The organism is Flavobacterium zepuense (assembly GCF_007097145.1).
Lineage (GTDB): Bacteria > Bacteroidota > Bacteroidia > Flavobacteriales > Flavobacteriaceae > Flavobacterium > Flavobacterium zepuense.
The window spans coordinates 57,672-226,360 of sequence record NZ_VJVZ01000009.1 but is presented as its reverse complement, the minus strand read 5'-3'; the positions used below and the strand labels follow the sequence as shown (position 1 = coordinate 226,360).

General features: G+C 41.7%; 151 protein-coding genes and 2 pseudogenes. 92 read left to right on the top strand and 61 right to left on the bottom strand.

All coding sequences use genetic code 11. The annotated features are described in order from the left end of the window. A pseudogene (locus FMM05_RS14690) lies at window positions 1–2,176 on the bottom strand (hypothetical protein); the annotation flags it as partial. A 265-nt stretch (window positions 2,177–2,441) separates the two neighbouring features. Between FMM05_RS14690 and folE the strand changes: the two are divergent. From folE to lgt (FMM05_RS14665), 5 genes are all read left to right on the top strand, one after another. Beyond that, window positions 2,442–3,113 carry a GTP cyclohydrolase I FolE gene (folE, locus tag FMM05_RS14685; protein ID WP_143374147.1) on the top strand — a complete coding sequence of 224 codons (672 nt, stop codon included), beginning with the start codon at window positions 2,442–2,444 and terminating at the stop codon, window positions 3,111–3,113. Window positions 3,114–3,138: 25 nt separating this feature from the next. Next, entirely contained in the window at window positions 3,139–4,620 is a 1,482-nt protein-coding gene (cysS, locus tag FMM05_RS14680; protein WP_143374146.1) for a cysteine--tRNA ligase, read from the top strand. A 7-nt stretch (window positions 4,621–4,627) separates the two neighbouring features. Next, window positions 4,628–4,879, top strand: coding sequence for a membrane protein insertion efficiency factor YidD (gene yidD / locus FMM05_RS14675; RefSeq protein WP_185965600.1), 252 nt, complete (start codon window positions 4,628–4,630; stop codon window positions 4,877–4,879). A 40-nt stretch (window positions 4,880–4,919) separates the two neighbouring features. Continuing rightward, window positions 4,920–5,861: a prolipoprotein diacylglyceryl transferase gene (lgt, locus tag FMM05_RS14670; RefSeq protein ID WP_143374145.1), complete on the top strand. Its 942-nt coding sequence runs from the start codon at window positions 4,920–4,922 to the stop codon at window positions 5,859–5,861. An 86-nt stretch (window positions 5,862–5,947) separates the two neighbouring features. Beyond that, window positions 5,948–6,889: a prolipoprotein diacylglyceryl transferase gene (gene lgt / locus FMM05_RS14665; RefSeq protein ID WP_143374144.1), complete on the top strand. Its 942-nt coding sequence runs from the start codon at window positions 5,948–5,950 to the stop codon at window positions 6,887–6,889. A 73-nt stretch (window positions 6,890–6,962) separates the two neighbouring features. Here lgt (FMM05_RS14665) and FMM05_RS14660 read toward each other — a convergent pair whose 3' ends face one another. Next, complete coding sequence (locus FMM05_RS14660) at window positions 6,963–8,033, bottom strand: phosphatidylinositol-specific phospholipase C1-like protein (protein ID WP_143374143.1); 1,071 nt, start codon at window positions 8,031–8,033, stop codon at window positions 6,963–6,965. A gap of 460 nt (window positions 8,034–8,493) precedes the next feature. Between FMM05_RS14660 and FMM05_RS14655 the strand changes: the two genes are divergently transcribed. The 4 genes from FMM05_RS14655 (at window position 8,494) to FMM05_RS14640 (ending at window position 17,129) form a co-directional block, all read left to right on the top strand. Further along, window positions 8,494–11,547 carry a SusC/RagA family TonB-linked outer membrane protein gene (locus FMM05_RS14655; RefSeq protein ID WP_143374142.1) on the top strand — a complete coding sequence of 1,018 codons (3,054 nt, stop codon included), beginning with the start codon at window positions 8,494–8,496 and terminating at the stop codon, window positions 11,545–11,547. 4 nt (window positions 11,548–11,551) lie between these two features. Further along, window positions 11,552–13,324, top strand: a complete 1,773-nt coding sequence (locus FMM05_RS14650) for a RagB/SusD family nutrient uptake outer membrane protein (protein ID WP_143374141.1) — start codon at window positions 11,552–11,554, stop codon at window positions 13,322–13,324. Between the two features lie 252 nt (window positions 13,325–13,576). Next, window positions 13,577–16,462, top strand: coding sequence for a TonB-dependent receptor (locus FMM05_RS14645; protein WP_143374140.1), 2,886 nt, complete (start codon window positions 13,577–13,579; stop codon window positions 16,460–16,462). A 94-nt stretch (window positions 16,463–16,556) separates the two neighbouring features. Then, complete coding sequence (locus FMM05_RS14640; RefSeq protein WP_143374157.1) at window positions 16,557–17,129, top strand: pentapeptide repeat-containing protein; 573 nt, start codon at window positions 16,557–16,559, stop codon at window positions 17,127–17,129. 434 nt (window positions 17,130–17,563) lie between these two features. Here the strand turns inward: FMM05_RS14640 and FMM05_RS14635 are convergent, their stop codons facing one another. Beyond that, on the bottom strand, window positions 17,564–18,142 hold the full coding sequence (locus FMM05_RS14635; RefSeq protein ID WP_143374139.1) for a Crp/Fnr family transcriptional regulator: 579 nt from the start codon (window positions 18,140–18,142) through the stop codon (window positions 17,564–17,566). A gap of 69 nt (window positions 18,143–18,211) precedes the next feature. Continuing rightward, the gene (glyA, locus tag FMM05_RS14630; RefSeq protein WP_143374138.1) at window positions 18,212–19,486 is read right to left on the bottom strand and encodes a serine hydroxymethyltransferase; all 1,275 of its coding nucleotides are present in this window, start codon (window positions 19,484–19,486) and stop codon (window positions 18,212–18,214) included. Window positions 19,487–19,594: 108 nt separating this feature from the next. Between glyA and fahA the strand changes: the two genes are divergently transcribed. The 12 genes from fahA (at window position 19,595) to FMM05_RS14570 (ending at window position 33,273) form a co-directional block, all read left to right on the top strand. Then, window positions 19,595–20,884 carry a fumarylacetoacetase gene (fahA, locus tag FMM05_RS14625; protein WP_143374137.1) on the top strand — a complete coding sequence of 430 codons (1,290 nt, stop codon included), beginning with the start codon at window positions 19,595–19,597 and terminating at the stop codon, window positions 20,882–20,884. Window positions 20,885–21,211: 327 nt separating this feature from the next. Then, window positions 21,212–22,450 carry an MFS transporter gene (locus FMM05_RS14620; protein WP_143374136.1) on the top strand — a complete coding sequence of 413 codons (1,239 nt, stop codon included), beginning with the start codon at window positions 21,212–21,214 and terminating at the stop codon, window positions 22,448–22,450. A gap of 493 nt (window positions 22,451–22,943) precedes the next feature. Continuing rightward, window positions 22,944–23,579 carry a GNAT family N-acetyltransferase gene (locus FMM05_RS14615; protein ID WP_143374135.1) on the top strand — a complete coding sequence of 212 codons (636 nt, stop codon included), beginning with the start codon at window positions 22,944–22,946 and terminating at the stop codon, window positions 23,577–23,579. Beyond that, the gene (locus tag FMM05_RS14610) at window positions 23,576–24,769 is read left to right on the top strand and encodes an argininosuccinate synthase (protein ID WP_143374134.1); all 1,194 of its coding nucleotides are present in this window, start codon (window positions 23,576–23,578) and stop codon (window positions 24,767–24,769) included. Before FMM05_RS14615 ends, FMM05_RS14610 begins: the two co-directional genes overlap by 4 nt. After that, window positions 24,762–25,739, top strand: a complete 978-nt coding sequence (gene argC / locus FMM05_RS14605; protein WP_143374133.1) for an N-acetyl-gamma-glutamyl-phosphate reductase — start codon at window positions 24,762–24,764, stop codon at window positions 25,737–25,739. The genes FMM05_RS14610 and argC overlap by 8 nt, the downstream gene beginning before the upstream one ends. Window positions 25,740–25,823: 84 nt before the next feature. Continuing rightward, entirely contained in the window at window positions 25,824–26,954 is a 1,131-nt protein-coding gene (locus FMM05_RS14600) for an aspartate aminotransferase family protein (protein ID WP_143374132.1), read from the top strand. Between the two features lie 261 nt (window positions 26,955–27,215). After that, window positions 27,216–28,166, top strand: a complete 951-nt coding sequence (locus tag FMM05_RS14595) for an N-acetylornithine carbamoyltransferase (protein WP_143374131.1) — start codon at window positions 27,216–27,218, stop codon at window positions 28,164–28,166. Continuing rightward, on the top strand, window positions 28,156–28,941 hold the full coding sequence (gene argB / locus FMM05_RS14590; RefSeq protein WP_143374130.1) for an acetylglutamate kinase: 786 nt from the start codon (window positions 28,156–28,158) through the stop codon (window positions 28,939–28,941). Before FMM05_RS14595 ends, argB begins: the two co-directional genes overlap by 11 nt. Before the next feature lie 15 nt (window positions 28,942–28,956). Beyond that, window positions 28,957–30,078 carry a M20 family metallo-hydrolase gene (locus tag FMM05_RS14585; RefSeq protein ID WP_143374129.1) on the top strand — a complete coding sequence of 374 codons (1,122 nt, stop codon included), beginning with the start codon at window positions 28,957–28,959 and terminating at the stop codon, window positions 30,076–30,078. Further along, window positions 30,079–31,359 carry an argininosuccinate lyase gene (gene argH, locus FMM05_RS14580; protein ID WP_143374128.1) on the top strand — a complete coding sequence of 427 codons (1,281 nt, stop codon included), beginning with the start codon at window positions 30,079–30,081 and terminating at the stop codon, window positions 31,357–31,359. Window positions 31,360–31,472: 113 nt separating this feature from the next. Beyond that, window positions 31,473–32,141 (top strand): hypothetical protein, encoded by a 669-nt coding sequence (locus FMM05_RS14575; protein WP_143374127.1) that lies wholly within the window; start codon window positions 31,473–31,475, stop codon window positions 32,139–32,141. A gap of 82 nt (window positions 32,142–32,223) precedes the next feature. Continuing rightward, window positions 32,224–33,273, top strand: coding sequence for a TlpA family protein disulfide reductase (locus FMM05_RS14570; RefSeq protein WP_143374126.1), 1,050 nt, complete (start codon window positions 32,224–32,226; stop codon window positions 33,271–33,273). A 4-nt stretch (window positions 33,274–33,277) separates the two neighbouring features. Here the strand turns inward: FMM05_RS14570 and ytxJ are convergent, their stop codons facing one another. Then, complete coding sequence (ytxJ, locus tag FMM05_RS14565) at window positions 33,278–33,670, bottom strand: bacillithiol system redox-active protein YtxJ (protein WP_143374125.1); 393 nt, start codon at window positions 33,668–33,670, stop codon at window positions 33,278–33,280. A 128-nt stretch (window positions 33,671–33,798) separates the two neighbouring features. On the opposite strand from ytxJ, the gene clpB reads away from it, so the two are divergent. Continuing rightward, window positions 33,799–36,405 carry an ATP-dependent chaperone ClpB gene (clpB, locus tag FMM05_RS14560; protein ID WP_143374124.1) on the top strand — a complete coding sequence of 869 codons (2,607 nt, stop codon included), beginning with the start codon at window positions 33,799–33,801 and terminating at the stop codon, window positions 36,403–36,405. A gap of 124 nt (window positions 36,406–36,529) precedes the next feature. Here clpB and FMM05_RS14555 read toward each other — a convergent pair whose 3' ends face one another. Continuing rightward, window positions 36,530–36,772 carry a hypothetical protein gene (locus FMM05_RS14555; protein WP_143374123.1) on the bottom strand — a complete coding sequence of 81 codons (243 nt, stop codon included), beginning with the start codon at window positions 36,770–36,772 and terminating at the stop codon, window positions 36,530–36,532. Window positions 36,773–37,050: 278 nt separating this feature from the next. On the opposite strand from FMM05_RS14555, the gene FMM05_RS14550 reads away from it, so the two are divergent. The 6 genes from FMM05_RS14550 to FMM05_RS14525 all read left to right on the top strand — a co-directional run bounded on the left by FMM05_RS14550 (window position 37,051) and on the right by FMM05_RS14525 (window position 41,988). Then, window positions 37,051–37,251 carry a hypothetical protein gene (locus FMM05_RS14550; RefSeq protein ID WP_143374122.1) on the top strand — a complete coding sequence of 67 codons (201 nt, stop codon included), beginning with the start codon at window positions 37,051–37,053 and terminating at the stop codon, window positions 37,249–37,251. A gap of 140 nt (window positions 37,252–37,391) precedes the next feature. After that, window positions 37,392–37,823: an SRPBCC family protein gene (locus FMM05_RS14545; protein ID WP_143374121.1), complete on the top strand. Its 432-nt coding sequence runs from the start codon at window positions 37,392–37,394 to the stop codon at window positions 37,821–37,823. 10 nt (window positions 37,824–37,833) lie between these two features. Continuing rightward, the gene (locus FMM05_RS14540) at window positions 37,834–38,685 is read left to right on the top strand and encodes an aldose 1-epimerase family protein (protein WP_143374120.1); all 852 of its coding nucleotides are present in this window, start codon (window positions 37,834–37,836) and stop codon (window positions 38,683–38,685) included. A 64-nt stretch (window positions 38,686–38,749) separates the two neighbouring features. Continuing rightward, window positions 38,750–39,166 carry a hypothetical protein gene (locus tag FMM05_RS14535; RefSeq protein WP_143374119.1) on the top strand — a complete coding sequence of 139 codons (417 nt, stop codon included), beginning with the start codon at window positions 38,750–38,752 and terminating at the stop codon, window positions 39,164–39,166. A gap of 101 nt (window positions 39,167–39,267) precedes the next feature. Continuing rightward, on the top strand, window positions 39,268–40,410 hold the full coding sequence (locus tag FMM05_RS14530; protein WP_143374118.1) for an ABC transporter ATP-binding protein: 1,143 nt from the start codon (window positions 39,268–39,270) through the stop codon (window positions 40,408–40,410). Between the two features lie 15 nt (window positions 40,411–40,425). Further along, a complete protein-coding gene (locus FMM05_RS14525; RefSeq protein WP_143374117.1) occupies window positions 40,426–41,988 on the top strand; it encodes a hypothetical protein in 1,563 nt (520 codons plus the stop codon). On the opposite strand, the gene FMM05_RS14520 is transcribed toward FMM05_RS14525, so the two are convergent. Next, window positions 41,985–42,215: a VF530 family protein gene (locus FMM05_RS14520; RefSeq protein ID WP_143374116.1), complete on the bottom strand. Its 231-nt coding sequence runs from the start codon at window positions 42,213–42,215 to the stop codon at window positions 41,985–41,987. The two genes, FMM05_RS14525 and FMM05_RS14520, sit on opposite strands and share 4 nt — an antisense overlap. A 58-nt stretch (window positions 42,216–42,273) precedes the next feature. Between FMM05_RS14520 and FMM05_RS14515 the strand changes: the two genes are divergently transcribed. Both FMM05_RS14515 and smpB read left to right on the top strand, forming a co-directional pair. Next, a complete protein-coding gene (locus FMM05_RS14515) occupies window positions 42,274–42,756 on the top strand; it encodes a phosphoglycerate mutase family protein (protein ID WP_143374115.1) in 483 nt (160 codons plus the stop codon). Window positions 42,757–42,811: 55 nt separating this feature from the next. Further along, window positions 42,812–43,267, top strand: a complete 456-nt coding sequence (gene smpB, locus FMM05_RS14510) for an SsrA-binding protein SmpB (RefSeq protein WP_143374114.1) — start codon at window positions 42,812–42,814, stop codon at window positions 43,265–43,267. Between the two features lie 54 nt (window positions 43,268–43,321). On the opposite strand, the gene FMM05_RS14505 is transcribed toward smpB, so the two are convergent. Next, window positions 43,322–43,969, bottom strand: coding sequence for a protein-L-isoaspartate(D-aspartate) O-methyltransferase (locus FMM05_RS14505; protein WP_143374113.1), 648 nt, complete (start codon window positions 43,967–43,969; stop codon window positions 43,322–43,324). A 165-nt stretch (window positions 43,970–44,134) separates the two neighbouring features. On the opposite strand from FMM05_RS14505, the gene FMM05_RS14500 reads away from it, so the two are divergent. The 4 genes from FMM05_RS14500 (at window position 44,135) to FMM05_RS14485 (ending at window position 48,018) form a co-directional block, all read left to right on the top strand. Next, window positions 44,135–45,100, top strand: coding sequence for a Gfo/Idh/MocA family protein (locus FMM05_RS14500; protein WP_143374112.1), 966 nt, complete (start codon window positions 44,135–44,137; stop codon window positions 45,098–45,100). Window positions 45,101–45,192: 92 nt separating this feature from the next. Further along, window positions 45,193–45,672, top strand: a complete 480-nt coding sequence (locus FMM05_RS14495; protein WP_143374111.1) for a hypothetical protein — start codon at window positions 45,193–45,195, stop codon at window positions 45,670–45,672. Window positions 45,673–45,700: 28 nt separating this feature from the next. Further along, the gene (locus tag FMM05_RS14490) at window positions 45,701–46,591 is read left to right on the top strand and encodes a 3-hydroxyacyl-CoA dehydrogenase family protein (protein WP_143374110.1); all 891 of its coding nucleotides are present in this window, start codon (window positions 45,701–45,703) and stop codon (window positions 46,589–46,591) included. Between the two features lie 212 nt (window positions 46,592–46,803). Next, window positions 46,804–48,018, top strand: coding sequence for a DUF1015 domain-containing protein (locus FMM05_RS14485; protein WP_143374109.1), 1,215 nt, complete (start codon window positions 46,804–46,806; stop codon window positions 48,016–48,018). Between the two features lie 81 nt (window positions 48,019–48,099). Here the strand turns inward: FMM05_RS14485 and FMM05_RS14480 are convergent, their stop codons facing one another. Beyond that, window positions 48,100–50,556: a DUF4982 domain-containing protein gene (locus FMM05_RS14480; RefSeq protein WP_143374108.1), complete on the bottom strand. Its 2,457-nt coding sequence runs from the start codon at window positions 50,554–50,556 to the stop codon at window positions 48,100–48,102. A 242-nt stretch (window positions 50,557–50,798) separates the two neighbouring features. Between FMM05_RS14480 and FMM05_RS14475 the strand changes: the two genes are divergently transcribed. From FMM05_RS14475 to FMM05_RS14455, 5 genes are all read left to right on the top strand, one after another. Further along, window positions 50,799–51,461, top strand: a complete 663-nt coding sequence (locus FMM05_RS14475) for a YggS family pyridoxal phosphate-dependent enzyme (RefSeq protein ID WP_143374107.1) — start codon at window positions 50,799–50,801, stop codon at window positions 51,459–51,461. A gap of 61 nt (window positions 51,462–51,522) precedes the next feature. Beyond that, window positions 51,523–52,887, top strand: coding sequence for an exonuclease domain-containing protein (locus FMM05_RS14470; RefSeq protein WP_143374106.1), 1,365 nt, complete (start codon window positions 51,523–51,525; stop codon window positions 52,885–52,887). 22 nt (window positions 52,888–52,909) lie between these two features. Next, complete coding sequence (locus FMM05_RS14465) at window positions 52,910–53,752, top strand: ion transporter (protein ID WP_143374105.1); 843 nt, start codon at window positions 52,910–52,912, stop codon at window positions 53,750–53,752. After that, the gene (miaA, locus tag FMM05_RS14460) at window positions 53,753–54,664 is read left to right on the top strand and encodes a tRNA (adenosine(37)-N6)-dimethylallyltransferase MiaA (protein WP_143374104.1); all 912 of its coding nucleotides are present in this window, start codon (window positions 53,753–53,755) and stop codon (window positions 54,662–54,664) included. Continuing rightward, on the top strand, window positions 54,664–55,404 hold the full coding sequence (locus FMM05_RS14455) for an acyl-[acyl-carrier-protein] thioesterase (protein WP_143374103.1): 741 nt from the start codon (window positions 54,664–54,666) through the stop codon (window positions 55,402–55,404). The genes miaA and FMM05_RS14455 overlap by 1 nt, the downstream gene beginning before the upstream one ends. A 16-nt stretch (window positions 55,405–55,420) precedes the next feature. Here FMM05_RS14455 and FMM05_RS14450 read toward each other — a convergent pair whose 3' ends face one another. Then, window positions 55,421–56,995 (bottom strand): Na+/H+ antiporter, encoded by a 1,575-nt coding sequence (locus FMM05_RS14450; RefSeq protein WP_143374102.1) that lies wholly within the window; start codon window positions 56,993–56,995, stop codon window positions 55,421–55,423. Between the two features lie 359 nt (window positions 56,996–57,354). Beyond that, the gene (gene galA / locus FMM05_RS14445; RefSeq protein WP_143374101.1) at window positions 57,355–60,192 is read right to left on the bottom strand and encodes a beta-galactosidase GalA; all 2,838 of its coding nucleotides are present in this window, start codon (window positions 60,190–60,192) and stop codon (window positions 57,355–57,357) included. 199 nt (window positions 60,193–60,391) lie between these two features. Here galA and FMM05_RS14440 point away from each other — a divergent pair, with 199 nt between their 5' ends. The 3 genes from FMM05_RS14440 to FMM05_RS14430 all read left to right on the top strand — a co-directional run bounded on the left by FMM05_RS14440 (window position 60,392) and on the right by FMM05_RS14430 (window position 64,566). Next, a complete protein-coding gene (locus FMM05_RS14440; protein WP_143374100.1) occupies window positions 60,392–60,766 on the top strand; it encodes a hypothetical protein in 375 nt (124 codons plus the stop codon). A gap of 677 nt (window positions 60,767–61,443) precedes the next feature. Continuing rightward, entirely contained in the window at window positions 61,444–63,357 is a 1,914-nt protein-coding gene (locus tag FMM05_RS14435; RefSeq protein ID WP_143374099.1) for an SPFH domain-containing protein, read from the top strand. A 150-nt stretch (window positions 63,358–63,507) separates the two neighbouring features. After that, entirely contained in the window at window positions 63,508–64,566 is a 1,059-nt protein-coding gene (locus FMM05_RS14430) for a class I fructose-bisphosphate aldolase (protein WP_143374098.1), read from the top strand. A 76-nt stretch (window positions 64,567–64,642) separates the two neighbouring features. Here FMM05_RS14430 and FMM05_RS14425 read toward each other — a convergent pair whose 3' ends face one another. Next, a complete protein-coding gene (locus FMM05_RS14425; protein ID WP_143374097.1) occupies window positions 64,643–65,335 on the bottom strand; it encodes an SIMPL domain-containing protein in 693 nt (230 codons plus the stop codon). A 58-nt stretch (window positions 65,336–65,393) separates the two neighbouring features. Next, window positions 65,394–66,041: a rhomboid family intramembrane serine protease gene (locus tag FMM05_RS14420; RefSeq protein WP_143374096.1), complete on the bottom strand. Its 648-nt coding sequence runs from the start codon at window positions 66,039–66,041 to the stop codon at window positions 65,394–65,396. 133 nt (window positions 66,042–66,174) lie between these two features. Between FMM05_RS14420 and FMM05_RS14415 the strand changes: the two genes are divergently transcribed. Continuing rightward, window positions 66,175–67,080, top strand: coding sequence for a lysophospholipid acyltransferase family protein (locus tag FMM05_RS14415; RefSeq protein ID WP_317129575.1), 906 nt, complete (start codon window positions 66,175–66,177; stop codon window positions 67,078–67,080). Here FMM05_RS14415 and FMM05_RS14410 read toward each other — a convergent pair. Both FMM05_RS14410 and FMM05_RS14405 read right to left on the bottom strand, forming a co-directional pair. Continuing rightward, on the bottom strand, window positions 67,070–68,566 hold the full coding sequence (locus tag FMM05_RS14410) for an aminotransferase class V-fold PLP-dependent enzyme (RefSeq protein WP_143374095.1): 1,497 nt from the start codon (window positions 68,564–68,566) through the stop codon (window positions 67,070–67,072). The genes FMM05_RS14415 and FMM05_RS14410 overlap by 11 nt on opposite strands. Before the next feature lie 105 nt (window positions 68,567–68,671). Then, complete coding sequence (locus FMM05_RS14405) at window positions 68,672–69,892, bottom strand: porin (RefSeq protein WP_143374094.1); 1,221 nt, start codon at window positions 69,890–69,892, stop codon at window positions 68,672–68,674. Between the two features lie 182 nt (window positions 69,893–70,074). Between FMM05_RS14405 and prmA the strand changes: the two genes are divergently transcribed. The 3 genes from prmA to FMM05_RS14390 all read left to right on the top strand — a co-directional run bounded on the left by prmA (window position 70,075) and on the right by FMM05_RS14390 (window position 72,340). Beyond that, window positions 70,075–70,905: a 50S ribosomal protein L11 methyltransferase gene (prmA, locus tag FMM05_RS14400; protein WP_143374093.1), complete on the top strand. Its 831-nt coding sequence runs from the start codon at window positions 70,075–70,077 to the stop codon at window positions 70,903–70,905. 20 nt (window positions 70,906–70,925) lie between these two features. Then, window positions 70,926–71,201: an ATP-dependent Clp protease adaptor ClpS gene (locus FMM05_RS14395; protein WP_143374092.1), complete on the top strand. Its 276-nt coding sequence runs from the start codon at window positions 70,926–70,928 to the stop codon at window positions 71,199–71,201. A gap of 239 nt (window positions 71,202–71,440) precedes the next feature. Next, on the top strand, window positions 71,441–72,340 hold the full coding sequence (locus tag FMM05_RS14390; protein WP_143374091.1) for a T9SS type A sorting domain-containing protein: 900 nt from the start codon (window positions 71,441–71,443) through the stop codon (window positions 72,338–72,340). A gap of 67 nt (window positions 72,341–72,407) precedes the next feature. On the opposite strand, the gene FMM05_RS14385 is transcribed toward FMM05_RS14390, so the two are convergent. Further along, window positions 72,408–72,935 carry a lipocalin family protein gene (locus FMM05_RS14385; protein ID WP_143374090.1) on the bottom strand — a complete coding sequence of 176 codons (528 nt, stop codon included), beginning with the start codon at window positions 72,933–72,935 and terminating at the stop codon, window positions 72,408–72,410. Between the two features lie 546 nt (window positions 72,936–73,481). Here FMM05_RS14385 and FMM05_RS14380 point away from each other — a divergent pair. From FMM05_RS14380 to FMM05_RS14345, 8 genes are all read left to right on the top strand, one after another. Further along, window positions 73,482–74,906 carry a T9SS type A sorting domain-containing protein gene (locus FMM05_RS14380; protein ID WP_143374089.1) on the top strand — a complete coding sequence of 475 codons (1,425 nt, stop codon included), beginning with the start codon at window positions 73,482–73,484 and terminating at the stop codon, window positions 74,904–74,906. Between the two features lie 120 nt (window positions 74,907–75,026). Further along, window positions 75,027–77,822, top strand: a complete 2,796-nt coding sequence (locus FMM05_RS14375; RefSeq protein ID WP_317129574.1) for a triple tyrosine motif-containing protein — start codon at window positions 75,027–75,029, stop codon at window positions 77,820–77,822. Between the two features lie 244 nt (window positions 77,823–78,066). Beyond that, window positions 78,067–81,111, top strand: a complete 3,045-nt coding sequence (locus FMM05_RS14370) for a SusC/RagA family TonB-linked outer membrane protein (RefSeq protein WP_143374088.1) — start codon at window positions 78,067–78,069, stop codon at window positions 81,109–81,111. An 11-nt stretch (window positions 81,112–81,122) separates the two neighbouring features. After that, the gene (locus FMM05_RS14365) at window positions 81,123–82,658 is read left to right on the top strand and encodes a RagB/SusD family nutrient uptake outer membrane protein (RefSeq protein WP_143374087.1); all 1,536 of its coding nucleotides are present in this window, start codon (window positions 81,123–81,125) and stop codon (window positions 82,656–82,658) included. Between the two features lie 12 nt (window positions 82,659–82,670). After that, window positions 82,671–84,224 carry a PKD domain-containing protein gene (locus FMM05_RS14360; RefSeq protein WP_143374086.1) on the top strand — a complete coding sequence of 518 codons (1,554 nt, stop codon included), beginning with the start codon at window positions 82,671–82,673 and terminating at the stop codon, window positions 84,222–84,224. A 5-nt stretch (window positions 84,225–84,229) separates the two neighbouring features. Continuing rightward, the gene (locus FMM05_RS14355; protein ID WP_143374085.1) at window positions 84,230–85,885 is read left to right on the top strand and encodes a glycoside hydrolase family 16 protein; all 1,656 of its coding nucleotides are present in this window, start codon (window positions 84,230–84,232) and stop codon (window positions 85,883–85,885) included. Between the two features lie 113 nt (window positions 85,886–85,998). Continuing rightward, window positions 85,999–88,296: a beta-glucosidase BglX gene (gene bglX / locus FMM05_RS14350; protein ID WP_143374084.1), complete on the top strand. Its 2,298-nt coding sequence runs from the start codon at window positions 85,999–86,001 to the stop codon at window positions 88,294–88,296. Window positions 88,297–88,307: 11 nt separating this feature from the next. Beyond that, a complete protein-coding gene (locus FMM05_RS14345; protein WP_143374083.1) occupies window positions 88,308–89,075 on the top strand; it encodes a glycoside hydrolase family 16 protein in 768 nt (255 codons plus the stop codon). Window positions 89,076–89,149: 74 nt separating this feature from the next. On the opposite strand, the gene FMM05_RS14340 is transcribed toward FMM05_RS14345, so the two are convergent. Genes FMM05_RS14340 through FMM05_RS14330 form a run of 3 tightly spaced genes read right to left on the bottom strand, consistent with a single transcriptional unit; the run spans window position 89,150 to window position 90,426 of the window. Next, window positions 89,150–89,437, bottom strand: coding sequence for a hypothetical protein (locus FMM05_RS14340; protein WP_143374082.1), 288 nt, complete (start codon window positions 89,435–89,437; stop codon window positions 89,150–89,152). Next, complete coding sequence (locus FMM05_RS14335) at window positions 89,437–89,850, bottom strand: DUF6691 family protein (protein WP_143374081.1); 414 nt, start codon at window positions 89,848–89,850, stop codon at window positions 89,437–89,439. Before FMM05_RS14335 ends, FMM05_RS14340 begins: the two co-directional genes overlap by 1 nt. A 9-nt stretch (window positions 89,851–89,859) precedes the next feature. Next, window positions 89,860–90,426, bottom strand: a complete 567-nt coding sequence (locus FMM05_RS14330; RefSeq protein ID WP_143374080.1) for a YeeE/YedE family protein — start codon at window positions 90,424–90,426, stop codon at window positions 89,860–89,862. Between the two features lie 130 nt (window positions 90,427–90,556). On the opposite strand from FMM05_RS14330, the gene FMM05_RS14325 reads away from it, so the two are divergent. The 3 genes from FMM05_RS14325 to FMM05_RS14315 all read left to right on the top strand — a co-directional run bounded on the left by FMM05_RS14325 (window position 90,557) and on the right by FMM05_RS14315 (window position 92,804). Beyond that, a complete protein-coding gene (locus FMM05_RS14325; protein ID WP_143374079.1) occupies window positions 90,557–91,006 on the top strand; it encodes a 2-dehydro-3-deoxyphosphooctonate aldolase in 450 nt (149 codons plus the stop codon). A 91-nt stretch (window positions 91,007–91,097) separates the two neighbouring features. Further along, window positions 91,098–91,916, top strand: a complete 819-nt coding sequence (gene kdsA / locus FMM05_RS14320; RefSeq protein WP_143374078.1) for a 3-deoxy-8-phosphooctulonate synthase — start codon at window positions 91,098–91,100, stop codon at window positions 91,914–91,916. A 24-nt stretch (window positions 91,917–91,940) separates the two neighbouring features. Beyond that, a complete protein-coding gene (locus FMM05_RS14315; RefSeq protein WP_143374077.1) occupies window positions 91,941–92,804 on the top strand; it encodes a hypothetical protein in 864 nt (287 codons plus the stop codon). Window positions 92,805–93,178: 374 nt separating this feature from the next. Here FMM05_RS14315 and yajC read toward each other — a convergent pair whose 3' ends face one another. From yajC to FMM05_RS14295, 4 genes are all read right to left on the bottom strand, one after another. Next, window positions 93,179–93,463 (bottom strand): preprotein translocase subunit YajC, encoded by a 285-nt coding sequence (gene yajC / locus FMM05_RS14310; RefSeq protein WP_143374076.1) that lies wholly within the window; start codon window positions 93,461–93,463, stop codon window positions 93,179–93,181. 15 nt (window positions 93,464–93,478) lie between these two features. Continuing rightward, on the bottom strand, window positions 93,479–93,976 hold the full coding sequence (locus FMM05_RS14305) for a DUF1573 domain-containing protein (protein WP_143374075.1): 498 nt from the start codon (window positions 93,974–93,976) through the stop codon (window positions 93,479–93,481). Window positions 93,977–93,997: 21 nt separating this feature from the next. Continuing rightward, window positions 93,998–94,909 (bottom strand): transcription antitermination factor NusB, encoded by a 912-nt coding sequence (gene nusB, locus FMM05_RS14300; RefSeq protein WP_143374154.1) that lies wholly within the window; start codon window positions 94,907–94,909, stop codon window positions 93,998–94,000. 122 nt (window positions 94,910–95,031) lie between these two features. Next, window positions 95,032–96,135, bottom strand: coding sequence for a Glu/Leu/Phe/Val dehydrogenase dimerization domain-containing protein (locus FMM05_RS14295; RefSeq protein ID WP_143374074.1), 1,104 nt, complete (start codon window positions 96,133–96,135; stop codon window positions 95,032–95,034). Between the two features lie 197 nt (window positions 96,136–96,332). Here FMM05_RS14295 and FMM05_RS14290 point away from each other — a divergent pair, with 197 nt between their 5' ends. Beyond that, the gene (locus tag FMM05_RS14290) at window positions 96,333–98,090 is read left to right on the top strand and encodes an ABC transporter ATP-binding protein (RefSeq protein WP_143374073.1); all 1,758 of its coding nucleotides are present in this window, start codon (window positions 96,333–96,335) and stop codon (window positions 98,088–98,090) included. 69 nt (window positions 98,091–98,159) lie between these two features. Further along, entirely contained in the window at window positions 98,160–98,531 is a 372-nt protein-coding gene (locus tag FMM05_RS14285; RefSeq protein ID WP_143374072.1) for a PUR family DNA/RNA-binding protein, read from the top strand. Window positions 98,532–98,710: 179 nt separating this feature from the next. On the opposite strand, the gene FMM05_RS14280 is transcribed toward FMM05_RS14285, so the two are convergent. Continuing rightward, a complete protein-coding gene (locus FMM05_RS14280; protein ID WP_143374071.1) occupies window positions 98,711–99,043 on the bottom strand; it encodes a tRNA-binding protein in 333 nt (110 codons plus the stop codon). An 83-nt stretch (window positions 99,044–99,126) separates the two neighbouring features. Beyond that, the gene (locus FMM05_RS14275) at window positions 99,127–99,672 is read right to left on the bottom strand and encodes a hypothetical protein (RefSeq protein WP_143374070.1); all 546 of its coding nucleotides are present in this window, start codon (window positions 99,670–99,672) and stop codon (window positions 99,127–99,129) included. 190 nt (window positions 99,673–99,862) lie between these two features. Here FMM05_RS14275 and FMM05_RS14270 point away from each other — a divergent pair, with 190 nt between their 5' ends. Continuing rightward, a complete protein-coding gene (locus tag FMM05_RS14270; RefSeq protein WP_143374069.1) occupies window positions 99,863–102,013 on the top strand; it encodes an RICIN domain-containing protein in 2,151 nt (716 codons plus the stop codon). Between the two features lie 155 nt (window positions 102,014–102,168). On the opposite strand, the gene FMM05_RS14265 is transcribed toward FMM05_RS14270, so the two are convergent. The 4 genes from FMM05_RS14265 to def form a co-directional block, all read right to left on the bottom strand. Continuing rightward, window positions 102,169–103,305 (bottom strand): hypothetical protein, encoded by a 1,137-nt coding sequence (locus FMM05_RS14265; protein ID WP_143374068.1) that lies wholly within the window; start codon window positions 103,303–103,305, stop codon window positions 102,169–102,171. Next, the gene (gene mazG / locus FMM05_RS14260; RefSeq protein WP_143374067.1) at window positions 103,305–104,078 is read right to left on the bottom strand and encodes a nucleoside triphosphate pyrophosphohydrolase; all 774 of its coding nucleotides are present in this window, start codon (window positions 104,076–104,078) and stop codon (window positions 103,305–103,307) included. The genes FMM05_RS14265 and mazG overlap by 1 nt, the downstream gene beginning before the upstream one ends. Window positions 104,079–104,176: 98 nt before the next feature. After that, on the bottom strand, window positions 104,177–104,635 hold the full coding sequence (locus FMM05_RS14255; RefSeq protein ID WP_143374066.1) for a DUF5606 family protein: 459 nt from the start codon (window positions 104,633–104,635) through the stop codon (window positions 104,177–104,179). A gap of 60 nt (window positions 104,636–104,695) precedes the next feature. Continuing rightward, a complete protein-coding gene (def, locus tag FMM05_RS14250; protein WP_143374065.1) occupies window positions 104,696–105,283 on the bottom strand; it encodes a peptide deformylase in 588 nt (195 codons plus the stop codon). Window positions 105,284–105,646: 363 nt separating this feature from the next. Here def and FMM05_RS14245 point away from each other — a divergent pair, with 363 nt between their 5' ends. After that, window positions 105,647–107,869 (top strand): FUSC family protein, encoded by a 2,223-nt coding sequence (locus FMM05_RS14245; protein ID WP_143374064.1) that lies wholly within the window; start codon window positions 105,647–105,649, stop codon window positions 107,867–107,869. A gap of 256 nt (window positions 107,870–108,125) precedes the next feature. Here the strand turns inward: FMM05_RS14245 and FMM05_RS14240 are convergent, their stop codons facing one another. The 4 genes from FMM05_RS14240 to FMM05_RS14225 form a co-directional block, all read right to left on the bottom strand. After that, window positions 108,126–108,728 carry a hypothetical protein gene (locus FMM05_RS14240; protein WP_143374063.1) on the bottom strand — a complete coding sequence of 201 codons (603 nt, stop codon included), beginning with the start codon at window positions 108,726–108,728 and terminating at the stop codon, window positions 108,126–108,128. A gap of 294 nt (window positions 108,729–109,022) precedes the next feature. After that, window positions 109,023–109,370, bottom strand: coding sequence for a hypothetical protein (locus tag FMM05_RS14235; protein WP_143374062.1), 348 nt, complete (start codon window positions 109,368–109,370; stop codon window positions 109,023–109,025). A 246-nt stretch (window positions 109,371–109,616) separates the two neighbouring features. Then, window positions 109,617–109,982 carry a hypothetical protein gene (locus FMM05_RS14230; RefSeq protein ID WP_143374061.1) on the bottom strand — a complete coding sequence of 122 codons (366 nt, stop codon included), beginning with the start codon at window positions 109,980–109,982 and terminating at the stop codon, window positions 109,617–109,619. A gap of 231 nt (window positions 109,983–110,213) precedes the next feature. Then, window positions 110,214–110,603 (bottom strand): DUF6705 family protein, encoded by a 390-nt coding sequence (locus tag FMM05_RS14225; protein ID WP_143374060.1) that lies wholly within the window; start codon window positions 110,601–110,603, stop codon window positions 110,214–110,216. A 226-nt stretch (window positions 110,604–110,829) separates the two neighbouring features. Between FMM05_RS14225 and rmuC the strand changes: the two genes are divergently transcribed. From rmuC to FMM05_RS14210, 3 genes are read left to right on the top strand one after another with little or no spacing between them, the layout of a single operon-like run. Then, a complete protein-coding gene (gene rmuC / locus FMM05_RS14220) occupies window positions 110,830–112,227 on the top strand; it encodes a DNA recombination protein RmuC (RefSeq protein WP_143374059.1) in 1,398 nt (465 codons plus the stop codon). 13 nt (window positions 112,228–112,240) lie between these two features. Then, window positions 112,241–112,786, top strand: a complete 546-nt coding sequence (locus FMM05_RS14215; protein WP_143374058.1) for an acyl-CoA thioesterase — start codon at window positions 112,241–112,243, stop codon at window positions 112,784–112,786. Window positions 112,787–112,826: 40 nt separating this feature from the next. Next, complete coding sequence (locus FMM05_RS14210) at window positions 112,827–113,945, top strand: hypothetical protein (protein ID WP_143374057.1); 1,119 nt, start codon at window positions 112,827–112,829, stop codon at window positions 113,943–113,945. A 64-nt stretch (window positions 113,946–114,009) separates the two neighbouring features. Here the strand turns inward: FMM05_RS14210 and FMM05_RS14205 are convergent, their stop codons facing one another. The 3 genes from FMM05_RS14205 to FMM05_RS14195 all read right to left on the bottom strand — a co-directional run bounded on the left by FMM05_RS14205 (window position 114,010) and on the right by FMM05_RS14195 (window position 118,011). Then, window positions 114,010–114,588, bottom strand: coding sequence for a T9SS type A sorting domain-containing protein (locus FMM05_RS14205; protein ID WP_143374056.1), 579 nt, complete (start codon window positions 114,586–114,588; stop codon window positions 114,010–114,012). A 237-nt stretch (window positions 114,589–114,825) separates the two neighbouring features. Then, window positions 114,826–115,785: an ion channel gene (locus FMM05_RS14200; RefSeq protein ID WP_143374055.1), complete on the bottom strand. Its 960-nt coding sequence runs from the start codon at window positions 115,783–115,785 to the stop codon at window positions 114,826–114,828. 147 nt (window positions 115,786–115,932) lie between these two features. After that, complete coding sequence (locus tag FMM05_RS14195) at window positions 115,933–118,011, bottom strand: CotH kinase family protein (protein WP_143374054.1); 2,079 nt, start codon at window positions 118,009–118,011, stop codon at window positions 115,933–115,935. Window positions 118,012–118,218: 207 nt separating this feature from the next. Between FMM05_RS14195 and FMM05_RS14190 the strand changes: the two genes are divergently transcribed. Then, window positions 118,219–120,201 carry a S9 family peptidase gene (locus FMM05_RS14190; protein WP_143374053.1) on the top strand — a complete coding sequence of 661 codons (1,983 nt, stop codon included), beginning with the start codon at window positions 118,219–118,221 and terminating at the stop codon, window positions 120,199–120,201. Window positions 120,202–120,288: 87 nt separating this feature from the next. Beyond that, complete coding sequence (locus tag FMM05_RS14185; protein ID WP_143374052.1) at window positions 120,289–120,753, top strand: glycosyl-4,4'-diaponeurosporenoate acyltransferase CrtO family protein; 465 nt, start codon at window positions 120,289–120,291, stop codon at window positions 120,751–120,753. 73 nt (window positions 120,754–120,826) lie between these two features. Here the strand turns inward: FMM05_RS14185 and carB are convergent, their stop codons facing one another. Both carB and rpmH read right to left on the bottom strand, forming a co-directional pair. Then, window positions 120,827–123,679, bottom strand: a complete 2,853-nt coding sequence (carB, locus tag FMM05_RS14180) for a carbamoyl-phosphate synthase large subunit (protein ID WP_143374051.1) — start codon at window positions 123,677–123,679, stop codon at window positions 120,827–120,829. 282 nt (window positions 123,680–123,961) lie between these two features. Next, window positions 123,962–124,123, bottom strand: coding sequence for a 50S ribosomal protein L34 (gene rpmH, locus FMM05_RS14175; RefSeq protein ID WP_008464848.1), 162 nt, complete (start codon window positions 124,121–124,123; stop codon window positions 123,962–123,964). A 176-nt stretch (window positions 124,124–124,299) separates the two neighbouring features. On the opposite strand from rpmH, the gene FMM05_RS14170 reads away from it, so the two are divergent. The 5 genes from FMM05_RS14170 (at window position 124,300) to FMM05_RS14150 (ending at window position 127,280) form a co-directional block, all read left to right on the top strand. Beyond that, window positions 124,300–124,839 (top strand): tetratricopeptide repeat protein, encoded by a 540-nt coding sequence (locus FMM05_RS14170; protein ID WP_143374050.1) that lies wholly within the window; start codon window positions 124,300–124,302, stop codon window positions 124,837–124,839. Between the two features lie 82 nt (window positions 124,840–124,921). Then, on the top strand, window positions 124,922–125,221 hold the full coding sequence (locus FMM05_RS14165; protein ID WP_143374049.1) for a nucleotidyltransferase family protein: 300 nt from the start codon (window positions 124,922–124,924) through the stop codon (window positions 125,219–125,221). Beyond that, window positions 125,214–125,567, top strand: a complete 354-nt coding sequence (locus tag FMM05_RS14160; RefSeq protein ID WP_143374048.1) for a HepT-like ribonuclease domain-containing protein — start codon at window positions 125,214–125,216, stop codon at window positions 125,565–125,567. The genes FMM05_RS14165 and FMM05_RS14160 overlap by 8 nt, the downstream gene beginning before the upstream one ends. 173 nt (window positions 125,568–125,740) lie before the next feature. Next, window positions 125,741–126,853, top strand: coding sequence for a glycoside hydrolase family 16 protein (locus tag FMM05_RS14155; RefSeq protein WP_143374047.1), 1,113 nt, complete (start codon window positions 125,741–125,743; stop codon window positions 126,851–126,853). A gap of 112 nt (window positions 126,854–126,965) precedes the next feature. After that, a complete protein-coding gene (locus FMM05_RS14150) occupies window positions 126,966–127,280 on the top strand; it encodes a phosphotyrosine protein phosphatase (RefSeq protein ID WP_143374046.1) in 315 nt (104 codons plus the stop codon). 62 nt (window positions 127,281–127,342) lie between these two features. On the opposite strand, the gene FMM05_RS14145 is transcribed toward FMM05_RS14150, so the two are convergent. Next, window positions 127,343–127,606 carry a hypothetical protein gene (locus FMM05_RS14145; RefSeq protein WP_143374045.1) on the bottom strand — a complete coding sequence of 88 codons (264 nt, stop codon included), beginning with the start codon at window positions 127,604–127,606 and terminating at the stop codon, window positions 127,343–127,345. 253 nt (window positions 127,607–127,859) lie between these two features. On the opposite strand from FMM05_RS14145, the gene FMM05_RS14140 reads away from it, so the two are divergent. Continuing rightward, on the top strand, window positions 127,860–128,591 hold the full coding sequence (locus FMM05_RS14140; RefSeq protein WP_143374044.1) for a TlpA family protein disulfide reductase: 732 nt from the start codon (window positions 127,860–127,862) through the stop codon (window positions 128,589–128,591). A 2-nt stretch (window positions 128,592–128,593) separates the two neighbouring features. Here the strand turns inward: FMM05_RS14140 and ilvA are convergent, their stop codons facing one another. The 8 genes from ilvA to FMM05_RS14100 all read right to left on the bottom strand — a co-directional run bounded on the left by ilvA (window position 128,594) and on the right by FMM05_RS14100 (window position 138,900). Beyond that, window positions 128,594–129,859: a threonine ammonia-lyase IlvA gene (gene ilvA, locus FMM05_RS14135; protein ID WP_143374153.1), complete on the bottom strand. Its 1,266-nt coding sequence runs from the start codon at window positions 129,857–129,859 to the stop codon at window positions 128,594–128,596. A gap of 127 nt (window positions 129,860–129,986) precedes the next feature. Next, window positions 129,987–131,033, bottom strand: a complete 1,047-nt coding sequence (gene ilvC, locus FMM05_RS14130) for a ketol-acid reductoisomerase (protein WP_143374043.1) — start codon at window positions 131,031–131,033, stop codon at window positions 129,987–129,989. A gap of 205 nt (window positions 131,034–131,238) precedes the next feature. After that, a complete protein-coding gene (ilvN, locus tag FMM05_RS14125; protein WP_185965598.1) occupies window positions 131,239–131,826 on the bottom strand; it encodes an acetolactate synthase small subunit in 588 nt (195 codons plus the stop codon). 269 nt (window positions 131,827–132,095) lie between these two features. Continuing rightward, window positions 132,096–133,850: a biosynthetic-type acetolactate synthase large subunit gene (gene ilvB / locus FMM05_RS14120; protein WP_143374041.1), complete on the bottom strand. Its 1,755-nt coding sequence runs from the start codon at window positions 133,848–133,850 to the stop codon at window positions 132,096–132,098. A 17-nt stretch (window positions 133,851–133,867) separates the two neighbouring features. Next, on the bottom strand, window positions 133,868–135,547 hold the full coding sequence (gene ilvD, locus FMM05_RS14115) for a dihydroxy-acid dehydratase (protein ID WP_143374040.1): 1,680 nt from the start codon (window positions 135,545–135,547) through the stop codon (window positions 133,868–133,870). A gap of 169 nt (window positions 135,548–135,716) precedes the next feature. After that, window positions 135,717–136,613 (bottom strand): branched-chain amino acid transaminase, encoded by an 897-nt coding sequence (locus tag FMM05_RS14110; protein ID WP_143374039.1) that lies wholly within the window; start codon window positions 136,611–136,613, stop codon window positions 135,717–135,719. A gap of 698 nt (window positions 136,614–137,311) precedes the next feature. Beyond that, window positions 137,312–138,202, bottom strand: coding sequence for a lytic transglycosylase domain-containing protein (locus tag FMM05_RS14105; protein WP_143374038.1), 891 nt, complete (start codon window positions 138,200–138,202; stop codon window positions 137,312–137,314). Window positions 138,203–138,237: 35 nt separating this feature from the next. Continuing rightward, a complete protein-coding gene (locus FMM05_RS14100) occupies window positions 138,238–138,900 on the bottom strand; it encodes an alpha/beta hydrolase (protein WP_143374037.1) in 663 nt (220 codons plus the stop codon). Window positions 138,901–139,018: 118 nt separating this feature from the next. On the opposite strand from FMM05_RS14100, the gene FMM05_RS14095 reads away from it, so the two are divergent. Genes FMM05_RS14095 through FMM05_RS21025 form a run of 5 tightly spaced genes read left to right on the top strand, consistent with a single transcriptional unit; the run spans window position 139,019 to window position 141,571 of the window. Next, the gene (locus tag FMM05_RS14095) at window positions 139,019–139,744 is read left to right on the top strand and encodes a pirin family protein (RefSeq protein WP_143374036.1); all 726 of its coding nucleotides are present in this window, start codon (window positions 139,019–139,021) and stop codon (window positions 139,742–139,744) included. A gap of 2 nt (window positions 139,745–139,746) precedes the next feature. After that, window positions 139,747–140,031, top strand: a complete 285-nt coding sequence (locus FMM05_RS14090; RefSeq protein WP_143374035.1) for a GNAT family N-acetyltransferase — start codon at window positions 139,747–139,749, stop codon at window positions 140,029–140,031. A gap of 20 nt (window positions 140,032–140,051) precedes the next feature. Beyond that, window positions 140,052–140,768 carry a 3-ketoacyl-ACP reductase gene (locus FMM05_RS14085; RefSeq protein ID WP_143374034.1) on the top strand — a complete coding sequence of 239 codons (717 nt, stop codon included), beginning with the start codon at window positions 140,052–140,054 and terminating at the stop codon, window positions 140,766–140,768. A 6-nt stretch (window positions 140,769–140,774) separates the two neighbouring features. After that, window positions 140,775–141,410, top strand: coding sequence for a class I SAM-dependent methyltransferase (locus FMM05_RS14080; protein ID WP_143374033.1), 636 nt, complete (start codon window positions 140,775–140,777; stop codon window positions 141,408–141,410). A gap of 20 nt (window positions 141,411–141,430) precedes the next feature. Further along, window positions 141,431–141,571, top strand: a complete 141-nt coding sequence (locus FMM05_RS21025; RefSeq protein WP_185965597.1) for a hypothetical protein — start codon at window positions 141,431–141,433, stop codon at window positions 141,569–141,571. 75 nt (window positions 141,572–141,646) lie between these two features. Here the strand turns inward: FMM05_RS21025 and mtaB are convergent, their stop codons facing one another. Further along, window positions 141,647–143,020, bottom strand: a complete 1,374-nt coding sequence (mtaB, locus tag FMM05_RS14075; RefSeq protein WP_143374152.1) for a tRNA (N(6)-L-threonylcarbamoyladenosine(37)-C(2))-methylthiotransferase MtaB — start codon at window positions 143,018–143,020, stop codon at window positions 141,647–141,649. Between the two features lie 344 nt (window positions 143,021–143,364). Between mtaB and FMM05_RS14070 the strand changes: the two genes are divergently transcribed. From FMM05_RS14070 to FMM05_RS14055, 3 genes are all read left to right on the top strand, one after another. Continuing rightward, window positions 143,365–143,937 carry a hypothetical protein gene (locus tag FMM05_RS14070; RefSeq protein WP_143374032.1) on the top strand — a complete coding sequence of 191 codons (573 nt, stop codon included), beginning with the start codon at window positions 143,365–143,367 and terminating at the stop codon, window positions 143,935–143,937. Continuing rightward, window positions 143,934–144,488 (top strand): hypothetical protein, encoded by a 555-nt coding sequence (locus FMM05_RS14065; RefSeq protein ID WP_143374031.1) that lies wholly within the window; start codon window positions 143,934–143,936, stop codon window positions 144,486–144,488. The genes FMM05_RS14070 and FMM05_RS14065 overlap by 4 nt, the downstream gene beginning before the upstream one ends. Before the next feature lie 339 nt (window positions 144,489–144,827). Then, window positions 144,828–146,066 carry a cation:proton antiporter gene (locus FMM05_RS14055; protein ID WP_143374030.1) on the top strand — a complete coding sequence of 413 codons (1,239 nt, stop codon included), beginning with the start codon at window positions 144,828–144,830 and terminating at the stop codon, window positions 146,064–146,066. A 136-nt stretch (window positions 146,067–146,202) separates the two neighbouring features. On the opposite strand, the gene FMM05_RS14050 is transcribed toward FMM05_RS14055, so the two are convergent. The 5 genes from FMM05_RS14050 to FMM05_RS14030 form a co-directional block, all read right to left on the bottom strand. Next, window positions 146,203–147,612, bottom strand: coding sequence for an FAD-binding oxidoreductase (locus tag FMM05_RS14050; RefSeq protein WP_143374029.1), 1,410 nt, complete (start codon window positions 147,610–147,612; stop codon window positions 146,203–146,205). 132 nt (window positions 147,613–147,744) lie between these two features. Further along, a complete protein-coding gene (locus FMM05_RS14045; RefSeq protein WP_235894413.1) occupies window positions 147,745–148,134 on the bottom strand; it encodes a DoxX family protein in 390 nt (129 codons plus the stop codon). Window positions 148,135–148,278: 144 nt separating this feature from the next. Further along, window positions 148,279–149,298, bottom strand: coding sequence for an App1 family protein (locus FMM05_RS14040; protein WP_143374027.1), 1,020 nt, complete (start codon window positions 149,296–149,298; stop codon window positions 148,279–148,281). Between the two features lie 60 nt (window positions 149,299–149,358). Continuing rightward, a complete protein-coding gene (locus FMM05_RS14035; RefSeq protein WP_143374026.1) occupies window positions 149,359–150,564 on the bottom strand; it encodes an MFS transporter in 1,206 nt (401 codons plus the stop codon). Window positions 150,565–150,727: 163 nt separating this feature from the next. Further along, window positions 150,728–151,675, bottom strand: coding sequence for an AEC family transporter (locus tag FMM05_RS14030; RefSeq protein WP_317129572.1), 948 nt, complete (start codon window positions 151,673–151,675; stop codon window positions 150,728–150,730). Window positions 151,676–151,771: 96 nt separating this feature from the next. On the opposite strand from FMM05_RS14030, the gene FMM05_RS14025 reads away from it, so the two are divergent. The 3 genes from FMM05_RS14025 (at window position 151,772) to meaB (ending at window position 154,153) form a co-directional block, all read left to right on the top strand. Further along, the gene (locus FMM05_RS14025; protein ID WP_143374025.1) at window positions 151,772–152,179 is read left to right on the top strand and encodes an Rrf2 family transcriptional regulator; all 408 of its coding nucleotides are present in this window, start codon (window positions 151,772–151,774) and stop codon (window positions 152,177–152,179) included. Between the two features lie 52 nt (window positions 152,180–152,231). Then, window positions 152,232–152,879: an NAD(P)-dependent oxidoreductase gene (locus FMM05_RS14020; protein ID WP_143374024.1), complete on the top strand. Its 648-nt coding sequence runs from the start codon at window positions 152,232–152,234 to the stop codon at window positions 152,877–152,879. Between the two features lie 179 nt (window positions 152,880–153,058). Further along, window positions 153,059–154,153 carry a methylmalonyl Co-A mutase-associated GTPase MeaB gene (gene meaB / locus FMM05_RS14015; RefSeq protein WP_143374023.1) on the top strand — a complete coding sequence of 365 codons (1,095 nt, stop codon included), beginning with the start codon at window positions 153,059–153,061 and terminating at the stop codon, window positions 154,151–154,153. Window positions 154,154–154,340: 187 nt separating this feature from the next. On the opposite strand, the gene FMM05_RS14010 is transcribed toward meaB, so the two are convergent. After that, a complete protein-coding gene (locus FMM05_RS14010) occupies window positions 154,341–154,571 on the bottom strand; it encodes a hypothetical protein (protein WP_143374022.1) in 231 nt (76 codons plus the stop codon). Window positions 154,572–154,596: 25 nt separating this feature from the next. After that, window positions 154,597–155,982 (bottom strand): MATE family efflux transporter, encoded by a 1,386-nt coding sequence (locus FMM05_RS14005; RefSeq protein ID WP_235894412.1) that lies wholly within the window; start codon window positions 155,980–155,982, stop codon window positions 154,597–154,599. 197 nt (window positions 155,983–156,179) lie between these two features. On the opposite strand from FMM05_RS14005, the gene FMM05_RS14000 reads away from it, so the two are divergent. Further along, the gene (locus FMM05_RS14000) at window positions 156,180–156,707 is read left to right on the top strand and encodes a hypothetical protein (RefSeq protein WP_143374021.1); all 528 of its coding nucleotides are present in this window, start codon (window positions 156,180–156,182) and stop codon (window positions 156,705–156,707) included. A 105-nt stretch (window positions 156,708–156,812) separates the two neighbouring features. Continuing rightward, window positions 156,813–157,145, top strand: coding sequence for a PleD family two-component system response regulator (locus FMM05_RS13995; RefSeq protein ID WP_143374020.1), 333 nt, complete (start codon window positions 156,813–156,815; stop codon window positions 157,143–157,145). Window positions 157,146–157,255: 110 nt separating this feature from the next. Here FMM05_RS13995 and FMM05_RS13990 read toward each other — a convergent pair whose 3' ends face one another. Beyond that, on the bottom strand, window positions 157,256–158,137 hold the full coding sequence (locus FMM05_RS13990; protein WP_143374019.1) for a PPK2 family polyphosphate kinase: 882 nt from the start codon (window positions 158,135–158,137) through the stop codon (window positions 157,256–157,258). 70 nt (window positions 158,138–158,207) lie between these two features. Between FMM05_RS13990 and FMM05_RS13985 the strand changes: the two genes are divergently transcribed. The 4 genes and pseudogenes from FMM05_RS13985 (at window position 158,208) to FMM05_RS13975 (ending at window position 162,568) form a co-directional block, all read left to right on the top strand. Then, entirely contained in the window at window positions 158,208–159,053 is an 846-nt protein-coding gene (locus FMM05_RS13985; RefSeq protein ID WP_143374018.1) for a DUF6929 family protein, read from the top strand. A gap of 172 nt (window positions 159,054–159,225) precedes the next feature. Beyond that, window positions 159,226–159,738 carry an RNA polymerase sigma factor gene (locus FMM05_RS13980; RefSeq protein ID WP_143374149.1) on the top strand — a complete coding sequence of 171 codons (513 nt, stop codon included), beginning with the start codon at window positions 159,226–159,228 and terminating at the stop codon, window positions 159,736–159,738. Next, window positions 159,701–160,372, top strand: a pseudogene (locus FMM05_RS21320) (carboxypeptidase-like regulatory domain-containing protein); the annotation flags it as partial. The gene FMM05_RS13980 and the pseudogene FMM05_RS21320, both read left to right, overlap by 38 nt. A gap of 312 nt (window positions 160,373–160,684) precedes the next feature. Next, a complete protein-coding gene (locus tag FMM05_RS13975) occupies window positions 160,685–162,568 on the top strand; it encodes a YfbK domain-containing protein (protein ID WP_449404182.1) in 1,884 nt (627 codons plus the stop codon). A 134-nt stretch (window positions 162,569–162,702) separates the two neighbouring features. Here FMM05_RS13975 and FMM05_RS13970 read toward each other — a convergent pair whose 3' ends face one another. The 5 genes from FMM05_RS13970 to FMM05_RS13950 all read right to left on the bottom strand — a co-directional run bounded on the left by FMM05_RS13970 (window position 162,703) and on the right by FMM05_RS13950 (window position 166,268). Continuing rightward, window positions 162,703–163,203: a hypothetical protein gene (locus tag FMM05_RS13970; protein ID WP_143374016.1), complete on the bottom strand. Its 501-nt coding sequence runs from the start codon at window positions 163,201–163,203 to the stop codon at window positions 162,703–162,705. Window positions 163,204–163,407: 204 nt separating this feature from the next. Beyond that, window positions 163,408–164,718 carry a UDP-N-acetylglucosamine 1-carboxyvinyltransferase gene (gene murA / locus FMM05_RS13965; RefSeq protein ID WP_143374015.1) on the bottom strand — a complete coding sequence of 437 codons (1,311 nt, stop codon included), beginning with the start codon at window positions 164,716–164,718 and terminating at the stop codon, window positions 163,408–163,410. A gap of 14 nt (window positions 164,719–164,732) precedes the next feature. Beyond that, on the bottom strand, window positions 164,733–165,452 hold the full coding sequence (locus FMM05_RS13960; protein ID WP_143374014.1) for a DUF4290 domain-containing protein: 720 nt from the start codon (window positions 165,450–165,452) through the stop codon (window positions 164,733–164,735). An 18-nt stretch (window positions 165,453–165,470) separates the two neighbouring features. Continuing rightward, window positions 165,471–165,755, bottom strand: coding sequence for a DUF493 family protein (locus FMM05_RS13955; protein WP_143374013.1), 285 nt, complete (start codon window positions 165,753–165,755; stop codon window positions 165,471–165,473). Between the two features lie 207 nt (window positions 165,756–165,962). Then, window positions 165,963–166,268 (bottom strand): hypothetical protein, encoded by a 306-nt coding sequence (locus tag FMM05_RS13950; protein ID WP_143374012.1) that lies wholly within the window; start codon window positions 166,266–166,268, stop codon window positions 165,963–165,965. A 471-nt stretch (window positions 166,269–166,739) separates the two neighbouring features. On the opposite strand from FMM05_RS13950, the gene FMM05_RS13945 reads away from it, so the two are divergent. The 3 genes from FMM05_RS13945 to FMM05_RS13935 all read left to right on the top strand — a co-directional run bounded on the left by FMM05_RS13945 (window position 166,740) and on the right by FMM05_RS13935 (window position 168,555). Beyond that, on the top strand, window positions 166,740–167,036 hold the full coding sequence (locus FMM05_RS13945) for a hypothetical protein (RefSeq protein ID WP_143374011.1): 297 nt from the start codon (window positions 166,740–166,742) through the stop codon (window positions 167,034–167,036). 139 nt (window positions 167,037–167,175) lie between these two features. Then, complete coding sequence (locus FMM05_RS13940; RefSeq protein ID WP_143374010.1) at window positions 167,176–168,108, top strand: 1-phosphofructokinase family hexose kinase; 933 nt, start codon at window positions 167,176–167,178, stop codon at window positions 168,106–168,108. Between the two features lie 165 nt (window positions 168,109–168,273). Beyond that, window positions 168,274–168,555, top strand: coding sequence for a hypothetical protein (locus FMM05_RS13935; protein WP_143374009.1), 282 nt, complete (start codon window positions 168,274–168,276; stop codon window positions 168,553–168,555). Window positions 168,556–168,689: the final 134 nt, after the last annotated feature.

Below are 168,689 nucleotides of genomic sequence, written 5' to 3'. Positions count from 1 at the left end.
GTACGTAATCTTCTATTACCGGGATTACTGGGGTTTCGTGTACGATTAACTGCAACGGTACTACCGTAGCACAGTTGGTTGTATTGCCTGTCGCTACAACACGAATATATAACGGCTCCTCTACAGGGGTTACTGGTGTACTCTCGCTGTTGTAGGCTACTGCTTCGGCAGCCGAAATAAGACCAACATTGCTACCATCTATAGCTCCTTGCTCATCGGTATAATATGTTACTGTATAACCTGGTTGGTTATTTGTTACCTGGTTACCGGCAGTAGTTAAATTAAATACAGCGCTAAAATCGTTAGGTGCATTGTTATCTTCTATTAATACATCACATGCCTCAAGAGGTATAGCAGGGCTAACTACTGGCCTGTTATCTATGTTAATAACAAATGTATATTCGTCCGAGCATATTACTGTATTTGCATCACCAGTCTCAGCATATATATATAGTGTAGTATCCTGGGTAATTTCAGTATTTGGAGCAATAATAGAACCTGTACCATTTTGAACTGTAAAATACTGACCAACGTTTAATGCAGGCAGAATATAGCTTTCACATGCAAAAACTTCGGCTGGCTCATCAACTTCAGGTTTTTCGTTAACGGTAACCGTAAACGATTCTTCATCGGTACAGTTATTAGGAGTAGTATTAGACTCTGCAAATATGTAAATAACCTGAGTTTCGCTTATTGGTGTACCGGGATCTAATTGGTCACCCTCTCCGTTAGCTTCAGTAAAATAATTACCTACTGCAACTTCAGGCAATAAATAAGTTTCATCACTACAAATAAATACATCTGCTATATCTACAACAACAGGCTCCGGAGTAAGAATAATCTGGAAACTTGAAGTAGAGTAGCAATCAACGTCATTTACATTAGTTAAACGCACATATACAGTAGTACTACCTGTAGTAAAAGTTTCCGGAGTCTGGATAATGCTTGTATTTTGTGTAGCACCAATTTGGGTAGTATGGTAGCTAACTAAATTTTGCTCGGGATCCTGACCATTGTAAACAGCCTCGTCCTGAACGGTAAGATCAAAAGTTTCAGATCCGTCATTACCAGCATCACAAGCCTGAAGATCACCCGGTGTGCCCGCCTGCGGTGCAGGGTTAGCAAAAATAGTAAATGAACGGGTTGTATAACATCCTGTAATATAATCTTCTATCCTTACCCATATAACTTCGTCCCCTGGTGAAGGATAAGCATTAGCAGGGAATATTTGAGGAAAACCTTCGTTTGCTGCTTCTTCAGATCCATAATAAGTAACAGGATATAATTCAGGATCCTGGTTTCCCTGAATAACAGGTGTGTTTACAGTAAGGTCAAAAATATATGGCGAAGCCCCAACAGCACATATTGTAATGTCTTCAGGGTCATTAATAGGCATTTCATCCGGAGCGAATACAGTAACCGAATCGGTTGTATCCTCCATACATTGCGGATTATTTATTGTAACCTCATAAACACCCGGCTCACTAACTGTTAAACTTGGCCCATCGGCATCAGGTAATGTTTCACCATCCTGTGTCCATGAGTAGGTAGTATCCTCTTCATCAAGATCAGCATCAATAAGTGCAACAATGTCTACAGAAGTTCCCGGACAAAGAATAAAATCGTCGCCTAAGGTTAACGGACATAAAATAGCACAACTTGTACTACCTGCGCCCGGAGCACCTGTATTACTTTGTTCAAAACTAATCTGGCCTGCCTGATTACTAAAATTGGTAAGTAAGATAACGTAGTACTGCCCTACCTGGGCATTGTTAATTGTAAGCGACTCAAAGGCAGAACCTGAGTAGCTACATCCTACCTCTGTACTATTATTAAGGTTAGCCGGGCCATAAATAGGCGGCGGACCCGCGAATGGGCCCCAGGCTATATAATCCACATCTATAGGTGTACCTCCATTAGTATACTGGGCAATATCAAAAGATAATGTACCCGAAGTACCAATTTGAAAATAAAACCAGGCGGGATTAGGTTCACTTCCAAGGCAGCCATAACTGTCTGCCGCCGAAGCCGGATCTGCGGGCGGGCTGTTTGTGGTATTATCAAACGTAATGTTGATACTCGCACAAAGCGGCTGCATTGATGGAGCAGTAGATCCCTGCCCAAAAACGCTTACCGTAATTAAACCCAATAAAAATAAAAAATAGTACTTTTTCATCTCAGTAGTTTACAATTTTAAAACGCGAAATTTACAATAAATTGGTTCAAGTCAGCAAAAAAAAATATTTTTTTTTAATATAAACAGCTTAACTCTGATTTTCCCTAAGTAATAATGCAAATTTTTTATTTTTAATGTTGCACTTGGCAAATAACACTACTTATATCACAAAAACCTGTAATAAAAATCGCACGCACGGTAAATTCCTATAATCAACTTTTATAACTATCTTTGCCTCCTGATTTTTTATATTAAATAATATCTGATGATCCATAGCGACGATAACAGGGACGAAATTGGAGAAAACCATATAGCCACAAGCGCACAAACACCACTTAGGGACGATGCTTTTGATTTAAGCGACGACGATAAAATAGCCTTAATAAAAAAAGATGTTGAAAGCATTTTAAAAACATTAGGTATGGACCTTACTGATGACAGTATAAAAGGTACACCTAACCGTGTTGCAAAAATGTTTGTAAAAGAAATATTTGGAGGCCTTAATCCTTCTAAAAAACCAAGTTCTTCTACTTTTGATAATAAATACAAGTACGGCGAAATGCTGGTAGAAAAAAACATCACAGTATATTCTACCTGCGAGCACCACCTTTTACCCATTGTAGGCCGCGCACATGTTGCTTATATTAGCAACGGTACCGTAGTGGGACTCTCTAAAATGAACCGTATTGTAGATTATTTTGCAAAGCGCCCGCAGGTACAGGAAAGGCTTACTATACAAATTGTACAGGAGCTTAAAAAGGTATTGAATACTGAAGATGTTGCCTGCGTTATTGATGCAAAACATTTATGTGTAAACAGCCGTGGCATTCGCGATATTGAAAGCAGTACTGTAACTTCTGAATTTGGCGGAAAATTTAAAGAAGAGAGCGTAAGGAGGGAATTTTTAGATTACATTAAACTGGACACCCAGTTTTAGGCATTTAGTTAACCTTATTATTTATATGCACCTATACCAAGACCAACAATTAAAGATATACAATTCGCTTAGCGGAGAAAAAGAATCTTTTACCTCCCTGCACCCCGGTGCTGTAGGAATGTACGTATGTGGGCCTACCGTGTACAGCAATGTGCATCTTGGCAACTGCCGTACTTTTATATCTTTTGATTTGGTTTATCGTTACCTTAAACATTTAGGGTACAAGGTGCGGTATGTGCGTAATATTACCGATGTGGGCCATATTGAAGATGATGCCGACGAAGGTGAGGATAAAATTGCAAAAAAAGCAAGGCTCGAAAAGCTGGAGCCTATGGAAATAGTACAGCAGTATTCGGTTGATTTTCATCAGATACTGGAGCTCTTTAACAACCTTCCTCCAGGTATTGAGCCTACCGCCACAGGCCATATTATTGAGCAGATTGAAACCATTAAAAAAATAATTGATAACGGTTTTGCTTATGAAGCAAACGGATCGGTTTATTTTGATGTGGTTAAATACGATAAAGACCATAATTACGGCATATTGAGCAAGCGTAACCTTGACGATATGCTATCTAACTCACGTGAGCTTAGCGGCCAGGAAGAAAAGCGCAACCCTGCTGATTTTGCCCTTTGGAAAAAAGCCGAGCCTGAACATATTATGCGCTGGCCTTCGCCTTGGGGAGACGGTTTCCCGGGGTGGCACCTGGAGTGTACTGCTATGAGCACTAAATACCTTGGCAATCATTTTGATATTCACGGTGGCGGTATGGACCTTAAATTTCCGCACCACGAATGCGAAATTGCGCAAAATGAAGCTGCCACAGGCCAATCTCCCGTTAATTACTGGATGCATGCCAACATGCTTACCCTTAACGGTAAAAAAATGTCTAAATCTACCGGCAATAATATACTGCCACGTGAAATATTTACAGGTAATAATAGTGTACTAAGTAAGGCGTTCTCCCCTGCTGTTGCCCGTTTCTTTATGTTACAGGCACACTACAGGAGCGTTCTTGATTTTAGTAATGATGCCATTGTGGCTGCCGAAAAAGGTTATAACCGCCTTATGGATGCCATTACAAGTATTGGCGATATTAAAGCCCACACTACTTCCACGCTTGATATTGCTGCGTGGAAACAGTTGTGCTATGATGCTATGAACGACGACTTTAATAGCCCTATACTTATAGCACAGCTGTTTGATGGTGTTCGTTACATTAACCTGCTTAAAGATGGTAAAGAAACCTTAACATCTGCCGACCTTGATACCCTTGCCAAAACATTAAATTCTTTTGTGTTTGATGTATTGGGTTTAAAGAATGAACAGGGCGAAGAAAACAATAACGAAAAGCTTGAAGGTGTGGTTAATATGCTTATTACAATGCGTAATGAGGCACGTGCCAATAAAGACTTTGCACTATCAGACCAGATAAGGGATAGGCTTACTACACTGGGCATAGAGCTTAAGGATACTAAAGAAGGTACAACATTTACCATTAACTAACCGTACTTTGAAAGCAGGCAGCATTATAACCTACCCTTTTGTACTGCTAATACGCTTTTACCAGTTGGCTATATCGCCAATACTGCCTTCAGCATGCCGCTACAGCCCTACCTGTTCTCAATATACCGTAGAAGCTTTGCAAAAACACGGACTTATTAAAGGCGGATGGCTGGGCATAAAACGCATTGTTAGCTGTAACCCCTGGGGTGGCAAAGGTTATGACCCGGTGCCCGATAAGGCCTGTAACCATAATCATTAAATAAGATAATACAACAAACTAATAAATCAACCTCATTAAAATGATACACAGTTTAAGTATAACATGGAATCCTACCGAAGGACTGCACCTTGGCCCTATTACATTACGCTTATACAGCCTTATGTTTGTGGTGGCTTTTGGGCTTGGCTGGGTTATTATGAAAAAAATATTTGACCGTGAGGGTGAGCCGGTAGAAAAACTGGACAAGCTTTTCATTTATACCCTTGTTGCCACGCTTTTAGGAGCAAGGCTTGGGCATGTTTTCTTTTATGACTGGGATTATTTTAAAGACCATCCGGCAGAGATACTTTTGCCTTTTAAATTTGACCCTGAATTTGAATTTACAGGATTTGCAGGCCTTGCGAGCCACGGTGCTGCCATAGCTATTATACTTACTATGTTTTGGTACAGTAAAAAGGTAATACACAGGCCGGTACTTTGGGTATTGGACAGGGTTGTTATACCGGTAACCAGCGGTGGTATATTTGTTAGGCTTGGTAACTTTTTTAACAGTGAGATTTTAGGTAGCGAAACATCGCCTAAACTGGCTACAGCTGTACGATTTATTAAGGGAGAAGATAACCTTAATAAATATAAGGCTATGAAAATTACCGGTGCCACAGACCCTAACAAGGCGTATGATCTTATAGAGCACGATCCGCAGTTTGCTGACACACTTGCTAAGATACCATTCAGGCACCCTGCACAATTGTATGAGGCATTTGGATATGTATTTGTGTTCCTTATCATATTTTATATGTACTGGAAAACCGATTCGCGCAAGCATCATGGGCTTATCTTCGGGGTATTTTTAGTATTACTCTGGACGGTTCGTTTTGTGGTGGAGTTTGTAAAACAAAGCCAGGGTGGTTTTGAAGGCGAGCATCCTATACTACTAACAGGCCAATGGCTTAGTATACCGTTTATAATTGCAGGTTTATACCTGATATTTACAGCGAAAAAACGTACTGAAACTCTATAATATAAACCGCCTTAAAGGCGGTTTTTTTATGCATTGCCGTAACATAACCACCATTGTTACGACCAACACTATAAACCTCCCCTGCAATGACGCACTTTTTAAGTTTTACCTGGAATTTTAATGATGGCATAAACCTGGGTTTTTACATCCTGCACTTTTACAGCCTTATGTTTGTAATTGCCTTTGGGCTTGGATGGTATATTATGAAAAAGATATACGACAGAGAAGGTGAATCGGTAGCGAAACTTGATACACTGTTTATTTACACCATTTTTGCAACAATGCTGGGTGCGCGCTTAGGTCACGTTTTCTTTTACGACTGGCACTATTATAAAGACCATCTTTCAGAAATAATACTGCCATTTAAATTTAGCCCTGAATTTGAATTTACAGGCTTTACCGGCCTTGCCAGTCACGGCGCAGCCATTGCTGTTATTGGTACAGTTGTATGGTACAGTAAAAAAATAATCCACAGGCCGGTACTCTGGATGCTGGACAGGGTTGTACTACCTGTTGCCAGTGGTGGTATATTTGTAAGGATTGGCAACTTTTTTAATAGTGAGATCCTTGGCAGCGAAACATCACCCGAGGTTGATACTGCGGTACGATTTGTGAGAGATACAGATAATATAAGCCCCAGCGCTGCCATGAAAATTACACAGACCACAGACCCTGATACGGCATACAACCTTATTGCTAACGACCCACAATATGCTGATGTATTAAACGGTATTCCGTTTAGGCACCCGGCGCAATTGTATGAAGCATTTGGATATATTTTTGTATTTCTTATCCTGTTTTATATGTATTGGAAAACCGATTCGCGTAAACACCACGGACTTATATTCGGGGTATTCTTAGTGCTGCTGTGGAGCGTTCGTTTTGTGGTAGAATTTGTAAAACAAAGCCAAGGTGGTTTTGAAGGCAAGCAGCCCCTACTCCTAACCGGGCAGTGGCTCAGCATACCGTTTATATTGGTAGGCTTGTACTTTGTCTTTACAGCTAAGAAGCGTGCCGAGACATTATAGATCTGAAATAAAAACAACAAAAACCCTGCTAAGGAATTCTTAGCAGGGTTTTGATTTTATTGGAGTAGGTATATTACTTTTTAGTACCGTTCACAGGGTTTGGCCTTACGTATTTACCATCATCAAACTTTACAGAATAGTTTGATTTAAATAGTTGGCTTGGTTTGTAATAATCGGTAGTGATTATTTGTGCGCCACTGTTTTTTGCTGCCGTAAAATGCGAATAATCATTGGCACGCGCTTCTTTAGTGTCAGAATCGGCACGGGTACGTATGATATACCCTTTCTTAACGAGATCAGGAATTGCTGCATCTTTAGAATTGTTCCTGAACATAGCAGCAGCCTCCGGTGTACCCGGTTTTGCATTTACAAAAGCAACACGCCCTTTTAAAGAAGGATGGTCTTTCATGTAGAGCTCCATTTTCTTATCGCTGTTATCTAACAGGAAAAAGAATTTGCCTTTAGCTTGTTTTAAAGTTGGCCAGTTTCCGGCAATTACTGCTTCTTCAAGTGTTTTATATTTGCCGCGAACCATATCAGGCGTTATAAGTTTATTCTCACCCAGGTTTTTCTTAATTACAGCATCAACCTCATCAAATAGTTGTGTTGTAAAAGCCTCCGGCGTTGTACCAAAACGATTGGCATCGCCATCTTTAGGCTCCAGCGTAATAAATATCGGCACATGCCCCGGGTTAGCATCGCTCCACGCTTTTAACTGCTGAAGGCAGCCTTCAAAAGTTGGTGTCCAGCTCCAAAAGTCAACATCGGTAACGTGAAAAACCTTAAAGCCCGGTTTGTTCATTTCACCATTAGTATCGTAGGTTTTATCAGCCTTAGCCAGGTCAAGCCCTTTAGGATGGGCATACTTACCGCCTTTACTATCGGCATAAATATCAATTTCAAGATTGCGAAGCCCCATATTAAGCTGATCGATAATAGAAATATGGTCGTACTGCAAACCCTTCATGGCAGTAGAGTCTTTTGCAGCCAATACCTTATACAAGGCAGGTTCGATACCAATTTTATAACTATTGTGCGATCCTATAACCTGTATCTTATTCAGTTTGGTGTTGTCGTCCTGAGCATGCGCTGTAAAAGAGGCTACCGCAAGTAAAGCGGTAAATGCCGTGATAGGTAATTTCATAAGTAAATGTGCGGTTTTTATTGCACCCGCAAAACTAAAAGCCCGGTGTTAAGGCTGTGTTAGCCTAAAAAAAACATAAAGAAAATCCTTTGTAAGGTTTGTGTAAACTAAGTTGCAAAAATGCCCCTGTTACAAACGATATAGTTAATAACGCAACTAAGGTTTACTTAACAATACCATGATTTTTTGCACGATAATCCACACCAAATTAATTTAAAGATAACCTTCAGTAAAAATAGTTTGGCGCTGTATAGCCTTATTTCGCAGTCAATATTTATACGCTATAAACAGCAGCTGTCATCCACTAAAAAATTACTAAAAAACTCAGAGTAATAATTTTTAACAATACACTATGAGATAATAAAAAGGAATACGCATGCACAACCCAAAAAACGCCAGAGCATAACACATGCAATGGCTTTAAACACAAAGTATCATTAAAACCAATAATTTAAACTGAATGTACTCTAAAATTACACCACAACTTAAAAGCCTGTGTTTTGTAGTACCCGCCCTGCTATCACTACAGGCCGGTTATGCCAACAACATAGTAAATGAGTCGGCAAAAATTAATGTTATCAGCAATAGCGCCCTGCTACAGGAAACTGTAAAGGGTAAAGTGCTTGATGAGAACGGCATGCCGCTACCGGGAGCATCGGTACTGGAAACAGGTACAAGCAACAGCGTAGCTACCGATATCGACGGTAATTTTGAAATCAACGTAGCAGTAGGAAGAACCATAGATGTTATATATATGGGCTACAAAACACAAACAATAACTATAACAGGCAGTACAGTAACTGTTACCCTTTTACCCGATGCATCAGAACTTAACGAAGTTCTTGTAGTAGGTTATGGTAAACAAGCTAAAAAAGACGTTACGGGTGCAGTTAGCCAAATAAGTGAAAGCCAGTTTAGGCAGGGTGTAAACATCTCTACCGACCAGCTTTTGCAGGGTAAAATTGCCGGTGTGCGAGTTACGCCAACCAGTGGTGAGCCGGGAGCTGGTATAAATGTAAACATTCGTGGTGTAGGCTCTATCAGGAGCGGTAGTACTCCATTATTCGTGGTAGATGGCGTGCCGTTAACTAACGACGGTGTAAGCCCTACAGGCGCTAACGTAGGTTTTGGTGCTTCGGCTGCAAAAAACCCACTTAACTTTTTAAACACCAGTGATATTGAGTCGATATCCGTGCTTAAAGATGCTTCTGCTGCTGCCATATATGGTGCAAGAGGATCTAACGGTGTTGTAATTGTTACTACTAAAAAAGGTGCTAAAGGAAAGGCAGGCTTTACAGTGGATTCTTATTTAGGTTTCTCTAAAATAATGAATAAGCTTGACGTACTTTCTGCCGACGAATACCGCAATGCTATTACCGATCCTGCTTTTGACCACGGTGGAAATACCGATTGGCAGGATGTGATTTTTAGGGATGCAGTTACAAAAAACAACTCCTTATCCTATTCTAAAGGTACCGATAGTGGTAATTATTACGTGTCTTTAGCACAAATGGACCAAGAAGGTATTGTTAACCAGAGTGCGTTTAAACGTACTACCGGAAGGGTAAACGTAGCCGAATCGTTTTTAGATGATAAGCGCTTAAAATTTAAAGTTAACCTTACTGCCAGCGAAACAAAAGATAGTGGTGTACCAACAAGTGATGACGGAGGGTCTGACGGACAGCTGATTATCCACACACTTATGGCAAATCCTACACGCCCTGTTTTTGACGAAACCGGCGCGTATACTAACTTTAACATGAATGCCCATTACAACCCGGCATACCTGTTAAGTATTTATGAAGATGAAACCCGTACAACACGTGTGTTGGGTAACATGGAAACATCTTTTAGGATACTAAAAGGACTGGAATATAAAATGAATTTAGGTATAGACCGATCTGTTGCAGAAAGGAATACAACAATTTACCGTAACCTTACCGACCGTAGCACAACAGGTCGTTACGTACAGGGCAACGTAGACTCAAAAAATACCCTGATAGAGCACTATTTAACCTACGACTTCCTTACAGGAAAAAATAAGTTTGACGTTATGGGCGGTTTCTCTTACCAAAAATTTGAAACAAGCGGTACAAGCTTTATTGTAGACCAGATAGGTGAAAGAGGCGAAGGCATAAAGCCTTCAATCAATCCAGGTTACAGAGGTGTGCAATCGGGTGTATCGGGTTATGCCCAAATTAACGAATTGCAATCGTATTTTGGAAGAGTTAACTATGCTTTTGATGGTAAATACCTTTTAACGGCATCGTTAAGGGCAGATGGTTCTACACGTTTTGGCGAGAACAATAAATACGGTTACTTTCCATCGGCTGCGGCAGGTTGGAATATCTCTGAAGAAAGCTTTTTAAAAGAATCTACAGTGGTAGATAACCTTAAACTTCGCGCAAGCTGGGGCCAGACAGGTAACCAGGAAGTACAAAATAAAGTTACTCAGGCCAGCTACTCTCTAACCGCTGCAGATGGCTACTACTTATATAACGATCTGGGATTAATAAACGGTGTAACGTATTCCCGAACTGCAAACCCCGATCTTAAATGGGAAGTGGTAACACAATATAATATTGGAGTTGATTTTAACCTTTGGGCTGATAAGCTATATGGTAGTGTAGATTACTTTAATAAAACCACTACAGATGCTATTCTCTTTATTCCGGCTCCTGTATTGAGCTCTACGCCTAACGTATGGACAAACATGGATGGTGAAATAGTAAACAGCGGCCTTGAGTTTATGTTAGGCTCTAAGATTATAAATACAGAAGATTTTACATGGGATTTAGATGTAAACGGCGCCACTCTTAAAAATGAAATTAAAGATCTTCCGGTATCAGAAATTTTATCAGGTACTATTTCCGGCCCTGGCCAGTCGGGTGTATTGGGTAATATCTACAAAAGCGGGTATGCAGCGGGTTCATTCTACCTGTTAGAGCACACAGGCTTTGATGCAGATGGCGCTCCTATTTATAAAGATCAAAACGGCGATGGTGTAATAAGCAACAACGACCGTGTTATTACAGAAGGTGCAATACCTAAATTTACCTATGGCCTTAATAGTAACATGCGCTACAAAGATTTTGATTTTTCATTCTCTATAATTGGCCAAACCGGCGGTTACCTTCTTAATAACACAGGTTTAAATGCCCTTAACATTAACAACTTGGCATCTGACAGGAACACGCTATCAAATTATTCTAACTCCGGTGCCAACCAGTCAAATGCACCTCAGCTTTCATCATTATACCTTGAGAAATCCGATTTCATAAGGCTTAACAGTGCCCGTATAGGTTATACTTTTAAACACCCAAGCATTGCCTGGATGCAAAGTTTAAACCTATATGTTACTGGCCAAAACCTGTTTACAATAACAAACTATTCTGGTTTTGACCCATTAATAAACAGCAACAAGGCTAACAATGGTAATCAGTCTCTTGGTATTGATTATGGAACTTACCCAACAGCAAGAACATTTATAATTGGTGCAACATTTAAAATATAACGCTATGAAGTTAAAAACAATAATTAACAGCAAAACTATAATTACAGCCTGCCTTACCGTACTGTTAGCAGGATGTACTTCTCTTAACGAAGACGTGTTAGACGAAGTTCTGGTAGGCGAAGCATCAAGCTCTACCAACGCACTGGCAGCAGTGTATGATCGTTTAGGAGAAAATACTTTTACCAGCCATGGCGGCATGCTTGCCATGCAGGAATACAGCAGTGATATAGGTATATTGCCTACCCGCGGATCTGACTGGGGAGATGGTGGCAAATGGCGCGCCATGCACGAGTTTACATGGGCACCGGACAATGCGGTTATTACGGATAACTTTAACCAGATTACCGATGGTATTACGCGTTCTTTAGTAGCTATTAAAGCAATAACTGATGGTAATGACGAACAAAAGGATTTATTTCTTGCGGAAGCAAAAGGTATGCTTGCTTTTTACACATATCATACGCTTGACCTTTACGGACAGGCTCCTTACCGCGACCCTCTTGTACCCGGCGCACCTTTGCAGATATTGCAAGCAGCAGACGCAATAGATAATCTTATTCTTGATGTTGAAGCGTTATTGCCACAACTTGCCGATATGGGCACTCAGGGCACACACAACGGAAGGTTTACCAAACAAGCTGCTTATGCACTGCTTAGTACCATGAACCTTAACCGTGCAGTGTTTAAAGACCGATTTAACAGCTCATCTAACTTTAACTTTACAGAGGCTGCTGTCAGCGGTGGCGGTAACGATATGGACAGGGTAATTTATTACACCAGCCTTCTTATAGACTCCGGGACATACAGCCTTGCAAGTAATTATTTTGATAATTTTTCTTTAAACAACTCTGGTGCACCGGAACTTATTTTTGCAATTACGCAAAAGATAGACAACCTGCACAATGGCAGTAACGACCTTGCTTACAACTCTATGGAGCGTAACCAAAGGTGTTCTGCAACAAACAGGGGTACCAACGCCTCATGTATTACCCCTGAGTTTTATAGCACTTGGGATGGTTTTCATGATGACCCCCGCTTTGCACGTAAATACCAATATGCAGATGGTACATGGTTTATGAACGACGGTACCGATGTTAGCGCGCCTGCAACAAGCATTGTAGCCGGTACAACGTTACCTTGGTTTCATTTTAACCGCGGTATACAAGTGGGTCAGCAGTATGGCCCTAAACTTACATCTGCCGGAGCATTTGAAATGACTGGGGATGGAAGGATAAAAATATCGGCTCTTGTATGCGAAAAAAGTGCTACTACGCCAATGGATTTTACTCCGGAACTAAACTTTGATAATCCTACGCAGGCAGTATTTGCCCAAAACCAGATAAACAGAGGTGCGCGTAGCTTTAAATTTGAATTTGACCCTGAGGCAGGCAATGGCACAAGCGCTGTAGATATACCGCTATACCGCTTAGGAGGTATTTATACTTTGAGGGCCGAAGCTTACATGCGTAAAGGTAATACCAGTGCTGCCCTTGCAGATATTAACTTACTGCGTACCAGCAGGACCCGCGAGTCGCTTTACGGTAACGCACCCGGCGTAGTTATACCAGCTATAAATATGGATATCCTGTACCGCGAAATAGGTTTTGAAATGTATTGGGAAATGTGGAGAAGGCCACAAATGATACGCTTTGGTAAATTTGATGCTGCGAGGCCTACATCGGCTAAACCTGCATCAGAGCCTTACCGCAGGGTATTCCCTATTCCGCAGCGAACAATGGATGTTAATAAAGAGTTTACCCAAAATCAGGGTTATTAATACCATCTCTGTTAAAGTTATATTAAAGCCCGAAACTATACGTTTCGGGCTTTTTGTTTATGTCACGTATACTAATTATAAGGATTGGGCAATGTTGATTAAATACTAAAAATCCCTACCATTTCCCTTCTCCAACTCGTACAAAAGTATTTTTTTATTTTATTAGTCTATAAAAACCATAGACTATATATTTTATTCGGAATAATTGCTACATTTGCCCCGATAAAACCACAAATAAAGCACAAATTTTATATGAAGAATGCTTACTTCAAAACACATTTGAGGCTTATAGCCTTATTGTTTTTATTCTTAATCTCACAAAACACCTTTGCCCAAAGCCAAACCGTAGAAATATCAGGTATTGTTAAAGACAGGGAATTAAAAGAGCCACTGCCGGGCGCTACTGTTGCCATAAAAGGCACAGCAGAAGTTACCTCAACTAATGAAAATGGCGAATTCTTTATAAAAACTCAAATACGTTATCCTTTTACACTGGTATTTTCAGGGATAGGCTTCAGGTCGCAGGAAGTACAGGTACTATCATCGCAAAGTAAAATTGCTGTTGAACTTAATACCGAAAATACCCTGCTTAACGAGGTTGTTGTTTCGGCATCCCGTGTAGAGGAAAGGATACTGCAATCGCCCATATCCATCGAAAAAATTGATATAAAAGCCATCAAAGACAACCCCGCCCCTACTTTTTATGAGGCATTGGATAATGTAAAGGGGGTTCAGCTGTTAACATCAAGTTTGACACTTAAAGTGCCCAATGCGCGCGGCTTTAATGTACCCAACAACTTTAGGTTTATGCAATTGGTAGATGGTGTAGACGTTCAGGCAGCAACCTTGGGCGTTCCGTTAGGTAATGCCATTGGCCCAACAGAACTGGACATACAAAGCGTTGAAATTACCCCCGGTGCAGCTTCTGCCCTATACGGAATGAATGCGATTAACGGCCTTGCCAGCCTGCAAACACGCAGCCCATTTACACATCAGGGATTAAGCCTGTATCAACGAACAGGAGTAAACCACGTTAACGATAACGACAAAGATGCATCTATAGTTACCGAGGTTGCCCTACGCTATGCAAAGGTGTTTAAGGATAAATTCGCCATTAAAGTAAATGGCTCGTTCTTTAAAGGTACTGACTGGATATCTAATACGCTAACCGACCAAAACCCTAACAACCTTGTAACCGCCAACCCCGGTTTTGGCGAACTTAGCGGCGTAAACAATCCTGCTGCCGACCTTTGGAACAACTATGGCGATGAGCGTAACAACCGTGTAACTGTTACCGCCACCGTAGATGGAGCCCCTAAAACCTTTAATGTGTCGCGTACCGGTTATCTTGAAAAAGACCTGGTAGACCCTACCGTGACCAACGCCAAGTTTGATGCCGGTGCCTACTATAAAATTAGGGAGAATTTAGAGGTATCGTATGTATATCGCTATGGTTTAATGGATGGAACGTTTCAGCGGGGTAATAAAATAAGACTGGAAGATGCTACTGTACAAAACCACAAGGTTGAGCTTAAAGGCGAGGAATTTTACATTCGCACCTATGCATCGTTAGAAGAAACAGGCGACTCCTACAACCTTAAGCCACTTGCCGATAACCTTGACCTAACCCACGCCTCAAATGCCGATTGGCGAACGTCTTTTCAAAATGCACTACAGGCATCTATTAACAATGGTACCCCGTTACAACAGGCATTTACCAATGCACGTACGATGGCCGACCAGGGACGGGTTGAACCAGGAACACCTGAATTTGATGCGCTAAAAAATACCATTATCAGCACAAATAACTGGGATCATCTTAACTCCGGTATTGCCGGAGCTCCGGCAACAGGTGGAGCGTGGTTAAAGCAAAAGTCGGCGCTGTACCATGTAGAGGGCCAGTATGATTTCTCTAAATACATAAAAATATTCGACCTTCAGGCAGGTGCTGATTACAGGCAGTACCTTGTAACTCCGGATGGCAACAACTTTGTTGATTTTGGCCGCCAAGTGGCAGAACGCAACGTTGCGCTTGCTAACGGTACATTTGGGGATAAGCAGAAATATGAAAAATATGGTGTTTTTGCACAAATAACCAAAAGACTGTTTGACAATAAGCTAAAAATAAACGCATCATTACGTGCCGACAGGAATCCTGAGTTTGATACAAAATTCAATCCGCGTATTGCCTTTGTATATTCGCCAACAGACAACCATAATTTTAGGGCATCATTTCAAAACGGATTCAGGTTCCCGTCATTGTTTGAAGCGCTTTCATTTGTAAACAACGGTAATGTAAGGCGCGTAGGTGGTTTGGCTCGCGTTAATGAAGGTATTGGGTTTTTAGAAAATTCTTATACTCTTACCTCAATAGATAACTTTAATGCAGCGGTAAATGCTGCTGTAGATGGTGGTGCCGATAAAAACCAGGCTGCGCTTGATAACAAAAATATACTGGTAAAGGCTAATTTATCACAAATGAAACCTGAACAGATAAACTCGTTTGAAATAGGTTATAAAAGCGTGGTGCTAAACAACACTATTTCTATAGATTGGGATGCTTATTTTAATATCTATGATGGCTTTTTGGGCCAGGTAGAAGTTGCGGTACCCAAAACAGGTACAGTAGGTACAGATGCTGCCGTACTGGCCATGCTAACCCGTAACCAGCAGGATCGCTACAGGGTGTTTACCAACAGTGCAAATAAGTATAAAAGCTACGGCTCTACCTTTGGCATCAAATACAATTTTTATGAGGATTACAATGCAGGCTTTAATGTAAGTTATAACGACCTTGTAACCAACAGCAAGTCGGATATTTTTACAACGTCGTTCAACACCCCTAAGTGGGTAACCAACCTATCATTCGGTAACAGGCAGATAGTAAAAAATGTAGGCTTTAATATTGTCGGCCGCTGGCAGGATGCTTTTTACTGGGAAAGCACCCTGGCAAATGGCGACGTTCCCGCTTATTTTACTATGGATGCGCAGGTTAATGTAAAAATCCCGATGGTATATGCAACTGCAAAAATAGGCGGTACCAACATTTTAAATAACAGGTATTACCAGTATGCTGCCGGGCCAACTATTGGCGCGCTTTACTACGTGGCTCTCACTTTTGAACTGGCCAATTTGTAATCAGGCTATATATGTTTGTTTTGTTTGTTTGAACCCCACGCCCATGCGTGGGGTTTTGCTATATTTACACCCTTCTACAAACACTATTTAAATGATATCCTCAAAATACATATTAGATCATGAATACAGTAATTTACAATTAGGGCTGGATGATATTATGTACCGCGATTACGAGCGATGTACCTTTACCAATTGCGATTTTACGGCCTGCGATTTTCTGGCGGTTGCCTTTATAGACTGTGTTTTTATAGACTGCAATTTTAACGAGGCGAAGATCAACTATGTATCGCTCCGTAATGCCGTGTTTACCAATTGCAGCTTTACCGGTGTAAATTTTACCATGTGCGACCCCTTGCTTATGCAGGTAGAATTTAAAGATTGTACACTGGATTATGCCAAATTTTACACTCTTAAAATTAAGGGTACAGTATTTACAAATTGCGGCCTTATTGCGGTAGACTTTATGAACACCGATCTTACTGGCGTTATTTTTGACAATTGCAACCTTCACAAAAGCGTTTTTGTAGATGCAATTGCCAATAAAGCTGATTTTACTACCAGTTATAACTTTACGATAGACCCGGAACGAAATAAATTACGCAAGGCAAAGTTCTCACAGGCAGGACTTAAGGGTCTTTTAGAGAAATATGACCTTATTATTTCGTAAAAATAACCCGTAAACGTTAGGGTTTTAATAAAATTGACCTTACATTTGCATCTTACTACTGACCACGTTATAGGTCTTTAGTTTTAAAGACCCAGGGGCTTCCACCCACGGGTCTTTGCTTTTTATGGCAATTCATGTTTCTTACCACATCTTTTTAGCTCAATCCTAATTGCCTGCTATTTATCATACGTAATTAATAATATCTGTTGTGTTAGCAATATAATGGAATTTTGTTTATTTTTAGATTTTAGGGGGGACATTAACGTCATGCGCCGCTAACCTAAAATATACATAGGCATATATTTAAAATAGCGGCAGCAACGAACGTTAATAATAGCACCAATAATGACTTCGTGATGAAGTAGTAAAATATTAGTTGGCTTTTAGGGGATTACAAAGATGGCAAATTCCTACATCCAAAAAAATGACATAGGTTAGCTTAATCGTTTTTTTCGTATCCTGCTTAAACTTTCCGGGTGTATACCTAAGTAAGAAGATAGGTGCTTTACCGATATGTTACTTACCATTGTCGGGTTTTTATCAAGCAGCTTATTATAGCGCTCCTCTGCTGTAAGCGATAGCAGTTCCATCTCTCTCCTTAACCTTTTAATGTAATGCATCTCGGCCATTTTCCGGCCTACAATATTGTTTTCCAGGCTGGTTTTGTGCAGGTTCTCAATATCCCTGTAAGGAAAACTTATAACCTCGGTATTTTCAATAAACTCTATAGTTACGAGGCTTGGCTCATTTGTAATTAGTGAATAATAAGCTGTAACAAACTCTCCTTCAAAGAAAAACTCTATAGTATATTCTTTATCGTCGTGCATAAAAAAGTTACGGGTAGCACCTTTAATCAAAAAGTTCATGTAGGTTTCATGCTCCCCTTCCCTAATAAGCAAGTCTCCCTTTTTAAAAGACCTGTGTTTAAAGTTAGCAGACAGCTTTTCCCAATCGTCGTCTTCAATGGGTATAAAACTGCCCAGCATCATCCTGATTCGTTGAGCGTGTGGCATATATGTAAGATGTAAATAAAAAACCCTTTAAATTTAATTAAAGGGTTTCCAAATATTGTAAAAAATTTCTTAGAAAACAAATATAGGCCTTTCGCTCATCATTTCGTTAACCTCATCGGCAATTTGCTCTAATAATTCTTCGTTAGTATGGTCTTTAATTACCCTGTCAATAAAATCAACAATGGTCTCCATATCCGCCTCAACAAGGCCACGGGTTGTAATTGCAGCAGTACCCACACGGATACCCGACGTTACAAACGGCGATTTATCATCAAACGGCACCATGTTCTTGTTCACAGTAATTTCAGCTTTAACAAGGGCGTTTTCAGCCTCTTTACCTGAGATATTTTTATTCCTTAGGTCAATAAGCATCATGTGGTTATCTGTACCTCCGGAAATTATGTTGTAACCGCGTGCCACAAAAGCATCGGCCATAACTTTAGCATTTTTTTGTAACTGCCTTGCATAGGTAAAGAACTCATCTGATAAAGCCTCACCAAACGCAACAGCCTTAGCAGCAATAATATGCTCTAACGGCCCGCCCTGGTTACCCGGGAACACCGCAAGGTCTAATAAAGCCGACATCATCCTTATCTCCCCTTTAGGCGTTTTGTGTCCCCATGGGTTTTCAAAATCTTTACCCATAAGTATAAGTCCGCCCCTTGGCCCTCTAAGGGTTTTGTGGGTAGTGGTTGTAACTATATGGCAATGAGGTATAGGATCGTTCATTAACCCTTTGGCAATTAGGCCGGCAGGGTGCGAAATATCGGCAAGCAATATGGCGCCAACGCTATCGGCAATTTCCCTGAAACGGGCAAAATCCATATCGCGCGAGTAAGCCGATGCGCCTGCAATTATAAGTTTAGGCTGCTCTTTAGTAGCAATTTCCTGAATTTTATCATAATCTAAACGGCCTGTTTCTTTATCAACACCATAAAAGGTTGGTTGATAAAGCCTTCCTGAAAAGTTTACAGGAGAACCGTGTGTAAGGTGCCCACCGTGCGAAAGGTCGAAACCTAAAATTTTATCGCCTGCCTGTAAGCACGCGTGAAAAACAGATGCATTTGCCTGAGAGCCAGAGTGTGGCTGCACATTAGCATATTCTGCGCCAAACAAAGCCTTTGCCCTGTCTATGGCTATCTGTTCTATAACATCTACTACTTCGCATCCGCCGTAATACCTTTTACCCGGGTAACCCTCGGCATATTTGTTGGTTAGTACAGACCCTGCTGCTTCCATAACCTGGTCGCTTACAAAGTTTTCTGATGCAATTAGTTCCAGGCCGTGTATCTGCCTGTCCTGCTCTTCAAGAATTAGGTCAAAAATTTGTTCGTCGCGTTGCATTATATAATTTTTCGTTAATTTGACGACAAAAGTACAAAAAACGTTTGGTAAAACGAGATATGCCCCTATATTTGATGACTCAATAAAGCAAAAAACACACGAAAAAATATGCCACTTACAGCAAACGATCCTAATAGAAAATCCTGGCTTAACGTGCCTAAAGACAGTGATTTCCCCATACAGAACATCCCTTTTGGAGTGTTTATTACTAAAGATGATGTGGTTACAATAGGCACCAGGATAGGCGATTTTGCCATAGATCTTGGCGCCCTGCAACAGCTAAATTACTTTGAAGGCATAGAGCTTACCGATGACATGTTTATGCAGGATACGCTTAACGATTTTATAAGCGATGGTAAAAAAACATGGCGCCTGGTGCGCAACAGGATAGCCGAACTATTTGATACAAAAAACACTACGCTTAAAGACAACGAAGCCCACAGGGAAGTTGTTATTTTTAATATAGAAGATGTAGAAATGCAACTGCCTGTGCTTATAGGCGATTATACCGATTTTTACAGCAGCAAAGAGCATGCTACTAATGTAGGTAAGATGTTTCGTGACCCGGAGAATGCACTGTTGCCCAACTGGTTACACCTACCGGTAGGCTACCACGGCAGGAGCAGTACCATTGTACCATCGGGTATACCCGTGCACAGGCCAATGGGGCAAACGCTGCCAAATGGCGAAACCCAGCCCGTGTTCGGGCCATCTAAACTGGTTGATTTTGAGCTTGAAATGGCTTTTATTACAACCGATGCCAATGTTATGGGTGAATCTATCCCGGTTGAAGAGGCTGAAGAGCATATTTTTGGCTTAGTGCTGTTTAACGACTGGAGTGCCAGGGACATACAAAAATGGGAGTACGTGCCGCTTGGGCCCTTCCTCGCCAAGAACTTTGCCTCATCTATGTCGCCATGGATCGTTACACTTGATGCCTTAGAGCCTTTCAGGGCGCAGGGGCCGGAACAGAACCCTAAGCCATTAGAGTACCTTCAACAGGAAGGTAAACATGCCTATGACATTAATTTACAGGTAGCTATAGAACCGGAAGACGGTATTGAGACCGTAATAAGCAACTCTAATTTTAAGTACATGTACTGGAGTATGGCGCAACAGCTTGCGCACCACACCATTAACGGATGCCGCGTAAACAGTGGCGACCTTATGGGCAGCGGTACGATAAGCGGCCCTACCGAGGATAGTTTTGGCTCAATGCTGGAGCTTACATGGGGCGGCAAAAACCCTATAACGCTAAGCGATGGTACTGAGCGTAAGTTTATTAACGATGGCGACTGTGTTATTATGCGTGGCTATTGCCAGAATGACGAAGTTCGTATTGGCTTTGGCGAGGTTAGCAGCAAATTGCTGCCTCCCTTCACAAAAAAACAGAATTAAGATTTAATTTATAGTTTGTAAAAAAGCTCCCAAATGGGAGCTTTTTTTTGTAAGTAAATAATTACAATTTAAATTTTAAAACAGCTTAATATTTCACTTTCGGACTTCGAGATTCGGCTTTTTTGCATTAAAATATTTTTGAGAGGGCTCCTTACTAAAAAACACAATTTTTAGCTTCTGCCTTTTTAGATATATTTTTTGAATATGATAATTTTAAAGCCCATTGCTTACATATTAAGCAATAATAATCTTATAAAATTTATTCGGTAGTATTTATTGAATTGTCATTCTTAAATTTAATGCTTTCAAATGAAGCATTAGATTAAAATGAATACGATATCTGAAACTAAAAAATGGAACCCTTTTGTTATTGCATGGGTACTTGGATTGCTTTTTTATGCATTAGAATATGCCGTGCGGTCGGCACCAAGCATCATGCTGCCCGATCTTATTACCGCTTTTAGCACCACACCCGGAAGAGTGAGTGCCGTAATTGGCTCTTACTACCTTACCTACTCTGTTACCAGCCTTGCTGCAGGTATCGCTATAGATAAAGCCGGGGCAAAATATCCTTTATTTATTGGGGCAATACTTTTGGGGCTTGGCTGCATTCTCTTTTCAGTTGCCTACCTGTACACGGGTTACGCAGGCAGGCTATTGCAGGGCATGGGGTCGGCACTGGCGTTTCCGGCCTGCGTGTACCTCGCAGCAAGGGCATTTTCGCCTAAAAGGCTCGCAACAGCTATTGGTGCTACACAAAGTTTAGGCATGCTCGGCGGATCGGCCGGTCAGTTCCTGTCGGCTCCTGTTTTAAAGGGCGGGCTGCCCGTTAACTACTTCTGGATCATTATGGGCATAGCCTCCTTTATTATAGCAGGTCTCATCATTTACTTTACACCTACCCAAAAAGGAGCCATTGCCATTGTAACCACACCGCCCAAAAGAAGCCTGTTAGCACCTTACAAGATAGTATTCAGCAATCCGCAAAGCTATTTATCGGGGTTAATATCCGGGCTGCTCTTTGCCCCTACCACCATCTTTGCCATGACGTGGGGCGTGGCATTCTTTCAAACAGGCCGCGGACTCGATTATACAACCGCTACCCTTGCCTGTGCCCTGGTTCCGCTGGGTTGGGCAGTGGGCTGCCCACTATTAGGCTGGCTGGCCGACAGGCTGGGCCGCAAACCTGTACTTGTAGCCGGTGCACTGGTCATGATACTTAGCCTGGCGCAGCTGTGCTACTTCCCTACGCTTATGCCGGCCTACTTTAGCACCTTCCTTATGGGTGTTGCATCGGGTGCGGCTATGATACCGTATTCGGTAATTAAAGAAGCTAATCCTGATAGTGTTAAGGGCAGCGCAACAGGAGCCATAAACTTTTTAACCTTTGGGGTAACCTCATTACTTGGGCCCGTATTTAGCTACCTGTACGGAAAATCGCTAAACATAGTAACCAATAACGAGGCTAATTTTAGGGGCGCCATTTTATTCTTCATAGTAATTATAACCGTTGCAATTATTGCTTGCCTGTTTTTAAAGGAAACCGGCAAGGGTGCAAAAAAATAAACACAAGTTTCAAAAAAACTTAACTACGCTCCCCTTTTTTGGAGCGTTTTTTGTTTAAGATAACCTAAGATTAACAATTACACCATAACTTTTTAGGGGTTATTAGTGATATTTGAATATTTATAAGAATTTTAAGTTGTTTATTTTTTCAAAAACTATACATTTGCAGCCATGAATAAAAAAGAATTACATAGCACCCCTATGTTTAGCATAAACACCCCGGTACCCTGCCGGATGGTGCGGCCATGTTAATGCCGCAAAAGTTTACGCTTAAATATTCACTTTTTTATTTTACTGAATTGAAAACACCATCTGTTTTATTGATAGGGTTTACCCTTACAAATCATTCTTTTATCAGCAACCTTAATTCGTTTTTAAGCCCGCGCTTAAATCCGTAACGGTATGCTTATATATTAAGCCGGTCCGCCCGGTTTGTTTCCCAAAAAAGATCATTTAGCCATTTTACCATAATTTATTTCTTTTATCCCCTGAAATGAATATACAAATTGTAATAGCCCGAGAGGAGCACTACAAGTTTTCACAGGAAATTTGCGACACCATGTACGAGTCTGCCATACAGCGCGGTACTGGTATTGCAAAACGTTCGCCTGATTACATCGTTAAAAAGATGGAAAACAAGGATGCTGTGATAGCTGTTGCCGACGGCAAGTTTGCAGGCTTTTGCTATATAGAAAGCTGGAGCCACGGCAAGTTCGTAGCCAACTCCGGCCTTATTGTGCACCCTGACTACCGCAACCACGGCCTGGCTAAAAAAATAAAAACCAGGGTGTTTGAATATTCGCAGGAAAAATATCCCGGTGCCAAGATATTTGGTATCACCACGGGCCTCGCGGTTATGAAGATAAACTCCGACCTGGGCTATAAACCCGTACCTTTTAGCGAATTAACCGATGACCCTACATTTTGGAAGGGTTGCAGTGGCTGCAATAATTTTGATATCCTGCAACGCAAGGATTACAAAATGTGCCTGTGCACGGGCATGCTGTATGACCCAGCCGAAAAGAAAAACGAAAAAGAAGAAGACCAATATACCTTTAACAAAAAAGTGCTGGACAGGCTTAAGGCTATCAAACAGGCACTTTTCCTTAAAAAAGATACCGACGAATGAAAAAACTTGTTTTAGCCTACAGTGGCGGCCTTGACACGTCGTACTGCCTTAAATATTTAAAGAACGACCTTGGTTATGAGGTGCATACCATACTTATAAACACCGGCGGCTTTGGCGAAGAAGAGCTTACCGCCATAGAGAAACGTGCGTATGAGCTGGGCAGTGCCCACCACCTTAACCTTGATATTATAGATAAATATTACGAAAAAGCAATTAAGTACCTGGTGTACGGCAATGTACTTAAAAACAATACCTACCCGCTTTCGGTTAGTGCTGAGAGGGTTTTCCAAGCGCTGGAAACCGTGCGTTATGCTAAAAGCGTAGGTGCCGATGCTATTGCCCACGGCAGTACCGGCGCGGGTAACGACCAGATTAGGTTCGATTTGGTGTTCCAGACCATAGCTCCGGAAATGCAGATTATTACCCCTATTCGCGACCTTAAGCTTACCCGCCAGCAGGAAGTTGAATACCTTCAGAAAAATGGCGTGGAGTACTCTTGGGAAAAAGCACAATACTCAATAAACAAAGGTATTTGGGGTACAAGTGTTGGCGGTAAAGAGACATTAACATCCGGCCAGCCGCTGCCAAGCGAAGCTTATCCATCGCAACTTTCAAAATCAGAAGCCGAGAAAGTTACCCTACATTTCGAAAAAGGAGAACTTGTTGGTATTAATAACGAATTTGAAAAACCGGCAACCAACATCCAGAAGCTTGAAAAATTTGCTGCAGCATTTGCTATAGGCCGCGATATTCACGTGGGGGATACCATTATAGGTATTAAAGGCCGCGTTGGTTTTGAGGCTGCCGCGCCCATCATCATTATCAAAGCGCACCACCTGCTAGAAAAACACGTGCTGGGCAAATGGCAACAGTACTGGAAAGAACAGTTGGGCAACTGGTACGGCATGCTTTTTCATGAAGGCCAGTACCTTGACCCGGTTATGCGCAACATAGAAACGTTTTTGGAAGACACGCAAAAAACGGTGACCGGTATCGTGACCGTAACGCTTAAACCGTACCATTTTTCTTTGGACGGAATTGAGTCGCCGCACGATTTAATGAACACCGGCTTTGGCCAGTATGGCGAAGTTAACAATGCCTGGACGGCAGATGATGCCAAAGGGTTTATAAAAATAGTGGGTAATGCCCAAAATATTTACGCACAGGTAAACGGAGAAAAATATGATTAGTATTGGCATCATTGGCGGATCGGGCTATACGGCAGGCGAATTGCTTCGCTTGCTGGTTAACCACCCGCAGGCTCAGATCGACTTTGTATACAGCACCACCAATGCCGGTAGCCCCGTGGCTTCGGTACATGAGGATCTGTATAGTAGTATCAACATCAATTTTACCGATACTGTTAACCCTGATGTTGACGTGGTTTTTCTTTGCCTGGGGCATGGTAAGTCAATCTCGTTTTTAAGCGACAATTACTTTTCGGCAACCACAAGGATAATAGATCTGGGCAATGACTTTCGCCTTACGGCAGATGCTAATTTTGATGGTAAAGTATTTATTTATGGTCTGCCGGAACTGAACCGCGAGCAGATAAAAACGGCGCAGTACATTGCCAACCCGGGGTGTTTTGCAACAGCTATTCAGTTAGCATTGCTTCCGTTAGCTAAAAACAACCTGATTACCGACACTGTGCACATAAATGCCACAACGGGCAGTACCGGTGCCGGGGTGCAGCCATCGGCTACCTCACACCACCCGTGGAGGACCAATAATATGTCGCATTACAAGGCATTTGGTCACCAGCATTTGGGCGAGATCATACAGAGTTTGCAGCAACTACAACAGGGTTTTGATGAGGAAGTTTTGTTCATTCCCAATCGCGGCGATTTTACCCGTGGTATTTTTGCAACACTGTACACCAAACTAACAGCCGATTTTAATGAAGTGGTAGCCCTTTACGACAGCTATTATAAAGACGAGCCGTTTGTGCGGGTTACTACAGATAGTATCAGCCTTAAGCTTGCCATTCAAACCAATAACTGTTTTATCAGCCTGGAGCAAAAAGGTAAATACCTACTCATAACATCAGTAATAGATAATTTAGTAAAAGGTGCAAGCGGCCAGGCAATCGAGAATATGAACCTGATGTTTGGCTTAGACGAAACAACAGGATTGAAACTGAAGCCGGCAGGGTTTTAAAGCCCCCCGACCCCCTATGGGGGAGTTAGGTTTGCAACATATAACTTTTTAACTTTTAACTTCTAACTTTCAAACATTTATACAATGAGTTTATTCAATGTATACCCAATATACAACATTACCCCTGTAAAGGCGCTTGGCGCCAAAGTATGGGACGATAAAGGCCAGGAATATCTTGACTTTTACGGCGGGCACGGCGTAATTTCGGCGGGGCATTCCCACCCTGATTATGTAAAAGCCATTACAGAGCAGGTGGGCAAAATAGGATTTTATTCTAACTCTATACAAAACCCAATTCAGGAAGCACTGGCAGACAAGCTTGTAAAAGCATCCGGCTATCCTGACTATACGCTTTTCCTTTGCAACTCCGGTGCCGAAGCTAATGAGAATGCGCTTAAGCTGGCATCCTTCCACAACGGTAAAAAGAAAGTTATAGCTTTTAAAAAAGCATTTCACGGGCGTACGTCGGCGGCTGTTGCAGCTACTGATAACCCCTCTATCGTTGCGCCGCTAAACGCCGGTCACGAAGTGGTTTTTCTTCCGTTAAATGATATCGAGGCATTCAACATTGAGCTTGCCAAAGGCGACATTTGCACCGTAATTATCGAGGGCATACAAGGCGTTGGCGGATTGGATCAGGGTACTACCGAGTTTTTCCAAGCCATTGCTGCCGCATGCAAAACAGCCGATGTAGTCCTGATATTAGACGAGATACAAAGCGGTTATGGGCGTTCGGGCAAGTTCTTTGCACATCAATACCACGATATTAAGCCCGATGTTATTACGCTGGCTAAAGGTATGGGCAACGGTTTCCCTATCGGAGGCATCCTTATCTCGCCTAAATTTAAAGCATCATACGGTTTGTTAGGCACTACGTTTGGCGGTAACCACCTGGCTTCTGCGGCAGCGTTATCGGTATTGGAAATTATCGAAAACGAAAACCTTATTGATAATGTAAACACTATAGGTACTTACTTTAAGGAGCTTGCAGGTCAGATTCCCGAAGTAAAAAACATTAAAGGCCGTGGCCTCATGCTGGGCCTTGAATTCGATTTTGATGTAACCGAGCTTCGTAAAAAACTAATTTACGACGAGCATATTTTTACAGGTAATGCATCGCAAAAAAACCTGCTGCGCATATTACCACCACTTTCTATAACCAACGAAGATGTGGATGTGTTTTTTACAGGACTTAAAAATGCTTTAAAGGCATAGTTAGTTTCCTGCAAGGTTTTTAAAATAGGAAAGAGCTTTGGAGAAGCGGCATGTCTATAGAGAATAGATGGCCCTGAAGCGGTAGTCCCGGAGGGACGGCATATAAATACCATACTATGCCGCTCCTCCGGAGCTCGTGCCCTATCCAGCCTTTAGATTTACTATAAACATACCGCTTCTCCGAAGCTAAAAATAAGGTTATACATTACAGATAAACCTGCAAGGTTTTGAAAACCTCTCAGGTTAGTAACAACTAAAAGAATGAAAAACTTCACTTCCGTAGATGATATACAAAATCTTAACGAGCTGGTATCGTTAGCCAAAGCCATTAAAGCGGCACCTTTTGCGAATGCCGAACTGGGCAGGAACAAAACCCTTGGGCTGTTGTTTTTTAACCCGAGTTTAAGAACCAGGCTCAGCACACAAAAAGCGGCGCTTAATTTAGGCATGCACGCTATTGTTATGAACCTTAATACCGAAGGCTGGCTACTGGAATTTGAAGACGGTGTGGTTATGGACGGCAATAAAGCTGAACATATTAAGGAGGCGGCACAGGTGGTCTCGCAATACTGCGATATCATTGCCGTACGTAGTTTTCCTACCCTTACCGATAAAGAAAAAGACGAAGAAGAGCAGGTTATAACTGCTTTTAAAAAATATGCATCGGTGCCGGTAATAAGCCTTGAAGGATCTACCGAGCACCCGTTACAGGCTGTTGCCGATGCCCTTACGGTGGAAGAATATAAAACCATTGCCCGCCCTAAGGTGGTGCTTACATGGGCGCCGCACCCGAAGGCACTGCCGCATGCGGTACCCAACTCTTTTGTAAAAGTGATGAAAAAGGCCGACGTTGATTTTGTAATTACCCACCCTGAAGGCTATGAACTGAACCCTGAATTTACTGCCGGTGTTACCATTACCCACAACCAGGACGAAGCGTTTAAGGATGCCAATTTTATTTACGCCAAAAACTGGAGTAACTATATAGAGTACGGGCAGATTACAAGCAAAGACCCATCGTGGACGGTTACAACCGAAAAGATGGCGCTTACCAATGACGGTAAATTTATGCATTGCCTGCCCGTGCGCCGTAACATGATAGTGACTGACGATGTGCTGGATAGCGATGCATCTATCGTAATTCCGCAAGCTAATAACCGTACCTATGCCGCACAGGCCATACTGACTAAAATTTTGGAAGATGGAAAATAAACCCCGGCTTACAGTTGTAAAAATTGGCGGCAATGTAATAGATGATATGTCGGCTTTAAAGGCATTTCTTATAGATTTTGCAGCAATAGAAGGCTATAAAATACTGGTGCATGGCGGAGGCAAAATCGCCACTAAAACTGCCGAAAGCCTTGGCATTACTGCCGTTTTTTATGAAGGAAGACGTATTACTGATAAACCAATGCTTGATGTGGCGGTTATGACGTATGCCGGCTTTATCAATAAAGATATTACAGCGCAATTACAGGCACTGCTCAACAACGCCATGGGCTTTACCGGTGCCGATGGTAACTTGATTCTATCTGAAAAAAGAAAAAATGCTGCCGTTGATTTTGGTTTTGTAGGCGATGTACTTGCCATAAATGCCGAACTAATTAATGTGCTGCTGCTGCAAAACATTGTACCTGTCTTTTGTGCCATAACACACGATGGTGCGGGCCAGCTTCTTAATACCAATGCCGATACTATTGCAAGTACGCTTGCCGTGGCATGCAGCCAACATTTTGATGTAAACCTGCTGTATTGTTTTGAGAAAAAAGGTGTGCTGATGGATGCCGAAGATGAGGAATCTGTTATAAAAAACCTTACTTTTGAAACCTACCAACAACTGCGTGAGCAAAAAGTTATCCACTCCGGCATGCTGCCCAAGCTGGAAAACTGCTTTAATGCCCTGCAGCAGGGGGTTTCTAAAATTGGCATAGGAAGCCCCGAAATGCTGAAAAAAAACAACAGCATTTTTACGCTGGTAACGGCCTAATCAAAAAATAACTGCATGAGTGGCAAAACATTACATACCCTAACACAAGAGGCAATACAACTATTAAAACGGCTTATTGCAACGCAGTCTTTTTCGGGTGAAGAAGATGGTACTGCGCTGCTTATAGAGGCCTGGTTTAACAGTAACAACATATCGTTTGAGCGCGAGAATAACAACATCTGGGCGTTTAACAAATATAAGGAGGATGGCAGACCCACCCTGCTATTAAATTCGCACCATGATACCGTAAAACCTAATCTTGGCTATACGCTTAACCCGTTGGAGCCTATAGAAAAAGACGGTAAACTGTTTGGGCTTGGCAGTAACGATGCAGGCGGCTGCCTGGTGTCTTTACTGGCTACATTCGCTTATTTTTATGAGACGGAGAACTTGCCCTATAACCTTGTGGTTGTGGCATCTGCCGAAGAAGAAAGCAGTGGCCCGAACGGGCTAAACAGTGTACTTAAGCACCTGCCCGAACTTGATTGCGCCATTGTTGGAGAACCTACCGAGATGCAACTGGCCATTGCCGAAAAAGGGCTTTTAGTTTTAGATGTTCTTGTTGAGGGTACCCCCGGCCATGCTGCACATCCTAACGATAATGTCTCTATTTACAATGCCCTGCCGGTTATAGAATGGTTCAGGGATTTTAGGTTTGAGAAGGTATCGGATGTTCTTGGCCCAATTAAAATGACGGTTACCGGAATCAATGCCGGTAAGCAGCACAACGTGGTACCGTCTGATTGTAATTTGGTAGTAGATGTTCGTGTAAACGACCGCTATACCAATTTAGAAGTACTTGATATTATTCGTAAAGAAATAGGCAGCAAGGCAAAGGTAACTCCGCGATCGCTACATCTTAACTCATCATCAATACCTAAACGCCACGATTTGGTTTTAGCGGGTATCGAGTTAGGAAGAACAACATACGGGTCGCCCACATTAAGCGACCAGTCCGTTTTAAGTTGCCAGTCGCTAAAGCTGGGTCCGGGCTATTCGCCACGGTCACACAGCGCTGATGAATTTATATATATTAAAGAAATTGAAGAGGGAGTAGAATTGTATATTAAAATACTTTCTAAATTCCTTAAACAAGATACCATACCGGCACAAAAAGCCGCAACACAATCTGAATAAATGAAACTCTGGGAAAAAGGCATACCTACCGATAAAAAAACCGACCTGTTTACTGTGGGCAACGACCGCGAACTCGACTTAGTATTGGCCGAGTACGATGTTATCGGCTCTATGGCACATGCTAAAATGCTGGGCAAAACCGGCTTGCTAACCGCACAGGAAACGAACGATTTGGTAGCTGCCCTACAGGACATCCTTAAAATAATCAATGATGGCGAATTTACCATTGAAGATTCTTTTGAAGATGTACACAGCAAGGTAGAATACCTGCTGATACAAAAACTGGGAGACACCGGTAAAAAAATTCACGTAGCGCGTTCCCGTAACGACCAGGTACTTACCGATGTTCATTTATACCTGAAAGCTGAAATTCAGACCATAAAAAATCAGGTTAAAGAGTTATTCGACTTATTGATAAGCCTGAGCGAACAATACCAAAACATATTATTACCGGGCTATACGCATTTTCAGGTGGCCATGCCATCCTCTTTCGGGATGTGGTTTTCGGCGTATGCCGAGACATTGATAGACGATGTAACTATGCTGAATGCCGCATTAACCGTAGCCGACCAGAATCCGTTAGGATCGGCGGCAGGATATGGCAGCTCCTTCCCCATCGACAGGACTTTTACTACTCAGGAAATGGGTTTCGCGACCCTAAAATATAATTCGGTTGCCGCACAGATGAGCCGCGGTAAAGTAGAAAAAACCACCTCTTTTGCAATGGCGTCGGTAGCGGGTACGCTATCGAAATTATCTATGGATATTTGCCTGTACCTGAGTCAGAATTTCAATTTTATAAGCCTGCCGCAGCATTTAACTACAGGCAGCAGCATAATGCCTCATAAAAAAAACCCCGATATTTTTGAGCTTATTCGCGGTAAGTGCAACAAAATCCAGGCGCTTCCGTACGAACTTACCCTTATAACCAATAACTTACCGAGTGGTTACCACAGAGAGTTCCAGTTGCTTAAAGAAGGTTTATTCCCTGCGTTGCAAACACTAAAATCGTGTTTGGAGATGGCGCATTATTCTATTAAAGAAATTAAGGTTAACGAAAACATCCTCGACGATAAAAAGTACGATTACCTGTTTACGGTAGATGCACTTAACGAACTTGTTACTGCCGGTGTACCGTTTAGGGACGCCTATAAAATTGTGGGCGAACAGGTAGACAACGGCACATTTACATCGCCAAAGGCGACAAAACATACACACGAAGGTAGCATCAACAATCTTTGTCTGGATGAGATAGTAGCGAAGATGGAAAGGGCTTTGTAATTTTTACCCAAACCATCTGGATTTAAAGCGCTTATTAATTTGTTAACAAAATAAGAATGACTGTATAAAAACCGTCAAAAACAAACTAAGTTTGCAGCCCGCAAAAACAACTCATGGGCCCTAAGCAAACAATAGGTATTGATCCGCTTGATCTAAATGATTTTCTCATTGCTGTAGAAAAATCATTTGGCATACAATTTCAGCCGGAAGAATTGCCTTCGGGGCTTAGTATCCGACAGTTGTGTAAGTGTATATCCAGTAAAATACCATTACCGCAGGACGAAACCTGTACATCGCAGCAGGCTTTTTATAAAGTACGTGGCGCTATTGTATCCGTCACAAATTTCGAAGAAAAATCAATAGAACCCGATACGCTTCTGGAAGAACTTTTTCCCAAGAAAAAAAGGATATCGCAGGTTAAAGCACTCGACCAGAAACTGGATGTAAAACTCAATGCGTTACAACCTCCCGGATGGTTAGAAGCCTTATTGCTACTGGTGCTTATTATATCATTTGTAGGGGTGTTTTTTAAGTTTAAATTCGCCATCCCACTTATTATCTCTTACTTAGGATTATGGATAGCACGAAAAACCGCTAAAAATTTCAGCCTGCACACCGTTGGCGAACTCTCGGAAAAAATGATGCGACTCAACTACATCAAATCAAGGAGGAAGGCATCGGTAAACATTCACGAGATAGAAAAAATTGTCACTACCTTACTGATGGACGAACTCGGCCTCGAAAAGGAAGATATACACCCTGATAATGTTTTAATAGATTAATTCTTATTAAAATATCTTTCAGCATACTTTTATTTTTAGGATGCCGTTGTAACTATTACAACCACCTTAACTGTAATTGTTTATGTACAAAATTACACTCATGTGTTTATTGGCAACCGTAATATCTTCCTGTAAAAAAGAGCATGAAACACCCGTAGATAAGAGTAAAACCATAGTTACCGTAGATTATACGACGGATATTACCCCGGATAGCATTGTTATTACCGACACGGATTTTAAGCATTGGCAGGGGTTTAAAAAATTTAGTAACCCGCTAACCGCAACGTTTAATAAAGGCGTTCCCCACAGTTATACCGTAGCGTTCTTTAAAAATGGAGAGCATTACACGGGCCAGTTTTGGCTGAATAATGGCAATCCAAAAATTAAGCTGCACTTTAAAAATAAGGAAGTAGTTGTAGATACTGTTTACAATTCACCCATTTATTATGAGCTTTTTGCTTTTGGAGACCAGCTTGATGCCTATCATAAAAACCAGGATACGTTAACACGGGATAAATACCTGCTGAATAAAATCGATGAGCATTTTAACGATGCTTTCTCAAATCTTGCTTCGTTTAATTACATGAGTTACCATCAAAATAATCCTGAAAAATTGCGGTTGCTGCTCAATAAGATCGAAAAACAAAATGACAGCGTTAAATATGGCTTATCAACTGTTTACCCTGCGCTGCAAAAAATGCTGAACGTAAGCAAGATATCAAATTTCAATCCGTTTTCATACACGTTAATGGATGCAAAAGGTGCAGTTAAAAAACCGGATGCAGGTAATAGCAAATTATACCTTGTAGATTTTTGGTTTGTAAAATGCAAGCCCTGCGTGGCTGATCATAAAATTATAAACCAGCGCCTTAAGGATTTTAAAAAGCACAGTATAGAGGTTATCGGCATATCAATAGACCAAAAATATGAGGATTGGAGCGCCTACCTTAAAGAGCACAATTACAGCTGGAACAATTACAAACAGGTACACAGCGAGAAAAATATTCCGGCAGATGATTTAGGTATAACCACCTACCCTACCTACATTATTCTTAACGATAAGGGCGAAATTGTATCTAAACGCTACAATTACATTACAGATGTAATTGCTGATTATATTGATACGAAGTAAGCAATTACACCCTCCCCTTAACCTCGGCAGCATCAATATCGCTGTGCGATGTGGTGTAAACCGCTTCGCCATTTTTGATAAGAATAAGCTGCGGGCTTTGGTGTACCACTCCAAAACGTGAGGCAATTTCGTTAGAAATATCCCTGTGTTCCAGCAGATCAAGAAAATATGGTTTAGCGGTATCAATGTCGATAGCGTATTCGCGTTCAAAATTCTTTAATGCCATACGGCTTACTGAGCAGCGTGTACTGTGTTTAAAGATAATCACAGGCGTTTCGGCAGATTCTGTGGCAATAGCATCCAACTGTTGTATATCTGTTAAATCATTCCACACTATCGATGCAGAAGGCGTATCTTTACTATCAGAATTTCTGAATATATTGCTAAACAGACTCATATTGACATATTTTAGGACAATTTGTCGGTTTTAATTGAGGATTTTTAATCAAAAACAGACATTTTGTCGGATTTTACTTATTGGAATATAAATTGACTATTACTTCTCAAAAATAAACAATTTAAGATATGAACTTTGCCAATTTTACTATAAAATCTCAGGAAGCTGTACAAAGGGCACAGCAAATTGCCCAAGGCTTAGGCCAACAGCAAATAGAGAACGAGCATATCGTAAAAGCTATACTGGAGGTCGACGAAAATGTTACCCCGTTTATCCTTAAAAAACTTAATGTTAACCTGCCGCTTTTTGGGCAGATATTAGACAGCATTATACAAAGTTTCCCTAAAGTACAGGGTGGCGAAATGGGTATATCGCGCGATGCAAACACTGCGCTAACCGAGGCATCTAACATTGCCCGCAAAATGAACGACGAGTTTGTAAGCATAGAGCATTTGCTGCTTGCCATTTTTGCTTCGCGCAGCAAGGTAGCCCAAATATTAAAAGACCAGGGCGTTACCGAAAAAGCGTTAAAGTCTGCTATTGATGAGCTTCGTAAAGGCGAGAGGGTAACGTCGGCCAGTGCCGAGGAGACCTATAATTCGCTTAACAAATATGCCAAAAACCTCAACAAATTAGCTAACGATGGCAAACTCGACCCGGTTATTGGCCGTGATGAAGAAATTCGCCGCGTACTGCAAATATTAAGCCGCCGTACCAAGAACAACCCTATGCTTGTTGGTGAGCCCGGTGTGGGTAAAACCGCCATTGCAGAGGGTTTGGCGCACCGTATTATCCAGGGAGACGTGCCCGAAAACCTTAAGAACAAAGTAGTTTACTCTTTAGATATGGGTGCCCTTATTGCGGGTGCCAAATATAAAGGTGAGTTTGAGGAGCGATTGAAATCGGTGGTAAAAGAGGTTACCTCTGCTGAGGGCGATATCGTACTCTTTATTGATGAGATACACACCCTTGTGGGTGCCGGTGGTGGCGATGGCGCTATGGATGCCGCCAATATTTTAAAACCCGCCCTTGCCCGTGGAGAGCTTCGTGCCATAGGTGCCACTACTTTAGATGAGTACCAAAAATACTTTGAGAAAGACAAAGCATTAGAGCGTCGTTTCCAGAAAGTTATGGTAGATGAGCCGGATACCGAAAGCGCTATATCAATACTTCGTGGTATCAAAGAAAAATACGAAACACACCACCAGGTGCGTATTAAAGATGATGCCATTATTGCAGCAGTAGAGCTATCACAACGCTATATTACCAACCGTTTCCTTCCGGATAAGGCCATTGACCTTATGGACGAGGCGGCTTCTAAAATACGAATGGAAATTAATTCCAAACCCGAAGAACTGGATGTGCTAGACAGAAGGATAATGCAGCTCGAAATTGAGATTGAGGCCATTAAGCGTGAGAATGATGAAAGCAAACTGAAATCGTTAGGTATGGAGCTTGCCAACCAAAAAGAAGAGCGCAACGAGATCTATGCCCGCTGGAAAAGCGAAAAAGATGTGGTTGATGGCATTCAGGCTATTAAAACAGAAATAGAGAATTATAAAATAGATGCCGAACGTGCTGAACGTGATGGCGATTACGGTAAGGTTGCGGAGCTTCGCTATGGCAAAATAAAACAAGCTCAGGAAAAGCTTGATACCATGCAAGGGCAGCTTCATGAAAACCAAAATGGTAAAAGCCTTATTAAAGAAGAGGTTACCCGCGAGGATATTGCCGAAGTTGTAGCCAAATGGACCGGCATACCGGTTACCAAAATGCTTCAGGGTGAACGCGAAAAACTGCTTAAGCTGGAAGATGAGCTACATAAACGTGTTGTGGGTCAGGAAGAAGCGATAGAGGCCGTGAGCGATGCCGTAAGGCGTAGCCGTGCCGGATTACAGGACCAAAAAAAACCTATTGGGTCGTTCCTGTTCCTTGGTACAACCGGTGTGGGTAAAACAGAGCTTGCCAAAGCCCTTGCCAGTTACCTGTTTGACGACGAAAATGCCATGACACGTATAGACATGAGCGAGTACCAGGAGCGCCACAGCGTGAGTCGCCTTGTGGGCGCGCCTCCGGGATATGTAGGTTATGATGAAGGTGGGCAGCTTACCGAAGCCGTTAGAAGGAAACCATACAGCGTAGTTCTTTTAGACGAAATAGAGAAAGCCCACCCCGATACCTTTAATATATTGTTGCAGGTACTTGACGAAGGCCGACTTACTGATAATAAAGGCCGTGTAGCCGACTTTAAGAATACCATTATAATAATGACCAGCAACATGGGTAGCAGCATTATTCAGGAGAAATTCGAGAATCTTAAAGGCAATATAGAAGCTGCTATTGAAGCTGCCAAAATAGAGGTTTTAGGATTGCTTAAGCAAACGGTTCGACCGGAGTTTATTAACCGTATAGACGATATTGTAATGTTTACGCCACTTAGCGCCGATAACATCAGGGAAATTGTTGGATTACAGGTTAAAAGTGTTACCAGGTTATTGGCCCAGCAAAACATTACGCTGGATGCCACGCCCGAAGCAATTGACTACCTTGCCAAAAAAGGCTACGACCCGGACTTTGGTGCACGCCCGGTAAAACGTGTTATCCAGAAAGAAGTTATGAACGAGCTTTCTAAACAAATACTTAGCGGTAAGGTTACTACCGATAGTATAATCTTGCTTGACAGTTTTGATGGCAACTTAGTTTTCAGGAACCAGACTGATTTGGTTAGTAACTGAATTGCTGCCGTATAAATAATTATGCCCACGCTATAACGTGTGCATAATTGTTTAATCAGCTAATCCAAAACAAAAACACCCATGCCGTAAGCATGGGTGTTTTCTTAAAAGCGTAGCCGTCTGTTTAACGGGCGCTTCTATATTGGTAATACTGTCGTATGGTCATAACATCTTTATCGGCGTGCTTTCTTCTATAAGAAACCGCAGCAACCAAACCTACCACCCCAAGGCAGCATAACAGCATTATAAAGAGTGTGTTTATAAGGTAGTTACTAAACGTTGTATTATCAAAAGTAAAATCGTTTACAAACATATAACCTGTAAATAACAAGCCAAACGTGGCAGCCAAAATGTATAGTAGTTTCATAGCAGGTAAATCTTTAGGGTTAGACGTTACTTATAACTCCGACTCAAATTTCTACATTTAAACACTTAGTTTCAAGAACTTTGTGACTAAATAACTTTTGCTTAAGAAAACATTTGTAATACTTTATTTGCATCTTTTCCTAAACTCCTTATATTCATTGATGTTTTACTAATAACTTACACACAATTCACGGTTAGTGTTAATGTTTTTACAAACCCTCAACATACCATTTAAAAAAGATTGAAATTTGTAATCATCTTAACTTAATACCAAACATCATGAACTTAAAAAGAATTTTTGGCGCGATACTTACTATTTTAGGTATTGTAGGACTTATTTATGCAGCATACATATTTGCTAACACCTCTACACAAGAGCAAAGCGTTAAAACAACTGCTATATACGGCATTATAGGCCTTATATTTTTTATAGCAGGTATCGGGCTTGTTAAGAATACACGTGACGATTCGAGGATTTAATACATCTTTGAAGGACAATATATTAAGCAGTATTAGGCTGCTTTTTTTATGCTTGTGTATTTTAAAATATCGTTAAAAACACTACGCAATCGGTGTAGATTTAGTACTTTTAAAAATTACACCTTAAAAATCAATACACTATGAGCAAGTCACTTATTGTAAAGAACAGCATAAAGATAGAGGCACCAATTAGCCATGTGTGGGAGATACTAACTAAGCCCCAATACATAAGGCAATGGGGTATGCTGCCGGAAGATTTTGGCGACTACGATATTGTTCCCGCAACAATTATACAATACCCTGACCGCAGGCTAACCGTGTCAGAATTTGTTATAAACCAAACACTTGGCTACAGGTTATTTGAACCTACCTGGGAGGAAGAGGTAACCACGATAGGCTATATATACTCACTTTCTGAAGATGCAGATGGGCACACATGGCTTACTACCCAAATAGGCGATTTTGCAATATTAACAGAGGGCGAAAAATATTTTAATGAAAATACTATCTTTGGGCAAACGGCATCGCAACGGATAAAAGCACTGGCCGAAGAAACAGTAAAAACGCTTTAATTTTTCACTTTTGGACATCAAGATTACTAACGGGCAGCTTACGGCGACCATTAACCCCAAAGGGGCCGAACTTAATTCTTTAAAAAACGACTCAACGGAATTTATCTGGGAAGGCGACCCTGAATTTTGGGGAAAGCACTCACCGGTACTTTTCCCCATTGTAGGTACGCTAAAAAATAACTCCTACTTGTACAAAGGGCAGGTGCACGCATTGTCGCGACACGGTTTTGCCCGCGATAATGTTTTTAATCTTAAAGAGCAGACTGAAAGTACAGCTACCTTTACATTATCATCAAACAACGATACAAAAATTCAGTACCCGTTTGATTTTGAACTGGAACTGAAATACACCTTACAGAATAACACGCTTAGGCTGGATTATTTCGTAACTAACAAGGGCGATGAGGCCATGCCCTTCTCTATTGGGGCACACCCGGCTTTTGCACTTCCAGGTAATTTTAGAGATTATAGTCTGAAGTTTGAAAAGAATGAGCCATTAGTAAGTACCCAGCTCGAAAACGACCTTATAAGCGATAAAACCGTTACGCTACCTGCACAGGATGGCATACTGCCATTATCATACGATCTTTTTAAAAACGATGCGCTTATTTTTAAGCAATTGGAGTCGGATGCCATAACCATCCAAAAAAATGGCAGCGATTATATAAAGGTGTCCTTTCCCGATTTTCCGCATATGGGTATCTGGACAAAACAAGACGCACCGTTTTTATGCATAGAGCCTTGGCAGGGATATTCTGATGCGGCTACATCCTTAGGCAACCTCATTGAAAAAGAAGGAATTGTACTCCTGGAACCAGGCAAACAATATTCAGCCGGATTTACTGTGGCAGTTTTTTCATAAAAAAGTTAACTTTGCACGCAACCTTTTGATGTAAATTTCATCTACACCTAAAATAATCTTTTTTATGAAGACCTTTAAATTTAAATTTATCGCACTATTAGTGATAGCAGTATCTGTAGTTACAGCATGTAGCCTTGATGGCGATGAAAACGAAAGTTACTGTTTTACCCAATATTATGCTGCAGCACAAAATGTTACCGGCTCCGATTCTACCGCAGTTGGTGTACCAATAACATTAAATGTTAGCTTTCAAACTATGACAAGTTGCGAAACGTTTAATAGCTTTAATGAAGACACTACTTTTCCTAAAAAGGTGGCTGTATTGTTAGATAAAACGGGCTGCCAGTGTAATGAAGTTACCACGATGGTTACCAAGCCGTACACTTTTCAGGCAGCTGCGGCGGGTACTTATGAACTTAGGTTTATAACTGCTACAGAAGCTTCTCCTATTGTAAGGACTATAGTTGTAACACAACCGTAAATTACTCAAATAAAGTATTCAAAAATCTTCCTGGCCGGAAGATTTTTTTTTGCCCTTTATTAACTATTCTTTAATACATTTGATAACCTACTCCACAGCCAATGAACGAATTTAAAAAACAGTTTAACGAAGTACGCGAACTCCTTAAGTTTGATGACTACGCACTTGTTGTAAAACGTATAATTGATTTTACGCTTGATACCGGGCAGGTTGATTTCTACAAAAAAACAGCCGATCTTTTAGACTGGCTGGATGATAAGCCCAATAGTGCCGACACTAAACAAAAGCTTGATGCGCTTTTAGACGATCTTTACTCGTACTTATCAACCAAACCGTTGGGCGAGAGGAACAAAATACTGGAGGCAATAGACCTTAAAAAGGCCTACTCCCCTGCTGCTTTTGCTTTAGGCCCTGTAAATATAGAGCTGTTTGAAGGCGATATTATAGGCCTTGTAGGCGAAAACGGCAACGGCAAAACTACCCTGCTGCGCCTGCTGTGTGGCGAATTGTTTGCTACATCGGGCAATTTAAACTATAACTTTAAGTATGACGATAAGTACGACCGGCGTACTAAACTGGTATACATACCCCAACGTACCGATACCTGGCGCGGCTCTATGTTTGAGAATTTGGTTTTTACGGCTGCCATGTACGGTTACAGTCCGGATGAGAACCACCTTATTGTGCAACTTACCATTGCAAGGCTCGGCCTGCGAAAATACAGGCAACACAAGTGGAAAGACCTTTCATCAGGCTATAAAATGCGTTTCGAGCTGGCGCGTATGCTCCTTCGCAAGCCTAAGGTATTATTGATAGACGAACCCCTCGCTAACCTGGATATATTGGCACAGCAAACCGTGCTGGAAGATTTCAGAGCCATTGCTAAATCGCCTTTTCGTCCGTTAGGCATCATCTTAAGTTCGCAGCAATTGTATGAGGTAGAGAAAACTTCCGATCAGGTTATCTTTTTAAAACATGGCGTACAAAAAAACCTTTACGATGCCGAAGCACAACAAACGCAACTCGTTATAGAGTTTGAAAGCGAGTGGTCGCAAAGCATGCTTAATGACGTCCTGAGCCATTTTGGGCTTGTATCATTACAGTTTAACGGCGGTACCTATATTGCCACGTTTAATGATGCCACTACTGTACACAGCTTCTTACAACTGGTTACAGAGAGGCAGGTTCCGTTGGCTTACTTCCGTGATATTTCTAACTCTACAAGACGTTTCTTTGTGTCCTAACCTTCCCCACACACTATGTTTAACAAAATACAAAACCGCCTGTTACTTAACCATCCGCTGTTGTGGAATACAAGGATCGTTACTGCACTTATAATAGCTACAGTAATAAATATTATCTTTTTTATTGGGGGATATATTTATGGTGCTATAGATTTTACAGAGTACAAATCAGCCGACTATTATGTTGATGAAACCATTGCTTTTGTAACTTTTTTTAGCGTTATACTATCGTTACTATTGTTTATCATATGGCTGGTATATTACTTAAGGAACAATGCTTACAAATACTTTTATCCAAAGCAAAAGGCCTCGTTATATAAAGAATGGCTGCTCATCTTTGTTATATGCCTTATTAACTGCCTGTATACTGTAAGCTTTTTATACGGTAAGGAAGTAAGGCTGAAAGGCTACTATACAGAAGCCGAAGCGCTAAAAAGACTCGATGTTATAAGCAAGGCATCTATGTTTGCCGATAATACCTGGCATTTTGAAGCTGACACTATAATTAATGAAAAAAATATACATCGCGAGTATTTTACGTATAAAGGCAAAAAATACCTGTTTAGGTCTTTGGTTAATATGGAAACATATTCATTTTCGCTACAGGATCATGAACAGGATTCAGTTAACAGGGTTACTGTACAGCAATGGCTTGTTGCTAACAAAAAAGATTCGGTTAACCATGTTATGCAACAGCTATTACAAATTGCAAAAGAGCATAATTTAAAAGCGAACCTAACCCCGCAGCAATGGCTGGATAATGTTTACAATTACCCCGATTTTAACAAGTACCTTGTAATCGGTGCAAATGATTATGCCCCGGTACACGGGTATGATTATCGTTACGAAAGAAATTCAGATCTAAATGAGGATCTTTCAGAATACGATTTGACCTTAAAGTATGATGCCGAGTCTAACATTGTGCGTATTGTTGATGGCAAAAAAGAAATAGACCCTAAATACTATATTCCTTTAGATCAGTTAGAATATGCTTACTCTAAAATTTCTGAAGGATGGACAAACCCTCCTTTACAACCCGAAATACTAATTGTTGTACTGTATTTAAGCATTGGGCTTTCACTTATAATCTTTTCATTCAGGGTAACATCGGGCAGGGATTGGCTTATAGCCTTGGTAAGCTTTGGGGTTACCGCTATAATTACAGGAGTAGTGTCGGCACTTATTACCAATGTTTTTTTCAGGAATGTAATGCTGATAGACGATGAGTTCTTTTTCCTGACTATATGGGTAGTAATTGTGCTTTTATTACTATGCTACTTTATATACATTGCAAAAAAGAATGCAAGCAAGGGTATATCGGCTATAATAATCAACCATTTACTATGGCTGCTGCCCGCAGTTATACCGGTAATAGCCGCCATTGTTTTTGATATATCTAAAGAGTTTAATGAGCAAATCCCGGTTGATGAAGGATACGTTACTATTTACAACCCTGTATACCTATTCTTAGAAAACTACATTATGCTTATTGTAGCACTTAATATCCTACTGGTATTTGCCTACATGTACTTTTTTACGGTATCTATAAAAAAATGGAAAGGCATTGCCGAGGCTTAAGCGTTTAGTTTGGGCAGTGTTTTAATATAAAGTTCTTCTACCTTTTTGCGTGCCCAGTCGGTTTTACGCAAAAAGGTAAGGCTTGATTTAATGCTGGGGTTATCATTAAAACATTTAATGTTTATGAGTTCGCCCAGGGTATCAAAGCCGTAAAAAGCTTCAAGGTCTTCCAATATCTTTTTAAGGGTAATGCCGTGCATCGGGTTGTTAGAAGTAGGTTTTTCCATGCCGTAAAAATACTAAATAATAAAATTAGATGTTAGTATAATAATTCAACTTCATCCTATGAAAAACATTTACCTTGTTATAACCTTCCTGTTCTTTACCAAATTATGGAGCCAAAGCGCTACCACTACTATTTACCTTATTCGCCATGCCGAAAAGGTTGATAACAGTGCCGACCCTGAGTTATCTGAAGCCGGTAAGGCCCGTGCAGCAAAATGGGCACAGTATTTTAAAGACAAACCTATTGATTACTTTTTTGTAACCAGCTATAAACGTACAGCCCTTACCGCCTGGCCCATAGGCGAAGCACAAAACAAACACCTGTTTGAAACCTACGACCCCGATATGCCCTTAATGGGGCTTGCCAATAAATACCGTGGCAAAACATTGCTTATTGTAGGACACAGCAATACCATACCGGCCGCAATTAACGAGTTGCTTTTAGAAAAAACATATCCTGATATACCCGATAATGAGTTTGGCTACCTGTACAAAATAACCGTTACAGGCAGTAAAATTACCCACGAGCTCATTAAAACGTAACACTTTCTTAATGCTGTTGGTGCATTAAACATTTGTGCTTACATTTGCAGTCCTTATGCAAAAAACGGTTAACATATTAAATAAGCGCGCACGGTTTGATTACGAGATAATCGAGAAGTATACGGCGGGCATTGTACTGGCAGGATCTGAGATAAAATCCATAAGGCTGGGCAAGGCATCTATTGCCGAAAGCTTTTGCGAATTTCATGAGCATGAGCTGTTTGCTATTAATACCAGTATAGAAGAATACGCCTATAGCCGAAGCTTTACTCATATACCTAAAAGCGAACGCAAGCTCCTGCTTAACAAAAAAGAGCTTAAAAGCCTTTTAAAAAGCGTGCAGAACCAGGGATTAACCATTATACCCCTACGGTTGTTCACTAACGAAAAAGGTATGGCAAAGCTTGATATTGGCCTTTGCCGCGGTAAGAAAAACTACGACAAACGCGAAACCATGAAAGAACGCGACACCAAACGCGACCTGGACAGGATAAAGAAAGAATACAAATAGAAAAAGCCATCGTTATGATGGCTTTTTGCTTACTACATCTCCGCCGCAGCATAATTAATTTTTATTTTCTAAAAGAGGTACAAACCTAAATTCGCCCAACTCATGTTTTTCAAACTGGGTTTCGCTTTTGCGTATTAGTAATGTCATTATCTGGGGTTGATTTTCGCCACCAACAGGTATTACCAGCCTGCCTCCTATTTTTAGCTGGGCCATAAGCGGCTTGGGTATCATGGGTGCGCCTGCGGTTACAATAACGCTGTCAAACGGGCCGTAATTAGGCAGGCCTTTGTAGCCATCGCCAAATGAAAGGTGCTTGGGCCTAATACCCAGCTTAGGTAATAGTAACGATGTGGATTTAAACAGTTCGTTCTGCCTTTCTACACTATATACTTTGGCGCCCATCATGTACAAAACAGCCGTTTGGTAGCCTGATCCGGTACCAATTTCCAATACCTTGTGGTCTTTTTCCACCTGTAATAACTGGCTCTGAAAAGCCACCGTATAAGGCTGCGATATGGTTTGCCCGGCACCTATAGGGAAAGCCTTGTCCTGGTAGGCGTAATCTTCAAAACTGGAATTAAGAAAAAGGTGGCGCGGAATTTTTTTAATGGCTTCCAGCACATTTTTATCGGTAATGCCTTTTTGCTGCAGTACGCTTACCAATTGATTACGAAGTCCCTGATGTTTGGCGGTGTCTTTCAAAACGTAGATATTGTTGAACCGTAAAAATAGTGAACAAATTGTTAAATTTCCAAGCGCTGAAAATAACTTTGCCAACAAAAATAAACGCAGTGCAATCGTTGTTTTGAATGCTATTTTTTGGAAATTGACTGTAAATAATCTTATTTTTGATAAAAATATATTCTTATGCTAAAAGTTGGCGTTTTGGGCGCAGGCCATCTGGGAAAGATACACCTGCGTTTGCTAAACCAGTCCCAAAAATATGAGCTTGTTGGTTTTTACGACCCTAACAGCGATAATGCAGATAAAGTTGCACACGAATTTGGATACAAAAAATTTGATACAATAAGCGAACTCATACAGGCGGTAGATGTAGTAGATATTGTTACCCCTACCCTTTCGCACTACGATTGCGCCATAGAAGTTATAAACGCAGGCAAACACCTTTTTATAGAAAAGCCTATTGCCAATACCGTTGCTGAGGCCGAAGAAATTATGCAGCTTGCTAAAGAACGTAATGTAAAAGGACAGGTAGGCCACGTAGAGCGTTTTAACCCTGCTTTTACAGCTACCAAACACAAGATAGAAAACCCTATGTTTATAGAAACGCACCGATTAGCCGAGTTTAACCCGCGCGGAACGGATGTGCCTGTGGTTTTAGATCTTATGATACACGATATTGATGTAATATTAAGCGTGGTAAAATCTAAGGTGCAAAATATTTATGCCAGCGGTGTGTCGGTTATAAGCGACACTCCGGATATTGCCAACGCCCGCATCGAATTCGAAAATGGCTGTGTGGCTAACCTTACTGCCAGCCGTATCTCTATGAAAAATATGCGCAAATCGCGCTTTTTCCAAAAAGATGCATACATCTCTGTCGACTTTTTAGACAAGGTGTGCGAGGTGGTTAAAATGAAGGATGCACCCGAAGTTCCCGGCGATTTTGATATGATACTTCAAAACGCAGAGGGCATCAAAAAGCAAATTTACTTTGATAACCCTGATGTTGAGGCCAACAACGCCATTTTAGACGAACTTGAAACCTTTGCGGATGCCATAAACAATAACACTACCCCGGTAGTAACGCTGGAAGACGGCACCGAAGCACTTCGCGTAGCCCATAGAATTATTGAGTGCTTTAAAAGTTAATACATGCTACAGGCCAATATACTTATAGATGTTAAGCAATTCAATTGTGAACACAATGCGTTCACAATTGAATTGCCCATTATTACACTCAAATGACATCTAAATTTAAATATACTGCTTATGTATCAGTACTCTATTTAGTATTTGTAGTGCTGATTATTTTTTGGCATGTAAGCATATTTAAAAGTGTTTTTACTACCGTACCCGGCGGCAAATTTGTTTATATCATTGCTGCTATCGGGGTATTGTCTTTATACAACTCGTTCAGGACAAAAATAGTTGCGGTTTCGTTTGACGATTATAGCCTAACCGTAAAGCGCTATTTTGGTTTCGGCAAGCCGCATAAGTATTTCCTTAACGATATTACCGGATATTTTACTTCCAGTGTATGGGGCAGGTACTCCCGCCACGAATACATATACATAATGGCAGGCACTAAAAAGGTGGCTAAAATTTCTGAACAATACCATTCTAACTTTAATGAGATCAGGCCTTACATACAACGCAGGCTGGTTTATTTGGGCAATCTTGAAACCAATGTAATTACAGATCTTGTAGATTTTACAAACTAACCAAACTCATATACAAAACAAACTTATCATGAAAAACATAGCAGTAATAGGCGCCGGAACCATGGGCAACGGCATAGCACACACCTTTGCACAAAGCGGGTTTAGCGTTAAGCTTATTGATGTATCAGAAAAATCGTTAGATAAAGGTATGGCTACCATTGCTGCCAACCTGGAGCGCATGGTTGCCAAAGGCACCATTACTAACGAAGACAAAATGAAAACTATTGGCAATATTATTACTTATACCGATATTAAAGATGGTGTGGTAAATGTTGACCTGGTTGTTGAGGCCGCTACCGAAAATGTAGACCTTAAACTTAAGATATTTAAAGACCTTGACGCGTTTTGCGATTCCAATACCATACTGGCTACCAATACATCGTCTATATCTATCACGCAGATAGCGGCAGTTACTAACAGGCAGGACAAGGTTATTGGCATGCACTTTATGAACCCAGTTCCTATTATGAAACTGGTAGAAATTATCCGTGGGTACAATACTACTGATGAAGTTACCAAATCTATAATGGAGCTGTCGGAAAAACTGGGTAAAGTACCCGTAGAGGTTAACGATTACCCTGGTTTTGTGGCTAACCGAATATTGATGCCCATGATTAACGAGGCTATAGAGACCCTTTACAACGGAGTTGCCGGCGTGTATGAAATAGATACGGTTATGAAATTAGGTATGGCACATCCTATGGGTCCGCTACAGTTAGCCGACTTTATTGGGTTAGATGTTTGCCTGTCTATACTGTACGTAATGCACGATGGTTTTAAAAACCCTAAATATGCACCATGCCCGTTATTGGTAAACATGGTAAGGGCCGGTAAGTTTGGTGTAAAATCTGGCGAAGGTTTTTACGATTATTCAGAGAGTAAGAAAGCGGAGAAAATCGCGCGCCAATTCTCTAAATAGTTTTCAGCCTGCCTGCCGGTAGGCAGGTCGCAGTCGCAGTTAGCAGATTGACCCTAATAGCAGGCAGTTTTTCCATTTCGACCGAAGTGTAACGTAGTGGAGAAATCTTCTTATTTATTTTGAGATTTCTCCCTATGGTCGAAATGGGACAACATTTTACGCAATCCGTAACTCAAAACTCTCAACTCTTAACCCTAAACCCTAAACAAACCTTGGCAAAAATAGTCCCTTTTAAAGCAGTTCGCCCGGCACGCGATAAAGTAAGCCTGGTTACATCACGCTCTTATGATGAGTACAGCCCTGCCGAACTGGCCTCGCAACTGGACTATAACCCATTCTCGTTTTTACACATTTTAAAACCGGCATACATCAACCAGCAAAAAGCTTCGGCAGAAACAAGGTTTAAGTCGGTTCACACCAAATACCAGGAGTTTAAAGATGAGCAGGTGCTTAAGCAGGAGGCCGGCGCTGTATTTTACCTATACGAAATTCAGAGTAAAAACAGGGTTTTTACCGGTATCATTGCAGGTACCTCTATAGAAGATTACCAAAACAACGTGATTAAAAAACACGAAGATACCCTGCCCTACCGTGTAGAGTATTTTAAAGATTACCTGCATCAAACGGGCTTTAATACCGAGCCGGTGCTTATTACCTACCCCGAAAAACCCGAACTGCAACAGTGGATACACCACCGCAAGCAAAAGCGTCCGCTGTACTTATTTTCGTCGCTTAACCGCGATAAACACACGCTGTGGCGCGTTAAAGACGAAGCCGAGATACAGTGGCTGCAACAGCAGTTTGAAGGCATAGAGAGCCTTTATATTGCCGATGGGCACCACAGGTCGGCATCATCAGAGTTATTGTACGAGCAGGATAAGGCTTCCGGTAACGGCAACCTCAACTACTTTATGAGTTTTTTAATTGCCGAGACCGACCTGAAGATATACGAGTACAACCGCATTATTCACGACCTTAACGGGCTTACTAAAGAGCAATTTTTAAAAGCATTATCTAAAGATTTTACAGTTACCAATAAGCACCTGGAACTTTGGAAACCCGAAGAAAAATTCAGCTTTGGGATGTACCTGCGTGGCGAATTTTACGCCCTGCAGTTAAAGAATACCGAGTTTGATTCGGTTTTAGAGGCATTGGATGCCCAGATATTATACGAAAAAGTACTACACCCGCTTTTAGGTATCAGCGATTTACGAAATGATGAGCGTATAGAATACATACCCGGCAACAAACCTATTACCATCATTAAAGAACTGATAGATAACGGCGAGTATCAGGTTGGTTTTATGCTGTTTCCTGCCAGTATTAACGAGATTAAGCAACTGGCTGATAACAACCTTATCATGCCGCCAAAAAGCACTTATATTGAGCCTAAATTCAGGAGCGGGCTGGTGGTTTATGAGTTGTGAGTTAAGAGTTTAAAGTTCATATATAAAAAGAAAGCCGACTGTTATTTACAGTCGGCTTTCTTTTTATGGCGTCATATCTTGTTATTGCTTCGCAGTAAGGTTAAGCATGCCTTTCTCCAAACCGTTTCCAGTAACTTCTAATTGGATGTCACCCGACTCTATGCCTGACTGTACCAAAACAACCAACTTACCGCTAAAGAGCTTCATAGTCGGCTTATGGAAGATCTCTAACGAGGTTGCATCGCCGTTACAGGCTGCCCTGTAGGTACCGGCACCGCTAACTTTAAAGTTCAACTGGTTGGTAGCCGTTGGGCACGGATTGCCTTTTTCATCAACCACACTTACCGTTACAAAAGAGATATCCTCACCATCGGCAGTTAAGGTTTTCCTGTCCGGGTCTAAAACCAAATGGTGCGGTTTTCCGGCAGTGTGTATTTCTTCTTCGGCTACAGGCTTGCCGTTTTTATCAAAAGCAACCACCTTTAGGGTCCCCGGCTCATATTTCACGTCCATCCACATAAGGCGGTACCTGTTTTGTGGTGTGGCTTTGCTTTTTTTCTGGATGCCCATACTTTTGCCGTTTACAAAAAGTTCGGCACTATCATAGTTGGTGTACACAAAAACCGGAGTAGTTTGCCCTTCGCGGCCTTCCCAGTTCCAGTGTGGCAGTATGTGTAGGGTTTCGTCTTTGGTATTCCAACGGCTCCTGTACAGGTAAAAACGGTCTTTAGGGATGCCTGCAAGATCTACCATTCCAAAATACGAACTGCGCGACGGCCATTTTTCGTCATAAGGGGTTGGCTCGCCAAGATAATCAAAGCCCGTCCATACAAACTCGCCTATAACCCACGGCTTATCATCCTGTAACACAAAATCCTCATCGGGTACATTACTCCAGCTGCACGCCTCAAGGTCGTAAGACGATGTTTGCAGGTCATTATATTGCTTTTCTTTAGCCTGAACCACAGGGAATTTATAAATACCGCGTGAGCTTACTGTAGATGCCGTTTCAGACCCTAAAATAAACCCTTGCGGGAACGCTTTGTAAGCATCTTCATAAAGGTGTACTCTGTAGTTAAGCCCCGGTACATCTAACAACGCCCCAAAGCCCGACTCCATAGTTTGTTTTACCTGATCCATACCCACAGTTACAGGGCGTGTAGGGTCTTCCCTATGAAAAACATCCTGCAAAAATTTCGCCCTTGTAAGGCCTTCGGCACCATATTGGTCGGGTACCTCGTTACCACTGCTCCACATCACAATGCATGGGTGGTTGCGGGTTGCCCTTACCAGGTTCACAATATCTTTTTCGGCATAATCTTCAAAAAAACGGTGGTAGCCGTTCTCAACTTTAGGCTTTGCCCATTCGTCAAAACTCTCGGCAAGGAACATAAAGCCCATTTCATCGGCCAGTTCCAGCTGCTCCATAGAAGGCATGTTGTGCGAACTGCGTATGGCGTTACAGCCCAGGTCTTTTAAAATGGTAAGCTGCCTGCGCAATGCAGCCTTATTAACCGCAGCCCCAAGCGGGCCAAGATCGTGGTGAAGGCACACTCCTTTAAACTTTGTTATTTTACCGTTAAGGCTAAAGCCCTTTTGCGGTTCATATTTAATTTCACGAATACCGAATTTTATAGTTTCTTCGTCTTTTAAAACATCGCCTGCATACAGTTGTGTAACGGCAGTATATAGATAGGGGGTTTCAGGGCTCCAGAGTTTAGGTTCAGGAACCACTAAATTTTGCTCAAAGCCCTGATCTACTGCATCGCTTTTGTGTGAAGCAACCTCTCTACCTGTAGCATCGAGTATTTTTGTTACCAAATAAATACCGCTGCCTGAAGCTGTTGTTTTAATGTTTACAGTTGCGGCATTACTGGCAATCGTTGGCGTAGTAATATATGTAGCCCACTGCTCAAAACTTTCCTGATTTTTAACCACAATATTTACCTTGCGATACAAACCCGCACCCGGGTACCAGCGCGAAGAATACTCCCTGTTGGTAAGTTGCACAGCAAGCGTGTTCTCTCCTGCCACCAGGTCTTTGCTAATGTCTATGTAAAAATAGGCATAGCCATACGCCCATTGCCCAACTTTTTTACCGTTTAAATATACCTGTGGCTCGCTCATGGCGCCTTCAAAAACCAGGAGTGCTTTTTTGCCCTCTGTAAATTTGGGCAGGGTAAAGGTTTTGCGGTACCAGCCTGTGCCTATGTGTGGCAGGGCTCCGGTACGTCCGGTTTTTTCGGTAGCTTCCTTTTCACCATTTTGTACGATGGCCACTTTTTGCATGTCCCATTTTTTATCAAACGGGCCATAAATAGCCCAGTCGTGCGGCACACTCACCTTTTCCCAGCTGGAATCGTTAAAGTTAGCTGCAAAGGCATCGCCCTTAACTTCTTTCGAAAACTTCCAGCCGTCTGTCAACGTAACGGTTTGCCTCGGCGAAGCCGAATCGGACGTTGTTGAACATCCGCTTAACACCAGCATCAAAGAAAAAAATAGCACGCAAAACTGCAACTTAAAGGTCACCAATTTCATTTTTATAAAATTTTGTAATTGTAATTAATCAATAAAGGCATGTAAAAACCCACCACTACCTACCTGTTGTAAACAGCATTGCAAAATACGCAATTAACCACGATAAAATTACTGATTAATCTAAAAAATCGTTTTCATTTGGTTAGCGTTCTATTATCTTTGGCGTATGGGAGTTGTTTATACAGGCTCTCGAACAATCATCATCCTGCAACTTACTGATGGCAAAATATTAAAATTATACCATGTCAATACAAAATAACTTATCTAAAATAAAAGCCACATTACCCCAGCACGTTACCCTTGTAGCGGTAAGCAAAACCTGGCCTGTGCCTGATTTGATGGAGGCTTACAACGCCGGCCAGCGTATTTTTGGCGAGAACAAGATACAGGAAATGGCCGATAAGCACGAGCAAATGCCTACAGATATTGAGTGGCACATGATAGGCCATGTGCAGACCAATAAGGTAAAGTATATGGCTTCGTTTGTTACATTGGTGCATGGGGTTGACAGCCTTAAACTACTGGCCGAAATAAACAAACAGGCCAAAAAGAACGGCAGGGTTATTGACTGTTTATTGCAAATGCATATTGCAGAGGAAGATACTAAATTTGGGTTGGATGAAGCTGAACTCAACGAGCTGTTAGCATCGGATGAATTTAAGGCTATGGAAAACATTAAGGTTACCGGCCTTATGGGTATGGCAACTTTTACCGAAGATGAGGCCCGGATTAGAAAAGAATTCATGTATTTGCAGTCAGTTTTTAATAATCTTGCGAAGCTGCCAACAACCGGCAACCAACAACTGACAACCCTAAGCATGGGAATGAGTGGCGATTACCTGCTGGCCATTGAATGCGGAAGCACGATGGTGCGCATTGGCAGCAGTATTTTTGGACATCGATAAAAAACATGGTTTTGATTTACGAACTTCGTATATTTATGCCTTCAAACTCAAATAAAATTTTTTGTACGCAATACTTGACATAGAAACGACGGGGGGACAATTTAATGAAGAGGGAATAACCGAGATTGCCATTTACAAATATGACGGCCATGAGGTTACCGACCAGTTTATAAGCCTCGTAAACCCCGAAAAACCCATACAGCCCTTTGTGGTAAAACTTACCGGCATTAATAATGCCATGCTGCGCAGCGCACCTAAGTTTCATGAGGTGGCCAAGCGCATTATTGAGATTACCGAAGGCTGTATTATTGTAGCACACAACGCCCAGTTTGACTACCGTGTGCTTAAAACCGAATTTAAGAACCTGGGCTACAATTTTGAAAAGCAAACGCTTTGCACGGTAGAGCTGTCTCAAAAGCTACTGCCGGAACAAAAATCGCACAGCCTGGGCAAACTCGTTCGCGCACTGGGCATACCCATGAGCGACAGGCACCGCGCCACCGGAGATGCACTGGCAACGGTTCAGCTATTTAAACTGTTATTAGAAAAAGATACCGAGAAAGAGATCGTAAAAAGCCTTATCAAGAGCGAAACCAAAAAAGGCATTTCGCCCAAATTACAGGATTTGCTTGAGGGTATTCCGTCGGTTACAGGGCTTTACTACATTTATAACGAAAACGGCGACCTTATTTTCCTGGGCCGTAGCCGCAACGTAAAAAAACGTGTTAACCAGCATTTTACGGGTACATCAAGAAAAAACAAGCGCATTCAGCGCGAAGCTTTTACCGTAACTTACGAGGAAACGGGCAGCGAGCTTATCGCCCTGCTTAAAGAATGCCACGAACTTAAAGTTAATAAGCCTGTGTACAACCGCATTCTTAAGGTAAATACCGCACCGTGGTCTATGTACCCGGAAAAAGACCCGCATGGCTACATTACCCTTAACCTGCTTAAAACGGATGGCCGTAAAAAAGAAATTATTTCTTTTCCGGGTATTGTAGAGGCGCGCAGCGCTCTTTTTAAAATTGTAGAAAAATACAGGCTGTGCCAAAAAATAAATCGCATGGATGATTCGGCTAAAGAGGCGTGTTTTCCGCTGGAGCTGGATGGCTGTAACGGTGCCTGCGTGGGCCGCGAAATGCCTGAAGAATACAACCTGCGTGTAAACGAGTTTATTGCTGCCAACAGTTTTTACAACCAAAGCATGGTTATTATAGACCGTGGCCGCACCATTGATGAACGCAGCGCGGTACTTATAGAAAATGGCGTTTACAAAGGCTATGCGTTTTTTAACCTTAATTACCAGGTTAATAAAATAGACATCCTTAAAAATATCATTGTGCCTATGGAAAATAATAAGGATACTAAAAAGATAATCCAGGACTTCCTGAGAAAAAAGAAAGCCTTAAAAATAGTACGTTTCTAACGTATTTAGTATTTTTGGTATAATGCAGCAACCTAAAATTTTAAAGAGCGGATTCCTACCTGAAGAAACCCGTAAAAAACTCCACACAGTAATTTATGAGGCCGATACCCGCGCGGGTAAGCTTTTTGATATTATACTGCTGTGCGTTATCCTGCTGAGTATCGTGGCGGTAATGCTGGAGAGTGTGGCATCTATAAAAATTGTATATGGGCGCCAACTGGCATGGATTGAGTGGATAATTACCGTACTTTTTACGTTGGAATATATTGGCCGTGTGATAGCCGTTCGCGAACCCCTAAAATATGTGTTTAGTTTTTACGGCTTTGTAGATCTTCTGGCTACCATACCCAAATATGTGGGCTTACTTTTCCCGGGTACAGGCTTTCTTATTGCCGTTAGGGCGGTGCGACTATTGCGTGTTTTCAGGATATTAAAGCTAACGCATTTTGTAGGGGCAGGTAACCAGTTAATTAACGCACTCCGCAAAAGCCAGGTTAAAATCGCGGTATTTTTATTCAGTGTTTTGGTGCTTTGCATTATTATGGGCACCTTAATGTATATGATAGAAGGCCCTGAAAGCGGCTTTACAAGCATACCCATCAGCATATACTGGACTATCGTTACCCTTACTACCGTAGGCTTTGGCGATATTACCCCTATTACCCCGCTTGGGCAACTGGTAAGCGTTATCATTATGATAATGGGTTACGGTATTATTGCAGTGCCTACAGGGCTTGTAACCGCACAGTTTATGAACGATGAAAAACCTCATTTAAATACCCAGGCATGCCCTAATTGTGGTGCTAACCAGCACCGTGACGATGCTAAATTTTGCTACAACTGCGGCGCAAGCCTTTCTAAATAAATGGATACCCAACGCAAATACCTTATTACTGTTATAGGTCCAACTGCCATTGGCAAAACCGCCATGGCTATAGAAATTGCAAAGCATTTTAACTGCGAGATCCTATCGGCCGATAGCAGGCAGTTTTTTAAAGAAATGGCTATTGGTACCGCTGTACCCAGTAACCATGAAATGGCGGCAGCTAAACACCATTTTATCCAGAACATATCCATCTTTGATGAATATACTGTAGGCGATTTTGAGCGTGATGCCATTGCTAAACTCAACGAGCTTTTTACCACTAATAACTTTGCGGTTTTAGTGGGTGGATCGGGGCTTTATATTGATGCGGTTTTAAAAGGTTTTGATGATTTCCCCGATGTAGACCCCGCCATACGGCAACAGCTTATAGCCGATTTTGAAGAGAAAGGAATTGCATATTTACAGTCGGAATTAGAGCGTTTAGACCCAATGCATTTCCACAACGTAGCAAAAGATAACCCGCAACGGTTGATGCGTGCGCTGGAGGTTTGCATTGGCAGCGGCAGGCCGTATTCGTCGTTCCTGAATATCAAAAAGAACAGCCGCACCTTTATCCCAATCGTCATTGGGCTTGAAGCCGATCGCGAAACCATGTATAGCCGTATTAACCAGCGCGTTGATATTATGGTGGGTATGGGGCTAATTGACGAGGCTCGCGAACTCTATCCGCATAAAAAGCTGAATGCATTGCAAACTGTTGGCTACAGGGAACTTTTTAGCTATTTTGACGGCGATTTTACACTTGATTTTGCCATCGAAGAAATTAAAAAGAACACCCGCCGCTTTGCCAAACGCCAGATGACCTGGTTTAAGCGTACCGAAGGTGCCAGGTGGTTTGATTTTAAAACCCCGCCTGCCACTATTATTAATTATATAGAAGATTCATTATAATGCCAATATCCCCGGATTTTACATCGGTTTACTCGCACGACTTTGAAATTAATTTCCTGCAATGCAGCCCTAACGGCCTGCTGCGCCACACCGAGCTTTGCAACCTGCTGCAAATAACAGCCGGTTACCATGCCGAACTGGGCGGCCTTAGCTTTACCGATATGCAGCAGCATGACCAGGCATGGGTGCTAAGCCGCATGCGCGTAGAGGTTGATGAATTGCCTAAATGGCGCGATGTTGTTACCGTGAAAACCTGGATTTATGATTTGCAGGGATCACGATCTATACGTGCGCTGGAAATGTACCTTGGCGATAAAAAAATTGTGGGTTCCATTACCTACTGGGCGGTATTTAATACAAAACTGCGCAAGGCCGAAGCCCTTGCCCTGCCCCACGAACATTTTGAAAAATACCCTGAAAGGGAATCGACCGCTGAATCCTTTAAAAAAGTGAACCTAAACCGTGAGGCCGCGCTGCACAGCGAACGCAAAGTGGTATTATCTGACCTGGATATTGTAAACCATGCTAACAACGTAAAATATTTAGAATGGTGCCTGGATGGTATAGACCATAAACCTATTTTAAGGCAGCAGTTGCAAAGCTTTGATATGAACTTTATGCGCGAACTTAAACTGGGCGATGCAGTTCAGTTATATTCAGGCATTGAGGATAAACAGACCTTTTTTAGTATTAATAAAGACGATAAAGCCTGTTTTGCGCTGGAGCTGAACTGGAAGTAAGTGCTAGCTTGCATTATTATAAAAGCCCTAACTTTTCTTCTTCCAAATCTAAATATAACAGGTGCCTGCGCACAATTTCCTCGTCAACAACAAGGCTTTTGTTCTTTTTAAGCAACAGGTCGCGCTGAACATTTAAAAGATCGAGGTAAATAGTTTTTGTTTCTTCGTCCATAAGCGAATTATCGTCAGACTCTGCGCCGCTATTTTCCCATTTACTGGCAAAAAACTGCAACACCTGCCTGTTTTGCAATTGCGTACTGTAATTCGTTTTTAGGTGATCAAGTGCTTCCTGCGCCATTAACCTCCTTATTTTATTGTACATCTGGTCTTCGGGCATTATAGAGTCGGGATCAGGCATGTTTATCTTCTTAATCAGCCATGGTAATGTTAAGCCCTGCAACAGCAATGTTGACAATATCACTACAAAGGTTATAAAGAGTATAAGGTTACGCTGCGGGAAAGCCGAGCCATCATCCAACGTTACGGGTATAGAGAGTGCCGCTGCCAGCGATACCACACCCCGCATACCTGCCCATCCTAATACAAGCGGCCCCCTGAAACCGGGGTGTCCGGCATCGGCTACCGTTATAAAATTTCGTGCTATCAGCGTAGTAAAAACCGCCGCATATACCGATATTATCCTTGATACCACCAATGCCAGTGTAATTAATAAGCCGTAGCCTATGGCTGTACCTATACCGGTGCCATCCAACCCTTCGATAATTTCGGGCAGGTCGAGCCCAATTAGCATAAACACAAGCCCGTTGAGCACAAAGCAAAGGCTCTCCCACACGTTAACCGTGCGCAGGCGCGATGTGCTGTTTAAAAATATCATCCTGTGGGTAGAAAGGTACAAGCCACCACTTACCACCGCAAGTACACCACTACTGTGTACCTCTTCTGCAGCTACATAAATAATATAAGGCGTTATGAGCGTAAGAGCAATATCTATATTGGCATCGGTAGGTAAATGCTTATGGCATTTCATAATAATGTAGCTTGTTACAAGGCCTATACCCACGCCGCCAAAAACCATCCAGCTAAAGTTTAAAGCGGCTTCCTGCCATACAAACTGGCCGGTTGCAACGGCTATAAGCGCAAAGCGGAAAATTATAAGCGAAGAGGCATCGTTAAGCAGGCTCTCCCCTTCTAATATTGATGAAAAACGCCGCGGTACTTTTACAAACTTAAGTATAGCCCCGGCACTTACAGCATCGGGCGGCGATACGATACCTCCCAGCAAAAAGCCCAGTGCAAGCGTAAAGCCGGGTATAAAATGATTGGCTACCAAGGCTATGGTAAAGGCTGTAAAAAACACTACTATAAAGGCAAAGCTGGTAATGATGCGGCGCCATTTCCACAGTTCTTTCCATGAGATAGACCATGCCGCTTCATACAAAAGCGGCGGCAGGAAGATAACGAATATCAGGTCGGCCTCAATGTGCACCGTGGGCATACCGGGTATCAGGCTGATGCCCAGCCCCGCCAGCACTAACAGTACCGGGTAGGCCACCTTTATTTTGTTAGCGAGCATTATAACCCCTAATATTACGGCAATGAGGCTAAGGTAAAACGGAAATGAATCCAGCATTGTGTATGGCTTTAGCGTAATTGAGGGGAAGTTACTAATTTTTATCTTACAAAAAAATTAGTACTATGGTTAAGGAATTTTTGCGGCTTACGACTCTGAAGACCTCACCCCCAGCCCCTCTCCGAAAGAGAGGGGAGCCGAGAACGGGTACAGTTTGTGTATTGCCGTAATTCATTAGGGTATGAGTGAAGCTAAGGCATCACCCTTTTAGCGTTAAGCAAAGTATGAAGTAAGGCGTTAAAAATCATTTGCTGTTTGAGCGCAGCGAGTTCAAATGATTTAGCCGAACGCAATACTTTGTAGCGTAAAAGGGTGCAAGCCTTGAATTTTTGGTTCTTTTGTTTCAAGACAAAAGAACGTTATTTAACACTAAGGGTTAGCGTTGCAGCTTTCACATCTTTGGCTGTAGCCGAAAGCACAATATCCTTACCGCTGCCATCGGCCTGAACGATTACCTGTGCGTAACCGCTGAATAGCTTACGTTTCCACTGGTCAGCGGGAGTTATAACCTGAACAACACCGGGGTTGGCGTTAATCACGTCCCAATCTTTTACTTTATGTACGGGTGTTGCTATAATGTTTAAGGTGTTGATGCCCTGTTTAAGCATATCGGCACTTAGAATATATTTTTGAGCGTCATCTTTAGCTGAGTTAACCTTTTTACCATTCACAAAAATAACGGCATCTACCCCTACCTTCTGATAAAAGAACGTAACCACATTAGTTGCTGATAGTGATGCCAACTCAAACTGCCCGCGGTAAACATAAGCCGGAGCAAGGTTTTTATAATCCCTGTCTTTAAAAGCCTCCGTCCAGTTGTTTTTAGGGTACGATGGCAGTTGCTGTGGCAAGTTAACTGTAGTAAGTGCCTGCTCCTGCAAACCGGTTATGTTTACTAAAGCGATAGCGTCTATAAATTTATCATTTTCAAGCGATGTTGGGTCGCCATTGCCCACCCCTATTATTGTGCCGCCTTTTATACTGAACGTAACCTCATTTGTAGCCGTGGGAATGTGCAGCCCGTTTTTATCCGTCACTTCCACATTAAATACTGCAACCCCATTAGCTTTGTCGAGCGTTTGCCTGTGCGACGTAAGTTTTATCTTTTCCGGCTTGCCTGTGGTTTTCCTAATGTCGGTAAGTATCCTTTTACCATTCTTATAGCCTACAGCCTCTAATGTACCGGGTTGGTAAGCCACCTTCCATTCTAAATGGCCGTATTGCTCCATCATCTTTTTGCCAAGGCTCTTTTTGTTGAGAAAAAGCTCTACCTCATCACAGTTGGAGTACGCCCAAACGTCTATCTCTTTGCCTTCCATGCCCTGCCAGTTCCAGTGCGGTAGCAGGTGCAGCACCGGCTCGCTACCCCACCATGATTTAAGGTAGTACACATTATCTTTAGGGAAACCACACACATCCATCATACCAAAGTAGGAAGTAACCGACGGCCAGCCATAAGGCGTGGGCTCGCCACGGTAATCAAACCCTGTCCAGATGAACATGCCTGCCAGGTATGGGCGTGTGGCATAAAACTTCCACCCCTCCTCTATACTGTAAAATGACGGGCGCGGTTTGCGGTCGTAAGCTGCCTGGTAATGTTTGGCATCATCGGTAACGTAAATACCGCGGGTGGCAAAGGTAGAGCCCTCCTCGGTACCCATACCGGGCTGTTGCTTAAACTGGTTGCGGTGCGCATCTATATCGCCATTACCAAGGTAGTTGTAACCCATAACCTCTACTACCGATGATATCCCGCTCCTGAAACCACTGCTAATGCCCACAGTTACGGGCCTTGTAGGATCAATGCTCTTAGCATAGCCCTGCATGGTATTGGTTATGCGCTCGCCCATGATGTTGCCCTCTATGGCCCACTCCTCATTGCCAACCGACCAGCAAAACACGCTGGGGTGGTTGCGATCGCGCTCTATCATTCGTTTAACGGCCCCGAGGTGCAAATCGGTAATACCCATAAGTCGGGTTTCATCAATAACCAACATGCCCAGCCTGTCGCAGGCCTCTAAAAGTTCGGGTGTTGGCGGATGGTGCGAGCAACGGTAGGCATTGCTGCCCATTTCCTTAAGTTTTTTGATGCGGAAGTACTGTAGCTCATCGGGTAATGCAGTGCCCACCCCTGCATGGTCCTGGTGGTTGTTGGTACCTTTCAGTTTAAGATGCTTTCCGTTTAGGAAAAAACCTTCTTCGGGATCAAAACGAATGCTCCGGATGCCGAAAGTAGTTTCGTAGGTATCCACTATTTTTCCTTCCTTTTTTATCTGAGTTATGAGGCGGTATAAATTTGGATTTTCAATGTCCCATAAAAGGGGGGTATTTATGCGAATCTCAGAGTCCGAAAGTGAAATATTAAAGGGTTTTGGTGCCAAAATTATCTGTTTTGTAGAAATTTCCTTACCCTGCGGATCTACAATCGTTGATACTATTTCTACATCGCCTCCATTATTATCATTGCTCCAATTCTCAATGGCAACCTGCGCTTTTATGTTGGCATAACCGTTTTTAATATCGGTAGTAATGTAAGTTCCATTAGTTTTAACATGCAGTGGATTAGTCTTTTGCACATACACATGCCTGTAAATACCGGCGCCTTCGTAAAACCAGCCCTCCTCCATAGAGGCATCTACGCGCACGGCAATGGTATTTTCGCCTCCATAATTTACATAAGCGGAAACATCATACTCAAAACCATCATATCCACTTGGCTCATTACCAAGGTAATGCCCATTAAACCACACTTTAGAGTCGCGAAATACGCCGTCAAACTTAAGCGAGATGATGCGCCCGAGGTCGGTCTCTGGTATGCTGATCTTCCGGCGGTACCAGCCAATACTCTTGTCCGGGAAGCCCTTACCTGCGGTTTTAAAGCCGTGGCTAAAACTGCCTGCTTCGCTAAATGATTGTTCTACAGCCCAGTCGTGCGGCAGGTTTAATAATCGCCAGGCACGGTCATCAAAAGCAGCAGCAGCAGGGCCATCGCCGTTACCGGTTTTTGCAAGGTAGGAGAAGTATGCTGTACCGTGGTTAAAGTCTTTGCCGGTATCATGAGAGTGCCCAAATGCAAAGTGCCAGCCGTCATCTATTAAGGTTACTTCCCTTCCTGATGGGTTTTGTGCTATAGCAGAAGTAGTTAACGTCAATAATAAAAGGCATGGCAGGCATATCTTGGCAATAGATAGTTTCATAAATACTGTGATTATGTAAAACCGATAAAAATAGGGATTTGAGAATTAACTGCTTAATAGTATCTTGTCAAATACTGCAAATATTAGTAAATGTGGCCCCATTTCTTAAATTAATCTCATATTTCACTTAGCATAACGTTAATATAAGCTGCAAACGGTTCATTTCGCTGTATTTTCGCAGTCCCGAAAATATAATACCTTGAATACCTCAGATACAAAAACAACGCTATTTCTCATTCCCGGTGGCAGTGAATTACAGCTTCCTGAAAATGCCAACAGGTTTAAAACAATACTACAAACCGCTATAAAAGAACGCACTGCAGAGATTATTATGCTGGCAAATACCGTTTTAATTCCGGAAGAGGTTGTGCAATCCCGCGGTAAGTACAAAAATGTGCTGTTAATTGAGTCAGATTCAATTGTTACTACAGAAGATGCATGGGCTGCTGCAAACTATACTCTTGAAGGCCATTTGCCTGTAGTATATAGTGCAGGCTTTGATTACCAGGTTATTGCAATGGAATTTGTAAAGGTTTCTTACGAGGACTTTGAGCGTGTTGCTAAATTTACATAAGCCTAAATGTTTATTAAAGTTTGGTGTAAATATCGGCTTCTTTCTGAAAATATTAAACCCTAAATAAAAACAAGTCGCTGTAAATCAAAAACTTAAATTAAAATAAGTATTTTCTTGTTATATTAATTTATGAAATCCTAAATACATTTTTGCTAACTTTATAATACATAAACGCATTAGCATTCGTAATGTACTGATACTGATTAAAAAATTATAACGGCTACCAAAACGAAGATGACGGGTAGGCAGCCTGCCGAGGAGGCTGTAACGGTGCCTTACACTTTCCACCCGTTCGTGTAAGGTAATAAAACTAACGTCGGCGCGCTACGGCGCGGAAACCGATCAGCAACACGGCAGGATGGCAGCAGTAGGGGTTTAAATATCGCAATAGTTTAATCAGTGTCACTTATCAAAACCGGCCATACTACTGTGGCCGGTTTTTATTTGCCCTAAAATTTATATAAGATAATGAAAAAGCGGCCTTTAAACTGTTAAAATTCAAGATGCAGGCCGCAGTTTGCATTTTGGAAAACCCAGCCCTAAACAAACAACTATATCGATGTAAAAAAGCTGTTTTTAAGGCTTTAGCGCGTAAAACAAGCCATAAGTTAAATTATTTAAGCCTGAGAACATTCTTGTTAAAACCAGCGTAATTTTACAGTCTAATTATAACAAACATGACAACAATTATCTCTGGTTACGCATGGTTAGGACTCCTTTTACTATGCGTTGTTTTTTACAAATTTGTTTTACGTGTGTTTTTCGGGATGGTTATCGTACCTGAAAATAAAATTGGACTGGTTACTAAAAAATTTGTGCTCTTTGGGGCGGAAAAATCGTTGCCGGATGGCCGTATTATAGCCACTAAAGGCGAGGCGGGCTATCAGGCAAAAACGCTTGCGCCGGGACTGTACTGGATGATGTGGATATGGCAATATTCGGTAGACATGACCGAGTTTACCGTAATACCTGAAGGAAAGATAGGCTTGGTATTGAGTAAAGACGGTAAAGAAATACAAACTGGTCGCATTCTGGCCCGGAAGGTAGATTCGGACAACTTTCAGGATGCTACCGCATTTTTAGACAACGGTGGCCAAAAAGGGCGCCAAACGGCCTTTATTACCACAGGATCATACCGTATTAACACCTTTTTATTTGAAATTGTAATTGCAGATCAGGTTAAGATATACGAGAACATGATAGGCATTGTTACCGCATTGGATGGCGACCCTATCCCCATAGGCCAGATCGCCGGTAAGTTTGTAGAGGGGCACAATAACTTCCAGGACTTTGATGCCTTTTTAGAAAGCGGCGGTAACCGTGGGTTACAGCCTCATGTAATGCTTGCTGGTTCTTACTATATTAATACATGGGCTATCCTTATAGAACAAAACCCTATGACCGATGTACCTATTGGTTACGTGGGCGTTGTAATATCCTATATAGGAGAAGACGGGCAGGATGTTACCGGCGAACATTTTAAACACGGTAATATAGTTTCTAAAGGGCAGCGCGGTGTCTGGATGGAACCCTTTGGCCCCGGCAAGTATGCGCTTAACAAATACACTACAAAGCTGGAAGCCGTGCCCACTACCAACCTTGTACTTAACTGGGCGAATGCCAGGAGCGAATCGCACGAGTTGGATAAGAACCTTTCTACCATAACTGTGCGTTCTAAAGACGGTTTCCCTTTTAACCTTGATGTGGCGCAAATTATACACGTTCCCGCTAACGAAGCCCCTAAGGTTATAGCGCGGTTTGGCAGCATGAACAACCTTGTATCACAGGTGTTAGAACCAACTATAGGCAACTACTTTAGAAACTCGGCGCAGGATAGTGATGTTATCTCATTCCTGAGCACAAGGAAAGAGCGCCAGGAGTCGGCCAAGCATCATATTAAGCTTGTGTTAGATGAGTACAACGTTAATGCCGTAGATACGCTTATTGGCGATATTGTGCCTCCTGAATCGCTTATGAAAACGTTGACCGACCGTAAAATTGCCGAAGAGGAGCAAAAAACTTATCAAACGCAAAAAATGGCACAGGAACAAAGGCAGGGCGTGGAGAAAGAAACCGCTATTGCCGATATGCAGAAAGAAATTGTACGTGCTTCGCAAAGTGTTGAGATAGCGCAACGTACCGCCGATGCTACAGTTAAAAAAGCCGAAGGTGATGCAACCAGCCTGAAACTAAATGTAAATGCAGAGGCAGAGGCGACCAAAATGCGTGCAAATGCTGAAGCAGAGGCTACTAAAGCCCGTGCCGGCGCTCAGGCAGAAGCTACAAAACTTACAGCCAGCGCCGAGGCTGAACGCATCTCTAAAACCGGACTTGCAGAGGCTGAAAAGATCATGGCTGTTGGTAAATCTACTGCCGAGGCGTACCAGCTACAGGTATCGGCTATGGGTGGCGATAACTTTACAAGGTATAAAATTACCGAAGAGATAGGCAGAGGCAACATTAAAGTTATTCCTGATGTAATAATATCGGGCAATGGCGGTGCCGATAACCCTATTAGCGGCATTATGGGCCTTAAGCTTATGGAAATGATGGATGCCCGTAAAGATAAAACCGGCCCGGAAATGAATTAGCTCTGAATTTCTTATACCATCAAGCCTTCACTTAAGTGAAGGCTTTTCTTTTTATATCAATTTCAAAAACTGCTTTAACATTCTTTAACATCTAATTAATGTATCCCTAAAATTTAGTTAGTAATTTTAAGTTCATAAATTTTATACTTTATGAACTACTCTGATATTCAACAGCATTTAGGCAAAGATGCCGAAAGTTTGCTGGGCTTTAACACCCCTAAAATTTCTAAAGATTTGTTGCATCTGCCCTCACCTACCTTTGTAGATGATATATTTTTACAAACCAACCGCAGCTCACAGGTTCTTAAAAGCTTGAGTGCTTTATACGGCCACGGCAGGCTGGCAAAAACCGGTTACGTATCTATTTTACCTGTAGACCAGGATATAGAGCATACCGCGGGCGCATCATTCGCGCCTAACCCAATGTATTTTGATCCTGAAAACATCTTAAAATTGGCCATAGAAGGAGGCTGTAACGCCGTAGCTACCACATTTGGTAACCTTGCCATAATGAGCCGCAAGTACGCCCATAAAATTCCGTTTATAGTTAAGATAAACCATAACGAATTGCTTACCTACCCCACCAAGTACGACCAGATAATGTTTGGCAGCGTTCGCGACGCCTGGAACCTGGGCGCCACAGCCGTGGGTGCAACTATTTATTTTGGATCGGAAAACTCTGACCGACAAATCGTTGAAGTTGCCAAAGCTTTTGAAGAAGCCCACCAACTCGGTATGGCATGCATACTTTGGTGCTATACGCGTAACAACGATTTTAAGAAGGATGGAATAAATTATGAAGTAGCTGCCGATGTTACGGGTCAGGCCAATCATATAGGCGTTACTATTCAGGCGGATATCATCAAACAAAAACTGCCGGAAAACAACGGCGGCTTTACTACCATCAACTTTTCTAAAAGTAACCCACTAATGTATAGCGATTTGTCATCAGATAATCCTATAGACCTGTGCCGTTACCAGTTAGCCAACTGCTATATGGGCCGGGCAGGACTGATTAACTCGGGTGGCGAATCAAAGGGCGAGAGCGACCTTACCGAATCTATCCGTACAGCCGTTATAAACAAACGTGCCGGTGGTACGGGGCTTATACTGGGCAGGAAAGCGTTCCAGCGACCGTTTAACGAAGGGGTAAAACTGTTACAAGCCGTACAGGATGTTTACCTTAGTCCGGATATTACCATAGCTTAATCATAAGCTTAATGTTATAAAACAAATAGCCCTGCATCAATCAAGATACAGGGCTATTTATATATTCCTAAATTTTTTAGTTTCCTAAGGCGTAGCTGATATTTACATTTGCCGTAATTTCAATCTCGCCTATAGCAAGTGTTTCCTGCTGCATATCGGCTGCTTCGCTTTTCATAGCCATACGCATCATCGGCTGAGGATAATAGGTTTGGGTATTATCTGTTACCATTATAGCTTTACCCAACGATTGTCCTAATGCTGTAGTGTAATCGGTTGCTTTTTTCTTAGCGTTCTCTACCGCTTTAACCCTTGCTTCGCTTTCGTACTGAGCCTGCTTAGATGTTTTAAATGCCACACCGTTTATGGTATTAACACCGGCATCGGTAAGGCCTATCATTAAGGCGTCATACTTAGCAAGGTCTTTTAAATGTATTACAATAGTTTGCGATGCTACAAAGCTGTATTTCTTTTTAGTGTAATCGTAGTTTTTATTAAGGTTTACCCTTTGGGTTTGGTAATCGCCCTGCGGTAGCTTTTGTGCCTTTAGAAATTTAATTACCGCATCTATAGCGGCATCATTGGCCTTTTTAACCTCATTAGCATCGGCACCGGTGTTGGTAACACCTACGCTGATATCTGCCTGATCCGGCGCTACAGTTATCTTGCCCTCTCCGTTTACACTTATTTGCGGCTGTGGGTTTTGTTGCTGCACCTGTGCGTTTGCCAGTGTGCCTACAAATACTAATACTACTAATGCAATTTTTTTCATGGTGTTTGATTGTTATGTTTTCTGTAAGAAATTCAAATTGCGTGCCAGTTTTAGTTTTTTATATTTTATTAGTTTTAGCCAAATAGAACAAAACGATAATTGGAACGGTTAATAATATAACCATCAACGTATTATCATAAAGCATATGCGGCTCGCGCGAAAGCGTAATTGCATACCCGCCAATAGCCCCGCCAAAGTGTGCCACGTGGCCTATGTTGTCGTTTTTAGCCTTCATTCCATAAATTGAGTACAAAAGATATCCAATACCGAAAACATAGGCAGGCAGTGGCAATATAAAATATAATGTAAGCTCCATACCAGGTGCCAGTAATATAGACGAATACAATACCCCTGTTACTGCTCCCGATGCCCCTATGGCACGGTACCAGTAATCGTCTTTATGAAAATACAACGTTAGCAGGCTCCCAGCTATAAGGCTAACAAAATACACCAGTAAAAATGCCAGTGGCCCCATAAATGCTATAACAACGGGCGCAAAAAAGTATAGTGTAAGCATATTGAATATAAGGTGCATTATATCGGCATGCAAAAATGCACTTGTAAACATTCGGTACTGCTCCCCCGCCCTTATGCTGCCTATGTGAAACTCATACTTTCTAAAAAACGACTGATCGTTAAATCCTTTATAGCTTACAAGTGCGTTAACACCAATTATAACCCATAAAATTATCTCGTTAAAATTCATATCCCTTTTAAAATTTGTGGTACAAAGCTAACGCAATTGCATTAAAGGTAGTATTACCAAACAACTATTTTAAGCATTCTATAAATTTGCAGGCTACAGCAACCGTTACAGGTAAACAATAAATAAGTTATCTTTGCATAAAAACAGAATGCAGTTTATTGCCTATATACTGGCCTATCCTTTTATCTGGCTTATATCTAAATTACCGTTTCCGCTATTGTATCTTTTGTCTGATTTTGTATATGTAATACTGTACAGGGTAATCGGTTACCGAAAAGCTACAGTGCGCCTTAACCTAAGCCTGGCTCTACCCCACCTTACTATTGCTGAACGCAAAACCATAGAGAAAAAGTTTTACCACCATTTTTGCGACAGCTTTTTTGAAATGGCCAAAACCCTAACTATATCCGACGAGCAAATAAACAAGCGCTTTGTATTTACTAACTTTGAGGTAGTTCGCGAACTGGAAAAACAACAAAAAAGTGTTGCCATGCTATTAGGCCACTATGGGAGTTATGAGTGGATGTTGGTTATGAATAAACACCTTAGCCTAAAAGGTTACGGAATTTACAAGCCTATTAAAAATAAGTATTTTGACAGGCTGGTTAAAAAAATGCGCAGCCGTTTTAATGCCGAGCTTATAGGCATACGCGATGTTATCCCTACCATGCGCAACAACATTCGCAATAATGTACATGGGGTGTATGGCTTTATAACCGATCAAAGCCCAAAACTATCGAGTGCTATACATTGGGGAGATTTTTTTAGTATGGAGGTACCCATACATGTAGGTGGCGAGCTGCTTGCTAAAAAAATTGGCCTGAATATGATTTTTGCCAAAATAGAAAAAACCGGCCGCGGTTATTACAAATGTACATTTATACCCGTTGAAGAAAACATTAAAGACGTACCCAATTTTGATATAAGCGATCGCTTTATGCACATGCTTGAGGAGCAAATTAAAGAAGTGCCCCCATATTATTTATGGACGCACAAACGCTTTAAACACCGCCGTAACGATCCTGCTGCTATAAAGTAAACCAGTTATCTACATTTACAGGAGTTACAGTTGCATCATTTGTATGCACAAACTCGTTATTTTTACTGTTATATTGGTAGTCTAAAGCCCATTCAGTATGATTTTCTGCCAACGCTTTTATGCTGTCGCATACATACTTAATTTCGGCATTGGTGGTAGTAGGGTGAATTGACATCCTTATCCATCCCGGTTTCTGTATCAGGTCGCCTAAAGATATTTTATCAGTAAGGTAATTACTCTGTTCCTGATCTACGTGCAGCAAATAATGTCCGTAAGTACCGGCACAGCTGCAACCGCCACGGGTTTGTATGCCAAAACGATCGTTAAGCAACTTAACACCAAGGTTAAAGTGCAGGCTATCAATATAAAAAGAAATTACCCCAAGCCTATTTTGGTGTTGTGGCGCAAGAATGTTTATGTTAGGTACGTTGCCAAGGCTTTCAAATACATACTCAATAATTTCTTCCTCGCGTTTAAGAATATTATTTACACCCATTTGCTCTTTAAGCCTCACAGCAAGCGCAATTTTTATAACCTGAAGAAAACCCGGTGTGCCGCCATCTTCGCGTTCCTCTATATTATCAAGGTATTTGTGTTCACCCCAAGGGTTGGTCCAGCTAACAGTACCACCTCCCGGGTTATCGGGCACCATATTTTTATACAACTTCTTATTAAAGACTAAAACGCCCGTTGTACCCGGGCCTCCTAAAAATTTGTGCGGAGAAAAGAAAATGGCATCCAATTGAGCATCTTCATCTGCCGGGTGCATATTTATATCTACATACGGTGCCGAACAGGCAAAATCAACAAAACATATACCGTTATATTGGTGTATTAGTTTTGCCACTTCGTAATAAGGTGTTTTAATACCTGTAACATTAGAGCAAGCCGTGATTGAAGCTATTTTAAGGGTGTGGTCTTTATATTCTTCTAAAAGGCCTTTAAAACTATCAAGGCAAATAAGCCCTTTAGAGCAGGCAGGTATTATAACTACATTGGCAATAGTTTCCAGCCACGAGGTATGGTTACTGTGGTGCTCCATGTGCGATATAAAAACCACAGGTTTTTTCTCGGCAGGCACATTAATATGTGTCCTCAGGTTTTCGGGTACTTTAAGGCCCAATATCCTTTGCAGTTTATTTATAACACCTGTCATCCCACTGCCGTCGGTAATTAAAATATCATCGGTACAGGCGTTAACATGATGCTTAATAATATGGCGCGCTTCGTGGTAGGCATTGGTCATGGCCGTACCGCTAACGGTAGTTTCAGTATGGGTGTTGGCAACAAAAGGGCCAAACTCATTAACAATCTTATCTTCAATAGGGCGGTACAGTCGGCCGCTGGCAGTCCAGTCGGTATATACAATTTGCTGTTTGCCATAGGGCGAAACAAACTCCTGCCCTATGCCAATAATATTTTGCCTAAACTTTAAAAAATATTCTTCCAGTTCGCTTTTAACAATAGTATCTGCAGCCTGTAACATAATAAAATAAGATTATTAACTATGCAAATGTAAAAAAATAAAAGAGCAGATTATCACAATTAAATAATACTTGTTCAACGCGCTAAAGAAAGAGGCATACATTACTTATATTCCTATCTCTACCTGAAAACGTACATACCAGTTTTTTTTAGATGTGCCATCAAAATAGCTAAGATCATCTAACGTTACTTCTGCCTGAGCCTTAAATGCATGTTCCCAAATATATTTTGTAACACCAAGGCTGTATTGTTTGGCGTTTGGCGCTAAGGTAACAATATCGTTATTAACCTTTTGGGTAGAGAATCGGCCTATGATCTCGTAATTGGACGGAAACAGGTAGCTTGCTTCATAATCAAAACCATGGCCTGTAAAAATATATTGTATATCTGTTGCATCATCAGGGTTTACGGTTATGGGGTTATCTGCAATACGCTGCATATACGCACTCATAAACGCCCAGCCGTTATATTTTACCATAGCATCTAATAATATAGACTGCATATCACGCTTCTCAAAAAGGTCGTTGCCCAACTGCCCACCGGTACGCCTTGCCTTGTCGTTATATTGGTAAGCACCGGAAAGCATTAACTTCGGTTTGGTTTCCCTCATAAGATCACCTTCAAAATAAGCACCATCTTTTGTAAACGCCCCAAGCGGATATAATTCTACCTTACCGGTGTAGGCAAGTCCGTTATCCGGCTTATCGGTAGAGTTCCTTCCTTCACCTGTAGATATTGCACCTCTAAAATTATAAGAAAATTTATCTACACGCTCATTTTGGTTATGTACCTGGAAACCAAAATCCCTGTCTATAGTAAATCTTGCATTATTGATACTTCTGTCAGTGAGTTGCAAACCTCCCGATGAGTTTACACGCTGCCTGTTACCGGGAAGCTTAGTCTGTCCAAAACCAAAATTCCAGTGCTTATTAGGCCTGTAAAAAACAATTGCATCCCTTATTATATTAATATTTTCACCTTCCTGTATTTCGCCCACGTCGCCCGGTGCGAATGATAGCTGTAAGGCATAAATAAATTTAGGGTTACCTACATAACCGTCAAACCGTAAACGCAACCTTCTTATCTGCCCGTCGATTGCCGGGTCTTCGTCTTCATTTTGAATATAGGTTGCCCTGTTTTGCATCCTGAAGCGGATATTAAACTGAAAAATACTATCGGGCGATGTAATACCCAATCCTTTACCATAATTATAGTATGGCAATGCCGATAGCTTAAGGTCGTTATCGGTGGTTGTCTTCCTGATATCGATCTGGGCTACCGCAGATAATCCCACAAGAAATAATAGCAATGTAAGTTTTAGTTTCATTTAAAAGGATATTACAAAATTTAAGTTTTAATTTGCCAAAAAATTTAAAATCACTTTAAAGTATACTTAGATAATTGCGCACAGCTATTACATAAAGCACCCGTGTAAAGTTTGCGCAAACTTAATATTAATTATCACTATCTAATGTTACCTTAATATTACCTTTGCGAAAATTTAAAGTTATGCCACAGTACATTGGTTATCATTTTATAGTAATTCCTAAAGAGCCGGGAGCCGAAATACTTATGGCCGAACTGGGCGAAAAGCCCTTTGAAAGTTTTGAGGAAACTGAAAATGGGCTTTCTGCCTATATACAAAAGCAATTTTGGACGGAAGATGTTCTTAGTGATATTCAGATTTTGGAATCGGAAGAGTTTACAATTACTTACGAATTTGAAGAAATTGAGCAGGTTAACTGGAACGAGGAATGGGAAAAGAATTTTGAGCCCATTGATGTTGACAATACCTGCCGCGTTCGCGCCCCATTCCATGAAAAAATAGACGTTACTTACGATATTGTTATAGAGCCCAAAATGAGTTTTGGTACCGGCCACCATGAAACTACGTTTATGATGATACAGCATTTATTGGAAACTGATGTTGCCGGTAAAAAAACCCTTGATATGGGCTGCGGCACTGCTATACTTGCTATTTTAGCAGAAATGAAGGGTGCACAACCTATAGATGCCATTGATATAGATAATTGGTGTTATCTTAACTCTATAGAAAATGCTGAACGTAATAATTGCTCGCATATCAGCGTTTATGAGGGGGATGCCGCTTTATTGCAAGGCAAAAGTTATGATGTTATCATTGCTAATATTAACCGTAATATCCTTTTAAACGATATGCAACAGTATGTTAATTGCCTTAATAAGGGCGGTATACTTTTACTTAGCGGTTTTTATGAGGAAGACATACCGGCCATTGATGAATCGTGTACTGAAAAAGGGCTTACCTTTGTAAAAAAACACCAAAAAAACAATTGGGTTTCGCTAAAATATATAAATTAGCATGTATTAAATATTTGAATATGAGTATCAAGGAAAAAGTATTAGAAGAAGTACTTACAGAGGAACAGGTTGGCAACAATAACGAGATTGTGCTGTATAATGATGATGTAAATACTTTTGATCATGTAATTGAAACTTTAATAAGAGTTTGCAAACATACACCAGAGCAGGCAGAACAATGTTCTATACTGGTGCATTATAAAGGTAAATGCACAGTTAAAACCGGAGAATACAAAGAACTAAGGCCCCAATGCTCCCAACTTCTGGAAGCTGGCTTAAGTGCAGAGATAATATAAAAGTGGATACCTGTTGGTATCCATTTTTGTTTATAACTTTTGAAATTGATATTAAAACCACCCCGGTTATCAAAAATGCACTAAAAACTTCCGTTTAATCAATTACTCGCTAAAAATGCAATAATTAAAAGCTAAATAGTTTGTTTTTTAAATAAAAAATATAAATATTTGTCATTAGACTTTGTCAATATTTTATGATGAAGAAAAAAAATTAAATTAACATCTTTAAATTATTTTTTATGAAAAAAATTTACATTTTAGCATTTGCTTTATCTGGCTTGGTTGCTAATGCACAGTTTTCAGATGATTTTGAATCTTACACTAGTGGCGATCAATTGCTTGACGGTCATTGGTCATCATGGTCAGGAAATGCATCAGAAGCTATTGAGGTTTCTAGTGATGAGGCCAGTGGTGGTGATTTATCGGGCTATATTGGCGATACCGGGCAGGATGCATTACTACTTTTAGGTAACAAAACAAGCGGAACTTATACGGTACAATTTGATATGCTGATACCAGCTGACAGATGGGCTTTTTACGGTTTTATGGATGCTGAAGACACAGAAAGTGAATTTAGTTTAAGCATGTATGCTAACTTCTTTACTAACGCCCAGGGCCAACTTGCATGGGGTTTTAATACCGATGATGGCTTTACAGCAGTAGCACTTGCAGATTTTGTTCCTGAAGAATGGTTTACTGTTACACATGAAATTAACCTTGATGATAATACCGTTGTAATTAAAAAAGATGATGTTGTTTTATTTGAGGGTGATTTTCCAAGTGCCGAAGCTTCATTTGGGCAAATTGATTTCTGGAGCCTTAATAATGAAACAGACGGTAATAACAATACCTATTACATAGATAATATACAATATGTAGAAGGAACATTATCTACTAAGGATATTATAGCAAATAAGGATGCTTTAGCAGTTTACACCAATAATAATGTACTTAATATTGCAGGCCAGGAAAATATATCTGATGTTACATTGTTCAACATTGCAGGTCAGCAGGTAGCACACTCAACACCAAATAGCGTAACAGCTCAGGTTAACCTTGATAACCTTTCTACAGGTATCTATGTGGCTAAAATAGCTGTTGGTAACAAAACTGTGACTAAAAAAATATCTGTAAACTAATTTATAGTTTAATAGAATAAAAAAAGGATGCCGAGTGGCATCCTTTTTGCATTTTAACTTAAGTGCTTTATTTTTCAAAAACATAGGTAATACTGCCTGATGTATAGGTAGCTCCTCCTGCATCGTTTCTGTCAGGATATCTGGAAAGTATATTATCATCAACTAATGTAAGCTTATCTCCACTTTTAGTTAAGGTAATAATTTGGTCATCACCATTCTGGTCTTCATAAGCAGCGGAGATAACAGCATTGTTACCTGTACCATCTGCCTCCCATGTACCTGATACATTTACACTACTTAAACATCCCGATGAACCTGTAGAAGCGTCAACTAAAATACCTGTTATAGTATATGTAAAAGTGCTGTCTTCCCTAAGCACTATTTTACCTGCATCATAGCAGTTAGATTCTTCAGTCTGGTCTATGTGTGGAGTCCCATTCAGGTTAAAGTCCGTTGCTGCTTCTGTATTTACTTCCTCAAGTTCGTAAGTTCCTGCAATAGTTACATCGGTTTTGTCATTGTCATCATCACTACAAGCTGTAAATCCTAATGCAGCTACAAAAAGTGCTCCTGCTAATAAATTGATTCTTTTCATTTTTTTGATTTTATTAATGTTAGTGAGCCAAAACTAAAAATGAGTTTCTTAATAATGTTTTAAAAACATTAATTTAAAATTTAATTAACAGGGCTTTATTGCTAAAATATTCGGAGTCAACAATATCACAATGTAACATCAAATTTCGGATTAGCCATATACCAGTAATTATTAACTTTAGTTTACCACAGTTATAAACAATAAATTGATAATAATTTACGTTGAAAAATATCATTTAAAAAATTATATCAATACATTTTCACAAATACTACATTTGTAGCCCTACTATCTAAACTACAACAAAACAGGTAAAAATCCTAAATTACCTATACATTGCCTATACAGCGACCTAAACAACTACAACGATAGAGTTTTTAATTAAGCATGTAATAAGCGGTAGACCTACTGTAAATTCAACGCTTTTAAAAAATAAGAACACAAAAATTTTAAAGTTAATTTTTTGTATAGTTTCTATATAGGCGTAAAATCTATATCGTTTTCGTTGATTACATACATTTACACCATAACCAAAATTTTAATTTTAATATGGAAGTAAAAAAACTACTTAAAAGCAAAGTTATTAAAGCTTCAGCTTTATTAGGCTTATCACTATTATCACTTAATACAAATGCCCAAACAAATGTAACTGTTGATGCAAATGCTACATGGTTGTCTGCAATGTTGTGGTTTACTAATGTACCCGGTGAGCCTTTTGAGAATTATGCCGGCGACTGGCCTCTTGATGCCTTAAAAACAACATTAAACACCACAGATAATACAGTATCATTATATCCTAACTATAGTGCATACACTCCGGGCGATCCTACATGGTCTAACGGGCCAATAGGCAACAAGATAATGCTTGCACTTAGTTACGTTCAGGATGATGCTCTCGTAGGCCAGAATATGACTTTTAGCGGCACAGTTATCAGTAATACTTTAGTAGATGGCTATACCGTACAGGCTTTCATAAAAGTACTTGATGCAAACTACTCATCTCCGCCTCTTGCAGAACTTGTTATAGAGCTTGATGAAGAGGGTAACTTTACGCTACCTGCAAATGTAGGTCAGTATCCGGCTGCGGCACACGTACAATATGGCTTTATGACAAGAGGATTAAATGCAAACCCTGTTGATGAAGCTGCATTTGGTAAAATGGTTGTAGGTGGCGGTGAACCCGGACAGCCAAGTACAGATACCACAGTAACAATAGATAACGACTCTAATCTTATTGGTTATGCAAACTGGTTTCAGTTAGATGGTACAACTTATATTAATGGTGGTGAATGGGGTGTAGATGCTCTTAAAACTGTAGTAAATACAGATAATACTTTAGATCTTCATCCTAACTTTAGCGCTTATGGCGATGGCACAGATGCAGAATGGGCTAATGGAGCTGTTGGTACAAGAGTTTTTGAAGGTAACACTTACGTACAGGACGATGCCCTTGCAGGACAAACATTTAACTATACCGGCCACACTATTAGCAACACACTTGCAACAGGTTACACCGGTATTGCATTTGTAAAAATATTTGATGCTAACTACGCAAACCTGCAAATGACAACAGCACCGCTTGTAGCTGGTGAAGATTTTAATATCGTAGCAACTGCGGCAGCAGGATCTCACGTACAGTATGGTTATTCTGTTACAGGCGTAAATGCTAACCCTACTCAGGAATCGGCTTTAGGTTTTGCACGTGTAGGACAGGAAAGCACCTCTGGCTTAACAGACCTTGTTAAAAAATCGGTTGCTATTTACCCCAACCCGGCAACTAATGCACTAAACATTGCTGCTCAGGATGGTATTGATAGCGTTCAAATATTTAACATGCTTGGCCAAAAAGTAATTGATGCTAACCCTAACCAGGCTACAGCTACAATTAATGTTTCAGGCTTTAAAGCCGGTGTTTACATAGTTAATACTATAGCAAACGGCAAGCAGAGCTCTGCACGTTTCATTAAACAATAATTCACTTTCATATTTTTCATATTCATGTTGATAAGTTTAACCGCCCCGCCCAAGCGGGGCGGTTTTTATTTGCATACTTTTCTTGTATATTCGTAATTAAATTAAAATCTGTAAAGTATTTTGAAAAAAAAATTACTTTTTTTTATATTATTCTCGCTAACGGCATTCGCCCAAGATTTGCCGCCCATAATAAAATACAGTTCGGCTAACTATAACGCCGGCAATCAAAACTGGATGATTAGCCAGGATGGCAACAATTACCTGTATTTTGCCAATAATGAAGGGTTGTTAGAATATAACGGCACTGCATGGATGCTCTACCCTACTCCTAATGAAACCATTATGAGATCGGTTAAAGTTATAGGCGATAAAATATATACCGGCTGCTACATGGAGTTTGGCTACTGGAAAAGACAAGCCGATGGGCTTTTAAAATACTACTCACTTTCTAAAAGCATCAAGAAAAAAATTATAGACGATGAGCAGTTTTGGAATATTGCTCAGTACGACCATTGGGTTATTTTTCAATCACTTAGCCAAATATTTATTTACGATTGCAAATCGGGTAAATACAACATCATTACATCGGATACCGGTATGAATAAGGTATTTGCAGTAAATAATACCATTTTATACCAAACATTTAGCTCAGGCCTTTATGAAATAGAGAATGGCACAAGCAAGCTTATTAGTAATGCTCCACTTTTTGCCAACAGCAAGATTGTAAACATTTTTAGTAAAGATGATTGCCTGCTCATACAAACCCAATATGACGGTTTTTACGAGTTTAAAAACAACATAGTAACAAAGTGGGCTATTGAAGCTGATAACGAGTTACAGTCAGGAAGTGTGTACAGCTGCCAGATGCTTAGTGACGGCAGCTTTGCTTTAGGAACTGTATCTAATGGTATATTTATAGTATCGCCCCAAGGCAGGGTAACCTACCACATAACTCAAAATAAAGGGCTTAGTAATAATACGGCACTATCATTATTTGAAGATGCCGATAAAAACCTGTGGATAGGCCTTGATAATGGCATTAACTGCATTAATATGCAATCGGCTGTGCATAATTTGGTAGATGATACCGGCTTTTTAGGCACAGTGTACGCTTCTGTTTTATATGAAGGCATGTTATATGTGGGTACAAATCAGGGATTATTTAGTAAGCCCTATAATACCGATGCCGATTTTAAACTGATACCCGGTACAAAAGGCCAGGTTTGGTCTTTATACGAATATGATAATACGCTCTTTTGTGGGCACGATTATGGCACATTTATTATAAAAAATAATTCTGCACAACAAATAGTTACAGGCATTGGCACCTGGAAATTTGAACGCCATCCAACCAATAAAAATTTATTGATACAGGGCTATTATCAAGGCCTTGCGCTGTTAGAGAAAACCCCCACCGGGTGGAAATACAAAAACCGGATAGATGGGTTTAACTACTCCAGCCGATTTTTTGCTGTTAATGGCAACAACATTTATGTGAGCCATGAGTATAAAGGCATCTTTAGGGTAACGGTAGACCCTGAATTTACTAAAGCACGTAAGATCTTTACCTATAAATCGCCCGCAAAGGGTAAAAATGCCAGCCTTAGCACACTAAACGGCGAAATATACTACGCATCAAAAGACGGTATCTTTAAGCTTAACACAAAAAACAATGAGTTTATAAAGCAGCAACAACTTTCTAAAATATTTGGAAATGACGAATATACATCGGGTAAACTAATCCCTGATAACTCAGGAAAATTGTGGTTTTTTACCAAAAATTACATAAATTACTTTTCATCAGGTAAATTAAATTCAGATCTTAAGCATAACATCATCCCAATACCGTCATCTTTAACAAACTCAATGCTGGGGTATGAGAATATCTCTCAAATTACAGCCAGCACCTACCTTATAGGTACTACAGATGGCTATTATACCATCAATATAAACGACATCAATTTTAAGAATTACAAAGTATTAATAACTAACGTAGCGGCTAACGAGCTAAATAAAAACACTTTTAATTCAGCTATTGCCGGCCAAAGCGAGTTTACCTATTCTGAGAATAACCTAAACTTTTCTTATACAGTACCCGAATACAGCAAATATGTAAATGCTGATTTTCAGTACAAGTTGGAAGGCATGCAGGATGAGTGGAGCGAGTGGAGCAACAAATCGTTTATAAGCTTTAAAAACCTTCCTCCGGGTGATTATACTTTTAAAGTAAGGGCAAAAACGGGCAACTCATTATCTGTAAATACTGCAATTTATTCGTTTACTATACTAAAACCCTGGTATGCCACCACCCTGGCGCTTATTGTATATTTAATATTGGCGCTTATTGCAGCTTACCTTGTTAACAGGGCATACAAAAACTATTACCAAAGGCAAAAAGAAAAGCTTATTGAAGAAAATAACAGGCTATTAGAAATTAAAGAGCTTGAAAATGAGCAGGAATTAATGAAGGTTAAAAATGATCAGCTTCAACAGGAATTTGAAAATAAAAATAGGGAATTAGCAGTTTCTACCATGAACCTCATCAAAAAGAACGAATTACTATCCCTTATTAAAGACGACCTAAAAAAAACCGGCGAAGGGGGCGATAAAAGCTTAAAATCGGTTATTACAACTATTAATAAAAACATTAATGAGGATGATACCTGGGATATGTTTAAAGAGGCATTTAATAATGCCGATAAAGACTTCCTGAAGAAGATTAAAAAGGCGCATCCGCTATTAACACCAAACGATTTACGGTTATGTGCTTACTTAAGGCTCAACTTATCATCTAAGGAAATTGCCCCACTTTTAAACATTTCAGTACGTAGTGTAGAAATAAAACGATATCGTTTGCGTAAAAAGATGGACTTACTTCACGAATTAGGGCTTGTTGAGTACATACTCTCGGTTTAGTAAAACACAACAAACTACAAAAGCACCTATACATTACCTATACACAAGCTTATTTTACAAGGTTTTCGCTAAAGCATAACACAGCCTTAAAATTTCTTAAAATCCTGTTAACACTGGCTTAAAAGCTAACATTAGAGTTTTTAAGCCATTATTTGCAGATTGTATATTTTTTGTAGAGGTATATTTTAATGACAGCAATATAAAGTGGTTTAATTTTATAAAATCACAAAAACCATTTATTTATATGAAGTCAAAATTATTTTGGATTGCTTTTATGCTAATGTCCACATTTTGCTTTGCGCAGGATGTAGAGATTAGCGGACAAGTAAAAGAAGCCGTAACCGGATTGCCTATACCCGGCGTTAATGTGGCTGTAAAAAATTCAACTTTAGGCACCACAACCGACCTCGATGGAAATTACACCCTAACCGTTCCCACAGGTGCTACAGTTGTATTTAGCTACATAGGCTTTGAGAACTTTGAAAAAGTAATTACTAACCCCGAAAACATTACCGTATCTCTTAAAGAAAGTGCTAAAACGCTTGATGAAGTTGTGGTAATAGGTTACGGCAGCCAACGCAAAAAAGAAGTTACAGGCGCAGTAAGTACTGTGAGCGCTGCCACATTAGAAAAGTTAAGGCCCTTTAAAGTAGAACAGGCATTGCAGGGTACTGTATCTGGGGTTAATGTAACAACCCAATCAGGTGCACCGGGTGCGGGCCTAAGCATTAGGATAAGAGGTATTGGTACCAATGGTACTGCCGATCCTGTTGCTATTATAGACGGCTACCAAGGCGAACTTGGACTTTTAAACCCAGCTGATATAGAAACCATTACCGTACTTAAAGATGCGCAGGCAGCCATTTACGGTACACTGGGTGCTAACGGTATTATATTGGTAACTACTAAAAAAGGCCGTAAAAACCAAAAACCACAGGTATCATATAATGTGTACAGTGGTTTCCAGGAAACTACAAGAAAATTACCTACGCTCAATGCTACAGAATATGGCGCGTTACTGAACGAAAGCTATGCCAATGGCGGACAGCCGCTTCCCTACCCTAATCTTTCAGGCTTGGGTAAAGGAACAGATTGGCAAAATGAAGTTTTTGGTAAATCGGTACCCGTTATTAACCATGATATAACCGTAAGCGGCGGATCTGAAAAAATTACTTATTCGGTAGGCGCATCGCGCTTAGATCAGGATGGTATTGTAGGTGGCGATAAGGCCGATTTTCTTAGGAATACAGCCCGTATGGCGCTTGGGGCAGATATTACCGATAAGCTTAAAATGAATGCCAACGTAATTTTTACCCAGTTTGATCGCAGGTCGCTTAACGAAAATGCCTTAGGTTCGGTGTTATTTAATGCACTTAACGTGCCGGCGGTGTTAACACCATACGATGCTGAGACGGGGCAGCTAACACTTGTTCCTGCTACTGTAGGTTATGGTAACGAAATCATTAACCCATTAGCCCAAATAGAAAACACGTATAACAATTATAACTTCAAAAAACTAAACGGGTCTTTTGGGCTTGATTATAATGTAATTAAAGGATTAACCGTAACCGGCCGAATAGGCTTTAACTCAGCTAACAGCAAATCAAGAACGTTTGCCAAGCAGTTAGACTACGGTACGGGGAAAATATACAATGTAACCCGCAGCAGTGTTACACAAGGTGCTGTTAATGATAACAGCTACACGTTTGACCTTTTCGCGGTTTACAATAAAACATTTGCCGAAAACCATAATATAACTGCCACTGTTGGTACCACTATTTACAAAGAATGGGGTAACGGATTGTATGCTACAGGTTTTGATGTACCTAACAACTCCTGGGAATTTGCCGACATAGGACTTGCAAACGGCTTGAGCGATGCAAAGACAAACAGTTCTTATGGTTATGATGAAAGAAGGATATCACAATTTGCAAGGGTACAGTACGACTACAAAGGCCGTTATTTGCTATCGGGTATGATAAGGCGTGATGCCTCAACCAAGTTTGGCCCTAACAACCGTGTGGGTTATTTTCCGTCGGTTACCGGTGGATGGATCATATCTGACGAATCGTTCTTTGGCGATTCAGCCAAAATATCACTTTTAAAGCTTAGGGCCAGCTACGGTACCCTTGGTAACGACCAGATACCTAACAATGGCTACCTTTCTTTACTTGGCGGCGAGGCAGTTTATGTTTTTGATAATGCCATTACACAAGGTACCGCTACAGGCCAGGTAGCTAACCCTAACCTTAAATGGGAGGAAGCCCAAAAATTTGATGTGGGCCTTGATATGAACATGCTTAATGACAAACTAACCTTTGTTGCCGATTACTTTATAGATACCCGTAAAGACCTGTTAATCCAGCGTATACCGGTATCGGGGATTATTGGCACAAATGCACCCGGAGCAAGCTCTCCTACGGCAAATGCAGGTACGGTAAGAAACTCAGGTTTAGAGCTGGCGCTTGGTTACAAAGATAACCTTTCAGATAACTTCTCTATAGATGTAAACTACAATGTAACCTTTATTAATAACGAGGTAACAGCGGTTAATAACGGTACCGGTTTTGTACCGGGTGGCAATTTTGGCCTTGCCGAAACCTCATCGAGGATGGAAATTGGCAAGCCTATGGGCTACTTTTACGGCTACCAGATGGAAGGCATCTTCCAGAACCAGGCTGAGATTGATGCTGCCCCTATACAATCAGGGTTAGGCAGTACGTCAGTTTCACCGGGAGATATCCGCTTTAAGGATGTTAACGGCGACGGAATGATAACAGCTCTTGATAAAACCGATATAGGCAACCCAATACCTAATGCTACTATGGGCTTTAACTTAACCCTTAACTACAAAAGCTTTGACTTTACCACTTATGTTTTTGCATCATTGGGCAACGATATGGTTAGAAATTACGAAAGGACTGTACCCAACGGTAACCGCCTTAACTACGTACTTGACCGCTGGACGGGCGAAGGCACCAGCAATAGCGTACCAAGGGTAACTACAGGTGCTACAAACAACAATGTGTTCTCTTCGTATTTTGTGGAGGATGCTTCGTACTGCAGGATCCAGAACGTTCAGTTAGGCTACTCTATCAAGCCGGAGCTTATAGGAAGCTTTTTTACAAGGGCCAGGATTTATGTTGGTGTAAACAACTTATACACATTTACTAAATATATGGGTTATGATCCCGGTGCATCATCGGGTGCTCCTGTGGGCAGCGGTGTAGACTACGGTTTTTACCCTGTGCCAAGAACGTATATGGTTGGGGCAAACATTAATTTTTAATTTTAAGTACAATGAAAAAGAATATAATAGCAGCTATAGCAGTATTTAGTATAATAACATTATCCGTGTCGTGCGGAGACGATTTTGTAGAGCGCGACCCTGTATATTCTATCAGCGGTGAGAACTACTTTAACTCTAAAGACGATTACGAAAAAGCCCTTATAGGCGTATATGATGTTTTGCAATCCAGCTATGTAAATGTAATGTTAGGCGAAATTGCATCAGATAATACCCTTGCAGGTGGCGAGAGTGCTACGGATACTCCCGGTTTCCATCAGGTAGATGATATGAACCATACCCAGGTTAACCCTAACCTGCGTGATGTGTGGAACTGGATGTTTGCCGGTGTGAGCAGGGCAAATTATATAATGGAATTTCAGGATAAGACCGATTTTGAAGGCAGGGAACAAATAATCGCACAAACCCGTTTTTTAAGGGCTTATTTTCACTTTGAGCTTGTAAAATGGTTTGGCGGCATTCCAATGAAAGGCGATGTTCGTTTTGAAGTTGGCGATGAAACATCCATACCACGATCTACACCAGAGGAGGTTTACGCTTCTATAGAGGCCGATCTTTTATACGCTATAGATAACCTGCCTACAGGCGCACAGGCTAATGGCCGTGTGACGGTGGGTGCGGCAAGGGCATTGCTTGGTAAAGCTTACTTATATTGGGCTACTACAGGCACAGGCGCTCAGGTAGGTACTGCAACACATCCCGAGAAATTTGCACAGGCAGCTGCCATGCTCGAAACTGTAATACAAAGCAATACGTATACTTTAGTACAGGATTACAGTACCATTTTTGAGAATAATAACGAGAACAATTCAGAGTCGGTATTTGAAATACAATATACTGATGCTGAAGGTGGAAGCTTTGACTGTTTACAGTGTAGCGAAGGTAACGTGGCAGTGGGCTTTAACGGGCCAAGGGGCTTTAACGGGCCGTTATTTGAGTCGGGTTACAGCTTTAATGTACCGGTACAGGAAGCATATGATGCTTTTGAGGAAAGCGACTTGCGCAGGGATATCGCTATACTTAACATACAGGCGTTTGCCGATGCAAATACCGACTGGAACAATGGTGCCGGTGTACAGTATGGACAAGGCTATCAGCACACCGGTTACTTTAACCGCAAATATATACCGCGTGTGGGCGATGCTAACTTACAGGATGTTAACCTTACCAACCCTAACAATTACAGGTCTATACGCTATGCTGACGTATTGCTTATGGCATCAGAAGCTTTTGCTAAAACCGGCGATGATGCTAAGGCATTATTATACTTAAACATGGTAAGGGAGCGTGCTTTTGGCAACGCAACCCATAACATTAGTGCATCAGGGGCTGCATTGTTCTCGGCTATAGAACTTGAAAGGAGAAGGGAACTTGTAGGCGAAGGCCACCGTTTCTTTGATCTTGTAAGGACAGGAAGGGCTGCTGCCGAAATAACAGGCTTTACAGCAGGTAAAAATGAGGTTTTCCCTATCCCTTACGAAGAAATGCAGTTCTCTAACGGTAACTGGACACAAAACATTGGCTATTAAAAAATTACAACTATGAAAAACATTAAATATTTAATAGGTATCCTTTTTATTGGCCTTATGGCCGGATGCCAGGGAGATGATGGAGATATCTCCTTTGTAGAGAATGGCGAGGCTCCAAAAAACCTTTCGGCGCTATTTACAATAACACAGGATAATACGGGTACGGTTACTATAAGCCCCAACGGCGAAGGCGTAATAAGCTACGAACTGTATTATGGCGACGGCACAGCAGAGCCTGTTGCACTTGGCCTGGGTGAAAAAACAACCCACGTTTATCCGGAAGGTACTTATGATGTGCGCATTATTGCTACTAACATTAATGGCAAAACTACCGAGGCTATCCTACCCCTAACCGTTGCTTTTATCGCTCCGGAAAACCTTGAAGTTACGGTAACTAATGTAGTAGGCAACCCTTTTTTAATAAACGTTACCGCTACAGCTGATTATGAAACATTTTTTGAAGTTTGGTACGGTGATGATAATGCAGCAGCTCCGGTTCAGTTTAATGAGGGTACTACGGTATCACACACGTATACAGCACCAGGCACATATACTGTTACAGTAGTAGCCTATAGCGGTGGTGTGGCAACATCTACACAAACCGAGACGGTCACTATATCTAACCCTATGGTGTTGCCTATAACTTTTGAAGACCAAACGCTTAGCTATACCTTTGGTAACTTTGGTAATGCCATAAGCACGGTTGTAGACAACCCTAACTCCGGTGGCATAAACACCAGCTCAAAAGTAGCAATGCAGGTAAAAAATGCAGGTGCCGAAACGTGGGCAGGTTCATTACTAACATTAGATAACCCTATTACCAACATTGGCGCGATGCCGGTATTTAAAATGAAGGTATGGAGCCCTGCAGCCGGTACGGTATTTCTTCTTAAGTTAGAAAACCTTGCCGATGCAACCATTAACCATGAGGTACAAGCTGTTACAACCGTTGCCAACCAATGGGAGGAACTAACTTATAACTTTAGTGGGGCCAATGCAGCGCAAGCCTATTCTAACGTAATTGTGTTCTGTAACTTTGGGGTTACAGGCGGAGGCGAAACCTATTATTTTGATGAGATCACGCAGTCGGCAGGGGCAACAAACTCTATGTTCCCTATGACTTTTGAAAATGCCGGTACTGATTATACGTTTAACGATTTTCTTGGTGCTGCAACATCGGTAGAAAATAACCCTGCACCGGGCGGAATCAACACCAGCAATAAAGTAATGAGGATGTTTAAGCCTGTTGGCGGCCAGCAATGGGCAGGATCATACAAAACGTTTACCAGTGCAATTGATTTTTCATCAAACCATATCGTAAAAATGAAGGTGTACAGCCCCATAGCAGGCCTGCCGGTTATCTTTAAGTTTGAGAACGGCGTTGAGGCAAATAACATCGAAAAATCAACCACCACTACTGTTGCTAACCAATGGGAAGAGCTAACATTTGATTTTAGCGATATTAACAATGCCAACGGTTATAAAACCATTACCCTGTTTTTTAATGCCGGTGTTTTAGGCACAGATGATATGTATTACTTTGATGATATACAACTTACAAATTAAAAACTATGAAAGAGAATTTTAAGAAATTAGGAAAGTTCCTGTTGCTGCTTGTACTGGCAAGTAGTTGTCAGGATGATGATAAAAGCTTTGGCGATATCAATGCACCTACAGGTTTGGTAACAAGCTACGAAATCGTGGGCAAGGATGATGCAAACCCTAACGGTAATGGTAGTGGCCAGGTTGTGCTTCATGCTAAGGCAGATGGTGCTATGACCTATAAATTTGTATACCCTGACGGTAGTATTGATGCTAACGGGCAGGGGCTTATTACAAAACGTTTTTCTGATAATGGCGTACACAGCTATACAGTTGCGGTATTAGCAACGGGTAAAGGCGGTGCTACCACTACAGGAAGCATTTATATAGAAGACCTGTTGAGCATCTTTAACGATCCTGTTACTACACAGCTATTAACAAATAACAGCAGCAAAGTATGGTACTGGGCACAAAGTGAACAGGGACACCTTGGTGTAGGGCCTAACACCCCTACCGGCAATAATTACTGGCCTGAGTGGTACTCGGCGCAGCCTAACGAAAAAGCAGCTTCCGAAACCAGCAGCTGCCTCTACGACAACAAACTTACATTTACACTTCAAAACGATATCATCAAATTTAATCTTGATAACGGTGGTAAAACATTCTTTAACAAAGACTTTACTTACCTTGTTGAAGCGCAAAATGAAGATTATTGCCTGCCTTATGATACTACACAAGATCATACTGTTTTATTAGGCCCGGCCGAATCGTTTGTACCGGAACAGTTTACCACCGGTATTCAAATGAAATTTACCAATAATGGTTTTATGGGCTATTATATTGGCGCTGACACGTATGAGATCTTAGAGATTACTGCAACCCGCATGGTAGTTAGGGCAGTTATGGGTGGTAACGAGGGCCTTGCCTGGTACCATACTTTTACAACGGTAGACCCTAACGGTACGCCGGATCCTCAGTATAATACACTTTTTTGGGCTGATGAATTTGATATAGATGGCCCTCCTAACCCTGCCAACTGGACACCGGAATTTGGTAACAACAATGGTTGGGGTAATCAGGAAAAACAATACTATAAAGCAGAAAATGCTGTGGTACAAGGCGGTTCGTTATTTATAACTGCTAAAAAAGAAGAAGTAACCAATGTACCGGGTGGTCCGTTCCACTACACATCTGCACGTATAAAAACGCATAATAAATTCGACTTTACCTATGGCAGGGTAGAAATCAAAGCAAAACTAACATCTGGTGTGGGTACATGGCCTGCGTTATGGATGCTGGGTTCTAATTATGCCACTACTCCGTGGCCTGCCTGTGGCGAGATCGATATGATGGAGTACGCGCCATGGCTTGGTACAAATACCATGCACGGTACACTGCATTACCCGGGTAACTTTGGCGGTAGTGCAAATTCAACCACTACAAACATCGATAACCCAACAGATTGGCACGTATATACGCTTATCTGGAGCCCTAACTCCATTACCTGGTCTATTGATGGTGCACCGGCATACAAAACGTTTATAAACGGCCCTCAGCACCCGTATTTTAACTGGGATTACTTCCTGATATTTAACGTTGCCATGGGCGGTAACATGGGTGGAACCATCGACGAGAATTTTGTACAAAGCGCCATGGAGGTAGATTACGTTCGCGTTTACCAATAATATTTTTTCCTTTTCCAATAACATCTATCCAATTTCACTATTTCCAGTCAGTATCGGGAGGTTACCACACACGTAACCTCCCTGCTTGCTGGTTTTTTACTAAAAAATAGCCAATGAAATACACTTTACCAAAATACATACTTGCAGCATGCCTTGCTGTTGCCATGGGATGTAGCGCTACAAAACAGAATAACGTTGCCGTAAAAAGCACACAACTGCCCTTAGACCGCAAAGTAGACAGCGTACTGGCACTAATGACCCTTGAGGAAAAAGTGGGCCAGATGAACCAGTATAACGGCTTTTGGGAAGTTACCGGCCCTGTGCCAAAAGAGGGTGCGGCTGCCTTAAAATATGAGCATCTTAAAAAAGGCTGGGTAGGCTCTATGCTTAATGTTAAAGGGGTAAAAGATGTAAAGGCTCTGCAAAAAATTGCCGTAGAGGAAACCAGGCTGGGCATACCGGTTATTTTTGGTTTTGATGTTATCCACGGGTTTAAAACCATTAGCCCCATACCTCTTGCCGAAGCGGCAAGCTGGGACTTGGAGGCCATAGAAAGATCTGCACAAATTGCCGCAGCAGAAGCGGCAGCAAGCGGCCTTAACTGGACATTTTCCCCTATGGTAGATGTAAGCCGTGATGCACGCTGGGGCCGCGTGATGGAAGGCGCTGGCGAAGATACCTACCTTAACAGCCGCATTGCCGAGGCACGGGTTAAGGGTTTCCAGGGAAATTTAGGCGAGTTTAGCGTGGCAGCGTGCGTAAAGCACTTTGCAGGCTATTCTTTTGCCGAAGCAGGAAAAGACTATAACACAGTGGAGGTTAGCAATAACACACTTCATAATATAATACTGCCTCCGTTTAAAGCTGCGTCTGATGCAGGTGCATTAACCTTTATGAACTCATTTAACGAGCTGGAGGGCATCCCCGCAACGGGCAATGCTTTCTTGCAAAGGCAGCTACTTAAAGGCGAATGGGGCTTTAAAGGCTTTGTTGTGAGCGATTGGGGCTCTATGGGAGAGATGATTCCGCATGGGTATGCTAAAGACATGAAAGAGGCAGCTATGTATGCTGCCAATGCCGGCAGCGATATGGATATGGAATCCTACGGATATGTAGAGCACCTTGCGGCACTGGTACGCGAAGGAAAAGTATCTCAGGATAAAGTAGATGATGCCGTACGCCGCATACTGCGTGTAAAATTTATGCTTGGCCTGTTTGATGATCCGTATAAATATTGCAACGAAGCCCGCGAAAAGCAAACCATTGGCAAAAAGGAGTTTCACGATGGTGTGCTGGATGTGGCAAAAAAATCTATCGTGCTGCTTAAAAACGAAAAGAACCTGCTTCCGTTAAAGAAAACAGGGCAAAAAATAGCGGTTATCGGTGCATTAGCCGATGATAAAACGAGTCCGCTTGGCAGCTGGCGCATCGCAGCCGATGACGGCACTGCGGTAACCGTATTGGAGGGTTTAAAAAAATATCCGGGCAACGCCATTACCTACTCAAAAGGGGCTGATGTCGCTTTAGGCAAGGTGGTCTTTGGCAGTGAAACCAAAATTAACATGACCGATAAAAGCGGTTTTTCCGAAGCTGTAAATGCCGCAAAGTCAGCTGATGTGGTTATTATGGTTTTAGGTGAACACGGCTTGCAAACCGGCGAAGGCCGCAGCCGCAGCGACCTTAACCTGCCGGGCGTTCAGCAGGAATTGCTGGAAACCGTTTACAAAGCCAACCCTAATATTGTGCTGGTACTTAACAACGGCCGGCCGTTAACCATACCGTGGGCGGCACAAAACATTCCGGCTATTGTAGAGGCCTGGCAGCTGGGCACACAAAGCGGTAATGCTATTGCACAGGTGCTGTATGGTGATTATAACCCAAGCGGCAAGTTACCTATGAGCTTTCCACGCAATGTAGGTCAGGAGCCTTTATATTACAACCATAAAAGTACGGGCAGGCCGGGCAACGGGCAGCCTACCGAAAGCGTTTTTTGGTCGCATTATATTGATGTTCAGGATGGTGCCCTCTACCCTTTTGGCTACGGCCTTAGCTATTCTAAATTTGAATACAGTAACCTGAAAGTGAGCAGCAACAGCTTTGGCAAGGGCGGCAAAGTATCGGTTAGTGTAGATGTTACAAACAGCAGTAAGGTTGATGGTAAAGAGGTAGTGCAGTTGTATTTGCGCGATCTTATCGGGTCGGTAACGCGGCCTGTACGGGAGCTTAAAGATTTTGAGCTTACTGAAATAAAGGCGGGACAAACCAAAACCATTACCTTTGCAATAAACGAAAAAACGATTGAATTTTATACAGCAAATAACAAATGGGAAGCCGAACCGGGCGACTTTAAAGTGTATGTAGGCGGGAACTCTTCAGCAACATTAGAGGCGTCCTTCGGCTACACCAATTAACATATCAAACTATGAACAAACTATCTGTATTACTGTTACTTACAGGCGTTATTGGCACTGCCCAGGTTAAAAAAGGCAAGCTCATCTGGGAAGAGAACTTTGATGGTAAAGCCCTTAACGAAAAGGTGTGGAATTTTGAGCTTGGCAATGGCTGCCCCAATAATTGCGGTTTTGGAAACGCTGAAAAACAGACCTATACCAAAACAAACCATAAGGTGGAAGGTGGTTTTTTAACCATCACCACCAAAAAAGAAGGCGATACCTATACCAGTACCCGCATAACTACTGAGAGTAAAAAAGAATTTAAATACGGCTATATGGAGGCGCGCCTTAAGCTGCCTACGGGTAAAGGCATATGGCCCGCATTCTGGATGCTGGGCGGCAACATAGATAAAGTGGGCTGGCCTTTAGCAGGTGAAATTGATATTATGGAATATGTTGGCCGTGAACCACATATGGCCTATGCTACTTTACACACTACTGAGACACATGGCGAGCATGCCAATGGGGAAAAAACGGAATTCAAGAATTTAGAGGAAGGTTTCCACACGTTTGGAGTAAATTGGACTAAAGACAAGATTATCTTTTATGTAGATGATAAAGAGGTACATAGCTTTGCTCCGGTAGACAAAAGCGACCCTAAAGTATGGCCATTTAACCAACCCTATTACTTTCTGCTAAACTGCGCTGTAGGTGGTTATTTTGGTGGTATGGAGGTAGATAACAGCATCTTCCCGCAGGAATATGTAATTGATTATATAAAAGTATACTCCAATTAAGGATTTTTTCATTCAAGTTTAGTTAGTTTATCAAGAAAATAGAGCCGCATATTGCGGCTCTATTTGTTTTAACTTTAATACAAAGCGATACCTAATCCAAACAAAACCGCTAAGGCAAAAACATAGTAAAAATAACGGGTTGAATGTAAAAATATGGCAATTAAGCTTGTGAGTGCCAAGGCGATCATCAAACCTAAGATGCCGCTGCAAATAGAGCGCACGGTACCTAAAAAACCGTCATCCTGCGGAAGTAGCCCAAACATAAACAGCAATGAAGCCGCCTGTGCTGCACTGGCAAAAAATATAATGGCAAGTATAATGATACAGGCAAGTTTAAGCCAGTCAGTACTTTTAGTTTCCATTAATGAGGGAGCTTGTTTCTAAGCAATCCGTACAGGTAAGTTCCTACTAAAGAGCCTAATAATATTACTCCCACACCCCAAAATCCTGCGCCTATCAATATAAAAATTGGCCCAGGGCAGGTGCCAATAAGTCCCCATCCTAAGCCAAAAAGCAATCCACCCACAAAGTAGTTGGTAAAGCCCTTATCTTTATCGGCAATGGTAATTGGTTCGCCATGAATATTTTTAATTTTGCCACGTTTAAATATCTGTATACCAATAACTCCCACCACAACGGCAGTCATTATTATGCCAAACATATGGAACGACTGAAAGTGGAACATCTCGTAAATACGGTACCATGACACGGCTTCTGATTTTGTAAGCACTACCCCGAAAAGAACGCCTACCAGTAAATATTTTATGAATTTCATCTTCTGTAATTAAAAAATTAGTGGCAATAGCAGCCACGACATGATCAGTCCACCAATAAAAAAGCCGATAACCGCAATAAGTGATGGCAGTTGCAGGTTGCTCAACCCACTGATTGCGTGGCCTGAAGTGCACCCACCGGCGTAACGTGTACCAAAACCTACCAATACACCGCCAATAAGCAATATCGCCAGTATTTTAGTGTCTTTTAAGGCTTCAGCGCTCGTTAGGGCATCCGGTAAAAGCTTGCCGTTGGGCTCATCTATGTTAAGCTGGTGCAGTTCGGTAATTGTTTGTGGGTTAAGCACAACGGTATCGGCTTTAGTGGGGTCGGTTAAAAATGTAACTGCGAGCCAGCCGCCTATCATTGCGCCAAACACAACGGTAAGGTTCCAACGCTGGGCTTTCCAGTCAAACCTGAAAAACTCTGCGGTTTTGCCCGCTCCCATTATGCTGCACATAGTGCGCAAATTGCTTGACATGCCAAAGTTTTTACCAAAAAATATAAGCAAAAGCATTACTGTGCCTATTAAAAAGCCCGAGATATACCAGGGCCAGGTACCATAAATGTTAAACATGGTGATTTTTATTTTGGTACAAAAATATAAATAAATGGCACGCGGATTACACGGATACGATAATCCGCTGAATCCGTGTTATCGGCGTTCCCTAAAAATTACTAACTTTGCTTTACAATTAACCACCGCTATGAAAAAATACCTGCTTCTGCCCTTTCTTGTGCTTGCCGTAATTGCCTGTACCAGCACGCGCAATACCATCAAAAACATTGACGATAACGCTGTTATGCCGGCACTTACCAAAGAAAAAAACTTTGTTATTACAGAGACCAGCAGCGATAAAAATTATGGCTTTGACCAGGATTACCCTATTAATCTTGGGTTCATGCCCTACCAAAGTGCTGAGATAAATGTTAAGCGTTACTTTGGGGCTTTAAGCGGCCCTGATGGCGAAAAACTTACTTATAATAAGGTAGATAGCTGCTGCCCGTTCCCTTCTAAACGTACCGATATGGGTGCCGGGATTTTAGATATTTATGAGGTAAAATGGGATGGCCTTACCGAACCTAAGCGTATTTATATAAATCTTTACGAAAAAGGTAATATATTGGCACCTATAGGGTTTGGCATTAAAAAATAAGTGCAATGTTACTATACAAAATGATACTAAGCCTTGTGTTACAGCAAGGCTTTTTCTTTTTATCTTTGCAAAATATTTCTAAAATATAAGTATGAACTTACAAAATATCCCCCAGATAAAAAATACAGATAGCGGCAACTTTTTCCTTCTTGCAGGCCCATGTGCCATTGAAGGAGAAGAAATGGCGCTGCGTATTGCTGAAACAATTGTAAAGGTAACCGACAGGCTGCAAATACCTTACGTCTTTAAAGGCTCGTTTAAAAAGGCAAACCGCTCACGTATTGACAGTTTTAGCGGTATTGGCGATGAGAAGGCGCTTAAGGTACTTAGAAAAGTATCGGAAACGTTTGGCGTTCCTACAGTTACGGATATTCATACCGAACAGGATGCCGATATGGCTGCGCAATATGTTGATGTACTGCAAATTCCGGCGTTTTTAGTTAGGCAGACCGACCTTGTTGTGGCTGCTGCCCAAACAGGCCGTACGGTTAACCTTAAAAAAGGCCAGTTTATGAGCCCGGAGAGTATGAAACATGCTGTGCAAAAGGTATTAGATAGCAATAATGAGAATGTAATGGTTACCGACAGGGGCACTATGTTTGGCTACCAGGACATGATCGTAGATTTTAGGGGCATCCCTACCATGAGGGAGTTTGCAACTACCGTGCTTGATGTAACACACTCATTACAACAGCCTAATCAGCTCGCGGGTGTTACCGGCGGAAGGCCCGATATGATAGAAACCATTGCCAAGGCAGGTATTGTAACCGGCGCCGACGGTATTTTTATAGAAACCCATTTTGACCCTGCAAATGCTAAGAGCGATGGCGCTAACATGCTGCACCTTAACTACTTTGAAGGCCTTATGGAGAAGTTGACTGCCATTAGAAAAACCATCAATCAATTTTAATAATACGCATACACAAATTATCTAATGATCAAGCCTTTAGCAAAGGTTCTACTAACTTTTATTATTTTTTCACAGTACGCCTTCGCACAAGATGCGGTAACAGAGCCTGAAAAATATACAGCACACAATAAAGGAAAATTCTATATCTATTACGGTGGAAACCGTGAATCCTACTCAAAATCAGATATAAATTTTAGCGGAGACGGCTACAACTTTACATTACACGATGTAAAAGCCCAGGACAAACCTAAAGGTTGGACCATAGATTATGTTAACCCAACCCGCATGACAATACCGCAAACTAATTTTAGGGTAGGATACTTTATATCAGACCATTACAATATTTCGATAGGTTTTGACCACATGAAATATGTAATGACTACTGACCAGTTTGCTAACATGAATGGTTATATTGATTTGCCACAGGACCAGTCTGGAGCGGTGTTTAATGGCATCTATAACAATGTGCCTAAGCAACTTACAAAAGATTTTTTAGAGTACGAACATACCGATGGGCTTAACTATGTTAACCTGGAAATTGCCCGTGTAGACGACCTTTTAAAGCTCTGCAAAGTAGCCAATAATTCGGATATTTTTCAGCTTAATATAACCGAAGGCGTAGGTGGCGGAGTGCTGTATCCCCGCACAAACACTACGCTTATGGGCAAACAGCGCCATGATGAGTTCCATATTTCGGGTTTTGGGGTCTCTGCAAAAGCAGGTATCAACCTTACCTTTTTTAAGCATTACTTCATTCAGGGTGAACTTAAAGGCGGCTACATCAACATGCCCGATGTCCGCACCACATATGCCGGTATAGACAGGGCTTCGCAGCACTTTATGTTCTTAGAACGCATCATTACATTTGGAGGAATATTTAAAATATAATCTCACTTTTACTTACACTACTACGCCCCTTAATGGGGCGTTTTTGTTTTACACACTTTTCATCAAAAAGTGCTTAATATTTCACTTTTGGATTTCGAGTTACGCTACAAAATACATCTCAAAAAGGAGACTTACTACTATCTGTTTTACCCCTAAACGTAATTTGTAAGACTCATTATATACCGTTCGGTATATTTTTATGATGCCAGTTTGGCTAAATTCCATTTTATACCGATCGGTATATTTATCCGATTTGCATCATTAAAAAATCGATAAACATTCCCGACTTCATTTGCAATTTCTATAGAAAAAATTTATACAAAAAATGCCCTGTCTTTCGACAGGGCATTTTTAAAATTTGTGCATGTATATGCTTATGCAGTTTTAGCAGGAGCATTAAGTTTTTGGCTCAGGTCTAAAGATATTGCCGAACGCTCTAACTTTAGTTTACCCGCCATAGTTTCTATAATTACGGTATCTTCATAAAGTTCTGATATCTTACCGTGAATACCGCTTTTAGTAATAATCTTGTCGCCGGTTTTTAAACCGCTTTCAAATGCTTTTTCAAGCTTGGCCTTTTTTTGTTGTGGCCTTATCATCATAAAGTACATTACCACGATGATAAGTAAAAAAGGTAATAATTGTTGTAATTGTGCCATTTTATATCGTATTGATTAGTGTGCTGCCGGTGCGCCGCCCACAGTCATTGGGTTAGTACCTATGCCTTTGTTCTCTATGTTAGCCTTAAAGTTAAGGGTTTCAGTACCTTTTTCTGTATTAAGGGTAAGGGTTACGGTTTTTTGTACAGCCCCGCTTTTTCCGCTTGAATCAAATACTACCTGCACCTCGCCTGTTGCGCCCGGTTTTACAGGCTCTTTAGTATAGCTTGGTACTGTACAGCCACAGCTTGCTTTTGCATCGCTTATAAGCAAATCGGCAGTACCTTCGTTAGTAAATTTATAAGTGTAGTTTACTTTTTCGCCCGCTGTAATGGTTCCGAAATCGTGGTCTAAAGTTTCAAATTTAGCAAGGGGTAGTTTACCTGACTCAGCATGAGCAAGTTCTGCTTTTTTAGCAGTTGCATCATCTATACGTAATGCGGCATTCTCTTTTTTGCATGATGCCAGTACCAAAGATGCCATTGCAAGTATGGCGACTGATTTTTTGATCATAATTTTTAATTTTAAGTTGTTTTACATTAAACCTCTGCCGGTTTTTATAAGCTTGTTTGTATTTTGGTAATCCTTAACCAGGTTATCCAGTATTCCGTTTATAAAAATACTGCTTTTTGGTGTAGAATATTCTTTTGCAATTTCAAGGTACTCATTTATAGTAACCTTAACGGGGATAGACGGGAACTTTAAAAACTCGCAAATAGCCATTTTAAGGATAATAGCATCAATCTCGGCAATACGCTCGGTATCCCAGTTAGGCGTTTTATCTATAAACTCTTTGGCAAGCTCCTGGTCGTTAAGCATTGTTTTTCTAAAAAGATCGCGCACAAAATCCTTGTCATCAAGGTCTTTGTAAAGCTTAGGCACATAAAAAGCATCGCGGCCTTCGGGCGTTAACTGCCTTAGCTGCTTGCTTAAAAGCGTGTTTACCACGGGTATATCATCTACCCATGTAAGCTTGTAATCTTCAAGGTATTCGTAAAGTTTTTCGTTTGGCGCAATAACCTCTGTAAACAAATCGGCTACAAACTCCCTGTCTTCATCATACGAGCTTGTTTTGCTTTCCATGTATTTAGCATAGATGTCGCTCGCCTTAACAGCCTCAAGAAGTATAAGGATGTAATCGTCATTACGTTTCCAGTTATCAATCTTACGGTCGGCCATAGCAATACTTAACGGATTGCTCTCCTCCAGCAGGATAAGTACCTGATTGTTTACAAATTTTTTGTTGGGATTGCGCTCTGCGGCGGTTGCCAGATGTTTTTTTTGCGATTTTTCTATAAAATCGGCTTCAACGATCCTTAATTCTACCAGGGCCGAAACCATGATAAGGTACAGATCGCGAATGTTTTCTATGCTATGGAACAGGAATTTTTCTTCCTTTTCCAGGTTATCTGAATCATTTTGGCGCATTGCATAAATAGACTGCATTACCTTAACCCGAATATGTCTCCTGTTTAACATCCGCTTTATAAGAACTTTTAAAAATTAGCAAGGCGAAAGTAAAACACTTTCGCCCGGCAAAATTAAGAATACTATTTTTTTTACGCTAATTATTTAGCGGTTTCTTTTTTTCTGTCATCAACACGCTTTTGCGCAATTTGCATTGCTGCCTGGTGCGTGGTAATACCGTTAGCCTCTGCATGGTGAAAAATTTCAAGCGTAGTGTTGTAAATATTCTCGGTCCTTTTAATGGCCTCCTCTTTACCGTAACCTACAATTTCGCCATATACATTTATAATACCACCGGCGTTAATTAAAAAGTCGGGTGCATAGGCAATACCTTTATCCATAAGTATTTTACCGTGTACCTGCTCTACCGCAAGCTGGTTGTTCGCTGCACCGGCAATAACTTTAGCTTTAATTTTATTAATAGTAGCATCATTAATAGTAGCACCAAGGGCACAAGGGGCATAAATATCTACATCGGCACTATATACGTCATCACCTGCAAATATAGTAGCACCATATTTACCGGCAATGTACTGCATCCTTTCTTCATTAATATCAGATATCTGTACCAGTGCTCCCTCTTTAGTAAGGTAATCAATAAGGGTTTCGCCTACGTGGCCTGTACCCTGTACCAGCACTTTTTTACCATCAAGATTGTTAGAGCCAAACTGGTGCATAGCAGCAGCTTTCATACCCATATATACACCGTAAGCAGTTACAGGAGACGGGTTGCCCGATCCTCCTCGGCTTTCAGATATACCGGTTACATGCGGGGTTACATCCCTAATAAGGTCCATATCGGCAGTTGTAGAACCTACATCCTCGGCAGTAATGTATTTACCGCTAAGCGAATCTACAAACTGGCCAAAACGAGTAATCATCTCCGGGGTTTTATCGGTTTTTGCATCGCCAATAATTACCGCCTTACCACCACCCAGGTTAAGACCTGATATAGCCGATTTATAAGTCATTCCCCTCGAAAGCCTTAAAACATCGTTAAGGGCTTCCCATTCATTGGCATACTTCCACATACGGGTACCACCAAGTGCAGGGCCCAAAACTGTGTTATGAATACCAATTATTGCTTTTAAACCAGTATCTTTGTCATGGCAAAAAACAACCTGCTCATGATCGTTAAAAGATGGCTGACCAAACACCGGGTCTACCTTGGTAAGCTCATTAGCCTTAACAACTTCTGCTATCATAATAATTGATTTAAATTTGAAGGATGTTCTAAAATTGTTTTACAAATTTACACATTTTATTGTTCAAAGATAAAATTAAGGTTATTTTTTGCATAAAATACAAAATACGAAAACGTTTTTTAAGATGTTTGCAATAAGGAAACTGCAATATTTTTAACAATAATTACACATTTGCTTAACAGCGAAGCAATAAAAACATGAAAGAATTACAGTATTTAAATAAATATTTTGCTAAATATAAATTTCAATTTTTCTTAGGAATTTTTATTACCATCATAGCACAGGTATTCTCATTATTTACACCGAGTTACATAGGCGACTCCATTTCGGCCATTGAGCAATTCAGCAAAGGGCTAATGACCCGCGATGCGGTTAAGGATGAGTTGTATTTGGATATTATGCTTATTGTAGCCACTACATTAATAGGGGGTGTACTTACCTTTTTTATGAGGCAAACCCTTATTGTAATGTCGCGCCATGTAGAGTTCGACCTTAAAAATGAAGTATTCAGGCATTATGAAAACCTGTCGCAGGGCTTTTACAAACGCAACCGCACCGGCGACCTTATGAACCGTATTAGCGAAGATGTTAACCGCGTGCGCCAGTATGTGGGCCCGGCCATTATGTATGCCTTTAACACCATTATACGCTTTGTGGTTATTATTACCCAAATGTGCATTATATCGCCTAAGCTAACGCTGTACACCCTGTTGCCACTACCTATACTGGCATACAGTATTTACTGGGTAAGTAAAGAGATTAACAAACGCAGTACGCTAACGCAGCAAAACCTGTCGTCGCTTGCCACGTATACACAGGAAATGTTCTCAGGCATACGGGTTATAAAAGCCTATTCGCTTGAAAAGCAAAAAGAAGAAGGCTTTACAGAACTATCGCGCGACAGCGTTAAAAAGAACATGAGCCTGGCTAAGGTTAACGCGCTATTTGGCCCGCTGATGATTTTCTTAATAGGCATAAGCAACCTTGTAGTTATTTACGTAGGTGGCAATATGTACATAAACGGCAGCATTGCCGATATTGGTATTATAGCCCAATTTATACTCTACATAAACATGTTAACCTGGCCGGTAGCATCGTTAGGATGGATAAGCAGCATGGTGCAGGAGGCCGAGGCTTCGCAAAAGCGTATTAACGAGTTCCTTAAAACCGAACCGGATATTAAAAACACCAACCCTAACCACTCTCCGGTATTGGGACAGATAACTTTTGACAAGGTGTCTTTTACCTATGAAGATACCAACATAACTGCACTGACCGATGTGTCGTTTACCGTAAACAAAGGCGAAACACTTGCCATACTGGGGAGGACAGGATCGGGTAAAAGTACGGTATTGTCTTTAATCAGCCGTTTGTATGATGCCGATGGTGGCGTGGTTAAAATTGATAACGAGAATATTAAAGACCTTAACCTGGACGACCTGCGTGGCAGCATAGGCTTTGTACCTCAGGATGCCTTTTTGTTTAGCGACTCTATAGAGAACAATATAAAATTTGGTAAAGAAGAGGCTACTCACGACGAGATTGTAAACGTTGCCAAAAAAGCCGTAGTACACCATAATATAGAGAATTTTACCCATCAGTACGAAACCATACTTGGTGAGCGTGGTATAACACTATCGGGCGGGCAAAAACAAAGGGTATCTATTGCCAGGGCACTTATTAAGGATGCACCCATACTTTTATTAGACGATTGCCTCTCTGCGGTTGATACTGAAACTGAGGAAGCTATACTTAACAACCTGCAGGATTTTTGCCGCGATAAGACTACTATTATTGTGAGCCACAGGGTTTCATCGGCTAAGAATGCCGACAGGATAATTATACTGGAAGATGGTAAAATAATTGAGCAGGGCACTCACAATCAATTGCTAAGTCAGGCAGGATATTACAAAGAATTGTACCTCAAACAAATTTCTGAAAAAGAATTAGGGTAATTAGTTGGATGGTATCGTTTTTTTTTAGATTTTTGGTAGCTGCATAAACCAATTAAAAGAACATAGGTTATGAGAGAAAATGATATGCTGGAAAAGGAAGAGATCTTTTCTAAAGTTTTAAGAGCAGGAAGAAGAACTTATTTTTTTGATGTTAGGGCTACTAAAGCCGATGATTACTACATTACCATTACTGAAAGCAAGAAATTTACCGAAGAAGATGGTTCTTTTCATTTTAAAAAGCACAAAATTTATCTTTACAAAGAAGATTTTGCCGCCTTTAGGGATATCCTTGACGAGATGACAAACTATGTACTTAACAATAAAGGCGAAGAGGTAATATCTGAAAGGCACCAAAAAGATTTCAGGAAACTATTTGGCGACAGGCCGGAAGAAACAGTTACCACTGAAAGCTTTACCAACATTAATTTTGACGATATTTAATATATCTACACCATACAAAAAGCCCGAAGAACATTTAGTTTTTCGGGCTTTTTTGTGGTCTACTGTCATTGCGAGGGAGGCACGACCGCGGCAATCTCAATCGGGAGGCAGGAATAAATAATGGGATCGCTTCGTACCTCGCGATGACACGTTACTACTCATCATTCATAAAAATATACTTACCCTATCCTCAACCCGTTCTCTACTTTAAAATCGGGCGCAAGCAATATAACATCGCCCTCCTGCCCTACGGCGCCAAGCACCAGGCATTCGCTCATAAACTTGCCTATTTGCTTTTTAGGGAAGTTTACAACCGCAACTATCTGCCTGCCCACCAAAACCTCCTTAGTGTAGCGCTTTGTTATCTGCGCCGATGTTTTACGGATGCCTATCTCTGTACCAAAATCTATAGTTAGCTGAAATGCAGGTTTACGCGCTTCAGGGAAGTCGTTTGCTTCCAGCACAGTGCCCACACGCATTTCGGTTTTCTCAAATTCTTCCCAAGTCAACATTTTGTTTCAGGTTTAAAGTTTAAGGTTTGTTTTAAAGTTGATTGTAAATACTAATACTGTAAACTGCGACTGCGACTGAAAACTTACTCCTTCTCAAGCACCACATCTACCGGCTTATTTATTTTACGGCCAAATTTCATGGCTGCCTGCTGGCTTTCGTTACTGCAAAGTACATACATATTGTAACTGTTAAGTGGTATGATAACGGTTTTAAATTTACCCCCGTTCGCTTTGCCGTCTATATCTTCTATTTTAAAGGCAAACCGGTCGGCTTCAAAAGTATTGGATACTGATAAAAAGTAATTATCCTTCGCATACGGAAAAAAGTAACGCTCTTTTGCAGTCTTAACACCTTCAGCCAGGCGCTGGTTATTATCATCAATAAGATAATTAAACCCAAAAAGCATGGGCTGGTTCGCGTTCTTCCAGCTGTAAAGGTTGTTAGTATTAATTACTTCACGCCCTACGCTATCAACAATAGTGATCTTTAAATTTTTGATATTCTCCTTTTTACCGTCTTCATGAACGTCCAGTACCACATACGAGGTAAAATCGTAGCCGCAATGCATGGCATTTTGCTGTGCCTTAACCGATAAACTGATTAATATAAACGCTATAATGTAACGCATAAAATTATTTTATGCAAATATAACGATTATTTAAAATAACAAATGGTTGTTAAACCTGCGCAGATAATAGCAATAATCGATTTACAAATGTCTTTGATGTGTTTTTGATTAGTTAACAAAATGAGGATTTCATAATTAAACCAACTAATTTTAGTCTTTCGTTAAATATTTCCAAACAAAATTTTTAATTATGAAAAAACAACAACCTACCTCCGGCTTTAAGGCCAATTTTTACAACCTATCATTCTTTCTATTGCTCTTTTGCACCTCGTATGCGCAAACGGTAACCCCCTGGATTACATCAGGCGACCAGAGCAAACTTATCCAGCAACAGGCTACGGTAAGTTTCGCTGCTAACTCCGGCACTAATGCTTCTACTATTACAGTAACGCCGGGAACCACTTACCAAACCATAGATGGCTTTGGATGGACACTTACCGAAGGCAGCGCCGAAGTGATCAACTCGCTTGCCGCAACACAGCAAAACAACTTACTGCAGGAACTTTTTAACCCATCAACCGGGTTAAGTTCTAATGTTGTACGTATTAGTATTGCCGCATCCGACCTTAGCAGTTACAGCTACAGTTATAACGAATCGTCCGGAGATACTAACATGAACAATTTTAGCCTCAACGGCCCTGATCTTACTTACCTGATACCTATCTTAAAGAAAGTATTGGCTATTAATCCCAACATCAAGATACTGGCAACCCCGTGGAGCGCTCCCCGCTGGATGAAAACCAATAACAGCTGGGTGGGCGGCAGCCTGCAAACCAACTATTATTCGGCGTACGCAAGGTATTTTGTAAAATACTTTCAGGCAATGCAGGCACAGGGCATCAATATTTGGGGCATCACACCGCAAAATGAGCCGGAAAACCCATACAACGAGCCAAGTATGACTATGAACTCTGCCCAGCAGAAAGATTTCATCAATAACCATTTAGGCCCGCAAATGTCGGCTGCCGGTTTCGGAGGCATCAAGATCATTGCTTTCGACCATAACTGTGATAACACCGCTTACCCTATAGATGTATTAAATAACAGCGGCTATGTAGATGGCGCGGCGTTTCACCTGTATTCAGGCAACATATCGGCCATGACAACCGTAAAAAATGCTACCGGTAAAAATGTGTATTTTACAGAGCAGTGGGTAGGCGGCCCGGGCAGCTTTAGTGGCGATTTTGGCTGGCACATGCAAAACGTAATTTTAGGGTCGGTTAACAACTGGGCAAAAGTTGCGCTGGAATGGAACCTTGCCAACAACCCGCAATATGGCCCCAGGACACCCGGTGGCTGTACTACCTGCCTTGGTGCTATTACGGTTAACAACAGTACAAGCTACACCCGCAACAGCCCCTACTACATTATAGGGCAAATATCTAAATTTGTAAAGAACGGCGCGGTAAGAATTGGCAGCAGCAGTACAAACGGCAGCATAACCACATCGGCCTTTAAAAATACTGATGGCTCTACCGTGCTTGTTATTTACAACGCAGGTGGCAGCAATACGGTTAAAGTGGTTCAGGGTGGTAATGCATTTAACTATACCGTGCCTGCATCATCAGCCGTAAGCTTTAAATGGACAGATAACACTACTCCTCCACCATCAGGATTTCCGGGCTACTACAACATCGTTTCAAGGCTAAGTGCAAAAGGCCTTGATGTTGCCAACAATGCTACTACAAGCGGCTCGCCTATACAGCAGTGGGAACTTACCAATGGCGGCGGCAGCAACCAGCGCTGGAGGTTTGAAAACGCAGGCAATGGACAGTATTACATAAGGGTAAAATCTACAGGAATGTACTTAGCGCTTGCCAGTGCCAGTACAGCCGACGGTATTAAAGTGCAGCAAAGGAGCTTTACAAACGATAATACCTCTAAATGGACCGTAGCCAGTGTAGGCGACGGTTACTACAGGATAGACAACGTATACAGCGGCAAAGCGCTTGATGTTACAGATGTTTCTACAGCCAATGGCGCACTGATACAAGTTTGGGCATATGGCGGTGGTACTAACCAGCAATGGCAGCTTAACCAGGTAGAAAGCACTGCAAAAATGGGTCAGCCAGATAAAGATACCAACGAAATTACAGATAGTACCGTTATGGTAAAAAGCCTTTCGGTTTTCCCTAACCCGGCCAGCAATACGGTTACTTTAACCAGTGGCGAAGCAGGAACCTATACCCTTATAGGCCTTACAGGAAATATAATCAGCACAGGTAAAGTTACCGAGGGCGAAAATACCATTGATATAGAAAACCTTTCGGCAGGGTATTACCTTATCCGTTATGAAAACAGCAACGGTGGTATAAGGACACTAAAACTACTTAAAGAATAATAGGATTTACGAATTTCAAATTAAGGATTATGATTTTAGCCCGGCAGGATTATTTGACGGGCTATTCTATTATTTTTTCCTCCAAAAAAACTGCCCGAAAATAGTCACGGTCGGACGAAATTTCGACCATTTTTTATTTCACGACTATGATTAGCCTAAAGGGTTCTATTATTATAATCAAAAGTAACAGGTATTTTGCTCGTTACAATTTGCGGTTCGCGGATTATCTTTTTTTCGTAACGTGGGGTAATAGTGGTATCGGTATATTTTTCATCCTTGTACTTTATATGCTCTATAATGGCTGATACCTTTACGTTTACATCAACCGGCTGCACTAAGTTGTCGTTTGCCAATGCCATATAAAATTTGCCCTGTAGCATGGTCGCATCGGTAAAGCGTTTGTAGGCTGCGGTGCCTTTACCTTCATCATACGATTTATACGTTTTATCCTGAAAGAATAGCTTGCTGTTAAACTCATTTACCAGTGCATACTGAATATCCTCGCCTATGGCAGGTATGGCCAGGTTGGCAACAACACCGGCTGCTACACCACCCAATGGCGTGGTAAAATAGCTGGCAACGCCTTTTACACCCTCCACGATCGATTTGCGGTTTTGGTTCCAGTATTCGTTACTCTCCTTGCCTACGCCAACCCAATACGCCCAGGCAACCACTTTTTTAGTTTCATCTTTAGTAATGCTGTTTACTGGGAGCGTAAATGACACTGCCGCTTTAGTTTCAGCTAACGATGATTTCGCGTTTACGCGCTGGGTTTTATCCAGTACAGCTTCTTCATACTTTTTTTGCAAGGCAATTACCCTGCGGTTTTTTTGCACATGCAGCGTATCATACCCTGCAACGGCATCTTTAGTAACCGATGTATACACCGTATCCTGAACCGTTACCCACTTTACAGCGGTATTAAAGTTCCTGGTGTCAGCATTTTTAGCAACACGCTGTACGAGTATGTTACAGCTGCGCTTGCCTTTAGCCTTATTAACAAACTTAAACACAAAAACCGACTTATCCGTTACCGTGAATTCGTTTTTCTCTTCTTTTTTAATTTCCTGATTGCGGTATTTAACCACATCGGGGTATTGTAAAACAGTGACTTCGGTAACCGGGGCACCGTTAGGCTCAAGGATAAAGATAACGCGGTCGCCGGCAGCAAAGCCATACATCAGTTCTTCGGTAGCGCCGGGTTCTAACTTAATTTCTAAATCAGCTACGGTAGTTTTTTGTCCAAAACAAAGCCCGCTAAACAGCAGGCAAATAAGTAAAATTCTGTTCATTATAATTTCTTGGCTTCGTTCCAAAACACATCCATCTCCGCAAGGGTCATATCGGCAAGGGGTTTACCAAGCTCCGACGCCTTACTTTCAAGGTACATAAAACGTTTTATAAATTTCTTGTTGGTACGCTCCAGCGCGTCTTCGGGATTAATATCTAAAAATCGGGCGTAGTTAATAAGCGAGAACAGCACATCGCCAAACTCGGCTTCGGTCTTGTCTTTATCGCCTGCCTTAACTTCATCATGAAACTCCTGCAACTCCTCCTGAACTTTTTCCCATACCTGCTCCGGCATCTCCCAGTCGAAACCAACGCCCTTAGCCTTATCCTGAATACGGCTGGCCTTAACCAGCGCAGGCAGGCTTTTGGGCACGCCTTCTAAAACAGATGTTTTGCCTTCCTTCAGCTTTAGTTTTTCCCAGTTTTGCTTAACCTGCTCTTCATTCTCCACAACCACATCGCCATATATGTGCGGATGGCGGTGTATCAGCTTATCGCTAATGCTGTTGGCTACATCGGCAATATCAAAATCGCCGGTTTCGCTGCCTATTTTAGCATAAAAAACAAGGTGCAGCAGCAGGTCGCCCAGCTCTTTTTTAATTTCGGGCAGGTCGTTATCCAGTATCGCATCGCCAAGCTCGTAGGTTTCCTCTATGGTAAGGTGGCGCAGGCTTTGCAGCGTTTGCTTTTTATCCCACGGGCATTTTTCGCGGAGGTCGTCCATTATATCCAAAAGCCTGTTAAAGGCATCAAGCTGCTGCTGGCGTGTGTTCATAACTGAAAATTTTGGCTAAAATTAAACATAAGTGTACCAAATAAAAAATCCTGCCCTTTAAAAGTAAAAGGCAGGATAATTATATAGATTTAAAAATACTATTCTTCGGCTTTAACCTCTTCGGCAGCAGGAGCTTCCTCAGTGGCAACCGGTGCAGGTGCAGCAGCAGGCTTGTCTTTAGTAACAAGGCCTTTTGGCTGTAGCATGTTATACCAGTTTAATATCTTTTTAATGTCTGATGCATAAACCCTGTCTTCGTCAAACTCAGGCAATACTTCCCTAAAATAGGTAGTAAGTGCAGCGTTATCTTCTTTGTGAGATAGTGCCGGGCCGTTGTCTTCTTTCTCGGCTATAGCGCGAAAAACTTCAGCAAGGCGCACTTCGCCATCATAAGAATATACCGATATTTCAGATAAAAGGCTCACGTTGCTCCTTAACCCTACTGTTATTTTTTTTCCGTCAGTTAGCGATTCAGCCACAAAACCGGTCCTTGTTTGAAGCTTTAACTCATATAAACCCGGTTTTCCGGAAATAGCTAATATTTTTTCGATGCTCATTATTGTTCTGTCTTTTTAATAGGTTGGCAAATATCTAATCTTTGACTTTAAAAACAAAAATTATCTGCCTTTTTTGGCAACAAATTTCATTTTATAATCCGGTCTTGTTTTGCCCTCCATTATGTTCTGTAGCTTTTTTTGTATTAAACGCTTTTTAAGCGATGATATTTTATCGGTAAACAAAATACCTTCTATATGGTCATACTCATGCTGAATCACACGGGCTATAAGGCCATCGTACACATCGGTATGCTTATTAAAATCTTCATCAAAATACTCTATGGTAATTTTTTCGTGGCGGTACACATCCTCACGAACCTCTGGTATACTAAGGCAGCCCTCATTAAAGCACCATTCTTCGCCCTCTTCTTTTACAATAGTGGCGTTAATAAAGGTCTTTTTAAATGCAGAAAGCACTTCCTGCTCTTCTTTGCTAAGGTCTTCATCATCGCTAAACGGTCGGGTATCTATAACAAACAGGCGTATAGAAAGCCCTACCTGCGGCGCTGCAAGCCCCACACCATAAGCGTTATACATGGTATCGTACATATCGGCAACAATTTGCTTAAGTGCCGGATATTCTTTAGGTATCTCCACCGCTTTTTTCCTTAATACCGGGTCGCCGTAGCCTACTATGGGTAGTATCATAATCGTTTTGCTTTTAAATTCAGCACATTGGCTTCAAAATGCCATTATTCCGTCCGGCAAAAATAGTAAATTAAAATGATTATTTTTTTGACACTAATTACACTAATTTCCACAAATCCTGAAGCGTTTAATTTATTAGATTAAAAACCCGACTAAGCCATGACATTTTTCGGCTCGAATTAGTTTAATTCCCACAAATTATGAAACCTGATAGAATTATATTAATTTTAAAAAATTGGTGTAATTTGTGTATTTCGTGGCTATCTTATTCGGCACCTAAATGCTAAATTTTTGTGAGAATTTCCACCGCTGCTCTATAATGATTTTGCCATTCACTACCTTTGCGCAACACCCCATTTTTGAATGATACAGCAAATTAGGCAGTTTACCGATAACGTAAATTTTACGCGGGCCGTAATCGTTACGGTTGCAGCCGTCCTGCCTGTGCTTGTACTATCGCAATTTGGGTATTTTGAAACCGGCTTTACCATTGCCGTGGGCGCTTTTTTAACCTATCCGGCCGATATTCCCAGCAATATAGTGCACCGTGCCAAGGGTTTAGGCGTAGCAACTATTGTAGTTGTAGGCTGTACTGTGGCGGTAAACCTGCTGCACCCCCTGCCCTGGCTGTTTTACCCGGTTATTACGGCGCTAGTGTTTTTCCTCTCACTAATATCAGTCTACGGGCAGCGGGCTACCATGATAGCCTTTAGCGGACTGCTGGCTATCGCACTAGGAACCGGACATATACATGTAGGAATGGAGATTTTTGAGTATTCCGGACTTGTGTTGGCGGGATCGCTGTTTTACACTTTTTTATCGCTTACGTTTAACTATTTGAGTCCGCACAGGTATACCGAACTCACTGTTGCTGAATGCCTTAAGCTTACCGCCAAATACATGAAACTGCGCGGCGACCTTTGGAATGCCGATGCCGACAGGGCCGGTATTGTTGAAAAACAGCTGCACCTGCAGGTGGAAATAAACACTACTCACGAAAATTTGCGCGAAGTACTTATAAGAAACCGATCGGTAGCCGGAAATTCCAACCGTAACCGCAAGATGCTCATGGTGTTTACATCGCTAATGGAAATACTGGAGCTGGCGCTTTCTACCTCGTTTGACCACAGCCAGTTGCACCAAAAATTCGGTACACACAGCAAGGTGCTTAACACCTATCAAACCCTGGCGTATAACCTTGGCTCTTCGCTAAAAAGGGTGGGAAAAAGCATAGAGAACCGAAGTAAATATGTACCCAAGCACAATCTTATTGCTAACCTTGAAGCTTTAGAAAAAGCCATTGAAGAATACGAGCAACTGCTTGGCCGTGAGGCTGCTGCCGAAGGCGTATGGATGCTTAAGAACATGCTGCACTATGCCGAAAAGCAGATTGAAAAGATAAAGATAATTGAGCGCGCCTTTAGCCAAAACATTACATTTAAGGAACTTAGCAAAAGCCGGGATAAAGATCTGGACAAATTTTTAACGCCCGAAAATTACCCGCTGCGAGCCCTCCGCGATAACCTTAGTTTCTCCAGTACCATCTTTAGGCATTCGCTGCGATTAACCATTACCATTGGGCTGGGCTTTGTAATAGGGGCGCTGTTCCCGCTGCAAAACGTGTATTGGATACTGCTTACCATAGTGGTTATTATGCGCCCGGGTTACGGCTTAACCAAGCAACGATCGTACCAGCGTATTGTGGGTACCATAACGGGCGGCATCATTGCTTTTGCATTTTTAAGCTTTGTGCATCAGCCGGTTATCATTGGTACACTTACCATTGTGTGCATGCTGCTGGGCTTTACGTTTACGGCTATCAATTACCGCATAGGTGCCACATTTGTAACCATTTACGTAATTTTCCTGTACGGATTGCTAACCCCAGATATCAGCCAGGTTATACAGTACCGTATAATAGATACTGCTGTGGGAGCGGTATTGGCTTTTGTAGGAAACTACTTCTTTTGGCCGTCGTGGGAGTTTATGAACCTGCCTATTTTCATTAAAAAATCGATAGAAGCCAACCGCGATTACCTTGCCGAAATATCCCAATACTACAACCAAAAAGGCACTGTTACAACGGGTTACAGGCTGGCACGCAAGAATGCGTTTGTAGAATTAGGCAACCTTATGAGCAGCTACCAGCGCATGGAGCAGGAGCCAAAATCAAAACAGAAACAGCAGCAGCAGGTGTACAAACTGGCGGTGCTAAACCATACATTATTATCGTCGTTAGCGTCGTTAGGCACTTATACTCAATCACATAAGACGTATACAGCATCTGAAGCCTTTAACGTAGTGGTAAACACCGTAATACGCAATTTAGACCAGGCTATTACCCTGTTAAACATGGAAGTACAGGCCCAGGAAGCTATGGAAGCCCAAAACGAAGAACTCGCCATGCGCTTTACCGAACTTAAAAACATTAGGGCGAGGGAGTTACGCGAAATTCACGTTACGGATGAAGAGGAATTTAACCTTAAAATGGAAGAAGCCCACCTGGTTATAGAGCAACTGGTTTGGCTGAACGGCCTCTCTGAAAAAATCCTGAAAGCCACCAAACAACTTGAGCTGGGTAAGTAAAAATGGCTTAATATTTCACTTTTGGATTTTGAAACTGTACTTTTTAGTACTTTTACAGATCATTTTTTGTAGTATAAAACATCTAAAAGAATTAATATTTCACTTTTGGACTTTGAGATTGGATGATCTTCAAAATTTAAAGATTGAACGATTTAAAATTTAAAAATTCGATGCCCAAAATTGGATTTTGTGATTTAAAATTTGTTGTTTGTGATTTGCTTTTTGTTTTTGGAATTTGTGATTTGGAACTTGCAATTTAATTTCTGATAATTCCAAATTCGTTCGATTCTTTAAAATCGGACAGGTTTATAACCACACCCCTTTTAATAACCATTTCTACCGCCTTATATTCCTGCTCCGGAATATTGCCTTCTTTATACTCCCGTTTCAGCAATTTTTTAAGGATGGGGTCATACTCTTTAGTACGGGATATATAATAGGGTGCAAAAATAAACGCCTCCTTATCATACTTAGCAAAGCGCTGTGTGGTAATGTAACCGTATTTTTCGGTAAGGGCAATTAGGTTTTCGAGGTTCTTTTTGTAAACAGGTAGTACAAACTCAAGCCACGTTGTTGGGGTGTAGCCCTTTGCATAACCTAAGTATGATGGGATATCTGCATCCGGGTACGGACACATAGCCACAACATCCGCATAATATGAGGCAAAACCGGCGTCGGCCTGCGCCCGTTGCTGCGGTTTAAGGCGGGCATACTTCATGGTACAGTAATCAAGGTAGTTCATCAGCTTAAGCTGCGCCGCAACGGTTTTACTGTCTGCCAAAAGCAGCGTCTCCCTTGCATCCTGGCTATAGCCAAAGGTTGTTACCAACAGTAGCATTAAATAGTAGGTGTGCCTCATACAAAAATTTTGTTATTACTAAGGTAATAATTTTAGCTATATAAAAAAACAGCCCCTTGCAGGCTGTAAATTAATACGATAATTGTACGGTTTTATACAATTGCCATTTTGCATTGATATTTTTGTAAATACTAAGAACGCCTCCAAAATGTGTACTAAAGGCTTCTATAAGAGCATACTCCCCATCCTCCCTTATTAAAGGCGCAGATAAAGATAGCATATCAGTTGCAGTAAGTCCTATATTAAATGTTTTGCCATCCTTGTTATATTTTCTATCGTAATACAAGGCAACTTTTAGATTAGGAAAGGCATCCTGAGTCCAATCACTACCTGCAAAGGGTTTGTTATACAGTTGCTTAGGCCCGCCTCCAAAATTTCTGCCGCTTCTTTTACCGACATAAAATGGAAGGCAGGACAATACAATCTCAATTCATCCGGTGTTTGCTCCATTACAGCTATCTGGCGCGTTAAAAGAATAGAATCGCCAACAACGGTTTTAGAATCATATTTATTAGAGAAATCATCTTTATACCTTAATAATTCCAGTTTTATGATTTCTTTTCCATCTGCAACTACACCAGGCACCTGCCCCCGGCAAGCCCCGGCACAAAACAAAAACGCTATTATAAGTACTTGCTGCATAGGTTAAAACAGCTCCGAGGGGCTGTAAATTAATACGATAATTGCACCGTTTTATATAACTGCCATTTACCGTTTACTTTTTTGTAAATATTTAATTCGCCGCCAAAGTGCTGACTGGACGTTTCTATCAAAGCAAATTGTTTGTCATTATTAATTAGGGGTACTGATAGTGATAGTATGTTTGATGTACCCAAACCCATCTTGCCCGACTTATTTAATTTATACCCGGCAGTGTGTTTTGCATCATCAAATAAAAACACCTTGAAGTCTTAAATCGGCTTTAGTCCATTCGCTATGAGTTGTCCCAATGGGTATAAAATTATCCTGACTGTTTTTACCAAAAATGTCGCTACCCTCCTCTGTTGTTATGTTTTTGCTTGCAATTAGCCAATTCATTAGCGCTACTGGGCATTTTTCCGGCTTTAAGATAAGTTTATCTACCAGTATCGAATCGCCAATAATTGTGTTTGTTACAGGTACGTTAGAAAATGAATCCTTCCGTCGTGCTAATTCCAGATTTATGATTTCTTTCTCATCTGCAACTACGCCATGTTCCTGCCCCCGGCAAGCCCCAACACAAAACAAAAACGCTATTATAATTAGTTGCTGCATAGGTTAAAACAGCCCTATAGGGCTGTAATATTATGGTTGCTTGGTTAAAATGTATTCTCCCCAAGGTATAGTGTAACTTGTATACTGAGGTTCCTGTCCATCAACTGTATAATATCCCTCTGTCATCCTGAAAACCAGTTTTATTTTTTGGGTGGCTCCCACGTCTGCCCTTCTAAAAATCATTTCCTGATCCATTCCGGGAATGTCTCTCCCTGCCTCTATAAAACCTGCTTATAACCGTATATCCCCAGTTGTAACAGCGATAAAGCTTTTAATGCTATTCGCCTGTGGATTAGTTATAGATGTTAATAAAGGCAATGTATTAATCTTTTCAACACCATTAAGTATATATTTATATTCACCTATAACTAAATCTTCATAATAACCATAAGGTGCGTTAATAATGTGCTGCATTACTTTTTTTTGTAAGGTTACTGTAAGCGATGTAGTACCGTTAGTATACTTCCAGGTACCAACATACCTGTTTAAATCATTATTAAGATCTTTATAATAGGCTCCTGTTGCTTCTGGATAATTGGCATCGTTAATAGGTAATATAGGGCTTTGCCCCCGGCAAACCCCAACACAAAACAAAAATGTTATTATAAGTAGTTGCTGCATACCATGATACTTAAGGCTAAGATAATTAGTTAAATTCACATTTCCTTACGGCTTTCCGTAAAAGCATTAATTTATTATTTCGGTATAGTTATCCATTACCTCCAAATTGAATAACTGATTATCTTTACTGCTGTCGTCAGTCCATCGTTTGCCATCAGTTAGTTTAAAAAGGAGCTGGCAAAACTTAAATTTTTCCGTACTTTTACCTTTTCCAAATTACACACAAATGCCCGAAACCATTACCCTATTACTTGCCTTTTTAATAGCTTTAGGCTTAGGCATTTTTATTGGCAAAGCCCTGTTTACTGCTAAGGCTGCCGCCGAAACTAAAGTACAGCAGGAGCGCCACAGCAACCTGCTCCTTACCATAGAGCAGCTTAAGGCGCAGGCCGAAAACGAAAAACAGGCCCTGCAAAACCAGTACGTGCGGTTGCAGCAGGAGCGCGACGGGCTTCGCACGGCTAAAGATGCCCTGTCTATACAGCTTACTAAAAAGGAAACCGACTTTGAGAACCTTTGGGAACGCATGAAAGAGCAGCGCCAGGAGACGGACGAGCTTCGCGAAAAATTCACCAAAGAGTTTGAAAACCTTGCCAACAAGATACTGGAGGAAAAATCGGTTAAGTTTACCGAGCAAAACCGCGAGAACCTTAAAATTATACTGTCGCCACTGCACGAAAAAATACAGCTTTTTGAAAAGAAAGTAGAAGATACCCACAAGGAGAGCATTGATTACCATGCGGCGCTCAGGCAACAGATATTGGGCCTTCGTGAAATGAACGAGAACATGAGCCGTGAAACCCTTAACCTTACCCGCGCCCTTAAAGGCGATACCAAAATGCAGGGTAACTGGGGCGAGCTGGTACTGGAGCGCGTGCTGGAAAAGTCGGGTCTGGAAAAAGGCCGCGAGTACTACGTTCAGCAAAGCCATGCCCTGGAAGATGGCGGCCGCGTACTGCCCGATGTGGTTATTAACCTGCCCGACGGTAAAAAGATGATCGTAGATAGTAAGGTGTCGCTTGTGGCCTACGAACGCTACATTAATGCCGACGACGACCCTATGAAGATGGTGCACCTTAAGGAACACGTACTTTCTATACGCAAACACGTAGACCAACTGGGCGACAAAAATTACCACGACCTTTACAAAATAGAAAGTCCTGACTTTGTACTGCTCTTTATACCTATGGAGCCCGCCTTTGCGCTTGCCCTTAATGAGGATGCCACGCTATACAGCAAGGCTTTTGAGCGTAACATTGTAATTGTTACCCCTACAACTTTACTGGCTACCCTGCGCACTATAGACAGCATGTGGACGAACCAGAAACAACAGGAAAACGCTTACGAAATTGCCCGCCAGGCCGGTGCCCTTTACGATAAGTTTGAGGGTTTTATCAGCGATCTTACCAAGGTTGGTACCAAAATGCGCGATGCCCAAAGTGAGTATCAAAACGCTATGGGCAAACTGTTTGATGGCCGCGGCAACATTATTACCTCTATAGAAAAGCTTAAGAAAATGGGTGCCAAGGCTAAAAAATCACTACCCGAAAATATTATTACCCGCGCACTGCAACAGGAGGAGGAATCGCTTTTTGATGCCGGCCAGGATACACCTACACAATAATTACCTTATACTTATGCACAACGGTTTTAGAAAAGTAAACGCCTCTAAAGTTACTATTAACGAGCTTATGCTGCCCAGCCACGCTAATTTTAGCGGCAAAATTCACGGGGGGTACATACTTATGCTCATGGACCAGATAGCCTTTGCATCGGCCAGTAAATACAGCGGAAGTTACTGCGTTACCGCAAGTGTAGATACCGTAGATTTCCTAAACCCCATAGAAGTGGGTGAGCTTGTTACCATGAAGGCTTCGGTTAATTATGTGGGCAACAGCTCTATGGTTATTGGTATCAGGGTAACATCAGAAAATATCCAGACCGGTAAGGTTAAGCACTGTAACTCGTCCTACTTTACCATGGTGGCAAAAGATAATGCGGGTAAAAACGTAGTTGTGCCGCCTTTGCAGCTTTGTAACCTGGAGGAAGTGCGCCGTTTTCATAACACCCTTAAACGCATTAGCTTACGCAACGAGAAAAATCGCCACGAGGAAACGTTTGACTATACATCGCCCGAAGCGCTGGAAGGGCTAAAACAGTATCGTGTAAAGTTTGATTTATAAGCGATTTTTATATATTTGCCTTTTTTCCAACACATTGTATATGAAAAAACACTACCTGTTTGGCCTCGTGCTGCTCTTAACTGTATTTACCGTGTTTTTATCATGCGGATCTGATGATGGCAGTGATTATACCGATCCTACTCCTATAGATACCATTCCGGCAGGGCCGCAGTCACCCGTGGTGATGGACCTTACTACTGTGCCGTACCCAAAGCTATCCGACTATAAGTTTTTTGAAGGCGATCTTAAAAACCTGTTGCCCGTTTATGGCGTGCTTCCGTACAATCTTAACAGTTCGCTGTTTACTGATTATGCCCTTAAAAAACGCTTTGTATGGATGCCCGCAGGCAAAAAAGCTACGTATGCGGGCGACGGTACCGTGCTTGATTTTCCTGTAGGAGCTGCCCTTATAAAAACATTTTACTATAATACCGTAGTGCCCGATAACAGTACCGTTATTATAGAAACCCGTATTATGATTAAAAAGGAAAACGGCTGGATATTTGCCGATTACCTTTGGAATGAAGCGCAAACCGAAGCTACCCTTAGCACCGCCGGGCTTACCACACGAATTAGCTGGATAGAGAACGGCACCATAAAAATTACCGATTATGTGGTACCTATGACCTCTATGTGTATTAAGTGCCACGAACTTAGCGAGGCACCTGTTGCCATTGGCCCCAAGCCGCAAAACCTTAATAGGATGTATACTTATTCCGATGGTACTAAAAACCAGCTGGCTAAATGGATAGAGTTTGGCTATTTAGATGCAGCGCCGCAAACTATCGCATCAACGGTAGACTGGACCGATACCACCCAGCCATTAGACCTGCGTGTGCGCTCCTACCTTGATATTAACTGCGCCCATTGCCATACCGATAATACCGATTGTGGCTACACCCCTATGAACCTTGCCTTTAATAAAAGCGGACTCACACCCGGTAACCTGGGCATTTGCCGCGAACCGGTTGATTTTGTTACCGGAGACCAACAGTACATCGTAGTGGGGCAAAACCCTGAGGGTTCGCTCCTGCACTTTAGGATGAACACCGGCATACAATCGGAAATGATGCCCACCCTGGGACGCAAATTAGTACACGAAGAGGCCGTTGCCATGATAGAACAATGGATAAATTCTTTAGAGAATACCTGCCCATAAAACAGCAAAAAGCCCTGACGCAAAAGATAGCGTGCAGGGCTTTTTTAAAAAAACACCTTTAACCTTATTTTTTTACTACTGTAATATTTTTAGTTTTGGCACCGCTGTACACTTTTAAAAAGTAAGTACCTGAGCTAAAACCATTAAGATATATTTTTACCGAGTTTGTAGTAGCTGTATTATCTAACAGCTGCCTGCCGGTAACATCAAACAATTGTACCCTGTTTATAATTTCTTTACCACTCACGGTTACATTATCGGTTGCCGGGTTAGGGTAAAAATCAAAGTCAGCCACAGTTACATCGCCTATAGCTGCCGTGCTACCAACTGTTGTTATAGTGCCCGTCATCATTGGGTGCACTTCGCAGGCATAGCTTGTACTGCCCTCTACGGTAAACGTGTGAGAGAATTCCTGATCATCGCCGGTAAGCATATCGCTGGCAAAAGATTCTGCACCGCCGGCATCGGTAGTTACGGTATGCGGCAGGTTATCATCCCACGTCCATGTCACAATATCGCCTGAGTTTACCTCTATAATAGTCTCGGTAGACGGTACCCCCATAAACCACGGAATTAAATGCGTCATCTGGGCGCTCATTGCACCTGTAGCCAATAACATTGCAAAAAGTAGTTGTTTTTTCATGATGGTAATTTTAAGTTTTTTACTTTGTTTTAGTAATTACTGTAAAGTACCGTCAATTTAAAGTAATGGCATTGGGCTATTTAGGTAGCACTATATATGATTTAGAATTTAAAGGCTGCCACTTAGTATTCGATTTTTTACCCTTTGGGGGTTGAGGGTTTCGAGTTTAGGGTTAAGGGTTGTGAGTTTGGGGTGTCTAAACTCTATTATCTATTATCTATTATCTCACATCTTTACCTACAGCTCTATTGGCTTAAAACTATTCAGTTTGCCCAGGTACAGTATGGTTTTTGTTTTAGCTTCGTTTTCGGCATACATTATCTCAAACTTAGCACCGTAAACAATCTCATCAAAAATATACGATGTGCTGGCAGCAACCGTAGTGCTAAAAAGATCATCAAAAGCCTTTACCTGAACAATAACCTCTCCTTCGGCGGCGTCAAAATCTTCTTTGGTAAAGCCATAAAACGGGCTATCTTCAACAATGTGGTGTACCAGTGTCCAGCTTAGTGAAAGTGTGCTTATGTGGTTTATTTCCAGCGGAAGCACAAAAAACTTGTTTACCGGCACCTCATTCTCCATAACTATCATCCCTACCGTCATACGGGCTTCCGCATCCATAAGATTGGTGTTTTTAAACGGCGCCACACGCAGCATTAACGCAGTCCCACCCCTATAAGGTGAGATAAGCGCATTATGCGAAAACTTTATAAAGGCCTTTGGCCTGCTAAAACGCCCGTAAAACAAACCCGTGGCAATGGCAAAGCTCAAAAGGCCTGTAAGCGCCTCGGCAGCAGCCACAGCACTGGTGGTAAAACCACTTGGGCTAATGTGCCCGTAACCCACTGTGGTAAACGTTTGGGCACTAAAAAAATAGGCCTTGCCAAACTTTAGCCACTCGCTCCCCTTAGTATCTATACCGCTAAGGTACTCTACCCCAATACCGTAGTACATTAGCGCAAATAGCAGGTTTACCCCGGCATAAAACGCAAGCAGTATACCCATAAACTTCCAGCCGGGCATGGTAAGCATGGTGTGGTACCAACTTATGCGGTTAAAAAGCGTAATGCCGCTTTTTTCTATATTAGCCGACCCATCTTTATTTATAAACCGCCCACCGTAGTTTGATGCACTGGTGCCAAAACCGGTGGTATCGGTGCTTTTAGCTTTAGTATTTATCTTCTCTAAAATGTCCATGTAGTGTTGTAGGGATAAGTAACACAAATGTAACAAAAAGAGCGTGCGAAATGAAAGGACTAAAGTTAGTGCAGTTTAAGCCATAAAAAAATCCGGAAGGCTTTGCAGCGCTCCCGGATCTTAATTATCCTTACTAAACAGTATCGCTTAGTTCTTAACCACTTTTTGCGTTACGCTGCCTTTAGCACCGGTAACTTTTACAAGGTAAATACCGGCTGCATAACCGCTAAGACTGGCTTTTACCGTAACATCATCGGCTGTAGCAGCTTGTAGCAGCTTACCGTAAATATCATATATTTCGATGCTTTTAATACCATCAGCCGCATGTATTGTAAGTATGTTGCTTACCGGGTTAGGATACATAACAACGCGCGTTGCATCGGCTGCTACATCTTTTACAGAAAGGTTAGTATCTTCATACGCCACCCAGCTTTGCGGAAGGCTGTTATCTAAACTATCGCTTATAAGCATAAGGTAAGCACCGCTGCCATCGGCATCCGGCCACGGTTCGCTGTCGCTGTATTCTACCGCATCAATAATGTTCCCAAAACCATCGGCCAATACTAAATTCTGGCTGCTATTTGATAAATTACGCTGAAACTGCCCAAATGCAGCCACGCCGTATTTAGCCTCAAACACCTCAGGGCTGCTTACAATATGAATTTTTTGGCCCGAAGCTATAGTAGCATTAACAGGAAATTGGTACGACACGCCAAGCTCCCTTAAATACACACCGGTAAGGTTAACCTGTGTGGTGCCTGTATTTTTTATCTCGATAAATTCCTGATCATCACTTTCCGGAAATTCATCGGTTTCCGACGGATTGTAGTTAATCTTGGTAATAACCAGCGAGGGGGTCTGCACATCGGCACAGGCCGTAAAGCTGCCTATGTTAGCATTAATCCAGGTAAAGCGCTCCTGTAGCCATGCTTTAAGGTTGGTAATTTCCTGTGCGTGGTTAGGTGTGGTGCCCCAGCGCTGCTGTTCGCGCACAGTGGCATCGGCTATAAGGGCAACGGTTTCGTCTATATAATCAGAAATAGCCTCATAGCTAAGCGGCTGTCCATCGGCCGTTACCTGGTTCCACCTGCGTGAAAGATAACACCTAAAATCATCATCGTTAAAAAGATCGGTCCAAAATTTAGCGCCTTCATTACCGCCATCGCTAAACTGCCAAACATCGGTATGGCTGCGGTCAAAACCATAATCAAACAGGTCGTTACCGTAAGTAAGGTTAAAATCCCAAATTGGGCCTGCCCTTAGCTTGCCGCCTTTATCTTTATGAAAAAAGGTGCTTATCTGGTAACCATCGGCGTTAGATGAAAGCTCGTTCATTACAAAAAAGTCTACAAACGTAGGGATATCAATAACAGATGGGTATCCGTTAATAAAATTGCTGTTACCTGTAGAAGCCTTGCTGGCAAGGTCTAAAAACTGGTTGTGAATGTAGGTATTCTGCGCCTCTGTTACATCTTCCGGCTTAGGCAGTTCGTGTATAAAATCGGTCCATCCCGCATACGAATCCATTGTCCAGGCTACAGGGTCGCCACCTGTGGTTTTATCAGCCTTGGTAATATAACCGCCTGTAAGCGCCATACCACTATCGGCATCTTCGTCAATCGCTTCTATGTTAATACGATTGGTATCATCTTTAAGTTTTTCCTGCAACACATACAGGCCGTTGTACTGGCCGTTAAGTATCACTTCGCAATACTGGGTACGTACGGTATAATACCCTATAGCGCGCGACAGGTTATAGGTAAGGTAGTCGCGCATTAAAGATGGATCGAAAGCCAGGCCGTTAAGTATCCAGTCGTTTTGTTTGGGCATTCCTAAAATGCTTACTTTTTGTTTGGTAGTATCGTTATCCTCATAAGTTGTCCAGCCGTATTGTTTTTTAGGCAGGTCCTGAGAGGTAGAACCGCGAACTTCTATCTTAATACGCCCGTCATAATCAAGAAAATCATCATTGTCCTGGTCGGTTACAAAGTTGGTACTGCCATCTTCATGGTAAATTATCTTCATGCTGGCAGGCACTTTGGGGTCATCCGGAATCTCGGTAGGCTGGCCGGTATTAGGGTCAATATCGGTATTGATAATTACAATAGGCAGGTTGCTCTGGGTAAAGTTAACCTGCGCATAAAGCGTGGCCTGTAATAACAAAAATGCAAACAACAGCAGTTTTTTAGACACCAGTTTTTTTGGGTTAAGTAATTGTACGTTCATGTTTTAGGGGTTATGTATAGCCGCAAATGTAATATTATTTATGAACCACACAACAACTTTAATTAACATTTTCATAACATTTTATTAAAACATCTAACAAATTACCAGTCTTTGGTTGTAACTACTGAAACGTGTACATAAAAAGTAGACAAGATTGTAACAATTACTATATTTGAGCTACTAATCAATTAATCAATCAAAAAACGTATGAACAAATTTGTATTGGCCATTATGGCCTGCGCCACGGTAGGCATTGCCGGGGCACAAACGGCACAGCCCGGCAACCCCGCGCTGGTATCGAGCAAGGAAGACCTTGCCAAACTGGCTGCCGCCGAAAAAGGAACCTACAAGTACAGTGTAGAGGATTACTTTAAAAAACCATCGCAATCGTCGTTCCAGTTCTCGCCAAACGGGCAGTACCTGTCGTATAAAGAGCGCGATGGTAACGGCAAGAGCCACGTGTTTGTAAAGAACACCACCACTAACGAGGTTAAAAAGATAATTGAGGAAAAAGACCAGCTTATCCGCGGGTACGGCTGGGCAAATAATTCCCGACTTATTTACATGCAGGATAAGGGCGGCGATGAAAATTTCCACATTTGGGCTACCGACCTTGATGGCGGTAACAAAAAAGACCTCACCCCTTTTGATGGCGTTAAGGCCAGTATCCAGATGATACTTAAAGAGCAGCCGGACTATATGATCGTGCAGCTTAATAAGGATAACCCGGAAATTTTTGAGCCGTACAAGATTAACATTAAAACCGGCGATCTGGTTAAGCTTTACGAAAACAAAGATATAGCCAACCCTATTGGCGGTTTTGATTTTGATAAGGATGGCAGGCTGCGCGCCTATACCCAGCAACAAAACGGTACCGAAAATGTGCTGTACTACCGGACTGCCGATGACAAGCCTTTTGAAAAGGTTATGCAAACCACCTGGAAGGATGATTTTGGCATCATTGAGTTCGACTATACCACCCCCAACCCGCATGATGCGTATGTGCTTACCAATCTTGAAAATAATACAAGGGAAATTATCCTGTATGACCTTGAGAAGAAGAAAACCATTAAAAAAATATACAGCAACCCTACGTTTGATGTAGGCGGACTGGTAACATCGCGCAAGCGTGGCTATGAGGTAGATTACTACTTTTATACCGGTCAAAAGGAGTTTACCATTCCTGTAAGTGCTAAATACAAAAAAGTGCATGCCACAATGCAAAAGCAGTTTGGCGACAAGGAGTTTAGTATTGCCGGCATTACCGATGACGAGGATAAATGCCTGGTATACGTTACCAGCGACAGGCTGTATGGCATATACTATATTTATGATATTAACAAAGGAACCTTTAAGGAGATCCTTAACATGATGCCTCAGCTTAAAGAGCAGGACATGGCCGAGATGCGCCCTATTTCCTTCAAATCGCGCGATGGGCTTACCCTTTATGGTTACCTTACCATCCCTAAAGAGGCATCTAACAGTAAAAAAGTGCCGCTGATTGTTAACCCGCACGGTGGCCCTTATGGCCCAAGGGACAACTGGGGCTTTAACCCGGAAACGCAACTGTTTGCAAGCCGTGGCTATGCTACGCTACAGGTAGATTACCGCGGATCTGGCGGTTATGGCAAGGCATTCTCTATGGCGGGCAACAAACAAATAGGCCGTAACATGCTTAACGACCTTGAAGACGGTGTGGCCTACGCAAGGACACTGGGCTTTATTTTACCCGATAAAGCGGCCATTTACGGCGGAAGCTACGGTGGGCTTGCCACTTTGGGTAGCCTTGTAAAAACACCTGATATGTACACCTGTGGTGTTGATTATGTTGGGGTTTCTAACCTCTTTACGTTCTTTAAATCGTTCCCACCCTACTGGAAACCGTACCTTGCACAGGTATATGAGCAGTGGTATGACGAGAACAGCCCTGCCGACCAAGAAATTATGAAGGCGGTATCTCCGGCGCTTAATATCGATAAGATGAAGAAACCGCTGTTTGTGGTTCAGGGTGCTAACGACCCAAGGGTTAACATTAACGAAAGCGATCAGATAGTAGAAAGCCTTAGAAAAAAAGGTATGGATACCCCGTACATGGTTAAGTATGATGAAGGCCACGGCTTTGGCCGCGAAGAAAACCGTATTGAGCTGTACAAATGCATGATGGGCTTTTTTGCCAAGCACCTTAAATAACGGTTACACAATTTGCAACTGATTTGATTATAATGCCTCACAAACGTGGGGCATTATTATTATATTTACTTTTTATAACCACCAATTATGATACTTGCCCATATACTCAACGCAATAGTTATTGCCTTTGGTTTCTCTGTTGTAGGCCTGCTGCTTAATTTTCCCATCAGGAATATGGCATTTTACAACAAACTATCGCACTTTAATTTTGTGAAAGGTAAGAAGTCAAATAAATATATTGGGGTGCTTTATTTCAGACAAATGCTTATTACAAGTTTTTGGCGGCATTTCAACCCTAAAATTAAAATTTCAGAAAAGCCCACTCATGAGGAACTGCTTACCCTGAGAAAAGAAATAATCTACGCCGAAATCAGCCATCTTATTGCTTTTGTGGGTGTACTGGTTTTTACAGGTATTAAATACAGTTCTAAGCATTACAGTTTTACAATAGCACTCCTGGTAAGCAATGTGCTGTTTCATTTTTATCCGGCTTTGGTACAGCAGTACAACAAACGAAGGCTGGATATCGTTCTTGCCCGAATTAAAAGGTAATAAGATCATGCCATATAAACCAAAAACGCCCATGCAAATGCATGGGCGTTTTTTATGTTATACGAGCAGTATATTATTTACTCAGGTACATTTTACGGCGTGAGTACAGTTCGTAAAACTGGTCATCCTTAAGGTCGTCTATAAAGAGGATGCTCTCACCGGTAGATTTCATCTCCGGTCCAAGTTGTTTATTTACACCCGGGAATTTACTAAAAGAGAATACCGGTTGTTTAATGGCAAAACCATCAAGCTTAGGGTTAAAGGTAAAGTCTTTTACTTTTTTAGCCCCCAGCATCACCTTGGTTGCGTAGTTTACATAAGGCTCTCCGTATGCCTTGGCAATAAACGGTACGGTACGGCTTGCGCGCGGGTTAGCTTCTATTATGTAAACAATATCATCTTTAATGGCAAACTGTATGTTTATAAGGCCTACCGTTTTAAGCGCAAGCGCTATCTTTTTGGTATGGTCTTTAATTTGCTGCATTACAAACTCACCCAGGTTAAACGGTGGCAGTGTAGCATTACTATCGCCGCTGTGTACACCGCAAGGTTCAATGTGCTCCATGATACCTATTATGTAAACATCTTCGCCATCGCAAATTGCATCGGCTTCAGCTTCAATCGCACCATCCAAATAGTTGTCAAGTAAAAGTTTATTACCCGGTATGCTTTTAAGCAAATCGATAACGTGCTCCTCAAGCTCCTGTTTGTTAATTACGATCTTCATACCCTGGCCACCCAATACGTATGATGGGCGAACCAACAGCGGGAAGTCTAACGTTTCGGCAAGCTTGCTTGCTTCGTCAGCACTTTCGGCTATACCAAATTTAGGGAAAGGTATGCCAAGCTCTGTAAGCAGGTCAGAGAAACGGCCCCTGTCTTCGGCAAGGTCAAGCGCATCAAAGCTGGTACCTAATATTTTAATGCCATAACGATCCAGCTTTTCGGCCAGCTTAAGGGCAGTCTGCCCACCTAACTGAACGATAACACCTTCCGGTTTTTCATGGCGGATAATATCGTATATGTGCTCCCAGAACACCGGCTCAAAGTACAGCTTATCAGCTGTATCAAAGTCGGTTGAAACCGTTTCCGGATTACAGTTTATCATAATTGTTTCATAACCACACTCGGCAGCAGCCAGTACACCGTGTACACAAGAGTAGTCAAACTCAATACCCTGGCCAATTCGGTTAGGGCCGGAGCCCAGTACCACAACCTTTTTCTTATCGGATACAATACTTTCGTTATGAACGTAGCGTGTACCGTCTGCCCTTTCTATCTCTGCCTCAAAAGTTGAGTAGTAATACGGCGTTTTAGCCTCAAACTCAGCTGCGCAGGTATCAACCAGCTTATAAACGCGCTTAACGCCCATTTCTTCACGCTTGTTGTACACTTCGCTTTCAAGGCAACCCATCATGTGGGCAATTTGCCTGTCGGCGAAGCCTTTTTGCTTGGCCTCAAGTAACAATTCTTTAGGCAGCGTATCTATCTTAAAGTTAGAAACCTCCCTTTCAAGGCTGTAAAGCTCCTCATATTGTTTAAGGAACCACATATCTATCTTGGTAATTTCGTGTATGCGGCTTAATGGTATACCCATTTGTATAGCATCATAAATTACGAACACACGGTCCCAGCTTGCGTGGGTAAGCTTATCAATTATCTGCTCATAGTTAGTGTACCCTTTACCATCGGCACCAAGCCCGTTACGCTTAATTTCAAGCGATTGTGTAGCCTTGTGCAGCGCTTCCTGGAACGAGCGCCCAATACCCATAACCTCACCTACTGATTTCATCTGAAGGCCTAACGTTCTGTCGGCGCCCTCAAACTTATCAAAGTTCCAGCGTGGTATTTTTACGATTACATAATCCAGCGTAGGCTCAAATAAAGCCGATGTAGATTTAGTGATCTGGTTTTGAAGCTCATCTAAATGGTACCCTAATGCCAGTTTAGAGGCGATTTTTGCAATTGGGTAACCGGTAGCTTTAGATGCCAGTGCCGATGAACGCGACACGCGGGGGTTGATCTCGATAGCCACGATATCTTCTTTATCATCGGGGCTTACCGCAAACTGAACGTTACACCCGCCGGCAAAGTTGCCTATGCTGCGCATCATCAGTATGGCCATATCCCTCATTTTCTGGAAGGTAGTATCGCTAAGCGTCATTGCAGGCGCAACGGTAATACTATCTCCGGTATGGATACCCATAGGGTCCATATTTTCAATAGAGCAAATAATTACTACGTTATCATTTTTGTCGCGCAGTAGCTCTAATTCGTATTCTTTCCAGCCTAAAAGTGCCTTATCTATAAGCACCTCGTGTATAGGCGACATTTCCAGTCCGTAGGTAAGCAGGTCGTCAAAATCTTCTTTGCGGTGTACAAAAGCTGCACCCGTACCCCCAAGTGTGAACGATGGGCGTATAACCAGCGGGAAACCAAACTCCTGCGCTATCTCTTTACCTTTAAGGAACGAGTTAGCGGTTTTAGCGGGTGCTGCAGGTATGCCTATGCGCTCTAAGAGTTGTTTAAACTGCTCCCTGTCCTCGGTAATATTTATGGCATTAACGTCTACCCCTATCAATCGCACGTTAAAGTCGCTCCAAATACCTTTTTCCTCAGCCTCAAGGCAAAGGTTTAGGGCCGTTTGGCCACCCATTGTAGGCAGTACGGCATCAATATTTGGGTGTGCTTTAAGAATTTCTATTATCGATTTTGTGGTAAGCGGCTTAAGGTATACATGATCGGCCATAGAGGGGTCGGTCATAATAGTAGCGGGGTTAGAGTTTATCAGGATAACCTCTATACCCTCTTCCCTTATTGATCGTGCCGCCTGAGAGCCGGCATAGTCAAATTCGCAGGCCTGCCCAATAACTATGGGGCCCGAACCGATAATTAAAACAGATTTGATGGAAGTGTCTTTAGGCATTTTTGTGTATTGTAGTTATATTAAAAAGTTCCACAAGTGAAACACGGTGCAAATTTACGTTTTTTTCCTTGATATTAAGGCTCTTCTGACCTCACCCCCAACCCCTCTCCAAAAGAGAGGGGAGCCTGTACGGATATTGTTGGTATCAACAACTTATGCAGCACCTGTAACACAGGAGTGTAGCTGCTCCCTCTCCTTTGGAGAGGGCTGGGGTGAGGCCTGGGTATAAAAAAAGGCGTTACTAAAAATAAGTAACACCTTTATGTATGTTTAATATAAACATTATTTTTTATGCCTTGGTTCGCTAGAAACAGTTAGTTTATGACGTCCTTTAGCCCTTCTGCGAGCAAGCACTTTTCTTCCGTTGGCAGAAGCCATCCTGTCCATAAAACCGTGCTTATTTCTTCTTTTTCTTTTCGATGGTTGAAATGTTCTCTTACTCATTGCTTTGTATCTTTAAATCTTGTTGAAATATCTTATCTTTGGGATTCAGGGATATAGCCGCCCTTAAAACCGAGTGCAAATATACAAAGGTTTTTTTTTTGCACAAGTAGTTTTTAAAAAAATATTTTTTTATTGGAATTTACTACCTTTGCAACCGCAAAAATACAACAATCACTATGTTTAATAAAATCTTTAAGCTGGTTCTTACCGCTTTAACCGTTATTATAGCCGTATGGCAGTTTACAGAAAGCAACATTGGTAACGGCATTTTCCTGCTTTTACTGGCAGGTATTTTTGTATTACTATATTTTAAGAACGAATTTATTATTCTTGCGTTCCTTAAATTAAGGAAACAGGATTTTGACGGCGCCAACAAATGGCTTGATAAAATTAAAGAGCCACACACTGCCCTTGTACAAAAACAGGAAGGCTATTACCACTACCTTAAAGGCCTTATGCTAAGCCAGACCAACCTTAAGGAAGCCGAGAAGCACCTTAAAAAAGCGGTTACCCTTGGCCTTAATATGGATCAGGATATGGCAATGGCTAAACTTAACCTTGCAGGTATTGCAATATCTAAAGGACGTAAGATAGAAGCTACTGCCCTGCTTACCGAAGTTAAGAAACTGGACAAACAGGGAATGCTGAAAGACCAGGTTGCAATGATGAAGGCCAACCTTAAAAAAGGGCCTGTGCCCCAAATGAGAAGATATTAAAATACGGACCGCCTTTATGGCGGTTTTTTTATAGGATTTACCCGAGTTATCTGTATCTGATAATTTTAACTATATTTGATCTATGAAATTAATTGAAGAACATATCGACAGTTTAAAGAGCCTGTGCTACACCCACAATGTAGACAGGATGTATCTTTTTGGGTCGGCGGTAACTTCAAATTTTAATGATAAAAGCGATATAGATTTTTTGGTAAAGTTTAAAGCCATAGACCTTGCCGTCTATTTTGATAATTATATAAATTTTAAAACCAAGCTAAAAAACTTATTTGGCAGAGAGGTTGACCTTATAGAAGAGCAAACACTAAAAAATCCTATCCTTATTAATTCTATAAATAAAAGCAAAGAACTGGTTTATGGATGAGAGGATATTAAAATGGCTTTTTGATATTTCGGCTGCTATAGATGAAATAGAAAGCTACTTTGAAAATTCTGAAAAGAATTTCTTTACCTACAAGCAAAATACAATGCTTAAACGTGCTGTTGAGCGCGATTTAGAAATTATTGGCGAAGCAGTTAACAGGATCATCACACGCGATGAAAGCCTCGCAGCAAAAATAACAAACTCTAAAGCTATAATCGGTTTACGAAATCAGGTTATACACGCCTATGATAATATTTCGGATGAAAATATCTGGTCAATTTTAATTAACCATCTGCCAAAATTAAAAACTGAGGTAAAAGCTCTTATTGCTAAATACCATCAATAACCAAGCCTTACATCATAGTTTTTGTGTAAAAACCACACTATTCTTCTCACTAAATCAATTATATAAAATACCGAAACCGATATAGTAAAAGCTATTTTTACTTATATTTGTTTATCCATTTTATAATAAACTTTTCCAAATCCAATTATTCTATAACCCAAATTCACATTTTTATGAAACGCATTTTTAGCGCATTTTTTGTGCTCGCTGTACTGGCGGGCTGCGGCAGCGATGATTCATCTGCCGAACCAACCCCTACCCCACCCGTTGTAATAGACCCGGATCCTGAACCTGTACCGGAAACTCCGTTGGTTCCTGTAGTTACTAATTACAGCGGCTATACACTGCTTTGGAACGACGAGTTTGAAGGCACTACCCTTGATGCCACAAAATGGGCTTACGAGACCGGCACAGGCGTTAACGGCGATTTTGGTACCGGACAGTTAGACCGCGCTACCGACAGGCCGGAAAACGTGAGCCTTATAGCCGCTACCCCAACTACCGAAGGTGCCCTTGCCATAACTACCCGCAAAGAAACCTACATGGACCGCAATTATACCAGCGGGCGCATTAACACCAATACTAAATTTTCGGCCGGGCCGGGTACGCGCATTGAGGCGCGCATTTGGGCTCGTGACGTTAAATACAAAGGCCAGGGCTTTGCCTTCTGGATGATGCCTGCCGAAAAACCGGCTGACCAAAGCTATATTATGTGGCCTCAGGGTGGCGAGATTGATGTTATGGAGTATGTGGGCGCTATACCTTTTGCTAACCTGGGCAGCGTACACTACGCCTGGTTTTGGGAAAACAACCAGTTCCAGAGCTGGAATCACGGCCACATGGGGGCATACTATAATTATGCCGAGCAGCAAAAACCTGACACAGACCCTGAATTCGGCGGATGGCCGGTTGCTGCTAATACGCCTAACACAGGCAGTGGCAGCTATCACCTATACAGGATAGACTGGTATACCGATCGTATTGAGTTTAGTATTGATGAGCACGTGTACCATATAAATTACATGAACGATGGCGCCGCATTTAACAACGCAGCCGATGGCCAGGACATTAAAAACACCGTTACCATAAACGGTAAAAACGTAATGAAATCAGAGTACACCAACCATTTTAACGAATGGCAGCCGTTTATGCACAAGTTTTATTTTATACTTTCGGCGGGTGTGGGTGGTAACGATACCAACAGCTATGGCGGCGCTATTGTGCCCGAAGCAATCTTCCCATGCACTACACTTATAGATTATGTTAGGGTGTACACCCGAAATTGATTTTAAGCAAATTATAGTAGAGCCATCCTTAGGGGTGGCTTTTTGTTTTGAGGAATTCAGGAATGAGTATCTTTGAAAATAAATAGAGTAACTAATATCTCCTTGTTATTTCATGAGCCAAAATATCCTTTTTGTGTGTTCAGCAAATAAGCAACGGTCTAAAACAGCCGAAGATTATTTTAGCACGGTATACCCTGAGCTAAATTTTAAATCGTGCGGCACAAATATAAAACTCTGCGAAAAAGAAGGTACAAATCCTGTAACAGAGGAACTGTTAACTTGGGCTGACATTATTTTTGTTATGGAGCACAGCCACTCAAAAGCAGTAAAACAATATACAAGCAGCAAGCACGGCAGCAAACTAATTGTACTCGCTATACCCGATGTTTACAAATACTATCAAAAAGAACTTATAGACATTCTTTAGTTAAGGTAAAAAACTACTTGTAGCTTTTAGAAACAACTGCATCTCTCACCGAAAGAACTAATCTACAGTACTTTTTGTATGTAAATTATACTCCCGTCCAGGCGCTTGTGCTCTATGTAATCTAATTTTTTAAAGGCACGGTAATAAAACATGTAGGGCTTAAGGTTAGGCACTATACTGTTTAACGATAGTATAAAGTCTTTTAAATTAGTGCCAAAAACAACAACCTTGTTGCCATGCTGGGCCACATACAGGTTTTGAAGATCTTTCATCATTTGGTAAAAGTAAATAATTCCCATTACAGTTTGGCATATTATTTCGTGCATAAATTTATTCTTCAAAGTAATTTCTGCTATAAACCTGACGTCCATCTTTAAATTTTCTTACAAAAACAATAAAACAAGCACTAATAAATGTGTAAAATTTAACAAGAATAATAGATGATTTATTAAGAAACATGATTATTATGTAAGCATTCTTCTTTAAATAACTATAACGTTTAATTAATATATAATAATCTAATAATTAGATGGTTGTTTAAATTATAATTTATAAATTTATAGTGCTTATTTATACGAAATGAATAAATCATTACTATACCTTGTTACGCTGCTGTTTCCACTCTTCCTTTTTAGCCAGAGCGACTCGTTATCGTTAAATGATACCACCCAGTTTAGTAATGCAATCCGCATAAATCTTAGCAAGTATAAATTAGAATCAGCACATGCTTACCGCACCGGAGATATTGAGCGGGGCAAGTTTTTATTCGACTCTCTTGTACAATACCGTTTAGCAGGTACCAAATTTGATAATTTTACCCTTAAAAGGATCAATAAATCTAAAGTAGGGAAATCTAAAATAGAGCTTGCCGATATTAAAAAACCCATTGTATTTATTACTTATGCTTCGTGGTGTGTAACCACACAGGGCGAAATACCCGCTATTAACAAGCTTGCACAAAAATATGGTAAGGATGTACAGTTTGTGGTGCTGTTTTGGGATCGCAAGCACGATATTAAAAAGATAGCAAAAAAATTTAGTAGCCGTGTAATGGTATGTTACGCCCACGAGAGTTACAAGAACGACTCACGCACCGTAGGCATCCTTAAGCACACGTTAGGGCTGCCAACCACCTTTTTCCTGGATGAGAACCTAAAAGTGTCCGACATTAAGCGTGCTGGCGTACAGGTATCGCTTCAAAAAGGCGATTATCAAAAAGGCTATGCCCTAAACTACAATGCATTTTTAGAAGGCATGGTACCATTCCTTTTAAACAAAGAGCTTGCTAAAGAAATGCTTGTTATTAAATAACATCATACCAGCAGGTTAAGCAGGTGGGGTTTGTCATTTAAATAATCTACAAAAAATCCAAGGCTTTTCATGTTAGAGATAAGCACATCAAAGTCTGATGCTTCCCTAAGTTCTATACCCACTACAGCCGTACCTTTTTCTTTACTGTTTTTCTTGGTGTATTCAAAATGGGCAATATCATCGGTTGGGCCAAGAACGTTCATAACAAACTCACGTAATGCTCCCGGCCTTTGCGGAAACTTCACTAAAAAGTAATGCTTTAGCCCGGCATACAAAAGTGCACCTTCCTTAATTTCTTCCATACGGGTAATATCGTTATTACTGCCGCTTATAATGCACACCACATTTTTGCCTTTAATCTGTGCTTTATACTGGCTCAACGCCGCTACCGAGAGCGCCCCTGCGGGCTCTATAACAATAGCATCTTTATTGTATAACGATAGTATTACCTCGCAAATACGGCCTTCATCTACCAAAAGCATATCGCTAAGGGTCTGCTTACAGATGTCGAACGTAAAACTACCCACTTTTTGCACCGCAGCGCCATCTACAAATTTGTTGATACGGTCCAGGTGAACGGTCTCGCCTTTTTCGAGCGCCTTAGTCATACTTGGCGCACCGGTAGGCTCCACTCCTATTATCTTAGTATTGGGCGAAAGTTGCTTAAAAACGCTGCTTAAACCCGCCGCAAGTCCGCCACCGCCTACGGGAACAAAAACATAATCTATAGGCTGCTGGGCCTGCTCTAAAATCTCTAAAGCTATTGTTGCCTGTCCTTCTATAATGTACGGATCATCAAACGGATGGATAAACACCGCTCCTTTTTCGGCACAGTACAGCAACGCAGCTTCTTTAGCTTCATCAAACGTATCGCCTGCCAAAACTACATCGGCAAATTCGCCGCCAAACATTTTTACCTGGTCCAGCTTTTGGTTGGGCGTGGGCGTAGGCATAAAAATAGTGCCGTGCGACTGCATTTTATTACAGGCAAGCGCCACACCCTGGGCATGGTTGCCTGCACTGGCGCACACAACTCCATGAGCCAGTTCGGCTGCAGAGAGTGTTGCCATTTTGTTGTAGGCACCTCTTATTTTGTACGACCTAACCTGCTGCAAATCTTCGCGCTTAAATAAAATATTGGCATCATACATTTCTGATGCCGTACGGTTGGGCGAAAGCTGCGTTTTGTGTACTACATGCTTAAGCCTTTCGGCAGCACGTTTAACATCATCAAGAGCAGGAAAGTATATTGTAGAATGGGTATTCATAGTATTTTTGATTTCCTGCAAGGTTTTAAAAACCATGTAGGTATTAATTAAACCTACAAGGTCTTGGAGACCTTGCAGGTTATTATGTTGCGATGCAATTAGAAATTAAATCGCTTGCATCGAATGCCTAGTTATTTTCCGGCCTAAGGCTGCGCACGGTCTTGCCCGCCTGCCACATTTCGCTGTCGCGAAGTTCGGCTAACTCAGCATCAAGATCTACACGGTAATCCGGTTTACTGTTACTTTCTATGCTGTAGCCCGCCTCTTTACCGGTGGCAACGCTATCGTATAATTCTTCAAAAATTGGCGATGTAGCATCTCTAAAACGCTTCCACCAGTCTAACGCACCACGTTGGGCCGTAGTACTACAGTTGGCATACATCCAGTCCATACCATTCTCTGCTACCAATGGCATAAGCGACTGAGTAAGCTCTTCAACCGTTTCGTTAAATGCTTCCGATGGACTGTGCCCTTTTTTACGAAGCACATCGTACTGAGCCGCAAAAATACCCTGGATAGCGCCCATAAGCGTACCACGCTCTCCGGTAAGGTCGCTGTATACTTCTTTTTGGAAGTTGGTTTCAAACAGGTAACCGCTACCAATAGCAATACCTAACGATACTACCCTGTCAAACGCTTTACCTGTAGCATCCTGAAAGATTGCATAGCTGCTGTTCAGTCCACGGTTTTGAAGGAACATTCTGCGTAATGATGTACCCGAACCTTTTGGTGCAACCAAAAACACGTCCACATTTTCAGGTGGAACGATGCTTGTCTGGTCGTTAAACGTAATTCCGAATCCGTGTGAGAAGTACAATGCTTTACCGGCAGTAAGGTATTTTTCTACCAACGGCCAGTATTCTATTTGTGCGGCATCGCTTAATAAGTAACATATAATAGTGCCTTTTTGCAGGGCTTCTTCAATTTCAAAAAGGGTTTCGCCCGGTACAAATCCATCGGCAACAGCTTTATCCCAGCTTTTAGAATTTTTACGCTGACCCACAATTACACTAATGCCATTGTCTTTAAGGTTTAGTGCCTGGCCCGGGCCCTGAACGCCGTAGCCTATAACGGCAACTACCTCATCTTTTAATGTTTGCTGTGCTTTATCTAACGGATATTCTTCGCGGGTTACTACGTTTTCTTCAACTCCCCCAAAATTTAATTTTGCCATTTTAGTCTGAAATTTTTAATTTATCTGATTTGTTTGTTAATAGCTTTTTATACTCTGCAAAGTTCCCCACTTTGCGGAGCTAAGTATTCATATTTGGCTAAAGCCAATTTTTATCCTTTTTATCAACCCCTGACTAAAGTCAGGGACAATTGATTAACCACAGCAATCGTGGCAACTTGAAACCTGGAACTTTAAACAAAGAATTTTACATTGTAAAAACGCCATCCCTTTTATCAAGAAATTCATTCTCTACAACCGGTTCGCTTGGTTCGGCGGCCTCAAAGTCCAGTACAGCTTTATGCATACCTTCGCTGGCTTTAATAATTGCAATACGTGCGCTGCGTACAAATTCTATAAGCCCCCAAGGCTCTAAAGCTGCGGCAAGTGCATCTATTTCTTCTTTATGGCCTGTGGTTTCAAACACAGTATAATCATTACGGATTACAACCGTATTGGCGCCATACTGCCTAAGCAGCCTTTCTACTTTTACCTGTTCTACTATAACCTTTGTAGGCACTTTGTACATAGCCATTTCCTGCCACACGATCTCGTCATCGGTATTGAAAAATACTTTTAATACCTCAACCTGTTTCTCGATCTGGCGGGCTACTTTTTGAACAACCTCTTCCGATTCGTTAATTACCAGCGTAAAGCGGCTAATGCCCTCTACCTCGCTGGGGCCAACGTTAACCGACTCTAAATTTATTTTCCGCCTCGAGAAAATTATCGCAATACGGGTTAATAAACCCACATGGTTCTCGGTATATACGGTTATGGTGAATTCCTTTTTCATAATTTCTATATTCAGGATGATGCTGCCATCATCGCTTGTTTTTCCTCATAATTTATTTGGGCGCGGCATGCTCCGCAAAGTCTCCCGACTTTGCGGCAGTGATGGCATGTCTCCCGACATGCGCAATATATTATTCAGTTTTGGGTCAGAGACCCTGAAACACTTCCACAAAGTCGGGAGACTTTGCGGAGCAAGTTTCACTCGGTTCCGCTTACTCAGTACCACAGCAATCGTGGCAACTTGAAACCTGAAACTTTAAACAAAACTTTTTAACCCATCTCCTCCCTGCACAGCACTATTTCGCTTACGCTTTTGCCTTGTGGCACCATTGGGAAAACATTATTTTCTTTACCCACCATAACTTCCAGCAGGTAACTGCCGTCGTGGTTTAGCATGGTTGTCATGGCATCGCGAAGTTTATCCCTTTCGGAAACGCTATTGCCCGGTATGCCGTAGCCTTTTGCCACTTGTACAAAATCCGGACTCTCAATATTTACAAACGAATACCTTTTTTCGTGGAACAGCTGCTGCCACTGGCGTACCATACCCAAAAAGCAGTTGTTAAGGATCATAATTTTTACATTAGGCTTGAACTGCATGATTGTCCCAAGCTCCTGAATGGTCATCTGGATGCCGCCATCGCCAATAATAGCAAGCGTTTGGCGCGAAGTGTCGCCATAAGCAGCACCAATGGCTGCCGGCAATGCAAAACCCATAGTACCTAATCCACCGCTGGTTACGTTACTTTTAGAATGGATGTATTCGGCATAACGGCAGGCTACCATCTGATGCTGACCTACATCAGTAACAATAATAGCATCGCCACCCGTTAGCTCGTTAAGGTTACGGATAACCTCACCCATTGTAAGCGCATCAGACGTCGGGTATACCTCATCTTTAATAACTTTCTCTATTTCTCTTTCGGCACAGTCTTTAAATTTTTGATGCCACGCCTCATGCGTTTTATTATCGACTAAAGCTGTTAGCAGCGGAAGAGTTTCTTTACAATCGCCCCACACCGGTATATCAGCTTTTACGTTTTTATCAATTTCAGCCGGGTCAATATCCAGGTGGATAACCTTAGCCTGGGTGGCGTACTTATCAAGTCGGCCGGTAACGCGGTCGTCAAAACGCATGCCTATGGCAATAAGCACATCGCACTCATTAGTTAAACGGTTCGGGCCGTAATTACCGTGCATACCCACCATACCAACACCTAACGGATAGTCGGTCGGGATGGCGCTCATACCCAATATCGTCCACGCCGCAGGTATACCCGATTTTTCAAGAAAAGCCTTAAACTCTTCTTCGGCTTTGCCTAAAATTACACCCTGGCCAAATACCACAAATGGGCGTTCGGCAGCGTTAATGGCAGCGGCGGCCTGCTCTATATATTCGTTTCTAACCACAGGTTTAGGCCTGTAGCTGCGTATGTAATTGCATTTTGTATAGCCGCTGAACTCCATTTTTTGAAGCTGGGCATTTTTAGTGATATCAATAAGCACCGGACCCGGCCTGCCCGAAGCCGCTATGTAAAAAGCCTTAGCCAGTATGGTTGGAAGCTCTTCGGCATCGGTAACCTGGTAGTTCCACTTGGTTACGGGGGTGGTTATGTTGATTACATCAGTTTCCTGAAAAGCATCGGTACCCAAAAGGTGCGCAAACACCTGCCCGGTAATACACACAAGCGGCGTACTGTCTATCATGGCATCGGCAAGGCCGGTAACCAGGTTGGTAGCTCCGGGGCCGCTGGTAGCAAACACAATACCTGTCCTGCCCGATACCCTTGCGAAGCCTTGAGCCGCATGTATGGCGCCCTGCTCATGGCGAACCAGTATGTGTTCTAATTTCTCATTATAATCGTAAAGGGCATCGTAAATGGGCATAATCGCACCACCCGGATAACCAAAAATGGTGGTTACCCCCTCCTGTATAAATGCCTCAAGCAATACCTGCCCGCCTGTTAAGGTAACCGACTCCTGTGGTTTTGTGTCCGGAGCATTTTGTTCCAATGTCTTTTCCATAATCCTACTGTTTTGGTTTATGCCTCATCGGTTACGCAGCCTTCTGCTGCCGATGATACCGTACGGGCATATTTATAAAGCAATCCTTTTGTAACTTTTAGTGCGGGCTGTTGCCAGGCCTGCCTTCTTTTTTCCAATTCCTCATCTGATACATTAAGTACCAGTGTATTGTTTACCGCATCGATCTCTATAATATCATCATCGTGCACAAGGCCAATGGTTCCACCTTCATAGGCTTCCGGGGTAATATGCCCCACCACAAAACCATGGGTACCTCCGCTAAAGCGGCCGTCAGTTATTAATGCTACACTTTTACCAAGGCCGGCACCAATAAGCGCGCTGGTAGGCTTAAGCATTTCGGGCATGCCCGGTGCACCTTTAGGGCCTTCATTACGGATAACAATTACGTCACCATGCTGCACCTTCCCATCCGAAATTCCTGCAATCAGGTTTTTCTCGCCATCAAAAACACGCGCAGGGCCGGTAAACTTCTCACCTTCTTTACCCGTGATTTTTGCAACGCTGCCACCCGGTGCCAAGTTGCCGTATAATATGCGTAAATGTCCGGTTGGTTTTATAGGATCTGATAATGGCCTGATGATTCTTTGGGTTTCAAAATCAAGGTCGGCTGCTTCTTCAAGGTTCTCTGCAACGGTTTTTCCGGTAACGGTAAGGCAGTCGCCGTGTAGCAGGCCTTCTTTAAGCAGATACTTCATAACGGCAGGAATACCACCGTTGTTGTATAAATCCTGCATTAAGTACTTACCGCTGGGCTTAAAATCGGCCAGAACGGGTGTTTTATCGCTCATGGTCTGGAAATCGTCCTGAGTGACCTCAACACCAATGCTTTTTGCCATAGCAATAAAGTGCAGTACAGCGTTTGTGCTGCCTCCCAAAACCACCACAATTCGCATAGCATTTTCAAACGCTTTGCGCGTCATGATATCGCTTGGCTTGATATCTTTTTCTAATAAAAGCTTAAGATGTTTGGCAGCATCAATGCATTCCTGCTGTTTCTCCGGGCTTAGTGCCGGATTTGATGATGAATACGGCAGACTCATGCCCAGCGCCTCAATAGCGGCTGCCATAGTATTGGCTGTGTACATACCACCACAGGCTCCTGCACTTGGGCAGGCATTGCGAATTACGCCTTCATAATCTTCTTTATTCATGGTACCGGCTATTTTTTGACCCAAAGCCTCAAAAGCCGATACGATATTTAGTGTTTCGCCTTTATAACAGCCCGGTGCAATAGTACCACCGTATACCATTATAGAGGGGCGGTTAAGCCTGCCCATAGCCATTATGCTGCCCGGCATGTTCTTGTCGCAGCCCGGCAGGGTAATTAGTCCGTCGTAATACTGCGCGCCGCAAATAGCCTCTATACTGTCAGCAATAACATCGCGGCTTACTAAAGAATAACGCATACCATCGGTACCGTTGCTCATACCGTCGCTAACGCCAATAGTATTGAACACCAAACCGGCAAGGCCGGTATCCCACGCGCCTTTTTTAACCACCTGAGCCAGGTCATTAAGGTGCATATTACAGGTGTTGCCGTCATAGCCCATACTGGCTATACCCACCTGCGCTTTTTTCATGTCATCATCATTAAAACCTATGCCGTAAAGCATGGCACGCGCAGCGGGTTGTGTATCGTCCTGGGTAAAAACCCTTGAATATTTATTTAATTCCATTTTTAAAGTTTCAGGTTTAAAGTTTCAGGTTGCCACGATTGCTTTAAACCTTTGTATTATTAATTTTGTTAAGCCTCAACCTTAACCTCTCCAAATGAGAGGGAAATACCTATACGTAATGAATAGCCTGGGTTTGTGCTTTTGTTATTTGAATATTGTTATTTGGAATTTACCCTAACTGCAACTTAAACTCCTCCAGTGTTTTGCCTAATACCAAATTTTGATAGGCTTTTTGAACGGTGGCGCTCAGGCTGGTATCCCAGTTTTTTGTAAAGGGTACATCATCCAGCGAATAAAGCGCTACGACTTCTGCGGCAGTACCGCAAAAGAAGGCAGCATCGGCGCCACGCATTTCATCGGGGGTAAAAAAGCGCTCTTCCGTAGGTATTTCAAGTTCTTTACAGATATCTAATACCGTAGCACGGGTAATGCCCGGTAATATGCTGCCTTTTGCAGGAGTATACAACGTTCCGCCTTTTTCAAAGAACACATTGGCACCACTGCTTTCGGCAACAAAACCGTTAGCATCTAATACCAAAGCTTCGTCATAACCGGCATCTTTAGCTTCCTGGCAGGCAAGGATTGAGTTAACATAATGTCCGCTTACTTTGGCCTCTACCTTAAAAGCTTTAGGGTTGGGGCGCTGAAAGCTCGAAGTCATGATACGCATTTTGTTGGCCAGGTAACCGTTGCTCCACTCCCATGCTTCTATAGCCAGGTAACTCTCTTTACCTTTAGAAAGCGACATATTAGGCGAACAAATAACTAATGGCCTCAAATAGGCATTGGTAAAGCCGTTGCGCTCCAGTACTTCATAAGATAATGCTGTAAGCTCTTCGGTAGTATAATCAAACGGCATGTGCATTAATTCTGCCGAGCGGCGCAGGCGGTCATAATGCTCCTTTGCCTTGAATATTTTTGTCCCGTTATCGGTCTGGTACGATTTAATACCTTCAAAAACCGCATAACCGTAATGTAAAGACTGTCCGTATAAATTGATATTGGCTTCGGCTGCCTTTACAAAGCTGCCGTTAAAGTACATGATAGTGTTCTCGTTAAAATACATAGCTGTTTAATTTGTATTGGTATAAAAAAGGCCCTTACTCATGGGTGAGAAAGGGCCGGTTTGTATGGTGCCGGAAGTTCCTTCTCACATTTGCAAGGGAATGACGTAAATGACATCAATAATAGTAATTGTTTTCATAATCGTTTTTGCCTTTAAAAAATAAAGCCGCTCCTTTTGAGGGGAACGGCTATTTATAATTTTAGTTTATATAAACATACATATACCCTCCGGCCTTATTGCTGAATGACAATAATGCTGATGAGAATGACATGTATGATGTTGTTTGCTTTCATATTTATAAGACGAATTTAGCGATTTATTTCAACAAACAAAGCATATCGTTGATTTTTTTTTACTTAAACCTAAATAGTATTGAATTATAAATCAATTATTAGTTAATAAAATTAAACATAATGTAATTTTAAGTTGAATTTGATAAATTTTAGAAAGTGAAACTGATTTTAAAGGTTTTAAATTTCGGATTTCGAAAAAAGGAATTTTTAAATTTCAATAGGCGATTGACAATTAGCAAACTTCTCAAAGGCCTTCCCCCTCTGGACAGCTATCGGGACTCTTTAATGATAGTGGAGCCGGGAACGGGTATCGTTCGTAATTGTAATCGGATAAGACTAAAAAAGCCTGCTATTTTTCAACAGCAGGCTCAATCTTAAATCTGAATTCTAAAATCTAAAATCTTCTTAGTATCCCGATAACGGAATCTCCATTACATACGTTTTTCCGGCAGCTACATCGAGCTTACGGTCGCGCAGCCACGGATTGTGTATCTTTAATATTTTATAATTAATGCCCTGCTCTTTAGCAAAAACGGCCAAATCTGGCACTGAGGCCGTAACATTTACAGTTTTTACCGGGATAACCTGATACAAGTCGGCGGGTTGAATATTAAATTTATAAGTGGCCGGACTCTGCATAATTTCTTTAAGCGCCAGTATCCTGAACACGTAACGGGCAGTTTCTTCGGTAAGCAGCAGATCATAATAGTTAGTTACCCCCTGAAACGTAATTTGCTTATTCACACCGCCTACGCCGCCGTTGTAGGATGCCGCAGCCAATGTCCACGATCCAAATTTAGCTTTAGACTCTATCAGGTATTTACAGGCGGCCTCGGTAGATTTTGCCAGGTGGTAGCGTTCGTCTACAAGATCGTTTACCTCAAGTCCATATTGTTTGCCGGTTTCGGGCATAAATTGCCATATACCCCTTGCCCCTGCCGGAGACACCACATTTACAAGTCCGCTTTCTATCACTGCCAGGTATTTAAAATCATCGGGCACGCCATAACGTTTTAAGATAGGCTCTATAACAGGGAATGCCCTGTTAGCTCGTTTAATAATAAGCTGGGTGGTAGCATCAAGGTTAGCATTAACCAGTAGCTCCCTATCCAGCCTTTCGCGAACATCGCTTATTTGTAAAGGCGCCTTTTCGCCTGCAAAATCAATTTCGGCAGGAAAGTAAGCCACTTTCTTTTCGGGCTGCTTTTCTGCTTGCCTGTTCGTAGCCGTGTGCACCAGCACAGTGCTTACTAAAACCATAGAGGCAACAACCCCTGTTCTTTTTACCCACTCCATTTTCTTTTCTTTTTTTATAGTAATGATGATTTTTCTTAGTTGTTTATAATAATTGCAGGCAGGTGCTCATTAAGCCACTTGTACTTATTAATTATCATAACATGCTTACCCCCTTTTACAGGAATATAATTTTTTAAATACTTAGGCGGGAAAACCTCATCGGCATCGCCATGAATATGTATTACTGTTTCGTCGGGCACGGCCCTGTCCCAAAGTATAATACTTTTTAACGCCCAGTCCAGGTATTTCTTATCCCTGACAGACAGAAATTTTTCGTATAAATTAAGCCGCCTGCTAATTAAATTATTGCCTACAGCCACTTTGGCCAGCCAGTCTACCCGCGTCATTATCCCGGTAGGGAAAAACCGGTAGGCCTGCGTCATCTTGGCGAAGCGCATCCTTCGGGGAAACTCTGCATTGCAGCGCACGCTCGATATAATGATAACCTTTCGCGCCTTTATAATCCTCGACAGTTCCTGCACGATAACCCCGCCAAAAGAAACCCCTATTAACACCGGGTTCTCATGCTTAATGTTTTGGGCCAGGCGCTGGGCATAATCGGCCAGCGGTTCATTCCCAATCGGCAGCAGCCACTCTAAATAAAAGCACTCGTAGGTATCTTCCGGTAAATGAATGTTCTCAAATATGGTTGGGCTAGCGGCCAGCCCTGGCATAAAATATACCGGTATTCTCTGCATGCTGTGAGTTTTAACGTGTGCCAAAGGCATACAATCAATTTTTATTCCGAAATTTGTATAAAATTAAAGTTTTTATGGCAACACACCGGCCTCAAAAATTTTAATTTACAAATAAATTATGAGAACACGATTATTCTTAAAAAGCCAAAGGGGCACGGCTAATCTTGGCTGGCTTCAGGCTAACTTCTCGTTTTCGTTTGGATCATATTATAATCCGGAGATGGTTCAGTTTGGCATGCTTCGCGTGCTGAATGACGATACCATTGCCGCGGGAAAGGGCTTTGGCACCCATCCGCACGATAATATGGAGATCATTACCATTCCCCTTGAGGGTGGCCTTACTCACCGCGACAGCATGGGCAACCAGGCTACGGTAAGCTTTGGCGAAGTACAGGTTATGAGTGCCGGTACCGGTGTGCAGCACAGCGAAATGAATGCCAGCAAAACGGAGCGTGCCAAAACGCTACAGTTATGGATCTTCCCGCAGGAGGAAAACGTTACCCCGCGCTACGACCAAAAAGGTTTTGACCTGGAGGGCAGCCGCAACAGCCTTGTAAATGTAGTTTCTCCACAGGATAAAAATGATGGCAATGCCTTATGGATACACCAGAAGGCGTTTTTACATATGGGGCTTTTTGATGCTGAACAGGTTTTTAATTACGATATTAAAATTCCCGGTAACGGAATTTATCTTTTTCTTATAGAGGGCAAGCTGGAAATTAACGGCGAAACAATAAATGAGCGCGATGCTTTTGGTGTCGTTGAGTTTGACAGCCTTACCATTACCACAAAATTACCTTCCAAAATATTGATCATAGAAGTGCCAATGCAATTTAACTCATAGCCATGGAAATTAAAGATAACGAATTCTCAAGACAGTTTGAAACCACTATAGACGGCAAAATGCTATCTATAGAATACTCTGTACAGGAGCGCAAACTGTTTCTTACCAAAATTAATGTACCTGAAGGTATTGACGAAGACCCTGCCGTTAGCGACATGCTGAAAGAAATTTTGGCTATTGCCGAGGAGCGCCGTTTTCGTGTTGTACCCACCCACCCCAAGGTAGCGGCTTTTTTCAGGAAAAATCCAAGGTATAAAGACCTGCTGCCGCCGGGAATACGATTATAAACAATTCCAATAAAATAATAATGCAAAGTTTAAAAGGAAAAAATGCACTGATTACCGGTGCAGGTAAAGGTATTGGTAAAGCCATTGCGCTTGCACTTGCCGCCGAAGGCACCAATGTAATATTGCTTGCGCGCACGGAAGCTGATATTGAGGCACTGGCTGCCGAAATTAAAATACATAATGTAAAGGCTCTCGCTGTTACTGCTGATGTGGCCGATATTGCTTCGGTTAACAAGGCTGTGGCACAAGCACTGAACGAATTTGGCTCTATAGACATACTCATTAACAATGCGGGTGTTGGCAAGTTTGGTAAATTCTTAGACCTGTCGCCCGAAGAATTTGAGCAGATCATTAAGATTAACCTGTTTGGTACATATTATGCCACCCGCGCTGTATTGCCGGGAATGATCGAGAAGCAAAGTGGCGACATCATTAATATATCCTCTACAGCGGGACTTAGGGGCGCAGCGGCTACAAGTGCTTATAGTGCCTCTAAATTTGCAGTGATGGGCTTAACCGAATCGCTTATGCAGGAAGTCCGCAAGCACAACATCCGCGTTACAGCGCTTACGCCAAGCACTGTGGCTACCGATATGGCTAAAGACCTTAATCTTACCGATGGCAACCCCGATAAAGTAATGCAGCCGGAAGATGTAGCCGAACTTATTGTGGCGCAGCTTAAGCTTAATAAAAGGGTGTTTATTAAAGACAGCGGCATTTGGTCTACAAATCCGTAATACAATATGAGCAACCTATTATGCCCGCTTTGCAGCGGCAGCTCAACATCCTATTACCTTAAAGGGCAAAGGGAGTTTTTACAATGCTCCGTTTGCCTTTCGGTTTTTACAAACCCAAAGTATTTCCTTTCGCCCGAAGAAGAGCAGGCGCATTACCGTCAGCATAATAATGATCCTGAGGATGTTCGTTATCAAAATTTTGTGCGCCCGGTTGTTGATGCTGTGCTTGCCGATTTTAAACCGCAGCATAGCGGACTGGATTTTGGGTCGGGTACCGGGTCGCCCATCCTGAAGTTATTAAGGGATAACAGTTATGACATAAGAGAGTACGACCTTTACTTTCATAACGATGCATCCGCGCTGCAACAAACCTATGATTATATTGCCTGTAGCGAAACTGCCGAACATTTTAAAGAGCCCTACAAAGAGTTTGAACAATTGCGTAATTTGCTTAAACCCGGTGGCAAACTGTACGTTATGACAGACAGGTTTGATGAAAACCGCGACTTTGGCTCTTGGTACTATAAAACCGACCCGACCCACGTTTTCTTATACCACGTAAAAGCTTTTGAGTGGATACGACAGGAATTTGGCTTTAAAAGCCTCGAAATAAATAATAGGGTTGCGATATTAGCGTTGTAATTTTATAAAAATTTGTAGCTATGGATAAGCATTTTTCAAAAATATATTTCACAGAAAAACAACACAATAGCATCAAAAATTCGATTAGAGAATATGAAGAAGGAAAGTTTCTAACGAATGATGTTGCCGAAAAGGAAATTCAGAAATTGCTTATGGACTAATTGAAAACCATAAACTAAAAAAAGCCGTGATCAATTTAGTCACGGCTCTTTTTAATTTTATATTGTTTGATATACTTACGCCAGTAATGTTTCAAAAATATTAGTATTATCGGCATCAATCACCTGTGGTTTTTGGGTAAACTCAGCCTTTACAAGGCCATCTTCATCAATAGATAATAGTTTTACTTCTTGCAAGGTGTTAACCAGCTCCGGGTTCCAATGTATTTTTACTTTCACGTAGTTTTCCGTAAAGCCGTGAATGTAGCCCTCCCGGTTTTCACTTTCAAACAAAACGGTACGGGTAGTACCAATCTGGCTTTCGTAAAAGGCACGGCGCTTTTTAACCGAGAGGCCCCTTAACATCTTGCTGCGTTTTGCGCGTACATTGTTAGGTACTGCGCCATCCATAGTAGCGGCAGGTGTGTTATCCCTCTCGCTGTATGTAAACACGTGCAGGTACGAAATATCCATTTCGTTTAAAAAGTTGTATGTTTCCAGGAAATGCGCATCGGTCTCGCCCGGAAAACCTACAATAACATCTACACCTATGCAGGCATGCGGCATTACTTCGCGAATTTTATTAACGCGTTCTGTATATACCCCACGAAGGTAACGGCGGCGCATTAGCTTTAAAATATCGTTACTGCCACTTTGTAGCGGAATGTGAAAATGCGGTACAAAGGTGCGGCTTTTAGATACAAACTCTATCGTTTCGTTTTTTAGCAGGTTAGGTTCTATAGATGATATTCGCAAACGCTCTATCCCCTCTACTTTGTCCAGCTCCTGAACCAGCTCGTAAAATGTATGTTCGTGTTTTTTGTTACCAAACTCGCCTTTACCGTAATCGCCAATGTTAACACCGGTAAGTACAATTTCGCGGATGTTTTGTGCCGATATTTCTTTTGCGTTTTTAAGTACGTTTTCTAAGGTGTCGCTACGCGAAATGCCACGCGCCAACGGGATGGTACAATAGGTACATTTATAATCGCAGCCATCCTGAACTTTAAGGAATGCGCGGGTACGGTCGCCTATAGAGTAGCTGCCCACGTAAAAGTCGGCTTCTGATATTTCGCACGAGTGTACCTCGCCCATATCGTTTTTACTCAGGTCGTTTATATAATCGGTAATCTTAAACTTTTCGGTAGCACCAAGCACCAGGTCTACACCATCTACCGCTACAAGTTCCTCAGGCTTAAGCTGGGCATAGCAACCCACGGCGGCAACAAAGGCCTTATCGTTATTTTTAAGTGCTTTTTTAACGATCTGCTTAAACTGCTTATCGGCATTCTCTGTAACAGAGCAAGTATTAATAACATAAATATCGGCAGTTTCCTCAAAATCAACACGGTCAAAACCCTCATCCTGAAAACTGCGCGCAATGGTAGATGTTTCCGAAAAATTCAGTTTACATCCCAATGTATAAAAAGCGACTTTCTTTCTTGCTTCCATCATATTCCTTTCTTTTAGGGCAAGTTAGCCCTTGTATCAATCGCTTACGCGAGCCTGCAAAGTTACAAACAAATTGCGAGTAAAAAAACGATGAATTTTAAGCAATGGAACGCAAGGCAAGAGTAAGCTAATCCGAGTGAAGCAAAGGCCTTCAACTTCGTTGCATTAAGCAAAATATGAGTTGAGGCGTTAAGAACGATTTGCTGTTTGAGCGCAAGCGAGTTCAAATCGTTTAGCTTCAATTCATATTTTGTAGCATAAGAAGTTAGAGCCTTGAACTTTTGGTTCTTTTGTTTCAAGACAAAAGAACAATGACTTATATTTGAAACAATAAATTTACCCGAATGAAAACACCCTTTTTAATTGTTACCTTTCTTATTACATCGTGCTTTGGCGCTGTAGCCCAGGATAAAAAGTCGTTAGAAATAGCCGCTGCAAAAATGTACCGAAATACTGTAGAAGCAAATGCTACTGCTATGGTTGACGACATGTATCCAAAATATTTTGAGACAACCCCAAAGCAGACTTTTATTGACGCCACTAAAAAGATGGACAACCCCAACTTTAAAATGACGGTTATAAGTACACCATCTAATCTTGAATATGGCGTGATAAAAAAGATAGATGCCGGTAGCTATTGCGTGATCAAGCACGACCTGCTTATGAAGATAGCCTTTAAAACCATACTGCCACCCGGCGAAATAGAAAATATGACGGCAAGCTTTAAAACCAACCTTAAGGCAAGCGAAGTGGTGTATAAGCCGGCTGATAACTCTTTTTTAATCAAAAAGAAAGAGGAAGTTATTGCGGTGGCTGATAAGCTTACCAACAACCAGTGGAAGTTTATTAAAAAAGACCATATTGCCATAATGGATAAGCTGTTAGACAAAAAAGTGGTTAAAGCGTTGGGTATATGAATAGTAAATTTATATTCTGTATAATCGCATTTTTGGGTTGCACATTTTGTTTTGCACAGGATATGGTTACACTCGAAAAGAGGGCTAACGAATTGTATAATTATTTAATGACCGGCAAATACGATTCTGTTGTTCCGTACATCCACCCGTCTATGTATGATGAGATTCCGAAAGAAGAATATTTAGCAGATCTAAAATCGCTAAATACTAAAAAAGACGGAATTACGGTAAGTATGATTAATGTGCCCCCGAGCTTTAATTTTAAAGAAATAAAAATTATTAATAAAAACTACTATTGTGTTTTTTATTACAACCAGCTTATAAAAATTTCGGTTGAGCACGTAGTAGACGGATTTACGAAGGAACTACTTATTAAAGTTTACAAAAAAAAGTATAATACTGATAAAGTTGTATTTAACGAAAGAGAAAATGCATTATTGGTACAACGGAGATTACAACGTGTTGCATTAGCTGATGAACTTAGCAGCTACGAATGGAAATTTTTTGCCAACATAAAAGATCAAAAACTTAGTGAAATACTGGGCCTGTAACAAACTATTTAAGCCCCCTTTTGCTTTTGTAAGAATAAAGCAGTATCTTTAATTCTAATCATGATTACAAACAATTAAAATATAAAGTTATGGCAAAAGGACAAGACGTTAAAAAAGCGGTAAAGAAGGAGCCCTTAAAGACCGCTAAAGAAAAGAAAGAAGAGAAACGCGACAAAAAGAACAGCAAAAAAGATTTTAGCTAATTTTTTATAATTACACAAAAAAGTCCTGTATTTACAGGGCTTTTTGCATTTAGGGCGGTACTGTAATTAGGTTTTTAGGGTATTTTTCGTTATGTTTGTGCATATACGCTTACTAAATTACCCTTATTATCCGCCCATGGAATTATATTATTCACTCTCTGTTCTTATTGTTTTGGCAAGTTTTTTTGCCTACTTAAATGTCCGTTTTTTAAAGCTCCCATCAACAATTGGTATTATGGTACTTGCTATGGCAGTATCTATTTTCCTTGTTATTTTTGGCAGCGTGTTCCCTACTACGCTTAGCCGTATTTCGAGGCTTATTCATAGTTTTGATTTTACCGAGCTCCTTATGGGTGCCATGCTTAACTTTTTACTCTTTGCAGGCGCCATTCACATTAATATTAAAGACCTGCGCGAGCAACGTGGCCCTATCGTGGTGTTCTCTACCGTTAGTGTTATTATCTCTACGTTTGTTGTGGGTACCACAGTATACTACATCCCTATAACCGACCTGAATATACCTTACATTTACTGCCTGCTTTTTGGGGCGCTAATATCGCCTACCGATCCTGTTGCGGTACTGAGTATCTTAAAACAGGCCAAGGTGCGAAAATCGCTTGAGACTAAAATTGCAGGCGAATCGCTTTTTAATGATGGTGTAGCCGTTGTGGTTTTTGCTGTATTACTGCAACTTGCACAGGGCACAGCCGAAGACCTTACCCCCCTTAACATTGCGTGGCTTTTTGTAAAAGAAGCCGGTGGCGCCTTTTTACTGGGTATTATCTTGGGGGTTACAGCATCACGCGCTATGCGTAAAATAGACGATTATAAAGTATCGGTACTCATAACGCTTTCGGTTGTTATGGGTGGATACTTAATTGCACGGGGGCTGCACATATCGGGGCCGCTTACCATGGTTATTGCCGGTATTATAATTGGTAACTTTAAAAGGCGTTGGGCTATGTCGCCTACTACTAAGGACTACCTCGACAAGTTTTGGGAACTTAATGATGAAATTCTTAATGCTATACTCTTTCTTTTTATAGGCTTTAATTTATTGGTAATTAAAAACCTTGATAGCTACTGGTTTCCCGGCCTGGCTTGTATTGTGCTTGTGCTGTTCTCCAGATTTATATCCATTTGGCTTCCCGCTAAGTTTATACCCTTCCGCGAAAAATTTACGCCAGGTACCATCAAAATATTAGTTTGGGGTGGCCTGCGTGGTGGAGTTTCCATTGCACTGGCACTTTCTATAGATGATGGCCCATACACCAACACCATTGTTGCCATTACTTACTTTGTGGTGGTATTCTCTATCATTGTACAGGGGCTTAGCATTGGTAAAGTGGCTACTAAGATATTAGCGAACGAGTAAAACTCCTGAGGAGTGTAATCCTGCAAGGTTTTTGCAACCTTGTAGGTGTTTTTTCTCAATGTTATAAACCTACAAGGTTGCAAAAACCTTGCAGGTTGCTCACTAATAAGCATATCAATCCTCCGGAGTTAAAACACTATAAATTATCCGGCAATATTTTACCGGGGTTCAGTATATTGTTAGGGTCGAATAATTGTTTGATACCTTTCATTAACTGAAGGTGGTGGTTGCCAAAGGCAATATCCATATAGTTTTTTTGAACGTAGCCAATGCCATGCTCGCCCGACAGTGTGCCTTTTAAAGAGACCGTCAATTCAAATATTTCGCGGATGCCTTTGGGTACTTCATTTTTCCAGTTATCATCGGTCATATCGCCTTTAATGATGTTTACGTGCAGGTTGCCATCGCCGGCATGGCCGTAGCAAACCGACTGGAAGCCGTACTTTTTACCGATAATTTTTATACCTTCTAATAATGTAGGCAACTCATAACGCGGCACAACCGTATCTTCTTCTTTATAAACCGAATTCGATTTTACGGCCTCAGCAACGGTACGGCGTAGTTTCCAAAGGGTATTTTTTTGGTCGGCGGTATCAGCAAATAGAATTTCGTCAATTTCAAACTGCTCTACCACGCCCATAATTTTCTCGGCTTCGGCAAAAAGCACATCGGGGTAATTGCCATCTACCTCAACCAGCAAATGCGCCTGAACCTCATCTTTAATATTAAGGTTAACGTTGTCAAGGTACTTAAGTCCCCAGTCTATCGCATCACGCTCCATAAACTCCAGAGCACTTGGTACAATACCTGCCCTAAAAATAGCTGCAACAGCTTCGCACGCCTGACCTGCATTAAAGAACGGAATAAGCATCAGCACATTGTGCGTGTTTGCAGGCAACAGCTTCATTACAATTTTAGTGATGATGCCCAGTGTACCCTCGCTGCCCACCATAAGCTGCGTAAGGTTATATCCTGTAGAGTTTTTAAGGGTATTAGCGCCTGTCCAGATAATTTCGCCATTAGGCAAAACCACCTCAAGATTAAGTACATAATCTTTAGTAACGCCATATTTTACGGCACGTGCGCCACCACTATTTTCTGCGACATTACCGCCAATGGTGCAACTGCCCTGGCTGCTCGGGTCAGGTGGATAGAAAAGCCCTTTTTCGGCAGCCGCTTCTCTAAATACTTGCGTTATCACAGCAGGCTCTACAATCGCCTGAAGGTTCTTCTCGTCTATTTCAATGCTCTTAAAGCGCTCCATGCTAAGCCCAATACCACCGTAAATACTCAGTGCCCCGCCACTAAGGCCGGTACGCGCACCAATGGGCACCACGGGGATATTGTGTTGGTTTGCCAGCTTCATTATTTGTGACACCTCCTGTGCAGTGCCCGGTTTTACAACCACAGTAGGCGGAAAATTGTAATCTTCGGTCTCGTCGTGGCCGTATTCAGTACGGGTTTCGGTATCGGTAAAAATATACTGGCTACCGGTTACGGCTTGTAATGTTGAAAGTATCTCGGGCGAAAGGCTGGTGTTTTGCATGGTTGCGCTTGTGCTTAATAAGCCTCAAAAATAATGATTTTAGAATATACATCACGAAGTATATCATTCATTATAAATAAAAAACAGCCCAAATAGGACTGTGTTCATAGTATATTTCTTTAATGTGAAAAGTTAATACCTCCTCTTATTCCTCCTTGCAATTAAACCGTCTACAGAATATTTGCCACTACCGGTAATAAACAGCAGTACGTAGATAAGCAGGTACAGGGCGCCCATTTCCTGTTTTTCAAAATCGTTGGCGTGTACCACAAATACCACCACAAAAAAGTTGATGATGAGCGGCAGGGCAACCAGCCTTGTGGCAAGGCCTATTATTAAAAATGCAGAGCACAAAAGTTCGGCAAAAATGGCGAGTAAGAGCGATGCCGAGGGGCCTACACCTATAGGATCGGCAAATTCTATGGGCCCGCCTTTTAAAAGCATATTAAATTTCATTATACCGTGGGTAAGCATAAAAACCCCTGCTACTATGCGTACCAGCAACAGTGCAAAACTGTTCATTTTTTTATCAATGGAGCTGTCAAAAATCCACATGGCGTTTAATTTAATTTGTTGTTGTACTGTAAATTTAAGGAAATTAATTACAAACGGCGCTCACAATGAGGATGTTTATTGTTAAAACAGCCGTTAAACTGCCAACAAACACTATATAAAACCCTGAGTATGGGCATGTGCTTCGGCATCGGCAGAGGTTTCTACCAGCAGCACCGGCGTTACCCTAAAATTATCTACAATGCTCTTTACAGCCTGCATGCGCCTGCGGTGCTTAACGCTCCTAAGGTAAATGCACAATACCCTGTTAGGGAATTGTGCAGCAATATCGGTATAAATAGTAGCGTCGTGCTCGCCGCTATCGCCTATCAAAATAAAATTAAGGTTAGGAAAAGCCTCCAGTATATTGAGTATCTCCTTTTGCTTATGCGGTTTTTCTGATCCTGTAACCTTCTGAAAAATACTGTTGAAACTGCGCAGCAGCACCGCCCCTTTAGGAAAACGGTTATGATCTAAAAACAGTTTAAGATACTGGTACATATTCCACGGGCTGTTGCTCAGGTAAAATATGGGGTTCTTTTCTTTGCCTTCAATACCCTTGTGCAGCTTTTGGTACAGGCTGGGCGCATCCTGCAAAGGCATACGCTTATACGAGTTTACGAACAGTGAGTTGAGCAGCACCTTCCATTTTAGGAATGATGTTACACCAGTGTAAAGTATCGTATCATCTATATCGGTAATCACGCCAAAGTCGGCATCAGCTTCGGGTATCAGTAATTCTCCCTGAAAAACCTCGGTAACCTTTGTAGCATCGTTTGTAGGAATGCTCAAATCGTAAAACAGCCAGCCTTCGGCATCAGAGAGTTCCCTTAAATCGGTATCTGTAGTTACATCAAACAAAAAATAGCCATGGGCATCAGTACGGGTTGTATACGTAAAGTTGTGTACTTTTAGCTGTACGGTTATGCCTGGAATTTCGTACGTATCAAACTGCCTTATAGCGTTTTTTATAGTAGCTACGAACGATGGATTTTCTTCATAATCCAGCGGAACATTATCCAGCACACGGCCTTTTACATACAGGCGGTGTGGCGTGCCATAACTGCAGTAGGGCACAATCTGTATCGCATCGATCTTATAAAATCCAAAAATCTTTTTAATCCGCTTTAGCATGGCTTATACTTCTATTTTCTAAGATACTGCAAAAAGCCGGAAAACTAAAAATGTTTTAACTTATTGCTTTTTTAAATTGGGTAAAAACATGGCTATGATGCCTATTAACGGCAGGTAAGCACAAATATCATACACATGCTCTATGCTGGTGCTGTCGGCCAGGTTGCCTAAGATGGCCGACCCCAATCCGCCCATACCAAAGGCAAAGCCGTAAAAAAGGCCTGATACCATTCCCAGCTTTTTAGGAAGCAGCTCCTGAGCATACACCAATATGGCAGGAAATGCCGATGCCAACAGTAACCCAATGATAACAGATAACACACTCGTCCAGAACAAGGTGGCATACGGCAACATCAGGGCAAACGGGGCAACACCTAATACCGAGAACCATATAACATATTTACGCCCAAATTTATCGCCCAGAGGTCCGCCTAATAGTGTTCCTGCGGCCACCGCAATTAAGAAAAGGAACAGGTAAAACTGCGCATCTTTAACAGAAACGCCAAATTTGGCTATCAGGTAAAAGGTGAAATAGCTTGACAAACTGGCTATGTAAAAATATTTTGAGAAGATTAGTACCAGCAGTATTATTACCGATACCACTACGCGTGTAGGCGAAAGATCGGGCATTACAATAACCGGCTTTGTTTTGGCTGTAAGCGTTAAGTGGCTTTGGTACCAACGGGCTATGCGCCATAAAACACCCATGGCAATAAGGGCTATACCTGTAAACAACACAATGTATTCCTGGCCGTGGGGCACTACGATCCATGCAATTAATAGCGGACCAATGGCAGTACCCGTGTTACCCCCTATCTGGAAGATAGATTGTGCCAAGCCCCTCTTACCTCCCGATGCCAGGAATGAAACCCTTGATGATTCAGGATGAAAAATAGACGACCCAATACCCACTAATACAACCGATACCAATATCAGCGGAAAAGTATTGGCATACGCCAACAACACAGTCCCCGACAGCGTGAACACCATTCCGATGATTTGCGAATAGGGTTTGGGGTTCTTATCAGTATAAAAGCCCACAAAGGGCTGTAACAGCGATGCCGCCATTTGATAGGCAAATGTTATAAGCCCTATCTGGGTAAAATTAAGATTGTATTTATCTTTTAGTATGGGATAAGCTGCCGGTATTACTGCCTGTAGTAAATCGTTAAGCAGGTGGGCAAAAGCAATAGAAAAAAGTATGGAATATACTGTTTTTTGGGCGTTATCTGTAGTAAGTATCTTAGGAGATTCAAGCGTATTCATGTAAAAAATTTATGCTGCAAAAATACGGCACCCATTTTTGTTTGAAGCAGGAATTAGAAGTTTTTAGCCACGAATTACACTAATTTAACGAATTAAAAATGCAATACATTGTGTATTACAAGTAAAAAAATTTGTGCAATTAGTTTAATTTATGGCTAAATTTCTACCAGTACTTCAACAGGAAATACCATCCCGCCAGTGTTATAAACGAAAGCGGTATGCCTATGCCTATCATCATTCCGGCAAGGCGTGGTTTTAACCCGTGTGCCGAAGCCAGAATCGCAGCGGTTATCATAGGCGCCATGGCGGCTTCCATTATAGAAACATCGATCATCTGCCCATCAGCACCTAAAATAATTTTGTAGAGGATGAAAAAGAACAACGGCATGAGTATCAGCTTAGAGAAAAGCCCGAGCCATAAAAATTTCCAATGCCTGCTTTTACGTTCTATTTTTAATTGCAGCCCCACAGCAACAAGCGCTACGGGTGTTACAGTACTGCCCAAACGGGTAAAAATACTTTGCACGGTATCTATAAAATCATAATTAAAAATATTCATACAGGCCGCAACCACAAAGGCTATAAAAGGTGGAAAAAGTAAGATCTTGCGCGCTATGCCACTACCCCCACCCGATCCTTTAGAATAAGCTGCTGCCAGTAAAATCCCAAATGTAGATACCACCACAAACGTACCGGGCTGATCTACAATTATAGCGGTTTTAAGGCCCTCTTTACCGTATAATGCCTCAATTACCGGGAAACCCACAAACGATGTATTGGCAAACCCCGCGGTTATGGCCAGGCAGCCTATAAGCTTTTTAGGCCAGTTAAATAACCGACCCAAGCCAGCAAAAAATACCCAGGACAGTAAAAAGCCTAACCATGCAACACCTATAGGGTATAACAGGCCGGCGCTAATTTGTATTTTAGGGATGTAGAATAACGACAGCGCCGGTAACGAAATGTAAATTACAAACTGATTAAGCGCGGTGTGGGCGTTGGCAGGAACGGTTATAACGCGTTGCAGGCCCCAGCCCGCAAAAAGGCAAATAAATATAAGGATAATGCTATCCATACGGTTAAAGTGGTTAGTAGCCCAAAGATAAGCCATGCAGGGCAAGCCTTACAGCCTGAGTGGTAAAAAATTGGTAAATAATTTTGGTATCACAAAAATCTCACTAAGTTTGTAATATATTTTATTACAGTAATGATATCGGGTAAGTTTGCCATAACGCTGCACATATTAACGCTCCTCTCTAAATCTCCAGATGATTTTTTATCGTCGGAATATATAGCGGGCAGCATGAATATTAACCCTGTGCTGGTGCGCAAAGAAATTGCCAACCTTAAAAAGCACAACATTGTAGAGAGCCGTGAAGGTAAATTTGGCGGTACACGCCTGGCAAAACCTGCTGTAGAGATTACATTGGAAGACATTTTTAAAATGACCTTTGAAACCGTTACGCTGGGGTATTGCAAAAACGACCCTAACCCTAATTGCCCTGTAGGTAAAAATATTAACGAAAGCCTTAATGCTTTATATACCGATATTAACTCACAAATAAGCGATAAGCTAAAGGGTATTTCGCTATTATCATTTAGTAGCGGGTTTTAGATTTTTTTTACAATTAACTGTCATATTTTTTATTACATAAAATTCTTACATCATGAAAATCGCCGTTATTGGAGCCACAGGATTTGTAGGCGCCGCTTTAGTAAACGAATTTGCAAACCGCAACCACAAGGTAACCGCTATTGCACGAAATCCAAAAGCACAAACCGCTGAAAATGTTACAACTGCAGCAGCCGATGTATATGATACCGCTGCCTTTGCCGATGTGCTTAAAGGCCACGATGTTGTGGTGAGCGCCTTTAACCCGGGGTGGACTAACCCCAACATTTACGATGATTTTATTGCCGGTGCAAAGGCAATTCAGTTAGCTGTAAAAGATGCCGGTGTAAACCGCCTTATTGTTATTGGTGGTGCGGGCAGCCTTTTTGTAGCACCCGGCGTACAAGCGGTAGACACCCCTGATTTCCCTAAAGAATATTACCCGGGTGCCTCAGCAGCGCGTGATTACCTGAATATTATTAAAGAGGAAAAAGAATTGGACTGGGCATTCTTCAGCCCGGCTTTCGAGATGCACCAGGGCATAACTACGGGCCGCACTGGCAACTACCGCCTTGGGCTGGACAACCCTGTTTTTAACGATGAGCAACGCAGTATCCTTTCGGTAGAAGACCTGGCCATTGTTATTGCCGATGAAGCAGAAAACCCTAAGCACCACCAGCAAAGGTTTACGGCAGCTTATTAAAGTTTCGGGTTTCAGGCTTAAAGTTTATTGAAAGTTCTGCATGAATATCAGCATTTAAATAAATCTAAGGGAATAGGTAAAATCTTATTCCCTTTTTATTTGTAGAACCTGCCAGATGGCAGGCAAATAAGTGTGCTTTCAATAAAAAACTGTAATTTTACTTTACAAAGACCCAAACTGTGGATAAGCCCGAAAAACCGATCTCTGCCCTTAACGAACGTGATGGCATTGCCCAACCTGAAAGCATTAGCCCGCAGGCCATTGCGCACGTTACGCAGCTGCGTAAAAAACAACCGTCGGCAGAGGAGCTGGTAAAAGGTATATTAAACGGCAATAAAACGGCCCTAAGCCGTGCCATTACACTGGTAGAGAGCACTAACCCATTGCATCTTGAAAAAGCCACAGCGGTTATAAACAGTTGCCTGCCGTATGCAAATAAGTCGGTTCGCATTGGTATTACAGGTGTGCCGGGCGTGGGCAAGAGTACATTTATTGAGGCTTTTGGAAAGCACCTGACCGGACTTGGCAAAAAAGTGGCAGTACTGGCGGTAGATCCCAGCAGTTCGCTATCGCATGGTAGTATTTTGGGAGATAAAACCCGTATGGAAGAGCTGGTTAAAGATGCTGATGCTTACATACGCCCCTCAGCGTCAGGCGATACGCTTGGAGGTGTGGCCCGTAAAACCCGCGAGGCTATTATCTTATGTGAGGCCTGTGGTTTTGATACCATTATTATAGAAACCGTGGGCGTTGGCCAAAGCGAAACCGCCGTACACAGTATGGTCGATTTCTTTTTGTTGTTGAAGATATCGGGTGCGGGTGATGAGCTTCAGGGCATTAAGCGCGGCATTATGGAGATGGCCGACCTGATAGTTATAAATAAAGCCGACGGCGATAACATTAAAAGGGCAAAGCTGGCCAAAACCGAATTTAACCGGGCGTTGCATTTGTTTCCACCCAAAGCATCGGGATGGCAGCCAAAGGTAACTACATGTAGTTCAATAACGCACGACGGTATTGCCGAAACCTGGCAGACCATCAGCGAGTATTTTGACCTCGCCAAAGCCAATGATTTTTTTGCCTTCCGCCGAAGCGAGCAAAATAGCTACTGGCTTACTGAAACCATTAACGAGCAGCTTAAAGCTAACTTTTACAGCCGCGAAGATATTGCTACCCTACTGAAACAAAACAAAAAAGCGGTGCAAAACAACGAATTGTCGCCTTTTGCAGCCGCAAGTATTTTATTGGGGAGGTATTTTGGTTTGAATGGCTGATCATCACGTTTGCGCACCGTTATCGCGAGGTACGAAGCGATCTCATTTTGGGGAGTATTATGATGATGGGATTACTTCGTCAATTCGGGCTAAGCCCTCGGGTGCCGCGCTACGTTGCACTTCGCTCGCAATTACGCCTCATGTCTCAGATGATGTAAACTGCGACTTAATACTGTAAACTCGCAGCTTACTGCTTCTCGTAGCGCTCTACTTCTCTGTCGTAAAACTCATTAGCAAGCACAATAAGGCCTTCCATTTCGGCATTAAGCTCGTTCTCATCAAGATCTTCCGGCTCTTCAATAATCTCTACCTCATCATCTTTAAGATTTAAAATAAAGCGCGGGTAATCAAGATGAATGATAAAAATATCCTCAGGAAAATCGGTGTTATCGGCCAGTACAAATTTTGGTAATTCCATTTTTTTTCGTTTCAGGTTTAAAGTTTCAGGTTTCAGGTTGCCCGGCACCCAAAATAAGTTTATTGGTTAAATAATTAAAGCGAAGATACAAAAATAATGCGGCTGCCGTAAGGCCCGCCAGCAATCCTATCCATATTCCGGTTGCTTTTAAGGGCGTGTAAAGCCCTAAATAAAAGGAGATAGGAAAACCTATGACCCAGTAGGCCACAAAGGTAATAACGGTAGGTATCTTAACGTCCTGTAATCCGCGGAGGGCACCCAGTACAACTACCTGTATACCATCGGATATCTGGAAAACAGCCGCTACGATAAGTAAGGTAGATGCTATTTTTATAACCTCTGTATTATCCTTCAATTGCAGGGTGTTTTCGGCATTTACAAACCAGTGCGGCAGGTAGTTATGCAGTATAATAAACAACAAGGCAAACACGATCTCTATAAGTATGGCAAGCAAAAATATGGAGCGCGCCACAACACGCAGGTTTACGTAATCCTTAAGGCCTTTTTGGTTGCCCACACGCACCATACCGGCCACACTGAGCCCCATGGCAAACATAAACGTCATGCTCGAAAGGCTTAAGGCAATCTGGTTTGCAGCCTGGTTGGTCTTACCCAAATAGCCTGAAAGCCAGACAGCTCCCGTAAAAAGGGCGACCTCAAAAAGCATTTGCATACTGCTTGGCAACCCTAATGCAGTGATTCTTTTAAGTATTGATGTTTTTATTTCAGCAAAGCTAAAATTGGTAAAGTATTGTTTGAGCTTTGCATTCCGCGAAAGCGAATAATGCATGTACACCAGCATGGCAAGTCTTGATAGTACAGTACCTATAGCCGCGCCCAGCATTCCCATTTTAGGGAAAAACCACACGCCATAAATAAGCACATAGTTAATGAATATGTGAATTACATTACTGAATATCACCGCATACATGGCGTATTTAGTGAGCGACATACCATCGGCAAATTGCTTATAGCCCTGAAAAATTACCATAGGTATGAGCGAAAACGCCACCCAGTCGATATACGGTGCAGCAAGGCGTATAACCTCCGGCGATTGGTGCATAAGCCCCATAAGCGGCTTGGCTACAGCAACTATACCAAACAAAAACAGCCCTAAAAAGGTACACAGCAACAGCCCATGATGAAACGCCGACCGTACCATAGCGGAATCTTTTGCGGCATCACCCTGTGCTACTATAGAGGTTATAGCGGTACTAAAACCTATGCCTGCGCTCATGGCAATAAACACAAAACTGTTACCTAACGATACGGCTGCCAGCTCTGTAGCGCCCAGCCTGCCTACCATTATGTTGTCTATAACGCCTATAAGGGTATGGCCCAACATACCCAGAATAACGGGGTATGCCAGCTTAATATTAGTCCTGAACTCTTTTGTATAGGCTGAAAACACGGTGCTCAATTTTTGCGCAAAGGTAGATATAAGCTTTCATACCCTTAGTCACAACGAGCTAAAAACTTATAAATCATCACTATAAGTGTAAACATTCTTAATTTTATTATTTTATTTGTAATTAATTAACATAAAATTACAAATGTTAGCAATTTGTTTGTACTAATTTTACCCCACTAACATAACACAAGGAAATCATGAAAATGGGAAGCACGTTTAAATCTTTAATGCTGGGAGCATTATTATTTGTAGGAGGCAGTGCCTTTGCACAAAAGATAGAGGGATCATCTAATGAGGCGATTGACAGCTATTCTCAAAAATTTAAATTGGGTATAGGTGTTAATGCCGGCCTTACCACAGGCGAATATTTTAACTGGGCGCTTGGTGGCGATGTAAGGCTGCAGTATGACCTTACACAAAAAACATCTTTAACGCTAACTACCGGTTTTACCAACCTTTTTGGAGATGAAGAAATTAAAGACCTTGGTTTTATACCTGCTAAAGCGGGTTTTAAAGCCTTTGTTTGGGAAGACCGTTTTTATGTATTGGGCGAAGTAGGTGCCGGTTTTGCGGTGACTAATGGCTATGACGAAACTACCTTTTTATGGGCTCCGGGCATAGGCTACGCTTCTAAATATATAGACATTAGCCTACGTTACGAGGGTATGAACGACTTTAATGCCGACCAGATAGGGTTGCGTTTAGCTTACGGCTTTGAACTGTAATATTTTTGATTTATATATAACCTAAGTGTTCAAAACTAACCTTGAAAACCTGCTGCTTAATGTGGCAGGTTTTTTTACTTTTGCACTCTTAAACATCTCGCATTCATGAAATTATTTGTTATAGACTGGAGTAAGGATGCCACCACGCCGCTGCTGGATATTTGCAGGCAAACACCCCATAAACTGGCCGGATTTGAATTACTTGATGGTGCCGAAGCTTACCGCAAGACCGGCATAAGCAAGCCCGATGCCATAGTGGTAAACTATGCCGAAAAGCCCTTACACGGGCGGCAAACAGCCGATAGCATCCGAAAGCGAAAGCTAACATCGGCCATACCTATCTATTTTATTAATGGTAACGAAGATGATAATGAGCTTGTATCCAACATTGGCATTTGCCTTTCGGAAGAAGAATTAAAAGACCTGCTGGAAATCTAACTTTCAATACGCAATGCACAATTGGCAATAGGCAATATGCAATTGATGATGTATAATTAAACATTGCCTATTGCCAATTGTGCATTGCTTATTGCTTGTTGGATTAACCACTACTTCTCCTCCATAAGTTTTTTCTTGTAGGCATTTATATTATCAAGTACATCCTCGTTCACTTCGGGCTCTTTTATGTCGTCGTAATTTTTTAGGTGGTCGTAAATGGTTTTTGCCACAAGGTAGCGTGCCGTTTCTTTATTGTCGGCCGGGATAACAAACCAGGGGGCATTATCTTTAGAGGTATGGTTTATGGCATCTTCATAATACTTTTGGTAATCATCCCAAAGTTCGCGCTCCTCCAGGTCAGACGGTGCAAACTTCCAGTTGTGTTCCGGTTTGTCAAGCCTTCGCAGCAGGCGCTCGCGTTGCTCCTCTTTACTAAGGTGTAAAAAAAACTTAAACACCACCACCCCATTTTGAGTAATGTGTTTCTCAAAATTGTTGATCTGCTCAAAACGGTCTTTCCAGATATGCTTGGGTATATCGTCTACCGAATTAATTCCCGGCAGGTTCTCATTCAGTAAATACTCGGGGTGTACGCGGGTAATCAATACATTTTCGTAATGCGAGCGGTTAAATACCGAGAACTTCCCTCTTTCCGGCAGGGCAATGTAGTGCCTCCAAAGGTAGTCGTGCTCCAGCTCAGCACTGGATGGTGTTTTAAAACTGTACACGTTTACCCCACGGGCATTAAAGCGCCTAAACACCTCACGTATAAGGCTATCCTTACCACTGGTATCCATACCCTGCAGGCACACCAGCACGCTATAGCGGTTATTGGCATACATCTTATCCTGTAGCTTGCCCAGCTTTTTGCTTACCTTTTTAAGTTCGTCGTGCGTTTTAAGGTCAGAGCAGCTGGTATCAAGGGTTGTAGGGGTATCGGTTATCGAAAATTTCGAGGTAACTTTAAAATCATCGGTATTTATCGCTTTCATAAAAATGCGTTATCTTTATATAAATATAACAATTTAAAGCGTACCGCGTTTTACGCTAAACCATAAGATTATGCAAAAGTTTCACCTGGAACTGCTTTTCCGAATTATAGGCATCGGGTCGGCATCCGGACTCTTCTTTAACAACGACTCCCTTTACCTGATATCCGACAACAGCCACATGCTGTACCAGTACAATATAACCGACAAAAAGCTCGAAAAAATATCGCTCAAGGCAAAAGACTATACAGGTCCGCTTGAAAATGTCCCTAAAAAAGACAAAGCCGATTACGAGAGCATTACCGCCAAAGACGACCAATTGTACCTTTTTGGCTCAGGCTCTACCGAGATCCGCAATACCATTACCCACCTTAATTATAAGACGGGACTGGTGTACCCGAAGATCGATGCGACCGACCTGTACCTTGTCATGCAGAGTTTTGGCGAAATTACCCCCGATAATTTTAATGTTGAGGCCGTAGTGAATGATGGCGATACATGGTACCTGTTTAATCGTGGCAACGGCCCAAAGGGTCAGAATGGCGTGTTTACCCTTGATGGCGATATTGCCGATACCGCTTTCCAGATCATTTACAATGAGGTTAAACTGCCTAAGATAAACGGTGCCCAGGCAAGTTTTACCGATGCCGTTAAAATTGGCGAAAAGCTGTATTTTATTGCTGCCGCCGAGAAAACCACCTCTACCTATAAAGATGGCGAAGTGGCGGGCACGCTTATAGGCCGCATTGATATTGAGAGCATGGAACTGGAATTTACCGAGGTAATTTCGCTTAAAAATAAATTTGAGGGCATTACCCTTTACAAAGAAACCGATAAGGCACTGGAGTTTTTACTATGCGAGGATACCGATAATGATGCCAAGCAATCGGATATTTTTAAATTAACGATAGATAAGTAGTTTTCAGTCGCAGTCGCAGTTTACAGGCTACACCGGGACTTAAAACCGCGACTGTGCCTGAAAACTTAAAAAATATTTTCATGTTGTTCCAACCTTTTAATTGTTTTTCTGCTCTATATAAACAAAGAGACCAATTGTGATAGAAGAAAAACTCATAACAGCATGCAGAAAGATGCACCGCGACTCCCAGAGGCAGGTGTATGAGCTATTAGCTCCCAAACTGTACCACACCTGCAAACGGTACCTAAAAAGCGAAGAACATATAGAGGAGGCCATGGCCGATGCCTTTTACACTATATTCACCAAGCTGGACCAGCTTAAAGAAGGCAAGGCATTTGAGGCCTGGGCGCGCAAAATTGCCGTTAACCACTGCCTGCTAAGCCTTAAGCGCAACGTAAACTTTAATATTTACATAGAAGATATGAGCCGCGGAACCGAGCCCCAGGAAGCCCAACACGTGGGGCTGGAGGAAGAAGACCTGCTTAACCTGCTGGAGTATCTGCCGGAAGGCTGCCGCACCGTGTTTAACCTTTTTGCCATAGAGGGTTACAGCCACAAAGAAATTGCCACCATGCTGAATATTAGCGAGGGAACATCTAAATCACAATTAAACGTCTCCCGCACAAAACTGAAGGAATTAGTAAACAATGTTTATTACCAAAACACGAGCAGCCATGGAAAATAACGATAAAATATACGACCAATTTAAAGACGCCGCCAGCAAAGCCGAAACCAAAGACTTTGCCCGCATGGAAGCCGTGTGGAGCCGCGTAGAAGATAAGCTGGACAATAAAAAGCAACGTAAAATAGTCATCTGGTGGAAGTACACCGGCATTGCCGCCCTGCTCCTGTTGTTTATAGGTATTGGCTTTATCATGTTAAACAATAACAATGTTGTTAAACCCGATGTCGCCCCGCAAAACAACGTAACGGTTATAGATACCCAGGCGGTTAAGGAAACCTTTAACCCGGAGAAAGTAACGGTTAAGGAAGAGGTTGTTGTGGAAGAGATGCCAAATAATACCAAAGGCAGAAAGGAGTATGTTGTTACATCTAAAAACAAAAAGGCAACCAAGCAGCCTATCGTTTTTAACGGCACTATTGTAGATGATTCCGGTATGCCTGTCCCGGGGGTGAGTATTTTGGTTAATGGAAAATCGGCAGCAGTATTAACTGACTTCGATGGCAAATTCACCGTTAATGCACATGTAGGCGATAATATTACTACTGATTATACAGGTATGGTATCGGCTATATTTAAGGCTACGTCAGAAACTAATAATACTACCGTAGCAATTAATAGTGGCAGTGAGTTGAGCGAGGTGGTAGTTGAAGGCTACCGCACGACAACAAGATCAAAATCTAATGTTGCGGTAACAACTGTAAGCAGCTCAGTAATTGAAAAACAATCCAGAAGAGAACGCCGTAAAGGAGAAAGGGATGCTAAAATAGCGGTTGGAATGAACTACGAACTTGAAACAGCCTCACCTACAGGTAATGCAAATGTTGCATCTGCGCCAAATGGTTATAGTAGGCAAGATAATAGGAATTACAGGGATGGCGACAGGCAATCTACAGTTGTATCAAGCGAAACCATTGAAGGCAGGCCAAATGCATCTTTCGTACAATCGCTGCAAGGGCAGGTTCCGGGGTTAAACGTTACCACAGGTAGTGGTGCACCGGGTTCACAATCATTACAAGGCCGTGTTGCAGGGGTAGCAATAACTCCAAATGCCGGGGTACAATACGACACGCTTTCGGATGGGAGGACGTTTAACAGAGCATTGCCTAATGGAGTTGCTATTAGAGGCGTGGCCTCTATACAAAGCAACTTTCCCGAGCCTTTGTATGTTATCGATGGAAAGCCTGTAAGTGCAAGAGTTGCCAGAAAATTAGATGCTGTAAATATCGAATCTATTGAAGTACTTAAAGATGCTGGTGCAACGGCGGTATATGGCAGCAAGGCTGTTTATGGAGTTGTTGTTATTAAAACAAAAAAGCTAACCCGTAAGCAACAACGCGAACTTAAAAAGGCTCTTAAAGAAGATGAGAAAGCGGGTTATATAGATAATGCTACGGGCAAGTTTGTACCCATGGAAAAAATAAAAATAGACCATGAAGAATACGAGGCTTTTGAGGAAAACAAGTTCGAAAACCCTGCCACAACCCCACTTAGCACGTTTTCTATAGATGTAGATAATGCGTCATACACTAACATTCGCCGTTTTTTAAACAATGCCGAGGTAGTACCTAAAGATGCCGTTCGTGTTGAGGAAATGATTAATTTCTTTAAATACAATTACCCGCAGCCCCTTGGTGCCGACCCGTTCTCCATCAACACCGAGTACAGCAACGCCCCGTGGAACCCTAACCATAAGCTGCTTAAAATAGGGCTTCAGGGTAAGGAGATTCAATCTGCCGAACTGCCTGCTTCTAACTTTGTGTTTTTGATAGATGTGTCAGGCTCAATGAGCGATGTTAACAAGCTGCCACTGCTTAAACAAAGCATGAAGCTATTGGTAAACCAAATGCGCAAACAGGACCGCATTGCCATTGTGGTATACGCCGGTGCTGCCGGGTTGGTACTGCCAGGCACCAGCGGCGATCAAAAAGCTAAAATCATTGCAGCACTTGACAACCTAAATGCAGGTGGCAGCACCGCAGGCGGCGCAGGTATTGAACTGGCTTACAAAACCGCACTGGAAAACTTTGTAAAAAAAGGCAACAACCGTGTAATATTGGCTACCGATGGCGACTTTAATGTGGGTGCATCCAGCAATACCGATATGCAAACGCTTATTGAAGAAAAACGCAAAAGTGGCGTGTTCTTAACCTGTCTGGGCTACGGCATGGGCAACTATAAAGACTCTAAGTTGGAAACCCTGGCCGATAAAGGCAACGGCAACTACGCCTATGTAGACAATATGCAGGAAGCAGACCGTTACCTAAACAAGGAGTTTAAAGGCAGTATGTATGCCATTGCTAAAGATGTTAAAATTCAGATAGAGTTTAACCCTAAGTATGTACAGTCATATAGATTAATTGGCTATGAGAACCGCAAGCTTCGCGACGAAGATTTTGCCAACGATGCCATAGATGCCGGAGAACTGGGCAGCGGCCACACCGTTACCGCGCTGTATGAAATTATCCCTACCGGTGTAAAAAGTGATTACTTTAACGCTGCACCTGAGCTTAAATACAGCACGCCGCAAACCGCTACAGGTAATTATAACGATGAACTGGCTACCATAAAATTCCGATCTAAAAAACCGGATGAAGATGTGAGCAAAGAAATTGTAAAGGTTATTCCGAATATCTCACTGCCAATCCAAAACACGTCGGTCGACTTTAAATTCAGCGCCGCTGTGGCGTGGTTCGGATTAAAATTAAGGGATAGCAAACTGGTTCCGGATAAATCAATCGAAGCCATTAAAAACCTCGCCAAACAAGGCCTGCAAAACGACCCTGAAGGTTACCGCGCAGAGTTTATAAGGCTGGTAAATATGGTGGAGTAGAATAGATGGGAGATATTAGATTTGAGATTTGAGATAATAGAAAAAGTTCCACAGAAGCCTGCCGGCTAATCTGTGGAACTTCTCTTTTTTTTATACTTTTTAAAAGTCTATTTTCTAATATCTATCATCTTAGATTAATTAGAAGTCATAGCCCTTGTTTCGGTAGTAACCGGGGCCGGAGCAAATAACGATGATAAGAAATTATCTATGCACCCCATATTTTCTATACTTGTAGCGTCTGATTTAAGGGTGGTGCCATCAACAAAGTATTGCTCCCAGGCATTGGCGCGTATACGTGCCTGCATGGGTCCGTATTTTTCTAAAAATTTAAGGTCCTTTACTTTTACCACGTAGCCTGTGGGGCTGGTCATGACAACAAACTGGAATTTCACATTATTTTTCATGAGACCGTTCTGGCTGTTGCAGGTATTTTTAATATCGATACCCATGCCCTTATAAAAATTATCCATAAACGAACCCGTTTTAAGGTTAGGGTTTTTATCTAAAACAGAGGCGATATCTACATTATCGGCAGAGTAAGCGCGTTCCCAAATAAGTATATTGTCTTCTATCTTAAAGCCGTTTTGTGCAAGGGCCGGTAAGGAACATAACAGGAGTAGTAATAGCTTTTTCATAATAAGTTACATTTTAAATTAAGAAGTCATAATTTAATTTAATTTAATGTAAAATTACTTTCTAAAAACATACAATAACCCAAGCGTACAGACATTTATAAATACTTTATGACAATATCATAAAGTTTGTTAATGGCACAATTTTTACAAAACAAAGCGGCCGGAATAAATCCGGCCGCTTTACTATAGTATATAATGTAGAACTTAGTCTATCCTTGTAATTTTAGCGCCAATGGCAATAAGCCTTTCGTCGATACGCTCGTAACCACGGTCTATCTGGTCAGAATTTTGGATGGTACTTACGCCTTTTGCTGAAAGTGCAGCAATAAGCAGCGATATACCGGCCCTGATATCGGGAGACGACATTAGTATACCTTTAAGCTTCGATTTAAACCCAAGGCCAATAACGTTAGCACGGTGCGGGTCACACAGTATTATCTGTGCACCCATATCTATAAGGCGGTCTACAAAGAACAGGCGGCTCTCGAACATTTTTTGGTGAATAAGCACACTACCACGGGCCTGTGTAGCCACTACCAGTACGATACTTAAAAGATCGGGCGTAAAGCCCGGCCACGGGGCATCGGCAATAGTAAGGATAGAGCCGTCTATATAACTCTGAATTTCGTACCCATCGGTGTGGGCAGGAATGTAAATATCATCGCCCCTGCGCTCTAATGTAATACCCAACTTACGGAAGGTAGACGGTATAACGCCAAGGTTATCCCAGCTAACATCTTTAATGGTAATTTCGCTCTGGGTCATCGCTGCAAGGCCTATCCAGCTGCCTATCTCTATCATATCGGGCAGTATGCGGTGGTCGCATCCGCCAAGGCTTTCTACACCTTCTATCTCTAAAAGGTTAGAGCCTACGCCTGTAATTTTAGCGCCCATGCGGTTAAGCATGTTGCACAGCTGCTGTAAGTACGGCTCGCAGGCAGCGTTGTATATGGTAGTTTTACCTTCGGCAAGCACGGCAGCCATAACAATGTTAGCTGTACCGGTAACCGATGCCTCATCAAGCAGCATGTAGGCACCTTTAAGCCTCTCGGCCTCAACGCCATAAAAATGGTCTTCTTCGTTGTAACGAAATTTTGCCCCAAGGTTAATAAAACCTTCAAAGTGGGTATCCAGCCTGCGGCGGCCAATTTTATCGCCACCCGGCTTAGGGATATAGCCTTTACCAAAACGCGCCAATAACGGGCCTACAATCATTATAGATCCCCTAAGGGCAGCACCTTCTGTTTTAAACGCTTCAGATTCCAGGTACGACAGGTTAACCTCATCTGCCTGGAAGGAATATTCGCCATGAGCCAGTTTCTCTACCTTAACACCCAGGCTGCGCAACAAGCTTATAAGCTTATTAACATCAATAATATCGGGTATGTTGGTAATGGTTACTTTTTGCGGGGTTAGCAATACGGTACAAAGCACCTGCAGTGCCTCGTTTTTGGCTCCCTGCGGCTTAATTTCGCCTTTAAGCGGCGCTCCTCCTTCAATTTTAAATGTTCCCATGCAGCGTAAAAAAATTAGGGTTTACGGTTGTTATTGTTATTTTGGTTGTTATTTCGTCCGTTGTTTGCATTGCTCCTCTGCATTTTAAGCTTCGGATTGTTGTTGTTGTTGCTACCAAACTGGCTTTTGTTGCTCAGTTTTTTATTAACCTTCATCAGATCGGTCGCATTGCTAAGCTCCTCATCGGTAGCCTGCAGGTTTATCCTGCCGCCCGATAGTTCTTTAAGGTGCTCAAATATAACATCGTCCTTAACGGTATCTTTATTCCAGCTCAGGAACGATTTCTTCATGTGGTTGGCTATCACTATAATAAGTGCATTTTTAAGCTCGCCGTCTTCCCAGCTGTTGGCAACATCTATCATATACTTAATGTTGTTGCCGTAAAAGCGGTACTTGGGGAAATTTTGCGGATATCCCAGCGGCGATGGCTTAAGTGCAATAGTCTCCGGCGATGGCGTAGGGTATGGCGAATCAACATCAAGCTTAAAATCAGACATGATAAAGATCTGGTCCCACAGCTTGTGCTGAAAATCGGGCACATCCCTAAGGTGCGGGTTAAGGCTGCCCATAACGCTTATAATGTAGCGGGCGGCCTTATTGCGCTCGTCCCTGTCCTGCAGGTCCATTGCCTGCTGTATAAGCTTTTGCAGGTGGCGGCCATACTCCGGTATTATAAGGTGCGGGCGCTCGGCATTATATTCAAGAAAATTTATAGCTTCCTGTGTGTTGTACATGTTATGTGTTGTGGTATTTTATAAAGATATAATGCCTTCTATAGTAGATAGTGCCACGTATTTATCTATAATTTCCTGAGGGCCTTCCATCTTTACGTTAACAGATATACTGGTGTATTTGCCTGTTTTAGACTGGGTGGTTTCTATAACCGCACCCATATTATTAAAAGTATCTTCTACTTTATTTATTTTTTCGGTATCTGTAGGCACAATAAATTTAAAAAGGTATTCGGCAGGCCATTTGGCGCTTCCTGCCAGCTCCTCTTTAAGTCTGGCGTAAAATTCTTCGCTTTTGTTATCCATCGTCATAAAAAATAAAGAGCAAATATACAGTATACTGTCCTAACTTTTTTTAAAAAACGCCAGCAGCATGCAATTTTGCCCAACATTAGTAAATATTTAAAAGTGCAGAGGCAACCTTTTGCCGGGTTGCGCATCTAAAGTATACGATTTAGGTTTATAAAAATTGGTTATTACTAAAAGCCGCTGTAGTATATGCAGTGGCTTTTTTTATGCATTGCCCACTATAACCAGCGTTATAGTAACCGATACTACTGCTATAGCAATAAAGCTAAAGCGTATTATTTTATTAAGCAGGTTCTTTTTTTGAAAAAGCTGTATTACAAAAAATAATGCCGACCCCATTATAAGGTTTAAAAATATCCAGGTAAGAAATATTTTAGAGAGCGACAGGCTCGCCGTGGTTAAGGTATCATTAAGGGCAAGGCACAACAGCACGGCAAAAACAGGCAGCCATATAAAATACAGGGCCACAAGCACATGAAATGCTATATGTTTAACATCGTAATTTTTCATTAAAGAAGTTTTTGCGGATTATATATAACGCAGTACCGCTATATATCAACTTTATAGCAGCAATACCCGCGCCACATTTGCAACAAATATAAACTTTTTTTTAAGCTGGCAAATATGCTGCACTATTTTACACAAAAAGCACCTGCCTTAAAGTGCTGTTCTGTAGGATATTTAGTACCATATTAACCTCTTAAACAATAAATTTTGGCAAATTAATGTAATACAATCAGTTAATGTATTAATAATATTGATAGCAATTTTTATTAACTAAACACTTAAAAATCAAACCACAAACAGAATATATATAAATACCCTAATTACACTTTAGTAGGAGTTTAACAATACGTTTTAATAAATATTTAACATTGTATTATATTTTGAAAATTATTAATTATATTTATACCCAGATTTATTTGCCCCACAAATAGATACCGTTATTATGCCCAATTACTAATTTTACTAATGCAAAAAATGAAGCTAAAAGAACTTAAAACATGGCTTAACAAGCTTTCTGACGAAGAGCTTGAAAAAGATTTACTTTATAACTCTCTTGACTACGGAATTTCCGGCACTGTTACAGAAGTTAACCACACCGATGAAGACCTGTATTATGTTGGCGATGAGCCTATTTTACTGCACACCCGCGAAGAGCTTTTAAAGCGTGGCTTTACCGATAAGCAAATTGCAGAACTTGATATAGAGATACCGGAAGGCTGCTACTATATTGAACTGAGCAACGAATACAGCATTATAGAAAGGTTTATCTAAAAAAATCACACAGTATTATTTTTATTGCCGCACTCTTAACATTATGTTAGGCAGTGCGTAGGGTTTTATTTGCTATTTTAGCTTGCAACTTGTTTAACAAGCTCTTATAGCAAAACCTTACAAAACACGCTTTTTAGCAATGATAAAAAATATACTTACGATTACCTTAAACCCTACGGTAGATAAAAGCACCACGGTAGAGAACCTTAAACCCGAAAAGAAATTGCGCTGCACCCCGCCCAAATATGAGCCGGGGGGCGGTGGCATTAACGTATCCCGTGGTTTGGCAAGGCTGGGCATTAAATCAGTAGCGCTGTTTACAAGCGGTGGCCGCACGGGAGAGCTTTTAGAGGAACTCCTTAAAGACGAAAAGGTTACCACCAGCACCATACCTACCGCGGCCGAAACCCGCGAGAACTTTATTGTGGTAGATACATCGCACAACGAACAGTACCGCTTTGGGATGCCCGGTGAAGATATTACGCCCGATGAGGTTAAGGATATTAACACCATTATAGACAGCCTGTCTCCCACCCCGGATATTGTTGTAATTAGCGGCAGCCTGCCCCCGGGCATTGAGCCTGCGTTTATGCGCACGCTTGTTAAGGGGCTTAAGAATAAAGGTGCTAAAGTTATTGCAGATACATCGGGCGAGGCGCTTTCCGAAGTGCTAAAGGAGGGTGTTTACCTGCTTAAACCTAACCTTGGCGAACTGAGTACCCTTACGGGGATGAAGGAACTGGATAACGAAAGCGCCGATGAAGCTGCCAAACAGCTTATTGATGAGGGTAAGGCCGAGATTGTTGTGGTGTCGCTTGGTCCGCAGGGCGCTTACCTTGTTAGTAAAGATGAGAATATTCATGTGCCGGCGCCTTCGGTTAAAAAGCTAAGCACCGTGGGTGCAGGCGACAGCATGGTGGCCGGAATGGTGGCTATACTGGCGCAGGGCGGCAGCCATACAGATATGGCGCGTATGGGCGTGGCATGTGGGTCGGCTGCTACTATGAGCACCGGCACGGGGTTGTTTACCAAAGAAAATGCCGAGAGGCTGTATAAGTGGCTTTCTAAGTAATTACGAATTTCAAATTATGAATTACGAGTTATAATTCCAAAAAAGCAAATTCCAAATTTCAAGGGAAAAATTCCAAAAAACAAATTCCAAATTTCAAAGGTTACATAATATCTAAAAATCTGATATTCCAATGATCTAACCATCCAATAATCTAACCATCTAATTATGAAGTACCAGGAAGCTAAAGATATATTTGACGAACTTAAAAACTTTGAGGGCAGGGCTACCTTTAAAGGAGAAGAAACTATAATTGACTACTTTGTGCTGCTACCTAAGGCAGAGCTTGAGGATTTTGACGTTAAGGGCTTTTTAGACCAGTATACCACAAGCAGTAGTTTTGAGATTGAAGGCAACCATAAAGAGGCTTACACGCTGATTGGCATTAACGAGGCAAAGCCCGATTTTTTTGCAGATGCCGATTACCTTGCCAAGCTTACGGTTTGGTAAGGCATTAAATATGTCGCGAAAACGAAACAGTACTGATAGTCTGCGAAAAAAATGTTAACAAAATTTAATGTTTTATTGGCTTTTTGTTACCAAAATTTTAAAGGTTTATAGTCCATCTTTGTAAAACAAACCTT

Coding starts and splice junctions, on each gene's coding strand:
- folE (WP_143374147.1), top strand. CDS start 2,442: ATGATCCATAGCGACGATAACAGGGACGAAATTGGAGAAAACCATATA.
- cysS (WP_143374146.1), top strand. CDS start 3,139: ATGCACCTATACCAAGACCAACAATTAAAGATATACAATTCGCTTAGC.
- lgt (WP_143374145.1), top strand. CDS start 4,920: ATGATACACAGTTTAAGTATAACATGGAATCCTACCGAAGGACTGCAC.
- lgt (WP_143374144.1), top strand. CDS start 5,948: ATGACGCACTTTTTAAGTTTTACCTGGAATTTTAATGATGGCATAAAC.
- FMM05_RS14660 (WP_143374143.1), bottom strand. CDS start 8,033: ATGAAATTACCTATCACGGCATTTACCGCTTTACTTGCGGTAGCCTCT.
- FMM05_RS14655 (WP_143374142.1), top strand. CDS start 8,494: ATGTACTCTAAAATTACACCACAACTTAAAAGCCTGTGTTTTGTAGTA.
- FMM05_RS14650 (WP_143374141.1), top strand. CDS start 11,552: ATGAAGTTAAAAACAATAATTAACAGCAAAACTATAATTACAGCCTGC.
- FMM05_RS14645 (WP_143374140.1), top strand. CDS start 13,577: ATGAAGAATGCTTACTTCAAAACACATTTGAGGCTTATAGCCTTATTG.
- FMM05_RS14635 (WP_143374139.1), bottom strand. CDS start 18,142: ATGCCACACGCTCAACGAATCAGGATGATGCTGGGCAGTTTTATACCC.
- glyA (WP_143374138.1), bottom strand. CDS start 19,486: ATGCAACGCGACGAACAAATTTTTGACCTAATTCTTGAAGAGCAGGAC.
- fahA (WP_143374137.1), top strand. CDS start 19,595: ATGCCACTTACAGCAAACGATCCTAATAGAAAATCCTGGCTTAACGTG.
- FMM05_RS14620 (WP_143374136.1), top strand. CDS start 21,212: ATGAATACGATATCTGAAACTAAAAAATGGAACCCTTTTGTTATTGCA.
- FMM05_RS14615 (WP_143374135.1), top strand. CDS start 22,944: ATGAATATACAAATTGTAATAGCCCGAGAGGAGCACTACAAGTTTTCA.
- FMM05_RS14610 (WP_143374134.1), top strand. CDS start 23,576: ATGAAAAAACTTGTTTTAGCCTACAGTGGCGGCCTTGACACGTCGTAC.
- argC (WP_143374133.1), top strand. CDS start 24,762: ATGATTAGTATTGGCATCATTGGCGGATCGGGCTATACGGCAGGCGAA.
- FMM05_RS14600 (WP_143374132.1), top strand. CDS start 25,824: ATGAGTTTATTCAATGTATACCCAATATACAACATTACCCCTGTAAAG.
- FMM05_RS14595 (WP_143374131.1), top strand. CDS start 27,216: ATGAAAAACTTCACTTCCGTAGATGATATACAAAATCTTAACGAGCTG.
- argB (WP_143374130.1), top strand. CDS start 28,156: ATGGAAAATAAACCCCGGCTTACAGTTGTAAAAATTGGCGGCAATGTA.
- FMM05_RS14585 (WP_143374129.1), top strand. CDS start 28,957: ATGAGTGGCAAAACATTACATACCCTAACACAAGAGGCAATACAACTA.
- argH (WP_143374128.1), top strand. CDS start 30,079: ATGAAACTCTGGGAAAAAGGCATACCTACCGATAAAAAAACCGACCTG.
- FMM05_RS14575 (WP_143374127.1), top strand. CDS start 31,473: ATGGGCCCTAAGCAAACAATAGGTATTGATCCGCTTGATCTAAATGAT.
- FMM05_RS14570 (WP_143374126.1), top strand. CDS start 32,224: ATGTACAAAATTACACTCATGTGTTTATTGGCAACCGTAATATCTTCC.
- ytxJ (WP_143374125.1), bottom strand. CDS start 33,670: ATGAGTCTGTTTAGCAATATATTCAGAAATTCTGATAGTAAAGATACG.
- clpB (WP_143374124.1), top strand. CDS start 33,799: ATGAACTTTGCCAATTTTACTATAAAATCTCAGGAAGCTGTACAAAGG.
- FMM05_RS14555 (WP_143374123.1), bottom strand. CDS start 36,772: ATGAAACTACTATACATTTTGGCTGCCACGTTTGGCTTGTTATTTACA.
- FMM05_RS14550 (WP_143374122.1), top strand. CDS start 37,051: ATGAACTTAAAAAGAATTTTTGGCGCGATACTTACTATTTTAGGTATT.
- FMM05_RS14545 (WP_143374121.1), top strand. CDS start 37,392: ATGAGCAAGTCACTTATTGTAAAGAACAGCATAAAGATAGAGGCACCA.
- FMM05_RS14535 (WP_143374119.1), top strand. CDS start 38,750: ATGAAGACCTTTAAATTTAAATTTATCGCACTATTAGTGATAGCAGTA.
- FMM05_RS14530 (WP_143374118.1), top strand. CDS start 39,268: ATGAACGAATTTAAAAAACAGTTTAACGAAGTACGCGAACTCCTTAAG.
- FMM05_RS14525 (WP_143374117.1), top strand. CDS start 40,426: ATGTTTAACAAAATACAAAACCGCCTGTTACTTAACCATCCGCTGTTG.
- FMM05_RS14520 (WP_143374116.1), bottom strand. CDS start 42,215: ATGGAAAAACCTACTTCTAACAACCCGATGCACGGCATTACCCTTAAA.
- FMM05_RS14515 (WP_143374115.1), top strand. CDS start 42,274: ATGAAAAACATTTACCTTGTTATAACCTTCCTGTTCTTTACCAAATTA.
- smpB (WP_143374114.1), top strand. CDS start 42,812: ATGCAAAAAACGGTTAACATATTAAATAAGCGCGCACGGTTTGATTAC.
- FMM05_RS14500 (WP_143374112.1), top strand. CDS start 44,135: ATGCTAAAAGTTGGCGTTTTGGGCGCAGGCCATCTGGGAAAGATACAC.
- FMM05_RS14495 (WP_143374111.1), top strand. CDS start 45,193: ATGACATCTAAATTTAAATATACTGCTTATGTATCAGTACTCTATTTA.
- FMM05_RS14490 (WP_143374110.1), top strand. CDS start 45,701: ATGAAAAACATAGCAGTAATAGGCGCCGGAACCATGGGCAACGGCATA.
- FMM05_RS14480 (WP_143374108.1), bottom strand. CDS start 50,556: ATGAAATTGGTGACCTTTAAGTTGCAGTTTTGCGTGCTATTTTTTTCT.
- FMM05_RS14475 (WP_143374107.1), top strand. CDS start 50,799: ATGTCAATACAAAATAACTTATCTAAAATAAAAGCCACATTACCCCAG.
- FMM05_RS14465 (WP_143374105.1), top strand. CDS start 52,910: ATGCAGCAACCTAAAATTTTAAAGAGCGGATTCCTACCTGAAGAAACC.
- miaA (WP_143374104.1), top strand. CDS start 53,753: ATGGATACCCAACGCAAATACCTTATTACTGTTATAGGTCCAACTGCC.
- FMM05_RS14455 (WP_143374103.1), top strand. CDS start 54,664: ATGCCAATATCCCCGGATTTTACATCGGTTTACTCGCACGACTTTGAA.
- FMM05_RS14450 (WP_143374102.1), bottom strand. CDS start 56,995: ATGCTGGATTCATTTCCGTTTTACCTTAGCCTCATTGCCGTAATATTA.
- galA (WP_143374101.1), bottom strand. CDS start 60,192: ATGAAACTATCTATTGCCAAGATATGCCTGCCATGCCTTTTATTATTG.
- FMM05_RS14435 (WP_143374099.1), top strand. CDS start 61,444: ATGACAACAATTATCTCTGGTTACGCATGGTTAGGACTCCTTTTACTA.
- FMM05_RS14430 (WP_143374098.1), top strand. CDS start 63,508: ATGAACTACTCTGATATTCAACAGCATTTAGGCAAAGATGCCGAAAGT.
- FMM05_RS14425 (WP_143374097.1), bottom strand. CDS start 65,335: ATGAAAAAAATTGCATTAGTAGTATTAGTATTTGTAGGCACACTGGCA.
- FMM05_RS14420 (WP_143374096.1), bottom strand. CDS start 66,041: ATGAATTTTAACGAGATAATTTTATGGGTTATAATTGGTGTTAACGCA.
- FMM05_RS14410 (WP_143374095.1), bottom strand. CDS start 68,566: ATGTTACAGGCTGCAGATACTATTGTTAAAAGCGAACTGGAAGAATAT.
- FMM05_RS14405 (WP_143374094.1), bottom strand. CDS start 69,892: ATGAAACTAAAACTTACATTGCTATTATTTCTTGTGGGATTATCTGCG.
- prmA (WP_143374093.1), top strand. CDS start 70,075: ATGCCACAGTACATTGGTTATCATTTTATAGTAATTCCTAAAGAGCCG.
- FMM05_RS14395 (WP_143374092.1), top strand. CDS start 70,926: ATGAGTATCAAGGAAAAAGTATTAGAAGAAGTACTTACAGAGGAACAG.
- FMM05_RS14390 (WP_143374091.1), top strand. CDS start 71,441: ATGAAAAAAATTTACATTTTAGCATTTGCTTTATCTGGCTTGGTTGCT.
- FMM05_RS14385 (WP_143374090.1), bottom strand. CDS start 72,935: ATGAAAAGAATCAATTTATTAGCAGGAGCACTTTTTGTAGCTGCATTA.
- FMM05_RS14380 (WP_143374089.1), top strand. CDS start 73,482: ATGGAAGTAAAAAAACTACTTAAAAGCAAAGTTATTAAAGCTTCAGCT.
- FMM05_RS14370 (WP_143374088.1), top strand. CDS start 78,067: ATGAAGTCAAAATTATTTTGGATTGCTTTTATGCTAATGTCCACATTT.
- FMM05_RS14365 (WP_143374087.1), top strand. CDS start 81,123: ATGAAAAAGAATATAATAGCAGCTATAGCAGTATTTAGTATAATAACA.
- FMM05_RS14360 (WP_143374086.1), top strand. CDS start 82,671: ATGAAAAACATTAAATATTTAATAGGTATCCTTTTTATTGGCCTTATG.
- FMM05_RS14355 (WP_143374085.1), top strand. CDS start 84,230: ATGAAAGAGAATTTTAAGAAATTAGGAAAGTTCCTGTTGCTGCTTGTA.
- bglX (WP_143374084.1), top strand. CDS start 85,999: ATGAAATACACTTTACCAAAATACATACTTGCAGCATGCCTTGCTGTT.
- FMM05_RS14345 (WP_143374083.1), top strand. CDS start 88,308: ATGAACAAACTATCTGTATTACTGTTACTTACAGGCGTTATTGGCACT.
- FMM05_RS14340 (WP_143374082.1), bottom strand. CDS start 89,437: ATGGAAACTAAAAGTACTGACTGGCTTAAACTTGCCTGTATCATTATA.
- FMM05_RS14335 (WP_143374081.1), bottom strand. CDS start 89,850: ATGAAATTCATAAAATATTTACTGGTAGGCGTTCTTTTCGGGGTAGTG.
- FMM05_RS14330 (WP_143374080.1), bottom strand. CDS start 90,426: ATGTTTAACATTTATGGTACCTGGCCCTGGTATATCTCGGGCTTTTTA.
- FMM05_RS14325 (WP_143374079.1), top strand. CDS start 90,557: ATGAAAAAATACCTGCTTCTGCCCTTTCTTGTGCTTGCCGTAATTGCC.
- kdsA (WP_143374078.1), top strand. CDS start 91,098: ATGAACTTACAAAATATCCCCCAGATAAAAAATACAGATAGCGGCAAC.
- FMM05_RS14315 (WP_143374077.1), top strand. CDS start 91,941: ATGATCAAGCCTTTAGCAAAGGTTCTACTAACTTTTATTATTTTTTCA.
- yajC (WP_143374076.1), bottom strand. CDS start 93,463: ATGGCACAATTACAACAATTATTACCTTTTTTACTTATCATCGTGGTA.
- FMM05_RS14305 (WP_143374075.1), bottom strand. CDS start 93,976: ATGATCAAAAAATCAGTCGCCATACTTGCAATGGCATCTTTGGTACTG.
- nusB (WP_143374154.1), bottom strand. CDS start 94,909: ATGCAGTCTATTTATGCAATGCGCCAAAATGATTCAGATAACCTGGAA.
- FMM05_RS14295 (WP_143374074.1), bottom strand. CDS start 96,135: ATGATAGCAGAAGTTGTTAAGGCTAATGAGCTTACCAAGGTAGACCCG.
- FMM05_RS14290 (WP_143374073.1), top strand. CDS start 96,333: ATGAAAGAATTACAGTATTTAAATAAATATTTTGCTAAATATAAATTT.
- FMM05_RS14285 (WP_143374072.1), top strand. CDS start 98,160: ATGAGAGAAAATGATATGCTGGAAAAGGAAGAGATCTTTTCTAAAGTT.
- FMM05_RS14280 (WP_143374071.1), bottom strand. CDS start 99,043: ATGTTGACTTGGGAAGAATTTGAGAAAACCGAAATGCGTGTGGGCACT.
- FMM05_RS14275 (WP_143374070.1), bottom strand. CDS start 99,672: ATGCGTTACATTATAGCGTTTATATTAATCAGTTTATCGGTTAAGGCA.
- FMM05_RS14270 (WP_143374069.1), top strand. CDS start 99,863: ATGAAAAAACAACAACCTACCTCCGGCTTTAAGGCCAATTTTTACAAC.
- FMM05_RS14265 (WP_143374068.1), bottom strand. CDS start 103,305: ATGAACAGAATTTTACTTATTTGCCTGCTGTTTAGCGGGCTTTGTTTT.
- mazG (WP_143374067.1), bottom strand. CDS start 104,078: ATGAACACACGCCAGCAGCAGCTTGATGCCTTTAACAGGCTTTTGGAT.
- FMM05_RS14255 (WP_143374066.1), bottom strand. CDS start 104,635: ATGAGCATCGAAAAAATATTAGCTATTTCCGGAAAACCGGGTTTATAT.
- def (WP_143374065.1), bottom strand. CDS start 105,283: ATGATACTACCCATAGTAGGCTACGGCGACCCGGTATTAAGGAAAAAA.
- FMM05_RS14245 (WP_143374064.1), top strand. CDS start 105,647: ATGATACAGCAAATTAGGCAGTTTACCGATAACGTAAATTTTACGCGG.
- FMM05_RS14240 (WP_143374063.1), bottom strand. CDS start 108,728: ATGAGGCACACCTACTATTTAATGCTACTGTTGGTAACAACCTTTGGC.
- FMM05_RS14235 (WP_143374062.1), bottom strand. CDS start 109,370: ATGCAGCAAGTACTTATAATAGCGTTTTTGTTTTGTGCCGGGGCTTGC.
- FMM05_RS14230 (WP_143374061.1), bottom strand. CDS start 109,982: ATGCAGCAACTAATTATAATAGCGTTTTTGTTTTGTGTTGGGGCTTGC.
- FMM05_RS14225 (WP_143374060.1), bottom strand. CDS start 110,603: ATGCAGCAACTACTTATAATAACATTTTTGTTTTGTGTTGGGGTTTGC.
- rmuC (WP_143374059.1), top strand. CDS start 110,830: ATGCCCGAAACCATTACCCTATTACTTGCCTTTTTAATAGCTTTAGGC.
- FMM05_RS14215 (WP_143374058.1), top strand. CDS start 112,241: ATGCACAACGGTTTTAGAAAAGTAAACGCCTCTAAAGTTACTATTAAC.
- FMM05_RS14210 (WP_143374057.1), top strand. CDS start 112,827: ATGAAAAAACACTACCTGTTTGGCCTCGTGCTGCTCTTAACTGTATTT.
- FMM05_RS14205 (WP_143374056.1), bottom strand. CDS start 114,588: ATGAAAAAACAACTACTTTTTGCAATGTTATTGGCTACAGGTGCAATG.
- FMM05_RS14200 (WP_143374055.1), bottom strand. CDS start 115,785: ATGGACATTTTAGAGAAGATAAATACTAAAGCTAAAAGCACCGATACC.
- FMM05_RS14195 (WP_143374054.1), bottom strand. CDS start 118,011: ATGAACGTACAATTACTTAACCCAAAAAAACTGGTGTCTAAAAAACTG.
- FMM05_RS14190 (WP_143374053.1), top strand. CDS start 118,219: ATGAACAAATTTGTATTGGCCATTATGGCCTGCGCCACGGTAGGCATT.
- FMM05_RS14185 (WP_143374052.1), top strand. CDS start 120,289: ATGATACTTGCCCATATACTCAACGCAATAGTTATTGCCTTTGGTTTC.
- carB (WP_143374051.1), bottom strand. CDS start 123,679: ATGCCTAAAGACACTTCCATCAAATCTGTTTTAATTATCGGTTCGGGC.
- rpmH (WP_008464848.1), bottom strand. CDS start 124,123: ATGAGTAAGAGAACATTTCAACCATCGAAAAGAAAAAGAAGAAATAAG.
- FMM05_RS14170 (WP_143374050.1), top strand. CDS start 124,300: ATGTTTAATAAAATCTTTAAGCTGGTTCTTACCGCTTTAACCGTTATT.
- FMM05_RS14165 (WP_143374049.1), top strand. CDS start 124,922: ATGAAATTAATTGAAGAACATATCGACAGTTTAAAGAGCCTGTGCTAC.
- FMM05_RS14160 (WP_143374048.1), top strand. CDS start 125,214: ATGGATGAGAGGATATTAAAATGGCTTTTTGATATTTCGGCTGCTATA.
- FMM05_RS14155 (WP_143374047.1), top strand. CDS start 125,741: ATGAAACGCATTTTTAGCGCATTTTTTGTGCTCGCTGTACTGGCGGGC.
- FMM05_RS14150 (WP_143374046.1), top strand. CDS start 126,966: ATGAGCCAAAATATCCTTTTTGTGTGTTCAGCAAATAAGCAACGGTCT.
- FMM05_RS14145 (WP_143374045.1), bottom strand. CDS start 127,606: ATGCACGAAATAATATGCCAAACTGTAATGGGAATTATTTACTTTTAC.
- FMM05_RS14140 (WP_143374044.1), top strand. CDS start 127,860: ATGAATAAATCATTACTATACCTTGTTACGCTGCTGTTTCCACTCTTC.
- ilvA (WP_143374153.1), bottom strand. CDS start 129,859: ATGAATACCCATTCTACAATATACTTTCCTGCTCTTGATGATGTTAAA.
- ilvC (WP_143374043.1), bottom strand. CDS start 131,033: ATGGCAAAATTAAATTTTGGGGGAGTTGAAGAAAACGTAGTAACCCGC.
- ilvN (WP_185965598.1), bottom strand. CDS start 131,826: ATGAAAAAGGAATTCACCATAACCGTATATACCGAGAACCATGTGGGT.
- ilvB (WP_143374041.1), bottom strand. CDS start 133,850: ATGGAAAAGACATTGGAACAAAATGCTCCGGACACAAAACCACAGGAG.
- ilvD (WP_143374040.1), bottom strand. CDS start 135,547: ATGGAATTAAATAAATATTCAAGGGTTTTTACCCAGGACGATACACAA.
- FMM05_RS14110 (WP_143374039.1), bottom strand. CDS start 136,613: ATGTATTTTAACGAGAACACTATCATGTACTTTAACGGCAGCTTTGTA.
- FMM05_RS14105 (WP_143374038.1), bottom strand. CDS start 138,202: ATGGAGTGGGTAAAAAGAACAGGGGTTGTTGCCTCTATGGTTTTAGTA.
- FMM05_RS14100 (WP_143374037.1), bottom strand. CDS start 138,900: ATGCAGAGAATACCGGTATATTTTATGCCAGGGCTGGCCGCTAGCCCA.
- FMM05_RS14095 (WP_143374036.1), top strand. CDS start 139,019: ATGAGAACACGATTATTCTTAAAAAGCCAAAGGGGCACGGCTAATCTT.
- FMM05_RS14090 (WP_143374035.1), top strand. CDS start 139,747: ATGGAAATTAAAGATAACGAATTCTCAAGACAGTTTGAAACCACTATA.
- FMM05_RS14085 (WP_143374034.1), top strand. CDS start 140,052: ATGCAAAGTTTAAAAGGAAAAAATGCACTGATTACCGGTGCAGGTAAA.
- FMM05_RS14080 (WP_143374033.1), top strand. CDS start 140,775: ATGAGCAACCTATTATGCCCGCTTTGCAGCGGCAGCTCAACATCCTAT.
- FMM05_RS21025 (WP_185965597.1), top strand. CDS start 141,431: ATGGATAAGCATTTTTCAAAAATATATTTCACAGAAAAACAACACAAT.
- mtaB (WP_143374152.1), bottom strand. CDS start 143,020: ATGGAAGCAAGAAAGAAAGTCGCTTTTTATACATTGGGATGTAAACTG.
- FMM05_RS14070 (WP_143374032.1), top strand. CDS start 143,365: ATGAAAACACCCTTTTTAATTGTTACCTTTCTTATTACATCGTGCTTT.
- FMM05_RS14065 (WP_143374031.1), top strand. CDS start 143,934: ATGAATAGTAAATTTATATTCTGTATAATCGCATTTTTGGGTTGCACA.
- FMM05_RS14055 (WP_143374030.1), top strand. CDS start 144,828: ATGGAATTATATTATTCACTCTCTGTTCTTATTGTTTTGGCAAGTTTT.
- FMM05_RS14050 (WP_143374029.1), bottom strand. CDS start 147,612: ATGCAAAACACCAGCCTTTCGCCCGAGATACTTTCAACATTACAAGCC.
- FMM05_RS14045 (WP_235894413.1), bottom strand. CDS start 148,134: ATGAACAGTTTTGCACTGTTGCTGGTACGCATAGTAGCAGGGGTTTTT.
- FMM05_RS14040 (WP_143374027.1), bottom strand. CDS start 149,298: ATGCTAAAGCGGATTAAAAAGATTTTTGGATTTTATAAGATCGATGCG.
- FMM05_RS14035 (WP_143374026.1), bottom strand. CDS start 150,564: ATGAATACGCTTGAATCTCCTAAGATACTTACTACAGATAACGCCCAA.
- FMM05_RS14030 (WP_317129572.1), bottom strand. CDS start 151,675: ATGGCTTATCTTTGGGCTACTAACCACTTTAACCGTATGGATAGCATT.
- FMM05_RS14025 (WP_143374025.1), top strand. CDS start 151,772: ATGATATCGGGTAAGTTTGCCATAACGCTGCACATATTAACGCTCCTC.
- FMM05_RS14020 (WP_143374024.1), top strand. CDS start 152,232: ATGAAAATCGCCGTTATTGGAGCCACAGGATTTGTAGGCGCCGCTTTA.
- FMM05_RS14010 (WP_143374022.1), bottom strand. CDS start 154,571: ATGGAATTACCAAAATTTGTACTGGCCGATAACACCGATTTTCCTGAG.
- FMM05_RS14000 (WP_143374021.1), top strand. CDS start 156,180: ATGAAAATGGGAAGCACGTTTAAATCTTTAATGCTGGGAGCATTATTA.
- FMM05_RS13995 (WP_143374020.1), top strand. CDS start 156,813: ATGAAATTATTTGTTATAGACTGGAGTAAGGATGCCACCACGCCGCTG.
- FMM05_RS13990 (WP_143374019.1), bottom strand. CDS start 158,137: ATGAAAGCGATAAATACCGATGATTTTAAAGTTACCTCGAAATTTTCG.
- FMM05_RS13985 (WP_143374018.1), top strand. CDS start 158,208: ATGCAAAAGTTTCACCTGGAACTGCTTTTCCGAATTATAGGCATCGGG.
- FMM05_RS13980 (WP_143374149.1), top strand. CDS start 159,226: ATGCACCGCGACTCCCAGAGGCAGGTGTATGAGCTATTAGCTCCCAAA.
- FMM05_RS13970 (WP_143374016.1), bottom strand. CDS start 163,203: ATGAAAAAGCTATTACTACTCCTGTTATGTTCCTTACCGGCCCTTGCA.
- murA (WP_143374015.1), bottom strand. CDS start 164,718: ATGGGAACATTTAAAATTGAAGGAGGAGCGCCGCTTAAAGGCGAAATT.
- FMM05_RS13960 (WP_143374014.1), bottom strand. CDS start 165,452: ATGTACAACACACAGGAAGCTATAAATTTTCTTGAATATAATGCCGAG.
- FMM05_RS13955 (WP_143374013.1), bottom strand. CDS start 165,755: ATGGATAACAAAAGCGAAGAATTTTACGCCAGACTTAAAGAGGAGCTG.
- FMM05_RS13950 (WP_143374012.1), bottom strand. CDS start 166,268: ATGAAAAATTACGATGTTAAACATATAGCATTTCATGTGCTTGTGGCC.
- FMM05_RS13945 (WP_143374011.1), top strand. CDS start 166,740: ATGAAGCTAAAAGAACTTAAAACATGGCTTAACAAGCTTTCTGACGAA.
- FMM05_RS13940 (WP_143374010.1), top strand. CDS start 167,176: ATGATAAAAAATATACTTACGATTACCTTAAACCCTACGGTAGATAAA.
- FMM05_RS13935 (WP_143374009.1), top strand. CDS start 168,274: ATGAAGTACCAGGAAGCTAAAGATATATTTGACGAACTTAAAAACTTT.